General features: G+C 61.6%; 139 protein-coding genes and 1 tRNA gene (2 of these 140 only partly in view). 64 read left to right on the forward strand and 76 right to left on the reverse strand.

The features are described from left to right. From BW992_RS09235 to BW992_RS09265, 7 genes are all read right to left on the reverse strand, one after another. Positions 1-690: the start of a TldD/PmbA family protein gene (locus tag BW992_RS09235; RefSeq protein WP_076406050.1), read on the reverse strand. Its footprint begins 753 nt before the window's first position; only the first 690 of its 1,443 coding nucleotides appear in the window; its start codon is at positions 688-690; its stop codon lies beyond the left edge, outside the window. Between the two features lie 233 nt (positions 691-923). After that, on the reverse strand, positions 924-2,627 hold the full coding sequence (betA, locus tag BW992_RS09240) for a choline dehydrogenase (protein WP_072389998.1): 1,704 nt from the start codon (positions 2,625-2,627) through the stop codon (positions 924-926). Positions 2,628-2,841: 214 nt separating this feature from the next. Continuing rightward, positions 2,842-4,314, reverse strand: coding sequence for a betaine-aldehyde dehydrogenase (betB, locus tag BW992_RS09245; RefSeq protein ID WP_072389995.1), 1,473 nt, complete (start codon positions 4,312-4,314; stop codon positions 2,842-2,844). Between the two features lie 80 nt (positions 4,315-4,394). Next, positions 4,395-5,015: a transcriptional regulator BetI gene (betI, locus tag BW992_RS09250; protein ID WP_072389992.1), complete on the reverse strand. Its 621-nt coding sequence runs from the start codon at positions 5,013-5,015 to the stop codon at positions 4,395-4,397. A gap of 348 nt (positions 5,016-5,363) precedes the next feature. After that, complete coding sequence (gene choV, locus BW992_RS09255; protein ID WP_072389989.1) at positions 5,364-6,542, reverse strand: choline ABC transporter ATP-binding protein; 1,179 nt, start codon at positions 6,540-6,542, stop codon at positions 5,364-5,366. Beyond that, positions 6,539-7,384 carry a choline ABC transporter permease subunit gene (gene choW / locus BW992_RS09260; RefSeq protein WP_072389986.1) on the reverse strand — a complete coding sequence of 282 codons (846 nt, stop codon included), beginning with the start codon at positions 7,382-7,384 and terminating at the stop codon, positions 6,539-6,541. Before choW ends, choV begins: the two co-directional genes overlap by 4 nt. A gap of 63 nt (positions 7,385-7,447) precedes the next feature. Continuing rightward, on the reverse strand, positions 7,448-8,395 hold the full coding sequence (locus BW992_RS09265; RefSeq protein ID WP_072389983.1) for a choline ABC transporter substrate-binding protein: 948 nt from the start codon (positions 8,393-8,395) through the stop codon (positions 7,448-7,450). A 428-nt stretch (positions 8,396-8,823) separates the two neighbouring features. Here BW992_RS09265 and BW992_RS09270 point away from each other — a divergent pair, with 428 nt between their 5' ends. Both BW992_RS09270 and BW992_RS09275 read left to right on the forward strand, forming a co-directional pair. Then, positions 8,824-10,200, forward strand: coding sequence for an L-serine ammonia-lyase (locus tag BW992_RS09270; RefSeq protein WP_072389980.1), 1,377 nt, complete (start codon positions 8,824-8,826; stop codon positions 10,198-10,200). Positions 10,201-10,776: 576 nt separating this feature from the next. Continuing rightward, the gene (locus BW992_RS09275) at positions 10,777-11,880 is read left to right on the forward strand and encodes a GlxA family transcriptional regulator (RefSeq protein ID WP_072389977.1); all 1,104 of its coding nucleotides are present in this window, start codon (positions 10,777-10,779) and stop codon (positions 11,878-11,880) included. Positions 11,881-11,960: 80 nt separating this feature from the next. On the opposite strand, the gene BW992_RS09280 is transcribed toward BW992_RS09275, so the two are convergent. The 6 genes from BW992_RS09280 to BW992_RS09305 form a co-directional block, all read right to left on the reverse strand. Then, positions 11,961-12,224, reverse strand: a complete 264-nt coding sequence (locus BW992_RS09280) for a hypothetical protein (RefSeq protein ID WP_072389975.1) — start codon at positions 12,222-12,224, stop codon at positions 11,961-11,963. Positions 12,225-12,592: 368 nt separating this feature from the next. After that, positions 12,593-13,756, reverse strand: a complete 1,164-nt coding sequence (locus BW992_RS09285) for a gamma-butyrobetaine dioxygenase (RefSeq protein ID WP_072389973.1) — start codon at positions 13,754-13,756, stop codon at positions 12,593-12,595. A gap of 20 nt (positions 13,757-13,776) precedes the next feature. Continuing rightward, complete coding sequence (locus BW992_RS09290) at positions 13,777-14,253, reverse strand: thioesterase family protein (protein ID WP_072389971.1); 477 nt, start codon at positions 14,251-14,253, stop codon at positions 13,777-13,779. Between the two features lie 168 nt (positions 14,254-14,421). After that, positions 14,422-15,387 carry an L-carnitine dehydrogenase gene (locus tag BW992_RS09295; protein WP_072389969.1) on the reverse strand — a complete coding sequence of 322 codons (966 nt, stop codon included), beginning with the start codon at positions 15,385-15,387 and terminating at the stop codon, positions 14,422-14,424. 183 nt (positions 15,388-15,570) lie between these two features. Beyond that, complete coding sequence (locus BW992_RS09300; RefSeq protein WP_076406052.1) at positions 15,571-16,458, reverse strand: 3-keto-5-aminohexanoate cleavage protein; 888 nt, start codon at positions 16,456-16,458, stop codon at positions 15,571-15,573. Between the two features lie 71 nt (positions 16,459-16,529). Next, the gene (locus BW992_RS09305) at positions 16,530-17,474 is read right to left on the reverse strand and encodes a choline ABC transporter substrate-binding protein (protein ID WP_072389963.1); all 945 of its coding nucleotides are present in this window, start codon (positions 17,472-17,474) and stop codon (positions 16,530-16,532) included. 186 nt (positions 17,475-17,660) lie between these two features. On the opposite strand from BW992_RS09305, the gene BW992_RS09310 reads away from it, so the two are divergent. Then, entirely contained in the window at positions 17,661-18,602 is a 942-nt protein-coding gene (locus BW992_RS09310; RefSeq protein ID WP_072389959.1) for a GlxA family transcriptional regulator, read from the forward strand. A gap of 66 nt (positions 18,603-18,668) precedes the next feature. Here the strand turns inward: BW992_RS09310 and BW992_RS09315 are convergent, their stop codons facing one another. The 3 genes from BW992_RS09315 to BW992_RS09325 form a co-directional block, all read right to left on the reverse strand. Then, positions 18,669-19,085, reverse strand: coding sequence for a DUF3010 family protein (locus BW992_RS09315; RefSeq protein ID WP_072389956.1), 417 nt, complete (start codon positions 19,083-19,085; stop codon positions 18,669-18,671). A gap of 76 nt (positions 19,086-19,161) precedes the next feature. After that, the gene (locus BW992_RS09320; protein ID WP_072389953.1) at positions 19,162-19,938 is read right to left on the reverse strand and encodes a bestrophin-like domain; all 777 of its coding nucleotides are present in this window, start codon (positions 19,936-19,938) and stop codon (positions 19,162-19,164) included. Positions 19,939-20,102: 164 nt separating this feature from the next. Continuing rightward, positions 20,103-20,504, reverse strand: a complete 402-nt coding sequence (locus tag BW992_RS09325) for a lysozyme inhibitor LprI family protein (protein WP_072389951.1) — start codon at positions 20,502-20,504, stop codon at positions 20,103-20,105. 234 nt (positions 20,505-20,738) lie between these two features. Here BW992_RS09325 and BW992_RS09330 point away from each other — a divergent pair, with 234 nt between their 5' ends. From BW992_RS09330 to etfB, 6 genes are all read left to right on the forward strand, one after another. After that, positions 20,739-21,716, forward strand: a complete 978-nt coding sequence (locus BW992_RS09330; protein WP_072389948.1) for a dipeptidase — start codon at positions 20,739-20,741, stop codon at positions 21,714-21,716. A gap of 80 nt (positions 21,717-21,796) precedes the next feature. Then, a complete protein-coding gene (locus BW992_RS09335; protein WP_030139308.1) occupies positions 21,797-22,327 on the forward strand; it encodes a DUF5943 domain-containing protein in 531 nt (176 codons plus the stop codon). Positions 22,328-22,342: 15 nt separating this feature from the next. Then, the gene (dgcA, locus tag BW992_RS09340) at positions 22,343-24,403 is read left to right on the forward strand and encodes a dimethylglycine demethylation protein DgcA (protein WP_053156152.1); all 2,061 of its coding nucleotides are present in this window, start codon (positions 22,343-22,345) and stop codon (positions 24,401-24,403) included. 170 nt (positions 24,404-24,573) lie between these two features. Beyond that, positions 24,574-26,523, forward strand: a complete 1,950-nt coding sequence (gene dgcB / locus BW992_RS09345; RefSeq protein ID WP_072389945.1) for a dimethylglycine demethylation protein DgcB — start codon at positions 24,574-24,576, stop codon at positions 26,521-26,523. Beyond that, a complete protein-coding gene (gene etfA / locus BW992_RS09350; RefSeq protein WP_072459113.1) occupies positions 26,523-27,743 on the forward strand; it encodes an electron transfer flavoprotein subunit alpha in 1,221 nt (406 codons plus the stop codon). The genes dgcB and etfA overlap by 1 nt, the downstream gene beginning before the upstream one ends. A gap of 15 nt (positions 27,744-27,758) precedes the next feature. Continuing rightward, entirely contained in the window at positions 27,759-28,529 is a 771-nt protein-coding gene (gene etfB / locus BW992_RS09355; RefSeq protein WP_072430868.1) for an electron transfer flavoprotein subunit beta, read from the forward strand. Positions 28,530-28,980: 451 nt separating this feature from the next. Here the strand turns inward: etfB and BW992_RS27340 are convergent, their stop codons facing one another. Then, entirely contained in the window at positions 28,981-29,112 is a 132-nt protein-coding gene (locus BW992_RS27340) for a hypothetical protein (protein WP_256656530.1), read from the reverse strand. A 520-nt stretch (positions 29,113-29,632) separates the two neighbouring features. On the opposite strand from BW992_RS27340, the gene BW992_RS09360 reads away from it, so the two are divergent. The 3 genes from BW992_RS09360 (at position 29,633) to BW992_RS09370 (ending at position 36,389) form a co-directional block, all read left to right on the forward strand. Then, positions 29,633-33,085 (forward strand): GMC oxidoreductase, encoded by a 3,453-nt coding sequence (locus tag BW992_RS09360; protein WP_072459114.1) that lies wholly within the window; start codon positions 29,633-29,635, stop codon positions 33,083-33,085. A gap of 163 nt (positions 33,086-33,248) precedes the next feature. Next, positions 33,249-35,117 (forward strand): hypothetical protein, encoded by a 1,869-nt coding sequence (locus BW992_RS09365; RefSeq protein WP_076407334.1) that lies wholly within the window; start codon positions 33,249-33,251, stop codon positions 35,115-35,117. Between the two features lie 27 nt (positions 35,118-35,144). Further along, positions 35,145-36,389, forward strand: a complete 1,245-nt coding sequence (locus BW992_RS09370; RefSeq protein ID WP_076406055.1) for a metallophosphoesterase — start codon at positions 35,145-35,147, stop codon at positions 36,387-36,389. A 102-nt stretch (positions 36,390-36,491) separates the two neighbouring features. Here BW992_RS09370 and gbcA read toward each other — a convergent pair whose 3' ends face one another. Further along, a complete protein-coding gene (gbcA, locus tag BW992_RS09375) occupies positions 36,492-37,787 on the reverse strand; it encodes a glycine-betaine demethylase subunit GbcA (RefSeq protein ID WP_072389928.1) in 1,296 nt (431 codons plus the stop codon). A 283-nt stretch (positions 37,788-38,070) separates the two neighbouring features. Between gbcA and gbcB the strand changes: the two genes are divergently transcribed. Then, entirely contained in the window at positions 38,071-39,171 is a 1,101-nt protein-coding gene (gene gbcB, locus BW992_RS09385; protein ID WP_072430865.1) for a glycine-betaine demethylase subunit GbcB, read from the forward strand. A 101-nt stretch (positions 39,172-39,272) separates the two neighbouring features. On the opposite strand, the gene BW992_RS09390 is transcribed toward gbcB, so the two are convergent. Next, the gene (locus tag BW992_RS09390) at positions 39,273-40,313 is read right to left on the reverse strand and encodes a threonine aldolase family protein (RefSeq protein ID WP_076406057.1); all 1,041 of its coding nucleotides are present in this window, start codon (positions 40,311-40,313) and stop codon (positions 39,273-39,275) included. 195 nt (positions 40,314-40,508) lie between these two features. On the opposite strand from BW992_RS09390, the gene BW992_RS09395 reads away from it, so the two are divergent. From BW992_RS09395 to fdhA, 8 genes are all read left to right on the forward strand, one after another. Then, complete coding sequence (locus BW992_RS09395) at positions 40,509-41,213, forward strand: TraX family protein (protein ID WP_072389910.1); 705 nt, start codon at positions 40,509-40,511, stop codon at positions 41,211-41,213. A gap of 241 nt (positions 41,214-41,454) precedes the next feature. Then, positions 41,455-42,708 carry a serine hydroxymethyltransferase gene (glyA, locus tag BW992_RS09400; RefSeq protein ID WP_072389907.1) on the forward strand — a complete coding sequence of 418 codons (1,254 nt, stop codon included), beginning with the start codon at positions 41,455-41,457 and terminating at the stop codon, positions 42,706-42,708. A gap of 21 nt (positions 42,709-42,729) precedes the next feature. Continuing rightward, entirely contained in the window at positions 42,730-43,980 is a 1,251-nt protein-coding gene (locus BW992_RS09405; RefSeq protein WP_072389904.1) for a sarcosine oxidase subunit beta family protein, read from the forward strand. A gap of 15 nt (positions 43,981-43,995) precedes the next feature. Then, positions 43,996-44,325, forward strand: coding sequence for a sarcosine oxidase subunit delta (locus tag BW992_RS09410; protein ID WP_024779445.1), 330 nt, complete (start codon positions 43,996-43,998; stop codon positions 44,323-44,325). Further along, a complete protein-coding gene (locus BW992_RS09415; RefSeq protein WP_072389901.1) occupies positions 44,322-47,339 on the forward strand; it encodes a sarcosine oxidase subunit alpha in 3,018 nt (1,005 codons plus the stop codon). The genes BW992_RS09410 and BW992_RS09415 overlap by 4 nt, the downstream gene beginning before the upstream one ends. Positions 47,340-47,512: 173 nt before the next feature. Continuing rightward, entirely contained in the window at positions 47,513-48,145 is a 633-nt protein-coding gene (locus BW992_RS09420) for a sarcosine oxidase subunit gamma (RefSeq protein ID WP_072389898.1), read from the forward strand. A 78-nt stretch (positions 48,146-48,223) separates the two neighbouring features. Further along, complete coding sequence (gene purU / locus BW992_RS09425; protein ID WP_076406059.1) at positions 48,224-49,081, forward strand: formyltetrahydrofolate deformylase; 858 nt, start codon at positions 48,224-48,226, stop codon at positions 49,079-49,081. 175 nt (positions 49,082-49,256) lie between these two features. Continuing rightward, positions 49,257-50,456 carry a formaldehyde dehydrogenase, glutathione-independent gene (gene fdhA / locus BW992_RS09430; protein WP_072389892.1) on the forward strand — a complete coding sequence of 400 codons (1,200 nt, stop codon included), beginning with the start codon at positions 49,257-49,259 and terminating at the stop codon, positions 50,454-50,456. A gap of 96 nt (positions 50,457-50,552) precedes the next feature. Here the strand turns inward: fdhA and BW992_RS09435 are convergent, their stop codons facing one another. Continuing rightward, positions 50,553-50,765 carry a cold-shock protein gene (locus BW992_RS09435; RefSeq protein ID WP_072389889.1) on the reverse strand — a complete coding sequence of 71 codons (213 nt, stop codon included), beginning with the start codon at positions 50,763-50,765 and terminating at the stop codon, positions 50,553-50,555. A 468-nt stretch (positions 50,766-51,233) separates the two neighbouring features. Continuing rightward, on the reverse strand, positions 51,234-51,656 hold the full coding sequence (locus BW992_RS09440; RefSeq protein WP_076406061.1) for a DUF3757 domain-containing protein: 423 nt from the start codon (positions 51,654-51,656) through the stop codon (positions 51,234-51,236). A 302-nt stretch (positions 51,657-51,958) separates the two neighbouring features. Between BW992_RS09440 and BW992_RS09445 the strand changes: the two genes are divergently transcribed. After that, complete coding sequence (locus tag BW992_RS09445) at positions 51,959-52,537, forward strand: DUF2780 domain-containing protein (RefSeq protein ID WP_072430862.1); 579 nt, start codon at positions 51,959-51,961, stop codon at positions 52,535-52,537. Here BW992_RS09445 and BW992_RS09450 read toward each other — a convergent pair whose 3' ends face one another. After that, positions 52,538-53,425 (reverse strand): acyltransferase, encoded by an 888-nt coding sequence (locus BW992_RS09450; RefSeq protein WP_072389880.1) that lies wholly within the window; start codon positions 53,423-53,425, stop codon positions 52,538-52,540. Between the two features lie 174 nt (positions 53,426-53,599). On the opposite strand from BW992_RS09450, the gene rloA2 reads away from it, so the two are divergent. From rloA2 to BW992_RS26875, 5 genes are all read left to right on the forward strand, one after another. After that, positions 53,600-54,106 (forward strand): retropepsin-like aspartic peptidase RloA2, encoded by a 507-nt coding sequence (gene rloA2, locus BW992_RS09455; protein ID WP_072390859.1) that lies wholly within the window; start codon positions 53,600-53,602, stop codon positions 54,104-54,106. 69 nt (positions 54,107-54,175) lie between these two features. Next, positions 54,176-54,856 (forward strand): two-component system response regulator CreB, encoded by a 681-nt coding sequence (gene creB / locus BW992_RS09460; protein WP_072389877.1) that lies wholly within the window; start codon positions 54,176-54,178, stop codon positions 54,854-54,856. Further along, entirely contained in the window at positions 54,856-56,274 is a 1,419-nt protein-coding gene (creC, locus tag BW992_RS09465; RefSeq protein WP_072389872.1) for a two-component system sensor histidine kinase CreC, read from the forward strand. The genes creB and creC overlap by 1 nt, the downstream gene beginning before the upstream one ends. Before the next feature lie 161 nt (positions 56,275-56,435). Then, entirely contained in the window at positions 56,436-57,809 is a 1,374-nt protein-coding gene (creD, locus tag BW992_RS09470) for a cell envelope integrity protein CreD (protein WP_076406063.1), read from the forward strand. Beyond that, a complete protein-coding gene (locus tag BW992_RS26875) occupies positions 57,806-57,970 on the forward strand; it encodes a hypothetical protein (protein WP_156682190.1) in 165 nt (54 codons plus the stop codon). Before creD ends, BW992_RS26875 begins: the two co-directional genes overlap by 4 nt. Positions 57,971-57,992: 22 nt before the next feature. On the opposite strand, the gene BW992_RS09475 is transcribed toward BW992_RS26875, so the two are convergent. From BW992_RS09475 to BW992_RS09510, 8 genes are all read right to left on the reverse strand, one after another. After that, positions 57,993-58,622, reverse strand: a complete 630-nt coding sequence (locus tag BW992_RS09475; RefSeq protein ID WP_072430861.1) for a glutathione S-transferase family protein — start codon at positions 58,620-58,622, stop codon at positions 57,993-57,995. A gap of 90 nt (positions 58,623-58,712) precedes the next feature. Further along, entirely contained in the window at positions 58,713-58,895 is a 183-nt protein-coding gene (locus BW992_RS09480; RefSeq protein ID WP_072389863.1) for a hypothetical protein, read from the reverse strand. Further along, positions 58,892-60,022 carry a PepSY-associated TM helix domain-containing protein gene (locus tag BW992_RS09485; RefSeq protein WP_076406065.1) on the reverse strand — a complete coding sequence of 377 codons (1,131 nt, stop codon included), beginning with the start codon at positions 60,020-60,022 and terminating at the stop codon, positions 58,892-58,894. Before BW992_RS09485 ends, BW992_RS09480 begins: the two co-directional genes overlap by 4 nt. A gap of 93 nt (positions 60,023-60,115) precedes the next feature. Further along, a complete protein-coding gene (locus BW992_RS09490) occupies positions 60,116-62,554 on the reverse strand; it encodes a TonB-dependent siderophore receptor (protein ID WP_076406067.1) in 2,439 nt (812 codons plus the stop codon). Between the two features lie 255 nt (positions 62,555-62,809). Continuing rightward, positions 62,810-63,790, reverse strand: coding sequence for a FecR domain-containing protein (locus tag BW992_RS09495; RefSeq protein ID WP_072430858.1), 981 nt, complete (start codon positions 63,788-63,790; stop codon positions 62,810-62,812). After that, on the reverse strand, positions 63,787-64,305 hold the full coding sequence (locus BW992_RS09500) for an RNA polymerase sigma factor (protein ID WP_072389851.1): 519 nt from the start codon (positions 64,303-64,305) through the stop codon (positions 63,787-63,789). The genes BW992_RS09495 and BW992_RS09500 overlap by 4 nt, the downstream gene beginning before the upstream one ends. Positions 64,306-64,452: 147 nt before the next feature. Beyond that, positions 64,453-65,160 (reverse strand): 3'-5' exonuclease, encoded by a 708-nt coding sequence (locus BW992_RS09505; protein WP_072389848.1) that lies wholly within the window; start codon positions 65,158-65,160, stop codon positions 64,453-64,455. Further along, the gene (locus tag BW992_RS09510) at positions 65,157-67,091 is read right to left on the reverse strand and encodes a putative nucleotidyltransferase substrate binding domain-containing protein (RefSeq protein ID WP_305367269.1); all 1,935 of its coding nucleotides are present in this window, start codon (positions 67,089-67,091) and stop codon (positions 65,157-65,159) included. Before BW992_RS09510 ends, BW992_RS09505 begins: the two co-directional genes overlap by 4 nt. Before the next feature lie 257 nt (positions 67,092-67,348). Between BW992_RS09510 and BW992_RS09515 the strand changes: the two genes are divergently transcribed. After that, positions 67,349-67,795: a response regulator gene (locus BW992_RS09515; protein WP_072389842.1), complete on the forward strand. Its 447-nt coding sequence runs from the start codon at positions 67,349-67,351 to the stop codon at positions 67,793-67,795. Positions 67,796-68,049: 254 nt separating this feature from the next. On the opposite strand, the gene BW992_RS09520 is transcribed toward BW992_RS09515, so the two are convergent. Beyond that, positions 68,050-70,227 carry a malate synthase G gene (locus tag BW992_RS09520; protein WP_076406069.1) on the reverse strand — a complete coding sequence of 726 codons (2,178 nt, stop codon included), beginning with the start codon at positions 70,225-70,227 and terminating at the stop codon, positions 68,050-68,052. 435 nt (positions 70,228-70,662) lie between these two features. Between BW992_RS09520 and BW992_RS09525 the strand changes: the two genes are divergently transcribed. Further along, entirely contained in the window at positions 70,663-71,181 is a 519-nt protein-coding gene (locus tag BW992_RS09525) for a glycine cleavage system protein R (protein WP_072389836.1), read from the forward strand. A 217-nt stretch (positions 71,182-71,398) separates the two neighbouring features. Here the strand turns inward: BW992_RS09525 and rarD are convergent, their stop codons facing one another. The 5 genes from rarD to BW992_RS09550 all read right to left on the reverse strand — a co-directional run bounded on the left by rarD (position 71,399) and on the right by BW992_RS09550 (position 77,159). After that, positions 71,399-72,286, reverse strand: a complete 888-nt coding sequence (rarD, locus tag BW992_RS09530; RefSeq protein WP_072430856.1) for an EamA family transporter RarD — start codon at positions 72,284-72,286, stop codon at positions 71,399-71,401. 204 nt (positions 72,287-72,490) lie between these two features. Continuing rightward, complete coding sequence (locus BW992_RS09535) at positions 72,491-73,465, reverse strand: serine/threonine protein kinase (RefSeq protein ID WP_072389829.1); 975 nt, start codon at positions 73,463-73,465, stop codon at positions 72,491-72,493. 162 nt (positions 73,466-73,627) lie between these two features. Next, positions 73,628-75,529, reverse strand: a complete 1,902-nt coding sequence (locus BW992_RS09540) for a PhoX family protein (protein WP_076406071.1) — start codon at positions 75,527-75,529, stop codon at positions 73,628-73,630. Positions 75,530-75,595: 66 nt separating this feature from the next. Beyond that, complete coding sequence (locus BW992_RS09545; RefSeq protein WP_072389824.1) at positions 75,596-76,360, reverse strand: TOBE domain-containing protein; 765 nt, start codon at positions 76,358-76,360, stop codon at positions 75,596-75,598. Positions 76,361-76,418: 58 nt separating this feature from the next. Then, positions 76,419-77,159: a ComF family protein gene (locus BW992_RS09550; RefSeq protein WP_072389820.1), complete on the reverse strand. Its 741-nt coding sequence runs from the start codon at positions 77,157-77,159 to the stop codon at positions 76,419-76,421. Between the two features lie 90 nt (positions 77,160-77,249). Between BW992_RS09550 and bioB the strand changes: the two genes are divergently transcribed. The 6 genes from bioB to BW992_RS09580 all read left to right on the forward strand — a co-directional run bounded on the left by bioB (position 77,250) and on the right by BW992_RS09580 (position 82,248). Further along, positions 77,250-78,305 carry a biotin synthase BioB gene (bioB, locus tag BW992_RS09555; RefSeq protein WP_072389817.1) on the forward strand — a complete coding sequence of 352 codons (1,056 nt, stop codon included), beginning with the start codon at positions 77,250-77,252 and terminating at the stop codon, positions 78,303-78,305. Positions 78,306-78,451: 146 nt separating this feature from the next. Beyond that, positions 78,452-79,630 carry an 8-amino-7-oxononanoate synthase gene (gene bioF, locus BW992_RS09560; protein ID WP_072389814.1) on the forward strand — a complete coding sequence of 393 codons (1,179 nt, stop codon included), beginning with the start codon at positions 78,452-78,454 and terminating at the stop codon, positions 79,628-79,630. Then, a complete protein-coding gene (locus tag BW992_RS09565; protein ID WP_072389810.1) occupies positions 79,623-80,354 on the forward strand; it encodes an alpha/beta fold hydrolase in 732 nt (243 codons plus the stop codon). Before bioF ends, BW992_RS09565 begins: the two co-directional genes overlap by 8 nt. Further along, entirely contained in the window at positions 80,347-81,156 is an 810-nt protein-coding gene (gene bioC, locus BW992_RS09570; protein WP_072389807.1) for a malonyl-ACP O-methyltransferase BioC, read from the forward strand. The genes BW992_RS09565 and bioC overlap by 8 nt, the downstream gene beginning before the upstream one ends. Beyond that, positions 81,153-81,833 (forward strand): dethiobiotin synthase, encoded by a 681-nt coding sequence (gene bioD / locus BW992_RS09575; protein ID WP_076406073.1) that lies wholly within the window; start codon positions 81,153-81,155, stop codon positions 81,831-81,833. Before bioC ends, bioD begins: the two co-directional genes overlap by 4 nt. 118 nt (positions 81,834-81,951) lie before the next feature. Continuing rightward, positions 81,952-82,248 (forward strand): pyrroloquinoline quinone biosynthesis protein PqqE, encoded by a 297-nt coding sequence (locus BW992_RS09580; protein WP_072431936.1) that lies wholly within the window; start codon positions 81,952-81,954, stop codon positions 82,246-82,248. A 373-nt stretch (positions 82,249-82,621) separates the two neighbouring features. Here the strand turns inward: BW992_RS09580 and BW992_RS09585 are convergent, their stop codons facing one another. Continuing rightward, on the reverse strand, positions 82,622-83,014 hold the full coding sequence (locus BW992_RS09585) for a hypothetical protein (RefSeq protein ID WP_148049129.1): 393 nt from the start codon (positions 83,012-83,014) through the stop codon (positions 82,622-82,624). Positions 83,015-83,288: 274 nt separating this feature from the next. On the opposite strand from BW992_RS09585, the gene BW992_RS09590 reads away from it, so the two are divergent. From BW992_RS09590 to BW992_RS09610, 5 genes are all read left to right on the forward strand, one after another. Then, complete coding sequence (locus BW992_RS09590; protein WP_072389798.1) at positions 83,289-85,094, forward strand: phenylacyl-CoA dehydrogenase; 1,806 nt, start codon at positions 83,289-83,291, stop codon at positions 85,092-85,094. 224 nt (positions 85,095-85,318) lie between these two features. Continuing rightward, positions 85,319-86,608: a GGDEF domain-containing protein gene (locus BW992_RS09595; RefSeq protein ID WP_072431937.1), complete on the forward strand. Its 1,290-nt coding sequence runs from the start codon at positions 85,319-85,321 to the stop codon at positions 86,606-86,608. A gap of 91 nt (positions 86,609-86,699) precedes the next feature. Then, positions 86,700-88,496, forward strand: a complete 1,797-nt coding sequence (locus BW992_RS09600) for an acyl-CoA dehydrogenase C-terminal domain-containing protein (RefSeq protein WP_076406077.1) — start codon at positions 86,700-86,702, stop codon at positions 88,494-88,496. Positions 88,497-88,691: 195 nt separating this feature from the next. After that, entirely contained in the window at positions 88,692-90,470 is a 1,779-nt protein-coding gene (locus tag BW992_RS09605) for an acyl-CoA dehydrogenase C-terminal domain-containing protein (RefSeq protein ID WP_072389788.1), read from the forward strand. 340 nt (positions 90,471-90,810) lie between these two features. Then, entirely contained in the window at positions 90,811-90,969 is a 159-nt protein-coding gene (locus tag BW992_RS09610; RefSeq protein WP_003177654.1) for a YqaE/Pmp3 family membrane protein, read from the forward strand. Positions 90,970-91,034: 65 nt separating this feature from the next. Here BW992_RS09610 and BW992_RS09615 read toward each other — a convergent pair whose 3' ends face one another. The 16 genes from BW992_RS09615 to rpsU all read right to left on the reverse strand — a co-directional run bounded on the left by BW992_RS09615 (position 91,035) and on the right by rpsU (position 113,224). Then, positions 91,035-92,861 carry a S9 family peptidase gene (locus BW992_RS09615; protein WP_076406079.1) on the reverse strand — a complete coding sequence of 609 codons (1,827 nt, stop codon included), beginning with the start codon at positions 92,859-92,861 and terminating at the stop codon, positions 91,035-91,037. Then, a complete protein-coding gene (pqqE, locus tag BW992_RS09620; RefSeq protein WP_072389781.1) occupies positions 92,827-93,996 on the reverse strand; it encodes a pyrroloquinoline quinone biosynthesis protein PqqE in 1,170 nt (389 codons plus the stop codon). The genes BW992_RS09615 and pqqE overlap by 35 nt, the downstream gene beginning before the upstream one ends. Further along, positions 93,968-94,243 carry a pyrroloquinoline quinone biosynthesis peptide chaperone PqqD gene (pqqD, locus tag BW992_RS09625; RefSeq protein ID WP_072389777.1) on the reverse strand — a complete coding sequence of 92 codons (276 nt, stop codon included), beginning with the start codon at positions 94,241-94,243 and terminating at the stop codon, positions 93,968-93,970. Before pqqD ends, pqqE begins: the two co-directional genes overlap by 29 nt. Next, complete coding sequence (pqqC, locus tag BW992_RS09630) at positions 94,240-94,992, reverse strand: pyrroloquinoline-quinone synthase PqqC (RefSeq protein ID WP_072431939.1); 753 nt, start codon at positions 94,990-94,992, stop codon at positions 94,240-94,242. Before pqqC ends, pqqD begins: the two co-directional genes overlap by 4 nt. 202 nt (positions 94,993-95,194) lie before the next feature. Then, positions 95,195-96,106 (reverse strand): pyrroloquinoline quinone biosynthesis protein PqqB, encoded by a 912-nt coding sequence (gene pqqB, locus BW992_RS09635; protein WP_072459122.1) that lies wholly within the window; start codon positions 96,104-96,106, stop codon positions 95,195-95,197. Between the two features lie 80 nt (positions 96,107-96,186). Continuing rightward, positions 96,187-96,261: a pyrroloquinoline quinone precursor peptide PqqA gene (gene pqqA, locus BW992_RS09640; RefSeq protein ID WP_053156473.1), complete on the reverse strand. Its 75-nt coding sequence runs from the start codon at positions 96,259-96,261 to the stop codon at positions 96,187-96,189. 157 nt (positions 96,262-96,418) lie between these two features. Then, positions 96,419-98,860 (reverse strand): pyrroloquinoline quinone biosynthesis protein PqqF, encoded by a 2,442-nt coding sequence (gene pqqF, locus BW992_RS09645; RefSeq protein WP_076406081.1) that lies wholly within the window; start codon positions 98,858-98,860, stop codon positions 96,419-96,421. A 41-nt stretch (positions 98,861-98,901) separates the two neighbouring features. Beyond that, positions 98,902-99,696, reverse strand: coding sequence for a carbon-nitrogen hydrolase family protein (locus BW992_RS09650; protein ID WP_072389765.1), 795 nt, complete (start codon positions 99,694-99,696; stop codon positions 98,902-98,904). Between the two features lie 12 nt (positions 99,697-99,708). Beyond that, positions 99,709-101,391, reverse strand: coding sequence for a flavin monoamine oxidase family protein (locus BW992_RS09655; protein ID WP_076406083.1), 1,683 nt, complete (start codon positions 101,389-101,391; stop codon positions 99,709-99,711). 180 nt (positions 101,392-101,571) lie between these two features. Continuing rightward, positions 101,572-102,033 carry an Lrp/AsnC family transcriptional regulator gene (locus BW992_RS09660; RefSeq protein ID WP_072389758.1) on the reverse strand — a complete coding sequence of 154 codons (462 nt, stop codon included), beginning with the start codon at positions 102,031-102,033 and terminating at the stop codon, positions 101,572-101,574. Positions 102,034-102,068: 35 nt separating this feature from the next. Next, positions 102,069-104,549, reverse strand: coding sequence for a hypothetical protein (locus BW992_RS09665; RefSeq protein ID WP_305955625.1), 2,481 nt, complete (start codon positions 104,547-104,549; stop codon positions 102,069-102,071). Between the two features lie 144 nt (positions 104,550-104,693). Further along, a tRNA-Ile gene (locus BW992_RS09670) sits at positions 104,694-104,770 on the reverse strand. A gap of 15 nt (positions 104,771-104,785) precedes the next feature. Continuing rightward, positions 104,786-108,529 carry a bifunctional diguanylate cyclase/phosphodiesterase gene (locus BW992_RS09675; RefSeq protein ID WP_072431955.1) on the reverse strand — a complete coding sequence of 1,248 codons (3,744 nt, stop codon included), beginning with the start codon at positions 108,527-108,529 and terminating at the stop codon, positions 104,786-104,788. A 125-nt stretch (positions 108,530-108,654) separates the two neighbouring features. Next, entirely contained in the window at positions 108,655-110,502 is a 1,848-nt protein-coding gene (rpoD, locus tag BW992_RS09680; RefSeq protein ID WP_072389752.1) for an RNA polymerase sigma factor RpoD, read from the reverse strand. 67 nt (positions 110,503-110,569) lie between these two features. Continuing rightward, entirely contained in the window at positions 110,570-112,528 is a 1,959-nt protein-coding gene (dnaG, locus tag BW992_RS09685; protein ID WP_076406085.1) for a DNA primase, read from the reverse strand. 480 nt (positions 112,529-113,008) lie between these two features. After that, the gene (rpsU, locus tag BW992_RS09690; RefSeq protein WP_002551877.1) at positions 113,009-113,224 is read right to left on the reverse strand and encodes a 30S ribosomal protein S21; all 216 of its coding nucleotides are present in this window, start codon (positions 113,222-113,224) and stop codon (positions 113,009-113,011) included. 199 nt (positions 113,225-113,423) lie between these two features. Here rpsU and tsaD point away from each other — a divergent pair, with 199 nt between their 5' ends. Beyond that, positions 113,424-114,449, forward strand: coding sequence for a tRNA (adenosine(37)-N6)-threonylcarbamoyltransferase complex transferase subunit TsaD (tsaD, locus tag BW992_RS09695; protein WP_072431956.1), 1,026 nt, complete (start codon positions 113,424-113,426; stop codon positions 114,447-114,449). Positions 114,450-114,457: 8 nt separating this feature from the next. Here the strand turns inward: tsaD and plsY are convergent, their stop codons facing one another. Continuing rightward, positions 114,458-115,027 (reverse strand): glycerol-3-phosphate 1-O-acyltransferase PlsY, encoded by a 570-nt coding sequence (plsY, locus tag BW992_RS09700; protein WP_072389742.1) that lies wholly within the window; start codon positions 115,025-115,027, stop codon positions 114,458-114,460. A gap of 74 nt (positions 115,028-115,101) precedes the next feature. On the opposite strand from plsY, the gene folB reads away from it, so the two are divergent. Together folB and folK are read left to right on the forward strand one after the other, a co-directional pair. Next, positions 115,102-115,455: a dihydroneopterin aldolase gene (folB, locus tag BW992_RS09705; RefSeq protein ID WP_072389739.1), complete on the forward strand. Its 354-nt coding sequence runs from the start codon at positions 115,102-115,104 to the stop codon at positions 115,453-115,455. Further along, positions 115,446-115,964 (forward strand): 2-amino-4-hydroxy-6-hydroxymethyldihydropteridine diphosphokinase, encoded by a 519-nt coding sequence (folK, locus tag BW992_RS09710; protein WP_076406087.1) that lies wholly within the window; start codon positions 115,446-115,448, stop codon positions 115,962-115,964. Before folB ends, folK begins: the two co-directional genes overlap by 10 nt. A gap of 145 nt (positions 115,965-116,109) precedes the next feature. On the opposite strand, the gene BW992_RS09715 is transcribed toward folK, so the two are convergent. The 11 genes from BW992_RS09715 to BW992_RS09765 form a co-directional block, all read right to left on the reverse strand. Beyond that, positions 116,110-117,336: a multifunctional CCA addition/repair protein gene (locus tag BW992_RS09715; RefSeq protein ID WP_072431957.1), complete on the reverse strand. Its 1,227-nt coding sequence runs from the start codon at positions 117,334-117,336 to the stop codon at positions 116,110-116,112. Between the two features lie 64 nt (positions 117,337-117,400). Next, complete coding sequence (locus tag BW992_RS09720; protein WP_072431958.1) at positions 117,401-118,966, reverse strand: SpoVR family protein; 1,566 nt, start codon at positions 118,964-118,966, stop codon at positions 117,401-117,403. Continuing rightward, positions 118,963-120,234, reverse strand: coding sequence for a YeaH/YhbH family protein (locus BW992_RS09725; RefSeq protein ID WP_072389725.1), 1,272 nt, complete (start codon positions 120,232-120,234; stop codon positions 118,963-118,965). The genes BW992_RS09720 and BW992_RS09725 overlap by 4 nt, the downstream gene beginning before the upstream one ends. 113 nt (positions 120,235-120,347) lie before the next feature. Continuing rightward, a complete protein-coding gene (locus tag BW992_RS09730) occupies positions 120,348-122,270 on the reverse strand; it encodes a PrkA family serine protein kinase (protein WP_072389720.1) in 1,923 nt (640 codons plus the stop codon). Positions 122,271-122,569: 299 nt separating this feature from the next. Continuing rightward, positions 122,570-122,899: a thiosulfate sulfurtransferase GlpE gene (gene glpE / locus BW992_RS09735; protein WP_072431959.1), complete on the reverse strand. Its 330-nt coding sequence runs from the start codon at positions 122,897-122,899 to the stop codon at positions 122,570-122,572. Between the two features lie 33 nt (positions 122,900-122,932). Then, positions 122,933-123,808 (reverse strand): symmetrical bis(5'-nucleosyl)-tetraphosphatase, encoded by an 876-nt coding sequence (locus BW992_RS09740; RefSeq protein WP_072389714.1) that lies wholly within the window; start codon positions 123,806-123,808, stop codon positions 122,933-122,935. Beyond that, positions 123,808-124,188: a Co2+/Mg2+ efflux protein ApaG gene (apaG, locus tag BW992_RS09745; RefSeq protein WP_072389711.1), complete on the reverse strand. Its 381-nt coding sequence runs from the start codon at positions 124,186-124,188 to the stop codon at positions 123,808-123,810. Before apaG ends, BW992_RS09740 begins: the two co-directional genes overlap by 1 nt. 259 nt (positions 124,189-124,447) lie before the next feature. Then, positions 124,448-125,266 (reverse strand): 16S rRNA (adenine(1518)-N(6)/adenine(1519)-N(6))-dimethyltransferase RsmA, encoded by an 819-nt coding sequence (gene rsmA, locus BW992_RS09750; protein WP_072389708.1) that lies wholly within the window; start codon positions 125,264-125,266, stop codon positions 124,448-124,450. Beyond that, the gene (gene pdxA, locus BW992_RS09755; protein WP_072389705.1) at positions 125,263-126,252 is read right to left on the reverse strand and encodes a 4-hydroxythreonine-4-phosphate dehydrogenase PdxA; all 990 of its coding nucleotides are present in this window, start codon (positions 126,250-126,252) and stop codon (positions 125,263-125,265) included. The genes rsmA and pdxA overlap by 4 nt, the downstream gene beginning before the upstream one ends. Further along, the gene (gene surA / locus BW992_RS09760; RefSeq protein WP_143147030.1) at positions 126,249-127,565 is read right to left on the reverse strand and encodes a peptidylprolyl isomerase SurA; all 1,317 of its coding nucleotides are present in this window, start codon (positions 127,563-127,565) and stop codon (positions 126,249-126,251) included. Before surA ends, pdxA begins: the two co-directional genes overlap by 4 nt. Next, entirely contained in the window at positions 127,546-130,344 is a 2,799-nt protein-coding gene (locus tag BW992_RS09765; RefSeq protein ID WP_072459126.1) for an LPS-assembly protein LptD, read from the reverse strand. Before BW992_RS09765 ends, surA begins: the two co-directional genes overlap by 20 nt. A 130-nt stretch (positions 130,345-130,474) precedes the next feature. Between BW992_RS09765 and BW992_RS09770 the strand changes: the two genes are divergently transcribed. From BW992_RS09770 to BW992_RS09780, 3 genes are read left to right on the forward strand one after another with little or no spacing between them, the layout of a single operon-like run. Further along, positions 130,475-131,500 carry an aminoglycoside phosphotransferase family protein gene (locus BW992_RS09770; protein WP_072389695.1) on the forward strand — a complete coding sequence of 342 codons (1,026 nt, stop codon included), beginning with the start codon at positions 130,475-130,477 and terminating at the stop codon, positions 131,498-131,500. Then, the gene (murU, locus tag BW992_RS09775) at positions 131,497-132,168 is read left to right on the forward strand and encodes an N-acetylmuramate alpha-1-phosphate uridylyltransferase MurU (protein WP_072389692.1); all 672 of its coding nucleotides are present in this window, start codon (positions 131,497-131,499) and stop codon (positions 132,166-132,168) included. Before BW992_RS09770 ends, murU begins: the two co-directional genes overlap by 4 nt. A 1-nt stretch (position 132,169) precedes the next feature. Further along, a complete protein-coding gene (locus tag BW992_RS09780) occupies positions 132,170-132,937 on the forward strand; it encodes a TerB family tellurite resistance protein (protein WP_076406089.1) in 768 nt (255 codons plus the stop codon). Between the two features lie 15 nt (positions 132,938-132,952). On the opposite strand, the gene BW992_RS09785 is transcribed toward BW992_RS09780, so the two are convergent. Further along, positions 132,953-133,945 carry an alpha/beta hydrolase family protein gene (locus BW992_RS09785; RefSeq protein ID WP_076406091.1) on the reverse strand — a complete coding sequence of 331 codons (993 nt, stop codon included), beginning with the start codon at positions 133,943-133,945 and terminating at the stop codon, positions 132,953-132,955. Positions 133,946-134,019: 74 nt separating this feature from the next. Here BW992_RS09785 and BW992_RS09790 point away from each other — a divergent pair, with 74 nt between their 5' ends. The 10 genes from BW992_RS09790 to trpE all read left to right on the forward strand — a co-directional run bounded on the left by BW992_RS09790 (position 134,020) and on the right by trpE (position 146,479). Then, positions 134,020-136,416: a PAS domain-containing sensor histidine kinase gene (locus BW992_RS09790; protein ID WP_076406093.1), complete on the forward strand. Its 2,397-nt coding sequence runs from the start codon at positions 134,020-134,022 to the stop codon at positions 136,414-136,416. Between the two features lie 115 nt (positions 136,417-136,531). Continuing rightward, entirely contained in the window at positions 136,532-137,161 is a 630-nt protein-coding gene (locus BW992_RS09795) for a response regulator (protein ID WP_072389670.1), read from the forward strand. A 341-nt stretch (positions 137,162-137,502) separates the two neighbouring features. Next, a complete protein-coding gene (locus BW992_RS09805) occupies positions 137,503-138,627 on the forward strand; it encodes an ABC transporter ATP-binding protein (RefSeq protein WP_072389664.1) in 1,125 nt (374 codons plus the stop codon). Positions 138,628-138,676: 49 nt separating this feature from the next. Continuing rightward, positions 138,677-139,720 carry an ABC transporter substrate-binding protein gene (locus tag BW992_RS09810; RefSeq protein WP_076406095.1) on the forward strand — a complete coding sequence of 348 codons (1,044 nt, stop codon included), beginning with the start codon at positions 138,677-138,679 and terminating at the stop codon, positions 139,718-139,720. Positions 139,721-139,922: 202 nt separating this feature from the next. Beyond that, the gene (locus BW992_RS09815) at positions 139,923-141,170 is read left to right on the forward strand and encodes an ABC transporter permease (protein WP_072389660.1); all 1,248 of its coding nucleotides are present in this window, start codon (positions 139,923-139,925) and stop codon (positions 141,168-141,170) included. Positions 141,171-141,182: 12 nt separating this feature from the next. Beyond that, positions 141,183-142,007, forward strand: coding sequence for an ABC transporter permease (locus BW992_RS09820; RefSeq protein WP_072389658.1), 825 nt, complete (start codon positions 141,183-141,185; stop codon positions 142,005-142,007). 202 nt (positions 142,008-142,209) lie between these two features. Beyond that, positions 142,210-143,358 carry an iron-containing alcohol dehydrogenase gene (locus BW992_RS09825; RefSeq protein ID WP_072389655.1) on the forward strand — a complete coding sequence of 383 codons (1,149 nt, stop codon included), beginning with the start codon at positions 142,210-142,212 and terminating at the stop codon, positions 143,356-143,358. Positions 143,359-143,436: 78 nt separating this feature from the next. Beyond that, positions 143,437-144,111 (forward strand): ribulose-phosphate 3-epimerase, encoded by a 675-nt coding sequence (rpe, locus tag BW992_RS09830; protein WP_053156412.1) that lies wholly within the window; start codon positions 143,437-143,439, stop codon positions 144,109-144,111. After that, positions 144,108-144,926, forward strand: a complete 819-nt coding sequence (locus tag BW992_RS09835) for a phosphoglycolate phosphatase (RefSeq protein ID WP_072389653.1) — start codon at positions 144,108-144,110, stop codon at positions 144,924-144,926. Before rpe ends, BW992_RS09835 begins: the two co-directional genes overlap by 4 nt. Before the next feature lie 71 nt (positions 144,927-144,997). Further along, positions 144,998-146,479, forward strand: a complete 1,482-nt coding sequence (gene trpE, locus BW992_RS09840) for an anthranilate synthase component I (protein WP_076406097.1) — start codon at positions 144,998-145,000, stop codon at positions 146,477-146,479. A gap of 63 nt (positions 146,480-146,542) precedes the next feature. Here trpE and estP read toward each other — a convergent pair whose 3' ends face one another. After that, entirely contained in the window at positions 146,543-148,447 is a 1,905-nt protein-coding gene (gene estP, locus BW992_RS09845) for an esterase EstP (protein WP_076406099.1), read from the reverse strand. A gap of 409 nt (positions 148,448-148,856) precedes the next feature. Here estP and BW992_RS09850 point away from each other — a divergent pair, with 409 nt between their 5' ends. From BW992_RS09850 to BW992_RS09865, 4 genes are read left to right on the forward strand one after another with little or no spacing between them, the layout of a single operon-like run. Continuing rightward, positions 148,857-149,450 carry an aminodeoxychorismate/anthranilate synthase component II gene (locus tag BW992_RS09850; RefSeq protein ID WP_076406101.1) on the forward strand — a complete coding sequence of 198 codons (594 nt, stop codon included), beginning with the start codon at positions 148,857-148,859 and terminating at the stop codon, positions 149,448-149,450. Between the two features lie 9 nt (positions 149,451-149,459). Further along, positions 149,460-150,509, forward strand: coding sequence for an anthranilate phosphoribosyltransferase (gene trpD / locus BW992_RS09855; protein ID WP_072389643.1), 1,050 nt, complete (start codon positions 149,460-149,462; stop codon positions 150,507-150,509). Then, a complete protein-coding gene (gene trpC, locus BW992_RS09860) occupies positions 150,506-151,342 on the forward strand; it encodes an indole-3-glycerol phosphate synthase TrpC (RefSeq protein WP_072389641.1) in 837 nt (278 codons plus the stop codon). The genes trpD and trpC overlap by 4 nt, the downstream gene beginning before the upstream one ends. A 4-nt stretch (positions 151,343-151,346) precedes the next feature. Then, positions 151,347-152,042, forward strand: a complete 696-nt coding sequence (locus BW992_RS09865) for a lipoate--protein ligase family protein (RefSeq protein WP_076406103.1) — start codon at positions 151,347-151,349, stop codon at positions 152,040-152,042. Here BW992_RS09865 and crp read toward each other — a convergent pair. Next, entirely contained in the window at positions 152,039-152,683 is a 645-nt protein-coding gene (crp, locus tag BW992_RS09870; protein ID WP_072389637.1) for a cAMP-activated global transcriptional regulator CRP, read from the reverse strand. The two genes, BW992_RS09865 and crp, sit on opposite strands and share 4 nt — an antisense overlap. 246 nt (positions 152,684-152,929) lie before the next feature. Between crp and BW992_RS09875 the strand changes: the two genes are divergently transcribed. Continuing rightward, the gene (locus tag BW992_RS09875; RefSeq protein WP_042730268.1) at positions 152,930-153,352 is read left to right on the forward strand and encodes an OsmC family protein; all 423 of its coding nucleotides are present in this window, start codon (positions 152,930-152,932) and stop codon (positions 153,350-153,352) included. Positions 153,353-153,461: 109 nt separating this feature from the next. On the opposite strand, the gene coq7 is transcribed toward BW992_RS09875, so the two are convergent. From coq7 to hemJ, 6 genes are all read right to left on the reverse strand, one after another. Further along, positions 153,462-154,109, reverse strand: coding sequence for a 2-polyprenyl-3-methyl-6-methoxy-1,4-benzoquinone monooxygenase (gene coq7, locus BW992_RS09880; RefSeq protein WP_076406105.1), 648 nt, complete (start codon positions 154,107-154,109; stop codon positions 153,462-153,464). Between the two features lie 73 nt (positions 154,110-154,182). Beyond that, complete coding sequence (locus tag BW992_RS09885; protein WP_072389633.1) at positions 154,183-154,521, reverse strand: histidine triad nucleotide-binding protein; 339 nt, start codon at positions 154,519-154,521, stop codon at positions 154,183-154,185. Positions 154,522-154,600: 79 nt separating this feature from the next. Continuing rightward, positions 154,601-155,389, reverse strand: coding sequence for an SDR family NAD(P)-dependent oxidoreductase (locus BW992_RS09890; protein WP_072389631.1), 789 nt, complete (start codon positions 155,387-155,389; stop codon positions 154,601-154,603). A gap of 62 nt (positions 155,390-155,451) precedes the next feature. Then, the gene (locus BW992_RS09895) at positions 155,452-156,396 is read right to left on the reverse strand and encodes a DUF805 domain-containing protein (protein ID WP_072389629.1); all 945 of its coding nucleotides are present in this window, start codon (positions 156,394-156,396) and stop codon (positions 155,452-155,454) included. Between the two features lie 54 nt (positions 156,397-156,450). After that, positions 156,451-157,419: an NAD(P)H-dependent flavin oxidoreductase gene (locus tag BW992_RS09900; protein WP_076406107.1), complete on the reverse strand. Its 969-nt coding sequence runs from the start codon at positions 157,417-157,419 to the stop codon at positions 156,451-156,453. A gap of 36 nt (positions 157,420-157,455) precedes the next feature. After that, complete coding sequence (gene hemJ, locus BW992_RS09905; RefSeq protein WP_072389625.1) at positions 157,456-157,887, reverse strand: protoporphyrinogen oxidase HemJ; 432 nt, start codon at positions 157,885-157,887, stop codon at positions 157,456-157,458. A gap of 132 nt (positions 157,888-158,019) precedes the next feature. Between hemJ and argC the strand changes: the two genes are divergently transcribed. Both argC and erpA read left to right on the forward strand, forming a co-directional pair. Continuing rightward, the gene (argC, locus tag BW992_RS09910) at positions 158,020-159,054 is read left to right on the forward strand and encodes an N-acetyl-gamma-glutamyl-phosphate reductase (protein WP_072389623.1); all 1,035 of its coding nucleotides are present in this window, start codon (positions 158,020-158,022) and stop codon (positions 159,052-159,054) included. Between the two features lie 158 nt (positions 159,055-159,212). After that, positions 159,213-159,563 (forward strand): iron-sulfur cluster insertion protein ErpA, encoded by a 351-nt coding sequence (gene erpA, locus BW992_RS09915; RefSeq protein ID WP_053156455.1) that lies wholly within the window; start codon positions 159,213-159,215, stop codon positions 159,561-159,563. A 76-nt stretch (positions 159,564-159,639) separates the two neighbouring features. Here erpA and BW992_RS09920 read toward each other — a convergent pair whose 3' ends face one another. Then, on the reverse strand, positions 159,640-160,731 hold the full coding sequence (locus BW992_RS09920; protein ID WP_076406109.1) for an anhydro-N-acetylmuramic acid kinase: 1,092 nt from the start codon (positions 160,729-160,731) through the stop codon (positions 159,640-159,642). A gap of 3 nt (positions 160,732-160,734) precedes the next feature. Beyond that, the gene (locus BW992_RS09925; protein ID WP_072389619.1) at positions 160,735-162,150 is read right to left on the reverse strand and encodes a peptidoglycan DD-metalloendopeptidase family protein; all 1,416 of its coding nucleotides are present in this window, start codon (positions 162,148-162,150) and stop codon (positions 160,735-160,737) included. A 210-nt stretch (positions 162,151-162,360) separates the two neighbouring features. Here BW992_RS09925 and tyrS point away from each other — a divergent pair, with 210 nt between their 5' ends. Next, positions 162,361-162,975, forward strand: the 5' portion of a protein-coding gene (gene tyrS / locus BW992_RS09930) for a tyrosine--tRNA ligase (RefSeq protein ID WP_072459136.1). 585 nt of this gene lie beyond the right edge of the window; the window shows 615 of its 1,200 coding nt (coding positions 1-615); it begins with the start codon at positions 162,361-162,363; the stop codon falls past the right edge of the window.

A 162,975-nucleotide genomic window follows, 5' to 3' on the forward strand; every position in this document is an offset into this window, starting at 1 on the left:
AGTATTCGGCGCCATCAGCAACTGCAGGGCCTGATCGGCGATATGCGGGGCGGCACCGATCAGGCCGCAGCGGCCGATCACATCGAAGCCACCCTGCTGGCCGAAGTTCTCGCGGCCCAGGGTGCGGGTCTGGCTGTCGTGGCCATCGAAGGCCGTGACTTCCAGGGACGGGTAGATGAAGCGCTGGGCCTGGCGCAGTTCGGCTCCGGCGCTGTTGAGGTAGATCTGCTCGACCTGGCTCAGGCCGATGCCGACTTGCCAATTCACCAGGCGCTCGTCCCGGGGCACTGCGGCCGACTCGTCGCCCAGCAACTGGTAGCAATCGCTCAGCGAGGGAAACGCCTGGTCGAAGTGGGGCGAGAAGTAATCGGCGCGGTCGCTGGAGACCGCTTGCTCGCGCAAGTCGAGCAGGGCATGGGGCTTGAGCCGCCGGGCCTGCTGCTCGGCCCGCTCCAGGGCAGCTTGCAGGCCGGCCTGGGACAGGTCGTTGGTGGCCGCGTAGGCCTCGACGCCGTTGACCCGGGCGGTGAGCATCGCGCCTTCGTCACGGTCCAGGCTGGGTGGTTCGGCGATGTTCTTGCGCACCGACAGATGCTGGCCGGACTCGCGCACGTAACGCAGGGAAAAGAAATCAGCGCCCGTGCGCAAGGCAGCGAAGCGCTGCTTGAGCTGGGGGTGGAAATCGAACATGGAACCTCCTTGTCTGGAGCGAGGGTGCAGCCAAGTGCGGTGCTTTGACGCGGCGGCCCTAGATTAGGCCCGGGGTGGGGGTGGGATCAAGGTAGAAGGGCATACCGGGGAGTCCAGGCGGACGCTATCGCGGGCAAGCTCGCTCCCACAGGGGGATCTTCAATGGTCACAAAATGTGCGTCCGCTGCGAATCCTTGTGAGAGCGAGCTTGCTCGCGATGGCGGTCCTGGGTCTTACTGAGCCATCGGCCCCACTTCCCGCAGCGGCTTGCCGCGAACTGGCGCGTCGCCGGCCACGTAGTACGGGGCGGTGCTGCGTGGCAATGGCTTGCGGCCACGGATCTTGTCGGCGATTTTCTCGGCGATCATGATCGTCGGCGCGTTCAGGTTGCCGGTGGTGATGATCGGCATGATCGACGCATCCACCACGCGCAACCCTTGCATGCCATGCACCCGGCCTTCGCCGTCCACCACCGCCATCTCGTCGGTGCCCATCTTGCACGAGCAGGACGGGTGGAACGCGGTTTCGGCGTGTTCACGGATGAACTGGTCCAGTTGCTCGTCGGTCTGCACCTCGATGCCCGGGCTGATTTCGCGACCCCGGAACGGATCGAGCGCCGGCTGCTGCATGATCTCGCGGGTCAGGCGAATGCCGTCGCGAAACTCCTGCCAGTCCTGCTCGGTGGCCATGTAGTTGAACAGGATGCTCGGGTGCTGGCGTGGGTCCTTGGACTTGGCCTGGATCCGGCCGCGGCTTGGCGAACGCATGGAGCCCATGTGTGCCTGGAAACCGTGCTCCTTCACACCGTTGCTGCCGTTGTAATTGATCGCCACCGGCAGGAAGTGGTACTGGATGTTAGGCCACTCGAATTCCGGGCGGGTGCGGATGAAGCCGCCGGCTTCGAACTGGTTGCTGGCGCCGATGCCGGTGCCGTTGAACAGCCACTCGGCGCCGATGGCCGGCTGGTTGTACCAGAGCAGCGACGGGTACAGCGAAACCGGTTGGGTGCAGGCATATTGCAGGTACAACTCCAGGTGATCCTGGAGGTTTTCACCGACGCCCGGCAGGTCGTGGACCACCGGGATGTCGAGGCTCTCCAGCAATTTGGCCGGACCCACGCCGGAGCGTTGCAGGATCTGTGGCGAGGCGATGGCGCCGGAGCACAGTAACACTTCCTTGCGCGCCCGGGCTTCGACGCGTTCTTCCGCGGCGCCCACCAGATAACGGACACCCACGGCACGTTTGCCTTCGAATAGGATCTTGTCGGTCAGGGCGTGGGTGACGATGGTCAGGGTCGAGCGCTTCTTGGCGATGTCCAGGTAACCGCGTGCGGTACTGGCGCGGCGGCCGTTGGGCGTGACGGTGCGGTCCATCGGGCCGAAGCCTTCCTGCTGGTAGCCGTTGAGGTCTTCGGTGCGGGGATAGCCGGCCTGTACGCCGGCTTCCACCATGGCGTGGAACAGCGGATTGTTGCCGGGCTTGGGCGTGGTCACGCTGACCGGACCGTCGCCACCGTGGTAGTCGTTGGGGCCGATGTCCCGGGTTTCCGCCTTGCGGAAATAGGGCAGGCAGTCAAGGTAGGTCCAGTCTTCCAGGCCGGGCAGCTTGGCCCAGTTGTCGTAGTCCAGGGCGTTGCCACGGATGTAGCACATGCCGTTGATCAGCGAAGAGCCGCCCAGGCCCTTGCCCCGACCGCACTCCATGCGGCGACCGTTCATGTGGGGCTCCGGGTCGGTCTCGTAGGCCCAGTTGTAGCGCCGGCCCTGCAGCGGGAACGCCAGGGCGGCGGGCATCTGCGTGCGAAAGTCCAGGCGATAGTCCGGGCCGCCGGCCTCGAGCAGCAGGACGGTGACGCCTTCGTCTTCGGTCAGGCGGGTGGCCAAGGTGTTGCCGGCCGAGCCCGCGCCGATGATGATGTAGTCGAATTCTTGGGACATGAAATGCACCCTCTTTTTGAATTGGGTTCAGGTCGTGGTTGCCTTGACGCCGCATAACCTGTGGCGAGGGGATTTATCCCCGTTCGGCTGCGCAGCAGTCGTAAATCAGCGACTGGGTTTGTCTGAAGAATGGGGGCCTTGGGGAGGGGCTGCTATGCAGCCCGCGGGGATAAATCCCCTCGCCACAACAGCGTTCACTCAAGGCCTCGTCCTATCAGAACACCGACGCGTAATCGCCCAGCTCGACCTGTACCGATTTGATGCGCGTGAAGTTGTTCAGCGAACTGATGCCGTTCTCGCGGCCCACGCCCGATTGCTTGTAGCCGCCCACCGGCATCTTGGCGTCGGATTCGCCCCAGGCGTTGATCCAGCAGATACCGGCTTCCAGCTGATGGATGATGCGGTGGGCGCGGTTCAGGTCGCGGGTCACGACGCCAGCGGCCAGGCCGAAGTCGGTGTCGTTGGCACGGCGGATCGCTTCTTCTTCGGTCTCGTAGGTGAGGATACTCATCACCGGGCCGAAGATTTCCTCGCGCACGATGGTCATGTCGTCGGTGCAGTCGGTGAACACCGTCGGGGCCACGAAGGCACCCTTGGCGAATTCGCCGTCGGTCAGGCGGCCACCGCCACACAGCAGGCGTGCGCCTTCGGCCTTGCCCTTCTCGATGTAGCCCAGCACGCTTTCCATGTGGGCGAAGCTCACCAGCGGGCCGAAGTTGGTGTTTTCGTCTTCGGGGTTGCCGATGCGGATGCGCGCCACGCGTTCGACGATCTTGGCCTCGAACGCTGCCTTGAGGTGGCTCGGTACGAACACCCGGGTGCCGTTGGTGCAGACCTGGCCGGAGCTGTAGAAGTTGGCCATCATCGCCGTGTCGGCGGCGCGATCCAGGTCGGCATCGTCACAGATGATCAGGGGCGATTTGCCGCCCAGTTCCATGGTCACGTCCTTGAGCGAAGAGCTCGAGGCGCTGGCCATGACCTTCTTGCCGGTGTCGGTGCCGCCGGTGAAGGAGACCTTCTCGATGCGCGGGTGCTCGGTCAGCCAGGTGCCGACTTCACGGCCGCTGCCGGTCAGGACGTTGAAGACTCCAGGCGGAACGCCGGCTTCGGTATAGATTTCAGCCAGTTTCAGGGTGGTCAGCGAGGTGACTTCGCTGGGCTTGAAGATCATCGCGTTACCCGCCGCCAGGGCCGGTGCGGATTTCCACAGGGCGATCTGGATCGGGTAGTTCCACGCACCGATGCCGGCTACGACCCCCAGGGGCTCGCGACGGGTGTAGACGAAGGAAGTGTCGCGCAGCGGGATCTGCTCGCCCTCGATGGCGGGGACCAGCCCGGCGTAGTACTCCAGCACATCGGCACCGGTGACGATGTCGACGTAGCGGGTCTCGGAATAGGCCTTGCCAGTGTCCAGGGTTTCCAGGGCGGCCAGCTCATCGTTGCGCTCGCGCAAGATATCCACGGCGCGGCGCAGAATGCGCGAGCGCTGCATGGCGGTCATCGCCGCCCAGACCTTCTGGCCTTTTTCGGCGCTGACGACGGCACGCTCGACGTCTTCTTTCGTCGCGCGCTGGACCTGGGCGAGCACTTCACCGTTGGCCGGGTTGATGGCTTCGAAGGTGGCGTCGCCGCTGGCGTCGCTGTATGCGCCATCGATGTAGAGTTTTTGCAGTTCGAAACGGGCCATAAATACCTCGCAAGTGCATGTGTGGTTGGCTTGGCCACCGGGTGTGTCGTCTATGGCTGACTACGCCGGGCGGTGACGGTTCAGGAACCGAGCGATTCTGTGTGCTCTGGTGTTCCTGCCTTGGCCAGTTGGAGATCCATGTATTCGTAAGCGATCCGGTGGGCCTGGGCGGTGTCGAACGCGTCTCCCGACAGCGCGCCGCGCAGCCACAGCCCGTCGATCAGGGCGGCCAGGCCCCGTGCCGCGCTGCGTGCCTCATCGATGGGCAGCACGCGGCGGAACTGGCTGCACAGGTTGGAATACAGGCGGTGATCGTTGATCCGCTGCAACCTGTGCAAAGACGGGTGGTGCATGCTGGTGGCCCAGAAGGCCAGCCAGGTTTTCATCGCCGGGCCGTTGACCTGGCTGGCGTCGAAGTTGCCTTCGATGATCACCTGCAGGTGCGCCCGTGGACTGTTGTCCTCCAGCGCCTGGCGACGTGCGGTGATGTTCTCGCTCAGCACCTTCATCAGGTGCAGCGCCGTGGCCGCGATCAGGCCGTTCTTGTCCTGGAAGTAATGACTGATGATGCCGTTGGAGACACCGGCCAGGCGGGCAATCAGCGCGATGCTGGCGTCCCCCATGCCGACCTGATCGATTGCCTGCAACGTGGCGTCGATCAACTGCTGGCGGCGGATGGGCTGCATACCGACCTTGGGCATTTGGGTGACTTCTCCTGGGGCTTGATGGTGAGGAAGAGTCTATTTTGTTTTGATTGAACGTTCAATCAACAAAAAACAGGTTCCATGACAAGTCGCCGCTTTTTGTCGGGATTACCCCGTATGAAAACCCCGCAATATGGCGTGCGAGGACTTTTTGGGATGTCTTCATGACACTCATCGGTTGGTGTGAAGGCCAGCCGCCGATTGATGGCTGGAATACTGTTGTGGCGAGGGGATAAATCCCCTCGCCACAGTTTGTTTGCATTCCAGGTCAAGCTTGTCAGGCAGTCAGCAGTGCACAAACGAAAACGCCTCGATGCTCTCGAGGCGTTTTTGCAGGGTTGAGGCTCAGCCCAGGTTCTTACCGAGCAGGGCGTGGTACAGCTCGCTGTCGCCAAGGATGCCGACCACTTTCTGGTTATCGTGGAGCACCAGCTTGTTGCCGGTCTGGTAGCGGATCTGCAACGCATCGCGCATGCCGATGTTGGAGTCCACCAGGGTCGGACGACGGCCCAGGCCCTCGACCGATTGCCCCGGTGCCCAGTTCTGCAGGTCCAGGACGGCTCCGTTCTGGCGAGCGCCCTTGATGGTGTTGCCTTCGGCCAGGTCGAGCCAGGAATCGCCGCCTGGGTCCAGGCACACCGAACCGTTGATGCGCTTGCAGTTGTCCAGGGTGCGCATCAGGCTGCGGCCGCACAGGACGTTGAGCGGGTTGGTATGGGCGACGAAGGTGCGCACATAGTCGTCCGCCGGGTTCAGCACGATCTCTTCCGGCTTGCTGTACTGGATGATCTTGCCGTCCTTCATGATCGCGATCCGGGTGCCCAGTTTCAGGGCCTCGTCCAGGTCATGGCTGACGAAGACGATGGTCTTTTGCAGTTTGCGTTGCAATTCCAGCAGTTCGTCCTGCAGGCCCTGGCGGATCAGCGGGTCGAGGGCGGAGAACGGTTCGTCCATCAGCAGGATGTCGGCGTCCATCGCCAGGGCGCGGGCCAGGCCGACCCGTTGTTGCATGCCGCCGGACAGCTCGTCGGGTTTCTTGTTGCGCCACTGGGTCAGGCCCACCAGCTCAAGCTTCTCATCCACCAGCTTGCGCCGTTCCTTCTCGGGACGGCCCTGCATTTCCAGGCCGAAGCTGATGTTCTCGCGCACTGTCAGCCAAGGCATCAGGGCGAATTTCTGGAACACCATGGCGATGCGCTTGGTGCGCATCATCTTCAGTTCGGCCGGGGAGCAGGAGGCGATGTCGATCTGGCGCCCTTCGTGCTCGACGAACAACTTGCCACGACTGACGGTGTTCAAGCCGTTGATGCAGCGCAGCAGGCTGGATTTGCCTGAGCCGGAAAGGCCCATCAGGACGCAGATTTCACCCTTCTCGATGGACAGGCTGGCTTTTTCCACGCCCACGATCAGGCCGGTCTGCTGCAGGATCTCCGGGCGCGAAAGCCCCTTGTCCAGCAGGTCCAGCGCGGCCTTGGGGCGGTTGGAGAAAATAACATCGACGTCTTCGAAACGAATGATGCTCATGCGTCACCCCCTACTTTGGCGTCGGGTTGTTTGCAGATTCGGTCAAGCATGATTGCCAGCAGTACGATTGCCAGGCCTGCTTCGAAGCCCAGTGCGATATCGGCGGTGTTCAGTGCGTTGACCACGGGTTTGCCCAGGCCATCGGCGCCTACCAGCGCGGCGATCACCACCATCGACAGCGACAGCATGATGCACTGGGTGACGCCGGCCGCGATGCTTGGCATCGCATGGGGCAGTTCGATGCGCGACAGGAGCTGGCGACGGGAGCAGCCGAAGGCCTTGCCAGCGTCCATCAGTTCTTCCGGAACGTCGCAGATGCCCAGGTAGGTCAGACGGATGGGCGCGGCAATCGCGAACACCACCGTGGAGATCAGACCCGGGACCACACCCAGACCGAACAGGGTCAGAGTAGGAATGAGGTAGACGAAGGTCGGTACGGTCTGCATCAGATCCAGTACCGGACGCATCATGGTGTAGAACATCGGCCTGTGCGCGGCAACAATGCCCAGCGGCACGCCGATCAGTACGCAGACCAGGGTCGCGAACATCACTTGCGCCAAGGTCTCCATGGTTTCCTGCCAGTACCCCAGGTTCAGGATCAGCAGGAAGGACGCAATGACGAATACCGTCAGGCCCCATTTGCGCTGGATGAAATGCGCCAGCAGGGCGATGAGGCCAATCAGCGCCAGGGGGTTGAACCAGGTCAGCGCAAACGTCACGCCGTGGATCATTGCTTCGAGTGACATCGCGATGGCATCGAAGGTATTGGCGCCGTGTTGCGTCAACCATTCGACAAAGCCGGCGATGTACTGGCCCAGGGGAATTTTCTGATCAATCAGCATGGTATGAACGTCCGCATGCAAGGGATAAACAGCCCGGGCGGGCGAACCCGCCCGGCATAACGATTACTGCGCCAGCTTGGCTTTCACGGCTTCCAGGCCAGGTTTACCGTCAATGGTGGTCACGCCAGCGAGCCAGGTATCGAGTACTTGAGGGTTTTTCTGCAGCCAGGCCTTGGCGGCGGCTTCCGGTTTCATCTTGTCGTCCAGCACGTTGCCCATCAGCTTGCTTTCCATGTCGACGGTGAACTCGAGGTTCTTCAACAGTTGGCCGACATTGCTGCACTCCTCGGTGTATCCCTTGCGGGTGTTGGTCGCCACGGTGGCGGCCCCGAAGTCCGGACCGAAGAAATCATCGCCACCGGTCAGGTACTGGATCTTGAAGCGTGTGTTCATCGGGTGCGGTGCCCAGCCGAGGAAGACCACGTCGGTGCCGCGCTTGGAGGCACGATCGACCTGCGACAGCATGCCGGCTTCGCTGGATTCGACGACCTTGAAGCCGGCGTCCTTCAGGCCGAAGGCGTTCTTGTCGATCATGCTCTGGATCAGACGGTTGCCATCGTTGCCCGGCTCGATGCCGTAGATCTTGCCATCCAGCTCTTTCTTGAATTTGGCGATGTCTTTGAAATCCTTGAGCCCTCTTTCATATAAGGCTTCGGGAACCGCCAGGGTGTACTTGGCGCCTGTGAGGTTGGTCCGCACGGTTTCCACGGTGCCGGCTTCGCGGTAGGCCTTGATGTCGTTCTCCATGGTCGGCATCCAGTTGCCGAGGAATACGTCCATGTTCTTGCCGTCGGCCAGGGACTTGTAGGTCACCGGTACGGAAATCATGGTGGTCTTGGTCTTGTAGCCCAGGGCCTGGAGAATCACGCTGGTGGTGGCGGTGGTCACGGTGATGTCGGTCCAGCCGACGTCGGAGAAGTTGACGGTGCTGCACTGTGGTGGCTCAGCAGCGTTGGCCAGCAATGGAAGACTCAGCATGGCGGCCAACAACAACGGCTTGGAACCTTTCATGAGTGGACTCCTGGTGTTTTATCGGCGGTATCCGGTCGGGGACAACCGCGCTTTGTTTGGATGTTGCGGTTGGTGGCGCGTGAACACTGTCTCGACACGCGGCCTTGAAAACGAGCCGTAACCGATCATGTACCAGTGCAAATCTGTCGCCTACAGGGTGGGTCGTATCCAGTACAGGGATGGTCGCATCCAGTGTCGGTGACGTCGTTTACAGATTTTTTCCACCCTCGGCGGGTCTCTGACACGCAAAAAAACGGCGTAGAACGCTGTCGGGAACAGGGCGACGTTGGTGGGCATGATTGCGTCGGTGTCAGACGTCGAACTCCAAGGCAAAAATCGGATGATGCGACCATCCCGGCGTTGAGCGTAGCAGCTCCGTCACCGGGCGCTCCTGCGCCCGGATGTGCCCGTTCTGGAGGTTCTAGGCAATGGCAATCAGCGTATTCGACCTGTTCAAAATCGGTATCGGCCCGTCCAGTTCCCACACCGTGGGACCCATGCGCGCAGCGGCGCTCTTTGTCGAGGCGCTGCGGGCCGGGTCGCTGCTGGAACAGGTGCGTCGAATCGAGGTGCAGTTGTTTGGCTCACTGTCGGCCACCGGCATTGGCCATGGCAGCGACAACGCGGTGATCATGGGCCTGATGGGGGAGTGGCCGGATGCAATCGATCCGTCCCGGATCGGCCCGCGCATCGAACAACTGCGGGAAACCGAGACGCTGTTGCTGGACAGTCGTTTGCCCGTGCCTTTTATCTGGTCCCGGGACATGCGCCTGCTGGACGAAAACCTGCCATTCCACCCCAATGCCATGACCCTGGTGGCCGAGGGTGACAACGGTGAGCTGCACCGCGACACCTACTATTCGGTAGGCGGTGGCTTCGTCGTCGACCAGGCCCAGGCTTCCAGCGGCGTGGTGGACCTGGACACCACCGAGCTGCCTTACGATTTTTCCAGCGCCCAGGAGCTGCTGGACCTGTGCCGGCGCCACAACCTGCGGGTGGCCGAATTGATGATGGCCAACGAGAAGGTCTGGCGCTCGGAAGAAGACATTCGCAGTGGTCTGATGAAACTCTGGCGAGCCATGCAGGATTGCGTCGAGCACGGGCTCAAGCACGAAGGCATCCTGCCGGGCGGCTTGAATGTGCGCCGGCGGGCGGCCAAGTTGCACCGTAGCCTGCAGGAACTGAACAAGCCGAATGTCATCGGCTCGACCTTGAGCGCCATGGAGTGGGTCAACCTGTATGCCCTGGCGGTCAACGAGGAAAATGCCGCCGGCGGGCGCATGGTCACGGCGCCGACCAACGGCGCGGCGGGGATCATTCCGGCAGTGCTGCATTACTTCATGAGATTCAGCGAAGACGTCACCGACGCCAACGTGGTGGATTATTTCCTCGGGGCGGCGGCGGTGGGCATCCTGTGCAAGAAGAATGCGTCGATCTCCGGTGCCGAAGTCGGTTGCCAGGGCGAAGTGGGCTCCGCCTGCGCCATGGCGGCGGCGGGCCTGGCGGAGATCCTGGGGGCGACACCGGAGCAATTGTGCAACGCGGCGGAAATCGGCCTGGAGCACAACCTTGGCCTGACCTGCGACCCGGTGGGCGGCCTGGTGCAAGTGCCGTGCATCGAGCGCAACGCAATTGCCGCGGTGAAAGCCATCAATGCCGCGCAGATGGCCCTGCGCGGCGACGGCCAGCACTTCATCTCCCTCGACCGGGTGATTCGTACCATGCGCGATACCGGTGCCGACATGCATGACAAATATAAAGAGACATCGCGTGGCGGATTGGCGGTCAGTGCGGTGGAGTGCTGACCCGCAGTATTCACAATCCTGTGGTGAGGGGATTTATCCCCGCTGGGCCGCGAAGCGGCCCTCTATGTTTCTACAGATACACCAAGGTGTATGAATCGAGGGCCGCTTCGCAGCCCTACGGGGATAAATCCCTTCGCCACAAAGAACCGAAACCGCTCATAAAGTGCACACCCGCTCAGAAACACGCCACCTTTTGGCGCGTCGCAAACAGATAAGTGGCTGTTGCGCCGACCCCTGCCGTGGCGGTGCCCACCGTTCGTCATCCGCGCTTGGGGTGACACCGCTTGTGCAAACGGTGCAGCCCAGTTCCCACAAGTGCTACCGAACTGCTCACAGCCCGCAGGGAGCGGTGTCAGCGGCCCCTGATGGCACCGATAAACCATCCTTGACGCGTGCCTTGTGTAGACGGGTTGCGATGTCGTTTTCAGGATTTTATTAAACATACGTTCAGTTTTAGGCACGGCAATTGCTGTATCGCTGTAAAGCCGGTTTTCGCTATGAAAACCTCGGCAACACAACCAATAAAAAGAGCCTGCGCCTGAGGCCATTACCCGCTTTGTGTGAGGAGATACCGCGATGACGTCGTCCAACTCCGGGGCCCAACCCCAGAACCGTGCGCCTCAATCCATCGGCTTTTTGCTGCTGGACAATTTCACGCTGATTTCCCTGGCGTCCGCGGTGGAACCGCTACGCATGGCCAACCAGTTATCCGGCCGCGAGCTGTATCGCTGGACCACTCTCACCGTCGACGGCGGGCAGGTCTGGGCCAGTGACGGTCTGCAGATCACCCCGGACGCCTCCATGCACAAAGCCCCGCCGCTGGACACCGTGATTGTCTGCGGCGGCATCGGGATCCAGCGCACCGTGACCCGCGAGCATGTGTCCTGGTTGCAAGGCCAGGCCCGTCAGTCCCGCCGCCTCGGCGCGGTCTGTACCGGCAGTTGGGCCTTGGCCTGCGCCGGCCTGCTGGACGGTTTCGATTGCAGCGTGCACTGGGAATGCCTGGCAGCGATGCAGGAAGCCTTTCCACGGGTGTCGATGAGCACCCGCCTGTTCACCCTCGACCGCAACCGCTTCACCAGTTCCGGCGGCACCGCGCCGCTGGACATGATGCTGCACCTGATCAGTCGCGATCATGGTCGCGAACTGTCGGCGGCGATTTCCGAGATGTTCGTCTACGAGCGCATTCGCAACGAGCAGGATCACCAACGCGTGCCGCTCAAGCACATGCTCGGCACCAACCAGCCGAAGTTGCAGGAAATCGTCGCGCTGATGGAGGCCAATCTCGAAGAGCCGATCGACCTGGACGAGCTGGCGGTCTATGTCTCCGTGTCCCGGCGTCAGCTGGAGCGGTTGTTCCAGAAATACCTGCACTGCTCGCCGTCGCGCTATTACCTCAAGCTGCGGCTGATTCGTGCACGGCAACTGCTCAAGCAGACGCCGATGTCGATCATCGAAGTGGCGTCGGTGTGCGGTTTCGTCTCCACGCCGCACTTCTCCAAGTGCTACCGCGAATATTTCGGTATTCCGCCACGGGACGAGCGCGTAGGCTCCAACACCACGCAACAGGTCGCCATGGTACCGCTGCCGCAGGCCATGGTGCTGTCGCCATTGTCCGGCCCGCTGTCGGCGCTCAGCCAGGCGCGCAATGAGTCGACGTTTGCCAGTGTAAGGCTGTAGACCGCAGCGCCTTCATCGCGAGCAGGCTCGCTCCCACAGCAGAACCCTGTGGAAGCGAGCCTGCTCGCGATTGGTTTTTTTCAGGCGCTGTGGTTCTGCTGGTATTCCATCAATGCTGGCAGAAGTTGCTTGTCGATGGCCTGGCGAACCGCCGGCAGGATGGTGGCGCTGCTGGTGTACATGTCCTTGACCATCCGGCGCAGATCATTGGCGCGAGCCCTGTCCAGGCCACGCACGGCGCACAAGCAGGCCTGTTCGGCGGTGGCTCCGCTGGGTATCTGCAGGCCCAGGGCCTTGAGATGGCCCAGCAAGTCTTCCTGGTCGATCAAATCGGCGTGCATCATGACGCTTTTCCTTGTTCCGGGATTGGGGTCTGCCTCGATTCTGGTAGCCACCCGAAGCGGCGGCAAGGGCAAATCGTCGCGATGACCCGAATGACTATGAGCGTGTCGTTTTCGGCTAACTGACGTCATCCGCGACTGGGCACACTGGCCTCAAGCTGGATCACGATGGTTTGGTCACCCTCGCGGGAAAGCTCCTCCAGTAACGCAACCTGCCCCGATCCTGTCACGGCTTGATCGGGGATTTTTTTGCCCGGTGAATCAGGCGTGGGTGTCGAGCTTGATGGACGGTTATCACCAGCAGGCTTCCCCGCACCGGGTCGCAGGCTCGTCGTGGGAGCGAGCCTGCTCGCGATGGACGAAGACACGGTCTAGCGTTGCAGCACCAGGATCCGCGACAGCAATTCATCCCGATCCACATAGCAGCCCTGGAAGTGCCGTGCCCCGGTGGCCGGGTCGAAGGCGTTGCGGGCGTGAAGGGTGCGGCGGTTGTCGAAGCACCACAACTGACCGGGCTCCAGGCGCTGCACGAGACGAAACGCGGGTTCGCGGGTCAGGGCGATGAAGCGTCGGTAGGCGCGGTAGAGCCTGGGCATCTGTTCGACCGAGGTGTCGAAGGGCCCTCGCAGGAAGTTCGCCATACGGATCTCGGCAACCTGCCCCTGGCTATCGAGCGCGATGATGGGGGCCAGGCAGCGGTAGTCGCTGTGACGGTCCTTGTTGCGAAACTCCACCGGAATCCGGCACAGGGCATCGAAGGCCTCGGGGTCTTCCTGGCGCAGGGCCTCGGCAATGGCGAAGCCGTCGACGAAGATGCTCTCGCCGCCGCTGGCGTCATTGACCAGGCAATGCAGGAACTGCAGGCCGGGCTGCAATTCCCGGGTCGGCAAGTCGCTGTGCAGCGGCAGGTTGAAAGCGGTGTAGGCGTTGCTGTCGGCATCGGCCTTGGACTGCACGTTGAACAGCACGCCGAAGTTGCTTTCGCGAATGAAGGCGATGCGCTGGGCGACCGCCTTCAGCGAACCGGGTTCGGTGGGCACGCCACGGACCTGGGTCAGGCCGACGTCACGCACTGCCAGCAACCACTGCAACAGGGCATCGGCCTCGTTCATCACCGCGTGGTAATCGAATACCGGCAGTTGCAGGTCGTGCCGCCACAGTCGGCTTTTCGGCCTGTTCGCCCGCCTTTCGCTGCGCGACTGCTCATCATAGGCGTGGGCGCGCAGCCAGCCCGGGTCGAAACGGCTCTGGTGGCCGTCCTGCCAATCCACGCACAGGCAGCCCTGGTCATCGAGGCGCAGGGTGGCGGGCTCCAGGTCTTCAGGCACATCGACGATTTCCAGTACCTGTTCACGGGTGACGGTATAGACGCACCGTGGGCAGGGACAGTTGTCCCGCAGCCATTGGTGATGGAACGGGCTGATGCGACCGTCGGCCCAGGTGACCTGCACCTGGTCGTCCAGGGCTCTCGCCGTGACCGGCGCACACACCAGAGGGTAACGACGGAAGTCGGCAACAGTGGCGGCGGTGTTCATGACGTTCTCCGGATCGGGGCTTAGCGGGCGGGTGGCAAGGCGATGACTCGGCCGATGTAGGCCGGGAGCGGCAGCTCGGACTGCTCGTCCAGCAAGGCCTTGAGCCTGGCCAGGGTCGGTTCTGTGAACGGGGCCGAATGCGGGCCGGCCAGGTCGACGTGCAGCAGCATTTGCTCATTGCCCGCCAACGCTTTGTCCCCGCCGGCCAGATGCAGGCTGTGATAGAGGTGCAAACGCTTGGCGTCGTGACCGATGATCTGCGTACGCACCTCCACGTCGACATCCACCTTCACTTCGTGCAGGTAATTGAGGTGCAGTTCGAGGGTGAACAGCGAATGGCCGCTGGTATCGCGGTTCTGGCTGTCCATGCCGAGCAGGTCCATCAGCGCGTCGGTGGCGTAGCTGAAAATCAACAGGTAATAGGCATCGCGCAGATGGCCGTTGTAATCGACCCACTCGGGACGGATATGGGTTTGGTAAGTGGTGAGGGTGGGCATGGTTCAGGTCCGACAATTGGGGTGACTGGGCTGGCGCTATGGCGAGCAGGCTCGCTCCCTCAGGGGATCTGCTGGGTGAAAGCAATCGTGTTCACACCGCCAGACCTGTGGGAGCGAGCTTGCTCGCGATGGGGCCAGACCTAGACCTGCTGGCCCTGAAACCAGGGTTTACTCTTCGAAAGCCATGCCGTGCTTGGCCTTGGTGGTCTTCACCGCCTCCAGTACGGCCAGGAGGCAATCGTCACGATAGCGCTCCAGGGCCGGGATGCTGTGGTTGCCCAGTTGCTCGCTCGTCCCGTCCACCACGTCGTCGATCAGTTTGTCGGTGAGTTCCGGGGCCGGCAGGTAGGTCCAGGGCAGTTGCAGCGCCGGGCCGAACTGGGCCATGAAGTGGCGCATCCCGGCATCGCCGCCGGCCAGGGTATACGTCAGGAACGTACCCATGAACGACCAGCGCAAACCGGCGCCAAAGCGGATCGCGTCATCGATCTCGCCCGTGGTCGCCACGCCGTCGTTGACCAGGTGCAGCGCCTCGCGCCACAGCGCTTCGAGCAGGCGGTCGGCGATGAACCCAGGTACTTCCTTGCGGACATGCAGCGGCCGCATGCCAAGGGATTCGTACACGCGCATCGCGGCCTGGACGGCCTCGGGAGCGGTATCCTTGCCACCCACCACCTCCACCAGGGGCAACAGGTAGACCGGGTTGAACGGGTGTCCGACCACGCAGCGTTCCGGGTGGGTCGCACCTTCGTAGAACTCGCTGGGCAACAGCCCCGAAGTGCTGGAACCGATCAATGCATTCGGCTTGGCGGCGGCGCTGATCTGGCCGTGCAGTTCGAGCTTCAGTTCCAGGCGCTCGGGGGCGCTTTCCTGGATGAAATCGGCGTCGCGCACGCATTCCTCGATGGTCGCGACAAAGCGCAGCCGATCCTGCGAGGCTCCGGGTGCCAGGCCCTGTTTTTCCAGCGCTCCCCAGGCATTCGCGACGCGCTTGCGCAGGGCCGCCTCGGCGCCCGGCGCCGGATCCCAGGCCACGACGTCCAGGCCATGGGCCAGGGCGCGGCTGACCCAGCCGCTGCCGATCACGCCGCTGCCCAGGGCGGCGAAGGTCTTGATGTTGGTGATAAAGCTCATGGTGGTTTTCCTGAAGTGATTCGCCGATTCCCTGTGGGAGCGAGCTTGCTCGCGATGACGGTGTTCCAGGCGCAGCAAATGCACTGGATGCGCCGACGCTATCGCGAGCAGGCTCGCTCACACACGTGATCTTGGGTGGTCTTGATGTCTGCAGTCACTGCAGATCCACTGTGCATGTTCGGTTTAGCCGCGCTGGACCAGACCCATTTTCTTGCGGCCCTCCGCCGGCGTGAGCACCCGGGCGCCGAGGCGGCTGAGGATCTCGCTGGCGCGTTCCACCAGTTGGCCATTGGTGGCGAGCACGCCTTTGTCCAGCCACAGATTGTCTTCCAGCCCGACCCGTACGTTGCCCCCCAGCAGCACCGCCTGGGCGGCCATCGGCATCTGCATGCGACCGATGCCGAAGCCGGCCCACACCGCGTCCGCCGGCAGGTTGTCGACCATGGCTTTCATGGTGGTGGTGTCGGCCGGCGCACCCCATGGGATACCGAGGCAGAGCTGGAACAGCGGGTTGTCCAGCAGGCCTTCCTTGATCAGTTGCTTGGCGAACCACAGGTGACCGGTGTCGAAGATCTCCAGCTCGGCCTTGACCCCCAGTTCGGTGATGCGCTTGGCCCCGGCCCGCAGTTGCGCCGGGGTGGAGACGTAAATGGTGTCGCCGTCGCCGAAGTTCAGGGTGCCGCAATCCAGGGTGCAGATTTCCGGCAGCAGTTCCTCGACGTGGGCCAGGCGAGTCAACGGGCCCACCAGGTCGGTATTGGGGCCGAACTCCATCGGCCGTTCGCCGGCACCGATCTCCAGGTCACCGCCCATGCCGGCGGTGAGGTTGACGATGATGTCCACGTCCGCCTCGCGGATGCGCTCCATCACCTCGCGATACAGCGCCACGTCACGGCTGAACTTGCCGGTCTGTGGATCGCGGACGTGGCAGTGCACCACCGTGGCCCCGGCTTTGGCAGCCTCGACAGCCGCCTCGGCGATCTGTTTCGGGGTGACCGGTACGTGGGGACTCTTGGCGGTCGTGTCGCCAGCACCGGTGAGTGCGCAGGTGATGATGACGTCATGGTTCATGGTGCGGTTTCCTTCAGGCGTGTTGAGTCACTGCGCAGCCATTGGCAGCCGCGCAGATGGGAAGCGATCGGTCAGTTGCTGGTGAGTTTCAGGTTTTCGGCGGCCGGCTTTCCGTCGAAGGTGGTCACACCTTCCAGCCAGCGTTGCTTGTCCTGTGGATGGTCCTTGAGCCATTGCCGGGCCGACTCCAGCGGATCCTTGTGATCGAGCAGCGGCTGCATCATCCGGCTCTCGTCTTCGGCGCTGAACGTCAGGTTGCTCAGCAGGCGGCTGACGTTCGGACATTGCTGGGCATAGTTCGGCGCGGTCACGGTCCACACGGTGGCCATGCCTTCATTCGGGCCGAGGGCGTCCTCGCTGCCGGTGAGGTAGGTCATCTGCACGTTGACGTTCATCGGGTGCGGCGCCCAGCCGAAGAACACCACGGCCTCCTTGCGCCGCACGGCGCGGTCCACGGCGGCGAGCATACCGGCCTCGCTGGACTCCACCAGCTGGAACTTGCCCAGCCCGAACTGGTTCTTGGCGATCATCGCCTTGATCTGGGTATTGGCGCCGGAGCCGGGCTCGATGCCGTAGATCTTGCCGCCCAACTCTTTTTCGAATCTAGCGATGTCGGCGAAGGTCTTCAGGCCCTTGTCGGCCAGGTAGGTCGGCACGGCCAGGGTGGCGCGGGCGTCCTTGAGGCTGGGCTGCTCCAGCACCTTGACCTGCCTGGCCTCGACGAAGGGGGTAATGGTCTGGGTCATGAGGGGGTTCCAGTAGCCCAGGAACATGTCCAGGCGCTGGTCACGGATGCCGGCGAAGATGATCTGCTGGGAGGCGCTGGTCTGCTTGGTGTTGTAGCCGAGGCCGTCGAGCATCACCTGGGTCAGGGCGCTGGTGGCGATGACGTCGGTCCAGTTGACCACGCCCAGGCGCACGTTCTGGCACGCGGCGGGTTCGGCCGCCAGGGTCGCGGTGCTCAGGAAAGTGGTAGCGCTCAGTGCAAGGACGCAGGTGCTGATCAGTCGTTTCATGGTGGGTTCCTCGGCAGCTTATTGTTATGGGGCCCGGCATCTGCGTACCGGTGATGCCAAGGTACGTAGCCGCGCCTTCGGCAAAACGCACTGCGGCGACGCGCTCTTGCACTACAGCGACTCTTGAATGCCCCTTGCAACTGGCGTATCAAGGTTCGCACGCTACCCGCCAACCGAGTGCGCGTCATGTCCCAGGATTTCTACTTCTTGCTGATGCCGGGTTTTTCGGCCATCGGTTTCATTTCGGCCATCGAGCCGTTGCGGGTCGCCAACCGTTTTCGCGGCGAGCTGTACCGCTGGCACGTCCTGAGTGCCGACGGCGGTGCGGTGCTGGCGAGCAACGGCATGTCGGTCAACGCCGATGCGGCATTGGAGCCGCTGAAAAAGGGCGCGACCCTGTGGGTAGTGGCGGGGTTCGAGCCGCTGAAGTTTGCCACCAAGGCCCTGGAGCGCTGGCTGCACCGGCTGGACAAGGAGGGCGTGACCCTGGGCGGAATCGACACCGGCAGCGTGGTGCTGGCCGAAGCGGGGTTGCTGCAAGGGTACCGGGCAACCCTGCATTGGGAGGCGATCGAGGCATTCAAGGAGTCCTATCCGCAGTTGGACGTGACCCAGGAGCTGTTCGAAATCGACCGTCGGCGCATCACCTGTGCCGGTGGCACTGCCTCCATCGACCTCATGCTCGACCTGATCGGCCAGGCCCATGGTGCTGACCTGGCCATCCAGGTCAGCGAGCAATTCGTGCTCGGGCGCATCCGTCCGCGCAAGGATCACCAGCGCATGGAGATCGCCAGTCGCTACGGCATTCGCAACAAGAAGCTGGTGCACGTCATCGGAGAGATGGAGGCCCACAGCGAACCGCCCCTGAGCACCCTGGCGCTGGCCGAGTCCATCAACGTCACGCGCCGCCAGCTCGAGCGCCTGTTCCGCCTGCACCTGAACGATACGCCGAGCAATTTCTACCTGCGCCTGCGCCTGGAAAAGGCCCGCCAGCTATTGCGCCAGACCGACCTGAGCGTGCTGGAGGTGAGCATCGCCTGCGGGTTCGAATCGCCGTCTTATTTCACTCGCAGTTATCGAGCTCGGTTCGAGCGCTGTCCGCGGGAAGATCGGCGCAAGGTGGTCTGATGGCGCAGACATGCCCTTGCAGGAGCGAGCCGGCTCGCTCTCACAGGCGATCTGCTGCCTGAGGCATTATTGTTTCATCAACGCCGCACAGGCCGCCTTGTAGGCTTCATGCTGGTATTTGTTCAGCGTGGCAGGCAGGGCAAAGTCGTGCTTCTTGTTCTGCGCATTGATGGTCTGCGGGGACAGCAGCGTCGTTTCACAGCCTTCCAGCAACTGGAACACCCCTTCGATCTTGAATGTGGTGGGGCCGCCGGCGAATTCGCCTTTCTTGCTGCGTTTCTTGATGGCGATGCGTTCTATGCCGTTCTCGGTCACGAAGGCCCGTACCTGGGCGGCGAAAGCCTTGACGTTGGCGGCTTCGTCATCGTCGTCCAGGCTGATTTTCCGGGTCTTGAGCTCGACATGGCTCAACCCGTTCTGGTCCAGCGAGGCAACGGCGACAATCGCTTCGCTGCCTTTGATTTCTATGCCGCAGATAATCATGTATGCCCTTGGGTCTGGAGGTCGGGTGTTCCAGTGTATCGATCCCGGGGCCGGACGCCGCTACGATTTTTGCCGGTCAGTCCATGCTTTTTCGCAGGTCCAGCATGATCTTGTCGAAGTAATCGACCCGGATAATGCCGAAGCGGGGGTATTCGAAGTCCAGGATCACATACAGCACGCACACCATGACCGCCGCATAACCCAGGCTGTGCAGCCATTTGCGATGGGCCGTACCGGCCATGCCGTAGCCGATCAGCAAGGCACTGATCAGGGCCATGGTCAGCAACATGAGATAGATGACCAGCGGCGGGTGGGTTTCGTGGGCCACGGCGCGGGTCGTGGTGATGTCGATCATTTCGTTCTGCGCTTGCAGCGCGCTGGTTCCCAGCGTCGGGGTGGGCATCTTTTGCAGGGCGGCAACGGTGCTTTTCCAGATGGCCTGTTGCAAGGCACTGGCCCGGGCATGGGCGGACTCGTCGATCTGGTCCTCGCGCAAGTCCTGGTAGTACTCGATCCGGGCGTCGACATAGTCCCGGAATGCCTGGCGCAGGCCCGGTTGCTCGCTGGCCGGCAACAGGTCCAGGCGCAGCCAGGCGGTACCCATGGCGTTGGTTTCGGCGACGATCAGCGCGCGACGCTGATCCAGGCGCGTGGCGGCGCCGGAGAAGGTGAAGGCGATCAACAATGCCAACAGGCCGAACACCGCGCCTTCGATGGCCCCGACGCCCTGTCGTGCCCCTTCGGGATCCAGGGCCAGGTGACGGTTGCCGATCCGGCGACCGGCCTCGATGCTCAATACGATGGCGATGAAAATGGCGAACCCGTAGACGGGCAAGGCAGTAAGAGAGTGCATACGAAAATCCCTTGATTATCGTGTTGGACTCGTCTGTACAGCCTGGATCGGACGGGTTGTTCAGCCAGTGTAGACGGCGTTGACGGATAGAGCCTGCGACGCAGAGGAGGTCCCAGTTCCAGCTGGTCAGGGGCCAGGCAACGGGAACAGGCGTTCCCTGGCCTTCAATCCTGCCCAATCGACTCCAGGAATTCCGATCGGTCGTCGCTCACCTGAGCCATGCAGTCGTTTTCGGCGATCTTGTAGGCTTCGCTGCCGGGTTTGGCCGGGAAGGCGGCGATGGCGCAGTCGGCATCCCGCTGTTTCTGCCACAACTGTTGGGCTGCCTTGATCTTGCCGGTGATGTCGTTGAGCTGGGCCTTGTCGCTGGCGTAGCGGGTCTGCAGGCGCTCAAGGAGGCTTTGCAGGTTGTCGTTGAGCAGTTGCTCGGCGGCGGCCTTGCCGTAGGCCGAGCAGGCCAGGGTCTGGACGTCGTTTTCGACGGCGTCGCAGGGGTTCTGTTCGGTGTCTTCGGTGGCGTGTGCCACGGTGCTGATCAATGCCAAAGCCAGGAAGAGTGATTTCATTGCGTTGCCGCTCGAGTCCAGTGGAAGCCAGTGATGCGGCGGATTCTGGCGCAAGCGCCGGGCAAAGAACAGACGGGCAGGGCAGGCCCGTCGCAGCCCTTTGTCGTGGATTGACGCTTTCGGCAATTCCCCTGTCGTTTTTGCACCGGGTCGCCACGGCCCTCAGGCATATGCTGGCCCCAAAGCGCCGGCACACGTTTCGGCGCATGAAATCCGACAAAAGGGGACTGCCTGATGAGCCCAGCCGAATTGCACGCCGACAGCATCGTTATCGACGGGCTGATCATTGCCAAATGGAACCGCGAACTGTTCGAAGACATGCGCAAGGGCGGCCTGACCGCGGCCAACTGCACCGTGTCGGTGTGGGAAGGTTTCCAGGCCACCATCAACAATATCGTCGCGAGCCAGAAGCTGATCCGCGAGAACAGCGACCTGGTGATCCCGGTGAAGACCACCGCCGATATCAAGCGTGCCAAGGAGCAGGGCAAGACCGGCATCATCTTCGGTTTCCAGAACGCCCATGCCTTCGAAGACCAGCTCGGCTACATCGAGATCTTCAAGCAACTGGGCGTCGGCGTGGTGCAGATGTGCTACAACACCCAGAACCTGGTGGGGACCGGCTGCTACGAGCGCGACGGCGGCCTGTCGGGGTTCGGTCGTGAAGTGGTTGCCGAGATGAATCGGGCCGGCATCATGTGCGACCTGTCCCACGTGGGGTCCAAGACCTCCGAAGAAGTCATCCTCGAGTCGAAGAAACCGGTCTGCTATTCCCACTGCCTGCCGTCCGGCCTGAAAGAACACCCGCGCAACAAGTCCGATGAAGAGCTGAAGTTCATCGCCGACCACGGCGGCTTCGTCGGCGTGACCATGTTCGCACCGTTCCTGGCCAAGGGCATCGATTCGACCATCGATGACTACGCCGAGGCCATCGAATACACCATGAACATCGTCGGCGAAGACGCCATCGGCATCGGCACCGATTTCACTCAGGGCCATGGCCAGGATTTCTTCGAAATGCTGACCCACGACAAGGGCTACGCCCGTCGCCTGACCAACTTCGGCAAGATCATCAACCCGCTGGGCATCCGCACCGTGGGCGAGTTCCCGAACCTTACCGAGACACTGCTCAAGCGCGGTCACTCCGAGCGAGTAGTGCGCAAGATCATGGGTGAGAACTGGGTGAACGTTTTGAAAGACGTCTGGGGCGAATAAACGCCGCTGCTGCACCGAATCCTTTACCTGCGGCCATCCGCGCCGCGGGCAACATCACGAATTTCCGGAGTCAAGTTTCAATGGCCAAAATCGCCCCTCAACTGCCTATCGAAGTCGACAGCGAAACCGGTGTCTGGACCTCCGACGCCCTGCCGATGCTCTATGTGCCGCGTCACTTCTTCGTCAACAACCACATGGGCATCGAGGAAGTGCTGGGCGCCGACGCCTACGCCGAAATCCTCTACAAGGCCGGCTACAAGTCCGCCTGGCACTGGTGCGAGAAAGAAGCCGAATGCCACGGCCTGGAAGGCGTCGCGGTGTTCGAGCACTACATGAAGCGTCTGTCGCAGCGTGGCTGGGGCCTGTTCAAGATCCAGGACATCGACCTGGATAAAGGCACCGCCAGCGTCAAGCTCGAACACTCGGCATTCGTCTATGTGTACGGCAAGGTGGGGCGCAAGGTCGACTACATGTTCACCGGCTGGTTCGCCGGTGCCATGGACCAGATCCTCGCCGCCCGCGGCAGTTCGATCCGCACCGTGGCCGAGCAGGTCTATGGCGGTTCCGAAGAAGGCCACGACGACGGCCTGTTCATCGTCAAGCCGTTGTAAGTCGAGGATTGCGCCATGGCTTTTGAAGCAATGTTCCAGCCGATCCAGATCGGCAAGCTGACCATCCGCAACCGCGTGCTCAGCACCGCCCACGCCGAGGTCTATGCCACGGACGGCGGCATGACCACCGATCGGTACGTGAAGTACTACGAAGAGAAGGCCAAGGGTGGCATCGGCCTGGCGATCTGCGGTGGATCGTCCGTGGTCGCCATCGACAGCCCCCAGGAATGGTGGAGTTCGGTGAACCTGTCCACCGACCGCATCATCCCGCATTTCCAGAACCTGGCCGACGCCATGCACAAGCATGGCGCCAAGATCATGATCCAGATTACCCACATGGGGCGTCGCTCGCGTTGGGACGGCTTCAACTGGCCGACCCTGATGTCGCCGTCCGGCGTGCGTGAGCCGGTGCACCGTGCCACCTGCAAGACCATCGAGCCGGAAGAAATCTGGCGGGTGATCGGCAACTACGCCCAGGCGGCGCGCCGTGCCAAGGCCGGCGGCCTGGATGGCGTGGAGCTGTCCGCCGTGCACCAGCACATGATCGACCAGTTCTGGAGCCCGCGGGTCAACAAGCGTACCGACGAATGGGGCGGCAGCTTCGAAGGCCGCATGAAGTTCGGCCTGGAAGTGCTCAAGGCCGTGCGCGCCGAAGTGGGCGACGATTTCTGCGTGGGCATGCGCATCTGTGGTGACGAGTTCCACCCGGACGGCCTGTCCCACGAGGACATGAAGCAGATCGCCAAGTACTACGACGACACGGGCATGCTGGACTTCATCGGCGTGGTGGGGTCGGGTTGCGATACCCACAACACCCTGGCCAACGTCATTCCGAACATGAGTTATCCACCGGAGCCGTTCCTGCACCTGGCCGCCGGTATCAAGGAAGTGGTCAAGGTCCCGGTGCTGCACGCGCAGAACATCAAGGACCCGAACCAGGCCACGCGGATCCTGGAGGGCGGTTACGTCGACATGGTCGGCATGACCCGCGCCCACATCGCCGACCCGCACCTGATCGCCAAGATCAAGATGGGCCAGGTCGACCAGATCAAGCAGTGCGTCGGGGCCAACTACTGCATCGACCGCCAGTACCAGGGCCTGGATGTGCTGTGCATCCAGAACGCCGCGACGTCCCGCGAGTACATGGGCGTGCCGCACATCATCGAGAAATCCACCGGGCCCAAGCGCAAGGTGGTGGTGGTTGGCGCCGGCCCGGCGGGTATGGAAGCGGCTCGCGTGGCAGCCGAACGCGGCCACGACGTGACCCTGTTCGAGAAGAAGGAGTTCATTGGCGGCCAGATCACCACGGCCGCCAAAGCCCCGCAACGGGACCAGATCGCCGGCATCACCCGCTGGTTCCAGCTGGAGCTGGCTCGCTTGAAAGTCGACCTGCGCCTGGGCGTGGCGGCCGACGCGGCGACCATCATGGACCTGCGTCCAGACGTGGTGGTACTGGCCGTGGGCGGGCATCCGAACCTGGAGCAGAACGAGCACTGGGGCGCCGCCGAAGGGCTGGTGGTCAGCAGTTGGGACGTGCTCGATGGCAAGGTCGCCCCGGGCAAGAATGTGCTGGTCTACGACACCATTTGTGAATTCACCGGTATGTCGGTGGCCGACTTCCTCGCCGACAAGGGCAGCCAGGTGGAGATCGTCACCGACGATATCAAGCCGGGCGTTGCCATCGGCGGGACCTCGTTCCCCACTTACTACCGCAGCATGTACCCCAAGGAAGTGATCATGACCGGGGACATGATGCTGGAGAAGGTCTACCGCGAAGGCGACAAGCTGGTGGCGGTGCTGGAGAACGAGTACACCGGCGCCAAGGAAGAACGCGTCGTGGACCAGGTGGTGGTGGAGAACGGCGTGCGGCCGGACGAAGAAATCTACTACGCGCTCAAGGAAGGTTCGCGCAACAAAGGCCAGATCGATGTCGAGGCCCTGTTCGCGATCAAGCCCCAACCGTGCCTGGAACAGAGCGGCGATGGCTACCTGCTGTTCCGCATCGGCGACTGCGTGGCGCAGCGTAACACCCACGCCGCCATCTACGACGCCCTGCGGTTGTGCAAGGATTTCTAACGGCTTGTGGATAACCCGGTGGGAGCGAGCTTGCTCGCGATAGCGGTGGATCAATCGACACTCATGTCGAATTCGAGTCCGTCATCGCGAGCAAGCTCGCTCCCACAGGGGTCGAGCAAGACATCCAGGTTTCTGTGCCTGCAAGACCTGAGGTCTTTGGGAGCTTCACCATGCTGAACACCCTTCTTCCCATCCTGCTGTTCGCTGCCCTGGGCCTTGCGGTCCTCGGCGCCTTGCGGCGGGTGAACATGTGGCGCCGGGGCCGACCGTCCAAGGTCGATCTGGTCGGCGGCCTTTTCGCCATGCCCAAGCGCTACATGGTGGACTTGCACCATGTGGTGGCGCGGGACAAGTACATCGCCAACACCCACGTCGCCACGGCCGGTGGTGCGGTAGCGTCCATCGTGCTGGCTATCCTGGTGCACGGTTTCGGCCTGCATAACCGCTTCCTCGGCTATGCCTTGCTGTTGATGTCGGCGGTGATGTTCGTCGGCGCGATCTTTGTCTACCTGCGTCGGCGCAACCCGCCAGCCCGCCTGTCCAAAGGGCCGTGGATGCGCCTGCCGAAAAGCCTGCTGGCCTTCTCGGCGTCGTTCTTCCTGGTGACCCTGCCGGTGGCGGGCATTCTTCCGGAAGGCTTCGGCGGCTGGCTGCTGGCGGCGATCCTGGGCGTTGGCGTGCTGTGGGGCGTTTCGGAGCTGTTCTTCGGCATGACCTGGGGCGGGCCGATGAAGCATGCCTTTGCCGGTGCCCTGCACCTGGCCTGGCACCGTCGCGCCGAACGCTTTGGCGGTGGTCGTTCCACCGGCCTGAAACCGTTGGACCTCAACGACCCGGCGGCGCCCCTGGGCGTGGAAAAACCCAAGGATTTCACCTGGAACCAGTTGCTCGGCTTCGACGCTTGCGTCCAGTGCGGCAAATGCGAAGCCGCGTGCCCGGCCTTTGCCGCCGGCCAGCCGCTGAACCCGAAAAAGCTCATCCAGGACATGGTGGTCGGCCTCGCCGGTGGTACCGACGCGAAGTTCGCCGGCAGCCCTTACCCGGGCAAGCCGGTGGGCGAACATGGCGGCAATCCGCATCAGCCGATCGTCAATGGCCTGGTGGACGCCGAAACGCTGTGGTCCTGCACCACCTGCCGGGCCTGTGTCGAGGAGTGCCCGATGATGATCGAGCACGTCGATGCCATCGTCGACATGCGCCGTCACCTGACCCTGGAAAAAGGCGCCACCCCGAACAAGGGCGCCGAGGTGCTGGAAAACCTCATCGCCACCGACAACCCTGGCGGCTTCGCCCCGGGCGGACGGATGAACTGGGCTGCGGACCTGAACCTCAATCTGCTCAGCGAGAAAAAATCCACCGACGTGTTGTTCTGGGTCGGCGACGGAGCCTTCGACATGCGCAACCAGCGCACCCTGCGGGCCTTCGTCAAGGTGCTCAAGGCGGCGAAGATCGACTTCGCCGTGCTTGGCCTCGAAGAACGCGACAGCGGCGATGTGGCCCGGCGCCTGGGGGATGAAGCGACGTTCCAGTTGCTGGCCAAGCGCAACATCCAGACCCTGGCCAAGTATCGCTTCAATCGCATCGTCACCTGCGACCCCCATAGCTTCCATGTGCTGAAAAACGAATACGGCGCCTTCGATGGCAACTACCTGGTGCAGCACCACAGCACCTACCTGGCGGAAATCATCGACGCCGGTGCCCTGAATCTCGGCCAGCACAAGGGCGACAGCGTGACCTATCACGACCCTTGCTACCTGGGCCGCTACAACGGTGAGTACGAAGCGCCGCGCCAGGTGCTGCGTGCGCTGGGGATCGAGGTCAAGGAGATGCAGCGTTCCGGGTTCCGCTCCCGCTGCTGCGGCGGTGGCGGCGGTGCGCCGATCACTGACATCCCGGGCAAGCAACGTATCCCCGACATGCGCATGGAAGACATCCGAGAAACCGGCGCCGAGCTGGTGGCCGTGGGTTGCCCACAGTGCACCGCGATGCTCGAAGGCGTGGTCGAACCCCGCCCGATGATCAAGGACATCGCCGAACTGGTGGCTGACGCCCTGCTGGAAGACGCAGCGCCCGGCAAGCCCGTGGCCTCGGCCAAACGTGAACCTGCGGAGGTGCATTAATGAGCGACATCATCCGTCGCGACCCTCGCGCCGAGCGGATCGCCCGTAACCGCCTGCATCCGCTGCACGCGGCCATGCAACCGGTGCAACACAGCTGGATGGGGCCCAACGGCATCATTCGCAAGAACGTCCACGGTGTGGGTTTCATCGGCCCCAACGGCATCAAGCGCATCGACCGCAGCGGTGCCCAGCAGGGCGGCACGACCCGTCGCACCGCCAGCACCGAAGTGCAACTGCCGCTGCATCAGGTGCCGCAACCGGCGTTCTACATCTGTGTGGTTCCAGACATGGTGGGTGGCCGCCTCAGCAGCCACGACCGCGATCTGCTGGGGCTGGCCCATCAGTTGGCGGGGGCGCAAGGCGCGGTATTGGCGGTGGTGTTTGGCGAACACAAGGAAAACGCCTTCGCCACGGCCGGTGTCGACCGCTTGCTGGTGCTCGAAGGCGAAGCGTTCAGCGGTTATGCACCAGAACAGCGAGTCCAGGGCCTGCGGGCTGTGGATAACCAGTTCAACCCACGTCATTGGCTATTGCCCGACAGCCGCAGCGGTGGCGGTGAATTGGGCCGGCGTTTTGCCGCGGCCCTGGGTGAACGCCCGGCCACACGGGTCTGGCAGGTCAAGGGCGAGGAGTGCATCGGCCGTGCCGGCGCCGGCCTGCAAGACCTGGCCCGCCCTTTGGCGCGGTTGATCCTGGCGGCCGCCGAGTGCGCCGAACCGGTCAGCGAAACCCGTCACGAAGCCTTGCCGGTGGAGTTATCCACAAGCGTGGCCCGCAGCCTTTCGCGCATCGAGGACATGGGGGCGGTGGCGGTGGACCCCGGTGCGATTCCGATGGCCGAAGCCGAATTCATCTTTTCCGGGGGCAACGGGGTCAAGGACTGGGACCTGTTCCACCGCACGGCGGCCGCGCTGGGGGCCACCGAGGGCGCCTCGCGGGTGGCGGTGGACGATGGTTTCATGTCTCGGGACCGTCAGGTCGGCGCCAGCGGCACCTGGGTCACGGCGCGGGTCTACGTGGCGGTAGGGATTTCCGGGGCGATCCAGCACCTGCAGGGCATCGGTGCCTGCGACAAGGTGGTGGCGGTCAACCTCGACCCGGGCTGCGACATGATCAAGCGGGCGGACCTGTCGGTGATAGGCGACAGCGCGGCGATTCTCCAGGCCCTGATCGCGGCGGTAGAGGCTTACCGCAACGAAGCCAGACGCGATGCGGCTTAAGCTAAGGATTCAACCATGACGACTCAAGTGATCAGCCTCGTGTCCATCGGCGCCCACCCTACCTCCGGCCGGCCGAGGCGAGCCGAGCAGGACGCCCGGGCCGTGGAACTGGGCCTGCAACTGGCCGGCAACGACTTGCAAGTGCTGCATGCCGGCGATGTGGCCGAGCCGGCGCTACGCGCTTACCTGGGCATGGGCCTGGACGAGCTTCACGTGCTGGAAAACCCGGCGGGGGCCGACGCACTGCCGGCCCTGACCGATTATCTGCGTGACGCGGCGCCTCAGGTGGTGCTCACCGGCAGCCAGGCGGAAACCGGCGAAGGTTCGGGGATGCTGCCATTCCTGCTGGCTGAGAACCTTGGCTGGCCGCTGGTGGTAGGGCTGGCCCAGGTGGAATCCATCGACAATGGCGTGGCCCTGGTGCTGCAGGCATTGCCCCGTGGCCAGCGACGGCGCCTGAAAGTACGCCTGCCATTCCTGGCCACTGTGGATAACGCGGCGCCCAAGCCCCGCCAGAGTGCCTACGGCCCGGCCCGACGTGGCGCCCTGCATGCCGAAGAAGTCGAGGTGATCGACGACAGCCTGCTCGCGGTGGCAACGCTGCAACCGGCCAAGCCCCGTCCCAAGCGTCTGAAGGTGATCAAGGCCAAGAGCGGCGCCGACCGTATGAAAGCCGCCACGGCCAAGGCCAGTGGCGGAGGCGGGCAGGTACTCAAGGGCGTGAGCCCGGAGGCCGGCGCCGAGGCGATTCTCAAGTTACTGATAGAGGAAGGGGTTGTTCGCTGAATAAGCGTTCACCCCGACCTGTGGGAGCGAGCCTGCTCGCGATAACGGTCTGTCAGTGAGCGAGGGTGTCCACCGACGGAGCAATATCGCGAGCAGGTTCGCTCACCTGAGTCATACGTTTACTCACAATCCCTGTGCGTGCGCCTGTGGATAACCTGTTCGCCCCTCGCTGAACCCCACGTCAAACAGGCCTTGCGCACCTATGCTCAAAAAATGACCAGTCTAACCTATGGTTTTTATTGGGTTTACTTGTGAACAGGCGACCCTTATCGTTCATGAGTTGCCCCCAATCTCTGTTGGCGCATTTGTGGATAAGATGTTCGCTATCCTCTGCAAGCCAGGCGCAGCGGTGCTTGCGCGGATTTGATCAATAAATGATCAATTCCTGTTCGACCGTGAAAAACTCTCCGGAAAACCGCGTTTTATCCCCGGTCGATGCGCTTTTCCACAGTTACGTCAAAATTACCCCCAAACGCTGTTGGCGCTTCTGTGGATAAGGTGTTCGTTTCGCCCTGGAGGCCTTGCGCGGCAAGGTGTTCAGGTTGTTGATTAAAAAACGATCAACTGGCTTGAAATCGCTCATCGTTCGTAACCTGCGGATTTTTATTCACTTTTCACTCAAGCAATTTACGCCATGCGCAGGAGTTGTCCCCATTAGCTGTGGGCGGTCATGTGGATAACTTGTTCGCGAAAGGCTAGATCCCGCGGCTTATATAGTGCGAAACGCGATAGATCAAATTTCATACAGTTCTAAGGGCGTGCCTTGACGTGGGACCGTGGTCTGTCTTCACTCCAATGGCACAAGGACATCGCCTCGTCTTATCCACATCTGGTTCAGGGAGAACACATGATGGATAGCCCGCCCTCGCGCTTCTATTCAATTGCACCCTTGATCCGCGTTCAGATGCCTTGCGCTGTGTCGCCAAGGCGCAGCCGTCGCCGCGTCGTCAACCAGCGTGCCCGCCTATAGCGCCCGGTTTCTTCCCCGTTCCACACCGCTGACTGTCGCTCGACTCCCCCGAGGAGAGTGGCCAGGCGCTCGTGCGCCCGAATGAAATGACAGGCAACCGCAGAGTTGCCCTTCTGCCTGAGAGGACTTTGACATGACACGGATCTCGACCCCCATCAGCGAAATCAAGGAGCATTACGACGTTATCGTCATCGGTTCCGGCTACGGCGGCGGCATTGCCGCGTCGCGCCTGTCCCGGGCCGGGCGCAAGGTGTGCCTGCTGGAGCGGGGCCGGGAAATACAGCCCGGCGAATATCCCAACACCATGCTCGCGGCCACGCAGGAGCTGCAGGTCCATGACCCGGACGGTCACATCGGCTCGCGTACCGGGCTGTTCGACCTGCACGTCAATGCACAGCAGAACGTCGTGGTCGGTTGCGGCCTGGGCGGCACGTCGCTGATCAATGCCAACGTCTCGCTGGAACCGGAGCCTGGCGTCTTCGAGGATCCGCGCTGGCCCCAGGCGGTGCGTGAACACCGCGACACACTGCTCAAGGATGGCTATGCAAGGGCTCGCGAAATGCTCAAGCCCAACGCCTACCCGGCATCGGAGCCGAACCTGCCCAAGCTCGACGCTCACGGCAAATCTGCCGATTACCTCAAGCAAGGGGCCCATTTCTACAAGCCTCCGATCAACGTGACATTCGACAAGCTGCCCAACAACCTCAACCACGTGGGCGTCGAACAGCTTCCATGCAACGGCTGTGGCGATTGCGTTTCCGGTTGTAACAACAAGGCCAAGAACACCACCCTGATGAATTACCTGCCGGACGCCTGGAACCATGGCGCGGAGATTTTCTGCCAGGCCGAGGTGCGACACCTGGAGCGCGACGGCAACGGCTGGATCGTGCATTTCCAGTACCTGGACAGTGGCCGCGAATTGTTTAGCGCACCGACTCTGTTCGTGCGCGCCGACATCGTGGTGGTGTCCGCCGGCACCCTGGGCACCACCGAGATCATGCTGCGTTCCCGGGACAAGGGCTTGTCGATGTCCAATCAGTTGGGCGAGAACATGAGCGGCAACGGCGACATCCTCGGGTTCGGCCACAACTGTGACCAGGCCATCAACGGCATCGGCTTCGGCGCCCACTCGGCCAAGGAGTTGGATCCGGTGGGGCCGTGCATCACCTCGATCATCGACATGCGCACCGAGGGCGACTGGCGCAGCCGCATGGTCATCGAGGAAGGCTCGATCCCTGGCGCCCTCGGCCGGCCCATGGTGCCGAGCATGGCAGCGTTTGCCGGGATGATCGGCGTGCCTACCGACACAGGCTTGGGGGCCGATCTCAAATACAAGGGGCGTGAAGCCGAGAGCTTCCTGCGCGGTCCCTATTACGGCGCGCTGCATAACATGCAGACCTACCTGATCATGAGCCACGACAATGGCAAGGGCCGCATGCTGCTCGACAGCAAGGATCAGTTGCGCATCGACTGGCCCGGTGTCGGCGAGCAGGAAAACGTCACCCTGGGCAACGAGCGCCTGCACCAGTGCACCAAGGCACTGGGCGGGATCTGGGTCGAAAACCCGATCTGGACCAAGCTGCTCAAGCACAGCATTGTCTCGGTCCACCCCTTGGGCGGTTGCGTCATGGGCGAAGATGCCACCCAGGGCGTGGTCAACCACAAGGGCCAGGTGTTCAGTGGCACCAGCGGCACGGATGTCCACCCGGGCCTGTATGTGGCCGATGGCGCGGTGATCCCGACGTCCCTGGCGGTCAACCCGTTGCTGACCATCTCGGCGGTGAGCGAGCGCAACATGGGGTTGCTGGCGGCCGATCATGGCTGGCAGATCGATTACACCCTGCCTTCGGCTCCGCGCAAACCGGTGGCGGCACCGACCCTCGGGGTACAGTTCACCGAAACCATGAAGGGCTACTTTTCCACGGCGTTCACCCAGCCCCAGGGCACGGACCTGACGCTCTACGAAGCGGCGGCCAAGCGCGGCAAGGCGGACAACTCGCCCATCGAGTTCACCCTGACCATCACCGCCGACGATTTAAACCGGCTGATCAAGGAGCCGGAGCACGCCGCGACATTGGTGGGCACCCTGGACGCGCCGCTGCTTTCGCCCCAGCCGCTGGTAGCCAGCAACGGGGTGTTCAACCTGTTCGAGCAATACCAGGAACAGGTGGGCGTGCGCCACATGAACTACGACATGAAGCTGACCGCCGAGGACGGCAGCGATTATTACTTCAGCGCCTTCAAGACCGTACCCGAGGACAACGGGGTGTTGAACATCTGGCATGACACCAGCACGCTCTACGTCACGCTCTACCGCGGGCCGGACAAGACCGGCGCGGTGATCGGCTCGGGAGTGATGCACATCCAGCCGGCCGATTTCGCCAAGCAGATGACCACCATGAAGGTGCTCAATGCCCGCAACGAGCGCGAACGTGTCGAGGCTCTTGCGCGGTTCGGCAAGTTCTTCGCCGGTATCCTGTGGGAAAGCTATGGCGGGGTGTTCGCTGGCGACATCTACTTCAACCCGGACGCGCCGCCGCGCACCAAGCGCCCGCTGGACGCGCCGGCGCCGACGGTGCATTTCTTCCAGACCGAAGACAGCGTCGAGCTGCGCCTGACCCGCTACCAGGCTGGCAGCAAGGGCCCGGTGATGCTGGTTCATGGCCTGGGCGTGGGCTCCAATATCTTCTCCACCGATACCATCCACACCAATTTGCTGGAGTACCTGTGCAAGCACGGGTACGACGTCTGGCTGCTGGACCTGCGGGTAAGCATCCTGCTGCCCGCCAGCAAGCGTGAGTGGAACGGCGACCAGGTGGCCCGGTACGACTTCAAGGCCGCCATCGAGCAGATCCAGCAAGCGACCCTGGCTCGGGACGTGCAATGCGTGGTGCATTGCTACGGCGCGACGACCTTCTTCATGTCGATGCTGGCCGGCTTGCAGGGGGTGCGCTCGGTGGTCTGTTCACAGATCGCCGCCGATACGGTGGTCGCCACGGCCACCGGCCTGAAGGCTGGCCTGCATCTGCCTGGCATGCTCGACGCCATCGGCATCAAGTCTCTCACCGCCTACGCCGATACCAAGGAGAACTGGTTCAACAGGCTCTACGACAAGGCGCTCAACGGCTATGCCCGGATCGAGGCCCAGGGCTACTGCACCAACCCGGTCTGCCACCGCATCACGTTCATGTATGCGTCGCTGTATCGCCACGACACCCTCAACGAAACCCTGCACGACAACCTGCATGAATTGTTCGGCGAGTCGAACATGCACACCTTCGAGCACCTGGCGCTGATCGTGCGCAAGGGGCACCTGGTGGACTTCAAGGGCAACGACGTCTACATGCCGCATTTCGACCGGCTGAAGCTGCCGATCTGCTTCATCAGCGGTGCCGACAACCAGTGCTACCTGCCACAGAGCACCCTCAAGACCTACCAGCGGTTGTGCGAGATACACGATCCGCAGCTGTTCAGCCGTCATGAGGTGCCGGGCTACGGTCATATCGACTGCATCTTCGGCAAGGACGCGGTGGTGGATGTGTATCCGATCATTCTTGAGCACCTGGAGAAGACCGCCCTCGGCTGACGCAAGGCCCAGTCGTCTGCATCGCCAGCAAGCTCGCTCCCATAGGGGGCCATGTGCCGCTGATTTTGTGCGCGCCACACATTCAGTGTGGGAGCGAGCTTGCTCGCGATAGCGATCGCTAGAGCGCTGCATATCGTGAGTCAAGAATAAGGAAATGGATGCCATGAACAGTTACATCCGCTGGTTCCAACGCATCATCTGGGTGGGGATCGTCATGAACATGGTGTTCGCGATTCCGGCGCTGTTCGCGCCGGCGTTGCTGACGTCCATGCTTGGCTTGCCGCCCGTGCTGTCCGATCCATGGCTGGAGAACACCGGCATGCTGCTGGTGGGGATCAGCCTGTTCTATATGCCCTCGGGGTTCAATGCGCCGCGTTTCGTGGTTCATTCGTGGCTGTGCGTGCTGTCGCGGTTGGTGGCGGTGGTGTTCTGGATCTACCTGATCAACACCAATGACCAGGGGCTATTGTTCGTCCCCATGCTGATGGGCGACCTGAGCATGTTCCTCGTGCTTGGCATCCTGCTGTACCTGGGCAGCCCGGTCGCCAATCGGCCCATGGCCTTGCTCTGCGCCGGCTGGCGGGACTGGCGCGCGGGCTGGGCGCGGCGCTGGCAAAGTCATGGCTTCAAGGTCGGTGCGCTGGTGGTGGTGCTGGTGCTGGGTTTCGTCGGTTACCAGACCTGGTACCAGATGATCCGGGAGGTGCCGCAGCCGGACTTCGCCTCCGACGAAGACCACTACAAATATGCCGCCATCGGCCTGGGGATCGAGGCGCGGATTCCCTACTATCTGTTTGCCGTGCTGCCTCAGATGTGTCCGGAGAAAATGCCCAGGCCCGGTGGCTACGAGGTGTTCGGCTTTCTCTATGAAAACGGCAACGACCTGCCCATCGGCATGGCCAAGCGGCAGTTGGGGTATCCCACCGTGGAACCGAACTGCGCCCTGTGCCACACCGGCTCTTACCGGGCCAATGCCACGGATGTCGCGGTTCCGGTCGCCACTGCGCCGGCCAATACCCTGCAGCTGCAAGCCTTCCAATGGTTCGCCTACGATTGCGCCAGTGACCCGAAATTCACCGCGGATGCGGTGATGGCGGCGATCAATGGCAAGTTCCAACTGGGTTTTTTCGAAAAGCTGTACAACCGCTACCTGATCATTCCGATGGCCAAGAGTGCGTTGCTCAAGCAGAAGCAGGCCTACGCCTGGCAGAAACTGCGCCCGGCCCAGGGGCCGGGCCGGACCGACACTTTCAACCCGACCAAAATGGTGGTGTTCGGCTTCCCGGATGACTCAACCATTGGCACCGTGGACCTGCCGCAGGTCTGGAACCAGAAGCCTCGCGAGTCGCTTTACCTGCACTGGGACGGCAATAACAACAATATCCATGAGCGCAATTACGCCGCGGCCATGGCCGTAGGCGCGACGCCGCAATCGGTACTGCCGCCGAGCTTCAACCGGGTGACCAATTGGCTGCTGGGGCACAAGGCGCCCGCCTGGCCGTTCGCCCTGGACCAGGCGAAAGTCGCCCAAGGTAAGCCGATATGGGAGCAGAACTGCGCCGGTTGCCACGACTTCGGCCGCACCGACACGGGCCAGGTCACCACCAACATCGACCAGTTGGGCACCGACCCTCATCGCCTGAACTCCTTCACCACCGGCCTGGTGGCGGCGTTCCACGGCTTCAAGAAGCCGCCGTTCGACTTCGGCGCCTACCGCAAGACCCAGAGCTACAGCAACACACCCACCGATGGCGTCTGGCTGCGAGCGCCATACCTGCACAACGGTTCGGTGCCGACCCTGTGGGACTTGCTGCAGCCGCCGGAACAGCGTCCGCAAGTGTTCTACACCGGCTCGGACATCTATGACCAGGAGAAAGTGGGCTTCATCACCAGCGGTGAGCAGATGAAGGCAACGGCGGACTTCAAGTACGACACCCGCCTGGAGGGCAACCACAACGGTGGCCACTTGTATGGCACGCAACTGTCGGACGCCGACAAGCGGGCCTTGATCGAATTCATGAAAACCCTGTGATCCAGGGCACTGCGAAGGAGCGTTCACATGTCATTACTGCATCATTGGGAACATGAGTTCGACAAGGTCAAGGTCCGCCTGCACGGGTTGGTCACGCGACTGGAAATGTCCTGGAAAAAACTCGTCAACGACCTGGAACCCGAGGAGTTCCAGGCCATCGTCAAGCTCTTGCAACGCGGCCACGACCAGGCACGGCATGTCATCGAGCATGGTGATCTGCCGGATGACGAGCCTGCCGTGCCGTGGGAGCTGGCCCACGGCCTGTCGATCCTGAAGCTTGGCAATGCCACGCCGTTGCCGCAAAGCGAGGATGAATTGCCGACCCGGGTCCTCAAGGACGGCACGTTGCTGGGCTGCCGTAAATGGGAGCTGCTGGATCTGCTGTGGAGCGAGGCGTTGCTCAAGTGGATCGAAAACCTGCGCCACCATGCGACCTTCGCCACCAACCCGGCGCTGGTGAAAATGGACCGCGACGTGGTGCTGGCCATCGCCGGCGACTGGGGGACCGGTCCCTTCGACAGCCATGCGCCGGCGGTGGCCGTCGCCAACCAGATGCAGCTGGCCCAGGCCGATTTCACCATCCATCTTGGGGATGTCTATTACGCCGGCACCCATTCCCAGGAAGACGTCGACATGGCCGGCTGGCCCCAGGGCAAGCATGGCGCCTTCACCCTCAATTCCAACCACGAGATGTACAGCGGCGCCCACGGTTATTTCAAGGAACTGGCCAAGCGGTTCCCGGTGCAACAGGGCACCAGCTACTTTGCCTTGTACAACGACGACTGGCTGGTGGTCGGCCTGGACACCGCCTACGCTTCCGACGCCATGAACCTGTACATGGATGGCACCCTCAACACCCAGCAGATCGACTGGATGAAAAGCCTGCCCAAGCGCAAGAAACTGATGGTGCTCAGCCATCATCAGGGTTTCGATATCAGCGGGCATCATCAGACCGCGCTTTACCAACCGGTCTGCGACGCCCTTGGGCGCGAGCCCGACTATTGGTATTGGGGGCATCTGCACAACGGCATCTGCTACGCGCCTCAGGGCGGATTGCATGCGCGCTGCGCCGGGCACGGAGCGATTCCCTACGGCACTACCAGCGAACTGAACGGGCATGCCCGGGTGCTGTGGTCGGAGACGGAGCTTGCGGGCGATCCGGCGTATCCGGAGCGGGTGTTGAACGGGTACGTGAAGGTGCGGCTGGTGGGGGAGGAGATCGAAGAGACGTTTTATGGGGAGGATGGGTCGGTGCGGTGGTCTTCGAAGTAATCAGGTGAATGTCGGGCCGCTATCGCGAGCAAGCTCGCTCCCACAGGTTGTGTGAACAACACAGAACCCCTGTGGAGCGAACTTGCTCGCGATGCTCCTGACTCAACCCTGGACCGGAACGCCCTTGAGGTACGGCGCAGGCTCGGCCCCCAGGTTGTTGAGCATACGCTCGCTGTACCAGTCCACGAAGTTCACCACGCCGAACTCATAGGTCTTGGAGTACGGGCCTGGCTGGTAGGCGGTGGAGTTGATGCCGCGCTGGTTCTCTTCGGCCAGGCGACGGTCCTGGTCGTTGGTGGCGTCCCAGACCTGGCGCATGCGCTCCACGTCGTAATCCACGCCTTCGACCGCGTCCTTGTGCACCAGCCACTTGGTGGTGACCATGGTTTCCTGGGCGCTGATGGGCCACACGGTGAACACGATCATGTGGTCGCCCATGCAGTGGTTCCAGGAGTGCGGCAGGTGCAGGATGCGCATCGAGCCCAGGTCCGGGTTCTTGATGCGACCCATCAGCTTGGCGCAGCCTTGCTTGCCGTCCATGGTCATCGACACGGTGCCCTTGAGCAGCGGCATGCGCACGATACGGTTGCGCAGGCCGAAGCTCTTGTGAGCGTAAGGAATCTTCTCGGCTTCCCAGGCCGCGGCGGAATCGGCCACATGGTCCTTGAACGCCTGGTCGGCCCGTGGGTCGGTGACGTCGTCCCATTCCAGCAGGGTCTTGAGCAGTTCAGGATGCGAACCGCCGCAGTGGTAGCACTCGCGGTTGTTTTCCAGTACCAGTTTCCAGTTGGCTTTTTCCATCAAGGTGGTTTGCACCGCCACCTTGGTGTTTTCCATGTCGTAGGGTTCCATGTAGTGGTTCAGGGTCGACAGGAAGTCATCGATGGCCGGTGGGTTCTCCGCCAGGCTGATAAAGATATAGCCGCCGGCGGTCTTCACGTTCACTGGCTTGAGGCCGTACTGCTTCATGTCGAAGTCGGCGCCCATTTCGGTGCCGGCGAACAGCAGGCGGCCGTCGAGCTCGTAGGTCCACTGGTGGTAATGGCAGACCAGTTTGGCGACCTTGCCCTTGTCGCTGGTGCACAGGCGTGAGCCACGGTGGCGGCAGACGTTATGGAAGGCGTGGACTACACCGTCGGCGCCACGAATCACGATGATCGGGTTCTTGCCTACCTGCAGGGTCAGGTAGTTGCCCTTGGTCGGGATCTCGCAGGTCATGCCGGCGATCAACCATTCCTTCTGGAAGATCTCCTGCATGTCGATGTCGAACAGGCGCTCGTCGCAATAGAACGGCTGCGGCAGCGAGAACGTGCGCTCGCGTTCCTGCAGCATCTTCGCGGTAGCCTTGCGTGCGGGTTCCAGCGGATCGCCCAGGCTCAGGGTTGTGGTCACGTCCATCGTTTTATCCTCATGGCCATCTGTGTGGCCGGCGAAATATGGCTAATCGGTTGTGCTACGCAAGGCAGAAAACGTTGTTTGTCTGTTGGGGCGAGTGTGGGGCCGCGCAGGGCCGGAACCTTATCCATGGGCGACATGGCCCAATCTGTTCCCGACGCGCAAGCCCCGGTGGTTGGGGGCTGGTCGCGATAAGTACGTGGATGTCGCGAATAGGTAAACGACGCTTTCGGCGCCTGCGCACAATCGCCACCATGAAGGCCGGCAGTCGGCCGTGGAGATCAGTATGTCCAATAATTTCCTGAACCCGGTCACCACCCAGACCTGGGCCAATGGCCGACATATCGTGCGTTGCGTCAAAGTCATCCAGGAAACCTGGGATGTACGCACCTTCTGCTTCATGGCCGACCAGCCGATCATGTTCTTCTTCAAGCCGGGACAGTTCGTGACCCTGGAGCTGGAGATCGAAGGCCAGCAGGTCATGCGTTCCTACACCATCTCCAGCTCGCCGTCGGTGCCCTACAGCTTTTCGGTGACCATCAAGCGTGTGCCGGGAGGCAAGGTTTCCAACTGGCTGCACGACACCTTGCACGAAGGCCAGGAGCTGGCGGTACACGGGCCGGTGGGACTGTTCAATGCCATCGATTTCTCTGCCCCGAAGGTGCTCTACCTCAGCGGCGGCGTCGGCATTACGCCAGTGATGTCCATGGCGCGCTGGTACTACGACACCAACGGTAACGTCGACATGGTGTTCATCCACAGCGCCCGTTCGCCCAAGGACATCATCTATCACCGCGAGCTGGAGCACATGGCGTCGCGGATCGACAACTTCAGCCTGCACCTGATCTGCGAGAAACACGGTCTGGGCGAGCCGTGGGCGGGTTATCGCGGTTACCTGAACCACAAGATGCTGGAACTGATGGCGCCTGACTTCCTGGAGCGCGAAGTGTTCTGCTGCGGCCCGACGCCGTACATGAACGCGGTCAAGCGTCTGCTGGAAGCCGCTGGTTTCGATATGAAGCGCTACCACGAGGAGTCCTTCGGCGCCACGCCACCGGAAGCCCGTGCCGACGCGGTGGAGCAGGCCGAGCAGGCTGCCGAGGCGCCGGAGGTCGATGCGGCGGACCTGCACCTGGTGGAGTTCACTTCCTCGGGCAAGAGCATTCGCGTGGCACCGGGCGAAACTGTCCATGCCGCCGCCGCGAAACTTGGCATGATGATTCCCAAGGCCTGTGGCATGGGCATCTGCGGCACTTGCAAGGTGTTGAAGCTGGGCGGCGAAGTGGAGATGGACCACAACGGCGGCATCACCGAGGACGACGAGGCCGAAGGTTACATCCTGTCGTGCTGCAGCGTGCCGAAGGGGGATGTGCGGATCGAGTTCTGACGGGCACGAAGATCCCGTGGCGAAGGGATAAATCCCCTCGCCACAGTTCACCATGTCCCCGGCCGAGCAGTGGTCGGGAACGGCCTTGAGTGTGTCTTTCCTTAGCCGGCCATCACTTCCCGAATATCCGCCGCCAATTCCCGCACTCGCGCCTCTTCGGTATCCCAGGAGCACATGAAGCGTGCGCCGCCCTTGCCGATGAAGGTGTAGAAGCGCCAGCCGCGGGCGGTGAGGGCGGCGATGGCAGGTTCCGAGAGTTGCAGGAAGACGCCGTTGGCCTGGACCGGGAACATCAGTTCCACGCCGGGGATGTCGCTCACCAGCTGTGCCAGCAATTGCGCGCAGCGGTTGGCGTGGCGAGCGTGCTTGAGCCAGGCGTCGTCCTGCAGCAGGCCGACCCAGGGGGCGGACAGGAAGCGCATCTTCGAGGCCAGTTGCCCGGCCTGTTTGCAGCGGTAATCGAAGTCTTCGGCCAGGTCGTGATTGAAAAACAGGATCGCTTCGCCCACCGCCATACCGTTTTTCGTGCCGCCGAAGCACAAAACGTCCACGCCCGCTTTCCAGGTCAGGTCCGCTGGCGAGCAGCTGAGGAAGGCGCAGGCATTGGAAAAGCGAGCGCCGTCCATGTGCAGGTTCAGCCCCAGCTCCTTGCAGGTGATGCTGATGGCGCGGATTTCCTCCGGTGTATAGACGCTGCCGACTTCCGTAGCCTGGGTCAGGGTCACGACCCGCGGCTTGGGGTAGTGGATGTCCTGGCGCTTGAGGGCGATCTCGCGAATCGAGTCGGGGGTCAGCTTGCCGTTTTCGGTGCGCGCCAGCAGCAGCTTGGATCCGTTGGAAAAGAACTCCGGCGCACCGCATTCGTCGGTTTCGACGTGGGCGGTTTCCGAACAGATCACGCTGTGGTAACTCTGGCACAGCGAGGACAGTGCCAGGGAATTGGCCGCGGTACCGTTGAATGCGAAGAACACTTCGCAGTCGGTTTCGAACAGAGAGCGGAAATCATCCGCCGCGCGATGGGTCCACTCATCGTCGCCGTAGGCGCGCTGGTGACCCTGGTTGGCTTCTTCCATGGCGGCCCAGGCTTCGGGACAAATGCCGGAATAGTTGTCGCTGGCGAACTGTTGACTCTTGTCGGTCATGGCCTTGCTCCTGAAATAGAGAGTCCTGGATAAAGAGATCCCTGGCGGACTCCCGGGTGAGGGGGTCCGGTGGTTCGGCGTGCTTTGGTGCGCAGCGCCGTGGTCGATCATGGTGCGCACTTTACCCAAGAATGATGGGGGAACACACCGGATGTTTCGGTCTGGAAATCACAATGCGGCCGTGGCGTGGCGCGGATGAGTCGGCGTGATACGGCGCTGGATCTGCTCAAGTGGCTGGCACTGTTGGCGATGGTGCTCGATCATCTGCGATATGTCGGTTACTCCGCCGATTGGCTCTACGTGCCCGGGCGCCTGGCTTTTCCCTGGTTCTGCCTGGCGATGGCGGCGAACCTGGCGCGCAGGGGTGCCAGCGCTGCTCCATGGCGGTACCTGGGCTGGCTGCTGCTATTCAGTGCCGTCAGCGAAATCCCCTACCGCTTGTTCATTCCTGATCCCGCCACCCTGAATGTGATGCCAACCCTGGTGCTGGGATTGTTGGTGGCGCGCTGTTGGCAAACGCCGAGCCTGGAGGCGCGAGGCCTGGCAGTGATGGCGCTGCTGTTGGCGGCGCTGTTTTCGTCGCAGTTGATGTTCGGTTTCTTTGGTGTGCTGCTGCCGCTGGCAATGTTGCTGGTATTCAAGCGTCCCTTGTACATGGCGTTGTTGCCGGGGCTGGTATGTCTGGCGGCCAACCAATGGCGGGTGCTGTATGGCGCGGCGTGGCTGGGGGATGCGGTGGCCATCTGGGGGCTGGTGGCTTGCCTGATCGCGCCATGGCTTGGACAGGTACTTTTGCGACATGCCGGTCGTTTTCATCCGCCGGCGATGCGGCGTTGGGCCTATGGTCTGTATCCCGCGCATTTCCTGGTTTTGCTCGCGGTTCGCCACCTGTCGGCCTGAACAGAACCCTGCGGCCAGGGATTTATCTGTGGCGAGGGGATATATCCCCTCGCCACAAGGATCCTGTCTCCAGTCCAAACAGGACCGTGTCTGTTCCTATGTCGTAAACGCACCTTTGCGTGGCGTCCATAGGCATTTGACCTGCCTGCGCCAGCCATACCATCGCATCCAAAGGGCACTGTCGAACGGACGGTGCCTCACCAAGACAACAAGGCGCACCACCGCCGCTGGGAGAGACGCGATGTTCAGCAAGCAAGACCAGATCCAGGGTTACGACGATGCACTGCTGGCGGCGATGAACGCCGAGGAGCAACGCCAGGAAGATCACATCGAACTGATCGCGTCGGAGAACTACACCAGCAAGCGTGTGATGCAGGCCCAGGGCAGTGGCCTGACCAACAAGTACGCCGAAGGCTATCCGGGCAAGCGCTACTACGGTGGCTGCGAGCACGTCGACAAGGTCGAGGCCCTGGCCATCGAACGCGCCAAGCAACTGTTCGGCGCCGATTACGCCAACGTCCAGCCGCACTCCGGCTCGTCGGCCAACAGCGCCGTCTACCTGGCCCTGCTGCAGGCTGGCGACACCATCCTGGGTATGAGCCTGGCCCATGGCGGTCACCTGACCCACGGCGCCAAGGTGTCGTCCTCGGGCAAGCTCTACAACGCAGTGCAGTACGGCATCGACACCACCACCGGCCTGATCGACTACGACGAAGTCGAGCGCCTGGCGGTCGAGCACAAGCCGAAAATGATCGTCGCCGGTTTCTCGGCCTACTCCAAGACCTTGGACTTCCCGCGTTTCCGTCAGATCGCCGACAAGGTCGGTGCCCTGTTGTTCGTCGACATGGCCCACGTCGCCGGCCTGGTGGCCGCCGGTCTGTACCCCAATCCGCTGCCTTATGCCGACGTGGTCACGACCACCACCCACAAGACCCTGCGTGGTCCGCGTGGCGGCCTGATCCTGGCCAAGGCCAACGAAGAGATCGAGAAGAAGCTCAACGCCGCGGTGTTCCCGGGCGCCCAGGGCGGCCCGCTGATGCATGTGATCGCCGGCAAGGCGGTGTGCTTCAAGGAAGCGCTGGAGCCAGGCTTCAAGGCTTACCAGCAGCAAGTGATCGAGAACGCCCAGGCCATGGCTGGCGTGTTCATCAAGCGCGGCTACGATGTAGTGTCCGGTGGTACCGATAACCACCTGTTCCTGGTCAGCCTGATCCGCCAGGGCCTGACCGGCAAGGATGCCGATGCCGCCCTGGGCCGTGCCCATATCACCGTCAACAAGAATGCCGTGCCGAACGACCCGCAGTCGCCCTTCGTGACCTCGGGCCTGCGCATCGGCACCCCGGCGGTGACCACGCGCGGCTTCAAGGTCTCCCAATGCGTGACGCTGGCCGGCTGGATCTGCGACATCCTCGATAACCTCGGCGATGCCGATGTCGAGGCCAACGTGGCCCAGCAAGTGGCGGCGCTGTGCGCGGACTTCCCGGTTTATCGCTGAGTCGGTTTTGGAGTAATGACTATGCAACGCTATTCGGGCTTCGGCCTCTTCAAACACTCTCTCAGCCATCACGAGAACTGGCAGCGGATGTGGCGCACGCCGACGCCGAAAAAGGTCTACGACGTGGTCATCGTCGGCGGTGGCGGGCATGGTCTGGCGACGGCTTACTACCTGGCCAAGGAGCACGGCATCACCAACGTGGCCGTGGTCGAGAAGGGCTGGCTGGGCGGCGGTAACACCGCGCGCAACACCACCATCGTGCGTTCCAATTACCTGTGGGACGAGTCGGCCCACCTGTACGAGCATGCCATGAAGCTCTGGGAAGGCCTGTCCCAGGACCTGAACTACAACGTGATGTTCTCCCAGCGTGGCGTGTACAACCTGTGCCACACCCTGCAGGACATCCGCGATTCCGAGCGCCGTGTCAGCGCCAACCGCCTCAACGGCGTGGACGGCGAATTGCTCAATGCCAAGCAGGTGGCCGAGGAGATCCCGTACCTGGACTGCTCGAAGAACACCCGCTACCCGGTCATGGGCGCGACTGTCCAGCGTCGCGGCGGCGTGGCCCGTCACGATGCCGTGGCCTGGGGCTTTGCCCGGGCCGCCGATGCCTTGGGCGTGGACCTGATCCAGCAGACCGAAGTGATCGGCTTCCGCAAGGAAAACGGTGTGTGCATCGGTGTGGAAACCAACAAGGGCTTCATCGGCGCCAAGCGCGTCGGCGTGGTGACCGCAGGTAACTCGGGGCACATGGCCAAGCTGGCCGGCTTCCGCCTGCCGGTCGAGTCCCATCCGCTGCAAGCACTGGTGTCAGAACCGATCAAGCCGATCATCGACAGCGTGATCATGTCCAACGCCGTACACGGCTACATCAGCCAGTCCGACAAGGGCGACCTGGTGATCGGTGCCGGTATCGACGGCTGGGTCGGCTACGGCCAGCGCGGCTCGTACCCGGTGATCGAGCACACCATCCAGGCCATCGTCGAGATGTTCCCGGTGCTCTCGCGGGTGCGCATGAACCGTCAGTGGGGCGGCATCGTCGATACCACGCCGGACGCATGCCCGATCATCTCCAAGACGCCAGTGCCGAACATGTTCTTCAACTGCGGTTGGGGCACCGGCGGCTTCAAGGCCACCCCGGGCTCGGGCAACGTATTCGCTGCCAGCCTGGCCAAGGGTGAGATGCACCCGCTGGCCGCGCCGTTTTCCATCGACCGTTTCCACAACGGTGCATTGATCGACGAACACGGCGCTGCTGCCGTCGCCCACTAACAGGAGAAATCCCACATGTTGCACATCTTCTGTCCTCACTGCGGCGAACTGCGCTCCGAAGAGGAATTCCACTCGTCCGGCCAGGCACACATCCCGCGTCCCCTGGACCCGAACAGCTGCACCGACGAGGAGTGGGGCGACTACATGTTCTTCCGCGACAACCCTCGCGGCCTGCATCACGAGTTGTGGATCCATGCCGCCGGTTGCCGCCAGTACTTCAACGCGACCCGCGACACCGTGACCTACGAGATTCTCGAAACCTACAAGATCGGCCAAAAGCCGCAATTCACCGATAAGGCTGACAGTCCGAAAGCGGCCGCACAGGCTCTGGGAGAGAAGGTATGAGCCAGATCAATCGCCTGTCCAACGGCGGACGGATCGACCGCAACAAAGTGCTGAGCTTCACCTTCAACGGCCAGACCTACAAGGGCTTCGAAGGCGACACCCTGGCGGCCGCGCTGCTGGCCAATGGCGTCGACATCATCGGCCGCAGCTTCAAGTACTCCCGCCCGCGCGGCATCTTCGCCGCCGGTGCCGAAGAGCCGAACGCGGTGCTGCAGATCGGTGCCACCGAAGCCACGCAGATCCCCAACGTGCGCGCCACGCAACAGGCGCTGTACCAAGGCCTGGTCGCCACCAGCACCAATGGCTGGCCGAGTGTGAACAACGACATGATGGGGATTCTCGGCAAGGTCGGCGGCAAGCTGATGCCGCCGGGCTTCTACTACAAGACCTTCATGTATCCACAGTCGTTCTGGATGACCTACGAGAAGTACATCCGCAAGGCCGCGGGCCTGGGTCGCTCGCCGACCGAGAACGACCCGGACACATACGACTACATGAACCGTCATTGTGACGTGCTGGTGGTCGGTGCCGGCCCCGCTGGCCTGGCTGCCGCATTGGCCGCCGGCCGCAGCGGCGCGCGGGTGATCCTGGCCGATGAGCAGGAAGAGTTCGGCGGCAGCCTGCTCGACTCCCGTGAAAGCCTGGACGGCAAGCCGGCGGCCGAGTGGGTCGCAGCAGCCGTGGCTGAACTGCGCTCGATGCCGGAGGTGGTGCTGCTGCCTCGTGCCACCGTCAACGGCTATCACGACCACAACTTCCTGACCATCCATGAGCGCCTCACCGATCACCTCGGTGACCGGGCACCGATCGGCCAGGTGCGCCAACGCATCAACCGGGTCCGCGCCAAGCGCGTCGTGCTGGCGACCGGTACCTGCGAGCGTCCGTTGGTCTACGGCAACAACGACGTACCGGGCAACATGCTGGCCGGCGCGGTCTCCACCTATGTACGTCGCTATGGCGTGGCGCCAGGCAAGAAGCTGGTGCTGACCACCAACAACGACCATGCCTATCGCGTGGCCCTGGACTGGTTCGACGCCAGCCTGCAAGTGGTGGCCATCGCCGATGCCCGCAGCAATCCTCGTGGTGCGCTGGTGGAAGAGGCGCGCGCCAAAGGCATTCGCATTCTCACCGGCAGTGCCGTGATCGAGGTCCGCGGCAGCAAGCGCGTGACCGCGGCGCGTATCGCCGCGATCGATGTCCGCGCCCACAAGGTCACCAGCCCCGGCGAATGGCTGGACTGCGACCTGGTGGCCAGCTCCGGCGGCTACAGCCCGGTGGTCCACCTGGCATCGCACCTGGGCGGCAAGCCGATCTGGCGTGAAGACATCCTCGGTTTCGTACCGGGCGAAGCACCACAGAAGCGCGTCTGCGTGGGCGGCGTGAATGGTGTCTACAGCCTTGGCGATGCCCTGGCCGATGGCTTCGAAGGTGGCGTGCGCGCGGCCAGCGAGGCCGGCTTCCAAGCGGTGGAGGGCGTTCTGCCCAAAGCCCTGAGCCGCCATGAAGAGCCGACCCTGGCGTTGTTCCAGGTGCCTCATGAAAAATCCACCGCACGGGCGCCGAAGCAGTTCGTCGACCTGCAGAACGACGTCACCGCCGCCGCCATCGAGCTCGCCACCCGCGAAGGCTTCGAGTCGGTGGAACACGTCAAGCGCTACACCGCACTGGGCTTCGGCACCGACCAGGGCAAGCTGGGCAACGTCAACGGCCTGGCCATCGCGGCCCGTTCGCTGAACGTGAGCATCCCGCAGATGGGCACTACGATGTTCCGTCCGAACTACACGCCGGTGACATTCGGCGCAGTGGCCGGCCGGCATTGCGGGCACATCTTCGAGCCGGTGCGTTTCACTGCGCTGCATGCCTGGCACGTGAAGAACGGCGCCGAGTTCGAAGACGTCGGCCAGTGGAAACGCCCTTGGTATTTCCCGAAGAACGGCGAGGACATGCATGCCGCGGTCAAGCGCGAATGCAAGGCCGTGCGCGACAGCGTGGGCCTGCTGGACGCCTCGACCCTGGGCAAGATCGACATCCAGGGCCCGGATGCACGCGAGTTTCTCAACCGCATCTATACCAACGCCTGGACCAAGCTGGACGTGGGCAAGGCTCGTTATGGCCTGATGTGCAAGGAAGACGGCATGGTGTTCGACGACGGCGTGACAGCCTGTCTGGCGGACAACCACTTCCTGATGACCACCACCACTGGCGGCGCTGCGCGCGTGCTGCAATGGCTGGAGATCTATCAGCAGACCGAATGGCCGGACCTCAAGGTGTATTTCACTTCCGTCACCGACCACTGGGCGACCATGACCCTGTCGGGACCCAACAGCCGCAAGCTGCTGAGCGAAGTCACCGACATCGACCTGGACAAGGACGGCTTCCCGTTCATGACCTGGAAAGAAGGCCTGGTGGGTGGCGTGCCGGCGCGGGTGTTCCGTATCTCGTTCACCGGTGAACTGTCCTATGAGATCAACGTGCAGGCCGACTACGCCATGGGCGTGCTCGAGCAGATCGTCGAAGCGGGCAAGAAGTACAACCTGACCCCGTACGGCACCGAGACGATGCACGTGCTGCGGGCCGAGAAGGGCTTCATTATCGTTGGCCAGGACACCGATGGCTCGATGACTCCGGACGACCTGAACATGGGCTGGTGCGTGGGCCGCACCAAACCGTTCTCGTGGATCGGCTGGCGGGGCATGAACCGGGAGGACTGCGTGCGCGAGGACCGCAAGCAACTGGTGGGTCTCAAGCCGATCGATCCGAATGTCTGGCTGCCGGAAGGCGCGCAGCTGGTGTTCAACCCCAAGCAGGCGATCCCGATGTCGATGGTCGGCCACGTGACCTCCAGCTATGCGCATAACTCCCTGGGTTATTCGTTTGCCATGGGTGTGGTCAAGGGCGGTCTCAAGCGCATGGGCGAGCGGGTGTTCGCACCGCTGGCCGATGGCCGCGTGATCGAGGCAGAGATCGTTTCTTCGGTGTTCTTCGATCCGAAGGGGGATCGGCAGAATATCTAGTGGCTTGAGGTCCTGTGGGAGACCGGCGATGCCGCATCGGCATCATCGTGAGCAAGCTCGCTCCCACAGTTGATCGCGTAACCCTTTTGGGAGCGAGCTTGCTCGCGATGACGGCCTGACAGCCACCATAACCATAAGGGTCTGACCCAACAGCATTCAGACAGGTGCTCCATATGACCGCAGTCAACGTGTACCAACAACGCCCCACCACCGGGGCCAAGGCCGAGTCGTCGCTGCACCATGCCGACCTCGCCAGCCTGGTGGGCAAGGGTCGCAAGAACGCCGGTGTGACCGTGCGCGAGAAAAAACTCCTGGGTCACCTGACCATCCGTGGCGATGGCCACGATCCGGCGTTCGCCGCGGGCGTGCACAAGGCCCTGGGCCTGGAACTGCCCGGGGCGCTGACCGTCATCGTCAAGGGTGAAACCAGCCTGCAATGGCTCGGCCCTGACGAATGGCTACTGGTCGTGCCCACTGGCGAAGAGTTCGCCGCCGAGCAGAAACTGCGTGAAGCCCTGGGCGACCTGCACATCCAGATCGTCAATGTCAGCGGCGGCCAGCAGATCCTCGAGCTGTCCGGCCCGAACGTGCGCGACGTGCTGATGAAATCCACCAGCTATGACGTGCATCCGAGCAACTTCCCGGTGGGCAAGGCCGTAGGCACCGTGTTCGCCAAGTCGCAACTGGTGATCCGCCACACCGCCGAAGACACCTGGGAACTGGTGATTCGTCGCAGCTTCTCCGATTACTGGTGGCTGTGGCTGCAGGATGCATCGGCCGAATATGGGTTGAGTGTGCAGGCCTGAGACATCACAGGCTAAAGCCCCTCGCCGCAGGGTTCTGCACTGGGCGGGGGCCTACCCACAACAACAGGAGTCACCGCAATGAGCCGTGCCCCGGATACATGGATTCTCACCGCCGACTGCCCCAGCGTGCTCGGCACGGTGGACGCGGTGACCCGCTTTCTGTTCGAGCAGGGCTGCTACGTCACCGAGCACCACTCCTTCGACGACCGGCTCTCGGCGCGTTTTTTCATTCGCGTGGAGTTCCGCCAGCCTGACGGGTTCGACGAACAGAGCTTCCGTGCCGGACTGGCCGAGCGGGCGCAAGCCTTCGGCATGGTCTTCGAGCTGACGCCACCCAATTACCGACCCAAAGTGGTGATCATGGTCTCCAAGGCCGATCACTGCCTCAACGACTTGCTCTATCGCCAGCGCATCGGCCAGTTATCCATGGATGTGGTGGCCGTGGTGTCCAATCATCCGGACCTCAAGCCGCTGGCCGACTGGCACCAGATTCCCTACTACCATTTCCCCCTGGACCCGAACGACAAGCCGGCCCAGGAGCGCCAGGTATGGCAGGTGATCGAAGACAACGGTGCCGAGCTGGTGATTCTCGCCCGCTACATGCAGGTGCTGTCTCCGGAGTTGTGCCGCAAGCTCGATGGCAAGGCAATCAACATCCACCACTCCCTGCTGCCGGGCTTCAAGGGTGCCAAGCCGTACCACCAGGCCTACAACAAAGGCGTGAAACTGGTGGGCGCCACGGCGCACTACATCAACAACGACCTGGACGAAGGCCCGATCATCGCCCAGGGCGTGGAAGTGGTGGACCACAGCCACTATCCCGAGGACCTGATCGCCAAGGGCCGGGACATCGAAGGGCTCACCCTGGCCCGGGCAGTGGGGTATCACATTGAAAGGCGAGTATTTCTGAACGCCAATCGTACGGTCGTCCTGTAGCGCCTCTGGTCGAGCAGGCTCGACGACAACAAAGAGATCCAATAGGGGAGCGAGCCTGATCACGATGAGGCCCTCCCAAAGAAGACAGAAACAAGACACAAGCATTAACCCGAGCAATCAACGCGCTGCCTGCCTGGGCGACGCAGTTTCATAAAAACAACAGCGAGGTGAAAGCATGTCCGGTAATCGTGGTGTCGTGTATCTCGGCCAAGGCAAGGTCGAAGTACAGAAAATCGACTATCCAAAAATGCAGGACCCGCGTGGCAGGAAGATCGAGCACGGCGTCATCCTGCGCGTGGTATCCACCAACATCTGCGGCTCCGACCAGCACATGGTTCGCGGCCGCACCACTGCCCAGACCGGCCTGGTCCTGGGGCATGAAATCACCGGTGAAGTGATCGAGAAGGGCAGCGACGTCGAGAACCTGAAGATCGGCGATCTGGTTTCGGTGCCATTCAACGTGGCTTGCGGGCGCTGCCGTTCCTGCAAGGAGCAACACACCGGCGTCTGCCTGACCGTCAACCCGGCCCGTGCCGGCGGTGCCTACGGTTACGTCGACATGGGCGACTGGACCGGTGGCCAGGCTGAGTACGTGTTGGTGCCCTACGCCGACTTCAACCTGTTGAAGCTGCCGAACCGCGACAAGGCCATGGAGAAGATCCGTGACCTGACCTGCCTGTCCGACATCCTGCCGACCGGCTACCACGGCGCTGTCACCGCCGGTGTCGGCCCAGGGAGCACTGTGTACATCGCGGGCGCCGGTCCGGTGGGCCTGGCGGCAGCGGCTTCTGCGCGCCTGCTGGGTGCGGCGGTCGTCATCGTCGGTGACGTCAACCCGGTTCGCCTGGCGCATGCCAAGGCGCAGGGCTTCGAAATCGCCGACCTGTCCAAGGACACGCCACTGCACGAGCAGATCGCCGACCTGCTGGGCGAGCCGGAAGTCGACTGTGCCGTCGATGCCGTGGGCTTCGAAGCCCGTGGTCATGGCCATGAAGGCGTCAAGCACGAGGCCCCGGCCACCGTGCTCAACTCCCTGATGCAGGTGACCCGCGTTGCCGGCAAGATCGGTATTCCAGGCCTGTACGTGACCGAAGATCCGGGTGCGGTCGATGCCGCCGCCAAGATCGGTGCCTTGAGCATCCGCTTCGGCCTGGGTTGGGCCAAGTCCCACAGCTTCCACACCGGCCAGACCCCGGTCATGAAGTACAACCGTCAACTGATGCAAGCCATCATGTGGGATCGCATCAACATCGCGGAAATCGTCGGCGTACAGGTCATCAGCCTGGACGACGCGCCAAAAGGCTACGGCGAGTTCGATGCCGGTGTGCCGAAGAAATTCGTGATCGATCCGCACAAGCTGTTCAGCGCCGCATAAGGCGAAAAAAAGGGCGACAGAGATGTCGCCCTTTTCTTTGGACTCTGCGGTCACTGATGCCCATTGAGTGGATGGGCTGTTGCTGCGTCGCGAAGTTTATTCCAGTGTCACTCTCGCGGCCTGGACGCCCTTGCTTCCCTGTTCAACTTCAAAAGAGACGGTCTGTCGTTCCTTCAAGGTCTTGTAGCCCTCCCCATCGATGGCTGAAAAGTGCACGAACAGTTCCTTGCCGCTGTCGCCACAGGTAATGAAGCCGTAGCCCTTTGCATCGTTAAACCATTTGACGGTTCCTTTGAGTCGATCGCTCATGTCTTTCGTCCTGCCTGCCCGAGTGGATAAAGACTGGGGGCCCAGAGTCTTGTTTTGTTGACGCATTGGGAGCTTAGGATCGGGGCCGGTCGTTGCCTACTGTCAGAGTTGACAGCGGATAATACCGAGAGGGAATAAGAATGCGCCTGGGTAAGGTTCCAGAGAGATCGCCTCTTCAGCAGGATTGCTATCAAAGGTGAGGCTGTATTCAGTGCCGGATCACCGTGACTGTGAAGCCGCTCGCAGAAACCGCGGTAGAACGCCTGGGCATTCATGCTTCGACATTCGCTGTAGGGTCCATGCCGGGGCGTCGCTGTTCAATGCAGCGCTGCAAGATGCTCTGGCACAGAGGAAGCCAGGTCACCCACGGCTGCAGAGAGGGGCGGGAAGTGCCGACGGAGTTTCGGGATGTCTGGAGTGAGCGGCTGGAGTCCGGACTAAGTGTGGGTCAAGTTACAAAGCGTCATATTAGAAGGTCACATTGAAATAGTCCGCGTTTATCAGTCTGCACACCGACGGATCCAAACTTTCACAACGATTGTCCGCCCACTCTGAAAAGAAGGGCTCCTGTACTTGCAGATGCTCCAATGTCAGATTCAGCTGGCCATACCGGCAGATAATGGTGGCCCTCGTCGGAGTCTGTTCGTCACCATCGGGTTCATGAAGTACATATTCGGCGCCGCTGAATTCCAGCAACGCCGGATTGACTTCCTCTACCAATTGCTGGCTCGCCCATTCGCGATCATCCCGTACTTCCACCGAGTAGGTGTCGTCTGCGGTCTCCATGTTTCTATGAATATCGGTAACAGCAGGGCAGATTATTTCACCTGCATGCAGGTATCCGTTCAATGACAGGAATAACCCCGCGCACCCAGCCAGTATCCTTTGCATCTTTCAGGGCTCCAAATAACTCGATCAAGCCTATGGTCGCAACTACGGCGGGGCGGGCTACTGTCAAGGTTGACAGTTGATTATGTCAATTCTGAATTATGAGCAGGTGTTTTAGAGTTTTTGGGCTAATTCAGTTCTGGTTTTTTAAAAGCCAGTTGTTTCTGATTGTTCTGAAGGAATTTTCCATTAGTGTTATCTGATTTTTAATCCGGCCCGGAACAATCGCCGTCAACCTTCGTCCAACCCACGGTTTGCGCTACTTCCTTACCGGGTGGCTTGTCAGGGTTTCAGAGGATGTTGGGATGAAGGTTCCACGCGGTTTTGCACTGTCTTGCCTGCTGTCACTGGCCGCCAGTCCAGCCTTCGCGCAGTTCAGCCTCAGTGATGCAGTCGATGCAGTGGCGGCAATGCAAGGCAATCAGCCTGGGCAGCAAGAGGGCGCCATCGCGGCTGCGCCTAAAGCCGCCGGGTTGCTCAATACGTTGGGATCGCAGTTGAACATCACGCCGGAGCAGGCCATCGGCGGTGCCGGTGCGATGCTGGGGCTGGCGAAGAACCGGCTCAGCGAACCGCAGTTTTCCGAATTGAGCGCAAGTGTGCCGGGCCTGGACCAGATTGCTGGCAACAGCGCCATTGGCGGACTCAATGGCCTGGGCGGCCTGCTGGGGGGCGGATCGGAAAGGAACGCATTGCTCGACGGCCTGCTGGGTAATGTCAAGGACACCCAGGACCTGAACAACACCTTCAGCGCACTGGGCATGGACAGCGGCATGATCGGTCAGTTTGCCCCGGTGATCCTTGAGTACCTCGGCCAACAGGGCGTGGCCGGTTCATTGCTCCAGAGCCTGAGCGGCATCTGGAGCCCGGGCGCGGGGATCTGATCAGTCGCGTTCGTTGCGCAAGGCGGCGATGCGCCGGTCCTTTTCGGTCCAGAGCTGGTTGACCCACTCCTGGACGTGCTGCCGGAAAACCGGGTCGTTTTCGTAGTCGCCTTGCCATAGCGCCGGATCCAGCGCTCGGGTCTGGATGTCGACGATGACCCTGGGCACCGCGCCGCTGATCAGGTCCCAGAAACCGGGAATCCGTTCCTGGGGGTACACCACCGTTACGTCCAGTACCGCATCCAGCTGTTCGCCCATGGCTGCCAGGACGAACGCCACGCCACCGGCCTTGGGCTTGAGCAGATGGGTGAAGGGCGATTGCTGCTGCTGGCTCTTGGCGGCGGTATACCGGGTGCCTTCGAGGTAGTTCACCACGGTGACCGGCTGGCGCTTGAACAGCTCGCAGGCCGCCCGGGTGATTTCCAGGTCCTTGCCCGCCAGCTCCGGGTTCTTCGCCAGGAAGGCCTTGGTGTAGCGCTTCATGAACGGATAATCCAGCGCCCACCAGGCCAGGCCCAGGAACGGCACCCAGATCAGCTCTTTCTTGAGAAAGAACTTGAAGAAAGGTGTCCGCCGATTGAGTGCCTGGACCAGGGCGGGAATGTCTACCCAGGATTGGTGGTTGCTGATGACCAGGTAGGAGGTATCGCCACGCAAGTCCTCGCCGCCGCGAATGTCCCAGCGGGTGGGGATGCACAGGGCGAAGATCAGTTTGTCGATTTCGGCCCAGGTTTCGGCGATCCACATCACCGCCCAGGAGGCATAGTCGCGAAAGCGCCCGGGCAGGACCAGTTTGAGCAGTGCGAACACCATCAGCGGCCCGAACAGCACCAGAGTGTTGAGCAACAGCAGCAGGGTGACGAAACAGCCGGTGAGCAGTCGGCGCATAGAAGACTCTTGCAAGCAGTTAGGCGGGCCATGATAAGCAGCTTCGGGCGGCAGGCCAAATCCGCCGTGGACGATTGTTTCACATCGCTTCGGGTAGGCTGCCATCGCTGCGCAATGAAACCAATGGCCAGGCCACGGTCTAAAAAACCACTTCACACAGGAAGCCTCATGACCATGAAATCAACCCTTGCCCTGCTTTCCCTGCTGGCCCTTCCGGCGCTGGCCGCCGAGCCGACCCTGTACGGACGGTACGAATACATCGCGCTGCCGGAAATCGGCGGTGAAGTCCTCAAGGCCAAGATGGACACCGGCGCCCTCACGGCCTCGTTGTCGGCCAAGGACATCGAAACCTTCACCCGCGACGGAGACGACTGGGTGCGGTTCCGCCTGGCCACCAAGGATGCGAGCAACAAGATCTATGAACACAAGGTGGCGCGCATCAGCAAGATCAAGACCCGCTCCGAAGAAGATGAAGACGAAGGCGAGTCGGCCGCACCCAGCAAGCGTCCGGTGGTGGAACTGGAGATGTGCCTGGGCAACGTCAAGCGCACCGTGGAGGTCAACCTGACCGACCGCAGCGGTTTCAATTATCCGCTGTTGATTGGCGCCAAGGCTCTGCGCGAATTCGATGCCGCGGTGAATCCGGCCCGACGTTTCACGGCGGACAAGCCGGACTGCTGATTTACCCGATTGACGCGCCTCCAGGGTTGGGGCACCGTTCCGGCAACTTTATTGTCGGGCTCTCAAGCCATGCCTCATATTCTGATTGTCGAAGACGAAGCCGCCATTGCCGATACGCTGGTATTTGCCCTGCAAGGCGAAGGTTTCGACACCACTTGGCTGAGCCTTGGTGCCGCGGCGCTCGAACACCAGAAAAACACACCGGCGGACCTGATCATCCTCGATGTAGGCCTGCCGGATATCAGCGGTTTTGAGACCTGCAAGAATCTCAGACGTTTCAGCGAGGTGCCGGTCATCTTTCTGACGGCTCGGGATGGCGAGATTGATCGGGTGGTGGGGTTGGAAATCGGCGCCGACGACTACGTGGTCAAGCCTTTCAGCCCGCGGGAGGTCGCCGCCAGGGTCCGGGCGATCCTCAAGCGGGTGGCGCCGCGACCCGCCACGGAGCTGGGTACGGCGCTGTTCCAGGTGGACGGCGACCGCGTGCAGATCAGCTATCGCGGCAAGCCACTGAACCTGACACGTCACGAGTTTCGCCTGCTGAACTGTCTGCTGGAACAGCCCGAGCGAGTGTTCAGCCGCGAACAATTGCTCGATGCCCTGGGCGTGGCCAGCGATGCCGGTTACGAACGCAGCATCGACAGCCATATCAAGAGCGTGCGCGCCAAGCTGAGGCTGGTCAGGGCCGAGGCGGAGCCGATCCAGACCCATCGCGGCCTCGGCTACAGCTACAGCCCGGGGAACAGCTGATGCCGCTGGGGCTGCGCATTTTCCTGGTCTATGTGCTGTTCATCGGCCTGACCGGGTATTTCGTGCTCGGCACGGTGATCGAACAGATCCGGCCCGGTGTTCGCCAGTCCACCGAGGAAACCCTGGTGGACACGGCGAACCTGATGGCCGAGATCCTGCGCGACGACTTCAAGGCCGGCACCCTCAGCCAGAATCGCTGGCCGCAGTTGCTCAAGGCTTATGGCGAACGCCAGCCGGGGGCCACGATCTGGGGTTTGCCGAAGAACCAGGTCAGCCATCGCATCTACGTCACGGATGCCGACGGCATCGTGGTGCTCGATTCCAGCGGTGTGGCGGTGGGGCAGGATTACTCGCGCTGGAATGACGTCTACCTGACCCTGCGTGGCCAGTACGGGGCACGCTCGACCCGCAGCGTCGCCGATGACCCGACCTCCTCGGTGATGCATGTCGGGGCACCGATCCGCGATAACGGCCGGATCATCGGCGTGGTGACCGTGGCCAAGCCCAACAGCTCGCTGCAGCCTTACATCGACCGCACGGAGCGGCGCCTGCTGCTTTACGGCGCCGGGCTGATTGGCCTGGGCCTGCTGCTCGGGGCCTTGCTGTCGTGGTGGCTCAGCTCGGCGCTGCGACGCCTGACCCGGTATGCCCAGGCCGTCAGCCAGGGACAACGGGTGGAGGTGCCGCATTATCGCGGCGGCGAGTTCGAGCAACTGGCGCATGCCCTGGAGCACATGCGCACCCAGCTCGAAGGCAAGGCATATGTCGAGCGCTATGTGCACACCCTGACCCACGAGCTCAAGAGCCCGCTGGCGGCGATTCGCGGTGCCGCCGAGTTGCTGCAGAGCGATATGCCCGCGGCCCAGCACCAGCGGTTCGTCAGCAACATCGACAATGAAAGCGTACGCATGCAGCAACTGATCGAGCGTTTGCTCAACCTGGCCCAGGTCGAACAGCGCCAGGGGCTGGAGGAGCAGGTGGCGGTTCCCCTGGCGCCCTTGCTGGACGAATTGCTTGAAGCCCGAGGTGGCTGGATCGAACAGCGACAGTTGCGGATCGAACGGCAGGTTGGCGCCGACCTGATCCTCACCGGGGAGGCATTTCTGTTGCGCCAGGCATTGGGCAACCTGCTGGAAAACGCCCTGGACTTCACCCCTGCCCACGGATTGCTGCGAATCAGCGCCGAGCGCATCGGCAACCTTGTCGAGATCCGGTTGTTCAATCAGGCCGAGCCGATTCCCGACTACGCCCTGCCGCGCCTGAGCGAGCGTTTCTATTCACTGCCGCGCCCGGACAGCGGACGCAAGAGCACCGGGTTGGGACTCAACTTTGTGGAAGAAGTGGTGCAGCTGCATGCCGGGGAATTCGCGATCGGCAATGTCGAGGGCGGCGTGGAAGTGGTGTTGCGCTTGCCCTGAGATCCATGGCACGGCCCACTCGCACGGGTTCGCCACGGTCCACATGAAGGCGGGCTGCTCAACAAGGGCTCGCCCGTTTTCCACACAAACTCCACATTCGCCTCATAAACAGCCCACACAGCCGCTCCAGAATCTCCCTCATTCAAACAGGGAGCTTCCACATGAACCGCAGCCTCGCCGTGAAACTGGGCATGATTGCCCTACTGATCCTCTTGCTGATGATTCCGTTGCTGATGATCAACGGAATCATCGATGAACGCCAGGCGCTGCGCGACGGCGTCTTGCAGGAGATCGCCAGCAGTTCCAGCCACAGCCAGCAGCTCATCGGGCCGATGATCGTGGTGCCGTTTCGCAAGGATGTGCGTGTCTGGAATACCAATGAGAAGACCGGTGTCCGTTTCCTGGAAACCGTCGAGCAAAGCGGTGAATTGTATTTTCTGCCGGATCAGTTCGAACTCGATGGCCAGGTCCGCACCGAAACCCGTGCCCGGGGCATCTACGAGGCTCGGTTGTTCCACGCCGACAGCCGGATCGATGGTCGCTTCAAGTTGCCCGAGCGCTATGGCTTGACCGTCAAGGAGGCGGCCGATTATCGCTTCGACGAGCCGTACCTGAGCGTAGGCATCAGCGACATCCGTGGCATCGAGAGTGCGCTGGTGCTGAAACTCAATGAGCAGACCGTCGACTTCCTGCCCGGTTCGCGGGTCGGTTGGCTGGGGCAGGGGGTGCATGTGCCATTGCCCATGGTCAACGGCCAGAATGGCGCCGAGCTGACCTTCGGTTTCGATCTGCGCCTGCAGGGCACCGGTGAACTGCAGATCCTGCCGGTGGGCAAGACCAGCAAGGTGCACCTGGCCGCCGACTGGCCGCACCCGAGCTTCATCGGCAACTACCTGCCCGTCAATCGCGACATCAATGAACAGGGTTTCAGTGCCGACTGGCAGACCTCGTTCTTCTCCACCAACCTTGAAGAAGCGTTGCAGAACTGCGTGGCGAGCGACAGCTGTGAAACGTTCCGCAGCCGTGCCTTCGGCGTGAGCTTCATCGATCCGGTGGACCAGTACCTCAAGAGCGATCGGGCGATCAAATATGCCTTGCTGTTCATTGCCCTGACATTCGCCGGTTTCTTCCTTTTCGAGGTGCTCAAGAGCCTGGCCGTGCACCCCGTCCAGTACGCCCTGGTGGGCGTGGCGCTGGCATTCTTTTACCTGCTTTTGCTATCGCTGTCGGAACACATCGGCTTTGCCCTGGCGTACCTGTTGTCGGCCAGTGCCTGTGTGTCGCTGGTGGGGTTCTACGTCTGTCATGTGTTGCGCAGCGTAAGCCATGGCCTGGGTTTTTCGGCAGGGCTGGCGGCGCTGTATGCATTGCTCTACGGCTTGCTGAGCGCCGAGGACTATGCGTTGTTGATGGGCTCGCTGTTGCTGTTCGGTCTACTGGGCGTGTTCATGGTGTTGACCCGCAAGCTGGACTGGTACGGGGTCGGATCGAAACCGGCGGCGACCATGACGTTCGATCTGGGGGAAGTGAAATGAGCCGCTCGTTGGGGTTGCGCGAGGATCAGCGGGTACGCGAACTGTTGGTAATGCGCATTGCCGGGTTGTTCCCGCTGGATCCGGTGCGCTGCCATCGCGAGCAGGCTCGCTCCCCCAAGGTGCGACACGATTCGATGTGGGAGCGAGCCTGCTCGCGATGAGGCCGGGACAGCTGGCGCAGCGTCAGACCCGGGGCACTGTTTCAATCATTGAAGGCCGCAGGCTCACCTCGGCGAACCACTGCGCCAGCTGCGGGTTGGTCTCGCGCCATTCCAGGTCCGGGTGGCGCAGGTCCAGGTAACCCAGGGCGCAGGCCACGCTGATGGACGCCACGTCGAAGTGGCTGGCCAGTTCGGCGACCGCCTCGGTGTCGAGCACGGTCAGGGCGCGGCGAATCTTGTCCCGTTGCGCGTCGAGCCACTCGTCCCAGTGTTTTTCCACGGGACGCAAGGCGGTTTCGTAGCGGATCAGTACTGCCGCGTCCATGATCCCGTCGGCCAGGGACGCGAGGGTCAGGCGTCGCCAGCGGGCTGCGCCTTCACGGGGAATCAGCGGATTACCGACGTGCTGGTGGTCCAGGTAATCGAGGATGACGCGGCTGTCATGGATCACCGTTCCGTTGGACAGGCGCAGGGCAGGGATCTTGCTCAACGGGTTTTCATCGATGAGCTTCTGGTCCGGCCTGACCGGGGTGAGCTGGCTGAGCTGCAACGCCACGCGGTCCTGCTGGCCGGTTTCGTGCAGCAGCACCAGCACCTTGCGGACGAAGGGCGAAGCGGGATTTTGAAACAGCGTCATGCTGGGGGTGGCCATGGAGTCGGTCTCGAGGGGGGACAGGGTTCAGACCCGGGATTCGCACAGCCTAGACAGTTCAGACGCGACTGGCGAGCCCCCCTGCGCAGCTTATCCGTTGCGCTTGAACAACCCCCAGGTGCCCAGCAGGGTCGGCAGTCCCAGGCCCACCCAACTCACCGCGTCCCACGCACCGTCACCCAGCAGTGCCGAGAACAGTCCGGCGGCGCAAAGGACACCGATCAGCACGGGAGCGCCAAAGACTTTCCAGAAGTTCGACTGCCGGGGCCTCATGACACCACCTGCGCGCCGACGCTCGCACGTTTGGCTGCCTTGCGCCGCACCAGCCACAGGTAGACCCCGCTGCCGAGGACGATGATGGTCAACACATCGAGGGTCGCCCAGAAGATCTGCATCGGCCTGCCGCCGTAGTCACCGAAGTGCAGCGGCAAGGACAGGCTCATGACATCCATGTACCAGGGCCGCTCGGCCATGGCGGTGACGTCCAGGGTGCTGGCGTCGATCAACACCGGGGTCAGCAGGTGAGAGGTCAGGTGGGTATTGCCCTTCATGAACACACCGTAGTGGTGCTGGCTGGAAAACAGCGTGCCGGGGAATGCAATGAAACTGGGCTCCATGCCTGGCGTGGCTTGCCTGGCAATGTCGAGCAGGCGGGTGGCCGGCGCCAGTTGGGTCAGGGGCGGGGCGTTGCGGTAGGGTTCGACCATGGCGCCGAGGCTGTCGTTGCGCCAGGCGGCGATGATCAGGTCGGCGCACGCGGCGATGACACCTGTGACCCCGACGGTCAGCGCCCAGACCAGCGTGACCACGCCGATCAGGTTATGCAGGTCGAGCCAGCGCAGGCGCGTGGATTTGTCCTGGCGCACCGTGGCGAACCTCAGGCGCCGCATGAACGGCAAATACAGGACCACGCCGGAGACGATGGCGATCACGAACAAGAGGCCCATGAACGCTAGCAGCAGCTTGCCGGGCAACCCGGCGAACATGTCCACGTGCAGGCGCAGCATGACCATCATGAAACCACCGTTGGCCGAGGGCATTTCCAGGGCCTCGCCGGTGCGTGCATCGAGCATGAAGGTGTGTGAGGAATTGGGCTCGGTGTCCGGTGTCGGCGCCATGATGGTGATGACACCGTTGGGGTCGTCTTCGTCCCAGCCGAAATACTGGACCACTTCACCCGGACGATGGGCCTTGGCCTTCTCCACCAACTGTTGCAGGTCCAGGTGTGGCGTGTCGGCGGGCATTTCCCGGAACTCGGGGGCGTCGCCCAGCAGGTGCTCGATTTCATGATGGAAAATCAACGGCAGCCCGGTGATCGCCAGCATCAGCAGGAACACCGTGCAGATCAGGCTGGTCCAGGTGTGGATGAACGACCAGCGGCGGATGGTTTTGCTTTTCATGAAGGATCCGGATGCAAAAGAGACCGGCCGTGGCGAGAGGAAAATTACTCGCCACGGCTGACCCTCGAAAGGTTTGCCGCAAAGGCTAACCGATTACCATTTGTAATTCACGCTGGCAACGACGTTGCGTTGGTCGCCGTAGTAGCAATAGAAACCATCGCAAGTGGACAGGTAGTCCTTGTTGAAGATGTTCTTCGCGTCCACCGCCACCGTAACCCCCTTGAGGGTCTTGTTCAGGCGGCCCAGGTCGTAATGGGCCGATGCGTCGTACACGGTGTAGGAGCCGACATGGCCCCAGTCGGTGTTGGTGGTGTTGCCGTAGGTGTCGCCGACATAACGCACGCCTGCGCCCACGCCGAAGCCGTCCAGCAGGCCGTTGTGCCAGGTGTAGTCGGCCCACGCCGTGGCCTGGTTACGCGGGACCTGGGCCATGCGCTTGCCTTTTTCGGCCGCGGTGCCCTTGGTGATTTCGCTGTCGTTGTAGGTATAGGAGCCGACGAGTTTCAGGTTGTCGGTCACGTTGCCCGAAGCCTCCAGCTCCAGGCCCCGGACCTGGACTTCGCCCACCTGGCGAGTGACGTTGTTTTCGGTCACGGAGTTGTTCTTCTGGGTCAGGTCGAACACCGCGGCGGTCAGCAAGGTCCTGGTGCCGGGGGGCTGGTACTTGATCCCGGCCTCGTACTGTTCGCCCTCGGTCGGTTTGAACGCATCGGTGCTGTTGACCGTTGAACCTGCCGCGGCCTGGAACGACTGTGCGAAGGAAATGTAAGGTGTCACGCCGTTATCGAAGACGTAGCTCAGGGCGGCGTTGCCGCTGAATTTCTTGTCCCGCTGAGTGTTGGTGACGTTGTTGAGGTTGTGGAACTCAGTGCCGGTGTGGACCCAGTCCTCGCGTCCGCCAAGGGTCAGGCGCCAGTTGTCCAGGGCCATCTGGTCCTGGATGTAGAGGCCGGTCTGGTTGGTCTTCTGGTTGTAGTCATACATGGTGAAGTACTGGACGTTGGAGAAATCCTGTCCGTAGATCGGGTTGTGGATATTGCTGGTCGGCACACCGTTCGAACCCCAGTCCCAGCGCGCATTGCTGTTCGAGCGCTGGTGATCCAGGCCCAGCAGCAGGGTGTGGCTGAGAACGCCGGTTTGGAAGTCGGCCTGGAAGTTGTTATCCACAGCGAACTGGCTGATGTCTTCATCGATGACACTGGCGCTGCGCTTGATGGTGCCATCGGCGCTTACCGCCTCGTCAGGCCCCGCTGGCCAGAATTGTCCGCCAGCGGAGATGCCCTGGGTCTCCAGGTCGCTCTTGGTATAGCGCAGGTTCTGGCGGAACTGCCAGGTATCGTTCAGGCGATGTTCGAACGCGTAGCCGAGTGCGTAATAGGTGCGGTCATAGAATTCCCACTCTGGATCCCCCAGGTTCTTGTGATGGGAAATCTTGCCCGCCGGCGAAGACAGCTTGGTGCCCTGTAATGGCAGGAATTGCCCGGTAATACCGGTGTCGTCGCGGGTGAACTGGGTCAGGAAGGTCAGGCGAGTGTCATCGTTGATATTCCAGGTCAGGCTCGGCGCGAGGTTGTAGCGCTTGTCCGGAATGTGATCGACCTGGGAATTGCTGTCGCGCACGGTGCCGCTGACCCGATAAAGGAACTGGCCTTCGTCATCGACCTTGCCGGTGCTGTCGAAATTGATCTGCTTGTGCTCGTAGCTGCCGGCCTGTACTTCCACTTCATGACTGCTCTCGGCCTGTGGGCGACGGCTGACCATGTCCAGCAGGCCGCCCGGCGGCGTCTGGCCGTAGACCGAAGATGCGGGGCCGCGCAACACGGCGATGCGCTCCAGGTTCCAAGTCTCGATTTTCGGCGTGACGTAGTTGCCCTTGGGCAGCGGCAGGCCATCGAGGAACTGGGTCGGTACGAAACCGCGCACCAGCAGCCAGTCGTTACGCGAGTCCGAACCGTAGCCGCTGCTCTGTACGCCGGCGGTGTAGCGCAGGGCATCGTTGAGGTTGAGGACGGAGCGGTCTTCCATTTGCTGGCGCGTGACCACGGAAACCGAGCGTGGCAGTTCGACAATCGGAGTATCGGTCTTGGTGCCGGCGGCGGTGCGGGTGACCGCATAACCTTCGGTCGGGCCCCACGCGGTTTCGCTGATGCCCGCGCCGATCACGCTGGTTTCCGGCAGGGCCATGACGCCCTCGGGCACGGCGGCCAGGCTGTAGGTGCCGGCGCTGCTTTGTTCCAGTTGCAGGCCGGTGCCGCGCAAGGCTTCACGCAATGCGCCGATGGCATCGAACTGGCCCTGGACCGGAGCCGACTGCTTACCTGAGACCAGGGAAGGGCTCAGGCTCAAGGCGAGGCCGGCCTGGCTGGCAATCTGGTTAAGGGTGCTGGCCAATGGCGCGGAAGGCAGGTTGTAGGCGCGCACGCTGGAAGCCTGTTCGGCTGCCAGCAACGGGCCGCTGGCCAACGGGACGGCAAAGGCAATGGCGACGGCCAACAGGCTGGGGCGCAACAGGGTGTCTAGCGGACGGGACATACGGCGGCTCCTGAATGGAAATATTTCTCAATTGCCTGGATGCCGGATGAAAGTCGAAAAGTGATAGGGCTGGATGAAAATAATTTAGATTCAGATTGGATGGATGCCACCTGTCGGATCAGGCGGCGCTCAGGTGGTCTCATTGCGAGCAGGCTCATTCCCACAAGAGGCTGCGTGGCCCGCAATGGTGGGGTCACCCGGGTCACTGTGGAGCGAGCCTGCTCATATTGAGCTATCCGCCGAAAACCCGTCCTCTCACGGCTTGGCTTCGGTCTTCGGTTGCACCATGACCCACCAGCGGGTGTGATGCTCTATCTGTACCGGCAAGGTTGGCAGCAGCGCGGTCAAGGCCAGGTCGGTGTCGTGCAACGGGAAGCTGCCGGTGATGCGCAAATCCGCCACTTGTGGTTCGACGCCCAGGTAGCCGCGACGGTAGCGCCCCAGTTCATGGACCAGCTCTTCCAGACGGGCGTTGTCCACCACCAGCATGCCACGGGTCCATGCATCGGCACCGGGACTCAAGGCCACCGTCGGCCCGAAGCCGTTGCGGCGCATCAGCACCTGCTGGCCTTCGCGAAGAATCTGTTCCTGCTGTGTTGCCTCGGGATGGGCCGCCACGGCGGACTGCAGGACGCTCAGGCGCGTGGCGTCCTCCTCGCGCTTGACCAGGAACCGCGTACCCAGGGCACGCAGGCTGCCTTCGCGAGTCTGCACGATAAACGGACGCGGATCGTTGTGGCCGGTTTCCACCAGGATCTCGCCTTCCTGGAGGATGATGCGCCGTTGCTTATCGTCGAAACGCACATCGAGGGCGCTGTGGGTGTTGAGGTTGATCAGCGTTCCGTCAGCCAGGCGCAGGGTGCGTTGTTCGCCCGTGGCGGTGCGCTGGTCGGCCAGCCAGTAGTCCAGCGGCAGGTAACGCTCCCCGGCAAACAGCGCCAGGCCGATCACCGCGACAATACTGGCCAGGCCGCTGCCTACCTTGCGCAACCGACGCCGGATGCTGACCCGCGACTGCAGCAACGCGGCCCGCGCCGGCCCGCTGGCCACGCTGAAACGCTGGTCGAGCATGCCCAGTTGCCGCCAGGCCCGGGCGTGTTCTTCGTCGGCGGCATGCCATTGGGCGAAGGCCTCGCGGTCCTGGGGAGTGCCGCTGCCCGAGTCCAGGGATAGTTGCCAGGCGATGGCCATGTCCAGGACGCTGGACGAAACCGGTTTGGAATGGACCGGGTTCATGTCGGTTCTCCGTAAAGTGCGATGTAGCACTGACGCATGCCTTGGGCCAGGTACTGGCGCACCCTGGGAACCGAAACGCCCAGGCGCTCGGCGATCTCGGCGTGGCCGAGGCCGTCGAGGCGGTTGTAGAGGAACGCGGCGCGAGCCTTGCTCGACAGTTTGCCGAGCAGCCTATCGATATTCTTGAGGTCCTCGAGGATCAAGTGCTGTTCTTCCGGCGATGGCTGCTCGCCTTCTGGAATCAGCATCAGTTCGGTGAGATAGGCCTGCTCCAGTGCCGCCCGACGGAAATAGTCGAACAGCAACCCCTTGGCGATCGCCACCAGGAAGGCCCGGGGTTCGCGGGGTGCCTTCAATTGCTCGCGGCCCAACAGGCGCACGAACGTATCCTGGCTCAAGTCCTCGGCCCGTTGCGGGCAGGCGACGTTGCGCCGCAACCAGGCCAATAGCCAGCCACGATGGTCACGGTACAGCGCACCAACCAGATCACTGTGAGGGCCAGGAATTGACGACACGGAGTATCACCGATGTTTTAAGTAACGAGAATTGTTCGCGATTGTGGCAGAGGCGGGGGCGGGAAAGCAATTGGCGCCGGTCGGGTGGTGTTGCACATCCTGCATGAGGGCTGGCTCCCACAAGCGCAGCGTGTTCGCCAGCTCAGGTCAAAGCGAAGGGGCCTGTTGTCGCCGTTTCCATTGGCCCAGGCGCTGCTGCAGGTCCAGCGGACTCTGGATCTGTTGCTGGCGAGCGCGGCTGAACAGGATCAGCGCCAGCTCGGCGGTGGCGAGCGCGTCGGCACTGGCGTTGTGGCGATCGAAAACCTGCAGCTTGAACCAGTCGACCCATTCATCCAGGCCGGCCTTGCGCAGGTGGGCTTGGGGGGTGAGCATCGGCGCCAGGTCCGCCACGTCCAGGAACGGGTGCTGCAAGCGGTAGCCCAGGTAGTCCTTCAGTGCGCGTCCGAGCATGTGAGCATCGAACGGTGCGTGAAAAGCCAGCAGCGGACTGTCGCCGACGAACTCCATGAAGGCCAGCAGCGCCTCGGCTGGGTCGCTCCCGGCGGCGATGGCACTGGGCGCCAGGCCATGGATCAGCACACTGGGGCCCAGTTTTTCCTTTTCGCATTGCAGGGTGCGTTCGAACTGCTGGCTGAAGTCGATGGCGCCGTCTTCGATCACTACCGCGCCAATGGACAACACCTGGTCCTTGTTCAGGTTCAGGCCGGTGGTTTCCAGGTCCACCACCACCCAGCGCTGCTCCCGCAAGCTGCACTCGCCCAGGGGCGTGGGCGTCGGCAGTTCCGCCAGGCGTCGCTGCAACGAGTCCGCAAGCATTGGCGGGGCCGGACGCAGCCAGGAAAACAGGTTCACAGCTGGTACCTCAGCGTCAGGCTGCTTTGCAGGCGTTGGGCCTGGCGCAGGGATTCGCGCAGGATGCGACGGTCCAGGTGATTGAGGCTGTCGGGATCGACCCGGTTGGAATAAGGCAGGTTTTCGCGGGTCTGCAATTGGTGTTGTTGCATGCGGGTCTGCTGGATGAAGTGGTACGCCTCTTCATAGGCCGCGCCGTCCAGCGCTTCGATCACACCCTTGGCCACCAGCTGCCGCAGGCGCTCCAGGGTGTTGTTGGCCTCGATGCCATTGGCCAGCGCCAGCAGGCGGGCCCCATCGACGAAGGGAGTGAGGCCCTGGACTTTCAGGTCGAGGGTGGCTTTTTCGCCGTTTTTGCGGCTCAGCACGAAATCCCTGAAACGCCCCACCGGTGGCCGATGGCGCAGGGCGTTATCGGCCATCATGCGTTGGAACAGGCGGTTATCGGCCACCTGGTCGAGAATCTGCCGGCGTAACTGTTCACAACCCTGTTCATCGCCCCAGACCACTCGCAGGTCGAAATAGATGCTCGATCCCAGCAGGTTTTCCGGCGTCGCCTCGCGAATGAACGCCGCAAAGCGCCGGGCCCATTCGGCGCGGGACAGGCACAGCTCGGGGTTGCCGGCCATGATGTTGCCCTTGCACAGGGCGAAGCCGCAGAGCGCCAGGCTCTGGTTGATCTGTTGGGCGATGGGCAACAGGAGGCCGCGAATCTGCGCCGCATGGGCCGCGTCCCGGGCCTCGAAGAGTATGCCGTTGTCCTGGTCGGTGTGCAGGGTCTGCTCCCGTCGACCTTCACTGCCGAAGCATAACCAGCTGAACGGTACGCCCGGGTCGCCCTTGTCGGCCAGGGTCAGCTCGATGACCCGGCACACCGTATGGTCGTTGAGCAAAGTGATGATATGGGTGATCTGGGTCGACGATGCGCCGTGGGCCAGCATGCGCTCCACCAGTTGGCCGATCTCGCCGCGCAGGCCTACCAGGTTCTCCACGCGCGGAGCGTTGCGAATGGTCCGTGCCAGGTGCACCAGGTCGACTCGTTGCAGCGAAAACAGGTCCCGCTCCGATACCACCCCGCACAGCCGATGCTCCTTGACCAGGCAGACATGGGCGATGTGGCGTTCGGTCATGGCGATGGCCGCATCGAAGGCACTGTGGTCCGGCGTCAGGTAGAACGGGGTCTGGGTCATGTGCACCGCGATGGCCTGGGAAAAATCCCCGGAACCGTCGGCCACCACATGGCGCAGGTCGCGCAGGGTGAAGATCCCCACCGGCGCTTTCTGTTCATCCACCACCACGATGCTGCCGACCTGCTGCTCGTGCATCAGCTTCACGGCTTCCCGCAGCGGCGTGTCAGGGCTGCAACTGACCGGATGACGCATCGCCAGCTCACCCAAGCGCGTATTGAGCGAGTACTGGGTGCCGAGGGCCTGCGCGGACTTCTGCTGGACTTGCTGGTTGACCTGGTCGAGCAGGCTGCTGACCCCACGCAGGGCGAAATCGCGAAAGGGGCTGGAAAGGGCGAACAGCTTGATGAAAGCCTGCTTGTTCAATTGCAGGCAGAAGGTGTCCTCGCCAGCCCGGTGCTCGGTGCGTGTTGCGCGCTCGCCCAGCAGCGCGGCGAGGGGAAAGCACTCGCCCGTGGTGATTTCGAACGTAGTCTCGGTGCCACCCTTGGCCGAATGTGGACGCTCTCCCACTACCCGGCCCTGCTTGACGATGTAGAAATGCTCCACCGGTCCATCGGCCGGCTTGATGATGGTTTCGCCCGGAGCGTAGAACCGCAGCAGGCATTGCTCCACCAGATAAGCCAGGTGAGCGTTCTCCATCTGGTTGAACGGGGGAAAGCGCTGGAGAAACTGCAATGTGCCCTGGATGTTCTGCAACACCGCGGTTTTCCCTGCCTGGATGAAGGCGTCCGCTTTTTTCATAACCATTGCGAGTCTTTTTTGAATTGTTGTGGTCGGATCTGTTCCCCATGGTCAACCTCTGCGGGTGGGGTGCCCATTGGACGTAAGTCTAGGTCTCGGCAAAGGGCCGCCATGACGGGAGAAGCCCGCGCGGCGCCCTGAAAAAAACTTCATTGAATCTTCTTGGAAAAAAATCCGACGAAGTGCACATTGAAGCGCTGCCGAACGATGTCTGACCACTGAGCCAGGGGATCGATTTCAAGAACGTAGAGAGCATCATGTCCGACCACGATATTTTGAGTGACGCCGAGCGCGAGGCGCTGAATGCCGTCATGCTGGAACCTGACCTGCCGCCGCAGCGCGTCCTGATCGTCGACGACGACAAGGATGCCCGCGAGTTGCTGTCGGAAATCCTGGCATTGGACGGCATCCGCTGCATGACCGCGGCCAGCGGGGAAACCGCGCTCAAGATGTTGGAGACCAAGCCGTCGATCGGCCTGCTGATCACGGATCTTCGCATGGGCAATGTCGATGGACTGGAGCTGGTGCGCCTGGTGCGCGAGTCCGAGCGGGCCGCGTTGCCGATCATCATCGTGTCCGGCGATGCCGACGTGAAAGATGCCATTGAGGCCATGCATCTGAGCGTGGTGGACTTCCTGCTCAAGCCCATCGACACCGAGAAGTTGCTGGGGCTGGTCAAGCATGAGTTGGGGATGGATCTTTGAGGTCGCCAGTGGAACCTGAACGGTGGTGAGAAAATTCATCCCCGCTGGCTGCGCAGCAGCCCAGCAAGCTGATTCCAATTAACCTGACACGCCGAGCCGACAGGCTTCAGGGTTGCCCGGCAACCCAGCGGGGATATCCCTCGCCACAAAAGCAGCGCTTGGCGTTATTTCCGGTGTTGGCATTGTTGTTACTTCCAATGAAAAAGCCCTGATCTTTCGATCAGGGCTTTTTGCGTTGCGTCTCTATCGCTCAATCACAAACCATTGGCTGCCTTGAACTCGCGACGACGGCGGTGCAGCACCGGCTCGGTGTAGCCGTTGGGCTGCTTCGTGCCTTCGATCACCAGCTCGACCGCCGCCTGGAAGGCGATGTTGCTGTCGAAGTCCGGCGCCAGCGGGCGGTACAGCGGGTCGCTGGCGTTCTGGCGATCCACCACCGGGGCCATGCGCTTGAGGCTTTCCATCACCTGGTCTTGCGTAACGATGCCATGGCGCAGCCAGTTGGCGATGTGCTGGCTGGAAATACGCAGGGTCGCGCGGTCTTCCATCAGGCCGACATCGTTGATGTCCGGCACCTTCGAGCACCCCACGCCCTGGTCGATCCACCGCACGACATAACCCAGGATGCCCTGGGCGTTGTTGTCCAGTTCGTTCTTGATCTGCTCCGGCGTCCAGTTCGGGTTCGCGGCCAGCGGGATGGTCAGGATGTCATCCACCGAGGCGCGGGCGCGCTTGGCCAGTTCGGCCTGGCGGGCGAACACGTCGACCTTGTGGTAGTGCAGTGCGTGCAAGGCCGCGGCAGTCGGCGACGGTACCCAGGCGGTGTTGGCCCCGGCCATCGGATGGGCGATCTTCTGTTCGAGCATCGCGGCCATCAGGTCCGGCATGGCCCACATGCCCTTGCCGATCTGGGCGCGACCTTGCAGGCCGGTGCTCAGGCCAATGTCGACGTTCCAGTTCTCGTAGGCGGCAATCCACTTCTCGGCCTTCATATCCGCCTTGCGCACCATCGGACCGGCTTCCATGGAGGTGTGGATTTCATCGCCAGTGCGGTCCAGGAAGCCGGTGTTGATGAACACTACACGTTCGCTGGCGGCCTTGATGCAGGCCTTGAGGTTGACCGTGGTACGGCGCTCCTCATCCATGATGCCGACCTTGAGGGTATTGCGCGGCAGGTTCAGCACATCTTCGATGCGACCGAACAGCTCGTTGGTGAAAGCCGCTTCCTCCGGGCCGTGCATCTTCGGCTTGACGATGTAGATAGAGCCGGTACGGCTGTTGCGCCGCGAGGTATTGCCGTTGAGGTTGTGGATCGCCGCCAGGCTGGTAACCAAGCCATCGAGGATGCCTTCCGGCACTTCGTTGCCGTGCTTGTCGAGGATTGCGTCGATGGTCATCAGGTGGCCGACGTTGCGCACGAACAGCAACGAACGGCCGTGCAGCGTCAGGCTCGAACCGTCGACGGCGGTGTACGCCCGGTCGGCGTTCATGGTGCGGGTGAAGGTCTGGCCGCCCTTGGACACCTGCTCCGACAGGTCGCCCTTCATCAGGCCGAGCCAGTTGCGGTAGATCACCACCTTGTCGTCGGCGTCCACCGCCGCGACGGAGTCTTCGCAGTCCATGATGGTGGTCAGTGCGGCCTCCATCAGGATGTCCTTGACGCCGGCGGCGTCGGTCTGGCCAACCGGGGTGCTGGCGTCGATCTGGATTTCGAAATGCAGACCGTTGTGCTTGAGCAGCACGGCCGCCGGAGCCGAGGCGTCGCCCTGGAAACCGATCAGTTGGGCATCGTCACGCAGGCCGCTGTTGCTGCCACCCTTGAGGGTGACGACCAGCTTGCCGTCGACGATTTTATAAGCGGTGGAATCGACATGAGAGCCTGCCGCCAGGGGAGCGGCTTCGTCGAGGAAGGCGCGTGCGAAGGCGATGACCTTGTCGCCGCGTACCTTGTTGTAGCCTTTGCCTTTCTCCGCGCCATCGGCTTCGCTGATGGCGTCGGTGCCGTACAGGGCGTCGTACAGAGAGCCCCAGCGGGCGTTCGAGGCGTTCAGGGCGAAGCGGGCGTTCATGACCGGCACCACCAGTTGCGGGCCGGCCATGCGGGCAATCTCGTCATCGACGTTTTGCGTCGTGGCCTGGAAATCCGCTGCTTCTGGCAGCAGATAACCGATGTCTTGCAGGAAGGCTTTGTAAGCCACGGCATCAAGGGCCTGGCCGGCACGTGCCTGGTGCCAGGCATCGATACGTGCCTGGAAATCGTCGCGTTTGGCGAGTAGGGCTTTGTTCTTCGGCGCCAGGTCGTGGATGACCTTGTCGGCACCGGCCCAGAACGCGTCGGCGGTGAGGCCGGTTCCGGGAATGGCTTCGTTATTCACGAAGTCGAACAGGACTTTGGCGACCTTAAGGCCACCGACTTGAACGTGTTCAGTCATTGCTTGCCTCACTCTGCTCAGCTATTTCGCTTTTCAGCTCTCGAATTTGACAATGAAGCCTCGGGACATTTAAAGCACAAACCCCGGAACCAGTACATGCCATCACTGGCGGCTGGGTATCAAGCCTTGCGGATAGGGCTTTTCAGGGATGCGACTGCGCCTTGAGCCGACATCGGTCCAACATTATGTAGTGCGCGCTGCGGAATACTACATGATCAGTTGCGGTTGTGAAAATTAGACTAATTGCGTCGTTCCGCGACCGACTAAAGCAGTACAGTCACGGCGAGGCATGAGATGTTCTCAAAAAACAGATGAATTGTTCCAGATAAAAATAAAAAACTGTACACGATTTGCCAGATGTCCATCTGGGCGCATGTGTCACAGGAGGGTGTGCTCTGCCTATACTTTCGCTTCTCACAACAAGAGGGCTGCGCCATGGACCACTTGGTCATCACAGTTTTTGCCCCGGACCGGCCCGGGCAGGTCGAGCGCATTGCCGACTGCATCGCCGCGCATGGGGGTAACTGGCTGGAAAGCCGCATGTCGCGCCTGGCCGGGCAATTCGCCGGGATCTTGCGCATCAGCGCCCCGGCCGAATCCCAGGAAGCGCTGATCGAAGCCTTGCAGGGGCTGTCGGTGAATGGCATTCGCGTCCTGATCGCAGAAAGCACGGTGGAGCAATCCTGCGACTGGAAACCCATTGCCATGGAACTGGTGGGTAACGACCGTCCCGGTATCGTGCGGGACATCACTCGATTGCTGAGCGAACAGGGTGTCAACGTCGAGCGCCTGGTGACCCATGTCGGGCCGGCGCCGATGAGCAGCGAGTTGTTGTTTCACGCCGAAGCGATCCTGGGCGTGCCGTTGACCCTGTCGCTGGACACCTTGCAGGAACGCCTGGAAACCCTGGCCGATGAGTTGATGGTGGAGCTCAAGCTCAGCGACGAAGCGTGACGAAGGTTATCCAAGGAAAAACTGCGCCTGCCTGTGGATAACCTGTAGAGACCCGGCTCCAGCCCAAGCCCGCCGGGCCTCGGCGAGGAATGCTCAAAAAATCATCAGTTTTCAAGGGCTTGTGCACAAACGGCGGGGATCACGCTGTGGATAACCTTGGGAAGGATGAGCGCAGGCCACGCCAGACGTGGCCTGTAGAGGGTTGTGCGTTTTTTGATCAGCTGCGTCGACGCATGCTGATCACCGCATCGACGCTGTACACCGCCAGCCCGGCCCAGATAAACAGGAACGCCACCAGTGTGCTGGGCGACAGGTGCTCACCAAACAGCATTACGGCGAGCAGCAGCACCAGCGTTGGCGCGATGTACTGGAGAAAACCGATGGTAGTGTAGGGCAAATGCCGTGTTGCGGCGTTGAAGCACACCAACGGCACCAGCGTCACGGGGCCTGCCGCCACCAGCCACCAGGCTTCGGAGGTGGTCCAGAACGCCGCCTGGGCACTGGTGGCCGTGGGATTGAACAGCAACCAGGCGATGGCGATCGGCACCAGCATCCAGGTTTCCACCACCAGCCCTGGCAGGGCCTTGACCGGTGCCTGCTTGCGGATCAATCCGTAGAAGCCGAAGGTTAGCGCCAGCACCAGTGACACCCAGGGCAGGCTGCCCACTTGCCAGACCTGCTGCGCCACGCCGACCGCCGCCAAACCCACCGCCAGCCATTGCATGCGGCGCAGGCGCTCGCCGAGGATCAACATGCCCAGCAATACGTTCACCAGCGGGTTGATGTAGTAACCCAGGCTGGCTTCGAGCATGCGCTCGTTGTTCACCGCCCAGACGTAGGTCAGCCAGTTGGCCGCGATCAGTGTCCCGCTCAGGGCCAGGATCGCCAGGCGCTGTGGGTTGTCCCGCAGTTCGCGCCACCAGCCCGGGTGTTTCCAGACCAGCAGCAACGCCGCGCCGAACAGGGCCGACCACAGCACCCGATGGATGATGATCTCCACCGACGGCACGCTGGCGATGGCCTTGAAGTAGATCGGGAACAGACCCCAGATGATGTAGGCACTCAGGCCCAGGATATACCCGCGGCGCGGGTTGGCGGCTTGCATGCAGAATCCTTGCTTAGGCAGCTAACAAAGGCGTGATTGTAAGGAGATTTTTCGGGTTGTGCTGTGAACCTTTGTGAGCGTTTCACTGCAATCCCCTGTGGGAGCGAGCTTGCTTGCGATAGCGGTGGGTCAGTCGACAAGGGCGTCGAATGTTCGAGCGTAATCGCGAGCAAGCTCGCTCCCACAAGGGATCCGCGGCGGTCGTCAGAACAGCCTCAGCGGCTCTTCATTGAGCGCCGCCAGTTGCTCGCGCAACGCCAGTATCTGGTCGCCCCAGTAGCGTTCGCTGCCGAACCACGGGAAGCTGCGAGGGAAAGCCGGATCATCCCAGCGCCGCGCCAGCCAGGCGCTGTAGTGCATCAGGCGCAACGCGCGCAGGGGCTCGATCAGGGCCAGCTCCCGCGGGTCGAAGTCGTGGAACTCCTGATACCCGTCCATCAATTCCGACAACTGTCCCAGGCATTCCTGCCGATCACCGGCCAGCATCATCCACAGGTCCTGCACTGCCGGTCCCATGCGGCAATCGTCCAGGTCGACGATGTGGAAGACCTCGTCGCGGCACATCATATTGCCCGGATGGCAGTCACCGTGCATGCGGATGTTCTGGTGGGGTGTGGCGGCGTAGACCTCTTCGACACGCTTGAGCAGGTCCCTGGCCACCGACTCGTAGGCGGGCAGCAGGCTGCGGGGGATGAATCCGCTTTCCAATACGGTGGTCAGCGAATCATGGCCGAAGTTCTTCACGCCCAAGGCTTCACGATGTTCGAAGGGGCGAGTGGCCCCCACCGCATGCAGGCGCCCGAGCAGTTGCCCCAGGCGGTAGAGCTGATCGAGGTTGCCCGGCTCCGGTGCACGACCGCCGCGACGGGGGAACAGGGTGAAACGGAATCCGGCATGTTCATGCAGGCTGGTGCCGTTGTGGATCAGTGGAGCCACCACCGGCACTTCGCAATCGGCCAGTTCGAAGGTGAAGCGGTGCTCTTCGAGAATCGCTTCGTTGGTCCAGCGCTGGGGGCGATAGAACTTCGCGATCAGCGGCTCGGCATCCTCGATACCCACCTGATAGACCCGGTTTTCGTAGCTGTTGAGGGCCATTACCCGGGCGTCGCTGAGAAAGCCAATGCTTTCAACGGCATCGAGTACCAGGTCGGGGGTGAGGTTTTCAAATGGATGGGACATGCTGACTCCTGCGCAGCGGCAGGGCTGCCGCGTCCGGCCCGGCATGGTAGCGCAGACAGAGGCAGATAGGTGGCGGCTGTGCTGACGCTATCGCGAGCAAGCTCGCTCCCACAGGGATAGCGGAACCATTGCGGGAGCGAGCTTGCTCGCGATGAGGCCCTGTCAGGCGCCGATGACTCCACCGTCTTCCCGGGTGATCACCATCACCGAGGAGCGTGGCTTGCCATTGGGCTGATGCTCAGGGAATGTCGAACCGCCGTTTTCCCCCGGGTGCTGGATCCCGACGAACATGGCCTTGTAGTCCGGCGAGAAACTGATGCCGGTCACTTCACAACCCACTGGCCCGACCATGAAGCGGCGAATTTCGCCGCTGTCAGGATCGGCGCAGAGCATCTGGTTGTTGCCCATGCCGGCGAAATCCCCGGTGTTGCTGGAGTCGCCGTCGGTTTGAATCCACAGCCGTCCGCCCTTGTCGAAACCCAGGCCATCGGGACTGTTGAACATGTTCTGCGCATTGATGTTGGATGAACCGGCCTTTGGCGTGCCGGCATGCACCGTCGGGTTGCCTGCGACGACGAACAGGTCCCAGGAGAAGGTCTTGGAGGCATGGTCGTCGCGGTCGGTGCGCCAGCGCAGGATCTGTCCGTAGACGTTCTTGGCCCGAGGGTTCGGTCCGCCCACCGGCTGGCCTTCCTCGCCGCGCTTGGAGTTGTTGGTCAGGGTGCAGTAGACCTGGCCGTCTTTCGGGCTGACCACGATCCACTCCGGGCGGTCCATGCGCGTGGCGCCAACGGCGCTGGCGGCAAGGCGTGCGTGGATCAGCACTTGGGCCTGGTCGGCGAAGCCGCTGCTGGCGTCGAGGCCGTTCTTGCCATGGGTCAGTTCGATCCACTGGCCCTTGCCTTTCGGATGGTCCGGGTTGCCGTCACCGGCATCGAAGCGCGCCACGTACAGCGTGCCGTGGTCCAGCAGGTTGCGGTTGGCCTTGGCATTGCGATGGTTGATGCGTTCACGGCTGACGAACTTGTAGATGAATTCGCCACGTTCGTCGTCGCCCATGTACACCACGGCGCGGCCGTCATTGGTCTGGGCGAGGGCGGCGTTCTCATGTTTGAAGCGGCCCAGGGCCGTACGTTTGACCGGCGTGGAATCTGGATCGAATGGATCGATTTCCACGACCCAGCCGTGGCGATTGAGCTCGTTGGGGTTCTTCGCCAGGTCGAAGCGTGGGTCGTGCAGGTGCCAGTTGATCTCACGGCTGGCAACGGTGGCGCCGTAGCGCTTCTGCGCTTCGTCGAACTGCAGGTCGGGCTTGCTGCTGCCGAAGCAATCGGTGAAGTTCTCTTCACAGGTCAGGTAGGTGCCCCACGGTGTCATGCCGTTGGCGCAGTTCTGGAAGGTACCGAGCACTTTCTTGCCGCTCTTGTCGGCGCTGGTCTTCATCAGCTCGTGTCCGGCAGCCGGGCCGCGCAGGCGGATTGGCGTGTTGCCGTGGATCCTGCGGTTATAGCGCGACTCCTGGACGAACTGCCATTGGCCACGGCGACGCTGGACTTCGATCACCGAGACGCCTTCGCTGGCCTGGGCCTTGCGCACGTCTTCGGCGGACTGCGGCAGGCCGCCATGGGAGAAGAGGTAGCGGTAGTTGGTGTATTCGTTGTTGATCGCCATCAGCGCACGGTTGTTGTCACCGGAGAACGGGAACAGGCTCATGCCGTCGTTGTTGTCACCGAACTGCATTTCCTGGGCCCGGGCAGTGCCGTTGCCACTGGGGTCGAAGGCCGGCGCATTCCTTTGCAGCGGCTGGCCCCAACTGATCAATACCGAGGACTTGTAGCCCGGCGGCAATGTGATGGTGTCAGCGCTGGTGGCGGCGATGCTGTCGAAGCCCAGCAGCCTGCTGTTGCCTTCGCTCACGGCGGCGGCCAGCACGCTGCGGCTCAGCAGGTTGCCACCCAGGAACATCGCCGCCCCGCACAGGGCGCCGGCGCTGATGAAGCTGCGTCGGCTCAGGCCAACGATTTTTTCCAGGTCGGTGGATTGGTTTTCTTCTAATAGGCTCATCTCAGGCTCCCTGCTGGTTTTGGCAGACACCTTAAAGCCGGTCGATGAAGCTATTGTTTCAGCGCGCTACAACGGTGTGCCGAGCAGCACATTTGTCGGCGAAAACACCACGTGCACCGCTGAGCCCACCGTCAATTGGCGTGCCTGCAACCGGAGCGGGTCGGCCAGGGCGCACAGGGTCTGGCCATTGGGCAGGCCGATGCGCACTTCGCTGGGACCGTCGCTGGCATTGGCGATCTCCTCGATCAGGCCCTGCAGCACGTTGTCGTCCGGCGCTTGCGCCTGGCCGATGGGGAACAGCTCCAGCCAGCCGGCTTTTATCAGGGCGACCACTTCGGTCCCCGTCTCCAGCTCCAGGCGCATCGTGCTGTCATGGGTAATCTGCGCCTCGATCACCAGGCCTCGGGCCAGCTCCAGGCGTATCCGATCGTTATGGCCCTGGGCCTCGATGCCGAGGACCGTGCCGTGCAGCTGGTTGCGGGCGCTGGTGCGTAGCATGAGCCGGCTCAGCAGGCCCAGGTCACCTGCGTCCTCGCTCGCCTGCAGCAACTGCGCCTGCAGGGCTTGCAGGCGCAGGTACAGGCGCAGCACGCGCTGGCCTTCTTCCGATAGCCGTGCGCCGCCCCCGCCCTTGCCGCCGACACTGCGCACCACCAGCGGCTGATCCGCCAGGTTGTTCAGTTCGTCGATGGCATCCCAAGCGGCCTTGTAGCTCAGGCCCGCGCTCTTCGCCGCGCGAGTGATCGAGCCTTGTTCGGCGATATGCTGCAACAGGGCGATGCGCTGCGGGCGCCGGACGATGTGCTGGGTCAGAAGCGTGGGCAATGACATGACGCAAAACCGTGCGAAAGAGTGAATGCAAGGACGTTGGCGCCTTGGGCCTGGCGCGTCAAGCCGGCTCACCCGGTTTTGGCGTACGGGCCAGGCAATACACATCGACCCGTGCAGCGCCGGCGTCGAGCAACAGCCGGGCCAGGGCCTGGGCGGTGGCGCCGGTGGTCAGCACATCGTCCACCAGGGCCAGGTGCCGATTGCGGACCGGGGCATCGGCCATCATGGCGAATGCCTGGCGCAGGTTTTGTCGGCGTGCCCGGGCGTCGAGCACCTGCTGGGCTGGCGTGTCCTGGACACGCCGCAACAGGTTTTCTGCACAAGGGATCTGCAATACGGTGCCGAGCCAGCGCGCCAACAGGCTCGCCTGATTGAACCCTCGCTGGCGCAAGCGTCGAGTAGTCAGAGGCACCGGTACCAAGGCGTCGGGGCGTTCCAGGCCTTCATCGAAGTGGTGCTGTAGCGACAGCGCGAGCAATTGGCCCAGTAATCGGCCAAGGGGCCATTTGGCCTGATGCTTGAATCGGGTGATCAGGCTGTCTATCGGGAAATCGTAGGCCCAGGGCGCCAAGACCCGTTCGTAGGCCGGTGGCCGGGTGGCGCACTGTCCGCACAGCAGGTCGGCCATGGGCAGCGGCAGGGCGCATCTGCCGCATTGGTCGCCGAGCCAGGGCAATTCGCTTTCGCAGGGCGTACAGATGGGTTGGGGGGTGTCAGTGGTTTCCCCGCATAACAGGCAGGATTGTTTGTTTTTTAACCAGATGTAAACCTGGCCTTTGTATTGCGGTTGACAGCTCATGACTCTTCCTTAAATATGCCGAACATCCGTGTCGCGCCTGTGGGTATTGCATTGCCCAGGCGCCAGCCAAGCATAATCAAGGAATTGCCCATGAGCGCCAGCACCACTGCCAACCTGCGTCATGACTGGTCTTTGGCCGAAGTCAAAGCACTCTTCGTCCAGCCATTCAACGACCTTCTGTTCCAGGCGCAGACCGTGCACCGCGCGCACTTCGACCCTAACCGCGTCCAGGTCTCCACGCTGCTGTCGATCAAGACCGGCGCCTGCCCGGAAGATTGCAAATATTGTCCGCAGTCCGGTCACTACAACACCGGCCTGGACAAGGAGAAGCTGCTGGAAGTGCAGAAGGTCCTCGAAGAAGCCGCCCGCGCCAAGGCCATCGGTTCGACCCGTTTCTGCATGGGCGCGGCGTGGAAGCATCCGTCGGCCAAGGACATGCCCTACGTGCTGGAGATGGTCAAGGGGGTGAAGGCCATGGGCCTGGAAACCTGCATGACCCTGGGGCGTCTCGACCAGGAGCAGACCGAGGCGCTGGCCAAGGCTGGCCTGGACTACTACAACCACAACCTCGACACGTCGCCGGAGTTCTACGGCAATATCATTACCACCCGCACCTACAGCGAGCGCCTGCAGACCCTGGCCTATGTGCGTGAGTCGGGGATGAAAATCTGCTCCGGTGGCATCCTGGGCATGGGCGAGTCCCTGGACGATCGCGCCAACCTGCTGATCCAGCTGGCCAACCTGCCGGAGCATCCGGAGTCGGTGCCGATCAACATGCTGGTGAAGGTCGCCGGCACGCCGCTGGAGAATGCCGAGGATGTCGACCCGTTCGATTTCATTCGCATGCTCGCCGTGGCGCGGATCCTGATGCCCAAGTCCCACGTGCGGTTGTCGGCCGGGCGCGAGGCGATGAACGAGCAGATGCAGGCGTTGGCCTTCATGGCCGGGGCCAACTCGATTTTCTACGGCGACAAACTGTTGACCACCGCCAACCCGCAGGCCGACAAGGACATGCAACTGTTCGCGCGCCTGGGTATCCAGCCCGAGGCCCGTGAAGAACATGCCGATGAGGTCCACCAGGCGGCGATCGAACAGGCGCTGGTGGAGCAAAAGAGCAGCGAGCAGTTCTACAACGCGGCTGTCTGAATCGACGCAAAACCTGTGAGAGCGGGGCTTGCACGCGAATGCGGTGCGTCAGGCCACAATGCTTGGACTGGCACGCCGCATTCGCGAGCAAGCCCGCTCCCACAGGAAAACCCCTGAGTCTTTGAATAGTGTCACCCGAGGCCTGCATGCCTTTCGATCTCGCCGCACGCCTGGCTGCCCGTCGTGCCGACAATCTCTATCGCCAGCGCCCACTGCTCGAAAGCCCACAGGGGCCGCAAGTGGTGGTGGACGGCCAATCCTTGTTGGCGTTCTGCAACAACGATTACCTGGGGCTGGCCAATCATCCGCAGGTGATCGAAGCGTGGCGCGCCGGGGCGTCCCAGTGGGGTATAGGGGGCGGCGCGTCGCATCTGGTGATCGGCCACAGCGGCCCGCATCATGCACTGGAGCAAGCACTGGCCGAATTCACGGGCCGTCCCCGTGCGCTGTTGTTCACCACGGGCTACATGGCCAACCTTGGCGCCGTGACCGCACTGGTGGGGCAGGGTGACACCGTGCTGGAGGACCGGCTCAATCACGCCTCGCTGCTCGACGCCGGGCTGTTGTCGGGCGCGCGTTTCAATCGCTACTTGCACAACGATGCGCAAAGCCTGGCCAAGCGTCTGGAGAAAGCCACCGGGAACACCCTGGTGGTGACCGATGGGGTATTCAGCATGGATGGCGACGTTGCCGACCTGCCGGCCCTGGCCCGGGAGGCCAAGGCCCGAGGGGCCTGGCTGATGGTCGATGATGCCCACGGCTTTGGCCCGTTGGGTGCCAACGGAGGCGGTGTCGTCGAGCATTTCGGCCTGGGCCAGGAGGATGTACCGGTGCTGGTGGGCACTCTGGGCAAGGCCTTTGGTACTGCTGGGGCGTTTGTCGCCGGAAGCGAAGAGCTGATCGAAAGCCTGATCCAGTTCGCGCGGCCCTACATCTATACCACCAGCCAGCCGCCAGCCCTGGCTTGCGCCACGCTCAAGAGCCTCGAACTGCTGCGTCGCGAGCATTGGCGACGCGAGCATCTGCAGATGCTGATCCGACAGTTTCGCCAGGGGGCCGAGCAGATCGGACTCCAGTTGATGGACAGCTTCACACCGATCCAGCCGATCATGATCGGCGATGCCGGGCGGGCAATGCGGTTGTCGCGGATGCTGCGTGAGCGGGGGGTGATGGTGACCGCGATCCGCCCGCCAACCGTGCCGGCTGGCAGTGCCCGTTTGCGCGTGACACTGACCGCTGCCCACAGCGAAGCCCAGGTGCAGCTATTGTTGAATGCACTGGCCGAGTGTTTTGCCCAACTGGGACCGGAGCCAAGCCATGCGTGATCGACTGATTCTGCTGCCCGGCTGGGGATTGGGTGTATCGCCGCTGGAGCCGTTGGCGGCCGCGCTGCATGGGCTCGATGAACACCTGCGGGTGGAAATCGAGCCGCTGCCGACGCTGGCGTCAAGCGATCTTGGTCAATGGCTCGATGAGCTGGACGCGACCATACCCCAGGACGCCTGGTTGGGCGGCTGGTCCCTGGGCGGCATGCTGGCCGCGGAATTGGCCGCGCGCCGGGGCGAACATTGCTGCGGTCTGCTGACCCTGGCGAGCAATGCGTCATTCGTGGTCCGGGAGCACTGGCCGAGCGCGATGGCCGGATCGACCTTCGACGGGTTCCTCGCCGGGTGCGTGGCCGATCCACGCCAGACCCTCAAGCGCTTCAGCCTGCTGTGCGCCCAGGGTTGCGGCGATCCACGCGGGCTGTCGCGGTTACTGCTGGCCGGTGCGCCATCCCTGTCGCCCGAAGTCTTGCTGGCTGGGCTGCAAGTACTGGCACAGTTGGACACCCGTGTCGCGTTGCAGCGCTTTCGCGGTCCGCAACTGCACTTGTTCGCCGGGCTCGATGCCCTCGTACCGGCCGAAGTGGCCAGTGACTTGCTGGCATTGTTGCCGGACGTCGAAGTCGGCCTGATCGAACAGGCCGGCCATGGATTCCTTCTGGAGGACCCCCACGGTGTGGCGGGGGCGATCCAGGCTTTCTTGCATGAGTCCGGCGATGACTGATCTGTCTCTACCCAAACTGCCTCCGGCCCTGCCCGACAAGCGTCAGGTGGCAGCCTCGTTTTCCCGGGCGGCGGCCAGCTATGACAGCGTGGCCGAACTGCAGCGCGACGTGGGCCAGCTTCTGCTGGAGCGGTTGCCACCTATGGTGCCGGGACGCTGGATGGACCTGGGTTGCGGCACTGGCTATTTCACCCGGGCCTTGGGCGCACGCTTCGGTGAAGCCAACGGCCTGGCGCTGGATATCGCCGAGGGTATGCTCAGGCACGCCCGGCCCCAGGGGGGCGCCGCGTATTTCGTTGCCGGCGACGCAGAGCGGCTGCCGCTTGAGGCGGCGAGTTGCGATCTGATGTTCTCCAGCCTGGCGGTGCAGTGGTGCGAAGCGTTCGACTCGGTCCTGAGCGAGGCTTATCGCGTCTTGAAGCCGGGAGGCGTGTTTGCCTTCACCAGTCTTTGCGTGGGCACCCTGCATGAGTTGCGCGACAGCTGGCGTCAGGTGGATGGCCTGGTGCATGTCAACCGGTTCCGCGAGTTCGAGACTTATCGAAAGCTGTGTGCAGCCAGCGGATTGTCTGTAGTCAGTCTCGAAAAACACCCCCATGTATTGCATTACCCCGATGTGCGCAGCCTGACTCACGAATTGAAGGCATTGGGCGCCCACAATCTGAACCCCGGTCGACCGGGTGGCTTGACGGGCAGGGCACGGATCCTGGCGCTGGTCGAAGCGTACGAGCGGTTCCGTCAGACCCAGGGGTTGCCGGCAACTTATCAGGTGGTCTACGCCATTTTGGAGAAACCGCTATGAGCCAGGCTTATTTCATCACCGGCACCGACACCGATGTGGGCAAGACCACCGTCGCCGCTGGGCTGCTGCGCGCCGCACGGCAGGCCGGTATGAGCACGGCTGCCGGCAAGCCCGTGGCCTCCGGCTGCGAGATCACTCCCAAAGGTCTGCGCAACGCCGATGCCCTGGCGTTGTTGGCCGAGTGTTCGATGCCGCTCGGTTACGCACAGGTCAATCCGGTGGCCTTCGAGCCGGCCATCGCACCGCACCTGGCGGCCCGGGAAGCGGGCGTGGCACTGACAGTTCAATCGTTGTTGGGGCCGATGCGTGAAGTGCTGGCCTTGAACGCCGATTTCACCTTGATCGAGGGGGCGGGTGGCTGGCGCGTGCCGCTGGCCGATCAGGACAATCTCTCGGACCTGGCAATGGCTCTGGGCCTACCGGTGATCCTGGTAGTGGGCGTGCGCCTGGGCTGCATCAGCCACGCCCTGCTAACCGCCGAGGCGATTGCCCGCGATGGTTTGCAACTGGCCGGATGGGTGGCGAACATCATCGACCCCAAAACCTCTCGCCTGGAAGAAAACCTGGCCACCCTGGCCGAGCGCCTTCCCGCGCCCTGCCTGGGTCGTGTGCCGAGAATCAAGGGCGTGACAGCCGAAATCGTGGCTGGGCATCTGCATCTGGATTTGCTGGAATGAAGACATGCCAAGGTTTTGCCTATGAGGCGGCACTGTGCCATTAGTGTTTTTGACGGGCCTTTTTCCAAGGCTTCTGCTTCAATAGCACCGTCGATCCTTCAAGAAGACGAGTCCTGCCATGGAAATCTCAGGAAATACCGCGTTCTACGCCGGTCTGAGCACTATTCAGACAGGGCAGGGCCGCGTCGATCTGGCATCAGGCCAGATCGCCAGCAATACGATCGAACGTTCGCTGACCAGCCAGTCGTCCGACATACAGGTCGATCGCCTGCGTTCGGTGGATCGCAGCCAGCAGTCAGACCTGGCCAGCAACATGGTCGAGATGGCCCAAGGCAAGTTCCAGGTACAACTGGGCGTCAATGTGGCCAAGGCCTCCGATGAAATGCTGGGAACGTTGATCGATACCTTCGCCTGATCTTGCGTTCATTGGCGCCGTGGAGAGAAGTGCACCCGATTCGTGGCTGTCGTGCATTCCAGGGTGTCTCATGAACTTGCGATGTAGCCCCAGACCGTTGGGGTGATTGCGCTGCCAGCCCCAGAGCTGCCTGCAATGACAACCTGTCCCAAGGTTGGACTGTTACCTCTGCGCAGTCTCCGGGGCTTTGCGCCAACAGGAAGCCCTCTAACTGTCCGCTCCGAGTCACGCGCTCGTACTGCTGCACCTTTACACCAGCCGAGACGGCGGTACCTACCACCACGATTCTGCCGTCCGGTTGCAGGCCCATCGAGTTGTGGCTCAGTTTGTTCAGCGTGCGGAAATCAACAGCGGTTCACCGTTATTGAAACTGTCATCCTCTCACCGTTCGCTTCAGACCTGACAAGTAAGCCGCTTTGCAGGTCGTCTGGCGCATTTGCGTAACCGGCGACGAGAATCTTGTCGTCATTCTGGACCAACACGCGGTTAACGATATCCGTACGCGTGTCGGCAAACTCTTGTCGCCATCCAGGAAATTCCAACCAAGCTCGTGGAAGGCCCTGTCCTTGATCCCGTCAGGCAGGTAGCGCGTCAGTGCAAAACGATCTTCGAGTTGCAAGGCAAAGATCAATCCGGCTTCTCCATCGTGAGCGATAGTGGTGACGCTACCTCGTCCATTGAAGCTGATAGAACCGTCTGTATCAGATTTGCAGTCCGGTTCGCCTGGAATGCGAGTCGAGCTGTCTCCTGCGGATTGGGTGGCCATGTGCTTTCTTCCAGGGGGAGCTAGTCTTGACCGAAACGGCTCTGTGCCTCCTGGCCGGTACGTCAGTTTTCCCGTAACGCCGAACCTGTAAAGGTTGACAGTGGTGGCGTTGGTTCAAGTCAGGCTCGATGAATTTCAAGACGAAGGACGAGTGGTAACGGATCGACGCTTGACAAGATTTGGGCGTAAACGTATGTTTCAAACAACTGTTTGACCGCCACAACAAATCCTCGCGGTCGTTCATTCCCGGTTACATCAGCAGAGGTTTATCGCTATGCCTGACTACAAGGCCCCCTTGCGTGATATTCGCTTCGTTCGTGACGAACTGCTCGGCTACGAAGCGCATTATCAGAGCCTTCCGGCTTGCCAGGACGCAACTCCGGACATGGTTGACGCCATTCTCGAAGAAGGCGCCAAGTTCTGTGAGCAGGTGCTGGCTCCGCTGAACCGCGTGGGCGACCTCGAAGGCTGCACCTGGAGCGAGTCCGGCGTGAAGACCCCGACCGGCTTCAAGGAAGCCTACAAGCAATTCGTCGAGGGCGGCTGGCCGAGCCTGGCCCACGACGTCGAGCATGGCGGCCAGGGGCTGCCGGAATCCCTGGGGCTGGCAGTCAGCGAGATGGTCGGCGAGGCCAACTGGTCGTGGGGCATGTACCCAGGCCTGTCCCACGGTGCGATGAACACCATTTCCGAGCACGGCACGCCCGAGCAACAGGCGGCTTACCTGACCAAGCTGGTTTCCGGCGAGTGGACCGGCACCATGTGCCTGACCGAACCGCATTGCGGGACCGACCTGGGCATGCTTCGCACCAAGGCCGAACCCCAGGCCGATGGTTCCTACAAGGTAACCGGCACCAAGATCTTCATTTCCGCCGGTGAGCACGACATGGCGGACAACATCGTCCACATCGTCCTGGCGCGCCTGCCGGACGCACCGGCCGGGACCAAGGGCATCTCGCTGTTCATCGTGCCCAAGTTCCTGCCTCAAGCCGACGGCTCCATCGGCCAGCGCAACGCGGTGAGCTGCGGTTCGATCGAACACAAGATGGGTATCCACGGCAACGCCACTTGCGTGATGAACTTCGACGCGGCCACCGGTTTCCTGATCGGCCCGGCGAACAAAGGCCTGAACTGCATGTTCACCTTCATGAATACCGCTCGCCTGGGCACCGCGTTGCAGGGCCTGGCCCACGCCGAGATCGGCTTCCAGGGCGGCCTGAAATATGCTCGCGATCGCTTGCAGATGCGTTCCCTGACCGGTCCGAAAGCACCGGACAAGGCTGCCGACCCGATCATTGTCCATCCGGACGTGCGTCGCATGCTGCTGACCATGAAAGCCTTCGCCGAAGGTAACCGGGCGATGGTGTACTTCACGGCCAAGCAGGTCGACATCGTCAAGTATGGCGTGGACGAAGAAGAGAAGAAAAAGGCCGATGCACTGCTGGCCTTCATGACTCCGATCGCCAAGGCATTCATGACCGAAGTCGGTTTCGAGGCGGCCAACCACGGCGTGCAGATCTATGGCGGCCACGGCTTCATTGCCGAGTGGGGCATGGAGCAGAACGTTCGCGACAGCCGTATCTCGATGCTGTACGAAGGCACCACTGGCATCCAGGCCCTCGACCTGCTGGGCCGCAAGGTGCTGATGACCCAGGGCGAGGCGCTGAAGGGCTTCACCAAGATCGTTCACAAGTTCTGCCAGGGCAACGAAGGCAACGAAGCGGTCAAGGAGTTCATCGAGCCGTTGGCTGCGCTGAACAAGGAATGGGGCGAGCTGACCATGAAGGTCGGTATGGCTGCCATGAAGGACCGCGAAGAGGTCGGCGCGGCCTCGGTGGATTACCTGATGTACTCGGGCTATGCCTGCCTGGCCTATTTCTGGGCCGACATGGCGCGCCTGGCAGCGGAAAAACTCGCCGCCGGCACCACCGAAGAAGCCTTCTACACCGCCAAGCTGCAGACCGCGCGTTTCTACTTCCAGCGCATCCTGCCACGTACCCGTACCCACGTGGCCGCCATGCTGTCGGGCGCCAACAACCTGATGGACATGAAAGAAGAGGACTTCGCGCTGGGCTACTAAGCCTTACGCGTTTCTCCTGAAAAAGCCGCTGCTTCCTTGCGAAGCAGCGGCTTTTTCATGGGTGCCAATATCTTGAAAAAACATTCATCGAGCTGAACCCTAAGAAAACATTCCTTCCTGCCGTTACAGGGATGGCAGTGTGACATCTGTCACATCTTCCGTGCCTTACTGTGCCAATAGCAGGCACAATGCCATCTTTGATCAGCCGGGTCGGAGTTCTACCCTTGCCGCGTTCTTCCGCTGTACGTTTCAGCCATTTCCTGCCGTCATTGCTGCTATTGCTGGCGGGGCTTGCGGCCGCCTACGTCAAGGATCTCAACGTCTTCTTCACGTCGTTGTTCAACGTTCTTCCAACCTTGGTGCTGCTGTTGGGCGGAGCCTACTGCGCGGTCTATCGACGCCAGCGTGAACTGTTCCTGATGGTCACGGTGTACATCGCCTATTTCCTGCTGGACACCCAGACCGACTTCTACCGCGACAACGGCAAGGTGCGCGAAGACGCGGCGGTGGTGTTCCACCTTGTTTGCCTGTTGCTGCCCTTGTTGTTTGGCCTGTTCGCAGCATGGCAGGAGCGTACCCATCTGTTCCAGGACATGGTGGCGCGTTTCGCGGTACTGCTGGCCTTCGGCAGCGTGGCCCTGGCCCTGGAGCAGAGTTATCCCCAGGCGTTGCTGGTGTGGCTTTCGGAGATCCGCTGGCCGGCGTTGCATGGTGCCTGGATGAGCCTGATCCAGCTGGCCTACCCGGTGTTCGCCGCAGCGTTCCTCTTGCTGGCCTGGCAATACTGGCGCAACCCCCGTCCCCTGCACGCCGCGCAACTGGTAGGCCTGCTGGGGTTGTTCTGGATGCTGCCGAAAACCTTCATCCTGCCATTCACCCTGAACATCATGTGCAGCCAGGTGATGTTGATGATCGCGGCGGCGGTCGCCCATGAGGCCTATCAGATGGCGTTCCGTGACGAACTGACCGGGCTGCCGGGGCGCAGGGCGTTGAACGAGCGCATGCAGCGCCTGGGGCGCAACTATGTGCTGGCGATGAGTGATGTGGACCACTTCAAGAAATTCAACGATACCCACGGCCACGACGTCGGCGACCAGGTGTTGCGCCTGGTGGCCAGCAAGCTGTCGAAGATCGGCGGTGGCGGCAGGGCATATCGCTATGGCGGTGAAGAGTTCGCCCTGGTGTTCGCGGGCAAGACTGTCGACGAGTGCATGCCTCACCTGGAAGTCATCCGCCAGTCCATCGAGACCTACAGCATCCAATTGCGTAATCCGGACAGTCGTCCCCAGGATGACCAGCAAGGTCGCCAGCGGCGTTCCGGCGCCGGCACATCCAGCGTGTCGGTAACCGTGAGCATCGGCGTGGCGGAGCGCGTCGAGCAACGGACCCCCGAAGAAGTGCTCAAGTCCGCCGACCAGGCGCTCTATAACGCGAAGGGGGCCGGGCGCAATTGTGTGGTTGCCTTCGGTCAGAACCGGCGGGGCGCGGTGCGCATGGAAACTGCAGCGGGTTGAGTGATGACGGCGCATTCAGCGCCTGGACTGTGATTGTGAGCACCGGTGGCCGGCAGTAGGTTTGAATGATCTGCTACCGGAGAAAACCACCATGCCCGAGTACAAAGCCCCCCTGCGCGACATGCGCTTTCTGATCGACCACGTCTTCGATTTCCACGGCCGTTATGCCGAGCTGGGGGCCAATGACGCCAGCCCGGACATGGTCAGCGCAATCCTCGAGGAAGGCGCCCGTTTCTGTGAGAACGTACTGGCGCCGCTCAACCGCTCCGGCGACGAGGAGGGTTGTCACTTCGACAAGGGCGTCGTCACGACGCCTGCGGGATTCAAAGAGGCTTTTGCCCAGTATGTGGAGGGTGGCTGGCATGGCCTGGCGGCGGATCCGGCATATGGCGGCCAGGGACTGCCCAGCTCCCTGGGCCTGGTCATCAGCGAAATGATCGGCTCCAGCAATACCTCCTGGGGCATGTATCCGGGCCTGACCCATGGCGCCATGTCGGCCATCCATGCCCATGGTACCGAAGAGCAGAAGCAGACCTACCTGAGCAAACTCACCGCGGGCCAGTGGACCGGCACCATGTGCCTCACCGAAGCCCATTGCGGTACGGACCTGGGCATCATCAAGACTCGCGCTTTGCCCCAGGCAGATGGCAGTTACGCGATCAGCGGCAGCAAGATCTTCATCTCCGCCGGCGAACACGACCTGAGTGAAAACATCATTCATCTGGTGCTCGCCAAGCTGCCCGACGCGCCCGCCGGCACCAAGGGCATCTCATTGTTCATCGTGCCCAAGTTCCTGCCCGATGCCACCGGCGAAGCGGGAGAGCGCAATGGTGTCAGCTGTGGCTCCATCGAACACAAGATGGGCATCAAGGCGTCGGCCACCTGTGTGCTGAATTTCGATGGCGCGAAGGGCTTTCTCATCGGCGAGCCGAACAAGGGACTCAATTGCATGTTCACCATGATGAACCATGCCCGGCTCGGCACCGGGATGCAGGGTCTTTGCCTGGGGGAAGCGAGCTTCCAGGGCGCGATCAGGTACGCCAACGACCGTTTGCAGATGCGCTCGTTGACCGGTCCCAAGGCGCCGGAAAAAGTCGCCGATCCGATCATCGTCCATCCCGATGTGCGCAGGATGTTGCTGACCATGAAAGCCTTCAACGAAGGCAACCGGGCACTGACGTATTTCACCGCGCAGTTGCTGGATACCGCGCACCTGGCCACCGAAGAAAGCGCTCGCCAGGAGGCCGAGGATCTGCTGGCGTTTCTCACGCCGATCTGCAAGGCGTTCATGACCGAGACCGGGCTGGAGGTGACCAACCACGGGATGCAGGTGTTCGGTGGCCATGGCTTCATTCGTGAATGGGGCATGGAGCAACTGGTACGCGACTGCCGCATAGCACCGATCTATGAGGGCACCAACGGCATCCAGGCGTTGGACTTGCTCGGGCGCAAGGTGCTGGGCAGCCAGGGCAAGCTGCTGCTCGGGTTCACTCGGATCGTGCACAGGTTCTGCGCCGCGAATGCCGATCATCCGCAGCTTGAGGGCTACGTCGCACAACTGAACGGGCTCAACCAGCAATGGGGCGAACTGACCACGCAGGTCGGTATGGCGGCCATGAAGAACCCGGATGAAGTGGGGGCTGCCTCCGTGGATTATCTGATGTACAGCGGCTACATCATCCTGGCCTACCTGTGGTTGCGCATGGCACTGGTGGCCCGATCGCAACTCGACAGTGGCACTGGTGACGCGGATTTCTGCCAGGCCAAGCTGGCGACCTGTGAGTTCTACTTCAAGCGCTTGTTGCCTCGCACGGCTGCCCATCGGACCGCCGTCGAGGCCGGAAGCGATTGCCTGATGAAGCTGCCAGCGCACTTGTTCGCGTTCTAAACGACCCAGACCAGGTTTCACCCGATCCCGCAGGCCCTGTGGCGGCTGGCGAAACCTGCGGCTTCATCACGATGACTAAAAATAACAAATCAGTCATGGGTTGACCCTATGTGTCGTAAAAGTTGTTGAGGTACACTCGGGCCATACTCAAACCGTTTCTTACGAACCAACTGTTTAGATCCTGCGAGGTTTGCCATGGCTGACTACAAAGCGCCCCTGCGCGATATGCGCTTCGTCCTCAACGAGGTATTCGAGGTCGCGAAACTCTGGGCTCAACTGCCGGCGTTGGCCGAAACCGTGGACGCCGAAACCGTCGAAGCGATTCTGGAAGAAGCCGGCAAGGTCACCAGCAAAAGCATTGCCCCCCTCAGCCGTGCCGCCGACGAGGAAGGTTGCCACTGGGCTGACGGTGCTGTCAGCACGCCGGCGGGTTTCCCACAGGCCTACAAGACTTATGCTGAAGGCGGTTGGGTCGGCGTCGGTGGCGATCCGGTATACGGCGGCATGGGCATGCCCAAGGCCGTTTCGGCCCAGGTCGAGGAAATGGTCAACTCCGCCAGCCTGTCCTTCGGTCTGTACCCGATGCTGACCGCCGGTGCCTGTCTGTCGATCAACGCGCACGCCAGCGAAGAGTTGAAGGCGGCTTACCTGCCGAACATGTACGCCGGCATCTGGGCCGGCTCGATGTGCCTGACCGAACCGCATGCCGGTACGGACCTGGGGATCATTCGTACCAAGGCCGAACCCCAGGCCGACGGTTCCTACAAGGTCAGCGGCACCAAGATTTTCATCACCGGCGGCGAACACGACCTCACCGAGAACATCATCCACCTGGTGCTGGCGAAGCTGCCGGACGCGCCGGCGGGGCCCAAGGGTATCTCGCTGTTCCTGGTGCCCAAGTTCATGGTCAATGCCGATGGCAGCCTGGGGGCGCGTAATGCGGCCAATTGCGGGTCGATCGAACACAAGATGGGTATCCAGGCTTCCGCTACCTGCGTGATGAACTTCGACGAGGCCGTGGGTTACCTGGTAGGTGAACCCAACAAGGGCCTGGCGGCGATGTTCACCATGATGAACTACGAACGCCTGGGGGTCGGTATCCAGGGCCTGGCCTCTGGTGAGCGCTCTTACCAGAACGCCATCGAATACGCCCGTGACCGCCTGCAAAGCCGCTCGCCCACCGGTGCGCAGAACAAGGACAAGATCGCCGATCCGATCATTGTCCATCCGGACGTGCGTCGGATGCTGCTGACCATGAAAGCCTCGAACGAAGGCGGCCGAGCGTTTTCCACCTACGTGGCGATGCAGCTGGACACCGCCAAGTTCAGCGAAGACCCTGCCACGCGCAAGCGCGCCGAAGATCTCGTGGCCTTGCTCACCCCGGTGGCGAAGGCCTTCCTGACCGACCTGGGCCTGGAAACCACGGTCCACGGCCAGCAGATCTTCGGCGGCCACGGTTATATCCGTGAATGGGGCCAGGAACAGTTGGTCCGGGACGTGCGCATCACCCAGATCTACGAAGGCACCAACGGCATCCAGGCGCTGGACCTGGTGGGGCGCAAGATCGTTGGCAGCGGCGGTGCATTCTACAAACTGTTCGCGGAGGAAATTCGCCATTTCATCCATACGGCGAGCAATGACCTGGCGGAGTTCACCAAGCCGTTGGGCAAGGCTGTCGATACCCTGGATGACTTGACTGCGTGGCTGCTGGATCAGGCCAAGCAGAACCCGAATGAAATCGGCGCGGCATCGGTGGAGTATCTGCAAGCGTTTGGCTACACCGCTTACGCCTATATGTGGGCGTTGATGGCCAAGGCTGCGCTGGGCAAGGAAAGCCAGGATGACTTCTACGCGAGCAAGCTGGGAACAGCGAGGTTCTATTTCGCGCGCCTGTTGCCGCGTCTCCATTCCCTGGATGCATCGGTGAGGGCGGGTAGCGAATCGCTGTTCCTGCTGGAGCCTGGGCAATTCTGAGGCAGGTGATTGTAAGAAAATGCTTACACAACGTGATGCCGATTTCCCTCTATCGGCAGATTGGATCCAGGACTAATCTACTTCACATGGACGTCGCGCAGGATGCGCAGAGAAACAACACGGACACGTAGGATTCCGCCAGGATGGTGGAGTGAAAGGGATGTCAGGGAAACAGTCTGCAAAGCCCCGCTTCGGCGGGGTTTTCTTTTGCCCGCGTTTTTTGTCTTTCGTTCTCGGGCCCGTTCGGGCGGTCTTTCTGGACAGTGTCTTGAACCCTGACGAGCGGTCAGGTGTCAATGAGCTATATGGCAACGTAGCCATTGCAGATCAGGAGCCATCCATGGATTTCATTCGTATCATCATCGCCATTCTCTTGCCGCCCCTTGGCGTATTCCTGCAGGTCGGTTTCGGCGGGGCCTTCTGGCTGAACATCCTGTTGACTCTGTTGGGCTATATCCCGGGCATCGTGCATGCGGTGTATATCATCGCCAAGCGCTGAAGGCTGGGTGCACGGTCAAACCCTGAGGGAGCGAGCAAACTCGCTCCCTCAGTTTTTTCCTCTGTCTAAAGGCTGTCCTCGATCACCCTGCGATAGAACAGCCACTCATGCTCCAGCGCGTGCGCCTGGTTCGCCGCCTTGCGAAAGCCGTGGCGCTCATCCGGGTAATAGTGTGCTTCGACCGTAATGCCATTCGCCTTCAAGGCCCTGACCATGTCCCGAGTCTGCTGCGGCACGACCACGGCATCCAACTCTCCCTGGAAGAAAATCACCGGCGCGCGGATCCGATCAGCGTGTAGCAGGGGGGTGCGGGTGCGGTAGCGTTCGGCGTCCTGCTGCGGGTCGCCGATCAGCCAGTCGAGGTAATCGCCTTCGAATTTATGCGTGGCTCGACCCAAGGCGACAGGATCGCTGACGCCGTAGAGGCTGGCGCCGGCACGGAAGACATCGTGGAACGCCAAGGCACAAAGCGTCGTATACCCACCGGCGCTGCCACCGCGGATAAATGCACATTGGGGGTCGATCAGGCCATGTTCGCCCAGGTAGCGCACCACCGCGCAGGCATCTTCGACATCCACAACGCCCCAATTCAAGTGCAGGGCCTGGCGGTAGGCCCGGCCGTAGCCGCTGCTGCCGCGATAGTTGAGGTCGGCGACGGCGAAGCCGCGCTGGGTCCAGTACTGGATGCGCGGGTCGAACTGGGGATAACAGGCCGAAGTCGGCCCACCGTGGATGAACACCACCAGTGGCGGTTTATGCTTGGCATGCATGGCCGGATAAAAGAAACCATGGGCTTGCCTCGACGCACTGGGGTAACGCAGTGTCCGGGGGCGACTGATCAGATCGGTAGGTAGCGGTGCCACGCCCCCGGCCAATACCGCCTCCTCATGGTTTTGCCGCCCGATTGCGACGATGGCCGACGGGCTGGTCGGCGATGACACGATGGCGTAAACGAACTGCTCATCCAGCGCCAGGCTGCGAAACCGGCTATAGGTGCCGGTAAAGTCCTCGGTCTGGTCGTCGCGGCACAGTCCCAGGCGTCCAAATCCCGCCTCGGTCCAGCTCGCCAGATACGTATGCCGGTCCAGGGGCAGCCAGGTACGGCCACCCAACTGCCAGGGCGCCGGGGCGTGGTCGGCTTCAGCGCAGGGCAGTGGTTCCAGGCCGTGGACCGATTCAACCCATGGTTGCCAGTAGCCGCCACGGTCGGTCAGGCAATACAGCCGGCCGGCATCGTCGAAGCGTGGTTGCTGGATGGATTCCTCTTCGGCATCACCCGCCACGCAGCGCGGTTCATTCCACCCTGAAGCGTTGCGTTCGGCCAGCATCAACCGCGTTGCCGTCCACGGTTGATGAGGACGGATCCACTCGATCCAGGCCAGTCGTCGACCGTTCGGGCTCAACACCGGCGAGGCGTAGAAATCGGCGCCTTCAGCCAGCACACGGCGCTGCCGATCCGCCAGCCCAATCGATACCAGGCGATGCTGGTTGGCGTGTTCCTCCACCGCCAACACCTGGCCGCCGGCAAAGCCAAGGTCTGCGTAGCGGCAGTCGCCCGAGGTCAGTGCCATGGGGGGCTTGTCGGTCAGTGGCTGGTGATACAGCTGCTGGTCTGCCTCGTTGACGAACAGCACCCCGTCGTCGCTCAGGCAGAACGATCCACCGCCATATTCATAAACCCGGCTGCGAGCGCTGAACCCATCCGGGGTCAGGCATCGGGCCTTGGCATTGCGCCATTGCCAGATCCGGCAGGCGCCGTCTTGCGGGCGGTACTCGTTCCAGAACAGCCCAAGGGGGCCGACCTGCAGCTCGGCGAAATCGATGCCGGCGGCAACAGCCTCGGCGGCGCTGAGCGGTTCAGCCCTTGGCGATGAGGCGTGAGTTTCGTTCATTACGGAAAGCCAGTTGCTCGATGGTCTGGGTGGCGTGCTCGGCGTCTTCACGTGCCTGCAGGATCATCCCGTGATGTTCGGATTTGCTGCACACCGGGTCGGCATTGCTGGCATCGCCCGTGAGCATGAACGCCTGGCAGCGGCAACCGCCGAAGTCCTGTTCTTTTTCATCACAGGACCGGCACGGCTCGGGCATCCAGTCATAACCGCGGAAGCGATTGAAGCCAAAGGAGTCGTACCAGATGTGTTGCATGCTGTGGTCGCGTACGTTGGGAAATTGCACGGGCAGCTGTCGGGCGCCGTGGCAAGGCAGTGCGGTACCATCCGGCGTGACCGTCAGGAACAGGCTGCCCCAGCCGTTCATGCAGGCCTTGGGGCGCTCTTCATAGTAGTCCGGGGTCACGAAGATCAACTTGCAGGGATTGCCCTCGGCTTGCAACCTGGCGCGGTACTGGTTGGTGACCTGCTCGGCGCGCACCAGTTGTTCCTGGGTGGGCAGCAGTCCGACGCGGTTGAGCTGCGCCCAGCCATAGAACTGGCAGGTGGCGAGCTCGACGAAGTCGGCCTCGAGGGCAACGCATAGCTCGATGATGCGGTCGATCTTGTCGATGTTGTGCCGATGGGTGACGAAGTTCAGCACCATGGGATAGCCATGGGCTTTTACCGCACGAGCCATTTCCAGTTTCTGCGCGAAGGCCTTCTTCGAGCCGGCCAGCAGGTTGTTCACCTGCTCGTCGCTGGCCTGGAAGCTGATCTGGATATGGTCCAGGCCGGCTTTCTTGAAATCGCTGATTTTCTGTTCGGTCAATCCGATGCCGGAGGTGATCAGGTTGGTATAGAAACCCAATCTGCGCGCTTCGCCGATCAATTCGGCCAGGTCCTGGCGCACCAGCGGCTCGCCACCGGAAAAGCCCAGCTGCGCGGCGCCCATTTCACGGGCTTCGCGAAAGACCTTGAACCACTGCTCGGTGCTCAACTCCTTGCCTTGCTCGGCGAAGTCCAGCGGGTTGGAGCAATACGGGCATTGCAGCGGGCAGCGATAGGTCAGCTCGGCCAGTAACCAGAGTGGCAAGCCCACTCCAGGCGTGGCCGGCAGCCCGGTGTTCTCAGGCAAGTTCGATCCAGTGCTCTGCACGGGCGACCTCCATGAATTGCTCGATGTCGTCACCGAGTTCCGGCACGTCGGGAAACTGCTGCGCCAACTCGCCGATGATGGCCGCGACATCCCGTTCACCGTCGATCAGCCCGCCGATCAGCGCAGCGCTGTCGTTGAGCTTGATCATGCCTTCAGGATAGAGCAGCACGTGGCCCTTCTGTGCCGGTTCGTATTGAAAGCGATAGCCGGGACGCCAGCGAGGGGTTTTGCTGCGATCGAAGCTCATAGATTGATTCCTTTATGCCACACCCGTTGCCCGGTCACGCTGTGGTAGGGCGGGCGGTTCAACTCGTAGGCCATGCTCATGGCGTCGAGCATGCTCCAGAGGATGTCCAGTTTGAACTGGAGAATCTCCAGCATGCGCTCCTGTCCTGCGCGGGTGGTGTAGTGCTGCAAGGTGATGGCCAGACCATGTTCCACGTCGCGTCGGGCCTGGCTCAGGCGGGTACGGAAGTATTCGTATCCGGCCGGGTCGATCCAGGGATAATGCTGCGGCCAACTGTCCAGGCGCGATTGATGGATCTGCGGGGCGAACAGCTCGGTCAACGAGCTGCTGGCGGCTTCCTGCCAACTGGCCCGTCGGGCGAAATTGACATAGGCATCCACGGCGAAGCGCACGCCCGGCAACACCAGCTCCTGGGAGCGCAACTGGTCGGGGTCCAGACCCACCGCCTGGCCCAGTCGCAGCCAGGCTTCGATACCGCCATCTTCACCGGGCGCGCCGTCATGGTCGAGCAGGCGCTGAATCCACTCGCGGCGAATCTCACGGTCCGGGCAATTGGCCAGGATCGCGGCATCCTTGAGCGGAATATTCACCTGGTAATAGAAGCGGTTCGCGACCCAGCCCTGGATCTGCTCGCGAGTGGCGCGGCCTTCATACATCGCCACGTGATAGGGGTGATGGATGTGGTAATACGCGCCTTTGGCGCGCAGGGCCGCTTCGAACTCGGCGGGTGACAGGGGGACATCAGTCATTTCGGTCTCCGGGGAATAACCGTTGGTTTCGGTGGCGTCAGGGCTGGCCCCATCGCGAACAAGCTCGCTCCCGCACGGGTTGTGCTGTGAATCAGATATCAGGACTACTGTGGGAGCGAGCTCGCTCGCGATAGCGTCCTATCAGCCGGCACCAATGTCGACTGATACACCGCAAGCCCACCCCACATTGGTTCTGACCTTCCTACAACTCAATACTCATTCCGTCGTAGGCCACTTCGATCCTTCGGCGTACCAGTTCTGCCCGCTCCGGCGAGTCTTCGTCCAGGATCGGATTGGTGTTGTTGATATGGATCAGGACCTTGCGCTGCTCGGGCAACTGCTCCAGCACTTCCAACATGCCACCAGGACCGTTCTGCGCCAGGTGGCCCATCTCTCGTCCGGTGCGGGTGCCGACGCCACGACGCTGCATTTCGTCGTCATCCCACATCGTGCCGTCCACCAGCAGGCAGTCGCTGCCGGCCATTATTTCCAGCAGGGGCGCGTCCACCTTGCCCAGGCCTGGCGCGTAGAACAGCTTGCCGCCCGTGCGCAGGTCTTCGACGATCAGGCCGATGTTATCTCCCGGGTGCGGGTCGAAACGGTGCGGCGAATAGGGCGGGGCGGCGCTGCGCAGGGGCAACGGGGTGAAACGCAGGTTCGGACAGGCCGGGACGGTGAAGCCCTGGTCGAGCTCGATGCGATTCCAGTTCAGCCCGCCGTTCCAGTGGGTCAGCATGTTGAACAGCGGAAAACCGGTGCTCAGGTCTTCGTTGACCATGTCGGTGCACCAGACCTGGTGCGGGCAACCTTCCCGCAGGCTGAGCAGGCCGGTGGTGTGGTCGATCTGACTGTCCATCAGGATGATGGCGCCGATACCGGTGTCCCGCAGGGCCCGGCCCGGTTGCATTGGAGCGAAACTCTGGAGCTGGGCACGGATGTCCGGGGAGGCATTGCACAACACCCAGTTCACACCGTCATCGGAAATCGCGATGGACGACTGGGTCCGGGCCTGGGCCCTCAGGGTGCCGTTGCGAAAACCTGCGCAATTGACGCAATTGCAGTTCCACTGAGGGAAACCGCCACCTGCGGCGGAACCTAGAATCTGGACGAACATGGCCGCTCCATCTGCAAACCGAAATAAAAAACGCCCCGGCTGGCCGAGGCGTTTGCTGCACGTTCAACCGCCTGCAGCAATTAACGGTTGGCGAAGTACATGGTGACTTCGAAACCGATACGCAGGTCGATATATGCGGGTTTGGACCAGGACATGGAAATACTCCTTTGGTTGGGGTGGGACAGGTTGGATCTATACATTTAGTCCACCTCCATGCGGAGATGTTCAGATGCTTAGGCGGCTATGTTACTAAATCTGACATTTTCGTTCGCGGTGATTCTCCGAGAAAGCTCATTACCGAGGCTGTAACGATCACTGCGCCGTTTTCCAGCGTGTGTCCGGACATGTGCCGTTGCTCAGGCAGAGACGTCCACCATCAGCGGCGGCCAGGCGTCGAGCCGCGTCCAGCAGTTGCTTGCGATCCAGGAGGCATAGGGCTTCGACCAACTGCCGGAGATAGTTCGATGGCCGGCCAGCCAGTTTGCCTTGCCAGAGCAGGTCGGCCGCTTGGGCGAAGGGGAGGGCGTCACCCTGGAACTGGGCCGCGAGGGCCTGCTGCTGGGTGTGCAAGGTTGAATCGTCGAGCTGATGGATCAAGTCCGGCAGCTCGCCCAGGAACTGTTCGACATGCGCAGCCAGTTGCGCCGCCGAGACGCTGGGGGACTGGACGCCGAACAACAGGCCGGTTTGCCCATTGATTTGCTTCAAGCCGCTGAACACCGCGTAACCCAGCTGCAAGTCGACCCGCAGGCGCTGGTAAAACGGTGTCTGGCACAACTGCGCCAGCAATCGCCAGCAAGCTTCGTCGAAAAGGTCCCGAGTGGGCGTCGGACAGAACAGCAACACGGCCTGTTCTTCGCTCTGTGGGGTCGCAAGCCTGTCCCAGGTCCATTGCGCAGAGGACACCATGGGCTCGACCGGATGGCCTGGGGCGCCGGGCACCCGGGCCAATGCTGTCCCCATCGCACCTTGGGTGGCGGCCGACAGGCCTACGGCCAAGCCGTCCCATTGGGCAGTGGTCCAGAGGCTCCGATAGTCGTCGGATGCCGCTACCGACGTCGATGGCGATTTTCTTTGGCTGCGGTTCGACAATTCTTTCAGCAAATGTCGAACTGGCATCAACGGTGCGTCGCTGCCTGGCTCGGACGCAGGCAGCGGCTGTTCCAGTCTGGCCAGGATGTGTTCGAGTACCGGCGGCATGGCCGCCTGCACGCCGAGCAACTTGAGCAGGCATCGGTCGCCGCTGGCTTCGAAGGTCACGTCCACGCCGGCCTGGCCGGCTTCACCGCAGACGTCACGCAGGTGCCGCTCGAGCCTGGATTGCAGGTCCTGGGGGGCTTGCGTCATCAGCTGCCAACGCAGGTACAGCGCGCCTTCCCGAGCGCTATCCGCCAATGCCTGGCTGAACTGCATGGGCGAGCGTTCGCGTCGGCCCCTGGAGCGGTCCTGGGCGAAGGTGCGCAGGCCTCGGTGGGCGCTGGTCTGGCCACGGATCAGCCCGGCGCGAGGCGGTTCCACTGGCGACTGCAGGAATGGGTTGGGCGCGGGCAGTTGCCACTCTTCCACGACGGGGTCCGCCGGTTGGGCTTGCTTGAGGATTTCCCTGAGCCTGTGGAGGTCGTTTTCTGACAGCGGTGCCTGCCGGCCTTCGTTGTCCAGGTGGGCGAGTTGCAACGCCGAGGCTGTCTCCTGGCCACGACGCAGCAGGGCCTCAAACTCCTTGCGCAACGGCTGCCAGTCGTCCTGGCGGGCGAAAAAGCCCAACCAATCGTGCAGCAACCGCTGGATGTCGTTATGTGCTCGTCCCTGGACACGCTTGAATTCGATGTGCAGCAGGGCCTGCCCGGTATATTCATACAGTGGTGTGGCCTTGAGGGTATCCGCCAGGCCGAGCCGGCGCAGGGTGTCCAGCAAGCCCCCCGGTTTGCCGGCGTTCAGCCACATGCAAAGGAAAGCCAGGGCTTGAGGCGAGGCAACCGGCAACTGTTCGAAGGCGAACAGCAAGTCGAGTCGATCCTTGTCGGCTATCCGATAGCAGGGCACCGACGCTGTCATCAACGCGGTTGGCAATGGTCTGGCGACCGCTTCGCCCGCAGGCAATTCATGGGCGAATTCTTCAGCCAGTTTTCTCAACGCTTCCAGGCTTTGCGGGCCGGCCAGGCTCAAGGTCATCTGGCCGCGTTGGTAGAACGTTCGGTAGAAGTCTCGCAGGGCCTTCTGGAATTCGGGCCGGGATACGCCCAGGCTGTCGCGGTTGCCCGCATGGAAACCGCGTAACGGGTGGGCGGCCGATAGCCCCGCCAGCAAGGCGACCTGTCGTTGGGCCGCCGCATCCTGGGACCAGGCGACGAACTCCGCATGCAGTACTTCCCGCTCCCGCAATTGATCGGCTTCGGCCAGGCGTGGATCAGCGAGCATATCCGACAGACGTTCCAGCCCGCCGGCGAAGACCGCCGGCGGCAACTCGAAAAAGAAGTCTGTGGTGCGCTCGCTGGTACGGGCATTGACCTGGCCGCCGTGCCGTTGCACGTAGGCCATCAGGTTCTGTTCCGGGGGAAATCGCGCGGTGCCCAGGAAGAAGAGATGTTCGAGGAAGTGCGCCATTCCCGGCCACGCCAGTGGCGCATCGTGGCTGCCGACCGCCACTCGCAACACGGCGGCACTGCGTTTCAGGTCGGGTGCATGGCGTAGCGTCACCCGCAAGCCGTTAGCCAGGGTTTGAGTAAAAGGGCGAAGGGAATCGGGGGCCGGCATGAGCGCTTCCAGGGCAGAGGAGCGCTCATGCTCGGATATGGTCAGTGTTTGTGCAAGTCGCCGTAAAGCTCGGGGCGACGGTCATGCAGATAGTTGTAAGCCTCGCGGGACGCTTGCATCAGCTGTCGATCCAGCTCGCCGACGATCAGCGCCTCGTCCAGGCCGGCGAGTGCGGGGCGGCTGCCGTCCGGCGCGGCGATGCTGCTTTGGCCGCAGTATCGCAACTCACCCTCGTGTCCGCAGTAATTGGCGTAGGCCACGAAGCACTGGTTCTCGATGGCGCGGGCGCGCACGGTGACATCGGCAATGAATTCGTAGGGCTGCATGTTGGCGGTCGGTACCAGGATCAATTCGGCGCCGGCCAAGGCCAGGCGCCGGGCGTTTTCCGGGAATTCCAGGTCGTAGCAGATCAGGAATCCGAGCTTCCAGCCATTGAGCTCCACGATGGGCAGCGCCGCGTCGCCGGCACTGAACATGGCATGATCGAGATCGCCGAACAGGTGACTCTTGCGGTAGTTGGCGAGGCGTTCACCCTGGGCGTCGATCAGTTGAACCGAGTTGTAGATCTGCCCATCTTCGCTGCGCTCGGGGTAGCCATAGAGGATCGCCAGGCCGGCCGCCTTGGCGATGCGGCCGATCTGCTGCGCCCACTCGCCGTTGTAGACCTCGGCCAATACGCTCACCGCGTCGACGCCAATGTTGTACCCGCTCATGAACATTTCCGGCAGTACCAGCACATCGGCGCCCCTGGCTTCCAGCGCCACCTGGTGCAGGCGTTGCAGGTTACCGGCCGGATCCAGCGGCAGCGGCGGGCATTGATAAAGGGCTACGCGCATCGACAACTCCTTTCATTCGGGCAGGGCGATCGGGCCGATCTCGTCGAACACGTCGCCAGGACCCGGGTTCTCGGGGTGAGTCTCACCGCCAAAATGCTTCATGATTCCCCACACGGCATTGAGCGAGGTCTGTACCGCGCCTTCAACCCAGGCCGGTGTCCATGAGACGTCATCGCCAGCGATAAAGATCCCTCGCTGTTCGGCCGGCATGTCATCCTGCATGAAATGTGCGTACATGCGCTGGTTGTAGCGATAGTGGCCGGGCAGCGCGCCCTTGAATGCCCCGAGGAAATGCGGGTCGGCTTCCCAGGACACGGTGATCGGATCGCCGATGATGCGCGCGGCGATGTCCACCTTGGGGTAAATCTTCTTCAGGGCATCCAGGGCCAGCTTCACGCGTTTCTCCACCGGGTGCGGCAACATTTTCAACGCATCGCTCATCCAGGAGTACGAGAGGCAGATGACGCCCGGCTTGTCATCGCCGTTGTCGAACAGGTAAGTGCCGCGGGTGAGGCGATCGGTGAGGGTCATGCTCATCAGGTCGCGGCCGGTTTCCGGGTCCTTGTCCTTCCAGAACGGCCGGTCGACCATGACAAAAGTCTTCGACGACTGCATGTAGCGGGTGCGATCCAGGGCCATCCACATTTTCTGCGAGAACAGCGCCTCCTCACATTCGATCTGGGTGGTCAGCAACCAGCTCTGGCAGGTGACCAGTACTGCGGCATATTCACGGGTGTCCCCCCACACGTCGGTCACGCTGAAGCGACCATCTTCGGCGCGAGCAATGCGTTTCACCCCGCTGCGAGGCGCCCCCAGGTGCAATGAACTCAGGCTGGTGCCCTGCGGCCAGTGCACACAACGCTCCGGCACATGTTTCCAGATACCGTGGGGCACTTGCTCGACGCCGCCGACCACCAGGTGCTGATGGTCATCGCAGTTGGTCATCACCACACGGAAGATTTCCAGCATCGAGTTGGGGAAGTCGGAATCCCAGCCACCGGTGCCGAAACCGACCTGGCCGAATACCTCGCGGTGCTGGAAAGAAAGTTTGGCGAACGCCTTGGAAGTGGCGACGAAGTCGTAGAAGGTCCGATCGTCCCAGAGAGGCACCAGGGTATTCCACAACTCCTTCAGGCGTGGCACGTCGCGGTCGCGAATGGCCTGCTGGATCTCGCTGAAGCGCGAGCCGTCCTCCAATGCATCGGCCCAGGCGTCGGCCACTTCCTGGAACAACGCAGGAAGATCCGCCATTTTTTCTGCGTAGTAGGTCTGGCCCTCCAGGTCGATGACGGTGCTGCCGGAGGCTGGGGTCAGTGGGTTGGGGAAGGGCTTGGTCTCCAGGCCCAGCTTGTCGACATAGTGGTAGAACGCGGTGGACGACACCGGAAAGCGCATGCCGCCCAGCTCGGCGATCACGCCTTCGGCACCGTTGAATGCCTGGGAGCGCAGGCGCCCGCCCATTTTCGAAGCCTCATAGACCACGGGTTTGAGGCCAAGCTTCATCAGTTCATAGGCCGCCACCAGCCCGGCGATGCCGGCACCGACGATCGCCACTTCAGCCCCCAGGTTGTGGGCCGGAATACTGCCCAGGCCGGCCGGATGCTCGATCCAGTCGTCAAAGGCGAAGGGGAAGTCCGGTCCGAAAATGGTGATGGGTTTCTTGCCGTCTGCGGGGTGGCGATTGTTCTTGTTCATGGCTGACCTTGATGGCGACTCGACGCGGTATCGCATCTGAGTATAGGAAAGATGGCAGCCATTCTAGAGAGCGTGAAACACGTTAATAAGACGCAATGTGTCGTCGTTTTGAGCGCTGTCCAGTCATTCTGACGAGTTAAGAGAAGCTAATGACGAAAAAGCTTCGAAGAGGCGAGGGCTTCAGACCGGTTGGCCCCGATCGATCTTGCTGCTGAGGATGATCGAGGTGGTGGTTTTTTCAACCCCATCCACGCCACCGATCTGGTCCAGCAATTGATCCAGCTGCTCCGGTGAGTCCGTGCGCAGCCAGGCCACGTAGTCGAATTCGCCACTGACTGCGCACAGCTGCTGGACCTGGGCCATGGCACTCAAGCGGCGCAGAACATCCTTGCCCGAGCGTGGCTGCACTTTGATACCGACATAAGCCTGCAATCCTCCATCGACCACCCGCTGCCCCAGGCGTACACCGTACCCGGTGATCACCCTGGTCTTTTCCAGCCGCGCCAGCCGCGAGGTCACGGTAGTGCGGGCGATGCCCAACTGCCGGGCAAGCATGGCGACACTTTCCCGGGCGTTGATCTGCAGGGCCGCGATCAATTGGCGGTCGATTTCGTCGAGGACGGGAGGGCGGGTGTCAGGCAAGGTGGGCTCCGGTGCGGGTATCGATGGTGGGCATGTTACAGGCTCTTGTGCTCGAAATAGCCAATGGCTGGCCGAGTCAGTGCTCGCCAGGCCGGTGCCAGATGGACTTGCGAAGCCCGAAGCCAGAAACCGTCCTCGCAGACCAGTTGCTCCGCAGGCGATTGCAGCAAGCTTTCCAGGGAATAGACCTGGACCGAACCTGCATCGTCGTCCCCTTCGGCTGCCCAATCCCGCTCGAAGCAGCGTACCTGCAACCGGTCTTGGTCGAACCCTTCGAACAGTGGGCGGTTGCCCAGCCATTGTCCATGCACTCGCAAACTGTGCGCCTGGACATCGAGCAGCAGCAATTGCCAGCCCCGGTAGCTTGCGCAGAGCTCGGTCACATCCGTCCTGAGGGAGGTCAGGGCCAGATAGCGGCCATCCTTCGACCAGATCATCGAAGGCGCCAGGTCGGTCAAGGCGCAGCCGGACGCCGTCAACAGATGGCCTGCGAGCCGAGGCGTATCGGCTCGTACCCAACTGTCGGCATATTCCGTCTCGCTGCCGAACAACCAGGCGGCATCTTGGTGATCGGGTGCGGGCTGGATGAAATCGCCGTCGGCATTGGCAACTTGCGGACGATCCACCAGGCGCCAAGGGGCCACGCTGGATAGCTGCGAATCGGTCACCTGCAGCTCCACTGTGTTGTAGAACAGCCGGTAGCGGTCGTTGGGGAGAAAGAACCCAGGGTCATCGCCGATGGGCGGCGCAGGGCGGTTGAAACGTCGCAGTGCAGTGCTTTCCAGGCCCTCGTCGAGCGCACCGGCAACCACTGCCAGGCTCAGCCGTCCATCACGAAAATCAAGTATTCGGGCCGCCCACATTCCGGGGCCTTCCATCAGGCGGCGATCCTTCACATCGACCACTACCGCATGGGTAGCCAGGGGTGTCGACTCGGTAAAGGGCAGCAGTGCCAGATAGCGTCCGCAGCCGCAGACCCGGTGATCCAGCCGCCAGCGCCCCGGCAATTGCCAGTCGCCGATCTGGCAGCGGTAGGCTCCGAGACCTTCTTGGCTGTCGCCAAGCCAGATCAACTGGGCAGGCACACCGTCCTGCAGGGGCTGCGTTTCGATGAACGAATCGCCTCGTCGCCCCTGGCTGTCCAGCGGCATCGCGATGGTGGTGCGGGTCAATTGGAATTCAGCGACTTGCACACGACCCTGGGCGTCGTGGCCGGCCTGGATGTCGGTATCGCTGTGAATGCTGTCGAGGCGGTAGCCGTGGCGGCCGGAGCCTGGGCGAGGATAGTCTAGGTATGACGCGATACGCACATGATTTGCATCGAGGCTCGACACCTCGTACCAATAAAAAGAGGGTTCTGCGTCACTGCCTATCCAGGGGGCGGGGAGCGCTCGCCAGCCCTGGTCCTCATGCCACAACCAGTATCGGTCGCCATCCCGGCTGTCGGGCTGCTCCCGGGCCTTGCACACCAGGGCGCGCTGGTCGGAGCTCCACACCAGCGGGGCATCGGCGGCCATGATCAAGCCGCAGGGGTGCCCGTCGATGCTGATGGTGTAGCGTGGAGAAAGCAGTGGCTCCAATGGCTGTGGCAGGTCGCGAAACGTCGAGGGCAGGGAGAGGCTGCCTGCCAGGCAGTGCTGTCCATTCGCCGAGCGCCGCTGGAAGGTACGCACGATGTCGTTTGGGTCCCACTCCAGCCAAAGGTCGGCCATGGGGACCAGATCGACCCTACTGGCGGTCTGCAACAACTCATCGAGTCGACTTTGGCGAGCGCTGTTATCCACCAACGGGTTGTAACGGCCGCTCAGTCCGTCGAGGTCCAAGGCGTCCAGTTCCCAGAACTCACTGTTGTCGCAGCGATACAGCTGGCGCTGCTGACGATCCAGGACCACCAGCCCCCAGCGCTGCCGGGACGGCACTGTCGCCGCGAAGTAACGTCCATCGCTGGAAAACAGCGCCGAGGAGCCAAGGCCTTGCAGGAGTACGCCATCGGGGAACAGGTAGTCGCAATAGGTGGGGCCACCCATGGCGATTTCCCCCTGGTTGAACGTCCGTATCGGCTCGCCCTCCGGGGTTTGGGTCGGCTCGGCCCCTCCCCAGGCGCTCGGCCCGGTGACGGACTTCGCTGCCAGGCCAAGCCGTCGCTCCCAGGTGCTTACGCAAGCGAGCCCAGCGAAAATGATGACGATGGCCGCGATGATGCCCCACACCTCGGGCAGCGCCCTGCCCACGCTGAAACCAAGGCCGAACACGGCGCTGATCATCAACCGCGCAAGACCCCGCCCAATCGATAAGCGACCCAGGCGCGCCGCGAGGCCCATGAGCAAACCGAAGAGCAGCACCGCCAGGAACGCCAGCGCGGGAGGCATCAGGGCGACGAAAAACCCAGGCACCAAGAGGATGCCGAGTTGCCAGAACAGCTCAAGGAAAAGTCGGGGGAGGGTAGGCGTGGCGATGATGGCAGTCTCGTTGAAAGGGTAGGCCGTCGAGGGATCTATAGTGGTTGATCGAGCCATCCCCGGACAATGCCGGGAAGATGGCTTTTTTCGAAAAACGGGTGTGGACATTCTGAGGGCGAATCAGGCCGAGCCGGAATGCGACGAAGCCTCGAAAGCCGAACGCCGGAAACGCGAAAGCCGCGCAATGCGCGGCTTTCAAGTTGGTGGGCCCACACGGACTCGAACCGTGGACCAAAGGATTATGAGTCCTCTGCTCTAACCGACTGAGCTATAGGCCCTCAGTAGGCCGCGGATTATAGCGACGGTTTCTCGGCTGTGCTATCCGAAAAATCCGATACGGTCATGCGTAGAAACGTCGCGGCGAACTCTTCGGCGCAGAGGGGGAGGCTGATGATGTAGCCCTGGATCTGCTCACAGCCTTCTTCGGCCAGGAATTGCTGCTGGGCCAGGGTTTCGACGCCTTCGGCGATGATGGAGAACTGCATGCTGCGGCCCAGGGCAATGATTGCTCGTACGATGGCCACATCGTGGGGGTCGTCGGGCAGGCCGCGGACGAAGGACTGGTCGATCTTGAGGATGTCCAATGGCAGGCGCTTGAGGTAGCTCAGGGAGGAATAGCCCGTGCCGAAGTCATCGATGGCCAGTTGAACGCCAAGCTTCTTCAGCTGGTGCAGGACCGTCAGGGCTTCTTCGGCCTGGCTCATGATGAAGTTTTCGGTAATTTCCAGTTGCAACAGGCCGGGCTTGAGATGGTGCTCCCGCAGCAATTGCTCGATGCGTCCCAGCAGGTTGGGTTGGCGCAGCTGGGCCCCGGCGAGGTTCACCGAAAGCGGGCCGAAGCTCTCGCAGGAGCGGTTCCATTCACACAGCTGCCGGCAGGCGTGTTCCAGCACCCAATCGCCGATTTGCAGGATCATCCCGTTCTCCTCCGCCAGGGGAATGAAGTGCTCTGGAGGCACATCGCCGAATGTGGGGTGAGTCCAACGAATCAATGCCTCGGCACCTACCAGTCGGTTGTCGGCGAGGCTGATCTTGGGCTGGAAGGACAACGACAACTCGCTGCGCTCGATGGCCCGCCGCAGCTCGTGTTCCAGGGCCACGCGTTCGCTGGCCTGGGCGGTGAGGTCGCGGGTATAGCTTTCCACCCGGTTGCGACCCTTGGCCTTGGAGCGATACATGGCCGCATCGGCGTTCTTGACCAGCGTGGCGACATCGCAACCGTCCTGGGGATAAAGGCTGGTGCCGATGCTGGCGCTGATGAAAAATTCGTGCTCGCCGGCCTGGAACGGCGCGGCGAAACAATTCAGCAGCTTCATGGCGATGTGTTCGGCGTCGCTGGGTTGCTGCAGCCCCGGGAGCAGGATGATGAACTCGTCGCCGCCCAGCCGCGCCACGGTGTCGATGTCCCGCAACTGCTCGCGCAGGCGTACGGCAATGCCCTTGAGCAGCAGGTCGCCGACCGGATGCCCGAGGCTGTCGTTGATGTGCTTGAAGCGGTCCAGGTCCAGAAACAGCACCGCGCCCTGACCGCCATTTTCCTGCTGGCTGTTCAAGGCCGTGAGCAAACGGCTTTCGAACAGCGTGCGATTCGGCAGCCCGGTGAGAGGGTCGTGGTGGGCCTGGTAGTCGAGTTTGGCCTGGGCATGCTTGAGGCTGGAGATGTCAGCGAATACCGCCACGAAATGGGTGATTTGCTGATCACGATTGCGTACTGCGCTGATGGTGAGCCAACTGGGGTACAACTCGCCGTTCTTGCGCCGGTTGGAAATCTCTCCCTGCCAATGCCCTTCCGCCGTCAGTTGATGCCACATGGCGGCATAGAACGCGCTGTCGTGCAGGCCAGAAGCCAATAAGCGCGGCGTATGGCCCAGGGCCTCGGTTTCGCTATAGCCCGTGATCTCGGTGAAGGCGCGGTTCACGGCGCTGATGTGTTGCTGTGTATCGGTGATCAACACGCCTTCTGCCGTGCTTTCGAACACCGTGGCGGCCTGCTGCAGTTTTTCCTGCATCAGGTGGCGTTCGGTGATGTCCCGGGCGATGGTCAGCATGCAGTCCTCGTTGCCGATCGGCAGTGGGCGGCTGGACACCTCACACAGTCTTATCTGCCCGTCGTTGCGACGAATATGGCAACTGAAATCCCTCACGAAACCATCCCGCTGCAGCAGGTCGAGCATCTGCTTGCGTTCGTTGAGGTTGACCCAGATACCCAGGTCCAGGGTCGAGCGGTCCACCGATAGCGCGCTGTTGAAGCCAGTGATACGACTGAAACCTTCATTGACCTCAATCAGCAGGCCGTCGCTCTGGCGGGACAGCAACAGGCCGTCGGGTGAGGCATGGAAGGCCTTGGCGAATTTCTCCTCGGAAATCTGCAGTTGTTGCTGGGTTTGCTTGAGCTGGCTGATGTCACGCACCACCACGACCAGGGCCGGCGTCGTGTCGAGATCGAAGGGTTCGGCGGAGATCAGGCCGGTGAATACCTGGCCGTTGCTACGGCGAAAGGGCATCTCCAGGTTACGGATGCTGCCGGCCTGCAAACGCTGCAGCAGGCCCGGGCCGACGCCCTGGATGCCCCAGATGTTCAGTTCGGTCGCGGTCTGGCCTACGACATCTTCGGCACCCAGGCCGATCTGTTCCTCGAAGGCCTTGTTGACCTCCAGCAGGCATCCATCCATCAGGCGCGCGATCACCAGGATGTCCGGGCACTGCCTGAATACCGACGCGAATTTCTGTTCCGAGAATCGCAGCGCCTCCTCGGTGCGCTTGGCTTCACTGATGTCGATCATCAGTCCGCGCATCACCGGTTCGTGGCCGTGCTGGATCAAGCTGACAATATCCCGAACCCACAGGCAGCGGCCATCGGCGGTGATCACTCGGTAATCGATGCAATGGTCGCGGCCGGCGAGTACCTCCTGGTCGCAATAAGTCTGGGCGCGGATCAGGTCGGCGGGATGAATGATGTTGCGCCAGAACCCCGGGATCAACCAATGGGCCAAGGGATAGCCGAGCAGGTCTTCGGCGTGGGGCGACACGTAGCTGTAGGTGAAATCGCTGACCCTGGCTTCCCAGGCTATCGCCGAAAGGCTCTCCACCAGGCCGCGGTAGTGGTATTCGCTGCTGCGCAGCTCCTGTTCCAGTTCGACTCGGCGGGCGATCTCCGAGCTGAGGCGACGGTTGATGCGGATCACCACGGCGAGAATGCCGACCAGGATCAGCACCCCGGGCAAGCCGTAGAACAGCAGGTCCGACCAGAGCTGTCGATAATCGCGTACGTTGCCGATCCACTTTTCCTGGATTTCACTGACTTCGGCCGGGCTCATGTCCGCGATGACCTTGTCCAGGATGCTGACCAGTATCTTGTTGTCACGCGGAACGGCCATCGCCAATTGATAGCGATAAGGGGTCTCGCCGCTGACATATAGCCCTTCCAGCTTGAGCTGGCGCAGGCTCCAGACACTGGACGCCAGGTCGCCCACCACAGCATCCACCTGGTCGGTTGCCAGGGCCTGCAGGGCTGAGCTGACGTTAGGCAGCGCCACCAGATTCAGGTCGGGATGATGGTTGCGTAGCAGTTCGTGAGGGGCATAGTTTTCCACGACGGCGATTTTCAACCCATACAGATCCTGGAGATCATGAGGCTGGGCTCCGCCGCGGTGGGACAGGATCACTATCGGGAAGTCGAGGTAGGGCCGCGTGAAAGCCAGGTAATTCTGGCGCTCCGGGGTGGACATGATGCCCGGTAGCAGGTCGATCTTGCCCTGTGCCACCTGCTCCAGCACGGCGGTCCAGCTGGCTGGCTCGATGGGCGTGAGCGTGACGGCGAGCCGCTCCCGGATGACGTCGACGTAATCAGCGGCCAGTCCTTGATAGCGGCCTTGGTCGTCGCGAAACTCGAACGGTGGCCATGACGCATCCACGCCCAGGCGCAGGTTGGGATGGTCCTTGAGCCAGCGCAGCTCTTCGTCGGTGAGCGTCAACGCGCCAGCCGTTGCGGTCCAGGTCAACAATGACAGCAAGAGCATGGCCGTCAGTCTGGGCATCACGGTCTCGTCATGATTTTGGGGAGGATGTTTCGAGTGTAGACGGGCAACAGGGTAGGGGGCGTAACGGAGGGGATTTTATCTGCACATGAAAAAAACCCCGGCAGGGCCGGGGTTTTCCAGGGTCACTCGTCGAGGAAGGAGCGCAGGTGCTCGCTTCGCGTCGGGTGGCGCAACTTGCGCAACGCCTTGGCTTCGATCTGGCGAATCCGCTCACGGGTCACGTCGAACTGCTTACCGACCTCCTCAAGGGTGTGGTCGGTATTCATGTCGATCCCGAAGCGCATGCGCAGTACCTTGGCTTCCCGGGCGGTGAGGCCGGAGAGTACTTCGCGAGTCGCTTCCTTGAGGCTCTCGACGGTGGCGACATCGATCGGAGACTGCATGGTGGAGTCTTCGATGAAATCACCCAGATGGGAGTCTTCGTCGTCACCGATCGGCGTTTCCATGGAGATCGGCTCTTTGGCGATCTTCAGTACCTTGCGGATCTTGTCCTCAGGCATTTCCATGCGTTCGCCCAGCTCTTCCGGGGTCGGTTCGCGACCCATTTCCTGCAACATCTGCCGGGAAATGCGGTTGAGCTTGTTGATCGTCTCGATCATGTGCACCGGGATACGGATGGTGCGGGCCTGGTCGGCGATCGAGCGGGTGATCGCCTGACGGATCCACCAGGTGGCATAGGTCGAGAACTTGTAGCCGCGACGGTATTCGAACTTGTCCACCGCCTTCATCAGGCCGATGTTGCCTTCCTGGATCAGGTCGAGGAATTGCAGGCCGCGGTTGGTGTACTTCTTGGCGATGGAAATCACCAGACGAAGGTTCGCTTCGACCATCTCTTTCTTCGCGCGGCGGGCCTTGGCCTCACCGATCGACATGCGACGGTTGATATCCTTGATCTCGGCGATGCTCAGGCCGGTTTCGGCCTCCAGCGCGCTCAATTTCTGCTGGCAACGGATAATGTCCGGTTGCAGGCGGGCAATGGCTTCAGCGTATTTGGTCTTGCCTTTGGCCAGGGCATCGGTCCAGCTCTCGTCGACTTCGTGGCCAGGGAACTGACGCAGGAAGTCGGCACGCGGCATGCGGGCATCGCGAACGCACAGCTGCATGATCGCGCGCTCTTGCTGACGCAAGCGATCCAGGGCACTGCGAACACGTTCGACCAGGCCTTCGAATTGCTTGGGCACCAGCTTGATCGGCATGAACAGCTCAGCCAGCGCCAACAGCTCGGCAATCGCCTGCTTGTTGTCACGCCCGTGCTTTTTCAGCGCCTTGCGAGTGATTTCCATCTGCTCGGCCACGGCGCCGAAACGCTGTGCGGCGATGACCGGATCGGGACCGCTTTCGGCCTCTTCCTCGTCTTCGCTGGCTTCGGCGTCCTCGTCATCACTGTCGTCGTCGGCCTTGTCGACTTTCGCGTCCAGGGGGGGCGGTACTTCGGCGGCGGGCGGCGTGGTGCCGTCATCCGGGTCGATATAGCCGCTCAGGACGTCGGACAGTCGACCACCTTCAGTGGTGACGCGGGTGTACTCGGAGAGAATATGGTCAACCGTGCCAGGGAAGTGCGCGATTGCGCCCATCACTTCGCGGATGCCTTCTTCAATACGCTTGGCGATTTCGATCTCGCCCTCGCGTGTGAGGAGTTCTACCGTACCCATTTCACGCATGTACATGCGCACGGGGTCGGTGGTGCGACCAATGTCGGTCTCGACCGCCGCCAACGCTGCTGCCGCTTCTTCCGCGGCCGCCTCGTCGGTATCGGCGTCGGCCAGCATAAGGGCATCCTTATCTGGCGCAACCTCGAATACGTTGATCCCCATGTCGTTGATCATGCGGATGATGTCTTCCACCTGTTCCGGATCTGAAATATCCTCCGGCAGGTGGTCGTTGACCTCCGCGTAAGTCAGGTAGCCCTGCTCACGACCCAATAGGATCAACTCTTTGATACGAGACTGCTGTTGCGCTTTTCCGGACATAACACCCTATCCACTGAAGGTCTTGGCGGGCAAAAAACAAGCCGAGGATTATACCTGAGCTGTGACCTCACGCGCCAGTTGAGGTCGGGTTTGATGCGCAAACATTGCGGCTGAGTAAGTCGCGCAATTGGTTTTTCTCTTCGCTGGTCAACTCGCTCTGACGAGCTTTTCGCAGAAGCTGCTCCAGGTTTCGCTCGCGTTGGCGGGCGGACAAGCTAGTAATGGTGTCGAAAAACTGTTGTTCAAGGTTATCTCCATCAATCAGCCATTCCTTTTCGGCCAAGGCCTTCAACAAGCGCCCCTGCTCCGTACCGTGCCACCGTGCGATTAACTGGAAGGAGTTCAACCGGGGGTTCTTCTGCACGGCTTCAAGGAGTGCGACCAGTAATTGCGTGTTGCTGTGGTCCTCGGCGGCGAAGTGCCCCGCATCCTCGACCTTTTCGGCCAGTTGCGGGTGATGCAGCAGGGTGCGCAGGGCGGCCAGCGTCGGAGGTTCGACGGCGGCCGGCACGCGCGGGGCACGTGGCTGGTCGCGATCACCGCGCTTGCCGTTCTTGTCCCAGTGTTTCTTGTCCCATTTCTTGCCACCGCTGCCGGTTTTCTTCGGCGTCCATTCCTGTTGCGGCGCGTAGTCCTGTTGAGGTTGATGATAGTCGGCGAAATCCGGCATCGCGTCGTAATCGATGCCTGGGTCATAAGCCGGTGGCGCCTCCTGTGGGACGCTGTGGGCCATCTGACTGACGGTCTCGCTACTGAGCCCGGTGATTTCGGTAAGCCGCTGGCGCATCAGCGTGCGCAGGTTGGCGCCGGGCACCTTGTCGATCAACGGCGCTGCAAGCGTGACCATGTGGGCCTTGCCTTCGAGGGAGCGCGGATCGGCTTCTTCGGTCAACTGCTGGAAAAAATAATCGGCCAATGGTTGTGCGTGCTGGTTGATCCTGGCGCGGAAGGCGTCGGTCCCTTCGGAACGCACCAGGGTGTCCGGGTCCTCTCCCTCGGGTAGAAACAGAAAGCGCGCCCGGCGGCCATCCTGCAGGCTCGGCAATGTCGCTTCCAGTGCGCGCCAGGCGGCATTGCGGCCGGCCTGGTCGCCGTCGAAGCAGAACAGCACACTGGGCACCACGCGAAAGAGGCGTTTCATGTGCTCTTCGCTGGTGGCTGTTCCCAGGGTCGCCACGGCATTGCGCAGGCCTTGCTGAGCCAGGGCGATAACGTCCATGTAGCCTTCCACGACAATGATCTCGTCGAGGTTGCGATTGTTCTTGCGCGCCTCATACAGGCCATAGAGCTCCTGGCCCTTATGGAATACCGGAGTTTCCGGCGAGTTCAGGTACTTGGGCTTGTCGTCGCCCAGGACACGGCCCCCAAAGGCGATGATTCGTCCCCGAGTATCACGGATCGGAAACATTACCCGATCGCGGAAGCGGTCGTAGCGCTTGCCGGTCTCGGCATTCTCGATCAGCAGGCCCGCGTCGATCATGGCGCGCTGCTGGAGCGTGTCGCTGCTCAAGTGCTTGTACAGGTTGTCCCAGCCGGGCGGGGCGAAGCCGAGGCCGAAGTCCCGGGCGATTTCGCCAGTCAGGCCGCGGCCCTTGAGGTAATCCACGGCGGCCTTGCGAGCCGGATGGCTTTTGAGGGCCTGGCGGTAGAAGTCGGCCGCGGCGGTCAGCAAGGGGTACAGCGGTGAATCCGTTGGTTGACGCGGCTTGCGCGCTCGACCGCTTTCCTCCCGAGGAATCTCCATGCCAGCGGCTTTGGCCAGTTCTTCGACCGCCTGGGGGAAATCCAGGTTGTCGTGGTCCATGATGAAGCCGAGGGCATTGCCGCCAGCACCGCAGCCGAAGCAATAGTAGAACTGCTTGTCGGGACTGACGCTGAAGGAAGGGGTCTTTTCTTTGTGGAACGGGCAGCAGGCAGTGTAGTTCTTGCCGGCTTTCTTCATCTGCAGGCGAGAGCTGACCACGTCGACAATGTCGGTGCGGTTCAGGAGGTCGTCAATAAAGCTCTGGGGAATCAACCCGGCCATGGCGTTCTCGTCGTCACTGCGTGAAATAAGGCCCCGAAATCGGCAGGCGCAACCGGTTCAAGATCTAGAGGCACTGTTGAAGCGGTGGCTCGACCGGGTCATCTGCGTCATTGCTGTCGGGAAGTGTATCTGCCGATAATCCACTGACGTTAATTACTGTCAGTATTCGACGGTCTGAATAATATTGCGCTGAGTCCGGTAACGGCCGGTCAGGCCTCGGATAGCTCATGGAGCGGGCACGCAAGCAGGTGCCTTGGGCTGATCGTCGTTAGAGGAATCAGGGTGTGCTCGTCAGTAGCCTCGGAAGGCTCGTCAGGAGAGACGTGCACCGCTGGCCAAAAAGCCAGGTCTGACGCGGTAAAGCAGTTGTCTCGGTCGCGTCTGCGGCTTTGACGATGAAACTCAAGCGTTGTTCCGCAAATGCCATAAGCCCGGCTTGAGGGCCGGGCTTGGCAGAAGCTTGCTACGAACGTCTGTGTATCAGTACAGACGTACGGCGCGGCGCTGTTCGCGCTGAACTTTCTTGGCGTGACGCTTAACAGCAGCTGCTGCTTTGCGCTTACGCTCGGAAGTCGGCTTCTCGTAGAATTCGCGGCTACGAACTTCAGCCAGAACACCGGCTTTTTCGCAGGAGCGCTTGAAACGACGCAGAGCTACGTCGAAGGGTTCGTTCTCTTTTACTTTGACGGCTGGCATCCAGAGCTACCTTCATTCATTACCGGGGTCAACATCCTCGCGGCAAAAGAGCACTTGAAGACGTCGGTTTTTAAGGGTTGCGGATGTTAACCCCTCAACGCTCGGAATGCAAAGCCTCTGATCGAAAACCGCTGGTCGGGGCACCACGCGGCGACTATTATGCGCGCCTTCGAATTCAGCCTCCACAAGGCGCAAACCCATGCTAGTACTGGGATTAGAAACTTCCTGCGACGAAACCGGCGTCGCGCTTTACGACAGCGAACGCGGCCTGCTGGCCGATGCGCTGTTCAGCCAGATCGATCTGCATCGTGCCTATGGTGGCGTGGTGCCGGAGCTGGCGTCCCGTGATCATGTCAAGCGCATGCTGCCCTTGATTCGCCAGGTCCTGGCCGAAGCCGACTGCGCCCCAACCGAGATCGACGCCGTGGCCTACACCGCCGGTCCCGGCCTGGTGGGGGCCTTGCTGGTGGGCGCCTCATGCGCCCAGGCACTGGCCTTTGCCTGGGGGGTGCCGGCCCTGGGTGTGCATCATATGGAAGGCCACCTGCTGGCGCCGATGCTGGAGGCGCAGCCGCCGGAGTTTCCGTTCGTCGCTTTGTTGGTCTCCGGCGGTCATACGCAGTTGGTCCGGGTCGACGGCATCGGTCGATACGAGCTGTTGGGCGAATCCCTGGACGACGCGGCCGGTGAGGCTTTCGACAAGACCGCGAAGATGATGGGCCTGAATTATCCTGGCGGCCCTGAAATCGCCCGGCTTGCGGCTCAGGGCGTGGAGGGGCGTTTCGTTTTCCCGCGCCCGATGTGCGACCGACCCGGACTGGATTTCAGTTTCAGCGGCTTGAAGACCTTTGCCTTGAATACCTGGCAACAATGCGTTGGCGCCGGGGACGACAGTGAGCAAGCCCGTTGCGACATCGCGCTGGCGTTCCAGCAGGCCGTGGTGGAGACTTTGACCATCAAGTGCAAGCGCGCCCTGAAGCAGGCCGGGCTCAAGCGCCTGGTGATCGCCGGTGGAGTCAGTGCGAACAAGGCCTTGCGGCTCTCGTTGGAGAAAATGCTCGGCGACATGAAGGGCGACGTTTACTACGCGCGGCCGCAGTTCTGCACCGATAACGGCGCGATGATCGCTTTTGCTGGATGCCAGCGACTGCAGGCCGGCCAGCAGGAAAGCCTGGCGATCAGCGTGCAGGCGCGCTGGCCCATGGAGCAGTTGTCGCCCCTGTGAAGCGTCATTTAAAAATGCCGTTCGCGCCCGGCGAAGAGGTCGCGTAGATTGCCCCGATGGCGCCAGACGATCAGCGCCACGAGCGCTGTCATGGGCAACAGGGCCGCCGGTTCCTGCCAGGCCAGCAGCGGCAGGGTCAATGGTGTGGCGATCAGTGCGGCCAGTGAGCTGGTGCGGGTCAGGTAGAACATCAGTAGCCAGGCCGAAACGGCCAGCAAGGCGGCGGGCGGGTAGAGACCCAGCAACATCCCGGCGGCGGTGGCGACACCCTTGCCGCCGCGAAAGCGGAAGTACAGCGGGAACAGGTGGCCGATGACCGCGCAGACACCGATCCAGGCCTGTTGCTCCAGGGAAAGCCCTGCAAGGCTGGCGATCAGGACCGGTACAAGACCTTTGCAGAGGTCGCCGAGCAGGGTCAGGATGGCAAGCTTGCGTCCGGCCAGGCGCAGCATGTTGGTGGCACCGGCATTGCCTGAACCACTCGTTCGCGGATCGGGGCGACCCGTCAGGCGGCTGAGCAAAATGGCGAAGGACAGCGAGCCGAGCAGGTAGGCGAGGATCGCCAGTAACCAAAACATGCTAACTATTCCGGGCGAGGACGCCCTGATTCTAACGGCGCATTGCGCCCTTGTCGTGCTGCGGAGAAGAGTGCTTGGACAGAGTGTTTATCGAGGGCCTGGAAGTCGACACGGTAATTGGTGCCTACGACTGGGAGCGAGACATCCGACAGTGCCTGCGGCTTGATCTGAGTTTCGCCTGGGATAATCGTCCGGCCGCTGCCGGCGATGACCTGAGCCTGGCACTCGATTACGCCAGCGTATCGTCACGCATCCAGGCATTTGCCGGACAGGCCCGGTTCCAGCTGGTCGAGACGTTTGCCGAACGCTTGGCCCAGGAGCTGATGGACGAGTTCAAGATTACCTGGCTGCGTCTGAAGGTCACCAAGCCTGGTGCCGTTCCGGCGGCCAGCGGCGTTGGCGTGGAGATCGAGCGCGGATGTCGCTGACACAGGTTTTTCTCGGGCTCGGCAGCAATATCGAGCGTGAAGCCCATTTGCGAGCCGGGCTTGAAGCCCTTGCGGGCTTCCTGGTGGACATTCGCTGTTCGGCAGTGTTCGAAAGCCAGCCAGTGGGCATCAAGAGCGGGCCATTCTTCAATTTTGTCGTGTCGGCCTTCACGGATCTGCCGCTGATGGAGCTGGATCGTCGTCTCAAGTTCATCGAGGCGGACAATGGTCGTTATGCGCCGGATCGCAAGGGGCTGCCGCTGGATATCGACGTGCTGTTGTATGGCGAGCAGGTGGGCAACTTCGACGGGCTGATCCTGCCGCGCGCGGAAATCCTCAAGAACGCCTTCGTCTTGTGGCCTTTATCGCTGATGGCGCCGAATCGGATACATCCGGGCGTAGGCAAGAGCTTCGCCATTCTGTGGGAAGAAGCCCAGATCGATCAGGTGCTGGCACCGGTGGCTTTCGAATGGCGAGGCCAGCAGCTTACGCCGTCGACCATGCTGTGAAGCGAACGTCGTTATCGTCCGCACGTTCTCACATCGATCTTCTCGGATGATACCGGTCAGGTGTTCAAGCGAGATCCATCGTGGGGAGCGCGCCTGATTGCGATAGATGGCTGCAGGGCCAATCCAACTTGCCATCACGCTTCCTTCAGCTCGCCGCTTCCTTGTAGGCTTTCAGTGCCTTGAGACGCTCGCGCTTGATCGCCTCACCCAGCTCCGGCCCCTTGAAGCCTTTTTCCAGCAATGGTTGCACCGCCACTCCACGGGCAGCGGCTGCTGCGCCCCGCAGGTAATCCGCCTGTGGATAACTTCTGTCTTCCAGCCCTTTGCGCCCCCGCGCATCCATTTCACAGGCGGCAATGAATTCCTCGAAGCGTTGTGGTCGGCGGTAAACGTCGAAACTCTGCAACAGCTCGAGCAAGGTGGACGCTTTCAATTCAAGCGCGCGATGGCCATGGGTATGGTATTGCCCAACCAGCAGCGCCAGTTCCTGGCAATCGCGTGGCGCCTTGAAGCGCTCGTTGAGCGCTTTGATCGGCTTCAGCCCCTTGTGTTCATGGGCGATGTGTCTTGGCCATTCGTGTTCGGGCGTAAGTCCTTTTCCCAGGTCGTGTAACAGGCATGCCCAGCGGACCGTCAGTGGTTGTCGGTGTCGAGCGGCCTGCTCCAGCACGCTCAACGTGTGCGCGCCGGTATCGATTTCCGGATGATGGGCCTCAGGCTGCGGTACGCCAAACAGCGCGTCCACCTCGGGCATCAGGACCCTGAGGGCCGTGCAGTCGCGCAACACCTGGATGAATACCTGAGGCTGATGTTCCATGAGCGCGCGGGAAATTTCCTTCCAACTACGCTCGGCCGTCAATGCCTCCAACTCTCCGGATTCGCTTAGCTGGCGCATCAGTTCGAGAGTTTCGTCCGCCACTTTGAAGCCCAGCGGGGCATAGCGTGCGGCAAAGCGGGCCACTCGCAGGACTCGGAGAGGGTCCTCGGCGAATGCGGGGGAAACGTGACGGAGCACCCGAGCTTCGAGGTCGCGCTGGCCGTGGTAGGGGTCGAACACATGGCCGTTATCGTCCTCGGCCATGGCGTTGATAGTCAGGTCCCGGCGAATCAGGTCTTGCTCGAGCGTCACGTCCGGGCTGGCGTGGAACACGAAGCCGCCATAGCCGCGGCCGTTTTTGCGTTCGGTGCGGGCGAGGGCGTATTCCTCTCCCGTTTTCGGGTCCAGGAAGACTGGGAAGTCAGCCCCCACGGGACGAAATCCCTTGGCGAGCATTTCCTCGGCGGTGGCTCCCACCACGACCCGGTCGATGTCCGTGACGGGAATGCCCAGCAAGCGATCGCGCACCGCGCCGCCGACTTTATAGATCTGCATAAAAAACCTCCGTTGACCCGACAGGATAACCCTTGCGCCCGGTCTTCGGAGGTGGAAAACGAAATCAAAGATGAATGACAGCCAGGTCCAGGCGGCCGTAGTCCCCCTCGGTTTGCTCGCTCCTGGGTGGTACGTGGTGGGTTTTCATTACCTGGTCACCCTGCAGGGTTTCCAGGTGGATGTCGAAGCCCCATAGGCGGTGCAGGTGCTTGAGCACTTCATCGGTCGAATCGCCCAGCGGTTTACGGTTGTGTGCCTGATGGCGCAGGGTCAGCGAGCGGTCTCCTCGACGGTCGATGCTGTAGATCTGCACGTTGGGTTCGCGATTACCCAGGTTGTACTGCGCAGCCAGGGTCTCACGGATGATCCGATAGCCACTTTCATCGTGGATGGCGGGCACCACCAGGTCATCCTTCTGATCATCATCGAGGATGCTGAACAGCTTCATGTCGCGGATCACCTTGGGCGAGAGGTATTGCAGGATGAAGCTCTCGTCCTTGAAGCTGCTCATGGCGAACTTCAGGGTGGACAGCCAGTCCGAACCGGCAATTTCAGGGAACCAGCGACGGTCCTCTTCGGTGGGGTTCTCGCACATGCGGCGGATATCGCGGTACATGGCAAAGCCCAGTGCGTAAGGGTTGATGCCGCTGTAATAGGGGCTGTCGAAACCAGGCTGGAACACCACGCTCGTATGAGAAGTCAGGAACTCCATCATGAAGCCGTCGGTAACCAGCCCTTCGTCGTACAGGTCGTTCATCAGGGTGTAGTGCCAGAACGTGGCCCAGCCTTCGTTCATGACCTGCGTCTGGCGCTGTGGATAGAAATACTGGGCAATCTTGCGCACGATGCGCACGATTTCCCGTTGCCACGGTTCCAGCAGCGGTGCGTGCTTTTCGATGAAGTAGAGAATGTTTTCCTGGGGTTCGGCCGGGAAGCGTGCGTTGTCCTTCTCGCTGTACTTGTCGGCGCCCTTGGGAATGGTCCGCCACAGGTCGTTGATCTGCTTCTGCAGGTGTTCTTCGCGGTCCTTCTGGCGCCGCCGTTCTTCTTCGGCAGAGATCGGATATGGCCTTTTGTAGCGATCCACCCCGTAGTTCATCAAGGCATGGCAGGAGTCCAGGAGGTCCTCCACCGCGTCGATGCCATGGCGTTCCTCGCATTGCATGATGTACTGCTTGGCGAACACCAGGTAATCGATGATCGAACTGGCGTCGGTCCACGTGCGGAACAGGTAATTGCCCTTGAAGAAGCTGTTATGGCCATAGCAGGCGTGTGCCACCACCAGCGCCTGCATGCAGATAGTGTTTTCTTCCATCAGGTAGGCGATGCATGGATCGGAGTTGATCACGATCTCGTAGGCCAGCCCCATCTGGCCACGAGTGTAGGATTTCTCGGTGCTCAGAAAATGCTTGCCGTAGGACCAGTGGTGATAACCCAGCGGCATGCCGACTGACGCGTAGGCGTCCATCATCTGTTCGGCGGTGATCACCTCGATCTGGTTGGGGTAGGTGTCGAGGGCATAACGATCCGCGATACGGCTGATTTCGCGGTCGTAGGCCTGGATCAGCTCGAACGTCCATTCGGAGCCGGTGGAGATTGGCTGGCGTTTCTGCTCTTTTTTGGCGGTCATGTCACTAACCTGCGCTGGAAGAGTTCACGGAAGACCGGGTAGATATCCCCGGCCGAGACCAATTGCTGTTGGGCAAATGTGTCGGAAAAGGCTTCGGCGATGCGTTCGTATTCGTACCACAGGGCCTGGTGCTCCCGCGGGGTGATTTCCACATAGGTGTAGTACTGGACGAACGGCATGATCTGGTTGATCAGGATGTCACGGCAGATCGGCGAGTCGTCGTTCCAGTTGTCACCGTCGGACGCCTGGGCTGCGTAGATGTTCCATTCATTGGCCGGGTAGCGTTCGGCCATGATCTCCTGCATCAGCTTCAGGGCGCTGGAGACGATGGTGCCGCCGGTCTCCCTGGAATAGAAGAACTCCTCTTCATCCACTTCCCTGGCGCTGGTGTGGTGGCGGATGAACACTACATCGATCTTGTCGTAGTTCCGTTTGAGAAACAGGTACAGGAGGATGAAGAAGCGCTTGGCGATGTCCTTGGTGGCCTGGGTCATGGAGCCGGAAACGTCCATCAGGCAGAACATCACCGCCTTGGAGCTGGGATTGGGCTGCTTGACCAAGAGGTTGTATTTCAGGTCAAAGGTGTCGAGGAACGGTACGCGGTGAATGCGTGCGCTGAGTTTCTCGATTTCCGCTTCCAGTTCTTGAATATCGCCGAAGTTGTCGGGTTCTTCGCGTTTCAAGCGGGCCAGTTCTTCCTTCACCTCCCGCAGTTTCGTCCTGCTGCTGCCGGACAGCGCGATGCGCCGGGCGTGGGCCGAACGCAGGGTGCGGATGATGTTGATCCGCGATGGATTGCCTTCGTTGCTGATACCGGCGCGCACGGTCTTGAAGGTGTCCGTGCCGGTCAGGTTGCGTTTGACCAGATTCGGCAGTTCCAGGTCCTCGAACATGAATTCGAGGAATTCCTCCTGAGTGATCTGGAAGACGAACTCGTCCATGCCTTCGCCCGAGTTTCCGGCCTTGCCGGGGCCTCGGCCGCCGCCTCCACCCGGTGGGCGGGGGATATGCTCGCCGCTGGTAAATTCCTTGTTGCCAGGGTGCACGACAGTCTGCTTGCCGCCGCGCCCATGATGAAGCACCGGCTCGTCGATATCGCGGCCGGGAATGCTGATCTGTTCACCGTGCTCCATGTCGGTAATGGAGCGGCGGCTGACCGCCTCTTCGACGGCCTTCTTGATATGGTCACGGTAACGCCGCAGAAACCGCTGGCGGTTCACCGTGCTCTTGTTCTTGCCATTGAGGCGTCGGTCGATCACGTAGCTCATGAGGAGCCCTCCGGGCAGCTTCAAGTTCTCAGCTTCAGGCTGCAAGCCGGGAGCGCAAGGGCGTAGAGCGCCCCTGCAGCTCGTGGCTTGAAGCCTGCCGCTGCTTCACTGCTTCACTGCGATTTCCGGACCCGCAGATACCACTCGGAGAGCAGTCGTACCTGTTTGTCTGTGTAGCCACGTTCAACCATGCGTGTGACGAAGTCGTTGTGTTTTTGCTGGTCCTCCTTGCTGGCCTTGGCATTGAAGCTGATGACCGGCAACAGATCCTCGGTGTTGGAGAACATTTTCTTCTCGATGACCACTCGCAGCTTTTCATAGCTGAGCCAGGTCGGATTCTTGCCGTTGTTGTTGGCCCGGGCGCGCAACACGAAGTTGACGATTTCGTTGCGGAAATCCTTCGGATTGCTGATGCCAGCGGGTTTCTCGATCTTTTCCAACTCCTCGTTGAGCGCAACGCGGTTAAGGATTTCACCGGTTTCCGGATCGCGATATTCCTGGTCCTGGATCCAGAAGTCTGCGTACAGCACGTAGCGGTCGAAGATGTTCTGGCCGTATTCGCTGTAGGACTCCAGGTAAGCGGTCTGGATCTCCTTGCCAATGAATTCGATATAACGCGGCGCCAGGTATTCCTTGAGAAAACGCAGATAGCGCTCACGGGTTTCGGCCTGGAATTGTTCCTGCTCGATCTGCTGTTCCAGCACGTACAGCAGGTGTACCGGGTTGGCGGCAATCTCGTGAGGGTCGAAGTTGAAGACCTTGGACAGGATCTTGAACGCGAAGCGTGTGGACAGCCCGTTCATCCCTTCGTCGACACCGGCGTTGTCACGGTATTCCTGGATCGACTTGGCCTTCGGATCAGTGTCCTTGAGGTTTTCACCGTCATACACCCGCATCTTGGAATAGATGTTGGAGTTCTCCGGCTCCTTGAGGCGCGACAGCACGGTGAACTGCGCCAGCATCTTCAGTGTGTCCGGAGCGCAATGGGCCTTGGACAGGGAGCTGTTGAACAGCAGCTTGTCGTAGATCTTCACCTCATCGGTGACACGCAGGCAGTACGGCACCTTGACGATGTAGATCCGGTCGATGAAGGCTTCGTTGTTCTTGTTGTTGCGGAAGGTATGCCATTCCGACTCGTTGGAGTGGGCAAGCAGGATGCCGCTGAACGGAATCGCTCCAAGGCCCTCGGTGCTGTTGTAATTGCCTTCCTGGGTGGCGGTCAGCAAAGGGTGCAGCACTTTGATCGGCGCCTTGAACATCTCGACGAATTCCATCAGGCCCTGGTTGGCCCGGCACAATGCACCCGAGTAGCTGTAGGCGTCGGCGTCGTTCTGTGGGAATTCTTCCAGCTTGCGGATATCGACCTTGCCCACCAGTGCCGAAATGTCCTGGTTGTTTTCATCTCCGGGTTCGGTCTTGGCCACCGCGATCTGGTTGAGGATCGATGGGTAGAGCTTGACCACCCGGAACTGGCTGATATCGCCACCGAACTCGGCCAGGCGCTTGGTCGCCCATGGTGACATGATGGTGTTGAGGTACCGACGTGGGATGCCGAAATCCTCCTCGAGAATCGCGCCGTCCTCGGTGGCGTTGAATAGCCCCAGGGGCGATTCGAACACTGGCGAGCCCTTGATGGCATAGAAGGGCACTTTTTCGATCAGTTGCTTGAGTTTCTCGGCCAGGGACGATTTACCGCCACCCACCGGGCCGAGCAGATAGAGAATCTGCTTCTTCTCTTCCAGGCCTTGGGCGGCATGGCGGAAATAGGACACGATCTGGTCGATGCATTCTTCCATCCCGTGGAAGTCTTCGAAGGCCGGATAGCGGCGAATCACCTTGTTGGAAAAGATCCGCGAGAGCCTCGAATTGGTCGAGGTGTCCAGCAGTTCCGGTTCTCCGATGGCCAGCAACAGACGCTCCGCAGCCGATGCATAGGCGCTGCGGTCCTGCTTGCAGAGTTCGAGGTATTCCTGCAGCGAGTATTCCTCCTGCCGCGTGGACTCGAAACGTTGCTGGAAGTGGCTAAAAATACTCATGACGTCACCTCGCTCGATACGTGGAGCCGGTGTCGGATCAATCAGTCGATGCTGGCCAGCCGCTGGGAATCCAACTGCCGTTTACCCCCCAGAATGCTTCCAGAATGCAGGCTTCTGAAAGCTTACTCCCGATGACCCGCGCGCCGGTGTACCGGCTCTCCCCTGTTTTGGATGGCCTGAGGCTAAGAATAGTTCGGAATCGGAGAGGCACAGGATGAATGCGTAATAAGTTATGGCAGACCGTTCGTCCGCCATCGCTCAAGCCCGCGGATTACGCGGGCTTGAGCGAACATAAAAAATTATTCGGAAGTGCTTTGCGACGTTTCCGCAGGATAGATCGTACGCCACAGCTCGAAACCTCCGTCCAGGCTGTAGACATCGCTGAAGCCCTGGCCGACCAGATAGGCGGCTGCGCTCTGGCTGGAATTGCCGTGATAGCAAACCACCACGAGCGGCGCATCGAGATCGGCATGGGTGATGAAGTCATGCAGTGAGTGATTGTCCAGGTGCAGGGAGCCTTTGATATGGAGAGCGGCAAAGGTCGCCGCATCGCGGACGTCGACCACTACGGCACCTTGTTCGCGCAGGGCTTGGGCTTGTTCTGGGTGGATGCGTTTGAATTCGGTCATGTAGGACTCCTGTGGCCTTGAACGCGGCGCCGCTCAGACGGCAGTGCCGACCGGCAATGGCGCCGTGGCCGGATGATGGGATTTGGCGTGCCCCCGCTCGTCGCAATCGCAACGCAGTCGCTCGCCCGTGTCGATATTCATCAAGGTCATTGCGCTGCCCCACACGCAACCGGTATCGAGGGCGAACACGCCTGGCTCGTCGCATTGTCCTTCTAGCGATGCCCAGTGACCGAAAATGATCTTAAGGTTACGGGTCTTGCGCTCTTTGTGTTTGAACCAGGGGGCGTAGCCGGGCGGCGCGGTCTCGATGCCTTCCTTGCTCTTGAGATCGAGCTTGCCGTCTTGTGTGCAGAAGCGCATGCGGGTGAAATAGTTGGTAATGACCCGGAGGCGGGCGGTGCCGGAGAGATCGTTGTTCCACTTGACCGGGTCATTGCCGTACATACCGTCCAGGAAAGGGATGAACAGGTTGTCGTCGCGCAACGCCTGTTCCACTTCGCCTGCGCATTTGAGTGCCTTGCGCAGGGACCACTGGGGCGGGATGCCGGCATGCACCAGCGCCAGGTTGCGCTGCTCGTCGTAGTGCATGAGTTTTTGCTGACGCAGCCACTCCAGCAGTTCGACGCAGTCAGGGGCGTCGAGAATTTCCTTCAGGGTATCGGATTTTTTCAGGCGCTCGATGTTCTGCCAGGCGGCCAGCAGGTGCAGGTCATGATTGCCCAGCACGCAAACCAGCGACTGGCGAATGCCATGGAGAAAGCGCAAGGTTTCCAGTGATTGCGGGCCGCGGTTGACCAGGTCCCCGACCAGCCAGAGGGTGTCACGCCCTGGGTCGAAGGCCACGCGCTCCAGCAGGCACTTGAGCGGTTCGAGGCAGCCTTGCAGATCGCCAACCGCATAGGTAGCCATCAGTGCAGCGCTCCGGGCACCGCCAGGCGGAAGGGCTTGATGATCGCGTCGAAGCGTTGGCCGTCCTCGGCCAGCATCTGATAGGAGCCTTGCATGGTGCCCACCCTGGTGGTCATCACGGTGCCGCTGGTATAGCTGTGGGTTTTACCGGCGTCGATCAGCGGTTGCTGGCCCACCACGCCTTCGCCGCGCACTTCTTCCACTTGTCCATCGCCGTCGGTAATGATCCAGTGCCTGGATAGCAGCCGGGCTGGCAGCGAGCCATTGTTGCGCACCGTAATGCTGTAGGCGAAGGCGAAGCGGTTGTGCTCGGGTTGCGATTGTTCCGCCAGAAAACGGGTGGTGACGCTGACGTCGACCTGGTAACGAGGATCGGACATGCAAAAAGGCCTTGGGCTTCGTATGGAAAATGCCTGCGCGCCGCTCACGCTGCGTTGAAAACAGGCTCGGGATGCTCGTTTGGGACGTCGAAGTCGAAAGGGACTTCCATGCCTCATGCCTGTTTTGCCTTATCGCCACTCGGTGAATCCCGGGTGAACCCTGGGAAAGGTGGGGCGCGGGCGCGGCTGACGGAGTCAGTCTAGGCCAAATATCGGGTGGTAAACCAGAGGGCATCCACCCGATGAAGTCCTTGGCCCGTCAGTTGGCGTCGGCTTTCGCTGCGGCCTGTTCGCTGAGCTTGTCGGCCAGGCGCACGAACGCCGCCAGGTCCAGCTGTTCGGGGCGCAGGCTGCCGTCGACGCCGGCAGCTTCGATATCGGCGCTGCCGAGCAATAGCTTCAGGGTGTTGCGCAGCGTCTTGCGGCGCTGGTTGAAGGCTTCGCGTACCACGCGCTCGAGCAGGCGATGATCCTTGGCCGGATGCGGCAGGACCGCGTGAGGAACCAGGCGGACAATGGCCGAATCGACTTTCGGTGGCGGATTGAAGGCCCCGGGGCCGACGTTGAACAGGTGTTCGACCCGGCAATGGTACTGGACCATGATCGACAGGCGACCCCAATCACCGCCGCCAGGACCGGCGGCAAGGCGTTCGACCACTTCTTTCTGCAGCATGAAGTGCATGTCGCGGATCAGGCCGGCATTGTTCAGCAGGTGGAAAATCAAGGGTGTGGAGATGTTGTACGGCAGGTTCCCCACGACACGCAGGCTGTTCGGCGCGGCGTTGAGGCTATTGAAGTCGAACTTCAGCGCGTCGCCCTGGTGCAGGTTGAAATTGCTCTTGCCGGCAAATTGCTGGTTGAGAATCGGAACCAGGTCCTTGTCCAGTTCCACCACGTCCAGCTGCGCGCCGCTGCCAAGCAGGCCTTCGGTCAAGGCGCCCTGGCCTGGGCCGATTTCCAGCATGCGGTCGTCGGGCTTGGCATTGATGGAGCGCAGGATGCGATCGATCACGCCGGCGTCATGCAGGAAGTTCTGGCCGAAGCGCTTGCGCGCGCGGTGTTGGTATTGCTCGGTCATAAATGGGTCTCGGCCATCTGGTAGGCGGTTTCCAGTGCGACTTGCAGGCTGCCGGTGTCGATCCGGCCGCTGCCGGCCAGGTCCAGGGCTGTACCGTGGTCCACGGAGGTGCGGATGATCGGCAGGCCCAGGGTCACGTTGACCGCAGCGCCGAAGCCCTTGTACTTCAGCACGGGCAGCCCCTGATCGTGGTACATCGCCAGCACCGCATCGCAGTGCTCCAGATATTTGGGGGTAAACAGAGTGTCGGCGGGCAGCGGGCCATGCAGGTCAATGCCTTCGCTGCGCAAGCGCTCCAATGTGGGTTCGATGATATCGATTTCTTCACGGCCCAGATGCCCGCCTTCACCGGCATGGGGGTTGAGTCCGCACACCAGGATGCGAGGATGAGCGATACCGAATTTCTCTTGCAGGTCTGCATGGAGGATTCGTGTGACACGCTCCAGGCGTTCCGGGGTGATGGCGTCGGCCACGTCCCGCAGGGGCAGGTGCGTGGTCACCAGGGCGACGCGCAGGCCACGGGTGGCGAGCATCATCACCACCTGTGGAGTATGGGTCAGGTCAGCGAGGAACTCGGTGTGTCCGGAAAAGGCGATACCTGATTCGTTGATCACGCCCTTGTGCACAGGTGCGGTGATCATGCCGGCAAACGTTCCGTCCAGGCAGCCTTGGGCGGCGCGGGTCAGGGTCTGCAGGACGAACCCGGCGTTGGCCTTGTCCAGTTGCCCGGTGACGACCGGGGCGCCCAACGGCGTATCCCAGACATACAGGCTGCCAGCCGGTGCTGGCGTGTCCGGCCAGGCGTTCGGCAGGACCTCGAGCAGCTTGATGGCCACGCCTAGCTGCGCGGCCCGTTCGAGGAGCAGGTCGCGGCTGGTAATGGCAATCAGCGGATGAGGCTGGGGATGCGCAGCGAGCAGCAGGCACAGGTCGGGACCGATGCCGGCAGGCTCGCCGGGCGTCAGCGCGAAACGCTTGGGTTTCACTGCGCTGCCTGGTCTGCACCAGGAAGTTTGATCTCGACGTAGGCTTCATCGCGGATCTGACGTAGCCAGGTCTGCAGTTCTTCGTCGTATTTGCGGTTACGCAATACCGTCATCGCCTGCTGTTCGCGAGCCTGGGTAGTGCTGTCGGTGGCGCGACGGCCAAGGACTTCCAGCACATGCCAGCCATAAGGGCTCTTGAATGGCTTGGACAGCTGGCCTTGCGGCGTTTCGGCCATGACCTGGCGGAACTCCGGCACCAGTGCGTTTGGATCGACCCAGTTCAGATCGCCACCGTTGAGGGCGGAACCCGGGTCTTCCGAAAAGCTCTTCGCCAGTTCGGCGAAGTCCTCGCCCGCTTCGATGCGGTCGTAGAGCTTCTCGGCCAGGCGCTGGGTCTCGGCTTCGCTGCGGATTTCACTTGGCTTGATCAGGATGTGGCGAACGTGCACTTCGTCGCGGACTTGGTTGCCGCCGCCGCGTTTCTCCAGCAGCTTCAGGATGATGAAGCCACCAGGGGTGCGAGCAGGCTGGGTGATATCGCCCACGGCCATGGCGCTCAGTTCGCGGTCGAACGGCGGTGGCAGTTGAGCGGCCTTGCGCCAGCCCATGTCACCACCTTCCAGGGCGTTTTCGCTACCGGAGCGGGCGACGGCCATCTGGCCGAAGTCTGCTCCTTGCTTGAGCTGCTGGTAGACATCCATGGCCTGGCGATAGGCGCTCTGGATCGCCTCGGAGTTGGCGCTTTCAGGTGTGGGAATCAGAATATTGGCCAGGTGCAGCTCTTCGGAGAGCTGCATCTTGCCCAGGTCGGAAGCCAGGAAGTTCTTCACTTCCTGCTCCGAAACCTGGATACGTTCGGCCACCCGGCGCTGACGTACGCGGCTGATGATCATCTCGCGACGGATCTGGTCCCGGGCATCCTCGTAGGAAAGGCCGTCACGAGCCAGGGCCGCACGGAACTGGTCGATGGTCATGTTGTTGCGCTGGGCAATGGTGCCGACTGCCTGGTTCAGCTCTTCATCGGTGATGCGAATGCCAGAGCGTTCGCCGATCTGCAGTTGCAGGTTCTCGACGATCAGGCGCTCGAGCACCTGCTGGTCCAGCACGCCCGGTGGCGGCAGGCCGCCGCCGCGCTTGGCGATGGTTTGCTGCACTTCATGGACGCGCTGGTCCAGCTGGCTCTGCATGACCACATCGTTATCGACAATGGCCACCACTTTATCGATGGACTGTACCGCGGCGTTGGCCGCGGTACCCAGGAACAGCGCGCCCAGCATCAGCGGGCGCAGACAATCAGAAAGCTTGGTCTTCACGTTCACGATAACCTTGGATGCCTTTGTCGAGGAAGCTCTCTACCTTGGCGCCAGTGAGGCCGCCGAGTCCCTTCAGGACAATTTGTAGGAAGACGCCGTGGTCGCCTTTTTCGTTTTCCGGGGCGGCTTGACTGAATTCTTCATAGTCGACCCAGTAACGGTTGATCAGGCGCAGTTTCCAGCAGCAATTGTCGTATTCGAAACCACCGAAGGCTTCCAGGGTACGGTTGCGGTTGTAGTCGTACTGCCAGCGGCTGATGAGGTTCCATTGCGGCACGACAGGCCAGATGACGGAGAAGTCGTGCTGCTTGATCTTGTAGTAGTCCTTCACGTAGCCAGGTGTGCCCGGCGTACCGTAGTCGCCACCCCCCACTTGCCACTGACCGGTGGCCTCGTCGTAACGGACCTGGTCGTTGCGATAACGATAACCGGCGTTGATGACCTTGTTCGGGTTGTCTTCCGGCTGGTAATGGAACATCGCACTGCCCGAGCGCGGGCTGTGGGTGTCCGGGTCCCAGTTGTAGGTGGCGGTGGTGCGCCAGTCGCGGTTCCAGCGGTATTCGTATTCCAGCGCATACGGGGATACGTCCGACTTGGCGTCTTCGCGGGTCTTGAAGTCGATACCTGGCAACTGGACTTCGCGGTCCTTGAAGTACAGGGCCTGGCCGACACTGATCCGCTGGCGCTCGAAACCGTTCTCTTCGATCCAGCGGCTGGTCACGCCCAGGGACAGCTTGTTCTCGTCACCGACACGGTCGGAACCGGTAAAGCGATTATCCCGGAACAGCGAGGAATAACTGAAGGTCGACTCACTGGTGTCGAACACTGGAATGTCGCTCTGGTCCTTCTCCGGTACGTAGAGGTAGAACAGGCGTGGTTCCAGGGTCTGGCGATAATTGGTGCCGAACCATTGGGTGTCGCGGTCGAAGTACAGCCCGCTGTCGATGCTGGCGATAGGAACGCCGCGGCTCTGGTTGCTGCTATAGGTGCCTCGCAGACGGTCCTGTTCGGCTGACTGCGAGGCGATATCCGCCTTGCCTTCACCGTCCAGGTCGAGGTCGTACTGCGTGTATTGATACTTGAGCGATGGCTTGATATAGCCGTAGCTGGCATTCATCGGCAGGCTGACGACCGGGGCCAGGTTCATGCGGTTGCCGTTTGCGCGGGCCAGGCCCCATACGCGAGTATCCAGCCACGGCGTCGTGAGCCCATCCTCATCGCTGTAGAGGCCATCCCTCAAGTCACGATCAAACCGCACCAGTTCCGTCTTGTAGGCGAAATCCAGCCCGTACGGATGTTGCGGCAGAGTGCCGTTGAAGGTGATCTGAGGCAGGCGGTTGTACGGTGTGATCTTCGAGATCGTCGCCATCTGGTAGGCCTGGGCATTCACCCGTGCCGTGAAGTTATCCCCACGGTAGCTGACCGCACCCTGCTGGTTCACGTAATCCCTGGACTCGACGCCAATCTGGTCGGTCTGCAGATCCTGGAAGTAATACGGATCGCTGATCTTGGTGTAGTCGACTTCCGTCAGTACGCGCGAATCGAGGCCGCCCTTGTGCTGCCAGTTGTACATGTAGCGGGTCTTGCTGTAATCGGACTGCTTGGCGCGCTCGTCTTCTTCATCGTTGAGGTACGCGGCACCGAACTGACCTTCGCTGGACTTGGTCAGGTAACGGAATTCGCCTTCCATCAACAGGCCACGCTTGCTCATGTAGCGCGGGTACAACGTGGCATCGTAGTTCGGCGCCAGGTTGAAGTAGTACGGAGTGACCAACAGGAAGCCAGTATCGCTGCCGCTGCCGATGGTGGGTGGCAGGAAGCCGGACTGGCGTCGGTCGTCGATCGGGAAATAGATGTAGGGGGTGTACAGGACCGGGAAGTCCTTGACCCGCAGCGTTACGTTGGTCGCGGTACCGAAGCCGGTCGCCGGGTTCAGGGTGATGTTGTTGCCCTTCAGCGTCCAGGCGTTGCTGTTCGGCTCACAGGTAGTGTACGTACCGTCCTTGAGACGGATGATCGCGTTTTCGGCGCGCTTGGCGTACAGGGCGTTACCGCGGATACGCGACTTGTGCATCACGTATTCGGCGTTGTCGACCTTGGCTTCGCCGGTGTCCAGCTGGACATCGGCGTGGTCGCCGACGATCAGCGCGCCGTTGTCGCGAACCCGCACGTTACCGCTCAGCTCACCGCGGTTCTCCGCCTGGTACAGGCTGGCTTCGTCGGCCTCGACCTGCATGCTGCCCTGGCGCATGACCACGTCGCCGGCCAGGGTCGCCACCTGTTGTTCCTGCTCGTAGCGGGAAGCCTTGGCACCGAGGAAGGTCGGGGCATCGCTCTTGGCCGTCTTGTCGTTCATGCCGGGACGCGTCGGCTCGATATAGGCGCCCGAGCAGTAAGGACCGGTTTCGGCCAGTTGCGCAGGTGTGAGGTTCTCCCGTGGAACCCAGTCCAGGTGGCTGTAGTCTTCACTGCGGGACTTCAGGCCGCGGCCCTTGGCCTCGGTGACCAGCATCGGCTTGTCGCCGGCTTCTTCGACCGAGGTGCTCCCGGCCGGGGCTTCGCTGCTGTCGGAAACCGCACTGCCGTCGTGCACTGGACGTGGCGGCAAGGCTGCGGCCGGCGTCTTGGGCGAACAGTCCCAGGCACCCGTTGCGGAGACGGAGCAGTCATACTGCTGCGCCGCGACGACGAATGAAGAGGCCAGGGGTTGCAGGGCCAGCAGACTGCCGGTAACCAGCAACGGGAATTTTTTACGAAACGCGGGGGATTTCAATGCCATCTTATTAGTCCGGGCTTCCTGCGTGCCATCTGCCCGCGGTGTGGGCCGCACGCCTCTCGATGGTCTGAAAAAGATGCTGGATAATAAAGCATGACCCGCTTGACGGCTAGCGCCGTCGGAGACCCTTGCAATGCCCGACCAAGATGTACGCCTGCAACACCTGAAAGTTTGGCTCGATGAGCAACTCCCGATCCTTTTTGCCGCACAGGGTTGGGGCACCGTGCCCCCGGCCACATTGACCGCGGCCAGCAGCGACGCGAGTTTCCGTCGCTATTTCCGCTGGGAAGGCGAGGGCCGCAGCCTGATCGTGATGGATGCGCCGCCCCCCCAGGAAAACTGCAAACCCTTCGTGGACATTGCGTTTTTGCTGGCGAAATCCGGAATCAACGTGCCGAAAATTTATGCCGAAGACCTCGCGCGAGGCTTTCTTTTGCTCAATGACCTGGGCAACCGGACCTATCTGGACGTGATCGATGGCGAAAATGCCGACGATTTATTCCGTGACGCCCTGCAAGCCCTGCTGGCTTTTCAGCAATTGCCGATGGTGGCGCCACTGCCCTCCTACGACGTCGCACTGCTGCGTCGCGAACTCGAGTTGTTCCCCGAGTGGTACGTCAAGCGTGAACTGGGGATTGAGTTCGATCCGGCACAGCAGCAGCTCTGGCAGCAGGCCAGCGAGCTGCTGATCGACAGCGCCCTGGCCCAGCCGAAAGTGTTGGTACACCGCGACTATATGCCACGCAACCTGATGCTCAGCGAACCGAACCCGGGCGTGCTGGACTTCCAGGATGCGGTCTACGGTCCGGTGACCTACGACGTGACCTGCCTGTTCAAGGATGCGTTCCTGAGCTGGCCCGAGGAGCGCGTGCGCGGTTGGCTGGAAGACTACTGGCGCCAGGCTGCGGCACTTGGCATTGCGGTCCAGCCGGATATCGAGGATTTCCTGCGGGCCAGCGACCTGATGGGGGTTCAGCGCCATCTGAAGGTCATCGGGATCTTTGCTCGCATCTGCCATCGCGACGGCAAGCCTCGCTACCTGGGCGATGTGCCGCGCTTCTTTGCCTATATAGATGCAGTGGTCGCCCGCCGACCCGAACTGGCGCCGTTGGGTGAACTGCTTTCGAGCCTGCGACAACCGGCCGGGGCGATGGCATGAAGGCGATGATCCTGGCGGCGGGCAAGGGGGAACGCATGCGCCCGCTGACCCTGACCACCCCCAAACCGTTGGTTCGTGTCGGCGGTGTCCCCTTGATCGAATACCATCTGCGGGCGCTGGCCAGCGCCGGCTTCACCGACATCGTGATCAATCACGCCTGGCTCGGTCAGCAGATCGAGGACCACCTGGGCGACGGTTCGCGTTTTGGCGTGCGGATTCGTTATTCGCCAGAGGGTGAGCCGCTGGAGACCGGTGGTGGCATCTTCCGGGCGTTACCGCTGCTGGGGGACGAGCCGTTCGTGGTGGTCAATGGCGATATATGGACCGATTTCGATTTCAGCGCCTTGCGCCGGCCGCTTCAAGGCTTGGCGCATCTGGTGCTGGTGGACAACCCCGAGCATCATCCGGGTGGTGATTTTGTCCTGCTCCACGGAAAGATTCACGATGACGGCGCGGCTGCCGACAAACTGACTTATAGCGGCATTGCTGTCCTGCATCCCTTGCTGTTCAAGGGGTGCTCGGATGGCGCGTTCAAGCTCGCCCCGCTGTTCCGACAGGCCATGGCCCTGGGGCAGGTCAGCGGCGAGCGCCTGCAAGGGCAGTGGGTCGATGTCGGAACTCATGAACGTTTGGCGCAAGTCGAAACCTTGATAGAAGCGAGCCGTTGATATGTGGTGGCCAGGGACTCTGATCGGAGCCGGAGCGGGCTTTGCCATAGCCAGCATTCCGGGGGCCATGCTGGGGGCATTGCTGGGACAGGCGCTGGACAGGCGTCTGAACCTGCACGGCTGGGCGCAGCTGCGCGAGCGCCTGGGCGGGCGTCCGGCGTTACGCAACGATGAACTATTGTTTGTCCTGCTGGGGCGTCTGGCGAAGATTGATGGCCGAGTGGTCGATGGCCATATTCAGCAGGCGCGCCAGGAAATGCATGCGCTGGACTTGAGCGAATCGGCCCAGCGCCGAGCCATCGCCGCGTTCAATCGAGGCAAGTCCGGGAACGACCGTCTGCGTGGCTACCTGCGTCGCCTCGCTGCCCAGCCCCATGCGGCTGAAGGCGTGCTGCGAGCCTGCTGGCGAATGGTCTGGGCTGACGGTCGCGCAGGGACGAGCGAGCGCGAGTTGCTGGTTCAATGGGGCAAGTGGCTGGGTTGGACACCGCAACAGGTCCAGGCCCTGGCGGTTGATTACGAACCGCAGAAACCAGCCTTGCCCGGCAGTGGCGTGAGCTACCAGGAAGCGTTGCGCCTGCTGGGGGTTTCGCCCACCAGCGAGCCGTCCCAGATCAAGCGGGCTTACCGTCGTCTGCTGAGCCGACATCATCCAGACAAGATTGCCGGCAGCGGTGGGACGCCCTTGCAGGTGCGCGAAGCCACCGACAAGACCCGAGACCTGCATAACGCCTATCGGCTGATCAGGGAGCGACGGGACTTCCGCTAGGCTCCCTGACGGGGCTCAGTCGGGATTCTGTGGATTGAGCCAACCCCGAACTCGACGAAACAGCTGCTCTTGCTGTGCCGATGCATTGGGCAAGGCCTTGAGAGACACCTGACTGAACGTCGAGCCTTTCAAGCGTTTGCTCGCCTGCAAGCGTTCCAGCGCCGCGTTGCGGTCCAAGGGTTTGTCCAGATAGAAGAAGTCGGCTGTGGCCAGTTTCAGCGTCGGCGTCAGTTCGGCCAGCCCGGGTTTGGCGGTCACCGGCGTCTGCGCGGCAACCATCACGAAACGTTCTATCTGCGAAGGCTGTTTTTCGCTGAGGTAGCGCGCTGCCCAATAAGCTCCGCTGCCGTGGCCCAGTAGCACGATACTGCGAGCGCTCTGCTGCTCGGCATAGGCCAGCGCCGCATCGATGCGGGCGAAGATGCGTTCGGCGTCGACCTTGTCGTGCTCGTCGCCCGTATCGGTCATGACCGGGTCGACAGCGTCCGCCTCGCCACCCGCCACCTGTTCGATCGGGGCCGCCGTGGCGGCGTCCGGTGCGGCGGCGGCCGTATCGGCTGGTTTGGTCTCGGCTGGTGTTTCCACCGCCCGTGGTGCGATGACATCGCTTTGCAAGTCTGGCAGCGTGATACTCAGGCTGCTCCATTCGACATCCGGCAATTTCTTGCGCAAAGGGCCAATGACTTGAGGCCAGTCAGCTGTTTCGCCAGCGCCGGGGACTATGATGACTGCACCCTTGGGTTCGCTGGTGTTGGCTGGTTTCCAGAGAGCCAGGAAGGTGTCGTTGCCGGTTTGAAGCTGCTGCTGTTCCTGTGGTGGGACTTTTCGTCCAAGAGCCGCCGCTTCTTCCTGGCTACGCTCCAGCAACGGTTGGCGTTCGAGGGGTTTTTCCCCGGCGGGTTGATCCGCTGCGGCGGGCGCCGTTTCGTCAGCCTGTGCAGAAAACGCACTCGGCAGGATCAGCGACAGGCACAATGCTGGCAATGCCAGGCGGTAAACAAAGGACATTGGAGATTCCATGACCAGAAGTATTTCCGGCAGCCTAATGGGTTGGTCAGTATTTGTCAGTGCATGAGATTTCAATGATGCGTTTTTGCTGCCTGTGGGTTATCGGCTGTTTGTGGCTCCCCTTGATGGCGTGGGCTGCGCCCGCGCCACCGACGCATGGCGCGCAATTGACCCAGGAACAGCGTCAATGGCTGGCGCAACATCCGCAGTTGCGTGTCGGGCTGGTGCTGCAGGCGCCCTATGCGCAGTACGACCGGCGCCTGCAGCGTCTGTCCGGGACCAACGTCGAGCTGATGCAGTGGCTGGGCAAGGCGATGAACGTCGAACTGACCTGGCGAAACTTCCAGGACCTGGCGCAACTGGAGGCGGCAGTGCGCGACGGCCAGGTGGATATTGCCCCGGGCCTGACCCAGACGCCCGGTGGGCTCAGGCTCTGGCAGTTTTCCGACCCCTACATGCGCGTGCCGCAACTGATCGTTGGCGAACAGAAGGGAGCCGAAGGGGTGGAGCTGGAAAAGCTCGATGCCCAGGCCCGGGTCGCCGTACGCATGCCCAGTGCCACGGCTGACTATCTTCGTGGCAACTACCCGATGCTGAATCTGCAAGGCGTGCCGATGGAGCGCCAGGCCTTGCAGCTGCTGTTGAGCCAACAGGCCCGTTACGCAGTGGTCGACGAGGCCGAGCTGGGGCGGTTGATGGTGGAGCCGGAATTCGCCGGGCTGGTGGTGGTGGGGGATATCGGCCTGCCGCAACTGCTACGGGTCGCCACGCGCCGGGATTGGCCGCAACTGGCCGGCATCGTCGACAACGTGCTGCAGGCCATTCCGGCCAGGGACCTGGAGCAGTTGCACAGTCGCTGGCTCAAGCCCAAGTATCCACGCCTGACCGAGACCCCGGGTTTCTGGCAGAACCTGACGTTGTTGATGCTGGTCATGTTGCTGAGCAGTGTGGCCATCGTGTTCTGGCAGCGTCGCCAACAACGGCAACTGGAACGCCGCCTGCGTAGCGCGCGCGAAGACATCGCCCAGCGTGCCGCCAGCGAAGAAGCCTTGCGCCTGACACAGTTTTCCATCGACCAAAGCACGGTGGGCATCCTCTGGGTCAACTGGGACAGCCACGTGCGTTATGCCAACCGCGCGGCTGAAACCATGCTCGGCTATGCGCCAGGGGCGATCATCGACCGGCCCTTGATCGATTTCGAGCCGGGCCTGCATATGGACCGCTGGCTCAATCTGTGGAAACGCGCCAGGTCCAGCGAGGAGGGGGCGCAGAGTTTCGAAACCGAATGCGTGCGGGCCGATGGCAGTATCCTGCCGGCGGACGTTTCCTTGAGCTTCCTGCGCTTTCGCGACGCCGAGTACCTGGTGGTCTACCTCACCGACGTCACCGAGCGCCGGCGTGCGCTGGCGGCGTTGCGTGAAAGCGAAGCACGCCTGCAAGGTATCGCCGCCAACGTGCCGGGCCTGGTCTTTCGCCTGGAGCGAGCGCCCGTGACCGGGCAGATCGATTTCGCCTACATCAGTGAAGGCAGCGAAAGCCTGGTGGGTTACTCCCCCGCGACCCTTGCGCGCAGTGACACCGGCTTGCGCAGCCTGGTGCACCCGCAGGACAAGGCCGATTATCACCGCACCCAGGACCAGGCCCTGGACAGTGACAGTGACTGGTCGTGGCAGGGCCGTATCCTGACCCGCGAAGGCCGTGAGCGCTGGGCCGAGATCAAGGCCATCACCCGTCGTCTCGAGGACGGCGCCTATGTCTGGGACGGCATCGTCTGGGACATCACTGAAAGCAAGCGCATCGAGTTGGAGCTGGCCAGTTCCCGGGAGCAACTGCGCGAATTGTCGGCGCACCTGGAAAGTGTGCGGGAGGAGGAGAAGGCCCGGATCGCCCGTGAAGTCCACGATGAACTGGGCCAGATGCTGACGGTATTGAAGCTCGAGACGTCCATGTGCGAGCTGGCCTATGCGCAGCTCGACCCCGGCCTGCAGGAGCGCCTCAACAGCATGAAGCGCCTGATTGCCCAGTTGTTCCAGCTGGTGCGGGATGTGGCGACGGCGCTGCGTCCGCCCATTCTAGACGCCGGCATCGCCTCTGCCATCGAATGGCAGGCGCGGCGCTTCGAAGCGCGAACCCAGATCCCTTGCCTGGTGCAGGTGCCGGACAACCTGCCGCCCCTGAGCGATGCCAAGGCCATCGGACTTTTCCGGATTCTCCAGGAAGCGCTGACCAACGTGATGCGCCATGCCCAGGCGCATACCGTGGAACTGACCCTGGCTCGGGAAGGCGATGAATTGTGCCTGACCATCAGCGATGACGGTGTAGGATTCATTGTCACTGCCGGACGAACGACCTCCTTTGGCCTGGTTGGCATGCGGGAGCGGGTGTTGATCATGGGGGGGCGGTTATCCCTGGAGAGTGAGCCGGGGGAGGGGACGACCCTGTCGGTGCGAGTGCCGTTGAATGAAACTTGATGGTTTCGGCCTGGCAGGCCTTTTGTGAGCCGGCTCGCTCCCGAATCGACGAGATGTACGCATGACCTCGCGGGAGCGAGCCTGCTGGCGGTGAATCCTGAATCTGGAGAAGAACGTGATCCGTGTACTGGTAGCCGAAGACCACACCATTGTCCGTGAAGGCATCAAGCAATTGATCGGCCTGGCAAAGGACCTGGTGGTGGCCGGAGAGGCGAGCAACGGCGAGCAGTTGCTCGAGACCTTGCGGCATGTGCCCTGTGAGGTGGTACTGCTGGACATCTCCATGCCTGGGGTCAACGGCCTGGAGGCGATTCCGCGGATTCGCGCGTTGAACAATCCGCCGGCCATCCTGGTCCTGTCGATGCACGACGAGGCGCAAATGGCCGCCCGGGCCCTGAAGATCGGGGCTGCCGGCTACGCCACCAAGGACAGCGACCCGGCCTTGCTGCTCATGGCGATTCGCAAGGTGGCGGCGGGCGGGCGCTACATCGACCCGGATCTGGCCGACCGCATGGTTTTCGAAGTCGGCCTGACCAACACCCGGCCGCTGCACTCGCTGCTGTCCGAACGGGAATTCTCGGTGTTCGAGCGCCTGGCCCAGGGGGCCAACGTCAACGACATCGCCCAGCAACTGGCCCTGAGCAGCAAGACCATCAGTACCCACAAGGCGCGATTGATGCAGAAGCTCAACGTCACTTCATTGGCCGAGCTGGTGAAGTATGCGATGGAGCACAAGTTGCTCTGAGCTTCAGCACGTCCTCTGTGGGAGCTTGCTCGCGATGACGGCGGCACATTCAGGACTGATGTCGGCTGACACTTCCCTATCGCGATCAAGCTCGCTCCCACAGGTTTTTTCCTCGGCATATCCATTTGCGACACACCCCAACAGCGCTTTTTGCCCCTGCCTGCCGCTCGCCGCTTGAAACGTGCCGCTGCCCTTATCCAATCCCGCCATCCTTGTAGGGCGATCCCTACCCCGACTCTTCCATCCGGCTGAGGCGATTCTCTCCTGCGCCCCGATTTGCGTGGGATCGAGGCTCCACTAGGCTTGATTTACAAGCAGTCATCAATACAAAAGGTGCGGGTATGAGCCAGGTCGATTCAAGCGCGGGGACCAGTGATGTACTGGTCAGCTTTCGTGGTGTGCAGAAGAGCTACGATGGCGAGAACCTGATCGTCAAGGATCTCAACCTGGACATTCGCAAAGGCGAGTTCCTGACCCTGCTCGGACCGTCCGGCTCGGGCAAGACCACCAGCCTGATGATGCTCGCCGGGTTCGAAACACCGACCGCCGGCGAGATCCAGCTGGCCGGGCGCGCCATCAACAATGTGCCGCCCCATAAGCGCGACATCGGCATGGTGTTCCAGAACTATGCGCTGTTCCCCCACATGACCGTCGCCGAGAACCTGGCGTTCCCGTTGACCGTGCGTGGCTTGAACAAAAGCGACGTGAGCGATCGGGTCAAGCGGGTCTTGAGCATGGTCCAGCTGGATACGTTCGCCCAGCGTTACCCGGCGCAATTATCCGGTGGCCAGCAGCAGCGGGTGGCCTTGGCCCGGGCCCTGGTGTTCGAGCCGCAGCTGGTGCTGATGGACGAACCCCTCGGTGCGCTGGACAAGCAATTGCGTGAGCACATGCAGATGGAAATCAAGCATCTGCACCAGCGTCTGGGCGTGACTGTGGTCTACGTGACCCATGACCAGGGCGAGGCCTTGACCATGTCCGACCGCGTGGCGGTATTCCACCAGGGCGAGATCCAGCAGATCGCGCCACCGCGCACCCTGTATGAAGAACCGAAAAATACCTTTGTCGCCAACTTCATCGGCGAAAACAACCGCCTCAGTGGCCGCTTGCACAGCCAGACCGGCGATCGTTGCCTGGTAGAGCTGGGGCGCGGGGAGAAGGTCGAGGCGCTGGCGGTGAATGTCGGCAAGCCCGGCGAACCGGTGACCCTGTCGATTCGCCCGGAGCGAGTGAGCCTCAACGGCGCAAGCGAACAATGTGTCAACCGCTTCTCAGGGAGGGTGGCGGAATTCATCTATCTGGGCGACCACGTCCGGGTTCGCCTGGAAGTCTGCGGCAAGAATGACTTCTTCGTGAAGCAACCGATCGCCGAGCTCGATCCCGAGCTGGCGGTTGGAGACGTGGTTCCGCTTGGCTGGCAGGTCGAGCACGTACGTGCGCTCGATCCTCTTCTAGAGGCGAATTGATCGCCCCCTGCTTTACCAACACCAACCCTGCACGTGGAGAGAACAATAAATGTTGAGATCCCTGAAGTTCACCGCCCTGACTCTGGGCATGATGGGTGCGGCAAACGCGATGGCGGCGGGCCCGGACCTGACCGTGGTGTCTTTTGGCGGGGCGAACAAGGCGGCTCAGGTCCAAGCCTTTTACGCACCGTGGGAAGCGGCTGGCAACGGCAAGATCGTGGCTGGCGAATACAACGGCGAGATGGCCAAGGTCAAGGCCATGGTCGATACCAAGAGCGTCTCGTGGGACCTGGTGGAAGTCGAGTCTCCGGAGCTGTCCCGTGGTTGCGACGAAGACATGTTCGAGCAACTGGACCCGGCGCTGTTCGGCAAGGCCGAAGATTACGTCAAGGGCGCCATCCAGCCTTGCGGCGTAGGTTTCTTTGTCTGGTCGACGGTACTGGCCTACAACGCCGACAAGCTGAAAACCGCGCCAACCAGCTGGGCGGATTTCTGGGATACCAAGCAGTTCCCGGGCAAGCGCGGTCTGCGCAAGGGCGCCAAATACACCCTGGAATTCGCTTTGATGGCCGACGGTGTAGCGCCCAAGGACGTCTACAAGGTGCTGGCCGGCAAAGATGGCCAGGATCGGGCGTTCAAGAAGCTCGACGAACTCAAGCCGAACATCCAGTGGTGGGAAGCCGGCGCCCAGCCGCCGCAATACCTGGCCTCCGGTGACGTGGTCATGAGCTCGGCCTACAACGGCCGGATCGCTGCGGTACAGAAAGAAAGCAACCTGAAAGTGGTGTGGAACGGCGGCATCTATGACTTCGACGCCTGGGCCATCCCGCGTGGCCTGGACAAGGCTCGGGCTGAAGCGGCGAAGAAGTTCATCGCGTTCTCGGTGGCACCGCAGCAGCAGAAGACTTACTCCGAAAACATCGCCTACGGCCCTGCCAATACCCAGGCCGTACCGTTGCTGGCCAAGGATGTCCTGAAAGACATGCCGACCACCCCGGAAAACATCGCCAACCAAGTGCAGATCGATGTCAGCTTCTGGGCTGATAACGGCGAGCAACTGGAGCAGCGTTTCAACTCCTGGGCGGCCAAGTAACCCGACTGTCTGAGGCTGAATGAGATCCATGTGGGATCGAGCTTGCTCGCGATAGCGTTTTGTCAGACACATTAATGTTGAATGTGCTGTAGCCATCGCGAGCGAGCTCACTCCCGCAGGTTCTTGCTCCAACCGGGTGTTTCAACAGAACAGAGGCGGTCCGTCGCCCCTGTAACGATCAAGAAGATTTGCGGAGTACGCCATGGCCATCGCCGTTCCACTGAACGCAGGCACCAGTCCCACCTTGAAGCAGCGGCTCAAGCACGCCGAGCGGGTCAATCGCTGGAAGGCCCAGGCCTTGATCGCGCCGCTGGTTCTGTTTCTGCTCCTGGTGTTCCTGGTACCCATCGTGGCGCTGTTGTTCAAAAGCGTCAGCAACCCGGAGGTGGTGGGCGCCATGCCGCGTACCGTGGCTGCGGTCGCGGCGTGGGATGGACGTGGTCTGCCTGGAGAACCGGTGTACAAGGCCGCCAGTGAAGACCTGGCCGAAGCCCGCAAGAATCAGACCCTGGGCGATTTGTCCAAGCGCCTGAACATGGAACTGGCCGGCTATCGCAGCCTGCTGACCAAGACCGCCCGGGCGTTGCCGTTCGCCACGGAGCCGGCTTCTTATAAAGAGGCGTTGGAAAACCTCGACGAGCGCTGGGGCGATCCGGCGTACTGGCAGGTGATCCGCCGCAACACCAGTGAAGTGACCCCTTATTATCTGCTGGCGGCCGTCGATCACCGCATCGACGACCTTGGTGAACTGGCGCCGGCCACGCCCGACCAGGCGATCTATCTCGATATCTTCGCCCGCACGTTCTGGATGGGCCTGGTGATCACTGCGATCTGCCTGGTGCTGGCCTATCCCCTTGCTTACCTGCTGGCGAACCTGCCATCGCGCCAGAGCAACCTGCTGATGATCCTCGTGCTCCTGCCGTTCTGGACTTCGATCCTGGTGCGAGTGGCGGCGTGGATCGTGCTGTTGCAATCGGGTGGCCTGATCAACAGTGCCCTGCTGGCCATGGGCATTATCGATAAGCCCCTGGAGCTGGTGTTCAACCGCACCGGTGTCTACATCTCCATGGTCCACATCCTGCTGCCGTTCATGATCCTGCCCATCTACAGCGTGATGAAAGGCATCTCGCCAACCTACATGCGGGCGGCGATTTCCCTGGGCTGCCATCCGTTCGCCAGTTTCTGGCGGGTGTATTTCCCGCAGACCTATGCCGGTGTCGGTGCTGGTTGCCTGCTGGTGTTCATCCTCGCCATCGGCTACTACATCACCCCGGCGTTGCTGGGCAGCCCGAACGACCAGATGGTCAGCTACTTCGTTGCGTTCTATACCAACACCAGCATCAACTGGGGCATGGCCACGGCGCTCGGTGGGCTGCTGTTGCTGGCGACCATCGTGCTTTATCTGATTTACAGCTGGCTGGTGGGCGCCAGTCGCCTGCGCCTGAGCTAAGGGGAGATCGAAATGCTGAGTCCTTACATGTCCCCCGTCGAACGGGTGTGGTTCTACTGCTTGCGCACGCTCTGCGGACTGATCCTGCTGTTCCTGATCCTGCCCGTGCTGGTGATCGTTCCGTTGTCGTTCAACTCCGGCAGTTTCCTGGTGTATCCGTTGCAGGGCTTTTCGCTGCAGTGGTACCACGATTTCTTCGCCTCGGCCGAATGGATGCGGGCACTGAAGAACAGCATCATCGTGGCGCCGGCCGCGACACTGCTGGCCATGGTCTTCGGCACGCTGGCAGCCATTGGCCTGACCCGCGGGGACTTCCCGGGCAAGTCGCTGGTCATGGCCCTGGTGATTTCGCCCATGGTGGTGCCGGTGGTGATCATCGGTGTCGCCAGCTATCTGTTTTTCGCACCGTTGGGGATGGGGAACAGTTTCTTCTCGCTGATCGTGGTTCACGCGGTGCTGGGCGTACCGTTCGTCATCATTACCGTCTCGGCGACCTTGCAGGGGTTCAACCATAACCTGGTGCGGGCGGCAGCCAGTCTTGGGGCTTCGCCTTTGACGGCGTTTCGTCGGGTGACGCTGCCGTTGATCGCCCCAGGCGTTATCTCCGGTGCGCTGTTCGCTTTCGCGACGTCGTTCGATGAAGTGGTGGTGACCCTGTTCCTGGCCGGCCCCGAGCAAGCGACACTGCCGCGGCAGATGTTCAGCGGCATCCGCGAAAACCTCAGCCCTACCATTGCCGCGGCGGCGACGCTGCTGATTGCCTTCTCGGTGATCCTGCTGCTGACCCTGGAATGGCTGCGCGGGCGTAGCGAGAAGCTGCGCACGACCCAGGTCTGAAGGTCAGCGTTGTTTAAATGTGGGAGCGAGCCTGCTCGCGATAGCGGTGGAACATTCAATATCGATGCTGAATGTCAGTGCGCTATCGCGAGCAAGCTCGCTCCCACAGCGACCCAAGGCGTATTCATGAGCTGAATGGCAGACAACCCTCAATACCGAGCTATCCTTGTGCCAGCCCACACTCGAACAAGAGGCCGCGCACATGAGTCTTTCCTCATTCAAGATCGCCCACAAACTGATCACCGGTGCCGCTGCCATCGAGCAACTGGCGGCCGAGCTGACACGGCTGGATGTCGACAACCCATTGATCGTCACCGACGCCGCGCTGGTCAAGTCCGGTACCGTGGAGCTGGCGCTGCAGCATCTGGGCGGGCGGGACTACGAGATTTTCGACCGGGTGCTGCCGGACCCGGAAATCGCCATTGTCAAAGACTGCATGCAGGCCTATCGCGACGGCGGCCATGACGGCTTGATCGGGCTGGGCGGCGGCAGCGCCATCGACATCGCCAAGTGCGTGGGGGTCTATGCCGGTTATCACGGCGAACTGGAGGACATGTTCGGCGTCGACCAGGTACCGCGCAAAGGCCCGCCCATGATCGCCATCCCCACCACGGCCGGTACCGGTTCGGAAGTCACCAACGTGGCGATCCTTTCCGACAAGGCCGCTCAATTGAAGAAAGGGATCGTCAGCGACTACCTGCTGCCGGACGTGGCGCTGGTCAGCCCGCAGATGACCCTCACGTGCCCGCGCAGCGTGACCGCTTCCAGTGGTGTCGATGCGCTGGTCCACGCCATCGAGTCGTATCTGTCCCTCAACGCCTCGCCGATCACCGATGCCCTGGCCATCGGAGCTATCAAGCTGATCACCCGGGCGTTGCCCAAGGCCTTCTGTAATCCTTCCCACCTGCAAGCCCGTGAAGACATGGCTACCGCCAGCCTGATGGCCGGCATGGCGTTCGGCAATGCCGGGGTCGGAGCGGTGCATGCGCTGGCCTATCCCTTGGGCGGCCGTTTCCATGTGTCCCATGGCGTCGCCAATGCCTTGCTGCTGCCGTATGTCATGGCATGGAACAAGGTGGCCTGCGTCGAGCGGATGCGGGACATCGCCCAGGCCATGGGCATCAGGACCGAACACCTGAGCGATCTCGAAGCTGCCGACGAAGCCGTGGAGGCGATGATCGCCTTGTGTGCCGCCGTGGAGATCCCCCAGGGACTCAGCGGATTGGGCGTGACCGAGGATGTGATCCCCTCGATGGCGGCGGAGGCCGCGGGCATCGAGCGGCTGATGCGAAACAACCCGCGCAGGTTGAGCGCCGCCGATATCGAGAAGATCTACCTGGCGGCGTATTGATCGTCGGCCACGGTGGGCGCGCCAAATCTTGAGGTATACAATGCGCGCCATCGTGGTTTCGCTCAAAACAGGTGCGTCATGCAGCCCTTCGCTATTGCTCCGTCGATTCTTTCTGCCGACTTCGCCCGCCTGGGCGAGGAAGTGGACAACGTGCTGGCCGCCGGGGCCGACATCGTTCACTTCGATGTCATGGATAACCACTATGTGCCTAACCTGACCATCGGTCCGATGGTCTGTTCGGCGCTGCGCAAGTACGGCATCACCGCGCCCATCGACGCGCACCTGATGGTCAGCCCGGTGGATCGCATCGTGGGCGACTTCATCGAGGCCGGCGCTACCTACATCACTTTCCACCCTGAAGCCACCCTGCATATCGACCGCTCCTTGCAGTTGATCCGTGAAGGTGGCTGCAAGGCCGGCCTGGTGTTCAACCCGGCCACGCCCCTGGACGTGCTCAAATACGTGATGGACAAGGTCGACATGATCCTGCTCATGAGCGTCAACCCAGGCTTCGGCGGGCAGAAGTTCATCCCGGCCACCCTCGACAAGCTGCGCGAAGCCCGCGCACTGATCGATGCCTCGGGCCGTGACATCCGCCTGGAAATCGATGGCGGCGTGAATGTGGGCAACATCCGCGAAATCGCCGCGGCCGGTGCCGACACCTTTGTCGCAGGATCGGCGATCTTCAATGCGCCGGACTACAAAGAGGTGATTGAAAAGATGCGTGCCGAACTGGCCCTGGCACGCCCATGAGCGGCTTCGAGCAGTTGTTTCCCGGCAGCTTGCCGCGTCTGGTGATGTTCGACCTCGATGGCACGCTGGTCGACTCGGTTCCAGACCTGGCGGCAGCCGTGGACCATATGCTGCTCAAACTGGGGCGCGCGCCAGCCGGTATCGACGCCGTGCGCCAGTGGGTCGGTAATGGCGCCCCCATGCTGGTGCGCCGGGCCCTGGCCAATCACATCGACGCCCAGGGTGTCGATGACGCCGAGGCTGAGCAGGCGCTGGAGCTGTTCAATGAAGCCTACGAGGGGAACCACGAATTGACGGTGGTCTATCCCGGCGTGCGCTCCACTCTCAAGTGGCTGCAAAAGCAGGGCGTCGAAATGGCGCTGATCACCAACAAGCCGGAACGCTTCGTTGCGCCGTTACTGGATCAGATGAAGATCGGCCGCTATTTCCGCTGGATCATTGGCGGCGATACGCTGCCGCAGAAAAAGCCTGATCCGGCCGCGCTGTTTTTCGTCATGAAGATGGCCAATATCCCGGCTTCCCAATCGCTCTTCGTCGGCGATTCGCGCAGCGATGTGCTGGCAGCGAAAGCGGCGGGGGTCAAATGCGTGGCGCTGAGCTATGGCTACAATCATGGACGGCCCATCTCCGAAGAGTTCCCCGCCCTGGTGATCGACGATTTGCGACTGCTAATTCCCGGTTGCCTGGACCCGGCCGCTGAGATAACGTTGCCCGACGCTGTTCAATCCTCTTCTGGGAACGCCATCGTGGTGGTCACTCGCAAACTCTGGATGAAAGTCATGAAGGCCCTGGCCCGTTGGCGTTGGCGCGCCTGACGTGATCCTGGCCGGTTATCCGGCGTGTTTGCATACCTGACTTCCAGCTCCTCTTGCCACGAGGCACCCTCATGATTCGCGAAGAATTCCTGCGCCTGGCTGCTGCCGGCTATAACCGCATTCCCCTTGCCTGCGAAACCCTGGCTGACTTCGACACGCCGCTGTCGATCTACCTCAAGCTGGCCGACCAGCCCAATTCCTACCTGCTCGAATCGGTACAGGGCGGGGAGAAGTGGGGCCGTTATTCCATCATCGGCCTGCCATGCCGCACAGTGCTGCGGGTGCACGACCATCGCATCAGCGTGGCCCATGACGGCATCGAGATCGAAAGCCTCGAAGTCGAGGACCCGCTGGCCTTCGTCGAAACCTTCAAGGCCCGTTACAACGTACCCACCATCCCAGGGCTGCCGCGTTTCAACGGTGGCCTGGTGGGGTACTTTGGCTACGACTGCGTGCGTTACGTGGAAAAGCGCCTGGGCACCTGCCCGAACCCGGATCCATTGGGCGTGCCGGACATCCTGCTGATGGTGTCCGATGCGGTGGTGGTCTTCGATAACCTCGCAGGTAAAATGCACGCTATCGTGCTGGCCGACCCGTCCCAGGAAGATGCCTACGAGCAAGGCCTGCAAAGCTTGCAGGCGTTGTTGGAAAAACTTCGCCAGCCGATCACGCCACGCCCTGGCCTGGACTTCAGCAAGCAGGCCGCGGCCGACCCGGTATTTCGCTCCAGCTTTACCCAGGACGATTATGAAAAAGCGGTCGATACCATCAAGGAATACATCCTGGCTGGCGACTGCATGCAGGTGGTGCCGTCGCAACGGATGTCCATCGACTTCAAGGCAGCGCCTATCGATCTGTATAGAGCCCTGCGTTGCTTCAATCCGACGCCCTACATGTACTTCTTCAATTTTGGCGATTTCCATGTCGTGGGCAGTTCGCCGGAAGTATTGGTGCGGGTCGAGGACAACCTGATCACGGTTCGACCGATTGCCGGCACGCGTCCTCGTGGTGCCACGGAAGAGGCTGACCGCGCCCTGGAAGAGGACCTGCTGTCGGACGCCAAGGAGATCGCCGAGCACCTGATGCTGATCGACCTGGGGCGTAACGACACCGGGCGGGTCTCGGAAGTCGGTTCGGTGAGGCTCACCGAGAAGATGGTGATCGAGCGCTATTCCAACGTCATGCACATCGTGTCCAACGTCACGGGGCAGTTGAAGGCCGGGTTGACGGCAATGGATGCCCTGCGAGCGATCCTGCCCGCAGGCACCTTGTCTGGCGCGCCGAAGATTCGGGCGATGGAAATCATCGATGAGCTGGAGCCGGTCAAGCGGGGGGTGTACGGCGGAGCCGTCGGCTATTTCGCCTGGAACGGCAACATGGACACTGCCATTGCCATTCGCACGGCAGTCATCAAGAACGGCGAACTGCATGTACAGGCCGGAGGAGGTATCGTTGCCGATTCGGTACCGGCGCTGGAATGGGAAGAAACGCTGAACAAGCGTCGGGCGATGTTCCGCGCGGTGGCGTTGGCCGAGCAGGCCCCGAACGACTGAAACCCTTCATGCCTATGGTGAGCAGACAAGCTTGCTCACCATAGGCATCTGCGGTTCATCGAATCAGAAGTCCAGGCTGACCCCGAGACTTATCCCTTGCTGGGTGAAGTCGTCATCCTTGCGCAACGTATAACCCCCTCTCAACGCCAGCTCGCTGGTCAACTTGTGGCTGACCCCCAGGCTCAGGCGATTCAGGTGGCTCTGTGGCGTATAGCCTTCCAGCGTGAAGTCATTGGCTGGCAGGCTGTTGAGGGCGATATTGACCTTTTGCATGTCGTCTTCATACTCGCGCTCGTGGGCGTATTCGCCATACACCTGGGTCTGACGGGTAAAGTTGTATTTACCTTGCAGACCGATACCCAGGCGTTTCGAGTCGCGGGTCTGGTCGTCGAAGGTCAGGGCCGTGGAGCGGCTGCCCTTTTCCGAATAGCCGTCGACTTCCACCCTCGCATAATCGGCACTGACGAAGGGTGACAGGTGCCAGGCGCTGCCCGGCTGGGCGATGTCGTAGCCTACGCGGGTACTGAATGCCCAGAGATGCCCGTCGGTGTCGCCTTTCTCCTGGGCTTCGTTGACGCCCAGTTGGAATTTGCGCTCCAGGTTGTCGTAGTCGAGCTTGCCACCGGTCAGCGCCGCATCGGCCCACCAGCGGCTCTGCTGGAACTGGGCGAAAGCGGTGGCCAGGTAGCTGTTGAGCTTGTAGTCCGAATCGTTGTCACCAGCCTCCATGTCCTGGCGGTAGAGCCCAGCGGCGATGCCCACGCGCCAGGCCTCGTTGAGGCGATAGCTGCCACCTACGTTGAGGCTGTAGCCGCTGCCGTCGGCGCTGGCACCGCTGCCCTGGCTGTCCACGTCGAGATGCTGTCCACCGCCGTTGACGATGGCTCGCCACTGACCGACCGCTTGCCAATCTTCCCAATCCGACTGCCATTGGCTGCGCAGCTCGTCCTGGTGGGCCCGTAGAGTCGAATGGGCCATTTCCGGCAGCAGCGTCAGTTCCCACGGTGCCGCGAGTAGGGAGAAGGCGTAGTCGGCGATCAGCTTCTGCCCGGCCTCGGTGGGGTGGACGGAGTCGTTGTAGATCAGTTTGCTGGGGTCGGGTGTTGCGCTGTTGATGCCGTAGGTGGGGTTTTCCGTGCAGCCATTGCCGCTGAAGCAGGTTGCCGTGAGATTCTCGCCGGTGGCGAGGCCGAAACGCGCGGGATCGGCGAAGCTTTCTCGAAGCAGCAAAGGAATGTTCAGCGGAATGACCTCGGCGTCGATACCTTGCAGTCGCGCGACGAGCTGTTGGTTGAAGTCGTTGCTCAGTTGCGACACGGCGCCCTGCAAAGGTGTGCCGTTGAGGGCGGGGGTCAGTCCCAAGTCCGGCAGCAGCCAGACCATCACATAGCGGGCGCCCGCTGTTTGCAGCACCTGGACGCTGTTGGCCAGGCGGTCCGCCGCAGCCTGGGCCTGAGCCGTGGTCAACACCAGACCCTGGAGAAAGTCGTTGCCGCCACCGGAGAGGTAATACAGCGCATTCGGATCGGCGCGCCGCCCGTTGGCCAGGTATCCGGGACGGCTGCGTTCTCCAGTATCGGAAACACTGGTGATCGAATCGAGGATCTGGTCGGTGCGGTAACCGCCCACTGCCCAGTTGTTGCCGTCCGCCAAGCCCTCGTTGGCACGCACCGCGGAGGTGGAGGCGGCGGTTTCGTCGGCGGAGAAGCCCAGGCGCCCGCCCAGCAGTTGGGTGGAATTGGCGGAATACGCCTCGCCACTGCCATCCTGGTAGAGCGGGCCGGTGCGGTTGGTGAAACGCTGGGTTGACCCTGCCGGTCCATTCGGGTCGGTGAACTGGCCTGCGTCGTTGAGGCTGTCGCCAAAGACAATGAAGCTGGAGTAAGGGGTTGGAGCGGCACTCGCCTGGGCGCAGGCCATCGCGAGCACACAACTGGCAACCGGTACGAACAGCGTTTTCCTGATCATGAGAAGGTCCTTTTCGATCTTATTTTTGTTAGAAAACGAAACGACAGTACCAAAAACTCTTGGCGCTCGACCATCCATCAGTGGCATTGCGTTTGTTTCAAAGCCCTTCGGGGTTGGTCATATTGCGCGCTCTGTTCAGCTAGGCTACTGTGCCGGAACGTATGAACGAGACTTCCCCTGTGTCGATTGTCAGCAAGCTTCCGGATCAAATGATCAAGGCACACGCCCGTTGGCGTTGGCGCGCCTGAATATTCCCTGCCGGCTGTGCCGGACCTGTACCGATTTGCCTTCTTTACCTGCTTGAAAGCCGCTTCGCTGGTGCATCACATGCCCGCCAAGCGCAACACCGCGCGGGTTTCTCTTGAAGGCTTTAATTAAAAGTCAGTGAATTCAAAAGGTTGCTTACGCCATGTTGCTGATGATCGATAACTACGACTCCTTTACCTACAACGTTGTGCAATACCTGGGCGAGCTGGGCTCCGAGGTACGAGTCGTGCGCAACGACGAACTGACCATCGCCGAAATCGAAGCGCTCAAACCCGAACGGATCGTGGTATCCCCCGGCCCGTGCACGCCGACCGAAGCGGGTGTATCCATCGAAGCCATCAAGTATTTCGCTGGCAAGCTGCCCATCCTGGGGGTCTGCCTGGGCCATCAGTCCATCGGCCAAGCCTTCGGTGGCGACGTGGTGCGTGCCCGGCAAGTCATGCACGGTAAGACTAGCCCGGTATTCCACGAGGACAAGGGTGTATTCGAAGGGTTGAACCGGCCGCTCACCGTCACCCGCTACCACTCCCTGATCGTCAAGCGCGAAACGCTGCCCGACTGTCTGGAAGTGACCGCCTGGACCCAGCTCGAAGACGGTTCGGTGGACGAAATCATGGGGCTGCGCCACAAGACATTGAATATAGAGGGTGTGCAATTTCATCCCGAGTCTATTCTCACCGAACAGGGTCACGAGCTGTTCGCCAACTTCCTCAAACAAACCGGCGGCACGCGCTAAGGACTTTTCATGGATATCAAGACAGCCCTGAGCCGTATCGTCGGTCATCTCGACCTGAGCACCGACGAGATGCGTGATGTGATGCGCGAAATCATGACCGGCCAATGCACCGACGCACAGATTGGCGCGTTCATGATGGCCATGCGCATGAAGAGCGAGAGCATCGATGAAATCGTCGGCGCGGTCTCGGTCATGCGCGAGCTGGCGGACAAGGTCGAGCTCAAGACCTTGGATGGCGTGGTGGATGTGGTTGGCACCGGCGGCGACGGCGCCAATATCTTCAACGTATCCACTGCCTCGGCGTTCGTCGTCGCGGCCGCCGGCTGCACCGTGGCCAAGCACGGCAATCGTGCGGTCTCGGGCAAGAGCGGAAGTGCCGATCTGTTGGAGGCGGCCGGTATCTACTTGAACCTCACGCCGGTCCAGGTGGCACGCTGCATCGATAATGTCGGTATTGGCTTCATGTTCGCCCAGACTCATCACAGCGCCATGAAACATGCTGCCGCACCACGTCGTGACCTGGGCCTGCGCACCCTGTTCAACATGCTTGGCCCGCTTACGAATCCGGCCGGCGTGAAACACCAGGTGGTCGGAGTGTTCAGCCAGGCGCTGTGCCGGCCGTTGGCGGAGGTTCTGCAGCGTCTGGGCAGCAAGCACGTATTGGTGGTCCATTCCAAGGACGGCCTCGATGAGTTCAGCCTGGCGGCGCCTACTTATGTGGCTGAACTAAAGAATGATCAGATCAGCGAATACTGGGTCGAACCTGAAGACCTGGGCATGAAGAGCCAGAGCTTGCACGGTCTGGCGGTGGATGGGCCGGCGCAGTCGCTGGAACTGATTCGCGATGCCCTGGGACGTCGCAAGACCGAGAATGGCCAGAAGGCCGCCGAAATGATCGTGCTCAACGCTGGCGCTGCTCTATACGCCGCCGACCACGCCAGTACGCTCAAGCAGGGGGTGGAGTTGGCCCATGATGCCTTGCACACTGGCCTGGCTCGGGAAAAGCTCGAAGAGTTGGGTGCATTTACCGCTGTATTCAAAGTGGAGAACGAAGGATGAGCGTGCCAACGGTTCTGGAAAAAATCCTGGCTCGCAAGGCTGAGGAAGTGGCCGAGCGCAGTGCCCGGGTCAGTCTGGCCGAGCTGGAAAACCTGGCACGTTCGGCTGATGCTCCCCGTGGCTTCGCCAAGGCACTGATCGACCAGGCGAAGAAAAAGCAGCCGGCGGTGATTGCCGAGATCAAGAAGGCGTCCCCCAGCAAGGGCGTGATCCGTGAACACTTCGTCCCGGCCGACATCGCCAAAAGCTACGAGAAGGGTGGGGCGACCTGCCTCTCGGTGCTCACCGATATCGATTTTTTCCAAGGCGCCGACGACTACCTCAAGCAGGCGCGTGCTGCGTGCAATCTGCCAGTCATCCGCAAGGATTTCATGATCGATCCGTACCAGATCGTCGAGGCTCGAGCGTTGGGCGCCGATTGCGTGCTGTTGATCGTCTCCGCCCTGGACGACGTGAAAATGGCCGAACTGGCGGCTGTCGCCAAGGGTGTGGGGCTGGATGTACTGGTAGAGGTGCATGACGGCGAGGAATTGGAGCGGGCCTTGAAAACCCTGGATACCAGGCTGGTGGGCGTGAACAATCGAAACCTGCATACCTTCGAAGTCAGCCTGGAAACGACCCTGGACCTGCTGCCCCGCATTCCCCGTGATCGGCTGGTCATTACCGAGAGCGGTATTCTCAACCGGGCCGACGTCGAGCTGATGGAAGTCAACGACGTCTACTCGTTCCTGGTAGGTGAGGCATTCATGCGGGCCGAAAGCCCGGGTACGGAGTTGCAACGCCTGTTCTTTCCAGAGCGGGGCGTTCCGGTGAGCGGCTCGACGCTTGATTGAGCCGATGGCTCCGGTGATCGCCCTGACCGTTGAAGCCGGTCTCCAAGCCGAGCAGGACTTGTTGGCCAGTGTCTGTGCCGGCGATGCCGAGTTCGGCCTGCTGTTCTGGCGGCCCAGCGACCGCGCGTTGGTCATGCCGCGCCGTCTGGCCCGCTTGTCGGGATTCGAGTACGCCTGTGAGGTCTCGGCTGCCAGTGGCTGGCCGGTGCTGCTGCGCGAAACCGGGGGCGAACCGGTGCCGCAGTCGGCCGCTACCGTCAATATCGCCCTGGTTTATGCACCTCCACGTAGCGAGGGCGATCATGGCCGGATCGAAACTGCCTATCGTCGGTTGTGTGATCCCATTTGCCAGTTGTTGGACGAACTGGGCGGAGTGGCATCGCTAGGGGAGGTGGACGGGGCGTTTTGCGACGGTCGGTTCAACGTCAATCTCGACGGCCGTAAAATGGTTGGCACCGCTCAACGCTGGCGCCAGAGCAAGGGCGGACAGCGCCCCGTAGGCCTGGTACACGGGGCGTTGCTAGTGGATAACGAGCGCGAATCGATGGTTGCCGCGGTCAACCGCTTCAATGAAGCCTGCGGCCTGGAACAACGGGTACGGGCTGAGAGCCACATCGCCCTGCATGAAAAATTTTCCGACCCTCACGCGCTGGAGCGGCTTGAGGCGCTTTATCGGAATCTGGCGGACGAGCTGTTCTAGCGCGTACCGAACACCACCATTGTCTTGCCTTTCACGCTTACCAGGTTGCGCTCTTCAAGGTCCTTGAGTACGCGACCGACCATTTCCCTCGAACACCCTACAATTCGACCGATCTCTTGCCGGGTTACCTTTATCTGCATGCCGTCCGGGTGCGTCATCGCATCGGGTTGCTTGCACAGATCCAGCAGGCAGCGGGCGACCCGACCGGTCACGTCAAAGAAGGCGAGGTCACCCACTTTGCGAGTGGTATTGCGCAAGCGCTGGGCGATCTGACCGCCGAGGACATAAAGAATGTCCGGATCCTGGAGGGACAACTCCCGGAATTTGCTGTAGCTGATTTCCGCAACTTCGCATTCGATCTTGGTCCGCACCCAGGCGCTGCGTTCCTGCTCCTTGCCCGCCTGTTCGAATAATCCCAGCTCACCGAAGAAGTCCCCTGAGTTGAGATAGGCGATGATCATTTCTCGCCCATCCTCATCCTCGATCAGGATAGTGACCGACCCCTTGATAATGAAAAACAGCGTATCGGAGCGATCACCGGCACAGATGATGTTGTGTTTGGCCGGGTAGCGGCGACGCTGGCAATGCATCAAGAGTTTGTCGAGATTCTTGATCTTGGACGTGGGAGTAATGGCAACCATGGTTGTATCCCGAAAGACGGCGCAGTGTGTGTTGGTTTGGTTTTTTTATGGATACGAATAGCTATCGCTAAAAGCTGGCGATACGCCAGCGAATGGTCGCCAGCTTAACAGAGCTCTCTAGATTGATTCGAGAATTTACCTAGTGCCCTGGTTCGCAGGGGCTTTGCCGGCATCGCACGTTGGAGACTGTCGTGGGGAGCGCTGTGCTAAGCTGGCGACCCTTTTTTAGACAGTGGAGTCTTGGCGATGAAGGCACGCATCCAATGGGCTGGCGAAGCCATGTTCCTCGGTGAGTCGGGCAGCGGCCACGTGGTCGTGATGGATGGTCCGCCCGATGCCGGTGGTCGAAACCTGGGTGTCCGGCCCATGGAAATGCTCCTGCTGGGCGTGGGTGGTTGCAGTAACTTCGATGTGGTCAGCATTCTCAAGAAGTCTCGCCAGGCTGTCGAAAGTTGCGAGGCCTTTCTGGAGGCGGAACGTGCCACTGAAGATCCGAAGGTGTTCACCAAGATCCACATGCATTTCGTGGTCAAGGGGCGTGCCCTGAAGGAAGCCCAGGTCAAGCGAGCCATCGAGCTGTCCGCCGAAAAATACTGCTCGGCGTCCATCATGTTGGGCGCAGCGGGCGTTGAGATCACCCACGACTATGAAATCATCGAGTTGGGTTGAGGCGGTACGCAACATGCCGTGTTCAGGCTCCTGATAAAAAAGGCGACTGCCCTGTCCGGGTAGTCGCCTTTTTTTGATGGCCTGCCTGGTCTGAAAAGGGACGCTGTGATCAGATCCGATAAGTACTCTTGGTCATGACCTTGGCCAGCAGGCTCATGCCGAACTTTACCGGTGCCGGGAATCGGAAACCGCCGGCCTCGATGGCGCTTTCGGCATGGTGTTCTTCATCCTCGCGCATCTGCTCCAGGATCGCCCGGGACTTTCCATCCTCGGCGGGCAGTTGTTCGAGATGCTCGTTCAGATGTTTGCACACCTGATGTTCTGTCGCCGCAACGAAACCGAGGCTGACCTTGTCACTGATCAGTCCGGCTACTGCGCCTATTCCAAATGACATACCGTAGAACAGTGGATTCAACACGCTGGTATGGCTGCCCAACTGGCGAATGCGCTGTTCGCACCAGACCAGATGATCGATTTCTTCCTCGGCCGCATGCTCCATCGCCTCGCGCACCTGGGGCAATTTCGCTGTCAGGGCCTGGCCTTGGTACAACGCCTGGGCACAGACCTCTCCCGTGTGATTGATGCGCATCAACCCGGCAACGTGGCGGGCCTGCTCGTCACTCAGTTGCGCGTCCGGCTGCACGATCGCCGGTGATGGGCGGTATGGCTGGCCACTGAAGGGCAGCAGCGTGCGCATCGCGGTATCGGCTTGCAGCAGCAGCCGGTCTATCGGCGAGTAGTGACGTTGGGTGGTCATGCTTACCTCCGGAAGAATCATGGCGACCAGTTTAACCCAACCGGTCGCTCAGGATTTGCGTTGAGTCAGGGTATCAACCCGGTGGCCAGTTCATCTGGCGCTGTCCCAGCACATGCATATGGATGTGATAGACGGTCTGCCCACCGAGTTCATTGCAATTCATCACAACGCGGAAACCTTCCTCGCACCCCAGTTCAAGCGCCAGGCGCTGGGCAGTGAACAGAATGTGCCCGGCCAGTCCTTTGTCTTCTTCGGTCAGGTCATTGAGAGTGCGGATCGGTTTCTTTGGAATGACCAGGAAATGCACCGGTGCCTGGGGGGCGATGTCATGGAAGGCCAGGACCTGGTCATCCTCGTAAATGATCTTGGCCGGGATTTCCCGGTTGATGATCTTGGAAAACAGAGTATCCAAAGTCGTTTCTCCCTTGGGGTCGTGGAACGCGAGTGTACCGAAGGTTCGGCTGGCGGGGCCGGCTTCACTTCAAATTTCATCAGCGGGGGCAGTAGGCCTTGTTGATCATGCCTGCGAGTGTCCTGACCAGCCAACGTGGTCCCAGCCGTGGCAACCTGGCCAGCCAGCGATTGCGTCGCCCCGGAATGATGATGGCCCGGTTCTTGTCCAGGGCGCGTACGGTATACAGCGCAACCTCCTCGGGGCTCATCAGTAGCTGACTGTCGATGAGTTTCCGTTCGTCCAGTTGTGCTCGGGCAAAAAAGTCGGTCCGGGTCGGCCCGGGGCACAGCACCGAGACCTTGATGGCGCATTTCTTCAGTTCGACCCGTAGGGCTTCCGAGAAGTGCAGGACATAGGCTTTGCTGGCGTAATAGGTGCTCATCCAAGGGCCGGGTTGGAACGCCGCGATAGAGGCAACGTTGAGGATCTGTCCGCCACCATGCAGGGCCATGCTATTGCCAACGGCATGACAAAGGCGTGTCAGGGCGAGGATGTTGACTTCGATCAGGTCTTGTTCAGTCATCCAGTCCTGACCCAGGAATGGGCCGCAGGTGCCTATGCCGGCGCAGTTGACCAGCAGATCGATCTGCCGTTCACCTTCTTCCAGCTCCAGCAGAAACCCTGACAATCTCAGTGGCTCCCCCAGATCGCACGCGCGGAACAGGACCTCCACCCCGAACCGCTGAGTCAGTTCTATTGCGATACTTTCCAGCCGATCACGCTGGCGCGCTACCAGTATCAGGTTGCGGCCTCGCCGGGCCAGGGCTTCGGCCATGGCCAGGCCGATGCCGCTGGAGGCACCGGTGATCAGAGCGTAACGGGTCATGCAGTTCTCCATCGCAACGGCCCGCTACCAGTGGACTGAGCTGTCACCGGCGCGAAGCGCGCTTATTGTTCCTCCTCATAGTCTACAGAAGGCTCGGCGGGTTCGGCGGCAGGTTCTGCAGCAGCGTCATCGGTGTACTCGCTGCTTTCATAGCTGCTGAGCGAACTGCTGCCGTATTGGTCCTCGATAGCGCCGAAGACACCAGCCAGCGCAGCGAAGAAAATCAGCACGATCATCACCAGCCAGAGCGACGCCAGGACCTTGACTGCAGTGGAGTTGCGCGGCGGCGGTGGACCGTAGCGATTGGGCCCGTCGTTGCCCGGTGCGATGATGAGCACGAATGGGAAGATGCTGCCCACGAATGGGACAAGAGTGAGCAGCCACAGCCAACCGGACCAGCCCAGGTCATGCAGGCGCTGGACGTTGAACTGAATGCTGACAAAGGCAAAGCCGAGGAAAACGATCAACGCCAGCAGGCCACCAACCACCATGGCCGCTGTTGAGGTAGACGTGAAGAACCATGCTCCGCCAATCGCAAAACCAACGCCGATGACCAGCATCATGACGAGGGTCAGGGACATGGTCCAGGCGAGGTATCGCAGCCGTCCGATGCGACCATCGAAGCTGAACGGCTTGAGCGGGCCGAACTCGGCAACGGCCTCTCCAACCTGTGCCCGTGGTGGCGCATAGGGAGAGGCAGGTTCGATGAGTGGCTCCTGGGGGTGCATCTGCTGGGGCGAATGCTGAACCTCGCTGAGGTTCAGTTGCAGAGAAGGCTCTGCTTCGATGCGCGCATCGATTCCGCTTTTGTTGAGGGCTTCCAGGTATTTCTGCGCCTCGGTCTGGGACAGGTTGCTCTTGAGGGCCACCTTGTGTCCGCCGAAGAGTCGCTCAATGGCGCTGACGTCGCTCTTGAACAATTCAGCGAGATTGAGCTTGGCTGTGGTCGTATCGACGCCCGGCAGCAGGGCTCCGTCGAATACGATGTTGAAACGGGGTTCGCTCATTGCCGGGCATCCTTGTCATTCAAGTTTTAGTGTTTGTGTCGTGATCAGTTTGTTTCAGCGGGGCCACTGGCCGCCAAGCTGTACCACCCGGGCCTGTGCCTGGCGATATTCTTCATCCAGGCGCTTGACCAATTGATCGACGCTTGGCAAGTCATGAATCTCACCCACGCCCTGGCCAGCGGACCATACGGTTTTCCAGGCCTTGGCTTCATCGTTGAGCGGTTTGAGCTTCGAGCCGAAATCCACCTCGCCCTTGCGTTGCAGAGCGGCCAGATCGAAACCGGCCTTCTCCAGGCTTTGCCGCATGAAGCTTGCGGGTACGCCGGAAACTGCGGGAGTATGCACGATGTCTGCAGCCCGGGATGTGAGCAACATCTCCTTATAGGCGTCAGGCGCATGACTTTCAGTCGTACCGATAAAACGTGTTCCGAAGTAGGCCAGATCCGCGCCCAGCAATTGAGCGGCCAGAATCTCATGACCATGGTTCAGGCACCCCGCAAGCAGCAGGGTCTTGTCGAAGAACTGCCGGATTTCGGCGACCAGCGCAAACGGGCTCCAGGTTCCGGCGTGCCCTCCGGCCCCCGCAGCCACGGCGATCAGTCCATCGACACCGGCTTCGGCTGCTTTCTCGGCATGACGACGTGTGGTCACGTCATGAAATACCAGGCCTCCATAGCCATGGACCGCGTCCACCAGCTCTTTCACCGCACCGAGACTGGTGATGACGATCGGCACCTGGTGTTCGATGCAGATCGCCAGGTCGGCCTCGAGCCTCGGGTTGCTCTGATGGACGATCAGGTTGACCGCGTAAGGGGCAGGGTTCTCCATCCTTGCCAGGCCCGCTTCTATTTCCTCCAGCCAGGCCTTGAAGCCACTGCTCTCACGCTGATTCAGCGCGGGGAAGCTGCCGACGATACCGTTGCGACAGCAGGCCAGTACCAGCTGTGGGTTGGAGATCAGGAACATTGGCGCCGCCACTACAGGCAGGTGCAGGCGTTGTTCAAGCAGAGCGGGTAGCGACATCTGGAAGTACCCCGGATAAGAAGCATCGATTGAAAGTTAGAACGGCCGAACCACGACCAGAATTACGATAGCCAGCAATATCAGAACCGGCACTTCATTGAACCAGCGATAAAAGACATGGCTGCGGGTGTTTTCGCCACGGGCGAAACGCTTCAGCTGGGCGCCGCACATATGGTGATAGCCAATCAGCAATACCACCAGTGTCAGCTTGGCATGCATCCAGCCGCCTTGGGTGAAATAGGCGCTGGCGTTGAGGCTGAGCAGCCAGATGCCGAACACCAGGGTCGCGATCATCGCGGGTCCCATGATGCCGCGATACAACTTGCGCTCCATGACGCTGAAGCGCTCCTTGCTGATGTTGTCTTCGCTCTGAGCGTGATAGACAAACAGGCGAGGCAGGTAGAACAGGCCGGCGAACCAGCAGACCATGCTGACGATATGAAGCGCTTTGAGCCAAAGATAGAGCATTTTCTCGATTCCCAGATTCACGGTAGCCCGATAGTAGAGGTTAGAGCCGCCACACGTCACCTTGGCGGTTGTCGCCACGCCGCGCCGCCCCTATCATCGACGGTTTTCCAGTGGTTCGTTGAGGGCAGGTTTATGGTCAAGGTCGGTATCGTCGGCGGCACGGGTTACACCGGTGTCGAACTGCTGCGTCTGTTGGCACAACATCCGCAGGCTGAGGTGGTGGTCATCACCTCCCGATCCGAGGCGGGCCTGGCCGTGGCCGATATGTACCCGAACCTGCGAGGTCATTACGATGGCCTGGCATTCAGCGTTCCCGACATCAAGACGCTGGGCGCCTGCGATGTGGTGTTCTTCGCCACGCCCCATGGCGTCGCCCATGCCCTGGCGGGCGAATTGCTGGCCGCCGGAACCAAGGTTATCGACCTGTCAGCTGACTTCCGCTTGCAGAATGCGGATGAATGGGCCAAGTGGTACGGCCAGCCTCACGGCGCGCCAGAGTTGCTGGACGAAGCGGTCTACGGACTACCAGAAGTCAATCGCGAAAAAATCAGGCAAGCACGGCTGATCGCGGTCCCGGGATGTTATCCGACTGCGACGCAATTGGGTTTCCTGCCGTTGCTCGAAGCCGGTCTGGCGGACGCTTCGCGTCTGATCGCTGACTGTAAGTCCGGTATCAGTGGCGCAGGTCGTGGCGCCAGCGTCGGCTCGTTGTATAGCGAGACGTCGGAGAGCTTCAAGGCGTATGCCGTGAAAGGGCACCGTCACCTGCCGGAAATTCGCCAAGGGTTGCGCCGGGCTGCAGGCAAGGAGGTCGGCCTTACATTCGTGCCGCATCTGACGCCCATGATCCGTGGTATTCATTCCACGCTCTATGCCACTGTGACCGATCGCTCCGTGGACCTGCAGGCATTGTTCGAAAAGCGCTATGCCGACGAACCGTTCGTCGATGTGATGCCAGCTGGCAGTCACCCAGAAACTCGTAGCGTGCGGGGGGCAAACGTCTGCCGGATCGCCGTGCATCGTCCACAGGATGGCGATCTGGTCGTGGTGTTGTCGGTCATCGATAACCTGGTCAAGGGGGCTTCGGGGCAGGCAGTGCAGAACATGAACATTCTGTTTGGGCTGGATGAGCGACTGGGCCTTTCCCATGCGGGCATGTTGCCCTGAGGAGTGGTTGTCATGTGCGGCCAGCCTGGTACTCGGGCTGTCCGCTTCGACACCTGTGGCTGCCGCTGCTCTTCAAATAGTTGACCAGTTTTCTAGGAGAAGCGGATAATGCCTGCCATCACGCATTATGGCGGCGTCAACGCCGGGAGATATTCAGCATGAGCGTCGAAACCTTCACACCCACGGCTTTGCAGTTCACCCACGGTGCTGCGCACAAGGTGAAAAGCCTGGTCGACGAAGAGGGGAATGATCGTTTGAAGCTGCGCGTGTTCGTGACGGGCGGTGGCTGTTCAGGTTTTCAGTATGGCTTCACGTTCGATGAAGAAGTGGCTGAAGATGACACAGTCGTTGAGCGCGAAGGCGTCAGCCTGGTGGTCGACCCGATGAGCTTCCAATACCTGGCCGGTGCCGAGGTGGATTATCAGGAAGGTCTGGAAGGCTCGCGTTTTGTGATCAAGAATCCGAACGCCACTACTACCTGTGGCTGCGGGTCATCCTTCTCGATCTGATTGTCGTGACACCTTCAGCAAAAAGCCGCAGAGCCTTCAAGGCACTGCGGCTTTTTGCTGTTGGGATCAGGCTGGCTCAGGCGGGGTAGATAGCGCCGAGCACTCGAAGGCCTCGGGCGCCTGTGACACTGGGGCGATTCGCTGGAATGTATTCAAGGCAGCAATGAGCGAGCCATGCGAAAGCCATCGCTTCGACCCAGTCCGGGTCTACCCCGTAGACTGCTGTGCTGCTGACTTCGGTGCTCGGCATGAGGTCGGCCAGGCGCTTCATAAGGGCTGTGTTGTGAGCTCCACCGCCACATACCAGCAGTTCACGGGTATCCGCCTGGGCATTTTGCAGTGACTCGACGATAGTCAGGGCTGTCAGTTCAAGCAGGGTGGCCTGCACATTCTCGGCGGCGAGAGTGGGTAGTTGCGACAGGTGTCGAGTCAGCCAGGGCAGGTTGAATACCTCCCGGCCGGTACTTTTCGGTCCCTTGGTGACAAAGAAAGGATCGCTGAGCATTGCCTTGAGTAGGGCGGGCTCCACTGTCCCGCTGGCGGCCCATTGTCCATCACGGTCGAATTGCTCATTGCGTTGTTGATGAATCCAGGCATCAAGCAACACGTTGCCAGGCCCGCAATCGAAGCCTGCGACCGGTTTTCCTGGTTCTATCAAGCTGAGGTTGCTGAAGCCACCGACATTCAGTACGGCACGGTTGCCGTCACGTTTCTCGAATAGAGCCTCGTGGAAAGCCGGGACCAGCGGCGCGCCTTGGCCTCCCGCGGCTACATCGCGACTGCGGAAGTCGCTGACGATGGTAATTCCGGTCAGCTCGCTCAGCAGAGCGGGATTGCCGATCTGTACGGTAAAGCCGCGGGCCGGTTCATGACGAATGGTCTGGCCATGGCTGCCGATTGCTCTTACATCTTCCGGCTTGAGGTTTTGGCTTTCGAGCAGGGCATGGATGCCATGGGCGGCGAGCTGTACCCAGTTCTGCTGAGCGATGGCCGAGCGGGCTATCTCATCGGGGCCGCTGGTGCACAGGCCCAACAACTCGCTGCGCAGGGAGTCGGGCATGGGAATGTAGTGCGTGGCGATCAATCTGATCGCCGGAGTCAATTCAACCAATGCGATATCCAGGCCATCCAGGCTCGTCCCGGACATCACACCGATATAAAGCACCATGGCTTAACGCTTGCTCGAAGCCAGCATCGTGGCCTTTTCCTGGTCCATGCGAGCCATCAAGGGCTGGCTTTGCGCCAGGAAGCGTGCGCGTTCGGATTTTGCGATTGGATCAGCCATCGGCAGCTTCTGGCCAAGCGGATCGACGTGAACGCCGTTGACCTGGAACTCATAGTGCAGGTGTGGTCCGGTCGACAACCCCGTGGTGCCGATATAGCCGATGACCTGGCCCTGCTTGACACTGCCGCCGGTCTTCACGCCTTTGGCAAAACCTTGCATGTGACCATACAGCGTACGGTAGGTATTGCCGTGCTGGATGATGACTGTGTTGCCGTAACCGCCGCGGCGGCCGGCCAGCAAGACCTTGCCATCGCCGGCAGCCTTGATTGGGGTGCCTCGGGGGGCGGCGTAGTCGACACCTTTATGGGCGCGAATCTTGTTCAGGATAGGGTGTTTGCGGCCTGCGGAAAATTTCGAGCTGATGCGGGCGAAGTCAACCGGCGTGCGGATGAACGCCTTGCGCATGCTGTTGCCGTCGGCAGTGTAGTAACTGCTGTTGCCTTGTTTGTTGGTGTAGCGCACCGCAGTGTAAGTCTTGCCGCGATTGGTGAAGCGCGCGGAGAGAATCGGGCCGTTGCCGACGGCCTTCCCGTTGACCACTTTCTGCTCGTAGATCACGTCGAATTCGTCGCCCTGGCGAATATCCTGGGCGAAATCGATGTCGTAGCCGAATACGTTGGCCATGTCCATCGTCAGGCTATGTGAAAGGCCTGCACGTGCGGCCGATTGTGATAGAGAGCTATTGATCACACCGTGGACGTAGGCCGAGCGTACGGTAGGCTTGGCAGTAATGCGATTGAAGGCATAACCCTTGTCACTCTTTGTCAGGGTAATGCTTTCCAGGTCGCTCAGCTTGGTGTGCAAGCTGGTCAGCTCTCCAGTCGGATTGAGTTCGAACTCGAGTTTCTGGCCCCGTTGCAATTGAGTGAACTGCTTGGCTTGCTTGTCGCTGGCCAGAATCTCGTGGACCGAGGTAGCGGGCAGGCCGACCTTCTCAAAAAGTGTGGAAAGGGTATCGCCTTTGGCCACGATCACCTCACGATGGCCAGGCTCCTTCTTTTCTTCCACGACCGGGGGCTCGACCTGAGCGGTCTCGGCGGTGTCTTCAGGACTGTCTTCAATCTGTGCGAAAGGGGAAGCGCTCTGTTCGTTTGTGGCCTGGACGGCTTCGGCAGCGTCTTGATCTTGTGTCAGTTGTTCGGCAGGGCTTTCCAGTTCGAGACTCAGAGTCGTCTTTTTGGCTTCAACGTCGCTGGAAGGAAATACCAGGAGCGCCAGGCTAAGGAGGGCGGCGATTCCACTTGCGGCCAGCAAGTGGGTCTTTGGGTAAAGCGGTGGCGCTTTAGACGGTTCTGTGGTCATGAGTAATTTGACTTTTGAAAAGATGAATTGGAAAAGATGAATGACATGATGAAGATGAAATAACTGTATAAAATATAACCAAATCCCCTTCGAAGCAAGTCCGCAGGCGTCCTGCTCGTGGATTCGTTGTCGTGCGCCGGTCAAACTTTGTATTTGGTGTGCGATCTTGTATGGTTGGGGCCCTTTGAATCTGAGCCTTGCGGGTCTGTTATGAAGTCGGTTGAAGAGCAGCTAGCGCTGATCAAACGTGGTGCGGAAGAACTGTTGGTCGAGTCCGAGCTGATCGAAAAGCTCAAGCGTGGGCAACCGTTGCGCATCAAGGCTGGTTTCGACCCGACAGCCCCTGACCTGCATCTAGGGCACACTGTACTGATCAACAAGCTGCGTCAGTTTCAGGAACTGGGGCATCAGGTTATCTTCCTTATAGGTGATTTCACCGGGATGATTGGCGACCCGAGTGGGAAGAGTGCCACGCGTCCACCGCTGACTCGCGAGCAGGTGCTCGAGAATGCCGAGACCTATAAGGCTCAGGTTTTCAAGATTCTGGATCCGGCCAGGACCGAGGTCGCATTCAACTCTACCTGGATGGACCAGATGGGGCCTGCGGACTTCATTCGCCTGACCTCTCAGTACACGGTTGCGCGCATGCTCGAGCGCGACGATTTTGACAAGCGCTACACAACCAACCAGCCGATTGCTATCCATGAGTTTCTCTACCCGCTTGTGCAGGGCTATGACTCGGTTGCGTTGCGTGCTGATGTCGAGCTTGGCGGTACGGACCAGAAGTTCAACCTGCTGATGGGGCGAGAGCTGCAGCGTAGTTAT

Source organism: Pseudomonas sp. 7SR1 (genome assembly GCF_900156465.1).
Classification (GTDB): Bacteria; Pseudomonadota; Gammaproteobacteria; order Pseudomonadales; family Pseudomonadaceae; genus Aquipseudomonas.

Excerpts from the sequence above, each read along its gene's own strand:
- BW992_RS09545 (WP_072389824.1), bottom strand. The coding sequence starts at position 76,360 with ATGTCATTGCCCACGCTTCTGACCCAGCACATCGTCCGGCGCCCGCAG.
- BW992_RS09325 (WP_072389951.1), bottom strand. The coding sequence starts at position 20,504 with ATGAAATCACTCTTCCTGGCTTTGGCATTGATCAGCACCGTGGCACAC.
- creC (WP_072389872.1), top strand. The coding sequence starts at position 54,856 with ATGCCGCTGGGGCTGCGCATTTTCCTGGTCTATGTGCTGTTCATCGGC.
- BW992_RS09520 (WP_076406069.1), bottom strand. The coding sequence starts at position 70,227 with ATGACTGAACACGTTCAAGTCGGTGGCCTTAAGGTCGCCAAAGTCCTG.
- bioF (WP_072389814.1), top strand. The coding sequence starts at position 78,452 with ATGCCTTTCGATCTCGCCGCACGCCTGGCTGCCCGTCGTGCCGACAAT.
- BW992_RS09665 (WP_305955625.1), bottom strand. The coding sequence starts at position 104,549 with ATGGCTCGATCAACCACTATAGATCCCTCGACGGCCTACCCTTTCAAC.
- BW992_RS09360 (WP_072459114.1), top strand. The coding sequence starts at position 29,633 with ATGACACGGATCTCGACCCCCATCAGCGAAATCAAGGAGCATTACGAC.
- BW992_RS09730 (WP_072389720.1), bottom strand. The coding sequence starts at position 122,270 with ATGAGTATTTTTAGCCACTTCCAGCAACGTTTCGAGTCCACGCGGCAG.
- rpe (WP_053156412.1), top strand. The coding sequence starts at position 143,437 with ATGCAGCCCTTCGCTATTGCTCCGTCGATTCTTTCTGCCGACTTCGCC.
- BW992_RS09490 (WP_076406067.1), bottom strand. The coding sequence starts at position 62,554 with ATGTCCCGTCCGCTAGACACCCTGTTGCGCCCCAGCCTGTTGGCCGTC.
- BW992_RS09265 (WP_072389983.1), bottom strand. The coding sequence starts at position 8,395 with ATGAAAGGTTCCAAGCCGTTGTTGTTGGCCGCCATGCTGAGTCTTCCA.
- rarD (WP_072430856.1), bottom strand. The coding sequence starts at position 72,286 with ATGCAAGCCGCCAACCCGCGCCGCGGGTATATCCTGGGCCTGAGTGCC.
- BW992_RS09320 (WP_072389953.1), bottom strand. The coding sequence starts at position 19,938 with ATGCACTCTCTTACTGCCTTGCCCGTCTACGGGTTCGCCATTTTCATC.
- BW992_RS09410 (WP_024779445.1), top strand. The coding sequence starts at position 43,996 with ATGTTGCACATCTTCTGTCCTCACTGCGGCGAACTGCGCTCCGAAGAG.
- BW992_RS09615 (WP_076406079.1), bottom strand. The coding sequence starts at position 92,861 with ATGAACGAAACTCACGCCTCATCGCCAAGGGCTGAACCGCTCAGCGCC.
- BW992_RS09580 (WP_072431936.1), top strand. The coding sequence starts at position 81,952 with ATGGAAATCTCAGGAAATACCGCGTTCTACGCCGGTCTGAGCACTATT.
- BW992_RS09925 (WP_072389619.1), bottom strand. The coding sequence starts at position 162,150 with ATGACCACAGAACCGTCTAAAGCGCCACCGCTTTACCCAAAGACCCAC.
- crp (WP_072389637.1), bottom strand. The coding sequence starts at position 152,683 with ATGGTTGCCATTACTCCCACGTCCAAGATCAAGAATCTCGACAAACTC.
- BW992_RS09285 (WP_072389973.1), bottom strand. The coding sequence starts at position 13,756 with ATGAACACCGCCGCCACTGTTGCCGACTTCCGTCGTTACCCTCTGGTG.
- BW992_RS09300 (WP_076406052.1), bottom strand. The coding sequence starts at position 16,458 with ATGAACCATGACGTCATCATCACCTGCGCACTCACCGGTGCTGGCGAC.
- BW992_RS09540 (WP_076406071.1), bottom strand. The coding sequence starts at position 75,529 with ATGAGCCTATTAGAAGAAAACCAATCCACCGACCTGGAAAAAATCGTT.
- estP (WP_076406099.1), bottom strand. The coding sequence starts at position 148,447 with ATGATCAGGAAAACGCTGTTCGTACCGGTTGCCAGTTGTGTGCTCGCG.
- BW992_RS09280 (WP_072389975.1), bottom strand. The coding sequence starts at position 12,224 with ATGATGCACGCCGATTTGATCGACCAGGAAGACTTGCTGGGCCATCTC.
- BW992_RS09600 (WP_076406077.1), top strand. The coding sequence starts at position 86,700 with ATGCCCGAGTACAAAGCCCCCCTGCGCGACATGCGCTTTCTGATCGAC.
- betI (WP_072389992.1), bottom strand. The coding sequence starts at position 5,015 with ATGCCCAAGGTCGGTATGCAGCCCATCCGCCGCCAGCAGTTGATCGAC.
- BW992_RS09435 (WP_072389889.1), bottom strand. The coding sequence starts at position 50,765 with ATGAGCGATCGACTCAAAGGAACCGTCAAATGGTTTAACGATGCAAAG.
- dgcB (WP_072389945.1), top strand. The coding sequence starts at position 24,574 with ATGCTGAACACCCTTCTTCCCATCCTGCTGTTCGCTGCCCTGGGCCTT.
- BW992_RS09810 (WP_076406095.1), top strand. The coding sequence starts at position 138,677 with ATGTTGAGATCCCTGAAGTTCACCGCCCTGACTCTGGGCATGATGGGT.
- BW992_RS09485 (WP_076406065.1), bottom strand. The coding sequence starts at position 60,022 with ATGAAAAGCAAAACCATCCGCCGCTGGTCGTTCATCCACACCTGGACC.
- BW992_RS09890 (WP_072389631.1), bottom strand. The coding sequence starts at position 155,389 with ATGACCCGTTACGCTCTGATCACCGGTGCCTCCAGCGGCATCGGCCTG.
- BW992_RS09450 (WP_072389880.1), bottom strand. The coding sequence starts at position 53,425 with ATGCGCCGACTGCTCACCGGCTGTTTCGTCACCCTGCTGCTGTTGCTC.
- murU (WP_072389692.1), top strand. The coding sequence starts at position 131,497 with ATGAAGGCGATGATCCTGGCGGCGGGCAAGGGGGAACGCATGCGCCCG.
- BW992_RS27340 (WP_256656530.1), bottom strand. The coding sequence starts at position 29,112 with ATGAGCGATTTCAAGCCAGTTGATCGTTTTTTAATCAACAACCTGAAC.
- BW992_RS09920 (WP_076406109.1), bottom strand. The coding sequence starts at position 160,731 with ATGGTGCTTTATATCGGTGTGATGTCCGGGACGAGCCTGGATGGCCTG.
- hemJ (WP_072389625.1), bottom strand. The coding sequence starts at position 157,887 with ATGCTCTATCTTTGGCTCAAAGCGCTTCATATCGTCAGCATGGTCTGC.
- coq7 (WP_076406105.1), bottom strand. The coding sequence starts at position 154,109 with ATGACCACCCAACGTCACTACTCGCCGATAGACCGGCTGCTGCTGCAA.
- BW992_RS09865 (WP_076406103.1), top strand. The coding sequence starts at position 151,347 with ATGGCTCCGGTGATCGCCCTGACCGTTGAAGCCGGTCTCCAAGCCGAG.
- BW992_RS09395 (WP_072389910.1), top strand. The coding sequence starts at position 40,509 with ATGAGTCGGCGTGATACGGCGCTGGATCTGCTCAAGTGGCTGGCACTG.
- argC (WP_072389623.1), top strand. The coding sequence starts at position 158,020 with ATGGTCAAGGTCGGTATCGTCGGCGGCACGGGTTACACCGGTGTCGAA.
- gbcA (WP_072389928.1), bottom strand. The coding sequence starts at position 37,787 with ATGGACGTGACCACAACCCTGAGCCTGGGCGATCCGCTGGAACCCGCA.
- BW992_RS09650 (WP_072389765.1), bottom strand. The coding sequence starts at position 99,696 with ATGCGCGTAGCCCTTTATCAATGCCCGCCGCTGCCGCTGGATCCGGCC.
- etfB (WP_072430868.1), top strand. The coding sequence starts at position 27,759 with ATGACGACTCAAGTGATCAGCCTCGTGTCCATCGGCGCCCACCCTACC.
- bioD (WP_076406073.1), top strand. The coding sequence starts at position 81,153 with ATGAGCCAGGCTTATTTCATCACCGGCACCGACACCGATGTGGGCAAG.
- tsaD (WP_072431956.1), top strand. The coding sequence starts at position 113,424 with ATGCTAGTACTGGGATTAGAAACTTCCTGCGACGAAACCGGCGTCGCG.
- BW992_RS09270 (WP_072389980.1), top strand. The coding sequence starts at position 8,824 with ATGGCAATCAGCGTATTCGACCTGTTCAAAATCGGTATCGGCCCGTCC.
- BW992_RS09610 (WP_003177654.1), top strand. The coding sequence starts at position 90,811 with ATGGATTTCATTCGTATCATCATCGCCATTCTCTTGCCGCCCCTTGGC.
- BW992_RS09715 (WP_072431957.1), bottom strand. The coding sequence starts at position 117,336 with ATGCAGATCTATAAAGTCGGCGGCGCGGTGCGCGATCGCTTGCTGGGC.
- BW992_RS09675 (WP_072431955.1), bottom strand. The coding sequence starts at position 108,529 with ATGCCCAGACTGACGGCCATGCTCTTGCTGTCATTGTTGACCTGGACC.
- BW992_RS09290 (WP_072389971.1), bottom strand. The coding sequence starts at position 14,253 with ATGCCCACCCTCACCACTTACCAAACCCATATCCGTCCCGAGTGGGTC.
- BW992_RS09875 (WP_042730268.1), top strand. The coding sequence starts at position 152,930 with ATGAAGGCACGCATCCAATGGGCTGGCGAAGCCATGTTCCTCGGTGAG.
- rloA2 (WP_072390859.1), top strand. The coding sequence starts at position 53,600 with ATGAAATCAACCCTTGCCCTGCTTTCCCTGCTGGCCCTTCCGGCGCTG.
- trpD (WP_072389643.1), top strand. The coding sequence starts at position 149,460 with ATGGATATCAAGACAGCCCTGAGCCGTATCGTCGGTCATCTCGACCTG.
- trpE (WP_076406097.1), top strand. The coding sequence starts at position 144,998 with ATGATTCGCGAAGAATTCCTGCGCCTGGCTGCTGCCGGCTATAACCGC.
- bioB (WP_072389817.1), top strand. The coding sequence starts at position 77,250 with ATGAGCGCCAGCACCACTGCCAACCTGCGTCATGACTGGTCTTTGGCC.
- betB (WP_072389995.1), bottom strand. The coding sequence starts at position 4,314 with ATGGCCCGTTTCGAACTGCAAAAACTCTACATCGATGGCGCATACAGC.
- BW992_RS09420 (WP_072389898.1), top strand. The coding sequence starts at position 47,513 with ATGACCGCAGTCAACGTGTACCAACAACGCCCCACCACCGGGGCCAAG.
- choW (WP_072389986.1), bottom strand. The coding sequence starts at position 7,384 with ATGCTGATTGATCAGAAAATTCCCCTGGGCCAGTACATCGCCGGCTTT.
- BW992_RS09335 (WP_030139308.1), top strand. The coding sequence starts at position 21,797 with ATGGCCAAAATCGCCCCTCAACTGCCTATCGAAGTCGACAGCGAAACC.
- BW992_RS09415 (WP_072389901.1), top strand. The coding sequence starts at position 44,322 with ATGAGCCAGATCAATCGCCTGTCCAACGGCGGACGGATCGACCGCAAC.
- betA (WP_072389998.1), bottom strand. The coding sequence starts at position 2,627 with ATGTCCCAAGAATTCGACTACATCATCATCGGCGCGGGCTCGGCCGGC.
- BW992_RS09825 (WP_072389655.1), top strand. The coding sequence starts at position 142,210 with ATGAGTCTTTCCTCATTCAAGATCGCCCACAAACTGATCACCGGTGCC.
- BW992_RS09330 (WP_072389948.1), top strand. The coding sequence starts at position 20,739 with ATGAGCCCAGCCGAATTGCACGCCGACAGCATCGTTATCGACGGGCTG.
- rpsU (WP_002551877.1), bottom strand. The coding sequence starts at position 113,224 with ATGCCAGCCGTCAAAGTAAAAGAGAACGAACCCTTCGACGTAGCTCTG.
- erpA (WP_053156455.1), top strand. The coding sequence starts at position 159,213 with ATGAGCGTCGAAACCTTCACACCCACGGCTTTGCAGTTCACCCACGGT.
- BW992_RS09445 (WP_072430862.1), top strand. The coding sequence starts at position 51,959 with ATGAAGGTTCCACGCGGTTTTGCACTGTCTTGCCTGCTGTCACTGGCC.
- BW992_RS09390 (WP_076406057.1), bottom strand. The coding sequence starts at position 40,313 with ATGACCGACAAGAGTCAACAGTTCGCCAGCGACAACTATTCCGGCATT.
- BW992_RS09765 (WP_072459126.1), bottom strand. The coding sequence starts at position 130,344 with ATGGCATTGAAATCCCCCGCGTTTCGTAAAAAATTCCCGTTGCTGGTT.
- BW992_RS09720 (WP_072431958.1), bottom strand. The coding sequence starts at position 118,966 with ATGACCGCCAAAAAAGAGCAGAAACGCCAGCCAATCTCCACCGGCTCC.
- folK (WP_076406087.1), top strand. The coding sequence starts at position 115,446 with ATGTCGCTGACACAGGTTTTTCTCGGGCTCGGCAGCAATATCGAGCGT.
- etfA (WP_072459113.1), top strand. The coding sequence starts at position 26,523 with ATGAGCGACATCATCCGTCGCGACCCTCGCGCCGAGCGGATCGCCCGT.
- BW992_RS09295 (WP_072389969.1), bottom strand. The coding sequence starts at position 15,387 with ATGAGCTTTATCACCAACATCAAGACCTTCGCCGCCCTGGGCAGCGGC.
- BW992_RS09725 (WP_072389725.1), bottom strand. The coding sequence starts at position 120,234 with ATGAGCTACGTGATCGACCGACGCCTCAATGGCAAGAACAAGAGCACG.
- BW992_RS09815 (WP_072389660.1), top strand. The coding sequence starts at position 139,923 with ATGGCCATCGCCGTTCCACTGAACGCAGGCACCAGTCCCACCTTGAAG.
- BW992_RS09835 (WP_072389653.1), top strand. The coding sequence starts at position 144,108 with ATGAGCGGCTTCGAGCAGTTGTTTCCCGGCAGCTTGCCGCGTCTGGTG.
- BW992_RS09790 (WP_076406093.1), top strand. The coding sequence starts at position 134,020 with ATGATGCGTTTTTGCTGCCTGTGGGTTATCGGCTGTTTGTGGCTCCCC.
- dgcA (WP_053156152.1), top strand. The coding sequence starts at position 22,343 with ATGGCTTTTGAAGCAATGTTCCAGCCGATCCAGATCGGCAAGCTGACC.
- BW992_RS09370 (WP_076406055.1), top strand. The coding sequence starts at position 35,145 with ATGTCATTACTGCATCATTGGGAACATGAGTTCGACAAGGTCAAGGTC.
- BW992_RS09315 (WP_072389956.1), bottom strand. The coding sequence starts at position 19,085 with ATGATTATCTGCGGCATAGAAATCAAAGGCAGCGAAGCGATTGTCGCC.
- rpoD (WP_072389752.1), bottom strand. The coding sequence starts at position 110,502 with ATGTCCGGAAAAGCGCAACAGCAGTCTCGTATCAAAGAGTTGATCCTA.
- BW992_RS09565 (WP_072389810.1), top strand. The coding sequence starts at position 79,623 with ATGCGTGATCGACTGATTCTGCTGCCCGGCTGGGGATTGGGTGTATCG.
- BW992_RS09550 (WP_072389820.1), bottom strand. The coding sequence starts at position 77,159 with ATGAGCTGTCAACCGCAATACAAAGGCCAGGTTTACATCTGGTTAAAA.
- BW992_RS09805 (WP_072389664.1), top strand. The coding sequence starts at position 137,503 with ATGAGCCAGGTCGATTCAAGCGCGGGGACCAGTGATGTACTGGTCAGC.
- trpC (WP_072389641.1), top strand. The coding sequence starts at position 150,506 with ATGAGCGTGCCAACGGTTCTGGAAAAAATCCTGGCTCGCAAGGCTGAG.
- BW992_RS09305 (WP_072389963.1), bottom strand. The coding sequence starts at position 17,474 with ATGAAACGACTGATCAGCACCTGCGTCCTTGCACTGAGCGCTACCACT.
- BW992_RS09605 (WP_072389788.1), top strand. The coding sequence starts at position 88,692 with ATGGCTGACTACAAAGCGCCCCTGCGCGATATGCGCTTCGTCCTCAAC.
- pqqD (WP_072389777.1), bottom strand. The coding sequence starts at position 94,243 with ATGAGCTTCGATCGCAGCAAAACCCCTCGCTGGCGTCCCGGCTATCGC.
- BW992_RS09475 (WP_072430861.1), bottom strand. The coding sequence starts at position 58,622 with ATGGCCACCCCCAGCATGACGCTGTTTCAAAATCCCGCTTCGCCCTTC.
- plsY (WP_072389742.1), bottom strand. The coding sequence starts at position 115,027 with ATGTTTTGGTTACTGGCGATCCTCGCCTACCTGCTCGGCTCGCTGTCC.
- creB (WP_072389877.1), top strand. The coding sequence starts at position 54,176 with ATGCCTCATATTCTGATTGTCGAAGACGAAGCCGCCATTGCCGATACG.
- BW992_RS09495 (WP_072430858.1), bottom strand. The coding sequence starts at position 63,790 with ATGAACCCGGTCCATTCCAAACCGGTTTCGTCCAGCGTCCTGGACATG.
- glpE (WP_072431959.1), bottom strand. The coding sequence starts at position 122,899 with ATGACCGAATTCAAACGCATCCACCCAGAACAAGCCCAAGCCCTGCGC.
- apaG (WP_072389711.1), bottom strand. The coding sequence starts at position 124,188 with ATGTCCGATCCTCGTTACCAGGTCGACGTCAGCGTCACCACCCGTTTT.
- BW992_RS09310 (WP_072389959.1), top strand. The coding sequence starts at position 17,661 with ATGTCCCAGGATTTCTACTTCTTGCTGATGCCGGGTTTTTCGGCCATC.
- BW992_RS09515 (WP_072389842.1), top strand. The coding sequence starts at position 67,349 with ATGTCCGACCACGATATTTTGAGTGACGCCGAGCGCGAGGCGCTGAAT.
- purU (WP_076406059.1), top strand. The coding sequence starts at position 48,224 with ATGAGCCGTGCCCCGGATACATGGATTCTCACCGCCGACTGCCCCAGC.
- gbcB (WP_072430865.1), top strand. The coding sequence starts at position 38,071 with ATGTCCAATAATTTCCTGAACCCGGTCACCACCCAGACCTGGGCCAAT.
- creD (WP_076406063.1), top strand. The coding sequence starts at position 56,436 with ATGAACCGCAGCCTCGCCGTGAAACTGGGCATGATTGCCCTACTGATC.
- BW992_RS09405 (WP_072389904.1), top strand. The coding sequence starts at position 42,730 with ATGCAACGCTATTCGGGCTTCGGCCTCTTCAAACACTCTCTCAGCCAT.
- BW992_RS09850 (WP_076406101.1), top strand. The coding sequence starts at position 148,857 with ATGTTGCTGATGATCGATAACTACGACTCCTTTACCTACAACGTTGTG.
- rsmA (WP_072389708.1), bottom strand. The coding sequence starts at position 125,266 with ATGACCGAGCAATACCAACACCGCGCGCGCAAGCGCTTCGGCCAGAAC.
- BW992_RS09900 (WP_076406107.1), bottom strand. The coding sequence starts at position 157,419 with ATGTCGCTACCCGCTCTGCTTGAACAACGCCTGCACCTGCCTGTAGTG.
- BW992_RS09275 (WP_072389977.1), top strand. The coding sequence starts at position 10,777 with ATGACGTCGTCCAACTCCGGGGCCCAACCCCAGAACCGTGCGCCTCAA.
- BW992_RS09440 (WP_076406061.1), bottom strand. The coding sequence starts at position 51,656 with ATGCAAAGGATACTGGCTGGGTGCGCGGGGTTATTCCTGTCATTGAAC.
- bioC (WP_072389807.1), top strand. The coding sequence starts at position 80,347 with ATGACTGATCTGTCTCTACCCAAACTGCCTCCGGCCCTGCCCGACAAG.
- BW992_RS09525 (WP_072389836.1), top strand. The coding sequence starts at position 70,663 with ATGGACCACTTGGTCATCACAGTTTTTGCCCCGGACCGGCCCGGGCAG.
- BW992_RS09590 (WP_072389798.1), top strand. The coding sequence starts at position 83,289 with ATGCCTGACTACAAGGCCCCCTTGCGTGATATTCGCTTCGTTCGTGAC.
- BW992_RS09780 (WP_076406089.1), top strand. The coding sequence starts at position 132,170 with ATGTGGTGGCCAGGGACTCTGATCGGAGCCGGAGCGGGCTTTGCCATA.
- BW992_RS09740 (WP_072389714.1), bottom strand. The coding sequence starts at position 123,808 with ATGGCTACCTATGCGGTTGGCGATCTGCAAGGCTGCCTCGAACCGCTC.
- BW992_RS09510 (WP_305367269.1), bottom strand. The coding sequence starts at position 67,091 with ATGAAAAAAGCGGACGCCTTCATCCAGGCAGGGAAAACCGCGGTGTTG.
- BW992_RS09480 (WP_072389863.1), bottom strand. The coding sequence starts at position 58,895 with ATGAGGCCCCGGCAGTCGAACTTCTGGAAAGTCTTTGGCGCTCCCGTG.
- BW992_RS09820 (WP_072389658.1), top strand. The coding sequence starts at position 141,183 with ATGCTGAGTCCTTACATGTCCCCCGTCGAACGGGTGTGGTTCTACTGC.
- BW992_RS09785 (WP_076406091.1), bottom strand. The coding sequence starts at position 133,945 with ATGTCCTTTGTTTACCGCCTGGCATTGCCAGCATTGTGCCTGTCGCTG.
- glyA (WP_072389907.1), top strand. The coding sequence starts at position 41,455 with ATGTTCAGCAAGCAAGACCAGATCCAGGGTTACGACGATGCACTGCTG.
- fdhA (WP_072389892.1), top strand. The coding sequence starts at position 49,257 with ATGTCCGGTAATCGTGGTGTCGTGTATCTCGGCCAAGGCAAGGTCGAA.
- choV (WP_072389989.1), bottom strand. The coding sequence starts at position 6,542 with ATGAGCATCATTCGTTTCGAAGACGTCGATGTTATTTTCTCCAACCGC.
- BW992_RS09895 (WP_072389629.1), bottom strand. The coding sequence starts at position 156,396 with ATGAGCGAACCCCGTTTCAACATCGTATTCGACGGAGCCCTGCTGCCG.
- BW992_RS09655 (WP_076406083.1), bottom strand. The coding sequence starts at position 101,391 with ATGAACAAGAACAATCGCCACCCCGCAGACGGCAAGAAACCCATCACC.
- dnaG (WP_076406085.1), bottom strand. The coding sequence starts at position 112,528 with ATGGCCGGGTTGATTCCCCAGAGCTTTATTGACGACCTCCTGAACCGC.
- BW992_RS09770 (WP_072389695.1), top strand. The coding sequence starts at position 130,475 with ATGCCCGACCAAGATGTACGCCTGCAACACCTGAAAGTTTGGCTCGAT.
- pqqB (WP_072459122.1), bottom strand. The coding sequence starts at position 96,106 with ATGTTCGTCCAGATTCTAGGTTCCGCCGCAGGTGGCGGTTTCCCTCAG.
- BW992_RS26875 (WP_156682190.1), top strand. The coding sequence starts at position 57,806 with ATGAGCCGCTCGTTGGGGTTGCGCGAGGATCAGCGGGTACGCGAACTG.
- pqqC (WP_072431939.1), bottom strand. The coding sequence starts at position 94,992 with ATGACTGATGTCCCCCTGTCACCCGCCGAGTTCGAAGCGGCCCTGCGC.
- pqqF (WP_076406081.1), bottom strand. The coding sequence starts at position 98,860 with ATGCCGGCCCCCGATTCCCTTCGCCCTTTTACTCAAACCCTGGCTAAC.
- BW992_RS09365 (WP_076407334.1), top strand. The coding sequence starts at position 33,249 with ATGAACAGTTACATCCGCTGGTTCCAACGCATCATCTGGGTGGGGATC.
- BW992_RS09585 (WP_148049129.1), bottom strand. The coding sequence starts at position 83,014 with ATGGCCACCCAATCCGCAGGAGACAGCTCGACTCGCATTCCAGGCGAA.
- BW992_RS09535 (WP_072389829.1), bottom strand. The coding sequence starts at position 73,465 with ATGTCCCATCCATTTGAAAACCTCACCCCCGACCTGGTACTCGATGCC.